This window comes from Pseudomonas sp. RP-B7, from assembly GCF_059803535.1.
On record NZ_JAPFHC010000007.1, the window covers coordinates 1 to 208,043 of the forward strand.

A 208,043-nucleotide genomic window follows, 5' to 3' on the forward strand; every position below is an offset into this window, starting at 1 on the left:
GCGTCCCCTAGGGGACTCGAACCCCTGTTACCGCCGTGAAAGGGCGGTGTCCTAGGCCACTAGACGAAGGGGACACACGTACAACATTCACTACTCGCCGCGTTTCGCTGTGTGCTTTACGCTTTAAGTGGCGCGCATTCTATGGATGGATTGGGAGGTCGTCAACCCCCAAGGATAAATTTATTAAAATCAATGACTTCGCCCCTCTTTACGAGACCGGGCACGCATTCTGTACAGCAGGGCTTTGACGCCTATATTCTGGCACCCCACAAGACGCTATAGTTCGCTGCAGCCGATGATGGCAATGTGCATCCATACATGGAACGTTCACCTATATAGAAGAATCTACCTGGGCAACTGGTCGATCAGTCCTATCCGCCGGCCAGCCCAGTCACTACACTCCACTGCAAACCCTATAAAGAGGTCACACCGGTGACACCACTCATGATCACCCTGCTGGTAATAGCCGGGATCGCAATACTGATCGCCATTGGCTACATGAACCACGTGGTGGAAAACAACAAGTTGGAAAAACAGCGCACCGTGATCGAGCTCAATGATCGCCTGCGTCGTTGCGGTGAAATCACCGAGACATTCCCTGGCCAGTTGATGAACCCGGCGCTCAAGCTGTTGATGACCCGCCTGGAACTGAACGTCAACCAGCGCCTGCTCAACCTCGACAAGACCAGCGCACCGCTCAAGGCCCGCATCGCCGAACTGAATGCACTGGTCTCCCAGGGCGAATCGATCCCGGTGAACAATCCGCCGGCGCCGATCCAGACCGAAGCCAAGGCCAAGGACGTGCGCTTCCTCCTCGAAGCCCTGCACGGCCAAGTCACCCGCGCCGCCCAGGATGGCTTCCTGCCGTCCAACGAAGCCAAGCACTGGATCAAGGAAATTCGCCACATCCTGGTACTGCTGCATATCGAGTTCTTCAACAACCTCGGCCAACATGCCCTGCAACAAGGCCAGCCTGGCCAGGCACGACTGGCGTTCGAACGTGGCGTGCAGTACCTGCGCAAACAGCCGGAACCCGTGCTCTACAGCGCGCAGTTGCAACACCTGGAAGGCCAACTGGCCCGCGCCAACTCCACGGTGCTGACCAACAGCAAGCCTGCCGAGGATGAAGTCAACGAACTGACCCAAGGCCTCAAGGCGGACGACGCCGACGCCGAGTGGAAAAAGAAAGTCATCTACGACTGACCGCTTGCCCCGCGCCGGGTGGCGAAGCCGCCCCAAACCCAGGCACCGCGGTGTTTCAGTAAGACCCTGGTGCCTGGGTCTAGGGCGGCTTCGCCACCCGGCGCGGGGCAAGCCCGCTCACTACAACTATCCATGGCGCGCCGAGTAGCGTAAAAAAGTGCCCCTCACTCCGTGAAGTCAGAGGCCTGCTATGCCTGTCACCGTGATAGATGGACAACCGCTGCACTACCTCGACCAAGGCAACGGCCCCGCCGTCCTGCTTGGTTCGAGCTACCTGTGGGACCGTGCCATGTGGACCCCGCAGATCGAAGCCCTGTCGCAACAATACCGCGTGATCGTCCCCGAGTTGTGGGGCCACGGCGAATCGGGCCCGCTGCCCGCACACACCCAATCCCTTGATGACCTGGCGCGCCAGGCCCTGGCGCTGCTCGACCATCTGGACGTCGCCCAGGTCAACCTGGTGGGCCTGTCGGTCGGCGGCATGTGGGGCGCCCGCCTGGCATTGCTGGCACCCGAGCGCGTCAACAGCCTGGTGCTGATGGACACCCACCTTGGCGCCGAGCCCGAGGCCACGCGCCAGTATTACTTCTCGCTGTTCAAGCTGATCGAAGACGCCGGCGCCATTCCCGAGCCGTTGCTGGATGTGATCGCACCGATCTTCTTTCGTCCGACCATCGACCGTGAGTCAGCGCTGTATCAGGGTTTTCGCCAAGCGCTGCAAGGCTTTTCCCGCGAGCGCCTGCTGGACAGTATCGTGCCCCTGGGTCGGCTGATCTTCAGTCGCGAGGATGTACTGGAACAACTGCCACGGCTGGACGCCGACACCACGCTGGTGCTGTGCGGCGAGCAGGACAAACCCCGGCCACCCGCCGAGTCCCGGGAGATGGCCGAGCTGATCGGCTGCGGTCTGATCCTGATCCCGGACGCGGGACACATCAGCGCCCTGGAGAACCCGGATTTCGTCAATGAAGCGCTGCTGACCTTCCTCGCCAACCACGCCTGAGCGCCCTGCCCCTTGATCGCTGCACCTGTGCAGCGATCAGAGGCGGAAGTGCCCGACCATGCCTTTGAGTTCCGCCCCCAGTTGCGCCAACTGAATGCTCGACGCGGCATTGCCCTGCATGCTCAACGCCGATTGGTCGGCACTCGCGCGGATGCTGGTGACGCTACGGTTGATCTCTTCGGCCACCGAGCTCTGCTCCTCGGCCGCCGCCGCGATCTGCTGGTTCATCTGCTGGATCAATGACACCGCCGTGGCGATGCTGCCCAGGGCGCTTTCGGTTTCCAGCGCATCGCTGACGGCCAGCTTCACCAACTCGCCGCTTTGCTGGATCTGCTGCACCGAAGACTGCGCGGCGTTGCGCAAGGTGCTGACCAGGCGCTCGATCTCTTCGGTGGACTGTTGCGTGCGCTTGGCCAGCGCCCGCACCTCATCGGCCACCACCGCAAAGCCCCGGCCCTGTTCACCGGCGCGGGCCGCTTCGATAGCGGCGTTCAACGCCAACAGGTTGGTCTGCTCGGCCACGCTCTTGATCACACTCAGCACGGTGCCGATGTTCTGGATCTCGGCACTGAGGCTGTCGATACTCGCACTGGCGCTGGCACTCGAACTGGCAAGCTGCTCGATGCGCTGCAGACTCTGGCGCACCACCTGCTGGCCACTGTCGACCTTGTCATCGGCGGTCTGCGCGGCCTGTGCGGCTTGTTCAGCGTTGCGCGCCACGTCGTGCACCGTGGCGGTCATCTGGTTCATCGCCGTGGCCACCTGCTCGGTTTCTTCCTTCTGGCTGCTGACCTCGACATTGGTCTGCTCGGTGACGCTGGACAGCGAATGCGCCGAGCTGGCCAATTGTTCGATACCAGCCTGCAACCCGCTGACCATCTCGCTCAGGCCATTGCCCATCTGTTGCATCGCCTGCATCAGCTGGCCGATTTCATCACGCCGGCTGACCTCCATCCGCCCGCTCAAATCACCCGCTGCAATCTGCTGCGCCACCGCGATCACCCGGCGCAGTGGCGCGACGATCAAGCGTGTGATCACCAGCGCTGCAATCAACCCCACCAGTAGCGCGAGGGCCGACGAAGCGATGATCAGCAGAGTGCTTTTCTTCAATTGTTCCTGCATCGACTGGTCTTCGGCGGCATACGCCTGGTTGACCCGGCTGACCACCTCCCCGGCCCGATCATGCAGCTGTTTGTAGACGATCTTTTCCTGCGCCAACAGGCCGGTGTACTCACCGAGTTTTTCGCTGAAAGCGGCAATATGCCCGGAGACTTCGTTCAGCACCGTCTGGTAGCCAGGGTCCTTGACTGAAGTCTTCAACTGTTCGACCTGCGCCAAGGCCTGGTCAGCCTGTTCGATCTTGCCTTGCTCGGCGCCGTCATCATCGCCCTTGCGGCTCTGGTCCAGGCGCACATGGGCTTCGTTCATGGCTTGCAACATCAAGCGCGACACCTGGCTGACCTGCCCCGCCTGCTCGATAAACTCTGCGCCCTCCTTGCCCTGGCTCTCCTTGAGGCCATAGGCGCCATCGTCCGCCAGGCCGGCCTGCAGCACATCGAGGTTATTCGCCACGCTGGACACCGACCAACTGGCCATTTCCAGCGCCAGATCCTTGGTCTGGGTCAGCTCGACAAACTCGTCAAACGCCTTGCGGTAGGCGGCCAGGGCCTGCTCGACGTCCGTCATCGCCGGCACATTGGCCGCCGATTGGGTCTTGAGAGCGGCCGCCAGGGCCGCCAGGGCGTCGACGCTCTCATGCAAGGCGTCGACGGACTTGGGGTCGGCATGCAGTGCGTAGTCCTGCTCGATCAAACGCACCTTGAGCAAGCCACTGTTGAGCGAAGACATGCTGTTGAGGCCTTCAAAACGCTGCCCCACGGTTTGCAGCGACCATACGCCAATCGCCGCGACCACTGCCGTCAGCAACAGCACCAAGAGGAAGCCCAAGCCCAGTTTCTTCGCCATACCGAGGTTGGCGAAACGTCGTTGCACGCCCGTCATCATTGCACTTGAGTCCTCTAGCAATGGCAGATGCCATCAAGCCCGATTTACCAGTAGCGAGATTCGCAACCACGGGCCGCCGACACAAGCCGTTGGCGCCGGAATAATGGCAAAAAGCTACACGCTCGTCGTTTTCAGAATGGTCGAGGTCGATCTGGCCGGCCCCATGGCGCGCAGCAACGCCACGGCACGCTGATCAGTAGCATAGGCTACATTGATGCGCAGCCAGTCACTGTGCTCTGCCGTCGGGCTGAACAGCGCCCCCGGTGACAGCAACACACCGAGGCGCCGTGCGCTGGCCTGCAACTGCGAACAATCCTCCACCCCGGGGCGCGCCCACAGGAACATGCCTCCGGCGGGGGCGGCAAACACCTGCCACTCCTCATCCTCTAGCACTTGCAGGGTCGCCGCCATTTGCGTGCCCAGGCGTTTGCGCAGGCGTTGCACCCACTTGCGATAGGTGCCGTTGGCCAACAGCGTCGCCACCACCGCCTCGGCGAAACGCGACGTACCGATGCCGGTCAGGGTCTTGAGGTTGACCAATTGCGGGATAAGCGCACTGCTGGCACAGAGATAGCCGACCCGCAAGGCGCTGCTCAAGGTCTTGGAAAAGCTCGAGACATAGATCACCCGATCATCATGGGGCAGCGCCGCCAGGCGTGTGCAACTGGCATGATGCAGGTCGCCGTAGACGTCTTCTTCAATGATCAGGAAATCCTTGGCCCGGGCCAGTTGCAGCAAACGCTCGGCCACCGCGAGGCACAGGCTGGTGCCGGTGGGGTTGTGGTACAGGCTGCTGACGAACAGGCATTTGGGGCGATGCACCGCAAGCAACGCTTCCAACGCCGACAGGTCCGGCCCGCCTCGGGTGCGCGGTACTTCCAGCAGTGTGACGCCATGAAACACCAACTGGCGATACAGGTTGCCGTAGCCTGGGGTCTCGACCACCACCGTGTCGCCGGCCCTGAGCAGCGTACGTATCAACAGGTCCTGGGCCTGGCTGGCGCCCTGGGTGGTGAGGATGCGGTCCAGGCTGGTCGCCACGCGCATGCGGGCCAGGTGCTTGAGCAATTGCTCACGCAGCGCTAGCAGCCCCAACGGCGTGCTGTAGTTGAACACGGCGGCGGTGTCGGTGCGGCTGACTTCACGGATGGCGTAGCTGATGTCATCGCTTTCGCGCCAGGCATCCGGCAACCAACCGCAGCCCAGCTTCAATTCGCCCAGGGGGCTGTCGGTGAACGCCCCCCAGCCCTGCTCCGCCCCTTCATACCAGTGCTGTTCATGATGGGCCGGGGGCTCGGCCACCACATACCCCGAACCCGGCCTGGAGGCCAGCAGCCCTTGGGCGACCATGCGCTCGAAGGCCTCGATGACACTGGACTGGCTGAGGAGGTTGTCGAGGGCCAATTGGCGGATGGACGGCAGGCGCGTGCCAGGGCTTGCCCCGCTCTTGCGAATCCAGTCCGCCACCGCGCTGATGATTTGCTGCACCACTGGTACAAGGGCTTGTCGATCTATCCCTAAATCCATGAACCACTCACTTCACTGTCTGTTATTCAACCCACAAGAGTTAAGCACAGAAGTTCGGCGCAGCCGGCTTACAAGTTTTATTAAAGTATTGATTTTATTGAATTATTTACCTGCTGATACATATTAGCGCACGGCGTTTTGCCAGCTATGGAAACGCCCCACAGCACCCCGATCCTTTTCGATTGGGGTGCGTTTACAGGTCCTAAATGGCGGTCGCGCCGCCGTCCACCGCCAGCGCATGGCCGGTGGTGAACGCCGCACCATCGCTGCACAGGTAAAGCACCGCGGCGGCGATTTCCTCGACTTTGCCGATACGCCCGACCGGGTGCATGGCTGCCGCGAAATCCGCCTTGCGCGGGTCGGCTTCATAGGCACGACGGAACATATCGGTGTCGATCACCGCCGGGCACACTGCGTTCACGCGGATCTGCTTTTTCGCATACTCGATGGCCGCCGATTTGGTCAGGCCGATCACTGCATGCTTGGACGCCGCATAAATGCTCATCTTCGGCGCCGCCCCCAAACCGGCCACCGACGCGGTGTTGACGATTGCCCCGCCGCCCTGGGCCAGCAGCAGCGGCAACTGATACTTCATGCACAACCACACGCCTTTGACGTTGACGCCCATGATGGCGTCGAACTCATCCAGACTGCCGTCGGCCAGCTTGCCTTTTTCGATCTCGATCCCGGCATTGTTGAACGCGTAATCCAGCCGGCCATAAGCGGCAACCGTCTGCGCCATCAGTTGCTGCACATCCGCCTCGAGGGTGACGTTGCAGCGCACAAACAGCGCCTCACCGCCGGCCTGCCGGATCAGCGCCACAGTGCCCTCGCCGCCCGCCTCGTCCAGGTCGGCGACCACTACCTTCAAGCCTTCAGCGGCGAACGCCAGCGCGGTGGCGCGGCCGATACCGGCAGCGGCGCCAGTCACCAGGGCGACCTGGCCGGAAAACGTCATGCTCATGGGGGATGTCCTTTGTTAGAAATTGCCGTGCGGCGAGTCTAGCCAACGCGGCGCCGGGCGCGTCAGCACTATCAGAAGGCCGGTTGGCGCTGCATGGATCACAGTGATAAAGCCACCGGCGTGACTATCAACATGACCTATCGAGGGGCATTCGCACCGACGGTGAACCTTGCTCCGGAGCCGTTGCGGGTCTATCAATCTAGGCTCACTTCTAAAAGAGTCCTTGCCATGCCTGCCCAGACCAACCGCCAATTCCTGCTCGCCAAACGCCCGGTCGGTGCCGCCACGCGGGACACCTTTACGTATCAGGAGGTCCCGGTGGGCACGCCGCAGGACGGGCAAGTGCTGGTGCGCAATGAATACCTGTCCCTCGACCCGGCCATGCGTGGCTGGATGAATGAGGGCAAGTCCTACATCCCCCCGGTCGGCATCGGTGAAGTGATGCGTGCGCTCGGCGTAGGCAAAGTGATTGCCTCGAACAACCCGAAGTTTGCGGTCGGCGACTACGTGAACGGCGCCCTGGGCGTGCAGGATTACTTCCTTGGCGAGCCGCGCGGCTTCTACAAAGTCGATCCGAAACTGGCGCCACTCCCGCGTTACCTGTCGGCCCTGGGCATGACCGGCATGACCGCCTACTTCGCGCTGCTCGATACCGGCGCACCCAAGGCGGGCGAAACGGTGGTGATCTCCGGCGCAGCCGGTGCGGTAGGCAGCATTGCCGGGCAGATCGCCAAGATCAAAGGCTGCCGCGTGGTGGGCATTGCCGGGGGGGCCGACAAGTGCAAGTTCCTGGTGGATGAACTGGGCTTCGACGCCGCCATCGACTACAAACACGAAGACGTACCCGCCGCGCTCAAGCGCGAGTGCCCCAAGGGCGTGGATGTGTATTTCGATAACGTCGGCGGCGACATTCTAGACGCGGTGCTCAGCCGCCTGGCGCTCAAGGCCCGGGTGGTGATTTGCGGTGCGATCAGCCAATACAACAACAAGGAAGCGGTGAAAGGCCCGGCCAACTATCTGTCACTGCTGGTCAATCGCGCGCGCATGGAGGGTTTTGTGGTGATGGACCACGCGGCCAACTTTGCCGCCGCCGGGCAAGAGATGGGCGGCTGGATGGCCCAGGGCAAGCTCAAGAGCAAGGAGGATATTGTGGAAGGGCTGGAGACGTTCCCGGAGACGCTGATGAAGCTGTTCAACGGCGAGAATTTTGGGAAGTTGGTGCTGAAGGTTAACTGAGGCGCCACGCGGTAAACGTGAGCATAGACCGTGTGGGAGTCGGGCTTGCCGCGATGCAAGCGCCTCGGTGTATCAGTCAACCCGAGGTGATGCTATCGCAGGCAAGCCAGCTCCCACACAAGCCCGCTCCTACCGTTTAGATCGGTGATGGTCAGGCGATCTCAGCGACGACTGCCGCCAACGCCTTGGCCGGATCGGCCGCCTGGCTGATCGGACGGCCGATCACCAGATAGTCGGAACCGGCATCCAACGCCTGGCGCGGAGTCAGGATGCGACGCTGGTCGTCCTGGGCGCTGCCCGCCGGACGAATCCCCGGGGTCACCAGTTGCAACGACGGGTGTGCGGTCTTCAGTGCCTGGGCTTCCAGCGCCGAGCACACCAAACCATCAAGGCCGGCTTTCTGTGCCAGGGCTGCGAGGCGCAGGACCTGCTCCTGGGGCTCGATGTCCAGGCCGATGCCGGCCAGGTCTTCGCGTTCCATGCTGGTCAGCACGGTCACACCGATCAACAACGGTTTGGGGCCGCTGCGCTGCTCCAGCACTTCGCGGCACGCGGTCATCATGCGCAGGCCGCCGGAACAGTGCACATTGACCATCCACACGCCCATCTCGGCCGCGGCTTTCACGGCCATGGCGGTGGTGTTGGGGATGTCGTGGAATTTCAGGTCGAGGAACACTTCGAAGCCTTTGTCACGCAGGGTGCCGACAATTTCTGCGGCGCAGCTGGTGAACAGTTCCTTGCCGACCTTGACCCGGCAAAGCTTCGGGTCCAACTGGTCAGCCAGCTTCAGTGCGGCGTCACGAGTGGGGTAATCCAGGGCGACGATGATAGGAGTCTGGCAGACGGACATTGGAATGGGCTCTCAGGCAAGTCGAAATCGGCGCGGATTGTAGCGCAAGCGGCGCCGTTGCGGGATCCGATGATCGGTAAATACTGACAGAGCGCATGGCAACGGGCATTTCAGCCAATTATTTCAAAGCTGATACATTCACGACATGCCTGCAACACGCCCCACGACTAGCCTCGCCCGCACGACCCACCGACCAGCACTTCCAGCCATGGGGCTGGGCGCCTATGCTGACCGCAACGACCAGGCAGATGATCGCACTATGCATACCTCTCCCGTCTCTACGAATGACGAGCACAAAGGCGCGGTGACCGCCGATGACAAGCGCTGGAACACCCGTGCGCTGATTGTCGACGACGATGTGCCGATCCGCGAACTGCTGATCGACTACCTGGCACGCTTCAATATCCTCGCCACCGGCGTGACCGACGGCGCGGCCATGCGCGTGGCGATGCAGGCCGAAACCTTTGATGTGGTGGTGCTCGACCTGATGCTGCCGGGCGAAGACGGCCTGTCGTTGTGCCGTTGGCTGCGTGCGGAATCGGACATCCCGATCCTGATGCTCACCGCCCGCTGCGAACCCACCGACCGCATCATCGGCCTGGAGCTGGGCGCCGACGACTACATGTCCAAGCCGTTCGAACCGCGCGAACTGGTCGCGCGCATCCAGACCATCCTGCGTCGGGTGCGCGATGACCGCACCGAACAACGCGCCAACATCCGCTTCGACAACTGGCGCCTGAACAGCGTGCTGCGCCAACTGGTGGCCGACGATGGCCTGGTGGTGCCGCTGTCCAACGCCGAATTCCGCCTGTTGTGGGTATTTATCGAACGCCCGCGCCGGGTGTTGAGCCGCGAGCAACTGCTGGACGCTGCCCGTGGCCGCTCCATCGAAGCCTTCGACCGCAGCATCGACTTGCTGGTCTCGCGCCTGCGCCAGAAACTGGGCGATGACCCAAAAGCACCGCAGTTGATCAAGACCGTGCGCGGCGAGGGTTACCTGTTCGACGCGCGGGACATCGGTTGATGCGCGCCCCCTTCAATACGCTGTTTGGGCGACTGTTCGGCGTATTGCTGGTGGCGATCATCCTGGCCCACGTGTTGGCGATCGCCTGGTTCCGCCACTACGGCCCGCCACCGCCGCCGCCCCAGGAGACCTTTGTCGAACAGCCGGACGGCCGCATGGTGCCGCTGAACAAGGAACATCGCCGCCCCTGGTTTGGCGGCCCGGTGGTGCCGCTGACGTTCCAGTTCATCTCACTGATCATTGCCGCCTGGTACGGCGCCAAGCTGCTGAGCCGGCCGATCCAGCGCCTGAGCGAAGCGGCCGAGCGCCTGAGTCTGGACCTCGACAGCCCGCCCCTCGACGAGTCCGGGCCACGTGAAGCGAAACAAGCGGCATCGACCTTCAACCTGATGCAACGGCGTATCCGCGAACAGGTCAGCCAACGTGCGCGCATGCTCGGCGCCGTGTCCCATGACCTGCGCACGCCGCTGTCGCGCCTCAAGCTGCGCCTGGAGCAGATTGAAGACCCCAAGTTGCAGGGCCAGATGCGCCAGGACCTCAACGACATGATCGGCATGCTCGACGCGACCCTGAGCTACCTGCACGAGCAACGCACCAGCGAGACCCGGCATTGGCTCGACGTGCAGGCACTGGTCGAGTCCATGAGCGAGAACGCCCAGGACCAGGGCTGCGACGTGCAATTCGCCGGCACCTGCGTGCCGTTGCAGGTGCAGCCGATGGCCTTGCGCTCGTGCCTCAACAACCTGATCGACAACGCGTTGCGCTACGCCGGCACGGCGCGGGTGGAACTGGAGGACAGCCGCGAGGCCCTGATCATCCGCGTGATCGACCACGGCCCGGGGATTGCCGCCGATCAGCGTGAGACAGTGTTCGAGGCGTTCTATCGCCTGGAAGGCTCGCGCAACCGCAACTCCGGCGGGGTCGGCCTGGGCATGACGATTTCCAGGGATGCGGCGGAGCGCCTGGGCGGGCGCCTGAGCCTGGAGGAAACTCCAGGGGGCGGGTTAACCGCAGTGATGTGGCTACCACGGACCTAGCAGGCTGGCGCAGGCCAATAATGTGGGAGCGGGCTTGCTCGCGAAAGCAGCGTGCCAGTCAACACATCTGGTGACTGAACCACCGCCTTCGCGAGCAAGCCCGCTCCCACACAAGCCCGCTCCCACACTGATCTGCACTCGCTAGGTTACAGAGGCTTGTCTTCCCGGCGGCTTTGGGCCTGGGTCGCACTCCAATCCATCAGCAAGCTATACGCCACCGCCAAAAACGTCGGGCCGATAAACAATCCGATAAACCCAAACGCAATCAGGCCGCCGAACACCCCAAGCAGCACGATCACCAACGGCAGGTTGCCACCTCGGCTGATCAGGTACGGCTTGAGCACGTTGTCCACGCCGCTGATGATGAACGTACCCCACACCCCCAGAAACACCGCATAGGTGTAGTCGCCCTTCCACGCCAGCCAGGCCGTGGCCGGGATCCACACCAGCGGCGGCCCCATGGGGATCAGGCTGAGCAGGAAGGTGACGATGCCCAATACCAGCGCGCCCGGGACCCCGGCGATCAGGAAGCCAATCAGCGCCAGCAGGGCCTGGGCGGCGGCGGTACCGATCACGCCGTTGACCACCCGCTGCACGGTGCCTGCCACCAGTTCGATGTAATAGCCCGCACGCTCGCCGATCAGGCGCTCCAGCAAACGGTGCACGAACATCGCCAGGCGCGGCCCGTCACGGTAGAAAAAGAACACGAACACCAGGCTCAGGGTCAGCTCCAGGATGCCACCGCCAATCTGTGCACTTCGCGCCAGCAACCAGTTGCCGACCTGGCCCAGGTAGGGTTTGAGCGTGACCATCAACGCGGCGCCCTGCTGGTCGATGCTGTTCCACATCGCTACCAGCCGCTCACCGACAAAGGGAATCGAGCCCAGCCAGGTCGGCGCCTCGGGCAGGCCATCGACCTGAATATCCTTGATCAGCGCCACGGCATCGCGCACATGATCCGCCAGGTTGAACCCCAGCCACACCAGCGGCACCGCCACCAGCAGCATCCAGCCCAGGGTCAGGATGCCGGCGGCCAGGGATTCGCGGCCACCCAGCACGCGGGTCAGCAAGCGCATCAGCGGCCAGCTGGCAAACGCCAGCACCGCGCCCCAGAACAGCGCCGACCAGAACGGCGCCATGACCCAGAAGCTGGCACCAAACAGCACCAGCAGCAGGATTTGCACCAGCAGGCGATCGTTATTGAGCATGGGGTATCTCTAGAAAAAGGCGTTAGGAAGACAGCTTAGGCGAACGGCGCGGGGCCGTTCGCCGGGGAACGCCTAGCGTATCAGATGCAGGTGCAGGCCCTTGGCAGCGCCGGTGCCGGATTCCAGGCGCGCGGCGCGTACGCCGCTGTCGATCAGGCCCTGGCGCCAGGCTTCGGCCGTGGGCCCGGTCAAACTCACACGCAACGTGGTGTCGAGGTTGAGTCCGCGGGAAATCAGGGTCAGCCAGGTGGGGTCGGGCTCGGCGCCCAAGGCCGGGAAGTCCAGCTCGCCGGTGCTTTTCAGTTCACGCAGCAAGGTGGCCGACGTGGGCAGCAGGACGCCCAGTGGCGCGCTGGCGTCCAGTTGCTCCACATGCAGGTAGGCACGCCGGTTGCCACGGGTAATGCCGTACAAGGCGATCAGGGCATTGTCTTGCGGGGCGGCCAGACGCAGGAGCAGGTATTCCTGCTGGCCATCAGCACCCACCAGCTTGGCGTTGCCGAACACTTCATTGGCCCACAGGCTGCTTTCGCCGCAATCGCGGGCCTGGCACCAGAACAACAGCTGCGCGCCCTTCGCCTGCAACGCTTCGCGGGTCGCGGTAAACGCGGCGCTGGAGCTGTGCTCGGCAGGCAATTCATAGGTAATCGCGGTGGCTTGGCCGCGTGCGGTGGCCTGGCCTTCGTAGCGCAACTGGCCGCTGATCTTGCGGATCGCGCCCATGGGGTAGATACGCTCCTTTTCTTCGGCGGGGCGGTAATCGACGATCTGTGCATCGATTTGACGGGCTACGGTGGGCAGGTCCTGGCTTCCCGGCACGTCGGCGGCGAATACCAATGGGCTGAGCAGGCTCAGCCCGAGGATACGGATACAGCCGTTGCGCACGCTCATAGGATCAACGAGCCGTGGCCAACGGAGGTCATAGCAGTGTTGAGATGGTTCATGGTTGACTCCCTTTCAATCCGCCCAGCCTCGGCAGTTGACCCCGCCAAGTCAAGGCGTGGAGAAGAACCGATTGAAACAGTCTGCAACAAGAGCGGCGCCGGGCGCGTCATTCAGGTGCAAATGATGGCCGCCCGGCAGTGTGGTTACGGTGAAGGGTAGCTGGGAAAGCAATTCCGGATGTTTCGCCAGCATGCCGTCGGCAGCCACCACCAACTGCGTAGGGCACGCCACCCGCCGCACGAAAGACATGGCTTGTTCATCCGTCAGGCGCATCGGCGAGGCCAGGGTCAGGCGGCTATCGGTGCGCCAGGTGTAACCGCCCGGCACCGGCATCAAACCGCGCTGGGCCAGCAGTTCGGCGGCTTCACGGCTGACGGCGACCACGCCTTTCATGCGCGCTTCCACAGCGCGATCCAGGCTGCCGTAGACCGGCTTGCGCTTGTCCTGCAGGTTCATTTGCGCCAGCAGCGCCATGCCCAGGCGCTCGGCGGCGTGCTCGCCACTGGCGGTCGGCGGGATCACGCCGTCGATCAATCCCAGATGCGTCACGCGCTCAGGCAGCGCGCCGGCCAGCACCAGGGAGACGATGGCGCCGAGGGAGTGGCCAAGTAATGCAAAACGTTTCCAGCCCAATTGTTCGGCGACTTGCAGCACATCGTGGACGTAATCCCACAAGGCATAACCGGCCCCGGCAGGACGATGCGCCGAATGCCCATGCCCGGCCATGTCCAACGCCACGATGCGCAAGCCCTGCAACTGCGGCGCCAACCGTGCAAAGCTGTTGGCGTTGTCCAGCCAGCCATGCAGGGCGATCACCGGCAAGCCGTCTTCGGGACCAAACAAGTGAGCCGCCAACTCGATATGGGACAGGCTCAGGCGCACTTCCTCGACCGGCGTACTCATGCGCAACTGCGCTCGCGAGCCTGCCAGCGGGCGAACAGGTTCTTGATCAAGGTCGCAGTGTCCTGGGGACGTTCCAGCGGGAACATATGGCCGCCGGGCATGGTGAGCATTTCGCCCATGGGCATGCGGTCGACGCCGCTGGCGTGGTGACGCATCACCACGCGGCTCTGGCGCCCACGCACCACTGCCAGCGGCACTTTCAACTGGCGGACCTGGCCGGGGCTGGTGTGGGGCACACCGCGGTAGATGCTGATTTCGGTGGCCGGGTCGAAGCGCAAACGCAGGCGATCGCCCACTTGCTGCAAGCCGTGTTGCAGGTACGCGTCGAAACATTCCGGATCAAAACCGCGAAACAGGGTCTTGCCCGCGAAGTAGCTGCGTGCGCTGTCCAGGTCGTGGAACTCTTCTCGCCGGCCCAAGGTGCGCCCGGCCGGGGTCAGGCGGTCGATGAAGCCAAAACGCTTGGCCGCGCGGATCACCCAGCGGTCGGCGCGGGTCAGCACTGGCGAGTCGAGCATCACCACACCGCGATACAGCTGCGGGCAACGCATGGCCGCGTGCAGGTGCAATACACCGCCGAGGGAATGACCCACGCCCCATACCGGCTCCGGCTGTTGCTCCAGATGATGGATCAATTCGTCCACCAGGTTCTGCCAGTTATCGTCCACCGGAAACCTGGGGTCGTGACCGTGCTGCGGCAAATGCGCCACCGCATACTCCGGGGCCAGAGCGGCAAACAACTTGCCGTACGTAGCCGAAGGGAAACCATTGGCGTGGGCAAAAAACACGTGCTGCGACATACCGGATCCATCTGACTGAACAGAAATCGATTGTCACCACGCCCGGCCACAACAGCAATGACTGTAACTGCCAGGAATGATGACACTCACGCCACGCCTATCGCGCCGGCGGCTGCTCGCCCAGGGGCACCACGGCCATGGTCAGGCGCGAGACGCAGCTGGTTTTGCCTTCATCATTGGTCAAGCGGATGTCCCATACCTGGGTGGTACGCCCGATGTGGATCGCTCGCGCCACCGCCGTGACCCGCCCGTTGCGCACACCGCGCAGGTGGTTGGCGTTGACCTCCAGGCCCACGCAATAGAACTTGCTGGCATCGATGCACAGGTAGGCCGCCATGGAGCCGACGCTTTCCGCCAGTACCACCGAGGCGCCACCGTGCAGCAGGCCATAGGGCTGATGGGTGCGCGGGTCGACCACCATGCTGGCCGTCAGGGATTCGTCGTCGAAGCTTTCGAAGCGAATATCCAGCAGTTCACCGATGGTGTTTTTCTGGATCGCGTTGAGTTGTTCGATGTTCGGTTGGGTGCGCCACAAGCCCATGGGAGTAGTCCTTGTCTGTTTTATGATGAGCCTAATCCTGCCACAGAACCGATTCGGAACGCTCGCTCCAGGTTTGCAAATGTGCACCGTAAGTCGATTCGATCACGTTGCGCTTGATCTTCAGGGTCGGCGTCAGGAACCCGTTCTCCACTGCCCAGCTGTCCTTGACCACCACCAACTGGCCCAGGCGCTCATGTTTATCCAGCGCCTGGTTGACCTGTTCCAACCAGCGCTCCAGGCTGGCGCGCAGGGTTTGCCGGTCGAGGTCCAGCGTCGACAGCACGCACAAGCCTATCGGAGCGCCCAGGCCATCGCCGACCACGCACACCTGCTCGATGTGCGCGTGTTCGGCCAGGCGGTTTTCAATCGGCGCCGGTGCCACATATTTGCCTTTGCTGGTCTTGAAGATTTCCTTGAGCCGCCCGGTCAGGCGCAGGCGGCCGTCGGCATCCTGCTCGCCCTTGTCGCCGGTACGCAGAAAGCCGTCGGCAGTGAGGGTCTCGGCGGTTTTCTCGGGGTCCTTGAAATAGCCGAGCATGGTCGCGCCACTGCGCACCTGCACTTCGCCCGAGGCGTCGATGCGCACTTCAACCCCAGGGCACGGCAGGCCGATCCAGCCGATTGTCTGCTGGCCGGGACGACACACATGGGAGTAGCCGCAGCTCTCGGTCATGCCGTACACCTCCAGCACATCCAGGCCCAGGCGCTGATACCAGCGCAGCAGCGCTTCGGGCACGGGCGCCGCACCGGACAGGGCAATGCGCAACTGATCCAGGCCGAGGCCTGCCAGCACTTTATGGCCGATGCGCTTACCGATAAATGGCAGGCGCAACAGCAAGTCGAGGCGTTTTTGCGGGATCTTGGCGTAGACGCCCAGCTGGAATTTGGTCCAGATACGTGGCACGCCAAACAACGCCGTCGGCCGCGCCCGGCGCAGGTCAGTCAGAAACGTATCAAGGCTTTGCGCGAAAAATACTGTTTGCCCGGTATAGATGGCCGCCATTTCCACAAACATCCGTTCGGCCACATGGCACAGCGGCAAGTACGATAACAAGCGGTCGCCCTCCCCCAGCCCAAATAATTCAGTGCCGCGCGTGGCCGCGAACCCCAGGGCGCCGAAGCTGTGCATCACACCCTTGGGCAAGCCGGTGGTGCCGGAGGTATAGATGATGGTCGCGAGGTCCGACGCCGCAGGCGTGGGGTTATCCTGGATCGGCGAGCAGGCCTGCAAGTCGGCCCAGCGGAAATCGAAAGCGCCCAGCGGGCATAGCGGCAGGCTGATGGTCGGCACCCCCTTCGGCACGCCCGGTGCCATCGCGGGCCAGTCGTCCAGCTTGCCGATAAACGCCAGCGCTGCCTCGGAGTGCGTCAGCACATGGGCGACGGAATCGGCGGTGAGGTTGGGGTAAAGGGGGACGCAGACGTGCCCGGCCATCCAGATCGCCAGGTCGGCAATGATCCAGTGCGCGCAGTTTTTCGAGATCAGGGCAATGTGCGAACCGTGGGGCAACTCTCGGGCGCGCAGCCAGTGCGCGGCGCAACGGGCCTGATGGCCCACCTCGGCCCAGGACAGGCGTTGCACTTCGCCGCCGCCGACCGGCTGCACCAGGAAAGTCTGGCGCGGATGGCGCGCTTCGCGTTCAAAGAAGACCTGCAACGGCAAACGAAAAGCGACGGGCATGGGACGCGCTCCTGTGTGGTCCGATCATAGCCAACCAAGCACTTGCTTGGTTGACTATATATCACACACAAAGCAGCGATCCATCCTACGGATTCTTGACGCTGACCAGGCTCATCAGCCCCGCCAGCGGAAAATCCCCTTCCAGTTCCGCGAGGCTTGCGGTGTGCATCGGTTGCGGCTGGCGCTGATGGCCGTGTTGCAAAAAGCTGATCAGGCTGCCCACCAACGGCTGGTGGCTGACCAGCAGCACATTGTCATCCGTGTCGAGGTGTTCCAGCACCTGCAACGGATTACCCTCTGGGGTCAGCCACGGCACCGTACGGATCTGTGGCTCAAAGCCGAGCGCCTGGCGCACCAGCTGCGCGGTCTGCTGCGCCCGCACATAGGGGCTGGCGATGATTGCGCTGATGGGTTGGCCGATCAGGTGCGCGGCGCTGCGCAACACTTCGCCGCGACCGTGCTCGGTGAGATTGCGCTCGGCATCCGTGCGGGCGTGCCCTTCGGCTTCACCGTGGCGCAGAATCCACAGCTTCACAGTTTCGGCTCTTCATCACGCACCGGGTGCGGTGCCGGCGGCACGCTGTGGGCGGCTTCGCCCTCGGGTGCGCGCGGGGTTGGCCAATCGGCGAACGGCCAGGGCTTTTGCTCGGTATGGAAGCTGCCGAAACGGCCGATCTGCGCAAGGAACTGGCTGAGGCTATCGCCAAAGTTCATCAGGCCCAGGTTGGGCGCGCCGTAGATCAAGCGGTAGATCAACTGCACCACCACCAACGCGCCGATCAGGAACTGCGCGACTTGCCACACCAGGGCAAACACCAGCATCCACAGGATGCGCAGGACAATGGATTCGTACTTGGGCGCTGCTTTCGGATCGTTCATGACGCGTTCCTCAGTTGAAACCACTGGTGGAAATAAAGTCGACATCGGTTTTCGGTTCGGCGCGCATCAACAACTCGATCACCTGGTTCAAGGTGCGCCCTTCAAACAGGATCGCATGCAACCCGGCAACCAACGGCATGTACACCCCGACTTCCTGGGCCTTGGCCTTGAGGACCTTGAGGGTGTTGACGCCTTCGGCCACTTCACCCAGGCGCGTCACCGCGTCTTCCAGGCTCAAGCCCTGGCCCAGGGCGAAACCGACTTGGTAGTTGCGGCTTTTCGGCGACGAGCAGGTGACGATCAAGTCGCCCACGCCCGCCAGCCCGAGAAAGGTCATCGGGTTGGCGCCCTGGTTGACCGCAAAGCGGGTCATCTCGGCCAGGGCGCGGGTGATCAGCATGCTCTTGGTGTTTTCGCCCATGCCCAGCGCCACCGCCATGCCGGCGATGATCGCGTAGACGTTTTTCAACGCACCGCCCAACTCGACGCCAAACCGGTCGCCACTGGCGTAGACGCGGAAGGTACGCCCGTGCAACACCGCCTGCACGCGCTCGCACAGCTCTTCGTCTTCACTGGCGATGACCGTGGCGGTCAGCGCGTGTTCGGCGACTTCCCGCGCCAGGTTCGGCCCGGACAGCACGCCAATACGCGCCTGGGGAGCGATCTCGGCGAGGATTTCGCTCATCAGCATGAAGGTCTGCGCCTCGATGCCCTTGGTCAGGCTGACCAGCAGCTTGCCCGCCAGGCGCTCGGCGTGGGGCGCCAGTACCGTGCGCAACGCGCTGGACGGCAGCGCGACGAAGCACAGGTCGCAGTCCGTCAGTGTCGCCAGCAAGTCCGTCACCGGCTCGACCGCCGGGTGGATCTTGATGCCTTTAAGGTAACGGGGATTTTCGCGGTGCACCCGGATGGCTTCGGCCTGCTCGGGATCACGCATCCACTGGCGTACCACGTGGCCGTTCTCCGCCAGCAGGTTAGCCACGGCGGTGCCAAAACTTCCGCCTCCAAGGACCGCAATAGGGCGCTGTTCAGTCATATGCAATCCGTTAATCCATACCAATGGCGATGGCCGCATTATACGGGGCGACCCGCTTGCGGCCAGCCCCCGTGTCAATTCGTTCACATGTCGGAAAATGCCACACCCGTGTGAAGTAATTGCAAGTCCTACGACTGGCAAAAGGCCCGACCTCAGTTAACATGGGCGGCTATCCGTCATTATCAAGGCCGTTCCGTGTATTTGGGCCCTCCTCCCCGTTCATCAGTGTTGTGGCTGCTGCTGTGCAGCGGCGCGGCCATGGCCGACGATCTGTTCCTCGACAACCAGCCGTTGCCGCAGGTCCTGACCGCGACGCGCCTGAAGCAATCGGCGGCGGCCGTGCCGGGCAGCATGACCGTGATCGACAGCGAGTTGATCAAGGCCAGCGGCGCGCGGGACATCAGCGAGCTGCTGCGCCTGGTGCCGGGGATGATGGTCGGCTACACCACCGGCAACCAGGCGGCGGTGAACTACCACGGCACCAGCGCCAGCGATGCGCGACGCATGCAGGTGTTGATCGACGGACGCTCGGTGTACCGCGCAGGCCTGGCGACCGTGGACTGGAGCGACATTCCAGTGGCCATGGAAGACATCGAGCGCATCGAAGTATTCCGCGGCCCCAATACCGTGAGTTACGGCGCCAACGCGCTGATGGCGGTAGTCAATATCCTCACTCGCTCGCCGGCCAACAGCCAGGGCACGCGGGTCAAGGTCATCCGTGGCGAACGCGGGATCAACGACTTCTACGCCAGCCAGGGCGTGCGCTGGGACACTGGCGACTTGCGCCTGTCGCTGTCGGGGCAACAGGACGACGGCTTTGACAGCGATGCCGCCGGCGCCGACCGCCGTGACAGTCGCCGTCTCAACCGCTTCAGCCTGGCCGTGAGCCAGACGTTGAACGCGCAACAAAGCATCGACTGGCAGCTGAATGCCAAGGAAGGGACCAACCAGCGGCCCTACACCTACATGCCGGTCTTCGCGGGGATTACCGAAGGTGGCGACAATTCGGACGTCACCGCCAAGGACTACGCCGGCTCCCTGCGCTGGAACTTCGATTTCAATCCCGAGCACAGCCTGTATATCCAGGGCTCCGCCCAGCAGTGGGATCGCCGGCAGATCTGGAAGGCCTGCGACGCCAAGGTCTCGTTCAGCCCGGAACTGACGCGCCTGTGGCAACTCAATCCCAATTATGCCGAGCAACTGGCACGGCACATGGACAGCTACAGCCAGGGTGTCGCGCCGCCCGGCAGCGCCGACGAGCAAGCACTGGGTAACCAGGTCCTGGACCAGTGGCGCAACGGTGCCAGCCAGAGCGTGTGCGGCGACATCAACCAGAGTACCCGTGAAAACCGCTACGACCTGGAGATCCAGGACACCCTGAGCCTGTCCGACAGCCTGCGCCTGGTCAGCGGTGTGAATTATCGCTATGACCGCGCCGACTCCGACACCTACTTCAACGGCACCCTGGACGACACCACCTGGCGCCTGTTCGGCCAGTTGGAGTGGCGCGCCAGCGAACACTGGTTGTTGCAGGGCGGCGCGATGTTCGAAGACACCCACCTCAGTGGCAGCTCGCTGACGCCACGGGTGGCGGTCAACTACCTGATCAACCCGCGCCACGGCCTGCGTGCGGTGTACTCCGAGGCGATCCGTTCGCCGGACATGTTCGAAAACAACGTCAACTGGAGCTACCGCGTCACCAACCTCAGTTCGCCGACCTACGGGCAGAATTCCGGCCAGTACTTCGTGGTGACACGCGGCCCGGGCAACCTCGACAAAGAGCTGATGCGCTCGCGGGAACTGGGCTACAACGGCTTCTTCGCCGACCTCGGGCTGAACCTCGACGTGAAGCTGTTCTACGACGAGATCACCGAGATGATCAGCTCGCCGCTGCGCAACAACCAGTACATCGCCAGCAACGCCAACAGTTCGCGGTTTACCGGTGCCGAATCGCAGTTCGACTGGCGCATGAGCAGCGCCGACCGCCTGCGGCTGACCTATGCTTACGTCGACGCCACCACCAGCAACCCCCGGGACAAAGCCCAGACCGCGCGTAACAGCGGTTCGGCCGGCTGGCTGCGGGAATGGGGCCAGGGTTGGTCCAGCGCGCTGTTCTACTATGGCGACGACGCACTCAATCAATATCGCTTCGAACGGGTCGACCTGCGGGTGGCCAAGCGCATTGCCCTGGGCAAAGCCAACGTGGAGCTGGCCGGCATGTTGCAACAACGCCTCGATAACCAGCCCACCACCTGGGCCGACAACAATTACGACCACCGCCACGTGCTCTACTTCAGCGCCGAGTTAGAGTTCTGACATGGGCGCACAGTCAAGGATGACCCTCCTCTCAATACTCAGGCTTTGGCGGCGCGCCCTGCTGCTGGTGTGCCTGTTGCCGAGCACGCCAGCGTGGAGTGCCGACATCCTGCTCACCGCCGCCGAAGACGGTGCCGGCGTGCAGGCCTTCGTCAACGCCCTGGCCAAAGAGCGCCCGGAAGACCGCGTGACCTTCACCCCGCTCAAGGACCTGCCCGCGCCGAGCCGCCTGCCTGCCGCCACGCACCTGATCCTGCTGGACCTGGCCGGCCTCGACTGGCGCCTGCAAGACAGCCTGGGCCCTCCGACCCTGGTGCTGCGCATTAGCCGCCTGCAAGCCCGGCAACGCCTGGGCAACCACCTTCCGGCCCGGATCAGCCTGCTCTGGAGCGACCCGCCGCTAGCGCGCCAATTGCGCCTGATCACCCACATCCTGCCCCAGGCCCGGCGCATCGGCGTGCTCTACGCCGCCGACAGCGAATTCCTGCTGCAAGAGGTGCGCGAGTACGCCAAGTCCATGGGCCTGGAGGTGGTGCCACAGCTGTGGGACAACACCAACGACAGTCGCCCGCTGCAAAACCTGTTCAAGAGCAGCGACGTGCTGCTCGGCCTTGATGACCCGCAGCTGTACAACCCGAAAACCGTGAAGAACCTGCTGTTGAGCAGCTACGCCCGGCAATTGCCGCTGGTGGGGCCCAACGCCGGGTTTGTCCGCGCTGGCAGCCTGGCCAGTACCTACAGCGATCAGGCCGATTGGCTGGCGGTGCTCGACCGCCTGCTCGACCAGCCACCGGCCACCTGGCCGCGCACGCTGTACCCGGAACATTTCAAAGTCGCGGGCAACCCGCAAGTCGCACGTTCGCTGGGGCTCGAAGAGGTCGATGAACGCGACGTCGCCGCCCGGCTGGCCGCAGGAGAAAAACGCCCATGACCTTACGCCGTCGTTGGGACATCAACACCCGCACCCAACTCATCACCCTGGGCCCGGCGCTGTTGCTGACGTTGCTGTTGATCAGTTTCTTTACCTTCGTGCGGATCCAGGACCTGCGCCAGGAACTCGACCACACCGGCCAATTGATCGCCAACCAGTTGGCACCTGCCACTGAGTACGGGGTGATTTCCGGCAACAACGATGTGCTGGAAAGCCTGTTGCGCGCGACACTGGCCACGCCCCACGTGCGTTTCCTGGAGATCCAGGACAGTGCCGAAAACATCCTGGTGTACGTCGAGCAGCCGTCGGAAAGACATGACCGCTCGCTGTCGGTCAAAGTCTTCCAGGCACCGATCCGCTTGCAGCATATCCAACTGGGCAATGACTTTTTCCAGGACAACCTCAACGAACCCAAGGCGCCGCGTGCGGATTACCTGGGCCGGGTGATCGTTGGCATGTCCAACGATGCGTTCAGCCAGCGCCAGCAGGAAATCCTGCTCAAGGCCGGCATCCTGGCGATGTTTGCCCTGCTATTCACCTTTCTGCTGGCACGCCGTCTGGCGGCGAGCCTGTCGCAGCCGATCAGCGCCATGGGCAATGCGGTCAAGGCAATCCAGCAAGGCGACTACAAAACGCCGCTGCCGATTGTCGATGACTCGGAATTGGGCGACCTGTCGCGGCATATCAACAACCTGGCCGAAGGCCTCAACCAGGCCAGCCGCGAACAGCACCAGGCCATGGCGCAGTTGATCCAGACCCGTGAGGAAGCGGAGCGGGCGAACAACGCCAAGTCGGATTTCCTGGCAATGATGAGCCATGAGCTGCGCACGCCGATGAACGGCGTGCTGGGCATGTTGCAGCTGCTGGAAACAACCGAGATGACCGAGGAGCAGACCGAGTACGCGGCACTGGCGTCCGAATCCACCGAACATCTGCTCAAGGTGATCAACGATATTCTCGACTTCTCGCGTATCGAACGTGCCGCCCTGGAGCTGGAGCATATTCCGTTCAACCTGGCAGACCTGATCAACAGCTGCGCCCAGTCCTTCCAGCACAGCGCCCAGCAACGCGGGCTGACCTTGGAGCTGCCGATTCCGGCGGGGATCGACGCGCTGCAGGTACAGGGCGATCCGACGCGAATCCGGCAGATCCTGGTGAACCTGATCGGCAACGCACTGAAATTCACCGAACACGGCACGGTGACGATCGAGCCCCAGTGGCAGGTCCTCGATCACGAGCTGTTGTGGTTTACCTGCACTGTGCGCGACAGCGGCATCGGAATTTCGGCCGAGCGCCTGGAGCTGATGTTCGATGCGTTCCAGCAGGCCGACAGTTCCATTTCAAGACGTTACGGCGGCACCGGCCTGGGCCTGCCGATCGCCCGCACCCTGGCCGAACGCATGGGCGGCACCTTGCGTGCGCAGAGCGAAGAAGGCCGTGGTTCGGTGTTTACCCTGGAAATCCCGTTGGCCATCGACCAGCAATACCTGCCGAAGATTGCCCATGACAGCGAAGGTAAAAACAGTGCCGGTGATGGCCGCCATGTGCTGCTGGTGGAAGACAACCCGGTCAACCGCACCGTGGTCGAAGCCATGCTGCGCAGCCTGGGCTTTGAAGTGAGCCTGGCCATCGATGGCGCCGAGGCGATCCGCAGTGCCGAGAGCCTGATTTTCACCGCGATCCTGATGGACTGCCGACTGCCGTTGGTCGACGGCTACGAGGCGACCCGGCAAATCCGTCAACTGCCGGGCTGCGCCGACCTGCCGATCATCGCCCTGACCGCCAACGCCTTGCAGGGCGACCGCGAAGCGTGCCTTGCCGCCGGAATGAACGATTACCTGGCCAAGCCATTCAAACGCACGGATTTGCAGCAAATTCTGCAGCGCTGGGTGCAATAGCGCCGCGCCATCAGCCAACTCCGACTGGCGTGAAAGACGAAAGTGCGGCAGTCTTAGGCACCCAAACGGACCGATAAACAGGCCCGGTTTAAAATTTCAGTGAACAAGTGTACATTCAGTGCCTTGCCGCTGTGACTTTCACTACAACGCAATAGTCTATGTGTAGGCTGCCGGTATGAAGCGTAACGCTTCAGTCGGTTCGGGAAGATCTACCCTACCCTGCCGCATGGGATTATTGAGGAGCTCGCATGACCAAACAAAACGCCTTTACCCGGGAAGACCTGCTGCGCTGCAGTCGCGGTGAGCTGTTCGGCCCAGGTAACGCGCAACTGCCCGCCCCGAACATGCTGATGGTGGATCGCATCACCCATATCAGCGAAGAGGGTGGCAAGTACGGCAAAGGTGAATTGGTCGCCGAGCTGGATATCACCCCGGACCTGTGGTTCTTCGCCTGCCATTTCGAAGGCGATCCTGTAATGCCAGGCTGCCTGGGCCTCGACGCCATGTGGCAGCTGGTCGGCTTCTTCCTTGGCTGGCAGGGTCTGCCGGGCCGCGGTCGCGCCCTGGGTTCGGGCGAAGTGAAGTTCTTTGGCCAGGTCCTGCCGACCGCCAAGAAAGTCACCTACAACATTCAAATCAAGCGCGTCCTCAAGGGCAAGCTGAACCTGGCCATCGCCGATGGTTCGGTGAGCGTCGACGGTCGCGAGATCTATACTGCCGAAGGCCTTCGGGTCGGCGTATTCACTTCCACTGACAACTTTTAAGGGTTATCCGCATGCGCCGCGTCGTTATCACTGGTCTGGGCATCGTTTCTTGCCTGGGCAATGACAAAGAGACCGTCACCGCTAACCTGCGTGCAAGTCGCCCTGGCATCCGCTTCAACCCGGAATATGCCGAAATGGGTCTGCGTAGCCAGGTTTCCGGCTCCATTGACCTGCCCCTCGAAGAACTGATCGATCGCAAGATCTATCGCTTCGTCGGCCACGCTGCCGCCTACGCCTACCTGGCCATGAAAGACGCCATCGCCGACTCCGGCCTGAGCGAAGACCAGGTTTCCAACGTACGCACCGGCCTGATCGCAGGTTCCGGCGGCGCATCGACCCTGAACCAGATGGAAGCGCTGGACATCCTGCGCGAAAAAGGCGTGAAGCGCGTTGGCCCGTACCGTGTCACACGGACCATGGGCAGCACCGTTTCGGCCTGCCTGGCCACGCCATTTGCCATCAAGGGCGTGAACTACTCGATCTCCTCCGCTTGCGCAACCAGTGCTCACTGCATCGGTACTGCGGTCGAGCAGATCCAGTTGGGCAAGCAGGACATCGTGTTCGCCGGCGGTGGTGAAGAAGAGCATTGGAGCCAGTCGTTCCTGTTCGATGCCATGGGCGCACTGTCCACCCAATACAACGAAACCCCGGAAAAGGCCTCCCGCGCCTACGACGCCAAGCGTGACGGTTTCGTCATCGCAGGCGGCGGCGGCATGGTGGTGGTCGAGGAGCTGGAACACGCTCTGGCCCGTGGCGCGAAGATCTACGCGGAAATCGTCGGCTACGGCGCCACTTCCGACGGCTACGACATGGTTGCGCCAAGCGGTGAAGGCGCCATCCGCTGCATGCAGATGGCAATGTCCACCGTGGATACCCCAATCGACTACCTGAACACCCACGGCACCTCGACTCCGGTCGGCGACGCCAAGGAAATGGAAGGCGTGCGTGCGGTATTCGGCGACAAGGCCCCGGCCATCAGCTCTACCAAGAGCCTGTCGGGTCACTCCCTGGGCGCCGCCGGCGTTCACGAAGCGATCTACTGCCTGCTGATGATGGAAGGCAACTTCATCGCCGGCTCGGCCAACATCGATGAACTGGACCCAGCAGTCGCTGATATGCCGATCCAGCTCAAGACCGTTGAAAACGCCAAGATCGACACCGTGATGAGCAACAGCTTCGGCTTCGGTGGCACTAACGCCACCCTGGTGCTGAAACGCTGGCAGGGCAAGTAAAGCCTGTAGCTTGATTGCATGAAAAAGCCCCGACTGGTTCGGGGCTTTTTCATGGGGGTATGGAATCCATGTGGCAAGAGCGCCTGCTGCAATTGCGCGAATCTGGCCAAGACGAAAACGCGATATAAACCCCTAACACAATCGCGGCGAAAGTGATTGTAGAAAACATGGAACACCCGAACGCCGCCATGCTCTATAACTGCATGACCTTCATCCTGCCCCCTTGTGAGGTTCGCCATGCCTGTTACCGTCAATACGCTCAACCACGACAACTTTCGCCACAGCCTGAACATCGACAACCACGAGCTGTTCACCGACCTGCCCAAGAGCCTGGGCGGCGATGACTCGGCGCCCTCCCCCCACGACTACTTCGACGCCGCCCTGGCCTCGTGCAAGGCATTGACGGTCAAGCTCTATGCGCAAAAGAAAGACATCCCGCTCACCGGCGTGACCGTGGAAGTCACCCACGACGCAACTGAAGAGCAGAAAGGCAAATACAAGCTCAACGTCAAGCTGACCCTCAAGGGCGTGCTCACCGACGCCCAGCGCGATGAACTGCACCGCGTGGCCGACCGCTGCCCAGTGCACAAGCTGATGACGACGGCCGAGATCAGCATCGACACGAAATTGTCCGAAGGCGCGTTCAGCCAGTAACAGCAACATCCTCCCGAGCGGGTTATGCTCAACGGCATCCAACCCGCTCAGACTGGGATGCACCATGACCACCCTCACCGTGATCCGCCCTCGCCCCGAAGATGTCGAAGGCCAGCCGATCCTGCGCCCGCTACCATCGCGTGAATGCCGCAGTGTCGGGCCCTTCGTGTTTTTCGACCATATGCTGCGCACCCAATACGCACCGGGCAGCGGCATGAATATCCGCCAGCACCCGCACATCGGCCTGTCGACCCTCACCTACCTGTTCGAAGGCGCCTTGCAGCACAAGGACAGCCTCGGTTCGGACCAGCTGGTGCAGGCCGGCGATGTCAGCTGGATGACCGCCGGCAGCGCGATTGCCCACGTCGAACGCACCCCCGCAGCGCTCCAGGCCAGCAGTTTCAGCCTGCACGGGCTGCAAGTGTGGCTGGCCTCGCCGAGGGACCACGAAACCGGACCGGGGCATTACAGCCACCACCCGGCGGCGAGCCTGCCGGTGAGTGACAACCTGGGGGTGCAGATCCGGCTGATCGCTGGCAATGGCTTCTGCCTGAAATCACCGGTGCCGGTGCTGTCGCCGACGCTGTATGCCGAAGTGCGGATGCAGACGGCCACTACCCTGCTGATTCCGGATGAGCATGAGGAACGCGCGGTGTACCTGCTGGCAGGCGAAGCGCAATTGGACGGTGAGACGCTGGAGGTGCACAGCCTGGCGGTGTTGCCGGCAGGCCAGGAGATGGCGTTGTTTGCCGAGACGGATTGCCACCTGGTGATATGTGGCGGCGCGCCGCTGGATGGGCCGCGGCGGATCAATTGGAATTTTGTCGCGAGCGATCCGGCGGTTATCGAGCAGGCGCGGCAGCGCTGGGCGGCGGGGGATTGGCCGACGGTGCCCGGTGAAACAGACAGGATAGAGTTGCCGGTGAGATAGCCATCGCGGGGCCCCACTCCCACATTTTGATGTGTGAATACAGTCAAATGTGGGAGCAGGCTTGCCTGCAATGAGGCCAGTACAGACGCTGAACAATCAGCCCTGGAACACTTCATCCAACAAATCATGCATCGACTTGAACGCCCGCTTGGCGGTCTTCGCGTCATACATCATCTTGCCCGGCACGTTCGCATGCGGATCGGTGAAGGAATGCACCGCACCGCCGTAGCTCAACAATTGCCAATCTACACCGGCTGCGTTCATTTCCTCTTCGAACGCGGGCAGTTGCTCTCTCGGCACCAATGGATCGGACGCGCCGTGCAGCACCAGCACTGAACCCTGGATGTGCTTGGCGCCTGCCGGGTTCTGGGTGTCGAGAGTGCCGTGGAACGACACGGCAGCCTTCAACGGCGCTCCGGTACGCGCCAGTTCCAGCGCACAGGAACCGCCAAAGCAGAAACCAAAGGTCGCCAGCTTCGAGGTATCCACCTCGGCCTGGTCCTGCAGTTGCGCAAAGGCCGCCTGCAAGCGTTTGATCAGCGCCGGGTTGTCTTGCTTGAGCGGCATCATCGCCGCACCGGCTTCATCGCCATTCGAGGGGCGCACGGTTTGCCCATACAGGTCGGCGATCAGCACCACGTAGCCTTTGCTGGCCACGCTCTTGGCGATCTCCTCGGCACCCGCACTCACCCCCATCCAGTTCGGCGCCATCAACAGGCCCGGCAGCGAACCCTTGTGGCTGGCATCGAACGCCAGGCGGCTTTCGTAGGACTGGCCATCAATCTGATAGACCACGGAACGCACAGTGACTTGGCTCATCATTTACTCCAGTTGAGGTGCACTAGAACGAAAAAGCCCGCCGAAGCGGGCTTTTCTACAACGGTGTCAGACCGACAGTTCAACCAACAGCTTGTTCAGGCGGCGCACGTAGGCGGCCGGGTCTTTCAAGCTGTCGCCAGCGGCCAGGGCCGCCTGGTCGAAGAGGATGTGCGACAGGTCGCCAAACCGCTCTTCGTTCTGCTCGCCGTCGAGTTTCTCGATCAGCGGGTGAGCCGGGTTGAATTCGAAGATCGGCTTGGAGTCCGGAACCTTCTGACCGCTGGCTTCAAGGATCTGACGCATCTGCAGGCCCAGATCCTGCTCGCCGATGGCCAGGATCGCCGGGGAGTCGGTCAGCCGGTGGGAAACCCGCACTTCACTGACCGCATCGCCCAGGGACGCCTTGATCCGCTCAACCAAGCCTTCTTTGGCCTTGGCGACTTCTTCGGCTTCTTTCTTCTCTTCTTCGGAGTCCAGGTTCCCCAGGTTCAGGTCACCACGAGCCACGTCGACGAAAGACTTGCCGTCGAACTCGCTGAGGTAGCTCATCAGCCACTCATCGATACGATCGGTCAGCAGCAGCACTTCGATGCCTTTCTTGCGGAAGACTTCCAGGTGCGGGCTGTCCTTGACTGCTTCGTACTTCTCGCCGGTCAGGTAGTAGATCTTGTCCTGACCTTCCTTGGCGCGTGCCAGGTACTCGGCCAGGGACACCACCTGCTCGCCGTCGTCGCCCTGAGTGGAAGCAAAACGCAACAGGCCGGCGATTTTTTCTTTGTTGGCGAAATCTTCAGCCGGGCCTTCTTTCATGACCTGGCCGAAGTTTTTCCAGAAGCTTTTGTATTGCTCAGGCTCGTTCTTCGCCAGTTTTTCCAGCATGTCGAGCACGCGCTTGGTCAGCGCCGACTTCATGGAGTCGATGATCGGGTCTTTCTGCAGGATCTCCCGCGATACGTTCAGCGACAGGTCGTTGGAGTCGACCACGCCCTTGATGAAGCGCAGGTACAGCGGCAGGAACGAGTCCGCCTGATCCAACACGAACACGCGCTGCACGTAGAGCTTGAGGCCCTTGGGCGCTTCACGCTGGTACAGGTCGAACGGAGCACGGGTCGGCACGTAGAGCAGCGAGCTGTATTCCAGCTTGCCTTCGACTTTGTTGTGGCTCCAGCTCAGCGGGTTTTCGTAGTCGTGAGCGATGTGTTTGTAGAACTCCTGATATTCCTCGTCCTTGATCTCGGTACGCGGACGGGTCCACAGGGCGCTGGCGCGGTTAACGGTTTCCCATTCCTGCTCAGGCTGTTCCTCGCCTTCGACGGCAGCCTTTTCTTTCGGCAGCTCGATCGGCAGAGGGATGTGGTCGGAGTACTTCTTGATGATGTTGCGCAGACGGTAACCGTCGGCGAACTCATCTTCACCAGACTTCAAGTGCAGCACGATGCGGGTACCGCGGTCGGCCTTTTCGATAGTGGCGATCTCAAATTCGCCCTCACCCTTGGACGACCAGTGCACGCCTTCGCTGGCAGCGAGGCCGGCACGACGGCTGAATACTTCAACTTTGTCGGCAACGATAAAGGCCGAGTAGAAGCCCACGCCGAACTGGCCGATCAGGTGCGAATCCTTCTTCTGGTCGCCCGACAGGTTCTTCATGAAATCAGCAGTGCCGGATTTGGCGATGGTACCCAGATGGGTAATCGCGTCTTCACGGCTCATGCCGATACCGTTGTCTTCGAGGGTGACGGTGTTGGCGTCCTTGTCGAAGCTCACGCGGATTTTCAGTTCGGCGCCACCTTCCAGCAACTCAGGCTTGGACAGGGCTTCGAAACGTAATTTGTCGACGGCGTCAGAGGCGTTCGAGATCAATTCGCGAAGGAAAATTTCCTTGTTGGAATACAGCGAATGGATCATGAGGTGCAGCAGCTGCTTCACCTCGGTCTGGAAGCCCAGGGTTTCCTTTTGAGTTTCCACACTCATGGTCATCAAACTCCAATTGGATGGCAGTGGCCGCGCCCTTGAGGGTTGGCGGCGGGTTGTCATCAAAGTTGGGGGCTAAGACCAGGATTTCAAGGGCGGCTCGCTTCCTCGATTTTGAAATGCGCACGGGCAGTGGCAATCGGTTCCGCCGCGGTGCTCTGCCACGCGGTGATCGCGACATTCGCCACCCGTCGGCCCTGGCGCCACACCTGGCATTTGGCGTAAGTGTCGCAAAACTGGCCCGCGCGCAGGTAATCCAGGGAGAAATCGATGATTTTCGGCAACCCCGGCGCGCCGGTGAACACCAGCAGGTGCAGCGCCGCCGACAATTCCATGAAGCCTGCGATCACGCCGCCGTGGAGCGCCGGCAATATGGGGTTACCAATATTGTCCTTACTGGCCGGCAAGCGAAACAGCAACTCATCGCCCAAACGGGTGCATTCGATGCCGATCAGTCTGGCGTAAGGGATCTGCTCCAGCAGCGCTGCATAGTTGCCGCGTGCGTGGGCCTGTTCCAGGCGGGTCTTGAATCGATGGGTCATGCCTGTGCTCCCTGGATGGTGCTGCCCAATCCTTGTGTGCCTTTAAGCCGCTTGCCCATACGCATGAACGTACCCACCACATGGGCGATGGGTTGCTGCGGGTCATCCTGATAGGCGAAGCCGCGGGTAAAGATCACGTCGGTGGTGACCCGGTAGCATTGGGCGAAGCCGTACACCGGCTTGTGGGGTTCGGCGGGATGCATGTAGTCGATGCGCAGGTCGAGGGTTGGACACACCTCGAACTCCGGCAGGACGCACAGGGTCGCCATGCCGCAAGCGGTGTCCATCAAGGAGGTCAAGGCGCCGCCGTGGATCACGCCGGTGTGCGGGTCGCCGACCAGGTGCGGGGCATACGGCATGAGCAGCGTAATACCCTCCCCGCTGGCCCCATGGGCGGTAATGCCCAGCACCTGGCAATGGCGCAAGGCCGATACAAAGCGCGCCGCGCGCTCTAACAAAGGGTTTTCGGTCATTCGTTCGAGACTCTTATTAGTGTTGATCGAGGCTATCGGTGGCGCCGGAAAAAGTTCCTTTAAGTCAGTGGTTTATATATCTGTGAAACAAAAGGAACTAATGCTGGAGCCCCATGCTCGAAAGGCCAGTAGATATCTTCAATAAGGAGAAACAACCCATGCGCAAGACTTTAGCTATTTCCATGATGCTGGCCGCTGCCCTCGGTCTGGCTGCCTGCGACAAAAAATCCGAAGACAAAGCCCAAGACGCTGCTGCACATTCCGAGCAAGCTCAGAAAGACATGTCGAAGGCTCAGGATAAAGTGAACGACGCTGCGAAAGAAAACGCCGAAGCTGCCAAAGCTCAGGCTGAATCGAACGCCGCTGCAGCAAAAGAAGCAGCACCTGCTACTCCAGCCACCGGTTCTTGAGACCGCGGTTTGAAATAGCCTGACTGCAAAAAGAAAGCCCGCTTAGATAGCGGGCTTTTTTGCGGCTGCTGTTTGAGTTGAAACGTTAATCAAGCCAGCTCTTTAACCGCCTCCGGCTGTGCCGTATCGGTCGGGGTAAACACCATCACTTGCAGTACGTCGGAATGAAACTCCCGGCGATACAGCACCAGCACCACCCCGCTGCTCATCAGCATGAACAACCAGGGGCTGACAAACCACGCCAGCATGGTCATGCCGAAGTAGTAAGAGCGCAGGCCAAAGTTGAATTGGTTGGCGGCCATGGAAATCACGCGCGCCGCTCGCAGGGCGAACGCCTGACGTTCCTGCTCGGACACGTGCCGCTCACCGATCATCGGCGCAGAACCCACCAGCACTGCCGCAAAGTTGTACTGGCGCATGCACCAGCTAAAGGTGAAGAAGGCGTAGACGAACACCAGTGCCAGGCACAGCAACTTGATCTCGGACATACCCTGGGATGCCTGCTGCACCATCGGAATGTCCGCCAACAGCGACACCGCCCGCTCCGAGGCGCCCAGCACCGTGAGAATACCGGCGAGGATGATCAAGGTACTGGAAGCGAAGAACGAGGCGTTACGCTCCAGGTTGCCGATCACGCTGGCGTCGGCGATGCGGTTGTCGCGCATCAGCATGCGGCGCATCCAGTCTTCGCGATACAGATGCAGCACACTGGCCAGGCAGGCCGTGTCCCGGGCCTTCCAGGTGGCATAGCGGGTGTAGCCACCCCAGCACAGGGCGAACCAGAAGGCGGCAAGCAGGTGGATCTGATTGGTTTCGATGAACGACATGCGGGCCCCTATGACGAGCGCGATCAGGGTGGGAGCTGGCTTGCCTGCGATGGCGTCTGCTCAGTCACTATTGTGCCAACTGACAGTCCGCTATCGCAGGCAAGCCAGCTCCCACACTGACCGCGTTTCAACTTGAATTTTTCTTAACCTGTTCGACGCTAGCCCAGGCAAAAAGACACTGCCAGCCGCCCATAAAAAAAGCCCCGTATCGATTGATACAGGGCTTTTCGATAGCGCGTTCAGCGGATCAAGCGATCGCTTCGCTGCGCTTGCCCAACAGACGGTCAATTACCACGGCCACTCCCAGCACCATCACCGACGGCACCAGCCAGGCCAGGCCTTGCTCGCTCAGCGGCAGGTTGGTCAACTGTGCAGGCAACCAGTCGGCGAAACCTGCACCCTTGAGCGCATCGATGCAGCCAAAGATGAACGACACCAGCATCACCGGCCCCACGATACGGCCCTGCTCCTGCCAGAAGTCTTTGCAGAAGCTCAACGCCACCAGCACGATGCACGGCGGGTAGATTGCGGTGAGTACCGGGATCGAGAACGCAATCAGCTTGGTCAGGCCCAGGTTGGACACGAACAGCGAGAACAGCGCCAGAATCACCACCAGCGTCTTGTAGGACAGCGGCAGGATGCGGCTGAAGTACTCGGCGCAGGCACAGGTCAGGCCTACAGCTGTCACCAGGCAAGCCAGTGAGATCAGCACCGCCAGGAAGCCGCTGCCCAGGGAACCAAAGGTGTGTTGCACGTAAGCGTGGAGCACCGCTGCGCCGTTACTGGCACCGGCGGCAACGGCATGGCTGCCCGAGCCCAGGCGGAACAGGCTGAAGTACACCAGGGCCAGGCCCACGCCGGCAATCAAGCCCGCAATGATGGCATAACGGGTGATGAGCTTCGGCGACTCGACGCCACGGGAGCGGATGGCATTGACGATCACGATGCCAAACACCAGGGCGCCCAGGGTATCCATGGTCAGGTAGCCCTGGATAAAGCCTTGGGAAAACGGTGCAGCGACATATTCAGGGGTAGCGACGCCCACGTCACCGGCCGGCAAGGCGAACGCGGCAATGCCGAGCACGGCCAGTGCGATGATCTTCAGCGGTGCCAGGAAACGCCCAACGGTGTCCAGCAAACGCCCCGGATACAGGGAAACGAAGAACACCACCAGGAAGTACACCGAGCTGTAGAGCAACAGTGCCAGCGGGCTTTCACCAGTCAGCGGCGCCAGGCCCACTTCAAAGGACACGGTCGCGGTACGCGGGGTGGCGAACAGCGGCCCTACCGCCAGATACGCCGCCGCCGCGAGCAGGCCACCGGCTATCTTGCCGATCGGGCTGCTCAACGCGTCCATACCGCCGCCGACCTTGGCCAGGGCGATCACGGTAACCACCGGCAAACCCACTGCGGTGATCAGGAAGCCCAGCGCTGCCATCCAGACATGAGGCCCGGACTGCAAACCTACGATAGGCGGGAAGATGATGTTGCCGGCGCCCACGAACAGGGCAAAGGTCATAAAGCCCAGCGCCAGGACATCCTGGCTTTTCAACACTTTCATTTCGGGAAATACCACACTACTGAATCGGAATTTAGAGAGGGATTCCCTGTGGATGAGGGAACTACTGTCGGCCCTGATGGGGGTCGACCGGTCTAGCGCGGGGCTTCCTTTTGGGAGGCACACGCATAAAGAGGCGGCTAGGGTACAGAATTTGGCTGACAAGCGCACTGTTGCGGGGCGTACTGTCCGATAAGCGACATCCAAATGTCGCGTTTTCATACTTAACCTGGCAGACCAATCCAATGTGGGAGCGGGCTTGCTCGCGAATGCGGTGTATCAGTCAACTTATCTGAATCTGACACTCCGCATTCGCGAGCAAGCCCGCTCCCACATTTTTGATCTTCACCAGATCCAGAATGCACAAAGGCCACCCGAAGGTGGCCTTTGTGTTGGTGAAGCGTCAGTTAAGCGCGAGGCTTACTTGACAGCCCAACCGGTCAGCTCGGCCAGGGCCTTGCCGATGTCTGCCAGCGAACGCACGGTTTTAACGCCTGCGTCTTGCAGCGCAGCGAATTTCTCGTCTGCAGTGCCTTTGCCGCCAGAGATGATTGCGCCAGCATGGCCCATGCGCTTGCCAGCAGGGGCAGTCACACCAGCGATGTAGGAAACAACCGGCTTGGTCACGTGTGCCTTGATGTAGGCAGCCGCTTCTTCTTCAGCCGAACCGCCGATCTCACCGATCATCACGATCGCTTCGGTCTTCGGGTCTTCCTGGAACAGTTTCAGGATGTCGATGAAGTTCGAGCCTGGGATCGGGTCACCGCCGATGCCGACGCAAGTCGACTGACCGAAACCGGCGTCAGTGGTCTGCTTGACCGCTTCGTAGGTCAGGGTGCCGGAACGGGAAACGATGCCGACTTTACCTGGCAAGTGAATGTGACCTGGCATGATGCCGATCTTGCATTCGCCCGGAGTGATCACGCCTGGGCAGTTAGGGCCGATCAGGGTAACACCCAGCTCGTCGCACTTAACTTTAGCGTCCAGCATGTCCAGGGTAGGAATGCCTTCGGTGATGCACACGATCAGCTTGATGCCGCCGAATGCTGCTTCCAGGATCGAGTCCTTGCAGAAAGGAGCTGGAACGTAGATCACGCTGGCAGTGGCGCCAGTGGCAGCTACAGCATCTTTCACGGTGTTGAACACTGGCAGGCCCAGGTGTTCGGTGCCGCCTTTACCAGGAGTTACACCACCAACCATCTTGGTGCCGTATTCGATGGCTTGCTGGCTGTGGAAACTACCTTGGGAACCGGTAATACCCTGGCAGATAACTTTGGTGTCTTTATTGATCAGGACGCTCATTATTTGCCCTCCGCAGCTTTGACAACTTGTTGAGCAGCGTCGGTCAGGCTGGTAGCCGCGATGATGTTCAAACCGCTTTCTGCCAGTACTTTAGCGCCCAGTTCAGCGTTGTTGCCTTCAAGGCGAACAACAACCGGGATTTTAACGCCGACTTCTTTCACTGCACCGATGATGCCTTCGGCAATCATGTCGCAACGAACGATGCCGCCGAAGATGTTGACCAGTACTGCAGCGACGTTGGAGTCGGACAGGATGATCTTGAAAGCTTCGGTTACGCGTTCTTTGGTAGCACCACCGCCCACGTCGAGGAAGTTGGCTGGTTTGCCGCCATGCAGGTTGACGATGTCCATGGTACCCATGGCCAGGCCAGCACCGTTGACCATGCAACCGATGTTACCTTCCAGGGCTACGTAGTTCAGTTCGAACTTGGCAGCGTGCGCTTCGCGCGGATCGTCTTGCGACGGATCGTGGAAAGTCTTCAGCTTAGGCTGACGGTACATGGCGTTGGCGTCGATGTTGATCTTGGCATCGAGGCAATGCAGATCGCCGTCGGCCTTGATCACCAGCGGGTTCACTTCCAGCAGGGCCAGATCGTGATCCTGGAACAGTTTGGCCAGACCCACGAAGATCTTGGCAAACTGGGCAACTTGCTTGCCTTCCAGGCCCAGCTGGAAAGCCAGCTCGCGACCCTGGAATGGCTGAGCGCCAACCAGTGGATCGATAGTGGCTTTCAGAATTTTTTCTGGGGTTTCGTGAGCGATCTTCTCGATGTCCACGCCACCTTCGGTGGAAGCCATGAACACGATGCGACGGCTCGAACGGTCAACGACAGCGCCCAGGTACAGCTCTTTAGCGATATCAGTGCACGATTCAACCAGGATCTTGGTGACTGGCTGGCCATTGGCATCAGTCTGGTAAGTCACCAGACGCTTGCCCAGCCACTGCTGTGCGAAGGCCTTGGCGTCCTCTTTGCTGCGAACCAGCTTAACGCCGCCCGCTTTACCGCGACCACCAGCGTGGACCTGGGCTTTGACAACCCACTCGGTACCACCGATTTTGTCGCAAGCTTCTGCTGCTGCTTCCGGGGTGTCTACTGCGTAGCCCTTGGATACTGGCAGGCCGTATTCAGCGAACAGCTGCTTACCCTGATACTCGTGAAGATTCATGCTTTTTACCGTCTTCGTTAGGTACTGCGCATTCGGCGCTGCGCTCATTATGAGTGCCGCGCCACCTGTGACTGCTGCTTGCGCAACTTGCGGGGCTCAAGGCCCGTAAAGCTGCGCAAGGCTGCGTCCAGCGGATATTCCGCGGTGAGTCTTGCGCACAAGGCTCACGACGGGCAACTCCGCCGTGGTTTCTTATTATCTCGCTTAGCGCTTCTTGCGGTTGGCGATGTGGATGGCGCCGCCATTCACTGCCAACGCTGCTTCGTGCAATGCTTCGGACAGGGTCGGATGGGAGAAGACCATCATGCCCAGGTCCTCGGCACTGGTGCCGAACTCCATACCGATCGCGCCTTGCTGAACCAGTTCTGCAGCGCTCGGGCCAATCACGTGGACGCCCAATACGCGGTCAGTCTTGGCATCAGCGATGACTTTGACAAAACCACCGGTGTCGTTCGCTGCCATGGCACGGCCAGAAGCGGCAAACGGGAAGGTGCCGACGTTAACTTCAACGCCTTCAGCTTTCAACTGCTGTTCGTTCTTGCCGACCCATGCAATTTCCGGGTGGGTGTAGATAACCGAAGGGATCAGGTCGTAGTTCATCTGGGTCTTGTGGCCCTTGATGCGCTCGACAACCATGATGCCTTCTTCGGAAGCCTTGTGCGCCAGCATCATGCCGCGAACCACGTCACCGATGGCGTACACGCCAGGCACGGAGGTTGCGCAGTGATCGTCAACGTGCACGTAACCGCGCTCGTCGAGGGTCACGCCGCTGTCGGCTGCCAGCAGGTCGGTGGTCACTGGACGGCGACCCACGGCTACGATCAGCTTGTCGAAAGTGATGGTTTTTTCGCCATCCTTGTCGGTGTAGTTGACGACAACTTCTTCACCGTTGACTTTCGAACCGGTCACGCGAGCGCCCAGCTTGATGTCCAGACCTTGTTTGGTCAGGGTTTTCAGTGCTTCTTTGGAAACGGCGGTGTCGGCAGCCATCAGGAACGTGTCCAGGGCTTCCAGCACAGTCACTTCGGCACCCAGGCGGGACCATACCGAACCCAGTTCCAGGCCGATCACGCCAGCGCCGATCACGCCCAGACGCTTGGGAACAGCCTGGAATTCCAGGGCGCCGGTCGAATCAACGATCACGTTGTTGTCGACTGGAGCCGGTGGAATGTCGATTGGACGCGAACCTGGAGCCAGGATTACGTTCTCGGCTTCAATGATTTCGGTCGAACCGTCTGGCTTGGTGATTTCAACTTTCTTGCCGGCCAGCAGCTTGCCGTGGCCTTGCAGGGAAGTGACGCCGTTGGCCTTGAACAAGGTCGCAACGCCGGAAGTCAGGCCTTTAACGATGTTGGCTTTACGGCCGACCATTGCTGGCACGTCCATGGTCACGCCAGCATGGTTGATGCCGTGGATCGCGAAGCCGTCTTGGGCTTCGTGGAGTTTCCAGGAGCTGTCCAGCAGCGCCTTGGAAGGAATGCAACCGACGTTCAGGCAAGTACCGCCCAGTGCCAGTTTGCCTTCCTTGTCGGTGTATTTTTCGATGCAAGCAGTCGAGAGGCCCAGTTGTGCGGCCTTGATGGCGGCAACATAGCCGCCAGGACCTGCACCAATCACTACAACGTCAAATTTCTGCGACATGAAAATAGATCCTCTATTTAGCGACAAGCTTTAAGCGTCAAGCTGCAAGCCAAGCTGCTTTTTCCTGCAGCTTGCAGCTCGCAACTTGACGCTGCTTATATCAGATATCCAGCAGCAGACGAGCCGGGTCTTCCAGCAGGTTCTTGATGGTCACCAGGAAAGTCACGGCTTCTTTACCATCGATCAGGCGGTGATCGTAAGACAGTGCCAGGTACATCATCGGGCGGATCACGACTTGGCCGTTGATGGCCATCGGACGCTGGATGATGTTGTGCATGCCCAGGATCGCAGCTTGTGGCGGGTTGACGATCGGGGTCGACATCATCGAACCGAAGGTACCACCGTTGGTGATGGTGAACGTACCGCCGGTCATCTCGTCGATGGTCAGCTTGCCGTCACGGGCTTTCTTGCCGAAGGTGGCGATGCCGCCTTCGATTTCAGCCAGGCTCATCAGTTCGGCGTTACGCAGGACCGGCACCACCAGGCCACGGTCGCTGGACACCGCTACGCCGACGTCTGCGTAGCCATGGTAAACGATGTCGTTGCCGTCGATGGAAGCGTTGACAGCCGGGAAGCGTTTCAGCGCTTCGGTGGCCGCTTTCACGAAGAACGACATGAAGCCCAGGCGCACGCCGTTGTGGGACTTCTCGAACAGATCCTTGTACTTCGAACGCAGGGCCATGACTTCGGTCATGTCGACTTCGTTGAAAGTGGTCAGCATCGCCATGTTCGACTGTGCTTCAACCAGGCGCTTGGCCACGGTGGCACGTACACGGGTCATCGGTACGCGCTTCTCGGTGCGGTCGCCGGCAGCGAACACAGGGGCAGCGGCAGCCGGGGCAGCAGCCTTGGCAGGCGCGGCAGCTGGAGCGTTTTTCTTGGCTTCAACAGCAGCAACCACGTCTTCCTTGGTCACACGGCCGTCTTTGCCGGTGCCTTTGATGGAGGCCAGGTTGATGCCATTTTCTTCAGCCAGTTGACGCGCAGCTGGAGCAGCGATCGGGTCTTCAGCGCCAGCAGCCGGGGCGGCAGCTGGTGCCGAAGCAGCTGGTGCAGCGGCGGCAGGAGCAGCGGCAGCAGCGCTGCCCTCTTCAATCGAGCCCAGAACCTGGTTCGACAGGACGGTAGCGCCCTCTTCAGCCACGATTGCGCCCAGCACGCCGTCAGCCTCGGCCAACACTTCCAGAACAACTTTGTCGGTCTCGATGTCGACGATCAGGTCGTCACGCTTTACAGCGTCGCCTGGTTTCTTGTGCCAGGTGGCAACGGTGCCATCGGCAACCGATTCCGGGAATGACGGGGCTTTGATTTCGATAGCCATTATCTGTGTGTCCTTAAAATTCGGTTTCAGTCAGCGCGAAGGCGTTAAACAGTGAAAGCATCTTGCAGCAGTTTTTCCTGCTGCTCGGCGTGCATCGACGCATAACCACACGCAGGTGCAGCAGAAGCATCACGACCGGCGTATTCAAGGCCCAGGGCCTTGTTATGGTTGCCGATGCTACGACGCAGGTGATGCTGGCTGCTGTACCACGCGCCCTGGTTCATCGGTTCTTCCTGGCACCACACCACATTGGTGAGGTTGGTGTAAGGCGCGATGGCCTCCATCAGGTCGTCTTCCGGGAACGGGTAAAGCTGCTCGATACGCACGATGGCGATGTCTTCGCGGCCTTCGGCACGACGTTTTTCCAGCAGGTCGTAGTAGACCTTGCCGCTGCACAGGACCAAGCGAGTCACCTTGGCCGCGTCCAATGCATCGATTTCTGGAATCACGGTCTGGAACGAGCCTTCGGCCAGATCTTCCAGGGTCGAGATGGCCAATTTGTGACGCAACAGCGATTTCGGAGTCAGCACTACCAGCGGCTTGCGCAGCGGGCGGATCACCTGGCGACGCAGCAAGTGGTAGATCTGGGCCGGCGTAGTCGGCACGCACACCTGGATGTTGTGCTCGGCGCACAACTGCAGGTAACGCTCCAGACGGGCCGAGGAGTGCTCCGGCCCCTGACCTTCATAACCGTGTGGCAGCAGCATGGTCAGACCGCACAGGCGGCCCCACTTGTGCTCGCCGCTGGTGATGAACTGGTCGATAACCACCTGGGCACCGTTGGCGAAGTCGCCGAACTGGGCTTCCCAGATCACCAGCGCGTTAGGCGTGGTGGTGGAGTAGCCGTATTCGAACGCCAGCACGGCCTCTTCGGACAGGAACGAATCGTACAGGTCGAAACGTGGCTGGCCTTCGTACAGGTGCTTGAGCGGCACATAGGTGCCCGCGTCTTTCTGGTTGTGCAATACCGCGTGACGGTGCGAGAACGTACCGCGGCCGATGTCCTGGCCGGTCATGCGGATCGGGTGACCTTCGAACGCCAGGGTCGCGTATGCCATGGTTTCGGCATAACCCCAGTTGATCGGCAGGCCGCCGGCTTGCATCTTCTGACGGTCTTCGTAGATCTTCGCAACCTGGCGCTGTACGACGAAGCCTTCCGGAATTTCCAGCAGCTTGGCAGACAGTTCCTGCAGGGTTTTCAGATCGAACGAGGTGTCGTGACGCGCGGTCCAGGTGTGACCCAGGTATGGACGCCAGTCGACGAACAGCTCTTTGTTCGGCTCTTTGACCAGGCTTTTCACTACGTGCAGACCGTTGTCCAGCGCGTTGCGGTATTCATCGATCTTCGCCTGAACACGTGCATCGTCAACCACACCGGCCTTCGTCAGGCTTTCGGCGTACAGCTCACGGGTGGTGCGCTGCTTGGTGATCTGCTGGTACATCAACGGCTGGGTGCCGCTTGGTTCGTCGGCTTCGTTGTGACCGCGACGGCGGTAGCAAACCAGGTCGATCACCACGTCACGCTTGAACTGCATGCGGTAGTCGACAGCCAGTTGGGTCACGAACAGCACGGCTTCCGGATCATCGCCATTCACATGGAGGATCGGTGCCTGGATCATCTTGGCAACGTCGGTGGCGTACTCGGTAGAGCGTGCGTCCAGCGGGTTGCTGATGGTGAAGCCGACTTGGTTGTTGATGACGATGTGAACCGTGCCGCCGGTCTTGAAGCCGCGAGTCTGCGACATCTGGAACGTTTCCAGGACCACGCCTTGACCGGCGAATGCCGCGTCACCGTGGATGGAAATCGGCAGGACTTTTTCACCGGTCGCGTCGTTGCGACGATCCTGGCGCGCACGGACCGAACCCTCGACCACTGGAGAAACGATTTCCAGGTGGGATGGGTTGAAGGCCATGGCCAGGTGAACTTCACCGCCGGTGGTCATCACGTTGGACGAGAAGCCCTGGTGGTATTTAACGTCACCGGAACCCAGCTCGACCTTCTTCTTGCCTTCGAACTCGTCGAACAGTTCACGCGGGTTCTTGCCGAAGGTGTTGACCAACACGTTCAGACGACCACGGTGAGCCATGCCGATCACGATTTCCTTGGTGCCATAGGAACCGGAACGCTGGATCAGCTCGTCGAGCATCGGGATCAGGCTTTCGCCGCCTTCCAGACCAAAACGCTTGGTACCTGGGTATTTGGTGCCCAGGTATTTTTCCAGGCCTTCGGCAGCGGTCACGCGCTCAAGCAGGTGGCTACGTACGTCAGCGGACAATACCGGACGACCACGCACGCCTTCCAGACGATGCTGGAACCAGTGGCGTTGCTCGGAATCGGTGATGTGCGTGAACTCAGCGCCAATGGTGCGGCAATATGTCTGCTGCAACGCTTCGTGAATTTCGCGTAGGCTCGCTTCCTCTTTGCCGATGAACAGGTCTCCGGCACGGAAGGTCGTATCAAGATCGGCATTGGTCAAGCCGTAATGATTGATCGACAGGTCAGCAGGTGCAGGACGCTGCCAGAGCCCCAGCGGGTCAAGCTGGGCCGCCTGGTGGCCACGCATCCGGTAAGCCTGGATCAGTCGCAGTACTTCAACTTGCTTCTTCTCATGCTCACTGCTCACGCTGCCGGCGGAAACCGGTTGGGCGCGGCGCTGGTTCTTTGCCAGCAGCACAAATTGATCGCGAATTGTTGCATGCGATACATCGGTGGCAGCGTTGCCGTCTGAAGACAACGTCTGAAATTTGGTGCGCCATTCTTCTGGCACAGCGTTAGGGTCGTGCAGGTAGAGCTCATAAAGCTCTTCCACATAGGCAGCGTTACCACCTGAAAGATAGCCGCTGTTCCACATGCGCTGCATCACGCTTTCTTGCATGCTTGGTCACCCTCGATTTGGGGACACCACCGGCGAAAACACCGAGTTTGCTTGCAAAAGGCCAAGTGCAGCGACCAAAACAAGCCACTTAGGATCACGCTGATAGTTCGGGTACCAACCCGAATGCCCCTGCTTGTCTCATTTCTTCAAAATAAGAGCTGCGGCTTTGTAAGTCGCTGCTCAAGTTAAAACTACGGCGCCGGTTGAAGCCTGCGCCGCAGCATTTACGGGCACAACGGTCCTGCTTTGCTACAACGTCAGTTACACGCCGCTTTGCAGCAGCATGTTACGGATGTGACCAATGGCCTTAGTCGGGTTCAGGCCTTTGGGACATACGTTGACGCAGTTCATGATCCCGCGGCAGCGGAATACGCTGAACGGGTCATCCAGTGAAGCCAGACGCTCGGAGGTCTTGGTGTCACGGCTGTCTGCCAGGAAGCGGTACGCTTGCAGCAGGGCAGCTGGACCCAGGAATTTATCCGGGTTCCACCAGAAGGATGGGCAAGAAGTCGAGCAGCAAGCGCACAGGATGCACTCGTACAGACCGTCAAGTTTCTCACGCTCTTCCGGGGACTGCAGACGTTCGATGGCCGGAGCCGGCGTGTCGTTTTGCAGGAACGGCTTAACTTTCTCGTATTGCTTGTAGAAGATGCTCATATCGACAACCAAGTCACGGATAACCGGCAAACCTGGCAGCGGACGAACGATCAGCTTGTTACCTTTAACCACGGCGGACAGCGGCGTGATGCACGCCAGGCCGTTTTTGCCGTTGATGTTCATGCCGTCGGAACCGCACACACCTTCACGGCAAGAGCGACGATAAGAGAAACCTTCGTCCTGCTCTTTGATCAGTGCCAACACATCCAGCACCATCAGGTCTTTACCACCGGTATCGACCTGGAATTCCTGCATGAACGGCGCAGCGTCCTGATCAGGGTTGTAGCGATAAACACTGACTTTCAACATGGCAGCCACCCTTAGTAAGTCCGAATCTTCGGTTCAAACGTCGGAACCGTCTTCGGCGAGAAGTTCACGGCACGCTTGGTTACGCGCTTGTCACCCGGGAAGTACAGGGTGTGGCACAACCAGTTTTCGTCGTCGCGATCTTCAAAGTCTTCACGGGCGTGGGCACCACGGGATTCTTTACGAACCTCGGCAGCGATTGCGGTCGCTTCGGCCACTTCCAGCAGGTTTTGCAGCTCAAGGGCTTCGATACGAGCGGTGTTGAACGCCTGGCTCTTATCGTTGATCTTGACGTTGGCGATGCGCTTGCGCAGGTCGGCCAACTGGGCGATGCCCTTCTGCATGTACTCGCCGGTACGGAACACACCGAAGTAGTTCTGCATGCAGCTTTGCAGCTCGCGACGCAGGGTTGCTACGTCTTCGCCATCAGTACGCTCGTTCAGAGCGTTCAGACGCGCCAGGGCAGCTTCGATGTTGGCGTCGGTGGCGTCATCGTATTCGATGCCGTCGGTCAGCGCTTTTTCCAGGTGCAGGCCGGCAGCACGGCCGAATACCACCAGGTCGAGCAGCGAGTTGCCGCCCAGACGGTTGGCACCGTGAACCGATACGCAAGCCACTTCGCCTACCGCGAACAGGCCGTGGATGATCTCGTCTTCGCCCTCGGCGTTCTGGGTGATCGCCTGGCCATGAATGTTGGTCGGCACGCCGCCCATCATGTAGTGGCAAGTCGGAACAACCGGAACCGGAGCAACCACCGGGTCAACGTGAGCAAAGGTCTTGGACAGCTCGCAGATACCTGGCAGGCGGCTATGCAGGACTTCTTCGCCCAGGTGATCGAGCTTCAGCAGTACGTGGTCGCCATTCGGGCCACAGCCGTTGCCGGCGATGATCTCTTTAACCATCGAACGGGCCACAACGTCACGACCAGCAAGGTCTTTCGCGTTCGGAGCATAACGCTCCATGAAACGCTCGCCGTGCTTGTTGATCAGGTATCCACCTTCACCACGGCAACCTTCGGTAACCAGTACACCAGCGCCGGCGATGCCGGTCGGGTGGAACTGCCACATTTCGATGTCTTGCACCGGCACGCCGGCACGCAGTGCCATGCCAACGCCGTCGCCGGTGTTGATCAGGGCATTGGTGGTCGAAGCGTAGATACGGCCTGCACCGCCAGTCGCCAGCACGGTAGCCTTGGCGCGGATGTAGGTGGTTTCACCGGTTTCGATGCAGATCGCGATCACGCCGACGAACTCGCCTTGCGAGTTCTTCACCAGATCAACCGCGTAGTACTCGTTCAGGAACGTGGTACCGGCTTTCAGGTTGCCCTGATAAAGGGTGTGCAGCAGCGCGTGACCGGTACGGTCGGAAGCGGCGCAGGTACGGGCAGCCTGCCCGCCTTTACCGTAATCCTTCGACTGGCCGCCGAATGGACGCTGGTAGATACGACCCTGTTCGGTACGGGAGAACGGCAGACCCATATGGTCCAGCTCGAACACCGCAGCCGGGCCTTCCTGACACATGTATTCGATAGCGTCCTGGTCACCGATATAGTCGGAACCCTTGACGGTATCGTACATGTGCCAGCGCCAGTCATCGTTCGGGTCGGCGGAGGCGATGGCGCAGGTGATGCCACCCTGGGCCGATACGGTGTGGGAACGGGTCGGGAACACCTTGGTGATCACGGCAGTCTTGTGACCGCCCTGTGCCAGCTGCAGCGCAGCGCGCATGCCGGCACCGCCACCACCAATAATGATGGCGTCGAATGAAATAGTTGGAATGTTAGCCATGGATCAGATACCCCAAAGAATCTGCACACCCCAGACGAAGTAAGCGAACATCGCGACGCCGCAGACTGCCTGGAAGAGGAAACGTACTGCGGTCGCGGACTTGCCCAGCGCCATTGGCGTCAGGTAGTCGGTCGCGATGGTCCACATGCCGACCCAGGCGTGAGCGCCCAGGGCTACAAGGGCCAGCAGACTGAAGATTCGCATCGCATTATGGGAAAACAGGCCGTGCCATTGCTCATAGCTGATGCCTGGATTTGCGACGAGGTATCCGATCAGGAAGATGAAATAAGCCGCGAGAACGACCGCAGACACACGCTGTGCCATCCAGTCATAGAGGCCCGAACGCGAAAGGTTCGTAACGCTGGTTACCATATCCAAACTCCTGCCAGAACGATCAGCACCACGGAAATGGCGATGATGATTTTCGAGCCCAGGCGGCCGCCTTCCAGCGTCTCACCGATACCCGCATCCATGATCAAGTGGCGCACACCGGCTACCAGGTGATACAGCAGAGCGGACAGGAGGCCCCATGCTACGAACTTGGCCAGCGGGCTGGTCAAGCATGCCTTCACCTCGGCGTAACCTTCCTCGGAACCCAGGGATTTGCTCAATGCGTAAAGCATGATGCCCAAGCCCAGGAACAGGATGATGCCGGAAACACGGTGCAGGAACGACGTAACGCCGGTGATGGGGAGTTTGATGGTCCTTAGGTCTAGGTTTACAGGTCGTTGGCTATTCTTCACGGCTTTTTTTTCACACTGAAGAGCCCCTAACAATCAGGGCAAAGTTGTAGGGGAGTGCACTGGTCAGGTAGCACCACCCAGGGAGTGCGACCCCCAATGAAAGCAAGCCCAAAAGCCCTTGGCGGTCGGTGGCCGAGTATAGACAGTTAGGTTACTAATGACAACGCGCCTGCCTCACCCTAATAGCTGATTGCGCTGGCGGTATAAAAGGCGTAAACGGCAGGCAATTTCGAGGAAAAAGTACGGTTAAAGCCTTCTGGTGCAAGACTTTAGGCAAATTGACATCTGGATTTATATCAATATAGTGGTGCGGGCCCTGCGTGGGGGGTCTGTCTGATGATTTGAAGCATAAATAGGAGGCCACATGGCTGACAAAAAAGCGCAGTTGATCATCGAGGGCGCAGCCCCCGTCGAGCTGCCCATTTTAACCGGCACCGTTGGTCCCGATGTTATCGACGTACGGGGCCTGACGGCCACGGGCCGTTTTACATTCGACCCAGGCTTCATGTCGACCGCCTCTTGCGAGTCGAAGATCACCTACATCGACGGTGATAATGGCATTTTGCTGCATCGCGGCTACCCGATCGAGCAACTGGCCGAGAAATCGGACTACCTGGAAACCTGCTACCTGCTGCTAAATGGCGAACTGCCAACAGCCGAGCAGAAAGCCCAGTTCGTCAGCACCGTGAAGAACCACACCATGGTTCACGAGCAGTTGAAGACCTTCTTCAACGGCTTCCGTCGCGACGCCCACCCAATGGCCGTCATGTGCGGTGTGGTCGGCGCCCTGTCGGCCTTCTATCACGACTCCCTCGACATCAATAACCCGCAGCATCGCGAAATTTCCGCGATCCGCCTGGTTGCCAAGATGCCGACCCTGGCCGCAATGGTTTACAAGTACTCCATGGGTCAACCCATGATGTACCCGCGCAACGACCTGACGTACGCGGAAAACTTCCTGCACATGATGTTCAACACCCCGTGCGAGATCAAACCGATCAGCCCGACGCTCGCCAAGGCCATGGACCGGATCTTCATCCTCCACGCCGACCACGAGCAGAACGCATCGACCTCCACCGTGCGCCTGGCAGGCTCCTCGGGTGCCAACCCGTTCGCCTGTATCGCCGCCGGCATCGCCGCACTGTGGGGCCCTGCCCACGGCGGTGCGAACGAAGCCGTATTGACCATGCTCGATGAAATCGGCGATGTCTCGAACATCGACAAGTTCATCGCCAAGGCCAAGGACAAGAACGATCCGTTCAAGTTGATGGGCTTCGGTCACCGGGTCTACAAGAACCGCGACCCACGCGCCACCGTCATGAAGCAGACCTGCGACGAAGTGTTGAAGGAACTGGGCATCAACAACGATCCGCAACTCGAACTGGCCATGCGCCTGGAAGAGATCGCCCTGACCGACCCGTACTTCATCGAACGCTCGCTGTACCCGAACGTCGACTTCTACTCGGGGATCATCCTGAAGGCGATCGGCATTCCAACCAGCATGTTCACCGTGATCTTCGCCCTGGCGCGGACCGTAGGCTGGATCTCCCACTGGAAAGAAATGCTCTCCAGCCCGTACAAGATTGGCCGCCCGCGCCAGCTGTACACCGGCTACGAGTCGCGTGACATCACCAAGCTGGAAGATCGCAAGTAAGCGCTACGCTTAGCTGCACTGAAAACGGCCTCCCTTAGTGGAGGCCGTTTTTGTTTGCGCAGGAATTGAGAAACTGTTTTGTCTGATCTGACGCCTTCGCGAGCAAGCCCGCTCCCACACTTGACCGCATTCTCATGTTGGAACTCGGTCAAGTGTGGGAGCGGGCTTGCTCGCGAAAGCAATATCACCAGCAACACATAACTCAAGCTCAAAAAAATACCCCGGCCTTGCGACCGGGGCACTTCTTATCCAGCTACAACCTTAGTGATTGACCGCCCCACTCGCCCCAAGGCCAGTCTGCGAACGCACAAACTGCGGGAAGTACAGTGCACGCTCCTTCTCTGCCGCCGCCGACTTGTCGGTGATGGAGAAGAACCAGATGCCGATGAACGCAATGACCATCGAGAACAGCGCCGGGTACTCATAAGGGAAGATGGCTTTTTCATGGTGCAGGATCGAGACCCAGATGGTCGGACCGAGGATCATCAGGCCAACGGCACTGACCAGGCCCAACCAGCCGCCAATCATCGCGCCACGGGTGGTGAGGTTTTTCCAGTACATGGAAAGCAGCAACACCGGGAAGTTACAGCTGGCGGCAATGGAGAACGCCAGGCCAACCATGAACGCGATGTTCTGGCTTTCGAACAGGATACCCAGACCGATCGCCAATACACCCAAGGCCACGGTGGTGATCTTCGACACGCGAATCTCGTCTTTCTCGTTGGCCTTGCCTTTCTTGATCACGCTGGCGTACAGGTCATGGGACACCGCCGACGCACCGGCCAGGGTCAGGCCGGCAACCACCGCGAGGATGGTCGCGAACGCCACCGCCGAGATGAAGCCCAGGAAGATACTGCCACCCACCGCGTTGGCCAGGTGCACCGCCGCCATGTTGTTGCCACCGAGCAAGGCGCCTGCTGCATCCTTGAACGCCGGGTTGGTGCTGACCAGCAGGATCGCGCCGAAGCCGATGATGAAGGTCAGGATATAGAAGTAGCCAATGAAACCAGTGGCGTACAGCACGCTCTTACGCGCTTCCTTGGCGTCGCTTACGGTGAAGAAGCGCATCAGGATGTGCGGCAGGCCGGCGGTACCGAACATCAGTGCCAAGCCAAGGGAGAATGCCGAGATCGGGTCTTTCACCAAGCCGCCAGGACTCATGATCGCTTCACCTTTCGGGTGAACCTTGATCGCCTCGGAGAACAGCACGTTGAAATCGAAGTTGACGTGCTTCATCACCATCAGCGCCATGAACGAGGCACCGGACAGCAGCAGCACTGCCTTGATGATCTGCACCCAGGTGGTCGCCAGCATGCCGCCGAACAGCACGTACATGCACATCAGGATGCCCACCAGGATCACCGCAACGTGGTAGTCCAGGCCGAACAGCAGTTGGATCAGCTTGCCCGCACCCACCATCTGCGCGATCAGGTAGAACGCCACTACCACCAGCGAGCCACAGGCCGACAGGCTGCGGATCTGGGTTTGCCCGAGGCGGTAGGACGCCACGTCGGCAAAGGTGTACTTGCCCAGGTTACGCAGGCGCTCGGCGATCAGGAACAGAATGATCGGCCAGCCCACCAGGAAACCGATCGAGTAGATCAGGCCATCGTAGCCGGAGGTGAACACCAGCGCGGAAATCCCCAGGAAGGACGCCGCCGACATGTAGTCACCGGCAATCGCCAGGCCATTCTGGAAACCGGTGATCTTGCCGCCGGCCGCATAGTAGTCGGCCGCCGATTTGTTGCGCTTGGACGCCCAGTAGGTGATGCACAGGGTGGCGCCGACAAACGCGACAAACATCACGATGGCCGACACGTTCAGGGGTTGCTTGTGCACTTCACCGGTCAATGCGTCCGCAGCCCAGAGGGCCGGAGCAAACAGCGAAGCGACGAATACTGCCAGTAGACGCCCGATCATTGCGCAGCCTCCTTGAGAATCGCATTGTTCAGGTCGTCGAATTCGCCATTGGCGCGGCGCACGTAGATGCCGGTCAGGACGAAGGCAGACACAATCAGCCCGACGCCCAGGGGAATACCCCAGGTAATCGAGGAACCGGGGCTGATCTTGGCCCCCAGCACTTGTGGCCCGTAGGCGATCAACAGGATGAAAGCGGAGTAAAGCCCGAGCATGATCGCCGAGAGAATCCAGGCGAATCGTTCCCTTTTTCTCACCAGCTCCTTGAAACGCGGGCTGTTTTGAATCGAGAGGTAAATGCTGTCGTTCATTGTTTTTATCCTCGCAGCACAGCTTTTTTATTATTTTGGAACGTATCCACTGTATGCGGCTGCCGTAGAGGTTCCAGACGACCTTAGTCTTAGATCGAGTGTAGCGAGGGATTGCGTGAACGCTGGAGGATTTGCAAAGGGTCAAATAAGTGTGGGAGCGGGCTTGCCCGCGAAGGCGGCGTGTCAGTACCGAATCGATCGGCTGACACACTGCAATCGCGGGCAAGCCCGCTCCCACATTAGGTTGGCGGCGTGCTTGTTGCTACAGGCGAAGGGTTATTTAGCGGTCCACTCGGCAACACGCTCAGGGTGCTTGGCTACCCAATCCTTGGCTGCTGCATCGGGCTTGGCGCCCTCTTGGATTGCCAGCATGACTTCACCGATCTCATCCTTGGAGGCCCACTGGAATTTCTTCAGGAAGGCCGCGACTTCCGGCGCTTTCGCCTCCAGGCCCTTGCTGCCGATGCTGTTGACGGTCTCGGCAGCGCCATAAACGCCTTTTGGATCTTCCAGGAAGCGCAGTTTCCACTTGGCAAACATCCAATGTGGCACCCAACCAGTGACCGCAATGGATTCCTGCTTGTCTTCGGCGCGGGTCAGTTCGGCGATCATCGCTGCGCCCGAGCTGGCTTGCAGTTTGTAATCGAGGCCGTACTGCTTGATGGCTTCGTCGGTTTTGAGCATCACGCCTGAACCGGCGTCGATGCCGACGATCTTGTTCTTGAAGGTGGTGTCGGTCTTGAGGTCTTCGATGGACTTGGCTTTCACATACTCCGGCACGATCAGGCCGATTTTTGCATCCTTGAAGTTGGGGCCGTAGTCGACCACCTTGTCCTTGTTCTTGGCCCAGTACTCACCGTGGGTCACTGGCAGCCAGGCGGAGAGCATGGCGTCGAGTTTGCCGGTAGCCACACCCTGCCACATGATCCCGGTGGCGACCGCTTGCAGTTTCACGTCATAACCGAGCTTGGCCTTGATCACCTCTGCCGCCACGTGGGTGGTGGCAACGCTGTCGGACCAGCCGTCCACGTAACCGATGCTCAGGGTTTTGCTGTCGGCGCTGGCCAGTGTGGAGCTCATCGCAACTACCAGAGTGGCAGCTGCGCCCAAGAGTCGTCGCATCTTCATCGTACTTCCCCGAAAGTGCTGCGCCCGGCGGATGCCGAGCGACGTCAACCTGTTGTTATGTGGTGCGCCGCGCTCCCATCACGCGCATCGATCCGGCTGCTGCGGCGTCAGTGGAGTGCTGACACCTCGATCATCAACCCGTCGGGACTTGGAACCTGCTCTGTCAGCGACCTTACCCAAGCAAGAAACGACATCACAACGCCAGCAGGAGGCTTTGTAGGAAATGACGTCAAAATTCCGCCCGAACTTTGCATGTCAAAATCATGTGGCCCCACTGGTACCGGCCAAATCCGGGTAAGATGCGCGCCTTTGCTCTCCCAGATAAGCCGACCATGCCTGCGACTGCCCGCTTCCCTGCCCTACCCTATTTCTTCGCCTTGATCCTCGGCCTGCTGGCCCTGATCGGTTACTGGTATGGCCTCGGCCGTCCCGTGGTGCTGCCGGATGTGGCCAGCGCCAGCCACAAGATGCAATGCGCGTCCTATACGCCGTTCGACAAGGACCAATCACCGTTCGACCAGCCGTTCAAGCTGCGCCCCGAACGCATGGACGCGGACCTCGGCTTGCTGGCCACCCGTTTTGAATGCATCCGCACCTACTCCATGACCGGCCTGGAAGCCCTGCCAGAGATGGCGCGCAAGCATGGCTTGAAGGTCATGGCGGGCGCCTGGGTCAGCAGTGATCCCGTCGCGACCGAAAAGGAAATCAACGAACTGATCGCCTCGGCCAACGCCAACCCTGATGTCGTCACCGCGGTGATCGTTGGCAACGAGGCGCTGTTGCGCAAGGAAGTCACCGCCAAGCAGCTGGTGACGCTGATCCACACCGTCAAAAGCCAGATCAAGCAGCCGGTGACCTACGCCGATGTGTGGGAATTCTGGCTGCAACACCCGCAAATCGCCCCGGCAGTGGACTTCCTCACCATTCACCTGTTGCCCTATTGGGAGGATGATCCGTCCGGCATCGACCAGGCGCTCAAGCACGTCGGCGATGTGCGCCAGACCTTTGGCAACAAATTCGCGCCCAAGGATGTGCTGATCGGCGAAACCGGCTGGCCCAGCGAAGGCCGCCAGCGTGAAACCGCGGTGCCGAGCCGGGTCAACGAGGCCAAATTCATGCGCGGTTTTGTAGCCATGGCCGAGGCCAATGGCTGGCACTACAACCTGATCGAAGCGTTTGACCAGCCGTGGAAACGCGCCAGTGAAGGTGCCGTGGGTGGCTATTGGGGCCTGTTCGATGCAGACCGCCAGGACAAGGGCATCCTCGCCGGGCCGGTGACCAACGTGCCGTACTGGCCGCTGTGGCTGGGCGTGGGCGGGCTGATCCTGCTGGGCACATTGGCACTGGGTGGCCGCGTGCGCAGCGCGCGTGCCGCGCTTGCCCTGCCGCTGCTGGGTGCGGTGGCGGCCTGCTCCATCGGGACGTGGGCCGAACTCACCCGCGTCACTGCACGCTTTGGTGATGAATGGGTGTGGGCCGGCTTGCTGGTGCTGCTGAACCTGCTGGTACTGGCCCACGCCGCCCTGGCCTTGAGTGCCCGGGACGGTTGGCGTGAACGGGCGTTCAACTGGCTGGAGCAACGTGCGGGCTGGCTAGTGGCGATTGCCGGGTTTGCGGGGGCCGTGATGATGCTGGCGTTGGTGTTTGACCCGCGTTATCGCAGCTTCCCAAGTGCGGCGCTGGTGTTGCCGGCGTTGGTCTACCTGGTGCGTCCGGTCACTGGTCCGCGCCGGGAAATCGCCTTGCTGGCCTTCATCATCGGCGCCGGCGTTGCACCGCAGTTGTACCGTGAGGGGCTGATGAACCAGCAGGCTTGGGGCTGGGCACTGGTCAGCGTGTTGATGGTAGGGGCATTGTGGCGCTGCTTGCGGGTACGCAAGGCTTAAGACCGCTATCGCAGCGATGCGGCGACCCGACAAGCCAGCTCCCACAGTTGACCGAGTACATCTTTTGGAATGTGCTCAAGCGTGGGAGCTGGCTTGCCTGCGATGGGACCCTATCAGGCAACCCGAGGCTTCCTGACCAACCGCAACCCCGCAACCACCAGCGCAAACACCGCAAACGTGGTGTTGTACAACGCCAGCGCCGGCAATCCGAACACCATCCCCAGCAACGCCAGCCACCAGCCTACGCGACCCGGCACAAAAAATGCGACGAGCGACGCCACCAACGCCACCCAGCCCAGCACCTTGAAGTGGATCATCAAGCCCAGGTTCGAACGCAACTGGCACTCCCAGCGCCCGGCTTCGTCGGCGCAGATCCCCACCCAGCTGCCATCCTCCATAAAACCGTAGCGCGCGCCATAACTGGCGGCCAGCCATAGCGGCAGGGCAATAAGCAGCAGGATCAGCGGCAAACGACGGGACATGGGGGCACTCCGATAGGCAAAAACGGCGCTCAGCTTAATGCCCCGGCAGCCGTTAGCAAGGCGCATACACACAATTTGTGTCCATCAACGCGTGGCAAAGTGTATCGTCTGGCAACTATTACCCCGATTCCGACGTTATTTACCGACATTTCGTGCCGAGTGATGGCACTTCGGCGACAACGCGGTGGTCATAGCCTGCGAACTTCATTAAGCACGTTTCCTCTTAGGGATTTAGTCATGCTCCGTTCCTTGCGCTGTGCCGCCCTCTTGGGCAGCCTTTTTCTGAGTGCGTCAGCACTGGCGGTCGATATTGACCAAGCCAGCTATGGCTACCCTTTGACCAACCCGTTTGAAGCGACCATCGCCACCACCCCGCCCGACCTTCGGCCAAAACTGCCGAGCGACGACGAGATCAACCAGTCCGACTACACCCTGACGATGCGTCCCGAGCGCGAATTCAGCCTGCCCGACAACTTCTGGCCGGTAAAGAAGCTCACCTACCGCATCGCCAAGCAGGACCGCGCCGCACCGCTGATCTTCCTGATCGCCGGCACGGGTGCGCGGTTTGACAGCAGCATCAACGAATACCTGAAAAAACTGTATTACCAAGCCGGCTACCATGTGGTGCAGCTGTCGTCGCCGACCAGCTTCGACTTCATCAGCGCCGCCTCGCGCTTCGCCACGCCGGGGATCACCCAGGAAGACGCCGAAGACATGTACCGCGTGATGCAAGCCGTGCGTGCGCAAAACGCCTCCTTGCCGGTGACCGACTTCTACCTCACCGGCTACAGCCTCGGCGGCCTGGACGCGGCGTTCGTGGCCAAACTGGACGAGACCCGTCGCAGCTTCAACTTCAAGAAAGTCCTGTTGCTGAACCCGCCGGTCAACCTCTACACCTCGATCACCAACCTGGACAAGCTGGTACAGACCGAGGTGAAGGGCATCAACAACACCACCACCTTTTATGAATTGGTGCTGAGCAAGCTGACCCGCTACTTCCAGCAAAAGGGCTATATCGACCTCAACGACGCCCTGCTCTACGACTTCCAGCAATCCAAGCAGCACCTGACCAACGAACAGATGGCCATGCTGATCGGCACCTCGTTCCGCTTCTCGGCGGCCGATATTGCCTTTACCTCGGACCTGATCAACCGCCGCGGCCTGATCATCCCGCCGAAGTACCCGATCACCGAAGGCACCAGCCTCACGCCGTTCCTCAAGCGTGCGCTGCAATGCGACTTCGACTGCTACCTCACCGAACAAGTGATCCCGATGTGGCGCGCGCGCTCTGACGGCGGCAGCCTGCTGCAACTGGTTGACCAGGTCAGCCTGTACGCCCTCAAGGACTACCTGCACAACAGCAAGAAAATCGCGGTCATGCACAACGCCGACGACGTGATCCTCGGCCCTGGCGACCTGGGTTTCCTGCGTAAAACCTTCGGCGATCGCTTGACCGTCTACCCGCTGGGCGGCCACTGCGGCAACCTCAATTACCGCGTCAACGCCGACGCCATGCTGGAGTTCTTCCGTGGCTAAATATCTTCTGCTGCTCGCCGCCTTGATGTGTGCGGGCGTGGCCAATGCCGACAACAGCAAGGCCCATGAACCAACCAAGGTCGACGCCGATGGCTTCAAGGAGCCACTGTCCAAGCTCAAGTTCAACCCCGGCATGGACCAGCGTGAGTTCGAACGCTCGTCGCTGACCGCACTCAACGTCTACGACCCGCTGGAGGCCTGGAACCGTCGCGTGTACCACTTCAACTACCGCTTCGACCAATGGGTGTTCCTGCCCGTGGTCAACGGCTACACCTACGTGACCCCAAGCTTCCTGCGCACCGGCGTGAGCAACTTCTTCAACAACCTGGGTGACGTGCCCAACCTGTTGAACAGCCTGCTGCAACTCAAGGGCCATCGCTCCCTGGAAACCAGCGGGCGCCTGCTGCTCAACACCACCATCGGCATCGCCGGCCTGTGGGACCCGGCTACCGCCATGGGCCTGCCGCGCCAGAGCGAAGACTTCGGCCAGACCCTGGGCTTCTACGGCGTACCCGGCGGCGCGTACTTGGTTCTGCCGGTCTTCGGCCCGTCGAACCTGCGTGACACCACCGGCCTGATCGTCGACTACAGCGCCGAAAGCCAGATCAATTTCCTCAACGTGTCCGAAGTCAGCTCCAACCACCCGGAAATCTGGGCCCTGCGCGCGGTAGACAAGCGCTACCAGACCAGCTTCCGCTATGGGCAGATGAACTCACCGTTCGAATATGAAAAGGTGCGCTACATCTACACGGAATCACGCAAGTTGCAGATCGCCGAGTAACCCGCCACAAAAAAGGCCATTCGAAAGAATGGCCTTTTTTTATGCCGCGACGATCAAGCCCTCACGGTGTTCCAAAGCTTGCCCAGCACACTGACCACCGCCAGCACCACCGCCCCCGCGACAATCCCCGCCAGGCCATTGAGCAATACCGGCACCAACCACGCCACCCCACCCGCGCCCAGGCTGACGGTCTCGATCCAGTGATGCACCACCGGCACGCCATGGGTAAGGATGCCGCCGCCGACCAGGAACATCGCCGCCGTACCGATCACCGACAAGCTCTTCATCATGTATGGCGCCGCCCGCAGGATCGCGCCGCCGATGCTGCGCGCCGCTTGGCCTGGCTTTTGAGTGAGCCACAGGCCCAGGTCATCGAGCTTGACGATGCCGGCCACCAGGCCGTAAACCCCAATGGTCATGACGATGGCAATGCCCGACAGCACGATCACCTGCTGCATCAGCGGCGCGTCCGCCACGGTACCAAGGGTGATGGCGATGATTTCGGCGGAGAGGATAAAGTCGGTGCGGATCGCGCCTTTGATCTTGTCCTTTTCGAACGCAACCAGATCGGTCGCCGGGTCCGCCACGGCTTCGACCAATTGCGCGTGCTCGGCCTGGTCTTGCGCCTTGCTGTGCAGGAATTTATGCGCGAGCTTCTCGAAGCCTTCAAAGCACAGGTAGGCGCCTCCGAGCATCAGCAGCGGCGTGACCGCCCACGGCGCGAACGCACTGATCAACAGCGCCGCGGGCACCAGGATCAGCTTGTTGACGAACGACCCTTTCGCCACCGCCCACACCACGGGAATTTCCCGCTCGGCGCGCACACCGCTGACCTGCTGGGCGTTGAGCGCCAAGTCATCGCCGAGCACGCCGGCGGTTTTCTTGGCGGCCATTTTGGTCATCAACGCAACGTCATCGAGCACAGCGGCAATGTCGTCGATCAGTACCAGTAAGCTGCTGCCTGCCATGTTCCATTCCTCGGAAAAGTTTTGCCGAGGATAGGTGGCCGACAGGGTTATGGATAGTGGTACGGCGTCAACGCGGTACGGTCGATGTTTTGATTCAACCGTTGCAAGGCAGCGTCCAATGGGCACAACACCCCCACCGATGCCGTGATGCAGCCCTGAGTGCCGGTCATATCGGCATGCAGCGGCGGCTGGGCCCTTGTCAGCGGCGTCAACTGGCGAATCTGCTCCAAGGACTGGGCCTCGAACGCGACCCGCAGGAAGTAGCGTCCGCTGGAGAGCTGCTTGTAGCGTTCGAATTGCAGGCTGCCCACCGGCGGGATATTGCCCTCCAGGTAGTCGCCCAGGCTCCAGCGAAACCCGAGCAGCGTGCGCAGGTAGGAAATGTTGGTGTCATGGGCCACCAGCAGGGTGAAGCGCGTGTCGGGCGGCATCCCCAGAGGGTCGTCCTTGGCCTGGGGCGTGCCTTGTCCGAGCGCCAGGGCAATCTGGTTCATCAGCTGCGAGCCGCCACGGCTGGCGATATAAGGGCTGTCATTGATGAAGTCGTATTTGGCCTTGGTCAATGCCGTCAACTGGGACACTTGCCGCGCGCTGCGCCCGTGGCCAAACGCGACCTGGTCCAGCGGCAGGCCTTCGCTGTACTCCAGGCGGAATGTCTCGCCCAGGTTGGCCTGCGTGCCCAGGCCCTTGATCGCCAGCCGCCCATCTTCGTCCTGGGTCAATTGCCAGGGTTCCTCGGCGTAGCTGCATGGGGCGGAGCCCGCGCAGATCACGTTGCGCAGTTGTTGTTCCGCGTCCCGGTAGCGGGCCTGTGCGCCGGCGACGCTGCCGCCCATGCGGGCGAGCACGCTGTCTTCGGCGCGTTGCGCGTCCAGGCGGGCAAAGGGCATTTTGTCGGCCTGGAACAATGCATCCTTGTCGCCCTGCACCACGCTAGGCTGCAGGCCACAGCCCGGAAACAACCCGTCGAGCAGCGCCAAGGCCGTAGCCTGGGTGCGCTGCAACGGGCTGGCGCGCACAAACACTTGCCCGGACGCCGGACAACCATCGGGCAACAGGCCGGCGGAGCGCAAAACCTGGCCGCGATAGCGGCCCATTTCCACCGCCGCCGCGTAACCGTGACCGGTCAAATGCCCATCCGGCACCGACCAACGGGGTTGCGCGCGGCCGGTGACCTTGGCCAGTTTCGCGCTGTCGGTGGGTGGACGCACGCCGTGACGGCTGACCTGCACCACCTTGTCCAGCACAAAGTCATCGGCGGGTGCCGCGTGGACCTGGAGTGAAATCAGGCTGGCCAGGACCAGCGGGGTGAATCTTACGAAGCAAGTGAACATAACGGTGTCCTGTGTCGGGTCTACGGATGGCCATCCCCGCCCGGAGCGAGCGGGAATGGCCGCGCCGGGTCAGGGATAGCGGTAGGCCGTCAGCGCCGAGCGGTCGATGGCACGCCCCGTGCGCTCGACGAACTGCGCCATCGGACACAGGGTGCCGACCGAGGTGTGCCGGCAGCCCGGCTGATCGAAATCGGCCTGCAACGGTGGATGCTCCGGACTCAGGCGCTGCAAGGCACGTATCTGATCCATGCCCTGGGTGATGAACCGCGTGCGTACAAAGCGCTCGCCGGTCTGGGTGTCGCGGTAGCGCTCGAAGGCCAGGGTGCCGGTGGGCGGGATATTGCCTGGCTGGTACTCGCCCAACTGCCAGGTAAACCCGAGCATCGTACGCAAGTGCGAGATATTCGTGTCGTGAGCCACCAGCATCAGCAGGCGCGCCGCCGGTGGGTTGCCCAGCGGATCGTTTTTCTCCATCGGCGTGCCCTGCTCCAGGGCCAGCACAATCTGGTTCATCAATTGCGAGCCGCCACGGCTGGCAATGTACGGCGTGTCATTGATGAAGTCATATTTGGCCCGGTGCAGGCGCCCCAGGGCCGAGACTTGCGCGGCATCGCGGGCATGGCCGAAGGCGACATCGGCCAGGGGCATGCCTTCGCTGTATTGCAGCCGAATGGTCTCGGCCATCGACGACGCCTTGTCCAGCCCCTTGATCTTGAACCGGCCGCCATCGCCCTCCTTCAACGCCCACGGCGTGTCGAAAAACGGACACGCCTTGCCCACTTCGCACACCGCGTTCTTCAGGCGCTCCAGGTCCGGGCGCAAGCGCTCCTGGGCGGCTTGCAGGTTACCGCCCAGGGCTTGCAGGATCTGCGCCTTGGCCATGGCCGGATCGAGTTTGGCGAACGGCAGTTCGTCGGTCTGGAACAACGGGTCCGGCTGGGTGCGCGCCAGGGCTTTTTCGCCACAGCCAGGAAACATGCCATCAAGCAGCGCCGCCGCGGTAGAGCGCGTGCGTTGCTTGGGGCTGGCCACCGCGACCAGGCTGCCAGGTTGCGGACAGCCACTGGCCAACAGCCCGGCCTCCCGGTAATACGCCGCCTGCCAGGCGCCCATGTAACTGGCAGCCAGGTAGCCATGGCCGGTCAGCTCACCGTCCTGCACCAGCCAGGGGGTCCAGGCACGGCCGGTGGCCTTGACCAATTTGTCGGTATCGGTAGGCGAGCGCACGCCATGGCGGCTGACCTGCACGGCTTTTTCCAGCACATAGTGGTCGGTTTCGGACGCTTGGAGGCCGGTACACAGGGTCAGCGCAGCCAACGCCAGGCCCGTACGATTGAGTAGGGTCATGTTCAGGTTCCTTGGATCAGAATTCGTAGGAGAAGCCCACGCGGTAGCGGGCCTGGCGCTGGTCAGTGTTCTTGTCGACATACACGTCGGCCACTTCCAGGTACGGAGTCAGGCGTTTGGTCAGTTTGTATTCGAATAACACCTTGTTGCTGTAGTTCTTGCGCGTGCCGTCGAACACAATCTGGTTGCTGTAAATCTGCTTACGCCCGACACCGACCGACAACAGGCCGAATTTATACTTGGCGCCCAGCTCGACCGCGTTGTCGTGCTTATCGGCCTTGCCCTCTTCGTCGTAGCGCGTGAGCTTGTGGTAATAGCCCGGCGTAATGGAGAACCGGTCGGTGATGGCATAAGACACTTTCAGCGCCGGCTTGTAGGATTTCTTATCCTTGCCATCGGCATAGGTGAACTTGGGCTTGACCTTCCAGTGGGCCCCCAACTTGTGGCTGTACTTGACCTTGGCCTTGAGCTCGTCCTTGGTCAGGCGGGAAAACGCCTTGCCCGGCTGGCCGTCGCCGTCGGGAGCCGTGGCCATCACCGCTTCGAAGGAAAACGCCAAGCCATTGTCCAGGGCCTGGGTCAGCATCACCTTGTCCTTATGCTCTCGCTCGACCTCCGAATACTGGTGCTGGTAATCCAGTTCCAGTGCCTGGGTGGTGGTCGAGGCAATGACCAGGCCAATAAACGTATACCGCCTCAACGCTTTCTTATGCTGCCCAGCACTCAATTTCTTCATGTCTTCACCTGTTATTTTTATTGTGGATGGCACCACTGCGTCACTTTTCGAGCGCGCAGCGGTACCGCTTCCGACGACTCGGAACGGTTGAAAAAGGGATGATCAGTCTGTGAGCGGTTTATCGACCAACAGCCGCTGTGTTCGCTTGCGGCGATGGATTTGCCCGGAGAACAACGCGGTCATCAAGACCGAAATCAGCGAGGCACCCAGCCAGAACAACGACAGGGCGTGGAAGTCGTACAGCTTGCCACCGTCCTGGGCCAGGGTGGTGCCATGCTCGATCAAGACCCCAGTAAGGATCTCCCCGGCGGCCGCACCGGCATAGCTGGCAATGCCGATCATGCCCAGCGCCGCACCGGCTGCGCTTTTGGCGGCGATATCCACGGCCATCAGGCCGCCGAGGAAACACAGCAGCGCGCCCATGGACAGGCCGAACAGCATCATGGCCATTGCATCCAGCCAGTAATGGCCGCCGGGCAGGAACAGGAACAGGCCCAACGAAGCGCTGTTCATCAAGCCGAACAACACCGCCAGGCCATGGCGCCGGCCGCCGAAAAAGCGATCGGAAACCAGCCCGCTCAGGCCCGTGCCGACAATCCCGAACACCCCGGTGATAGAGATCAGCGCCGAGGCTGACAACGTGTTGTAGCCCTTGGCGTTTTCCAGGAAAAACACCCCCCAGGAAATCACCGCATAGCGGCCGATATACATCAGGCAGGAGGCCAGGGCGAGCAACCACAGCGCAGGATTTTTCAGCAGTGCCAGTTGTGCGCCCCATTTGCCGATGGTCTTGGACACGGCGTCTTCGCGGCCGCCGTGCACTTCGGCAAAACCTGCGCTTTGCGGTGAGTCAGCCATGAACAGGTAGATCAGCAATATGCCGAGTACGCCCATGGCAGTGGCGAGGAAATAACCATACTGCCAGCCCCAGGTGACGATCACGGCGGCGACGGCGATGTACGTCAGTGCCTCGCCCAGGCTGTGGGCAATCGACCAGAAACCATAGAACGTGCCGCGGTCCTTGTCGGTATACCAGCGCGACAACGACACCACGCACGGCCCCACGCCCATGGACTGGGCCCAGCCGTTAAGGCCCCAGGCCAGGGTGAGGAGGATCGCATTGGTGGTCAGGCCCATGCAGGCGTTGACCACCGCACTGATCAGCAACCCAAGCATCATGAAGCGCCGCACATTCGCATGGTCGGCCAGGAAACCGTTGACCAGCTTGCCCACCGCATAGGTGAAGAACAGCGCAGAACCGATCATGCCCAATTGGGTGGGAGTGAGCAGGTTCTGCCCCACCAGCGCCGGCTTGGCCACATTGAAGGACAGCCGACACACGTAGAACAGCGCATAGCTCAGCGACATGGACAAAAAGGTCAGCCAGCGCACCCGGCGGAAAAGTCGCCCGTCAGGGTCGACCACCAATGGCTGCGCAGGCGCGGCGTGAAACAAGGACAGCAGGGATTTCATGGCGGACAGTCTCCTATTGTTATTATTCGCTGTACGTTGAAACGCAGAGGGTGAAACGCGCTCAAGCCTCCAGTGACGGGCCGATCAACCCGGCCAGTTGCGGGTACACCTGTGGACTGGCCACCAGCAGCGGGTTGCCGCCGAGCAAGCCATCGCCACGCAGAAAATCGCTGCAACGGCCACCGGCTTCACTCACCAGCACCAGCCCTGCGGCACAATCCCAGCTGTTGATATGGGTTTCGTAGTAGCCCACCAGGCGCCCAGCCGCGACGTAAGCGATCATCAGCGCGCCGGAGCCATTGCGGATAAACATGCCGCCGCCGTTCAGCAGACCGGAGAGAAACGGGATGAAATGCTCGCTGCCGCGCCGATGGGAGGTGCCCACGCCGGTTACGCCGTAGCGGATATCCGCCGCCGCGCTGACCCGGATCGGCGTGTCATTCACATAGGCGCCCAGGCCGCGGCAGGCGTGGAACAGCTCGTTGTGATTGGCATCGGCCACGGCGCCGAGCCAGGGTTGGCCATCCACCAGCAAGCCGATGGACACACACCAGGTATGCAGGCCGTTGACAAAGCAACTGGTGCCGTCGATAGGGTCAACCACCCAGACACAACGTGCCTGCAAATCGGCGGCGCCACCCTCCTCGCCCACAAAGCCATCGTCGGGAAACTGCTCGGCCAGGCGCACCTTGATAAACACCTCCAACTCGCGGTCGGCGATGCTCACCACATCCTGGGGGACTGAATCCTTGTGTTCGACATCCAACTGCTCGCGCTTGCGGTAATACGCCATGCCACGCTGCGCGGCATCCATCGCCACCTGACGCACCAGCGCGTAGCGCGCCGCCAGGTGATCACGGTCCAGTAACGTCTCTGCTTGCGTCATAAACAAGGCCTTCAGCATGGATTGCACACGTGTGCAAATGATCCGGAAAAAAAAGTGAAGGCACGGCCCTTTGGATAGGCCAGCCACTCACCGCTTACTGCCCATACAACACGAAATAAATTTTCCCTTCAAGCAATTATTGAAATTTTATTTCTGAATTATCGTAGTGCCGCGCTGGATCAGGGTCACCGGCACCGGCTCGAACCGGGCGACCCGCGTGAAGTTTTCACCCCGTGCGACGATCGCGTCGACGGCGCGTTGCGCCAGTTCCACGTTGTCCTGGCGCACCGTGGTCAGGTCATAGGCCAGTTGCGCGGCCTGGGCGATGTCGTCAAAGCCGATGACCTGCACCTGTTGCGGCACCTGCAGGCGCAACGAAAAACGCAGGGCATCCATCACCCCCAGCGCCAGCATATCGGTTGCGCAGAAGATCCCGTCCGGCCCTTCCCCCTGGCTGAACAGCGCCGGCACCGCCTGCATTCCGCCCTGGTAACCCGGGGTCTCATTGACCACCGTCTGTGCCTGCCCCCCCGCTTCGGCCAGACGCTCGCAAAACCCCAGCCAACGCTCGCGGCTGCTGAAGTTATGCGCGCCCTGGCCCACAAACGCCAGGCGCCGCGCACCGCCCTTGAGCAACGCATCGGCAGCCATACGCCCACCGGCACGGTTATCACTGCCCACCACTTCGGCCCCGGCCAGTTCATGGCCACGGTTGATCATCGCCACCGGAATCTGCCGATCCAGGTAATGCCGGACCACCGACAACGGCGGCGAGGCCGAGGTAAGGATCACCCCGGCAATCTGATAGCTGAGCAGCGCCTGCAATGACTGCTCAAGCTGGGCAGGGTCATCGGCGTTCATCAACAATGGCATCAGGCCGCGACGGCTCAGGCTGTGGGCGATGGGACTCAAGAGGCTGGCCCGAAACGCGCTGTCGAACCCCGCCGTGACCACGCCGACGAAGTTGCTGCTGCCCTTGTTCATGGTGCGGGCAATCATATTGACCTGATACCCCAGGGCCTTGGCCGAGGCCAGCACCTTTTCCCGCGTGGCCGGAGCCACGCTGGCGCCCGGGGTGAACGTACGCGACACTGCCGAGCGGGAAACACCAGCATGCCGGGCCACATCCAAGGACGTAATCACGTTTTTTTCAGAGGAGTCCATCGGCCACTGCCCACTGCGAAAGAGCCGCTACGGTAATGGCAAACGCGGTACAGGGAAAGAGTGGCCAGTGCCCATTCTTGAGGGCCTCACGAAGCCGGTGCTACTATGCCCGACCGCCTGTACTGGCAAGGAACCCCCAGGTTTATGAGCACCATTCGCGAGCGCAACAAAGAAAAGATCCTGCGGGCGGCGAGCGAGGAGTTCGCCGACAAGGGCTTCGCCGCGACCAAGACCAGCGACATTGCCGCCAAAGCCGGGCTGCCCAAGCCCAACGTCTATTACTACTTCAAGTCCAAGGACAACCTCTATCGCGAGGTGCTCGAAAGCATTATCGAGCCGATCCTGGCCGCCTCCACGCCGTTCAACCCGGACGGCGACCCCAAGGAAGTACTGAGCAACTACATCCGCTCAAAAATCTGCATCTCCCGTGATTTACCGTTTGCCTCGAAGGTCTTCGCCAGCGAAATCATGCACGGCGCCCCGCACCTCAGCGCTGACCAGATCGAGCAGTTGAACGCCCAGGCCAAGCACAACATCGAGTGCATCCAGAACTGGGTGGATCGCGGCCTGATCGCGGCGATCGACCCCAATCACCTGATGTTCAGCATTTGGGCGGCGACGCAGACCTATGCGGATTTTGACTGGCAGATCTCGGCAGTGACCGGCAAGGCCAAGCTGGATGAGGCGGATTATGAGGCGGCGGCGCAGACGATTATCCGGTTGGTGCTCAAGGGGTGTGAGCCAGACTGATACACCGCGGTGCCTGGGGGATTCGCGAGCAAGCCCGCTCCCACAGGGTTTTTGTGCCAGACACACAATGTATGAACACCGCAAATCCCCTGTGGGAGCGGGCTTGCTCGCGAAAGCGCCCTCCCAGACACATCTTGCCAAAAGCCTGCCGATCAGTATCAACCACCCGGATCTAGCCTCTCAGAACCCCCACTGAAGAGAGGCCATGGAATGCCTGATCTAGCCACATCACACCGTCTGTGCATCGGGCGGTTCAGCGAACCCAACCGTACCTACCTGATCACCACCAACACTCATGAACGTGTGCCGATATTCAGTGATTTTCATCTGGGTCGCTTGGTGGTCTGGCAATTCAGGCTCGCTCAATATCAAGGCTTGGCGAACTCCCTGGCGTGGGTAGTAATGCCAGACCATTTCCACTGGCTGCTCGAACTGCAAAAGGGCTCGCTGGGCGATCTGATGTGTCAGGTGAAGTCGAAAAGCACTCGAACCGTGAATGGCGCCACAGGCCGCAAAGGCAGACTATGGCAATCCAGTTTTCATGACCGGGCACTGCGCAAGGAAGATGACTTGGTAAAGATGGCTCGGTATGTAGTGGCCAATCCATTGCGAGCTGGATTGGTGGAGCGCATTGGCGACTATCCCTTGTGGGATGCGGTTTGGGTCTAGGGCAGAGACCGAGTTGCCCCTTTCGCGAGCAAGCCCGCTCCCACAGTTTGACTGCATTCCAAAGTTGGAGCCCGGTCAAAATGTGGGAGCGGGCTTGCTCGCGAAGAGGCCCTACCAGTCACCCAAAGATCAAGCCGACACCCCCGCATCCGCCAACAACCCCACCCCCTCAATCGCCGTAATCGCGCACTGCTCGTCAATATCCGACGTATCCCCGCTGATCCCGATCGCCCCCAGCACTAAGCCCTGCTGATCCCGAATCAACACCCCCCCCGGTGCCGGCACAACGCTGCCCTGCCCCAAGCTGTTCAACGCGGCGATAAACGCCGGCCGCTGTTGCGCGTCCAGCGCCAGCAAGCGCGAGCCCTTGCCCAGCGCAATCGCGCCCCAGGCCTTGCCGATGGCGATCTGCGGGCGCAGCAGGCTGGCGCCGTCTTCCCGTTGCAGGGTGATCAGGTGCCCACCGCTGTCGAGCACCGCGATGGTCAGCGGCGCCGCTGAAATCGTGCGGCCTGCGGTAAGGGCGTGGCTGGCCAGTTGGGTGGCTATTTTCAAGGTTAAAGCGCTCATGGTGCCGTCCTTATCTTGTTATGGAAAAAGCGGTGGAGGTCTAAATCGTGAGATGCTCGATCAAACAAATAGAACACAATGACATTTGTTTTTGTATACAATATTTTCGCACAAACCCTCCATACGTCGAAAAAATGCCTTCCGACGAACGCCCAAGCCAATAAACAAAATGAATTGACCTGCGCCGCTCGCCGTGAATACACTTTGACGAGAAACCACTTGTATACAATTACAAAACGCAAGAGGCACCAAAACCATGAGCAAAATGAGAGCAATCGAAGCCGCCGTTCTGGTAATGCGCCGTGAAGGCGTGGACACCGCCTTCGGTATCCCAGGCGCCGCGATCAACCCGCTGTACTCGGCCTTGCAGAAGGTGGGTGGCATCGATCACGTCCTTGCTCGCCACGTTGAAGGCGCCTCCCACATGGCCGAGGGTTACACCCGCACCAAGGCCGGCAATATCGGCGTGTGCATCGGCACCTCCGGCCCGGCGGGCACCGATATGGTCACCGGCTTGTACAGCGCCTCGGCCGACTCGATCCCGATCCTGTGCATCACCGGCCAAGCCCCTCGTGCCCGGATGCACAAGGAAGACTTCCAGGCGGTGGACATCACCAGCATCGTCAAGCCAGTGACCAAGTGGGCAACCACCGTCCTCGAACCCGGCCAGGTGCCTTACGCGTTCCAGAAAGCCTTTTATGAAATGCGCTCCGGCCGCCCAGGCCCGGTGCTGATCGACCTGCCGTTCGACGTACAGATGGCCGAGATCGAATTCGACATCGACGCCTACCAGCCGCTGCCGCTGGCCAAGCCACTGGCCACACGCATCCAGGTGGAAAAAGCCCTGGCCTTGCTCGATCAAGCCGAACGCCCACTGTTGGTCAGTGGTGGCGGCGTGATCAACGCCGACGCCAGCGACCTGCTGGTGGAGTTCGCCGAGCTGACCGGCATCCCGGTGATCCCGACCCTGATGGGCTGGGGCACGATCCCCGACGATCATCCGCAGATGGTGGGCATGGTCGGCCTGCAAACCTCCCACCGTTACGGCAACGCGACGATGCTCAAGTCGGACGTGGTGCTGGGCATCGGCAACCGCTGGGCCAACCGCCACACGGGGTCGGTCGAGGTGTATACCGAGGGTCGCAAGTTCATTCACGTCGACATCGAGCCGACGCAGATTGGCCGCGTGTTCACCCCGGACCTGGGCATCGTGTCCGACGCCGGCTCGGCCCTGACAATGTTCATTGAAGTGGCCCGCGAGTGGAAAGCCGCCGGCAAGCTCAAGGACCGCAGCACCTGGCTCAACGACTGCCAGCAGCGCAAGGCCACCCTGCATCGCAAGACCCACTTCGACAACGTACCGGTCAAGCCGCAACGGGTGTACGAAGAGATGAACCAGGTGTTCGGCAAAGACACCTGCTACGTCAGCACCATAGGCCTGTCGCAGATTGCCGGTGCGCAATTCCTGCACGTCTATAAGCCACGTCACTGGATCAACTGCGGCCAGGCCGGTCCCTTGGGCTGGACCATTCCGGCGGCCCTTGGTGTGGTCAAGGCCGATCCGAGCCGCAAGGTCGTCGCGCTGTCGGGGGACTATGACTTCCAGTTCATGATCGAAGAATTGGCGGTGGGCGCGCAGTTCAAGCTGCCGTACATCCACGTGGTGGTGAACAACTCCTACCTCGGCCTGATCCGCCAGGCCCAGCGCGGGTTTGAAATGGACTACTGCGTGCAGTTGTCCTTCGACAACCTCAACGCCCCGGAACTCAATGGCTATGGCGTCGACCACGTCGCCGTCGCCGAAGGCCTGGGCTGCAAGGCCCTGCGAGTGTTCGAGCCTAGCCAGATCGCACCGGCCCTGCGCCGCGCCGAGGCAATGATCGAAGAGTTCAAGGTGCCGGTGATCGTCGAGATCATCCTGGAGCGCGTGACCAATATTTCCATGGGCACCGAGATCAACGCCGTCAACGAATTCGAAGATCTGGCCCTGGTCGGCAATGACGCACCGACCGCCATTTCCCTGCTCGATTAAGGAGAACCCTATGCCGCGTTTTGCCGCCAACCTGTCCATGCTGTTTACCGAGCAAGACTTTCTTGCTCGCTTCAAAGCGGCCGCCGATGCGGGCTTCGAAGGTGTCGAGTACCTGTTCCCGTACGAATTCAGCTCGGCTGAAATCAAGGCACACCTGGACGCCAACGGCCTGACCCAAGTGTTGTTCAACCTGCCGGCCGGCGACTGGGCCAAGGGCGAGCGCGGCCTGGCGTGCCACCCGGACCGGGTCGAGGAATTCCGCGCCGGGGTCAAGCTGGCCATCGCCTACGCCCAGGTCCTGGGCAACACCCAGATCAACTGCCTGGCGGGCATCCGGCCACAGGGCGTGGACGATGCCACCCTGGAAAAAACCTTCGTCGCCAACCTCAAGTACGCCGCCGACAAGCTGCAAGCCGCGGGCATCAAGCTGGTGATGGAGATGATCAACACCCGCGACATCCCCGGCTTCTACCTGAACAACACCGCGCAAGCCCTGTCGATCCGCGAGCAGGTCGGCAGTGCCAATCTGTTCCTGCAATACGACATCTATCACATGCAAATCATGGAGGGCGACCTAGCCCGCACCATGGCCGCGCATCTGGGCGAGATCAACCACATCCAGCTGGCGGATAACCCTGGACGCAACGAGCCGGGGACCGGGGAGATCAACTATCGGTTCCTGTTCGAGCATTTGGACCGCATTGGTTACAAGGGCTGGGTGGGTTGCGAATACAAACCGCTGACTACCACCGAGGCAGGTTTGGGCTGGCTCAAGAGCCACAACGCCATCTAACCGACACACCACATTGGATCGTCTGTGTTTGGCAGGCTGAGACAGGCCTACCCATCTAATAAAAAGAGGTTTTTTCGTCATGGCTAAAATCGGATTCATCGGCACCGGCATCATGGGCCAACCCATGGCCGCCAACCTGCAAAAGGCAGGTCACCAACTGTTCCTCTCCGAACATCACGGCAAAGCCCCGCAAGCCCTGCTCGACGCCGGCGCCATCGCCCTGGCCAACCCGCAGCAAGTCGCCCAGGAAGCCGAGTTCATCATTGTGATGGTGCCCGACACCCCGCAGGTCGATGACGTGCTGTTCCGCGCCGACGGCGTGGCCGCCGGCCTGTCGCCAAACAAAGTGGTGATCGACATGAGTTCGATCTCCCCCACCGCCACCAAGGCCTTCGCCGCCAGGATCAACGAGGCCGGCGCGCACTACCTGGATGCGCCCGTGTCCGGCGGTGAAGTCGGCGCCAAGGCCGGCACCCTGAGCATCATGATCGGTGGCGAGCCGCAGACCTTCGAACGCGCCCTGCCGCTGTTCCAGGCCATGGGCAAGAACATCACCCTGGTCGGCGGCAATGGTGATGGGCAGACCGCCAAGGTCGCCAACCAGATCATCGTCGCGCTGAACATCCAGGCAGTGGCCGAAGCGCTGCTGTTCGCCGCCAAGAACGGTGCCGACCCGGCCAAGGTGCGTGAAGCGCTGATGGGCGGTTTTGCCTCGTCGAAGATCCTTGAAGTGCATGGCGAGCGCATGATCAAGGGCACCTTTGACCCGGGCTTTCGCATCAACCTGCACCAGAAGGATTTGAACCTGGCGCTGGCCGGGGCCAAGGAACTGGGGATCAACCTGCCGAACACCGCCGGTACGCAGCAGGTGTTCAGTACCTGCACCGCAATCGGTGGCGGCAACTGGGACCACTCGGCGCTGATCAAGGGCCTGGAGCACATGGCGAATTTCTCGATTCGCGACAAGTAAGTCCTGACTTGAAATGCAAGCCAGTGTGGGGCTGGCTTGTGTGGGAGCTGGCTTGCCTGCGATAGCATCACCTCAGTTTGCCTGATACACCGAGGTGTTTGCATCGCAGGCAAGCCAGCTCCCACACAAGCCAGCTCCCACATTTTGGTCCCTGTTCCAGGTCTCACCTCTAATAACAAGAAGCCCCCGGGAGCCCGCTTATGTCGGTCGATCCGCAACACCTGCTTCGCGAGCTGTTCTCCACAGCCATCGACGCCGCCCACCCCCGGCAAGTCCTTGAACCCTACCTGCCCGCCGACCGCAGTGGCCGGGTGATCGTGATCGGTGCCGGCAAAGCCGCCGCCGCCATGGCCCTGGTTGTCGAAAACAGCTGGCAAGGCGAAGTCACGGGCCTGGTCGTCACCCGCTACGGCCATGGCGCGCCGTGCAAGAAAATCGAAGTGGTCGAAGCCGCTCACCCGGTCCCCGACGCCGCCGGCCTGGCGGTGGCCAAGCGCGTGCTGGAACTGATCAGCAACCTCGGCGAAGACGACCGTGTGATCTTCCTGCTGTCCGGTGGCGGCTCGGCCCTGCTGGCCTTGCCCGCCGAAGGCATCACCCTGGCCGACAAGCAAGCCATCAACAAAGCCCTGCTAAAGTCCGGCGCCACCATTGGCGAGATGAATTGCGTGCGCAAGCACCTCTCGGCGATCAAGGGTGGCCGGCTGGCCAAGGCGGCATGGCCGGCCACGGTCTACACCTATGCGATTTCCGACGTGCCGGGCGACCAGGCCACGGTGATTGCATCCGGCCCCACCGTCGGCGACCCAAGCACCTCGGCACAGGCGTTGGCGATCCTCAAGCGCTACAACATCGATGCCCCCGCATCGGTGCGCAGCTGGTTGCAGAACCCCGCCTCGGAAACCGTCAAGCCGGGCGACCCAATCCTCGCCCGCAGCCATTTCCAATTGATCGCCCGCCCGCAGCAATCCCTCGAAGCCGTGGCGGTCAAAGTGCGCCAGGCCGGGTTCAGCCCGCTGATCCTCGGCGACCTCGAAGGCGAAGCGCGGGACGTGGCCAAGGTGCATGCCGGCATTGCCCGGCAAATCGCGCAACACGGCCAACCACTGGCGGCGCCGTGCGTGATCCTGTCCGGCGGTGAAACCACTGTGACCGTGCGCGGCAATGGCCGTGGCGGGCGCAACGCGGAGTTCCTGCTCAGCCTTACCGACAGCCTCAAGGGCCTGCCCGGCGTATACGCCCTGGCCGGTGACACCGACGGCATCGACGGTTCCGAAGACAACGCCGGCGCGATCATGACCCCGTGCAGCTATTCACGCGCCGAAGCGCTGGGCCTGTCGGCCAGCGACGAGTTGGACAACAACAATGGCTACGGCTACTTCGCGGCCCTCGACGGGTTGATCGTCACCGAGCCGACGCGCACCAACGTCAACGACTTGCGCGCCATCCTGATTCTTGAGACTGCCAAACATGACGCCTGACAAGAAGGTCAAAATCCTCGCCACCCTGGGCCCGGCCACCGACGGTATCGATGACATCCGCGAGCTGGTCGAAGCCGGGGTGAATATCTTCCGCCTCAACTTCAGCCACGGTGAGCACGCCGACCACGCCCAGCGCTACCAGTGGATCCGCCAGGTGGAACGCCAGCTGAATTACCCGCTAGGCATTCTTATGGACCTGCAAGGGCCCAAGCTGCGGGTCGGACGTTTTGCCGACGGCAAGGTGCAACTGGTGCGCGGCCAGGCGCTGCGCCTGGACCTGGACGAAGCCCCGGGCGACGAACGCCGGGTGAACCTGCCCCACCCGGAAATCATCGCCGCACTGGAGCCGGGCATGGACCTGTTGCTGGACGACGGCAAGTTGCGCCTGCGGGTGATCACCAAGCATGCCGATGCCATCGACACCACCGTGCTGAACGGCGGCGAATTGTCGGACCGTAAAGGTGTGAACGTCCCACAAGCGCTGTTGGAACTGAGCCCGTTGACCGCCAAGGACCGCCGCGACTTGAGCTTCGGCCTGGAACTCGGTGTGGACTGGGTCGCGCTGTCGTTCGTGCAGCGCCCGGAAGACATCCGCGAGGCCCGCGAGCTGATCGGCGACCGCGCCTTCCTGATGGCCAAGATCGAGAAACCTTCGGCAGTGCAGCGCCTGCGGGAGATCGCCGAATTGAGCGACGCAATCATGGTGGCCAGAGGCGACCTCGGCGTGGAAGTGCCGGCCGAAAGCGTGCCGCAAATCCAGAAAGACATCATCAGCACCTGCCGCCAGTTGGGTAAGCCGGTGGTGGTTGCGACGCAGATGCTCGAATCCATGCGCTTCTCCCCGGCGCCGACCCGCGCCGAAGTCACCGACGTGGCCAATGCGGTTGCCGAAGGTGCCGATGCGGTGATGCTCTCGGCGGAAACCGCCTCCGGCGAGTACCCGCTGGAAGCCGTGCAGATGATGAGCAAGATCATCCGCCAGGTGGAAAGTGGTCCGGATTACCAGGCCCAGCTGGATGTAAGCCGACCCAAGGCGGACGCCACGGTGTCGGATGCGATCAGCTGCGCGATCCGGCGTATCAGCCACATCCTGCCGGTGGCGGTGCTGGTGAACTACAGCGAGTCGGGCGCCTCCAGCCTGCGCGCGGCGCGGGAGCGGCCGGTGGCGCCGATCCTCAACCTCACGCCAAACCTGTCCACGGCACGGCGCTTGAGCGTGGCCTGGGGCGTGCATTCGGTGGTCAATGACCGGCTGCGCCAGGTGGATGAGGTGTGTTCCACCGCGCTGGAAATTGCCCAGGCCCAAGGGATGGCGGAGCGGGGGGATACGTTGGTGATCACGGCGGGGGTGCCGTTCGGGCAGCCGGGGTCGACCAATTCGCTGCGTATCGAGACGTTGATTTAGCGTCTGTAAGGGCCCCTTCGCGAGCAAGCCCGCTCCCACATTTGACGGCGTTCACAAATCAAAATGTGGGAGCGGGCTTGCTCGCGAAGGGGGCAACTCGGTCTAGCTGACTTACCTCTATGCACAACCCTACCTGCCCCGACTGGGCCGAAGCCCTGCTCAACGGTTTCAGCCAAATCTTCCTCCAGCGCCAACCGCTGTGCGGCCTGCTGTGCCTGCTGGCCATCCTGATCGGCGCCCCGGCTTTGTTCGGCGGGGCGTTGCTGGGTGGCATCGCGGGTTTGCTCACGGCCCAGCGTCGGGGTTATCCCAAGGCCGAGCGCCAGGCCGGCCTGTATAGCTACAACGGCGTACTGCTGGGGTTGTTGGTCAGCCAGCATTTCGCCTGGTCTGCGCTGTTACCGCCGCTGATCCTGGCCTGCGGCGGTGTGGCGGCGATGCTCACGCGCCAATGGCTGAAACATGCAACCCACCCGCAGGCCTTGCCCGCCTATACCGCGCCGTTTGTCGGCCTGGGCTGGTTACTGCTGGGCAGCGCGCCAGAGAGCACCTTTACCCTGACCACCCCGCAAACCGTCTCCGTCCTCAGCGCGCCCTTTACCGGGCTCGCGCAAATCATGCTGCTGGACGCCCCGCTGGCCGGCGTCTTGATTGCGCTCGGCCTGTGGTTGGCGAACCGAGGCGCCGCCATCTGGGCCTTGATCGGCGCCAGCACCGGCATGCTGGTTGCGCTGCTGCTGGACGAACCCACCAGCGCCCTCCTCGGCCTGCACAGCTACAACCCGGCGCTGGCGGCACTGGCCTTGAGCCAGACACATCGCCAGCCGTGGCTTGCGTTGCTCGGCATCGGCCTGGCGATTGTGCTTACGTCAGCTTTCGCCACGCTGCATCTGCCAGCACTGACAGCGCCCTTCATTCTTGCCTGCTGGCTGGTACACGCAGGCGCCCGCCTGCTTCAGAAACCGCGCATGGACAGCCCCTTCGAATCCCCCTAGGCTTGCTCGATATTCGTTTCAGGCGGGCTTTATGGACAGCAACAACGACTGGCGCCAACGGCTCTACGTCATGATTTTCCAGAGCGACACCCTTGCCGGGCGGCGTTTTGACGGCATCTTGCTGCTGATCATCCTCGCCAGCCTGGTGATCGTGATGCTCGACAGCATCGACGACATCCACCAGAACTACGCCGACGTGCTGGCCTACATCGAGTGGGGCTTCACCATCATCTTCGCCATCGAGTACGGCTTGCGGCTGTATTGCTCGCCCAAGCCGCTGCGTTATGCCTTCAGTTTTTACGGGCTGGTGGATTTGCTCGCGATCGTGCCCGGCATCCTCGCCCTGTATTACAGCGATGCGCAGTACCTGTTGATCATCCGCATCATCCGTATGTTGCGCATCTTCCGGGTGCTCAAGCTCAGCCCCTACCTCAAGCAAGCCAACTACCTGATGGCGGCGCTGCGCGGCAGCAAGCAGAAGATCGTGGTGTTCCTGGTCAGCGTGTGCACGCTGGTGACAGTGTTCGGCACCCTGATGTACGTAATCGAAGGCCCGGAGCACGGGTTTACCAGCATTCCCAAGGGCATTTACTGGGCCATCGTGACCCTGACCACCGTGGGTTTTGGCGACATCGTGCCGAAGACCCCGTTGGGCCAGGTGATTTCGTCGCTGGTGATGATCACGGGTTACTCGATCATTGCCGTGCCCACCGGGATTTTCACCGCCGAACTGGCCAGCGCCATGCGCGGTGAACAACTGCAACACGACTGCCCGGTGTGCAAGAAGAGCACCCACGAACCCAACGCCGCATTCTGTTCGCGCTGCGGCAGTAATCTTTTTCGTAAAGTGGAATAAGCAAAGTGCGTTTTAATCTTTAAACGTCTATGCGCGCCCGGCTATAGTCGCTGGCAAATTGCCGTCACTTACCCCGTCATTTTCTCGAACAACAAGGAATGAGCAGTGAAAAAACTCGTTAGCGCCTCTCTCCTGGCCGCCGGCCTCGCCCTGGCGGGCGCCGTCCAGGCTGCCCCCGTGACACTGCTCAACGTCTCCTACGACGTGATGCGCGATTTCTACAAGGACTACAACGCGGCGTTCCAAAAGCACTGGGACGCCGAGCACCCGAACGACAAGCTGACCTTGCAGATGTCCTTCGGCGGCTCCAGCAAACAAGCGCGCTCGGTGATCGATGGGCTGCCCGCTGACGTGATCACCATGAACATGGCCACCGACATCAACGCCCTGGTGGACAACGGCAAACTGGTGCCGGACAACTGGGTCACGCGCCTGCCGAACAACAGCGCACCGTTCACCTCTGCCACCGTGTTCATCGTACGCAAAGGCAACCCGAAAGCCCTGAAAGACTGGCCGGACCTGTTGAAAGATGGCGTGCAAGTGATCGTGCCCAACCCGAAAACCTCGGGTAACGGCCGCTACACCTACCTGTCGGCCTGGGGTTATGTGTTGAAGAACGGCGGCGATGAAAACAAGGCCAAGGCCTTTGTCGGCAAACTGTTCAAACAAGCCCCGGTGCTGGACACCGGCGGCCGTGCCGCCACCACCACGTTCATGACCAACCAGATCGGCGACGTGCTGGTGACTTTTGAAAACGAAGCGGAAATGATCGCCCGTGAATTCGGCCGCGACCAGTTCGAAGTGATCTACCCAAGCGTCTCCGCCGAAGCAGAGCCGCCGGTGTCGGTGGTCGACAAAGTGGTCGAGAAGAAAGGCACCCGCGTCGCGGCCGAAGACTACTTGAAGTACCTGTGGTCGGCCGAAGGCCAGGAAATCGCGGCGAACAACTACCTGCGCCCACGTGATCCTAAAGTGTTGGCCAAGTACACCGACCGCTTCCCGAAAGTCGACTTCCTGTCGGTGGAGAAAACCTTTGGCGACTGGCGCACCGTGCAGAAAACCCACTTCAATGATGGTGGGGTGTTTGACCAGATCTACAGCGGGCAGTAACTGAATAAACGCGGTTAAGACTGTGGGAGCAGGCTTGCTCGCGAATGCGGTGGATCAGCCAATGAATCTATTGACTGACACACCGCATTCGCGAGCAAGCCCGCTCCCACATTGGGTTCTGCGCCAGACCTTACATCGGTGGGGTCACGCCATCCTTGCCGGCAGAGATGGCCTGCGCCGTAATCGTCCCATCTGCCCCCTTCGCCGCAAACAACACCACCTTCACCCCCGGTTTCAACAAGCTGCGATCCCCCGGTTCGAGGTTGACGATCGGCACGTCCTGGGGCACCACGATCTTCTGCTCACCGCCCTTGTACTTCACCGTCAGCGTGCGCCCGTTGCTCACCACCAGGTCGCCCACGGTGCCGTTGGTCATGCTGCTGCCTTCCTTTAAGTCAAAGGCGCGATGCCCGTCACCGGTGCCGGCCATGGCCGGTGGGAATACGTGCACTTCCAGGGCGGTCAAGCTGCCGTCGGCATTGGGCATGGCGGCGGAGCCAATGTAGCTGCCCGGCTTGATCTCATCGATCCTGGCCAGGGTGACGGCGCGCACCTGGGTGTCCCGGGTCAAGTGCACGGTGACGTCTTCGCCGCTGTTGACCTTGACCTGTATTGCGTCGCCCTCGACAGCGGTGATGGCACCGCGCACGCCCACACGCGGCGCATCGGCGGCGTGGGCCAGGCCAACGGCCATGGCGGCGGCAAGGGTTGACGCCAGGAGCATCTTGTTCAGCGTGATCTTCATGGGATTTCCTGTTTCGGCAGTTGTGTCTGAATGTATCATCAGCCTTCGCGCAGAAAGTTAACGATTCACTCATCAATACCGGGCATGAGTGTTATCACTGCCAGCGGCCTACCCGGGCTACGGTGTTGTCTTTACGCTCGCCCCACTTTCCTTCGCTTTTATGAGAACACCATGAACGCTACTTCCCACGCTACAAGCACCATGACCCGGAGCATGGTGATGCTGTTTGCGTTTTGCTGCGGCGCCATCGTTGCCAACATCTACTACGCACAACCGATCATCGAACTGATTGCCCCGGACATCGGCCTCACCCCCGCCATGGCCAGCCTGATCGTGTCACTGACACAAATCGGCTACGCCCTCGGCCTGTTTTTCCTGGTGCCCCTGGGCGACCTGCTGGAAAACCGCAAGCTGATGATCAGCACCACTGTGCTCGCCATCGCCAGCCTGCTGGGCGCGGCGATTACCGAGCAGCCGAACCTGTTCCTGCTGGTGTCACTGCTGATCGGCTTCAGCTCGGTGTCGGTGCAGATCCTGATCCCGCTGGCTGCGCACCTGGCGCCGGCCGAGTCCCGTGGGCGTGTGGTCGGCAGCATCATGGGCGGCCTGTTGCTCGGCATCCTGCTGGCGCGGCCGGTGTCCAGCGTGGTAGCGGATCACTTCGGCTGGCGCGCGATGTTCATGGCCGCCGCGGCATTGATGGCGTTTATCAGCGTGATCCTGCTGATCACCATCCCCAAGCGCCAGCCCGACCACAGTGCCACCTACGGCCAACTGCTGCGCTCCCTCGGCACCCTGCTGCGCAAGCAACCGGTATTGCGCCAACGGGCGTTCTACCAGGGCGGCATGTTCGCCACCTTCAGCCTGTTCTGGACCGCCGTGCCGCTGGAACTGGCGCGTAACCACGGCCTGAGTCAAAGCGAGATCGCCCTGTTTGCCCTGGTGGGTGCCCTCGGCGCCATCGCCGCGCCAATCGCCGGGCGCCTGGCCGATGCCGGCCACACTTACCGCGCGTCGCTGCTGGCCATGCTGTTTGCCGCGCTGAGTTTCCTGCCGGCCTTCGTCCACCCGCTGTACAGCGTGATCGGCCTGGCCGTGACCGGCGTGGTCCTGGACTTCTGCGTACAGATGAACATGGTGCTCGGCCAACGCGCCATCTACGCCCTCGACGCCAACAGCCGCAGCCGCCTGAACGCGCTGTACATGACCAGCATCTTCATCGGCGGCGCCTTCGGCTCGGCAATTGCCAGCAGCGTGTACGAACACGGCGGCTGGCTGGGTGTGGTGTTGGTGGGCAGTGCGTTCCCGCTGGTGGCGTTGTTGCGCTTCCTCAGCGTTTCCCGTGAAGCGGCCCCGGTAGCCGCGTAACACATGACCTGTGGGAACTGGCTTGTCGGGTCCCACAGGGCCAACCTCAGGAACGCACCAACTTCTCCAAAGCCGCATCCGCCAGGAATGACGAGCGGCTTTTCACCTTGTGCTCACGCACGTAGCGGTCGATACGCTGGATGACATAACCGGGCAAGGTCACATTGACCTTCTCGGTCTTGCCCAGATAGGGCGTAACGTCCAGCTCCAACATGCCCCAGCCCATACCCGCATAGTCTTCGTGGGCGTGATGATTGGCCACCGAGGTAGGCATGGGGATCGGCCCGCCCTCGGCGGCGATCTCCTGCAGCAGGATGTGTGCGACTTCCACGGCCGCGTTGTACGCCTCTTCGAAACTGTCCCCGGCAGTGACGGCGCCTGGAATATCGGGGATCTGAATGCCGGTGGCGGCGAAGTCATCGCCCCATTCGATACAGATTGGGTATTGCATGAATGCTCTCCTTAAAACTCAAACAGACCAGCACGTTTCCTGATACTTCTCACAGTACCCGCAGGCAGGTCCTTCTTTGGATGAGGCACCGGAATCGTGTACGGGTTATAGCGATGGGTAAAAATATGATGACTGCCCGTGACCCGATCCAGCACCCAGCCCGCCTCTTGCAGTTCCTTGATCAATAACCTGCTTTGCACCCCAGCCTCCTTGGCTTGGCCTGAATAAAAGTAACCCTAGAGTTATCTTTACTCAAGCACAAAATCCCCCGGACTGACTGACGGCTGTTTTGCTGGATGTTGAAAGCCCCCGGCCCTGCACGGGAAACGCATGACACCTGCGGCTCATCACCTTAGGCTTGAGCGCCGCCAAGCCAAACAGGAACACCCGATGGACCGCCTCGCCGCCATGGAAACCTTCGTCCACGTTGTCGAAACCGGCTCGTTCTCCGCCGCCGCCAAACGCCTGGGTATCGGCCAGCCCGCAGTGTCCAAGAGCATTGCGCAGCTGGAAGCACGCCTGGCGGTGCGGTTGGTGCTGCGTTCCACCCGTGGCCTGAGCCCGACCGAGGCGGGCCTGGCGTTTTTCGAGAAAGCCAAGCGCGCCATCGATGAAGCCAACGCGGCCGACGACGCCGCCCGGGGCGCCGGTGCGGGGCTCAGCGGCAACCTGCGGGTCAGCGCGTCGGTGACCTTTGCCCGGATGCACATCATTCCCCAGTTGGGCGCGTTTCTGGCGCAGTACCCCGAGATCACTGTGGATGTGATCCTCGACGACCGCAGCCTCAACCTGGTGGAAGAAGGCATCGACGTCGCCCTGCGCATGGGCAATCTGGACGATTCAAACCTCACCGCGCGCAAGATCGGCGAATCGCCCTGCGTCATCCTCGCTACCCCGGCCTACTTCGAACGCTGCGGCGAACCCGCCACGCCGGAGGACCTGATGCAACACGAGGCCATCATCTACACCCGTGGCGAGGGCGCGCACTGGAGCTTCACCCAGGGCGACACGGCGTACCCCGTCGTGGCCCACGGCCGCGTGCGCGTCACCGCAGCCGAAGGCGTGCGGGCTGCGGTGTTGAGTGATTTGGGGCTGACATTATCGTCCACCTGGATGTTCGCGCCGGAACTGGCCAGTGGCGAAGTGAAAACCGTGCTCACCGACTGGAAACTGCCCGCACGGGATCTATGGGCGGTGTTCCCCACCGGCCGGATGGCGAGCGCCAAGGCGCGGGCGTTTGTGGCATATGTCGAGCAGTTGCTGGCGTAGCCCTCCCGCTTAAAACCGGGGAATACGAGCATTGAGCGACGGCCCGTTGTTGATGTGGCGCTCAACTCAAATGCTGCTGATCCAGGCAGCACAGCAAGCGCTCGACCGTATGCGCCAGCGGTCCGGAATTATCCAGCACATACAACCCCGAGCCATTGTCGGCAATCAGTTGTGCCGTGAACTGCGCATTGCGCGCCAGACGCGCTTCTATATCTGACAGCGATTCACGTCCCCGTGAGATCAAGCGTTGGCGCAACACCGCCTGATCCACCGTCAGCAACAACACCAGCAAGGTCGGATAACGCGCGCGAGTCTGCGCCAGGTGCGCGCGGGAGCCGTTGACCAGCACGTCGTGCCCGGCCGCCAGCCAGTCGTCGATTTCCCTGGGAATGCCGTAGGACAAGCCATTCGCCTGCCAACTCAGGGCAAACGCGCCCTCGGCCTCCATCGCGGCGAACTGCTCGGGGCTAACGCCTTGCGCCGCCTCGCCCACCGCTTCCGCCGAACGGGTGATGACGCGACGCACGATGCGGCAACCGCGCTCGGCCAAGCGTGGGCGTGCGGCGTCCAACAGGCTGTCCTTGCCCGAACCGGATGGTCCGATGAGATAGATCAACCTGCCTGCCATCCACATACCCTCTTAACCTATTGCCGGTCAGCCCGCCGGCGGCGGCCACTTTACAGTAGCGCACCGGCTGGCAGGTAGTTTGCGAATGCGGGAAGCGATGGGCGCTGAAACCAGACTTTCCCTACGGCTGAATCTTCGCCAGTTATTCATGATGCCGGCCGAGTTGTACGCAGGAGGTCATACCCCAACCGGGTTTCCATTCCCCGGTCGGCATTCTGTGTGCAGCTCACCTCCCACATTTGCCCCCTGCGTTTGGCCGAACACACTTCATAGGTATGAAAAAGGCGACCCGAAGGTCGCCTTTTCTATTGCGCGTATTTCTTGCTCAACCCCGGCGGCACGCCCTGCACGTCTGTTTCTTCCCAGGGTCCATTCGGGCCGATGGAACGGCTCCAGCCGTTGTTCCAGCGATAGTAGGTGCGCTGGCGGTAGAAGGTGTCGGGTTGATCTTCCAGCACGTAGACCTTCATGGTGCCGTCCCAGTGGCTGGCGGCACCCGGTGGTGGGGCAAAGGTTGGCGACGAGGTCGGCACCGGCCTTTTCGGCGGTGGGGTTACCGGGGTGGAGGGTCTGGTGCTCGGCTGGGTCGCCGGGCCCGACGGTGGGATGGTCGGGCCGGTCGGTGCGGGAGGTGGGCGGTGGACCGCACAAGCACTCAGGCCTAATACCAGGCTGAGCAGGGTGATACGTGCGAATGCGGTCATGGGCGTTTCCTCGAAATTACTTGTCCGGACTGTCGATGGTCAGCTGCTGCAGTGCAGTGGTGGTACTGGCCAAGGATTGGCTGCGGCCGATCCACTCGCCAGCGGTCGGAAGACCTGCCCGGGATATGCGCGCAACCAGTTGGACTTCAGGGAAGTTGGACAGTTTCAACTGCGGCATCATCGCGTCGGCATCGCCCAGTTCGACGGTCACCGGCAGTTCTGCGACGGTGACGCGCTTGGCCGCCAACGGTGCCGGCGGACCGGACACGGCGCGGGCGAAGATGAACACGCTGTCGCTTGGCAGGGCTTTGGCCTTGACGTCCGGCGCCAGGTCCACGCGGACTTTGAGCAGCGCCTTTTGCGCCACCGTGCCGCCGCTCTCTTTGAGTTTGTCAGCTGCGCGGTCGATGCCGCCTTGCAGCGCGGCTCGGGAGCCATCGGCTGCCGGCAGTTGCGCCAACAGGCGGCTCCAGTAGTCGATGGCTTCCTGGTAACGCTGGCCCTCAAACGCGGCGATACCGAGCAGGCCGAGGCTGGTGACTTCCTTGGGGTCAAGCTTCAACGCTTCGTCCGTCAGGGCCTGGACCTTGGGCGACCACTGTTTGTTGTCGGCAAAGTACTGCGCCTGGGCCCACTGGCCGAGCAGTTCCGGCTGGCGCCCGGCCAGGGCTGCGGCGCGTTCGAAGACCTTGGCCGCATCGGCCGCACGGTCCTGGGCCATGTAGGCACGCCCCAAGTAGTACAGGCCCTCCGGCGAGTCCGGCTGGGCGATGGCGGCGCGTTCCAGGCGCTGGGTCATGTCTTCCATGGACACCGGCGGCTGGGAGAATTCGCGGGTCAGTTCGACCTTGTCGCTGGCACCGAAATGCAGGTAGAGGCTCACGCCCAATACCGGGACCAGGAACGCGGCGAGCAACGGCAACGGTTTGCCCAGGCGCGATTCGCGGGGCTTTTCCACGCCTTCGGTGTCGGCCAGCAATTCGCGCGCGGCTTCGGCGCGGCCGGTGTCGAGTTGCGCGGCATTGAGCACGCCTTCGGCGCTCTGCGCTTGCAACTCGGCGACGCGTTCTTGGTACAGCGCCACGTTCAGCGCGGTGCGATCCTCTTCACGCTGGGCGCGGCGGCCACGCAGCACCGGGATCAACAGGAAACTCAGGGCAATCAGAAGCAGCAAGCCGGCTGCGAGCCAGAAATCAATCATCAGTCTTGGTGTCCAGCAATTGGTCGAGACGTTTGCGCTCTTCAGGGGACAGCGCATCGGAGCCATCGTCAGGCGCGGGCCGGCGACGACGAATGATCACCACCATCACCACCACGCCCGCCAGCAACAGCCCCGCGGGGCCGAACCAGAGCAGCGCGGTCTTGCCAGTGAGCGCGGGTTTGTAGCGCACGAAGTCACCGTAGCGATCAACCATGAAGTCGATGATCTGCTGGTTATCCTTGCCCTCCCCCAACATGCGGAAGATCTCTTTGCGCAGGTCGGCGGCGATGGGCGCGTTGGAGTCGGCGATGTCCTGGTTCTGGCACTTGGGGCAGCGCAATTCCTTGGTCAGTTCGCGAAAACGCTCACGCTCGGCGTCGCTGGCGAACTGGTAGGTGTCGATGGCCGCGTGGGCCACACCGGCCAGGCCCAGCGCCAGCACGGCGGCGGCTAACAGACGCTTCATGGCTTGGCCTCATCCACCAGCGCCTGGTACTTGGCGGCCAGTTGCTCGCGCCACACCACTTCGTCGATCACGCCGACGTACTTGTCGCGGATCACGCCCTTGGCATCAATGAAGAAGGTTTCCGGGGCGCCGTACACGCCGAGATTCAGACCGAGATTGCCGTCTTCGTCGCGGATGTCCAACTGGTACGGGTTGTGGAATTCGGCCAGCCACTTCAGGGCGGCAGCGTTGTCGTCCTTGTAGTTGATGCCGTAGATCACCACGCCTTTCTCGGCCAGCTTGTTGAGCACCGGGTGTTCGACGCGGCAGGAGATGCACCAGGTGCCCCACACGTTGACCAGCGCCGGCTTGCCCAGCAGGTCGGCCTGGGTCAGGGTCTTGTCGCCTTGCACGGTCGGCAGGCTGAACGCCGGGAACGGCTTGCCGATCATTGCCGAAGGCAGCTCGGACGGGTCCAGGTAGAGACCACGATACAAAACCACCGCACCGAGCAAAAACACGATCAGGGGGATCGCCATCAACCAACGCTTCATACCGCCGCTCCCTGCATGCCGAGGGCTTCACGCACCCGGCTCTTGACCTTGACCCGATAACGTCGATCCAGCGCTGCCAGCAAACCACCGAAACCGGTAAGCAGACCGCCGAACCAGATCCAACGCACGAACGGTTTCACATGCACCCGCACCGCCCAGGCGCCGTCGCCCAAGGGTTCACCCAGCGCAACATAGAGGTCACGGGTGAAACCGGCGTCGATCCCGGCTTCGGTCATCATCGAGCTCTGCACGGTGTACAGGCGTTTTTCCGGGTGCAGCACCGCCACTTCCTTACCGTTGCGCACAACGCGTACGGTGCCTTTGTCGGACGTGAAGTTCGGCCCTTCGAAGTGCTTGGCGCCTTCGAAGATGAAGTGATAACCGGCCAGGTCCATGGACTCGCCCGGCGCCAGGCGCAAGTCGCGCTCGGCACTGTTCTGGCTGGACAGCACCACGCCGAGGGCACACACGGCGATGCCGATGTGCGCGATCTGCATGCCCCAGTAGCTGCGGGTCAGGCCCGGCAGGCCTTTGATCAACCCTTTGTGGCGGGTCTTGTCGAAGATGTCGCGCACGCCGGCCAGCAGCACCCAGGCGGCGAGCAGGAAAGTGGCGAGCACTGCCCAGTTGAAGTCGCCGTAAGCAAAACCGGCGAGCACCGCCAGGGCCACGCTGCCGAGCAACACCGGCATCAGCATGCCCACCAGCCATTTCAGCGGGGTGTCTTTCCAGCGCACCAGCACGCCGACGGCCATCACCACCATCAACAAGCCCATCAATGGGATAAACAACGCGTTGAAGTACGGCGGACCCACGGACAGCTTGGCCCCGCTCAGCGCATCCAGCACCAACGGGTACAGGGTGCCGAGCAGGATCATCGACGCCGCCACCACCAGCACCAGGTTATTGCCCAGCAGCAGGGTTTCCCGCGACCACAGGTTGAAGCCGACCTGGCTCTTGACCACCGGCGCGCGCAGGGCGAACAGGGTCAGGGAGCCACCAACCACAAACAGCAGGAAGATAAGGATGAAGATGCCGCGTGCCGGATCAGACGCAAACGCATGCACCGAGGTCAGCACCCCCGAGCGCACGAGGAAAGTGCCGAGCAGGCTGAGGGAAAACGCCGCGATGGCCAGCAACACGGTCCAGCTCTTGAACACGCCGCGCTTTTCGGTGACGGCCAGCGAGTGAATCAACGCCGTGCCCACCAGCCAAGGCATGAAGGACGCGTTTTCCACCGGGTCCCAGAACCACCAGCCGCCCCAGCCGAGTTCGTAGTACGCCCACCACGAACCGAGGGTGATGCCAATGCCGAGGAACGCCCAGGCGACGATGGTCCACGGCCGCGACCAGCGCGCCCAGGCCGCATCGAGACGCCCGCCGAGCAAGGCGGCGATGGCAAAGGCGAACGCTACGGAGAAGCCGACGTACCCCATGTAGAGCATCGGCGGATGCACGATCAGGCCGATGTCTTGCAGCAGCGGGTTGAGGTCGTGACCGTCCACCGGGATCTGCGGCAGGATGCGGCTGAACGGGTTGGAGGTCATGATCAGGAACAGCAGGAAGCCGATGCTGATCATGCCCATCACCGCCAGCACCCGCGCCAGCATGACTTGTGGCAGTTGGCGCGAGAACACCGACACGGCGAAGGTCCAGCCGCCGAGGATCAATGCCCACAGCAGCAACGAACCTTCGTGGGCACCCCATACCGCGCTGAACTTGTAGTACCACGGCAAGGCGCTGTTGGAGTTATTGGCGACGTAGCCGACGGAAAAATCGTCGGTCATAAACGCGTAGGTCAGGCAGCCAAACGCGAACAGCAGGAAGGCAAACTGGCCCCAGGCAGCCGGCTGCGCCAGGCTCATCCACAGGCGGTCGCCGCGCCAGGCACCGAGCAACGGCACCACGGCCTGCACCACGGCAAAGCACAGGGCGATGATCATCGCCAGGTGGCCCAACTCAGGAATAAACAGTGCGGACGTCATCACTCAACCCTCCTTGGCGGGCGTTGGTGCGGACTGGCCGCTGTCTTTCAGGGCCTTGGTCACTTCCGGCGGCATGTATTTTTCATCGTGCTTGGCCAGCACTTCATCGGCCACCACCACGCCGTCGGCGTTGAGCTTGCCCAAGGCGACGATGCCCTGGCCTTCGCGGAACAGGTCCGGGAGGATGCCGCGGTAGCTGATGGTCACGGACTTGCTGAAGTCGGTGACCACGAAGGTCACGTCGAGGGAGTCGCCGGAGCGTTTCAGCGAGCCCTGCTCGACCATGCCGCCGGCGCGGATGCGGGTATCCAGCGGCGCTTCGCCATTGGCGATCTGGGTCGGGGTGTAGAACAGGTTGATGTTTTGTTGCAAGGCGCTCAAGGCCAGGGCCACGGCAATGCCCACGCCAGCCAGGATGGCCAGGATGATCAACAGACGTTTTCTACGCAGCGGATTCACTTTTCGGTCTCCCGGCGCAGACGACGCGCCTCTTGTTGCAGGTAACGCTTGCGGGCCAGGATCGGCGCGGCGACGTTGAGGGCCAGCACCGCCAGGCAGATGCCATAGGCCGTCCAGACGTACAGGCCGTGGTGGCCCATGGCGAGAAAATCACTGAAAGAAGCAAAACTCATCCACGTGCTCCCAGGCAGCTTTGCACTTCGGCCTTGACCCAACTGGCCCTGGCTTCACGCTTGAGCACCTCAAGGCGCATGCGCATCAGCAGCACCGCGCCGAAAAAGCAGTAGAACCCCAGCACCATCAACAGCAGCGGCGCCCACATTTCCACGGGCATTGCCGGTTTTTCGGTGAGGGTGAAGGTGGCGCCCTGGTGCAGGGTGTTCCACCACTCCACCGAGTACTTGATGATCGGGATGTTGATCACGCCGACAATCGCCAGCACCGCGCAGGCCTTGGCGGCACTGTCACGATTACTGATCGCATTGCCCAGGGCAATCAGACCGAAGTACAGGAACAGCAGGATCAACATGGACGTTAGTCGCGCATCCCACACCCACCACGAACCCCAGGTCGGCTTGCCCCAGATCGCCCCGGTGACCAGCGCCACGGCCGTCATCCACGCCCCGATGGGCGCGGCGCATTGCAGGGCGACATCGGCGAGTTTCATCTTCCAGACCAGGCCGACGATGCCGCACACCGCCAGCATCACGTAGCAGGACTGGGCCAGCATCGCGGCCGGCACGTGGATGTAGATGATGCGAAAGCTGTTGCCTTGCTGATAGTCCGGCGGCGCGAAGGCCAGGCCCCAGACCAGACCGATGCCGATCAGCAGCACGGCGAAGAGGCTCAACCACGGCAGCAGCTTGCCGCTGATGCCGTAGAACCATTTGGGTGAGCCAAGCTTGTGAAACCAGGTCCAGTTCATTGCTGTTTCCATCACGGTTGCCGCTTGTCGACGCAAGCAGCTTAGGGTCTTTACTGGCTAATGATCAGCCAGACCTCATTATTCGCCGACGCTGATCTTCAGGCCGGCCGCTATCGCAAAAGGTGTCAGGGTTACCGCCAGGGCGGTCAGGCTGCCAAGCCACAAGAGGTAACCGGTCGCCGGCATGCCCATGAGCGCGGCTTGCAAGGCGCCGCTGCCCAGGATCAACACCGGGATGTACAACGGCAGAATCAACAGGGCCAGCAACAGCCCGCCGCGCTTCAAACCCACGGTCAACGCCGCGCCCACCGCCCCCAGCAAACTGAGGACCGGCGTACCGAGCAACAGGCTCAGCAGCAGGATCGGCAGGCATTCGACGGGCAAACCGAGCATCAGCGCCAGCAGCGGCGAGAGCAAGACTAGCGCCAAGCCGGAAAAAACCCAGTGTGCCAGCACCTTGGCCAATACCAGTAGAGGCAGGGGGTGCGACGAAAGGACCCACTGCTCCAGGGAACCGTCTTCGAAATCACTGCGAAACAGCCCGTCCAGCGAGAGCAGCACCGATAAAAGCGCCGCCACCCACACCAGTCCCGGAGACAAGGTTTGCAACAGTTTAGTCTCGGGACCGACCGCCAACGGGAACAGTGCGATGACAATCGCGAAGAACACCAGTGGGTTGGCCAACTCGGCCGGGCGCCGGCATAACAACCGGGCTTCGCGGGCGACCAACAGGGCAAACACACTCATAGCGACCACCGGCCCAGGTCCAGGTCACGGTAACCGGCGGGCATGCGCGCGAGGGTGTGATGGGTGGTGAGCACCACCAGCCCGCCCTGCTCGCAGTGTTGGGCCAAGTGCTCTTCCAACTGGGCGACGCCTTGTTTGTCGAGGGCGGTGAAGGGTTCGTCGAGAATCCACAGCGGCGGGCCCGGCAGGTACAAACGCGCGAGGGCCACGCGGCGCTGCTGGCCAGCGGACAGGGTGTGACAGGGTACGTCTTCGAAGCCCTTGAGGCCGACGGCGGCGAGGGCCTGCCAGATGGCGTCACGGGAGGCGGGATGATGCAGGGCGCTGAGCCAACTGAGGTTTTCTTCGGCGGTGAGCACGTCCTTGATCCCGGCGGCGTGGCCGATCCAGACAAGGTTGCGGGCCAGTTCAGTACGTTGCGCGTTCAGGGGCTTGCCGTTGAGGCGTATTTCACCCGCCGTCGGTTGCATCAACCCGGCCAGCAGCCGCAGCAGACTGGTTTTGCCGCTGCCGTTGGGGCCGCTGATCTGCACCATGTCGCCGCCCGTCAGCCGCAGGTCGAGGTGCTCGAACAACAGGCGCAGGTCGCGTTCACAGGAAAGCGCTACGGCTTCAAGAAGAGGGCTGGTCAAAAGATCGCGGGCCTTTACGGTTCAAGTCGGCGGTGCAACGGCCGTTAAAGAGAAATGCACAATAACGGCTTTGGCGACCGATTTTAGAGAGCTGGATCAAATAGTTGTGAGGTTTTTAGCGCTCTCTTTGCAGACCGGCGGCATTATACATGCGATGCCCTACTCTCAAGAGGGCAATTTCCTTCAAGACGGCGTAGACGATGACCGGCGAAATCAACCTTCCTGTGCTTCCACCCGCCTCGACAGGCGGGCCCGCCCCGCTGCCCGCGACCGGTGAACTGCTCAAGTTGCTGGAACCGCAGACCGGGCTGATTTCCCCGGGAAAAACCGCCAACGCCGAAGTCATCGCCCTGAAACAAGGCGGTGAAGCCTTTCAGTTGCTGCTCAAGCTGACCCTCGACGGCGGCCGCCAGACCCTGGTGCAAGCCAGCAGCGCGCAACCCTTGCCGTTGGGCAGCAATGTGGCGGTCAGCCAGACCCCGGCGGGCAACCTGACCATCAGCTTGCAGCAGGCCCTGAGCGCCAACGTCGCCGCCCTCACCCGCATCGACACCACGCAGTTGCCGGTCGGCACGCTGCTGCAAGCCAAGGTGCTGACCACCCAGATGCTGCCCCAGGGCGCAGCGCAACCGGCGATCTACCGTTCGCTGGTGACGGTGCTCAACAACACCCTTGCCGGCGCTACATTGACGTTGGAAAGCCCCCAGCCGCTGCGCGTCGGCAGCTTGCTCAGCGCCGTGGTGCAGAACGCGCAAACCCTGAATTTCGTGCCGCTGAGTGGCTTGAAGGACCAACTGGCCGTCACCCAGCAGTTGGCGACTCAACATAGCCGCCAAGGCTCACTGGATGCCGTGTTCACTGCGTTGCAGAACCTGCCGCGCAGTGACAGCACCTCCACTGAACTGCGCGCGGCGGCCGAGCGTTTGTTGGCTGCTTTGCCCGATTTGGCGCAAGTCAGCAATCCGAAAGTGCTGGCCCAGGTGATCCAGAACAGCGGCGCCTTTCTTGAAGCCAAACTGCTCGCTGGGCAGAACCCAGGGGTTCCACCGCTGGACATGAAAGGCGCCCTGCTGCGCCTGGTGGCCGAGCTGCTACCGGCCCTGCCCGCCAGCACCAACCTCAATGCCATCCTCGCCGCCAATACCCTGGCCCAGGTACTGCCCAACTTTGTACGCAGCCCGCTGAACACCCTCGGCCAGCTCAGTGCCCGCCAGGCTCCCGCCGGTTTCCCGCTGCCCGAACGGCTGATGGCGAAACTGGAAGGCGAAGGCGACCTGGAAAACCTGCTGCGCCTGGCCGCCGGCGCCATCTCACGCCTGCAAAGCCACCAGCTGTCGAGCCTGGAGCAAACCGGCACCACCGCCGATGGTCGCCTGCAAACCACCTGGCAGTTGGAAATCCCCATGCGCACCTTGCAGGACATCGTGCCCTTGCAGGTCAAGTTCCAGCGTGAAGAACCGGCGCCGGACAAAGACCAGCCCGAACGCAAAGAACGCAAAGACCCCAGGCAGATGCTCTGGCGCGTGGACCTGGCGTTCGACATGGAGCCACTGGGACCGTTGCAGGTCCAGGCGCAACTGAGCCAGGGCAAACTGTCCAGCCAGCTCTGGGCGACCCGGCCGTTCACCGCCAGCTTGATCGAAAGCCACCTGGGCCACTTGCGCGAACGCCTGGTCACCTCGGGCCTTAACGTCGGCGACCTCGACTGCCACCTCGGCACCCCGCCACGCGGGCCGAAAACCGGACTGGAGCAACGCTGGGTGGATGAAACCGCATGAACAACGCCAACCCGCCGCGCCAGGCGATTGCCCTCAAGTACGACGGCCAGCAAGCACCGACCCTGACGGCCAAGGGCGACGATGCGCTGGCCGAGGCGATCCTCAAGCTGGCGCGGGAGAATGAAGTACCGATCTATGAAAATGCCGAGCTGGTGAAGCTGCTGGCACGCATGGAGCTGGGGGATAGCATTCCGGAGGAGTTGTACCGCACGGTGGCGGAGATCATTGCGTTTGCCTGGACGTTGAAGGGCAAGTTCCCGGTGGGATATGACCCGGATGCGGGGCCGGTGGAGCGGGACATCACAGAGCGTGGCGACGACTACTGAGCACTTCCAGACATACATCAATCCAAATGTGGGAGCGGGCTTGCTCGCGAATGCGGTGTATCAGCTAACAGATGTATCAACTGACCCACCGCATTCGCGAGCAAACCCGCTCCCACAGGGGATTTGTGTTCAGTTCAAGACTTCGCTCAGGGGAATGAAGTTGACCACATCCCCCTCCGCCAACATCGTCCCTTCCAACACCTCCACCAACCCCTCGGCCCACGCCGCGCTGCGCAGCACGCCGGAGCTCTGGTTGCGGTAGATGATCGCCTTGCCCTGCTCGATGCGCCCGCGCAGGTACTCGCGGCGGTTGCCCGGTTTGGGCCACGTGAACCCCACTGGCACTTCGAAACGCAATGGCTCCACGTCCGCCACCCCTTGGCGGCGCAGCAGGTAGGGCCGCGCCAGCAACGCAAACGTCACCAGGGTCGAGGCCGGGTTGCCCGGCAGGCCAATCACCGGCACGCCACGGAAGTGCCCGAAGGTCAGCGGCTTGCCTGGTTTGATCGCGAGCTTCCACAGCGCCAGCTCGCCCTCTTCCCGCAGGGCAATGCCGAGGAAATCCGCCTCGCCGACCGACACACCGCCCGTCGACAGGATCAGATCAACGCTGCCCAGGCCCGCCAGGCGCGAGCGGGTCTGCTCCAGATCGTCGGGCAGAATGCCGGCGTCGATCACCTCGCAGCCCATGCGCTCAAGCCAGGTACACAACACACGACGGTTGCTGTTGTAGATCTGCCCGGGGCCCAGCGGCAGGCCGGGCTCGATCAGTTCGTCACCGGTGGACAGCACGGCGACGCGCGGGCGGCGGACGACTTCAAGGCGGTCACGCCCGAGTGAAGCGGCGAGCCCCAGTTCGACGGGCCCCAGGCGCGTGCCTGCAGTCAGGACCAACTCACCGACCGTGGTTTCCTGGCCTTGGGGGCGGATGTTCTGCTGGAGGTGCAGGGGCTCGCTGAAACTCACGCGCTCGTCGGCGTGGACCACGGCGTTCTCCTGCATCTCCACGCAATCCGCGCCTTCCGGCACCGGTGCCCCGGTGAAGATCCGCGCGCAGGTGCCGGCGGCCAATGGCTGCGGCGCCTGCCCGGCGAAGATGCGCTGGCTGACCACCAACGGCTCGCCGTTCCAGTCGGCCAGGCGCAGGGCGTAACCGTCCATGGCGCTGTTCGGCCAAGGCGGCAGGTCGAGGGTGGAGATCAGGTCTAGCGCCAAGACACGGCCATCGCAATCGGCCAGGGGCAACGTTTGCAAATCGAGGATCGGCGCGGCCTCGGCCATCGCCAGCAGTTGCGCCAAGGCGTCTTCCACCGGCATCAGCGCACCGCTCTTGCCGGGCTTACCCACGGGATTCACAGGGCTCGGCCTGCTTCAAGTGCGGTACGAAATTGCATGGGCGGTGACGGTTGTCCAGTTGCTCGGCGAGGATGCCATCCCAGCCGGTGCGCACCGCATTGGTCGAACCCGGCAGGCAGCACACCAGGGTGCCGTTGGCCAGGCCGGCCAGGGCGCGCGATTGCACGGTGGAGGTGCCGATGTCGGCCACGGAGATCTGGCGGAACAGTTCGCCAAAGCCGTCGACCTGTTTGTCCAGCAGGCAGCTCACGGCTTCCGGGGTGCTGTCGCGGCCGGTGAAGCCGGTGCCGCCGGTGATCAGCACGACCTGCACCACGTCTTCGGCGATCCAGTGGGCGACCTGGGCGCGGATCTTGTAGAGATCATCCTTGAGCAGCACACGCTCGGCCAGGTTGTGGCCCGCGGCGGTGAGGCGGTCGACGAAGACCTGGCCCGAGGTGTCGGTGTCCAGGGTGCGGGTGTCGCTGACGGTCAATACAGCGATGTTCAGGGGTACGAAGGGCGCATCTGCCTTGGCGGTCATGGCACGGTCCGGTTGTCGAAGAAACAGGCGGGTGTTATATCACAGGCCCCCCTTTTGCTGCCGCTGCGGAACCGCCATGCCTATCGATTCATCGCCCCTGCCCTGTTCGGTGTTGCTGTTGTCCGGTGGCCGTGGCCAGCGCATGGGCGGCCAGGACAAGGGCCTGCTGGAATGGCGCGGTCAGCCGTTGATTGCGCACCTGCACGGTTTGGTCCGGCCGCTGACGGACGACCTGATCATCTCGTGCAACCGCAACCCCGAGCGATACGCGGCGTTTGCCGACCAACTGGTCAATGACGACAGCCCGGACTACCCCGGGCCGCTCGCAGGCATCCGCGCCGGTCTTGTCGCTGCGCGTCATGGGCATTTGCTGATCCTGCCGTGCGATGTACCGCAGATCGATGCACAACTGTTGGCCGAGCTGCGTACGACCGCGCAACGCAATCCGCGGGTGCCTGTGATGGTGCGCCATGGTCAATTCTGGGAACCGCTGATCTGCATCCTGCCCACCGCCCTGCGCGACGCGGTCGAGGCCGCCTGGCACGCCGGTGAACGCAGCCCGCGACAGATCTTCATGAAACTCGGCGCGGTGGGCCTGGAATGCCCGGCGGATGATCCGCGCCTGGCCAACCTGAATACCCCCGAGCTGTTACTCCCCAGCCCCGGCGTGTCAGAATGAGCCTCGCATCAGGAACTTTGTCGACGCCGCGCGCGTCACAAGGTCAGTATTTCAAAAGAATTCTCTCGGAGACAACACCATGACTCAACGGACCATCGCCGCTCTCATGCTTGCACTGGGCCTCGCCACCCTCGCCGGTTGCGCTTCGCCAACAGTGATCACCCTGAATGACGGTCGCGAAATCCAGGCCGTCGACACCCCTAAATTCGATAAGGATTCGGGCTTCTACGAGTTCGAACAACTGGACGGCAAGCAGACCCGCATCAACAAGGATCAGGTCCGCACCGTTAAAGACCTGTAAGTCTTAGCGTTTGCCACCAAGGCCCGCCGCGTGCGGGCCTTGTCGTTCTTGCGGGTTACCAGTCGAGGGTGATGCGGCTACGGAAGCTGCGTTCTTCGCCGGTCACCGGGTCGATGAACCGGACACCCTGGGCCAGCAGCTTGAGGGGGTTGGCGTAGTCGTCCACGGCATCCTTGATCACGTCAGGGTAGAACGGGTCGTTACAGATACTCGCGCCGAGCGCAGTCATGTGCACGCGCAACTGGTGCTTCTTGCCGGTCACCGGGAACAGGCCGTAGCGCCACAGATCGCCGTGTTTCTCGCGCACTTCAACCGCCGTTTCGGTGTTGCTCACACCTGCGCCTTCCTGCATGCGGAAGAACGGCTCGCCATCCACCAGGCGGCTTTTATGCACCAGGGGGAAGGTCAGGTCGGGCAAGGCAGGGGCGATGGCTTCGTAGAACTTGTCGATCTGGCGCGTGGGAAACAGCTGTTGATACGCCGCACGACTGGCCGGGTTGGCCGAAAACAGCACCAGCCCCGCGGTGTGCCGGTCAATGCGATGCAGGGGCACCAGCGACGGATTGTCCAAGCGGCGGATCAGGCGGCGCAGCAGGGTTTGCTCGACATACTCACCGGCCGGCGTCACAGGCAGGAAGTGCGGTTTGTCGGCGACCACCAAGTGTTCATCGGCGTAGAGGATGCTCTCCTCGACCGGGATCACCTTTTCGTTCGGCACTTCGCGAAAGTAGTAGATGCACAGGCCTTCCTTGTAGGCCAGGCCCTGGCTGATCGGGCTACCGTGGACATCCAGCACCCGACCGCGCGCGATGCGGTCCAGCCAATGTTCCCGGCCGATCGCCGGGAAGTGCTCGCACAGGCACTCGAGCACCGTCGCCCAAGGGCCCGGCGGCAAGTACAGGGTGCTGGCTTGGTGCTCGGACGCGATAAAACCGGAAGTGGACATGCAGATGCTCGAAGCTTGAGAAAACCGGCGGGCATTATCCCGCATGGCTCAGGCCTTGGCCAATTGCGCCCGCAGAACCGGCGAGGCACTGGCGGCCTCGGTGAATTCCTTGAGCCAGCGCAGCACGTCCACCGCTTCCCAGCGGCCTGGATCGTACAGCGCGTACAACAAACCCTGGTAACCCACCACATCCAACTGCTTGTGATAGCCGGCGCGCTGGAACAACGCCTCGATCTCGGCAAAGCAGGTATTGAAATGCACTTTGTTAAACGGCGTCTTGCCTTCCGTGACCAGGCCGTCGAGGCGCAGCTCGTTCACCGCGTCACGCACGACATCGGCGGACATGCGATTGACGCTGCTTTTCAGTTGTTCAACATTCACCACGGGCGTTCCCTCTATTCAATCGCTGTACAAACATACAGTAACTCAATATTCGGAAACCCGCCATCGCGCAAACCTCAGCGCAGGAAGGCGACCACCTGCCCGCTGTCGAACGGCCAGTCCAGCTCAGCGCCGGTGTCGACCCGCCGGAGTACCGGAATCCTTAGGCCGTAGCTCTCAAACAGCGCTTCGGAATCGGCGATATCGACCAATTCAACCATCAGCCCGTGTTCGACGAGCGGCATGATTTCGGATTCGGCATTCTCACAAAGATGGCAACCCAGGGTGCCGAACAGCTGGCATTCAGGAAGCATGACAAACGGACCTGCTCAGAAAGTAGGCGACCATTCTATGCCCGCTGGTTACCTGTGGCGAGGGCGCTTGCTGCCGCTGGGCCGCGAAGCGGCCCCAGGCATGGGACTGCTGCGCAGTCCGACGCGAGCAAGCGCCCTTGCCACAGAAAACCCTGACGCAGGTCAGCATGGCCTATAACTGATTCAGTGATTCTCGCGGCTTTTTGCCTGCCCTTTTGCAATGGAGATGTGTGTGTTTGCCAACCTGCTGATCATTCTGGCCTCATCCTTGGTGGTGATTGCGCTGTTTCGCCGGCTGCAACTGCCGCCCGTGCTCGGCTACCTGTGCGTGGGCCTGGCCGTGGGACCGACTGCCCTGGACTGGGTGAATGACAGCGAAGAGCTGCCGGACCTGGCCGAACTGGGCGTGGTGTTCCTGCTGTTCTCCCTGGGCCTGGAGTTTTCCTTGACCAAAATGCTTGCCCTGCGCCATGTGGTGTTCGGCCTGGGCAGTTTGCAGGTGCTGGGTTGCGGGGTGCTGCTGGGTATCCTGTTGATGGCGCTGGGCGTGGCACCGGGCATCGCGTTGTTGCTCGGCGCCGGGCTGGCGTTGTCGTCCACGGCCATCGTCAGCAAGGAGCTGACCAGCCTCGGCGAAATCTTCAGCAGCCATGGCCAGAATGCGATTGGCGTATTGCTGTTCCAGGATGTGGTGGCGGTGTTGCTGCTGACCCTGGTGCCGGTGTTCGCCGGCACCGGCGAGCAGGCCTGGTACGTGGCATTGCCGCTGACCCTGGGCAAGACCGTGGTGCTGTTTGTCGGCTTGCTGCTGGCCAGCCGCTGGCTGTTGCCGCGCCTGTTTCATGAGGTCGCGGCGTCTCACTCGGCGGAGCTGTTTGTGCTGCTGGCGTTGGTGATCGTGCTGCTTACGGCGTGGCTGACGCACTTGCTGGGGCTGTCCCCGGCCCTCGGCGCGTTCCTGGCCGGCATGCTGCTTGGGGAAAGCCATTACCGGCACCAGATCGAAGCCGACATCCGCCCGTTTCGCGACATCCTGCTGGGGCTGTTTTTCGTCAGTATCGGCATGCTGATCGACCTGCAACTGTTCGTCAGCCACAGCCTGTTGATCCTGGGCCTGACGCTCACGCTGATGCTGGTCAAAGGCTGCGTGGTAGCTGCGCTGGTCAAGTGGCGCGGCAGCGACAGCGAGACCGCCTGGCGCAGCGGCCTGGCCCTGGCCCAGGGCGGCGAGTTCTGTTTTGCCTTGATGGCGCAGATGCAACAGAGCCGGCTGATTCCGGACGAGTTCAACGGCCTGTTGCTCGCTGCGACGTTCTGTTCGATGTTGCTCACGCCCCTGCTGTTGCGCGCCGCTCCAGCCATTGCCCTGCGTCTGCACCGCAAGCCCAACCAGCAGGTGCAACTGGAACACATCACCGCACTCAACGCCGAACTGCGCGGGCATGCGGTGATTTGTGGGTATGGCCGCGTCGGGCAATCCATCGGACGTTTTCTACGCAATGAACAACAGGCGTTTATCGCCCTGGATGACGACCCGGAACGGGTGCAGGAAGCCGCCACCGAAGAGAGCAGCGTGCATTACGGCGATTGCCGACGGGGCGCATTACTCAGCGCGGTCGGCCTGGAGCGCGCGCGGTTGGTGGTGATTGCCGTGGACAACACCGATGTCGCCCTGGTGGTGTTGAAAGAAGCGCGGCGAATCAACCGCGAAGTGCCGATCCTGGTGCGCACCCGCGATGACAGCCAGTTGGCCGAATTGAAAGCTGCAGGCGCCAGTGAAGTGGTGCCTGAGCTATTGGAGTCGAGCCTGATGCTCGCCTCCCACGCCTTGATCCTGCTGGGCCTGCCGGACCAACAGGTGCAGGCGCGGGTCGACGAAGTGCGGCATAACCGCTATCGCCTGCTGCACGGTTTTTATCAAGCGGCCGACGAGCCGCTCAATCCTGACTGACCGCGCCGATCTTGTGAATCGACAGGTCCGCACCGTAATACTCCTCTTCCTGGCTCAGGCGCAGGCCGTAGGCGCGCTTGATCACGCCGTACACCAACAGGCCGCCGCCCAACGCCACGACCACACCCAGGGCGGTGCCGATCAACTGGCTGATCAGGCTGACGCCGCCCAAGCCACCCAGCGCGGTCTGGCCAAAGATGCCGCAGGCGATGCCGCCCCATACGCCGCACAGGCCATGCAGTGGCCACACGCCGAGCACGTCGTCGATCTTCCAACGGTCCTGAGCGGCGATAAAGCACCACACAAACAGGCCACCGGCAACCACGCCGGTGACCAGCGCGCCCACCGGGTGCATCAGGTCGGAACCGGCACAGATCGCCACCAGCCCGGCCAAGGGGCCGTTGTGCAGGAAGCCTGGGTCATTGCGCCCGATGATCAGCGCGGCCACGGTGCCACCGACCATGGCCATCAGCGAATTGACCGCCACCAGGCCGCTGACGCCGTTCAGGGTCTGCGCGCTCATTACGTTGAAGCCGAACCAGCCGACAATCAGAATCCACGACCCCAACGCCAGGAAGGGAATGCTCGACGGTGCAAACGCCACCAGTCGTCCCTCGCGATAGCGCCCGTTGCGCGGGCCGAGCAGCAATACCGCCGCCAGCGCCAGCCAGCCACCCATGGCGTGCACCACCACGGAACCGGCGAAGTCATGGAAACTGGCACCAAAGGTCGCCAGCAGCCAGGCTTGCAGGCCGAAGTTGCCGTTCCACACCATGCCTTCGAAAAACGGGTAGATAAACGCCACGATCAGCGCCGTGGCGCACAGCTGCGGAACAAAACGTGCACGCTCGGCGATACCTCCGGAAATAATCGCCGGGATCGCCGCTGCGAACGTCAGCAGGAAGAAGAACTTCACCAGGCCATAGCCATGATCGGCGCTGATCACCGCAGCCGGTTGCAGGAAACTCACGCCGTAGGAGATCCAATAGCCTATAAAGAAATAGGCCAGCGTGGAGATAGCGAAGTCGCTGAGGATTTTCGACAGCGCGTTGACCTGGTTCTTCTGGCGCACCGTGCCGACTTCGAGGAACGCGAAGCCGGCGTGCATGGCCAATACCATGACGGCGCCGATCAGGATAAACAGGGTGTTGGAACTGTGGACGAGGGTGTCCACCGCACTTTGCAAATTTTCCATGGAGGTTGGCAGGCCTGCATTAAAGGCAAAAAGCACCAAAGCGGTTCAAGCCAGGGTCTCGCGCACTAAATTGGCACCACCGGCTCCACCCCTCTTCAGAGGGCGTGAACCGCTTTAGCGCAGCGATCACCACAACAGGCCGTTGCCGACAGGGTTTTTCCGCGAGTTTCAGTTATTTAGGGTAAGGTTTTTGAAGGCTTCCTGCCCGACCGCCCGGATTCAGCGCAAGCCACGTGGCCTGCGCACCAAGGCAAAGCAAAAGCTGTACCAGACAATTGCACTGAACCTTCACCGATGCCGGTGACTCGAAACCACAACGCACAGATTCAGCCCATCACGGAGATAACCATGGCCAGAAAAACGGCAAAGACTGCTCAAGAAATACTGCTGGCGGATTTTCAAACCCTGGTCAGCGACACCGAAAAGCTGCTGGACGACACCAAGATCCTGGCTGGTGACCAAGCCGACGAGCTGCGCAGCAAGATCCACGAGAGCCTGCTCAAGGCCCGTGAAACCTTGCACCAGACCGAAGAGTCCCTGCGCGAACGCGGCCAGGCGGCCGTCACCGCCACTGAAGATTATGTGCAGGCCAATCCTTGGCAGTCGGTCGGCATTGCCGCCGGCGTGGGTTTCCTGATCGGCCTGCTGGCTACAAGGCGCTAATCATGTCTAACGGCGAAACCGGCTCGTCCACGAGCTCTACTTCAAAGCGCCTGGGCGCGGCCGTGTTGGGTTTGCTGCACAGCCACGTCGAACTGTTCGGCATCGAATTACAGGAGCAGAAGGCGCGCACCGTCAGCCTGTTGCTGTTTGCCGGGCTGGCGTTGGTGTTTGCCCTGCTGCTGTTGGTGGGGTTGTCGACCCTGGTGATGATCCTGGTCTGGGACACCGGCTATCGTCTCACCGGGATCATCTGCCTCTGCGTGTTCTACAGCCTGGCCGCCGCCTTCTGCGGCTTACGCCTGAAAGCGGCGGTGTTCGATGAGTCCACACCGTTCCACGCCACCCTCGAAGAGCTGGCCAACGACCGGGAGCGCCTGCTGCCATGAGCCTGACTGAAATCCCGCACACCACTTCGCGCCGGGAAATGCGCAAGGCGCTGATCCGCCTGCGCATGGAAATGCACCGCCAGGAAATCCGCCATGAGTCGCAGCAACTGGTGGCACCACTGGCCAAGGTGCGCAACATGGGCCAGAACTGGCAGGACAGCCTGGGCATCAAGCATGCGCCGCTGTGGGGCGTGGCGGCGGTGACGCTGCTGGGCTTCTTCACCGGCAAGGGCGCCAAGGGTGGCAGTCTCGCCAGCCTGACGCGCCTGGTACGGTTGGGCGCCGGTTTGATCCCGCTGATCAAACTGGCCATGCAGGGTGCGTCGCGCAAAGGCTGAGCCACGCTGGCTGCATTCTTGCAGACAAAAGCGGCCCGGCTCTCGTTTTCGAGAGTCGGGCCTTTTTTCGCCATTTCTTTAAGGAGTCCCTGTGATCGACGGGCAACCGCTCGCCTGCTTCCAGCCGTTTATCGACACTGCCACCGGGCGCATTGCCGGCGTCGAAGCCCTGGGTCGCTTGCGTCAACCTGACGGCCGCTTGCAGTCCGTGGGGCCGCTGTTCGCTGACCCGCGCACGCCTGGCGTGAGCCTGCGGCGACTGGACCGGCAGATCCGCGACAACGCACTGAGCCGCCTGCACGAAGTGCCCGAAGACTGGTTCCTCAGCCTGAACATCTCGCCCCGCTGGATCAACCGCCTGCGCCCCGGCCAGGTGCTGCCCAGCCTCAAGCAAGTGCGCGCCCACGGCGTCGATCCCCGGCGGATCGTATTCGAGATCACCGAGTTGGGCGGCAACATCCAGCGCTTGGCTGACGTAGTGGCGCGTTATCGCGAGGCCGGCGCGCGCATTGCCATCGACGATTTCGGTGCGGGCTACTCCCAGCTGGATCGGGTGCTGGCGCTGCAACCGGATATTCTCAAGCTCGACATGCGCCTGTTCCAGGACGCCGCACGCGGCGGGCCGAGCAGCGAAGTGGTGCGCGCACTCGCGCAAATGGCCGAGAAGACCGGCTGCTGGATCATTGCCGAAGGCGTGGAGACCGAAGCGCAGTTGAGCTTTGCCCTGGAGTGCGGGGCGCGGTATGTGCAGGGGTATCTGTTCGCCCAGGCGCAGCTTGACTGGTTCGCCGCCGATGCCTTCGTGCCACGCTTTGCACAACTGCGCACGCAGTACGTCCAGCAAAAACTCACGGAGCGCGGGCGCCTCATGCAGCTGCGCCTGCAATTGGTCGAGCTGATGCACATCCTGCAAACCTGGGCCCAGGGCCAGGCACCCTTGAGCCAACTGCCACAACTGCCGGACTTCCCCTGGCTGCTGCGCTTCTATCAGTGCGACCGGCATGGCACCCAACTGACCCCGAACTTCGAATGGCAGCACGATGCCTGGCAAGCCGACAGCCGTTACCTGGGTCACAACTGGTCGTGGCGCCCGTATTTCTATCACTTGCTGGCCGAGGGTTGGGAGGAGCGGCGGCTGAATCTGTCTTCAACCTATCGCGACGCCACCAGCAATCAATACTGCCTGACCGCCGGACAATTCTTCGATAACGGTCAGCGCTTGCTGTTAATCGATGTCGACGCCGCCGGGCTGTAGATTTTCGCTTGCCCCGCCGAAGCGGAACCGGGAAGCTGGGGGGGTCATTCACCGCACGGAGAGTACCCGCCTTGGATTGGCCCACCCTGCTGACCCGCGAACGTCTTGGCAAACCCCTGCACAGCCCGGAAGAACTGGGGCGCAGCCCGTTTCACAAAGACCACGACCGCATCATTTTCTCCGGCGCGTTCCGCCGCCTGGGCCGCAAGACCCAGGTGCACCCGGTGTCGAGCAACGACCACATCCACACGCGCCTGACCCACTCGCTGGAAGTCAGTTGCGTCGGCCGCTCCCTGGGCATGCGCGTCGGCGAGACCCTGCGCGGTGCCCTGCCCGACTGGTGCGACCCCAGTGACCTGGGCATGGTGGTGCAATCGGCCTGCCTGGCCCATGACATCGGCAACCCGCCGTTCGGGCACTCCGGTGAAGACGCCATCCGCCACTGGTTCCAGCAGGCCGCCGGGCGCGGTTGGCTGGATGACATGAGCAGCGCCGAGCGCAATGACTTCCTCAATTTCGAGGGCAATGCCCAGGGGTTCCGGGTGCTCACCCAGCTGGAATATCACCAGTTCGACGGCGGCACGCGGCTGACCTACGCCACCCTCGGCACATACCTGAAATACCCCTGGACCGCCCGCCACGCCGACTCCCTGGGCTACAAGAAACACAAGTTCGGCTGCTACCAGAGCGAGCTGCCGATTCTTGAGCAGATCGCCCACAAGCTCGGCCTGCCGCAACTGGAAGAACAACGTTGGGCGCGTCATCCGCTGGTCTATCTGATGGAGGCGGCCGACGACATCTGCTATGCGTTGATCGACCTCGAAGACGGCCTGGAAATGGACCTGTTGCAATACGCCGAAGTCGAGTCGCTGTTGCTTGACCTAGTGGGCGACGACCTGCCGCAAACCTATCGCCAATTGGGCCCCGACGACTCGCGCCGACGCAAACTGGCGATCCTGCGCGGCAAGGCCATCGAACACCTGACCAACGCAGCGGCGCAGGCCTTTGTCGAACAACAAGATGCCTTGCTTGCGGGCACCCTGCCAGGGGACCTGGTGGAGCATATGCACGGTCCGGCCAAACGCTGCGTGCTCGACGCCAAGGACATGGCACGCAAGAAAATCTTTCAGGACAAGCGCAAGACCCTGCATGAGATCGGCGCCTACACCACCCTGGAGATCCTCCTGAACGCCTTCTGCGGCGCCGCGCTGGAGCAGCATGGCGGACGCACGCCTTCGTTCAAGAACCGGCGTATTCTCGACCTGCTGGGCAACAGCGCGCCCAATCCGGCGTGGCCATTGCACGCCTCGTTTCTACGCATGATCGACTTTATCGCCGGCATGACCGACAGCTACGCCACCGAAATGGCACGGGAGATGACGGGGCGTTCCAGCCCTCAGTAATCCTGTCTATCCAGCCGCCTGTTCCCTGAAAGGAATCGCCCTACGATGGGAACAGAGCGGCCTGATCGAATTCGCACACTCACTCGAAGAATAATCACGCACGTTTCTGGCCGATCTGGCGAGTAATTCCTACGCCCCAACCCACGACGCTTGACTCAGTGTGTGCCCTTTTATGCCCGAACATCACCTGCGTATCCTGTTGGTGGAGGACCATCCCTTTCAGCTCATCGCGACTCAGTGCCTGCTCAAAAGCTTCGGTTTCACGCAGCAGACCCTGGCGGAAAACGCCGAACAGGCGGTCCGTCAGATGAGCCGCTCCGAAACGCCTTTCGACCTGTTGCTCTGCGACCAATGCCTGCCGGACCTGCCGGGGCTGGAACTGGTCGAAATAGCCAGCCGCCGTGGGTTCATCAGCGCAGCGGTGTTGCTCAGCAGCCTGTCCCTACTCGAATTATCAAAACTCTATATTCAAGCGCAACAACGTCACTTGCCGTTACTGGGTTACTTGTCAAAACCGTTGAACGGCAACGAACTTTCAGCACTACTTAATCCAATATCTGACTTGTAGCCGTAGGAATTTAAACATCAACACATAAGAAAATAACCAGTACAAAGCCAACCTCGCCATCCTGACCGCAACATTCCCACCCTGCAGCCATCGACACACTGACACAGCCAGCCATAAATCCTGATGACCTGTAGGTCTCAGCCTTTTTTGATGTAGGAACATTCTTGTTTTGTATCTGCTGCCACCAGGCTTCATGCTCACACCACATCTTCTGAGCTAATGTGCCCGCTTTATTTGCACTTGCATGGAATGTGATTATGAACTCAGTTTTCATTATCGATGACCACCCCGTTATAAGGTTGGCAATTCGAATGTTGTTGGAGCACGAAGGCTACAAAGTCGTCGGTGAAACGGATAATGGTTGTGATGCGATACAAATGGTCCGTGAATGCCTTCCGGACTTGATCATTCTTGACATCAGTATTCCGAAACTCGATGGGCTTGAAGTGTTGTGCCGATTCAACGCGATGAACACCCAGATGAAGACCCTCGTCCTGACCGCGCAGTCCCCTACGCTCTTTGCCACACGCTGCATGCGCTCGGGTGCCGACGGCTATGTGTGCAAGGAAGGCGACCTGAGCGAACTGCTCAGCGCCATCCGCGCCGTATTATCCGGTTATAACTATTTCCCCAGCCAGGCATTGAACGCCGCAGGCTCAGAAAGTCACTCCCATGAACTTGAACTATTCAAATCGGTTAATGACCGGGAACTGATGGTTTTGCAACTTTTTGCACAAGGCCGCACCAACAAGGAAATTGCCAAAGGCATGTTTCTAAGCAACAAGACCGTCAGCACTTATAAAAAGAGGCTCATGCAAAAATTAAAGGCCAAATCCTTGGTAGAACTTATCGAGTTGGCAAAACGAAACGCGCTAGTGTGAGAAAGCGGATGCCCAGGCGTATAAAGGATTATTTGATTGTATTGAGCGCAGGCGTGTGCTTGAGCACCACTGTGCTCGCTGTTCAACCGGAGCCGGAACACTTCACCTTATTGAGCCGCGCAGGGTCCGTCCAACTGGACACCCCTCTGGACAAGACCCAGCGCCAGTGGTTGCAGAACAAACGCGAGCTGGTGCTGGGCACGGCACTCCCTGACTACCCGCCCTTCGACCTCACATCCAGTGGGCGTGACTACGAAGGACTGACCGCCGATTATGCCGGGATTCTGGCCAAGGCCTTGTCGATGCCGGTCAAGGTCTTGCGCTACCCATCACGGGAAGCGTCCATCCAGGCACTCGAATCGGGGGAGATCGACCTGCTCGGCACCTCCAATGGCTTTGAGGCCGCCAACCCCCTGCTCAGCCTTTCCGCGCCGTATGCGGTGGATCAACCGGTGCTGGTCACCCGCGAGGGTGAAACCCGCAGCCTCACAGATGGCCTCGCAGGGCTGCGGTTAAGCCTGGTCTATCACTACCTGCCACTGGACGAAGTGCAGAAGCTGTACCCCAAGGCCCTGATCCGCGCCTACCCGTCGTACCAGAATGCGTTGAATGCGGTGGCATTCGATCAGGCGGATGTGTTTCTCGGCGATACCATTTCCACTCACTACATGATCAACAAGGGCTACCTGAAAAATATCCGCATGGCCAATTTCGGGAAGCACGAGGCCCATGGTTTCAGCTTTGCCATGCGCCAGGACCAGCACATGCTGCAGGGCATTGTCGATTCAGTGCTGGCAAAGGTGCCCACCAACGAACGCGAGAGCATTGCCAAGCGCTGGAGTGCCGGCAGCGACATCCTGCTGACCGACCAGAAGCTGCAACTGAGCAAACGCGAGGAGCGCTGGCTGAACGATCACCCGGTGGTCAAGGTGGTTGTCAACGAAACCTTCGCACCGTTGTCCTTCTTCGATGCCGACGGCAATTTTCGCGGCATCACCGCCGACCTGCTGGAGCTGATCCGCCTGCGCACCGGGTTGCGCTTCGAACTCCAGCGCGAGCGCGATGTGAACGCAACGATCGACCAGATCAACACCGGCAAGGCCGACATGATCGGTGCCATCGTGCCAAGCACCGAGCGGGAGGCCCAACTGAACTTCAGCCGGCCCTATCTCGAAAACTCCTACGTGATGTTGACGCGCAAGGAAGACCGGACGCCGAACGGCCTGGACGCGATGGAAGGCAAGCGCCTGGCGGTCACCCAGGGCAGCCCGCTGGTAAAGTTCCTGCGCGAACGCTATCCGCGGATTCAACTGGTAGAGACCGGTGACACCTTCAAATCCACCGAGCTGTTGGTACAAGGGCACGTGGACGGCGCCGTAAACACCTTGGTGATCGCCAACTACTTGCTGTCCTCACCGATGTTCCAGGACAAGATTCAGATCAGCTCCAGCATCGGCACCGCGCCGGCCACGTTCGCGCTGGCGACGTCCCGCAGGGCCACCGAACTCACGTCGATTATCGACAAGGCCCTGCTCAGCATCGCCCCGGATGAGCTGGGCGTCATCAACAGCCGGTGGCGCGGCTACACCGCCGCGTCCGACAGTTACTGGCGCAACTACCACGACCTGATCGCCAAGATCATTCTCGGCACTGGCCTGCTGCTATTGATTTCCCTGGCCTGGAACGCCTACATGCGCCGGCAGATCAAGCATCGCAAGATGGCCGAGCGCGCACTCAACGACCAGTTCGAGTTCATGCGCGCACTGGTCAACGAAACGCCCCATCCGATTTACGTGCGTGACCGCAAGGGCCTGCTGCAAACCTGTAACGACAGCTACCTGCAAGCGTTCGACGTCAAGCGCGAGGACGTGATCGGCAAAAGTGCGCTCCAGATCAGCACGGCACTCGAAACAGAGGCCGCTCAATATCACGCCGACTACCAGCGCGTTGTGGCGCAAGGCGACCCGTTGATCCTGGATCGGTCGCTGCACATCCGCGGCAAGAAACTGACGATCTACCACTGGATCCTGCCTTACCGCGATTCGACGGGCGAGGTCCAAGGCGTCATCGGCGGCTGGATCGACATCAGCGAGCGGCGCCAGCTGTTCGATGAACTGCGCACGGCCAAGGAGCGCGCCGACGAGGCTAATCGGGCGAAAAGCACTTTTCTCGCAACCATGAGCCACGAGATCCGTACGCCGATGAATGCGGTGATCGGTATGCTGGAGCTGACGCTAAAACGTGCCGACCAAGGGCACCTGGACCGTCCGGCAATCGAGGTGGCCTACAACTCGGCCAAGGATTTGCTGGAACTGATCGGCGACATCCTCGACATCGCCCGCATCGAATCCGGCCGCCTGAGCCTGGCCCCCGAGCGCGTCAACCTCAAGGAAGTGATCGAATCGGTGGTGCGGGTATTCGACGGCCTGGCGCGCCAGAAAACCCTGAGCCTGCTGCTGGAGTTCAAGCCTGAGTGTGATGACCACGATGTGCTGATCGACCCGTTGCGCTTCAAGCAGGTGCTGTCCAACCTGGTCAGCAATGCCATCAAGTTCACTGAACGCGGTCAGGTAAAGATCCGCGTGGAATTACTGGACACCGAGGTCGCGCAGCAAGTCGAAATGAAGCTGGTGGTGGAGGACACCGGTATCGGCATCAACCGCGACGACCAACTGCGGTTGTTCGAACCCTTCGCCCAGGCGGACAACTCGGGGCATTTGGCCCGCAGCGGCGCAGGACTGGGACTGGTGATCTGCCGCAGCTTGTGCGCAATGATGGGCGGCACCCTGAGCCTGAGCAGCGTACCGATGGTCGGTACCCAGGTGCATGTCAGCCTGAAAATGTCGCGCCTGCAGCCAGTCGAGGCGGTGAATGAACTCAAGCCGGTGGCGCCGGCGCCTGCCCCGGTGCTCAACGTATTGGTGGTGGACGATCACCCGGCGAACCGCTTGCTGATGTGCCAGCAACTGGGTTACCTGGGGCACCAGTTCACCGCGGCCCCGCACGGTGCTGCCGGCTTTCAGGCCTGGCGCCAGGAACGCTTCGACCTGGTGATCGCCGACTGCAACATGCCCATCATGAACGGCTACGAGTTGACCCGCTCGATTCGTGAGTACGAACAGCGCGAACAACTGCGCCCTTGCGTAGTGCTGGGTTTTACCGCCAACGCCCAGCCCGAGGAGAGACAGCGCTGCATTGAAGCGGGCATGGACGATTGCCTGTTCAAACCGATCAGCCTGACGGCACTGGAGCGGCAACTGGCGCAGATATGCCCGCAGCCATCGGGCCTCAAGTTGGACCTCGGCAGCCTGGACGCGCTCACCGGAGGCGACCCGCAACTGAGCCGGCGCCTGCTGGAGGAGTTGCTGAGCAGCAGCGGCCGTGATCGCCAGGAGCTGGTCGCCTTGCTTGCACGCGAGGCCGCAACCCAGGACATCATCGAGCAGGCCCACAAGATCAAGGGTGCTGCGCGCATCGTGCAGGCCAGCGTGTTGGCCGGGCAATGTGAAGCCCTGGAACAGGCCTGCGCAGCGGGTGAGGACCGGGCCACGATCGAAACAGGTATCAAGGCTCTGGAAAAATGCATGCTTGAACTGGAGCGGGTACTGCAAACCCAGCTCAATGAGCTGAATCGCCGGGATAACCTCTAGTTGTGGCGAGGCAGCTTGCTCCCGTTGGGCTGCGTAGCGGCGCCAAAACCGGGGAGCGCTGCGCATTCCAGCGGGAGCAGGCTCCCTCGCCACGAAAAGCGCGATGGTGTTATGGGCAGTCGGTCAAACGCAGGAAAATCGCCGCCAATTGCTCGATGCCAACGCTGTCCTGCTCGGTAAAACGCGCCAGTGACGGGCTGTCGAGGTCGAGAACGCCGATCAACTGGCCATCCTTGACCAGTGGCACCACCAACTCACTGTTGGAGGCACTGTCGCACGCGATATGCCCCGGGAACGCATGCACATCTTCCACCCGCTGGGTTTGCCGCGAGGCGGCTGCGGCGCCGCACACACCCCGGCCAAACGGAATACGCACACAGGCGATCTGACCCTGGAACGGCCCCAGCACCAACTCTTCATTGCGGTTGAGGTAGAAACCGGCCCAGTTGAGGTCGTCCAACTGGTTGAACAGGAACGCAGAAAACTGCGCACTGTTGGCGATGAAGTCACGTTCATCGGCGAGCAGCGACTCCAGTTGCGCACACAGCATGGCATAGCCGTCGAGGCCGGTGCCGGCGTGTTGTAGATCGATCATGGTTGACGCTCCAGCAATTTGAGGCCCACCCAGTAACGGGCGAATTGATATGCGCAACGGCCGTTGCGGTTGCCGCGTCCGGTGGCCCAGCGCACGGCGAGGATGTCGAGCGCTTCGTCACGTTGCCACGGCAGGCCGGCCTTGCCCGCCAGTTCGCCGATCCAGTGCTCAACCACATCCAGGAAGTGTTCCTGGGTAAACGGGTAGAACGACAGCCACAGGCCAAAACGGTCGGACAGCGCGATCTTGTCTTCCACCGCCTCGCTGGGGTGCAACTCACCGTCCACACGTTTCCAGTTGTCGTTGTCACTCTGGTTTTCCGGTACCAGGTGACGACGGTTCGACGTGGCGTACAGCAGCACGTTTTCCGGCGCCTGCTCGAGGGATCCATCGAGCACGCTCTTGAGCACGCGATAGTCGCCCTCGCCCGCTTCGAACGACAGGTCATCACAGAACAGGATGAAGCGTTGCGGCAGCTTGAGCAGTTGCTCGACCACACGCGGCAGGTCGGCCAGGTGGTCGCGTTCGATCTCGATCAAGCGCAGGCCGGCCGCTGCATGCTGGGCCAGCAAGGCGCGAACCATGGACGACTTGCCGGTGCCGCGCGACCCCCACAACAACGCATGGTTGGCAGGCAGGCCGTCGAGAAACTGCTGGGTATTGCGCGCCAGGGTTTCCCGTTGCTTGTCCACGCCGATCAGGTCGGACAGGCGCATATCCAGGCTGACTTCCAGCGGCAGCAAGTAACCAGTGCGGCCTTCACGCTGCCAGCGGGCAGCCAGGCAGTGGCTCCAGTCGACGGTTTGGCGCGGCGCGGGTAACAAGGGTTCCAGGCGGGCGAGCACTGCATCGGCCCGCTCAAGAAAGGCATTCAATCGAGAATCCACGATTATTCCTCTGGCAAGTTCTTGCAAAAGATGGCGTATTGGCAGCCCCGCGGCAAAACACACGAGGCTGCGTAAAAAACGATTAATGCCGGGCAAGCCAGAGCCGGTGGATGTTCAGCTATGCTTGCCGGGCGAAGGGAAACGTGAAGTGGTTCAACACTCAATGGATATCAAGTTCGCCCACCGCTTGTCTTATAAACAAGCCAGATTGACTGTGCTGGTCGGTTTCGTCTTGGGAACCTTGCTCAGTCTGATCCAAATCGGCATTGATTATGCCAGCGAAGACGCATCCATCAACCGTGAAATACGCTCGTTGCTCGAAATCAGCCACAACCCCGCGTCACGTATCGCCTACAACATCGACGCCGAACTGGCGCAAGAGCTGACCCTGGGCCTGCTGCAATCCCCTGCGATCATCCGCGCCCGTCTGGTCGATAACAACGGCGTGGTACTGGCTGACGTCAATCGGCCACGCAAGGAAAGTACCTACCGCCCCATCAGCGATTTCCTGTTTGGTGCCAATCGCCAGTTTGAAGACCGACTGTTCCTCAGCCACATGCCCAACGAATCCCTCGGCGAATTGCACCTCGACGTCGATACCTACGCGTTCGGCAGCCGATTCCTGCGCCGCGCCGAAATCACCTTGCTCAATGGCTTTGCCCGCAGCCTGCTGCTGACCGGGATCCTGCTCGCCCTGTTCTACGTGATGCTGACCCAACCGCTGGTGCGCATCATCCACGCCCTGAGTACCAGCAAGCAGACGCGCCTGGATTGCCCGCCCGGCCACGAGCACGACGAAATCGGCGTGCTGGTGAACGTCGCCAACCAGCAATTTGAAAACATGGAAACCGAGATCCAGCAGCGCCGCCACGCCGAAGACCGCCTCACCGAATACCTGGGGCAACTGGAAAATATCGTCTCGGCCCGCACCCTGGAACTCAAGACCAGCAATCAACGCCTGAGCCAATCCAATGACGAGCTGGAGGCGGCGAAGGTCAACGCCCTGGGCATGGCCCAAGCCAGGGCCGCGTTCCTGGCGAACATGAGCCATGAAATCCGCACACCGCTCAATGGCTTGCTGGGGATGATCGCCCTTAGCCTGGACAGCCCGCTGACCGCCGAACAGCGCCAGCAACTGTCGATAGCCCATGACTCGGGCAAAGTGCTGGTGGAGTTGCTCAACGACATTCTCGACCTGTCCAAGTTTGACGCCGGCCAGTTGGAGCTGGAGTCGATCCCGTTCGACCTGGGCTCGTTGGTGGAAGATACCGCGAACCTGCTGTCGCAGAACGCCGCCTCAAGCGTGGAACTGACCTGCCTGATCGACCCACAGTTTCCGGCCCAGGTGATCGGTGACCCGACACGCGTGCGGCAGATCGTCAGCAATTTGTTGTCCAACGCGCTGAAATTCACACGCTTTGGCCGTGTGGACGTGCGCCTGAGCACCCACAATGACCAAGTCAGAATCGAGGTGTGTGACACCGGTATCGGCATTGCCCAGGAAGCGCAGGTGAAGATCTTCCAGCCTTTTACCCAGGCCGGCGCAGGCATCACCCGCCAGTTTGGCGGCACCGGGCTGGGCCTGGCCCTGACCTACAACCTGTGCGAAGCGATGCGCGGGCGCTTGAGCATCAGTTCAGAAGTCGGCTTCGGCAGCCAGTTCTGCGCCGAATTACCGCTGCCCACACATTTACCGGCGGTTCAGCAGGCGCCTCTGCAAGGCGAGGTGATCGCCATTACCAGTGCCGGCAGCGGCCTGGCGGAATTGCTCACCACCCTGCTACCACATTGGGGGCTCACGCCACGCTGCTATCCCCGCGATGCCGACTTGGGCGGGCAAAGCCCCGATCTGTTGATCACTGACTGCCCCGAATGCCTGTTCCGCCTGCGCCCGACGATCAGCGCCCCGATCCTGTTGGTCACCGCCTATGGCAACTTCATGCCCAGTGAAGAAGTCGCGGCCCTGGCGCCGTTGCAGCAACAGGCGCGCCCGTTGAGCCGCACTGCGCTGTACCAGATCCTGCATCGCAACCTGCGCAGCGACACGCAACCGTTCCTTGACCCGATCCAGATCGAGACCCCACCCCTCGCGCAGCGGGCACGCATCCTGCTGGTAGAGGACAATCCGGTCAATCAACTGGTGGCCAAGGGCATGCTGAGCAAGCTGGGCTGTGAAGTGGTGATCGCCGCCCATGGTGGCGAAGCGCTCAAGTTCCTTGAGGAACAGCGCTTTGACATGGTGCTCATGGACTGCAACATGCCGGTCATGGATGGCTACGAGGCCAGCCGGCAGATCCGCCGCAGCGGGCGCTGGCCGGACCTGCCCATCGTGGCCTTGACCGCCAATGCCCTGGCCGAAGAACGCGAACGTTGCCGAGCAGCGGGGATGAATGACTACCTGGCCAAGCCATTCCGTCGTGAAGAGCTCAATGGCCTGCTGGATCTGTGGGTGCCGAGGACGACAAGTCTTTGATCTGCGCCAGCAGTTGGTCCAGGCCATCGCGCAGGGCATCGGCCTGGTTCAGGTCGACGCCGCTGTCGCACAGCAAGCGGGTTTTCAAGGCGTGGGCCTGCCCCTTCAACTGCGCGCCCGCCTCGCTCAGGCTCAAATGCACCTCACGCTCGTCCCGTGCACTGCGCTGACGCAGCACCAGCCCGAGTTGCTCCAGGCGCTTGAGCAGGGGCGTGAGCGTGCCCGAATCGAGCATCAACCGCTGCCCCAGCGCCCGCACCGTGGGCAGGGCCGGGGCCGCCGCGTGCCATTCCCACAGCACCAGCATGGCCAGATACTGCGGATAGGTCAGGCCGAGCTGATCGAGCATGGGCTTATAGGCACGGGTCACGGCGCGGGAAGCGGCATAGAGCTTGAAGCACAGCTGATGGTCGAGGGCGAGGGAGACGGTCATTTGAGCAGGGCTTCGATCTCTTGAGTCAGGTCCTGGGGCTTGGTGGTCGGGGCGAAACGCTTGACCACCTGGCCGTCGCGACCGATGAGGAACTTGGTGAAGTTCCACTTGATGCCTTTGGAGCCGAGCAGGCCTGGCGCTTGCTGTTTCAACTGGACGAACAACGGGTGGGCATCGTTGCCATTGACGTCGATTTTCTTGAACAAGGGGAAACTGACGCCGAAATTCAGCTCGCAGAACTCGGAAATCGCCCCTTCGTTACCCGGCTCCTGCTTGCCGAACTGGTTGCAGGGAAACCCCAATACCACCAGCCCCTGGTCCTTGTAGGCCTGCCAGAGTTGCTCCAGCCCCTTGTACTGCGGGGTGAAGCCACATTTGCTGGCGGTGTTGACCACCAGGATGGCCTTGCCGGCGAAATCGGCCAAGGTTTTTTGCTCACCCTTGATGGTGGTGCAAGGAATGCTCAGCAGGGGATTGCTCATGGCAGTGCCTCGATGACAAAGGAGGAAAGAGGCTGAAAGATAGCTTCCAATTCAATTGCACGCAATTTAATCATGCATTCCTGTCGTGCTAGCGCGGCACGAAATCGAGGCACACCGAGTTGATGCAGTAACGCAAGCCCGTCGGCGGCGGGCCGTCCGGGAACACGTGGCCCAAGTGGGCATCGCATTTGGCACAGGTAACTTCAGTGCGGATCATGCCGTGGCTGACGTCACGGATCTCGATCATCGCACTCTCGGCAATCGGTTCGTAGAAGCTCGGCCAGCCGCAGCCTGCATCGAATTTGGTGCTGGAATCGAACAGCGGCTCATTGCAGCAGATGCAGTGATAAACGCCATCGGTGGTGGTGGCATTGTATTTGCCGGAAAACGGGCGCTCAGTGCCTTTGAGGCGACACACCTGATACTGCGCCGGGTCGAGCATTTCCCGCCATTCCTCAAGGGTTTTCTGCAACTTTTCCATCGATACACCTCGGCAACTGAAAAACCCTGATCTGTATCTTTTCCGTAGATCAGGTGGCACGTATGATTGCGCCTCTTCAAAACGCCAGTCTGGCACCCGCGCCATCGGCATTCAAACGTATTTATGGGGGCGGGCCCCGCAGGATTCGCAGTACGGTTGTGTCCACACCGTCTGGATCGTTCATTTTCAGGATCACATCGCCATGCAGGTCAGCAAATCGAACAAGCTCGCCAACGTCTGCTACGACATTCGCGGCCCGGTGCTCAAGCACGCCAAGCGTCTGGAAGAGGAAGGCCATCGCATCCTCAAGCTGAACATCGGCAACCCGGCGCCCTTTGGTTTCGAAGCGCCGGACGAAATCCTCCAGGACGTGATCCGCAACCTGCCGACGGCGCAGGGCTACAGCGACTCCAAGGGCCTGTTCAGCGCGCGCAAGGCGGTGATGCAGTACTACCAGCAGAAACAGGTCGAAGGTGTCGGCATCGAGGACATCTACCTGGGCAATGGCGTGTCCGAGTTGATCGTGATGTCCATGCAGGCCCTGCTCAACAATGGCGACGAAGTGCTGGTGCCGGCTCCGGACTACCCGCTGTGGACCGCCGCCGTGACCCTGGCCGGCGGCCACCCGGTGCACTACCTGTGTGACGAAGGCGCCGACTGGTTCCCGGACCTGGCCGACATCAAGGCCAAGATCACCCCGAACACCAAGGCTTTGGTGATCATCAACCCGAACAACCCGACCGGCGCGGTGTATTCCAAGGAAGTGCTGCTGGGCATGCTGGAACTGGCGCGCCAGCACAACCTGGTGGTGTTCTCGGACGAAATCTACGACAAGATTCTCTACGACGACGCCGTACACGTATGCACCGCCTCCCTGGCGCCGGACCTGCTGTGCCTGACCTTCAACGGCCTGTCCAAGTCCTACCGCGTGGCGGGCTTCCGTTCCGGCTGGATCGCGATCTCCGGTCCCAAGCACAACGCCCAGAGCTACATTGAAGGCATCGACATGCTGGCCAACATGCGCCTGTGCGCCAACGTGCCGAGCCAGCACGCCATCCAGACCGCCCTGGGCGGGTACCAGAGCATCAACGATCTGCTCCTGCCCCAGGGGCGCCTGCTGGAGCAGCGCAACCGCACATGGGAACTGCTCAATGCCATCCCCGGCGTGAGCTGTGTGAAACCGATGGGCGCGCTGTACGCCTTCCCACGCATCGACCCGAAAGTCTGCCCGATCTTCAACGACGAGAAATTCGTGCTCGACCTGTTGCTGTCGGAAAAGCTGCTGGTGGTCCAGGGCACGGCGTTCAACTGGCCGTGGCCGGATCACTTCCGTGTAGTGACCTTGCCGCGTGTGGATGACCTGGACATGGCCATTGGTCGCATCGGCAACTTCCTCAAATCCTATCGCCAGTAACGACAATGACGCTGTACGACTGGGAATAGGTCGTACAGCGATTATCTGGCAACACTTCTCTACCCTTTTATCCCTCTTCCCTGTCTCGGTCCCCCCATAAAACGCTCAGCCCCCTATAATTACGGGGCGCGACGGCACAGGCATAACGATCAAGGCGGGCTTTAGGGATCGGAAATTCCCTTCAAGACCCTACATTCAGGCTGTAGGACACAGTTTGAAATAGTCGCTCGGTTGAATAGCCCCAAGCCGCACCTTATATACCCCGCAGTACGCGACATATTTAGCATGAGGAGAACTCTACAACCATGATGCGCATCCTGCTGTTCTTGGCCACTAACCTGGCGGTCGTGCTGATTGCCAGCATCACCCTGAGCCTTTTCGGCTTCAACGGGTTCATGGCGGCCAACGGGGTTGACCTGAACCTCAATCAGCTGCTGGTTTTCTGTGCGGTCTTTGGTTTTGCCGGCTCGCTGTTCTCGCTGTTCATCTCCAAGTGGATGGCGAAGATGAGCACCAGCACCCAAGTCATCACCCAGCCACGCACCCGGCATGAGCAATGGTTGCTGCAGACCGTCGAGCAATTGTCCCGCGAGGCCGGTATCAAGATGCCGGAAGTCGGGATCTTCCCGGCCTATGAAGCCAACGCCTTTGCCACCGGCTGGAACAAGAACGACGCGCTCGTTGCAGTGAGCCAGGGCATGCTGGAACGCTTCTCGTACGACGAAGTGAAGGCGGTGCTGGCCCACGAGATCGGCCACGTGGCCAACGGCGACATGGTCACCCTGGCGCTGGTCCAGGGCGTGGTGAACACCTTCGTGATGTTCTTCGCACGGATCATCGGCAACTTCGTCGACAAGGTGATCTTCAAGAACGAAGAAGGCCGCGGCATTGCCTACTACGTGGCGACCATCTTCGCCGAACTGGTGCTGGGCTTCCTGGCCAGTGCGATCACCATGTGGTTCTCGCGCAAACGCGAATTCCGCGCAGACGAAGCCGGTGCGCGCCTGGCGGGTACCGGGGCGATGATTGCAGCCCTGCAACACCTGCGCTCCGAACAGGGCCTGCCGGTGCACATGCCGGACAGCTTGACGGCCTTTGGCATCAACGGCGGTATCAAACAGGGCATGGCTCGCCTGTTCATGAGCCACCCGCCGCTGGAAGAGCGGATCGACGCACTGCGTCGTCGAGGCTGACAGGCCACGAGTGTCACCAAAAGGGGCGATTTGATCGCCCCTTTTTTGTGGCTGCTTATATCGCCATCGCAGGCAGCTCCCACAGGGGAATGCGATCAAAATGTGCGGGCGGCGGTGCGACGATTCGACTTGCCCGCAATGGCGCCAGCAAATTCAGCGCTTGACCAACTGATACACGCGCTCTTCAAGGCGCGTAACGCCGTCCTGCACAAACTTCCAACTCTCACCCAGGATGTCCTGCTCTTGCAGCACCTGCAGCGTCCAGTGCTCGCCTAGCAGCAGCTGCACCTCTTCATCCGTCACCGCGAACGGAGGACCCGCCTTCTGCACTTGCTCGTAGTCCAGGGTAATCAACAAACCCTGGCAGCCTGCTGGCAGCAACGTATTCAGATGATCGGTGTAGCGCGCCCGCATCAGCGGCGGCAAGGCAATCAACGCCGCGCGATCATAGAGCGCCGCGCAATCCGCCAGCACCTCGGCATCCAATGCGAAGAAATCGCCACACCAAATCTCGATCGAATCCGCCTGATACACCTTGAACACACCCCGCCCGGTGATGCGTGGCGTGAGATTCTGCTCACTGAAGAACGCCTCAACCGCCTGCTCCGACAGCTCCACCCCCAATACCCGCAGGCCTTGGCTGGCCAGCCACATCAAGTCCAGGCTCTTGCCACACAAGGGCACCAGCACCTTGGCGCCTTCGGCCAATGGCGGCCAGTGCCGTTGCAGGTACGGGTTGACCTCAGGCAAGTGAAAGCCGATCTGATTACGCGCCCAGCGCTCCTGCCAAAACTTGGGTTCCATGGACACCCCCGAAAATTCGATCAAATTGCGCTAAAACTTATATTAGATTTAGATCAATGATCTGATTGAAGATGGCTCCATGTTAACGCTCAGGACCCTACTTATGTTCCCCAGCCTGTTTATCTCCCACGGCTCGCCCATGCTCGCCCTGCAACCCGGCGCCAGCGGCCCTGCCCTTCAGCGCCTGGCTGGCGAAATGCCGCGTCCGAAGGCGATTGTCGTGGTCTCGGCACACTGGGAAAGCCAGGAACTGCTGGTCAGCGGCAGCGCCGCACCAGAAACCTGGCATGACTTCGGTGGCTTCCCCCGCGAACTGTTCGCGGTGCAGTACCCGGCACCGGGTGACCCGCAGCTGGCCGGCGAAATTGTCGAATTGCTGCACGCCGACGGCCTGAATGCGCGTATCGATGAGCGCCGCCCTTTCGACCACGGCACCTGGGTGCCGCTGTCGCTGATGTACCCCGCAGCAGACATTCCGGTAGTGCAGGTATCGTTGCCCAGCCGCATGGGCCCTGCCCTGCAGACGCGGGTCGGACATGCCCTCGCCGGCTTGCGCGGGCAAGGCGTGCTGTTGATCGGCTCGGGCAGCATCACTCACAACCTGGGTGAGCTGGACTGGCACGCCGGGCCGGAAAGCATCGAGCCGTGGGCACGGGAGTTTCGCGATTGGATGGTGGAAAAGCTGGCCGCCAACGATGAGGCCGCGCTGCATGATTATCGGCGCCAGGCACCGCATGCAGTACGTAGCCATCCGAGTGATGAGCACCTGTTGCCGCTGTACTTCGCGCGCGGCGCCGGCGGGGATTTCAGCATCGCGCACCAGGGCTTCACCATGGGTGCCTTGGGCATGGACATCTACCGGTTTGGCTGACACAGATCACAATGTGGGAGCGGCGGTTGACCCTAAATCGAGCAGGCAAAAAAAATCCCCGAACCAGTCGGGGATTTTTTATGTGCGATCAATCAGCCCAGGGGCGGATCAATCTTCGCGGTAGCGACGCAGCTTCAGCTGCTTACCGGCAACGCGAGTGTCTTTCAGCTTGGCCAGCAGTTTTTCCAGACCATCTTCCGGCAGCTCCACCAGGGAGAAGCTGTCACGGACCTGGATGCGACCGATGGCTTCACGCGCCAGGCCACCCTCGTTGAGGATAGCGCCCAGCAGGTTCTTGGCCGCGATACCATCACGCGCGCCCAGCGCGGTACGGCAACGAGCACGACCTTCAGCCAATGGAACCGGAGCGCGACGCTCACGATCACCACGGTCTGGACGGTCGCCGGAACGTTCTGGACGATCACCGCGTGGCGCGCTGTTCGGAACCAGTGGACGTTCTTTCTCGATGGCAGCCAGGGTCAGGGCTTGACCGTTGGTCGCTTTGCGCAGCAGAGCTGCAGCCAGGGCACGAGGGGTGCAACCGATATCGGCGGTCAGGCGGTCCAGCAGGTCGCCGTGGGTCGATTCAGCGTCAGCCACCAGTGGTGCCAGGCTGTTGGTCAGTTTCTTGATGCGCGCATCCAGGACAGCCTGGGCGTCCGGCAGGCGGACTTCGGCAACTTTCTGACCGGTCACACGCTCGATCACTTGCAGCATGCGGCGCTCACGTGGAGTCACCAGCAGCAGTGCACGACCTTCGCGACCCGCACGGCCGGTACGGCCGATACGGTGAACGTAGGACTCTGGATCGTAAGGCATGTCAACGTTGAACACGTGGGTGATACGTGGAACGTCGAGACCACGAGCGGCAACGTCGGTCGCTACAACGATGTCCAGACGGCCATCCTTGAGGGAGTCGATCACGCGCTCACGTTGGTTCTGGGCGATGTCACCGTTCAGCGCAGCGGCTTTGTAGCCTTTGGCTTCCAGGGCACTGGCCAGGTCCAGGGTCGCTTGCTTGGTACGCACGAACATGATCAGGGCGTCGAAGTCTTCGACTTCCAGCAGGCTCAATACAGCCGAGGTCTTCTGGTCAGCGTGAACCAACAGGTGAGCCTGTTCGATCGCGGTAACGGTCTGAGTCTTGGTCTGGATCTTCACGTGCTCTGGGTCACGCAGGTGACGCTCGGCAATGGCGCGGATCGACTGTGGCAGGGTAGCCGAGAACAGTACGGTCTGACGGGTCGGTGGCAGCGCCTTGAAGATGACTTCCAGGTCATCCATGAAGCCCAGCTTCAACATTTCGTCAGCTTCGTCGAGAACCAGGTGGTTCACGGTCGACAGGACTTTTTCGTCACGACGCAGGTGGTCGCACAGACGACCCGGCGTGGCGACAACGATCTGTGCGCCATTACGGATTGCTTTCAGTTGTGGGCCCATAGGCGCGCCGCCGTAAACGGCCACAACGGTTACGCCTGGCATTTGCTTGGCATAGGTTTCGAAAGCGGTTGCTACTTGCAGCGCCAACTCACGGGTTGGCGCCAGGATCAGGGCTTGCGGTTCGCGCTTGGCAGGATCGATGCAGTGCAGGATAGGCAGGGCGAACGCGGCGGTTTTACCAGTACCGGTTTGCGCCTGGCCAATCATGTCCTTGCCGGCCATGATGATCGGGATCGATTGCTGCTGAATCGCCGAAGGCTCTTCGTAGCCAGTCGCTGCGACGGCTGCAAGGATATTCGGGTTCAGATTAAAAGCGGCGAAGCCGCCGGTTTCCTGGGTCATGGGTCTGCCTCTAAGTGCATCCGCAAAGACCCATGCTCCAAAGCTGCGCATGCCGTGTTGAGACTCAAGAGTCGCCCTGGCTGCTTTGTCGGCGGGGATTTGCGAAAACGAATGAAAGAAAAAAGATTCGTCAAGGAAGAGTCCGCTGTGCGGACGTGCAGCCGAAGCTGACTTCGGGGAATTGCGCTACCTAAACGCGGCCCGGTTAAAGGCCGGCGCGCACTATACCGGAAATACCTGAAAAAGGGAGCTTTTTTTATCGCAAAGCACCGATAAACCGCAGCGTGTCACAGTCTTTGCAGATAACTCCCACAGGGTCTATTTTTCAAAGGCCCGGCCCTGTTGGTCATAACGCTTAAACGGTTCACCCAACCACCAAGAGCCTTTGGTCCGAAACCTAGCTTGCGCCCGAGGGCACACCCGATGAATCAAGCCAGCAGCAGTCGCGTCAGCCGTGCACTCCAGGGCCATGTCTTGCTCTTGGGCCTGGATCGGGTGGCGAAACGCAACGCCTTTGACCTGGATTTGCTCAACGAACTGAGCCTGGCTTATGGCGAATTTGATCGAAATGACGATGCGCGGGTCGCCGTGGTGTTTGCCCACGGCGACCACTTCACCGCCGGCCTCGACCTGGCGAATGTCAGCGCGGTGATGGCTGGCGGCTGGCAACCGCCGCTGGGGGGATGTGATCCCTGGGGCGTGTTCGCCGGCCCACGGGTGGGCAAACCCGTGATCGTTGCCGCCCAGGGTTACTGCCTGACTATCGGGATCGAGCTGATGTTGGCGGCCGACATCAACCTGTGCGCAAGCAATACGCGCTTTGCGCAGATGGAAGTACAGCGTGGGATCTTTCCGTTTGGTGGCGCGACATTGCGCTTCCCGCAGATCGCCGGTTGGGGCAACGCGATGCGCTGGTTGCTCACCGGGGATGAGTTCGACGCCCATGAAGCGTTGCGCCTGGGCCTGGTGCAGGAAGTGATGGCCAGCGAAGACTTGCTGCCACGCGCCATCGAGTTGGCCAATCGCATTGCGCGCCAGGCGCCACTGGGTGTACAGGCGACATTGATGTCGGCACGCCTGGCGCGGATGGAAGGCGAAGCCGTGGCGGCGCAGGCGTTGCCGCCGATGGTGGATAAACTGCTCAACAGCGAAGATGCCAAGGAAGGTGTGAAAGCGATGATCGAGAAGCGGCCCGGGGTGTTTAAAGGTATTTAGTTGCCGACAGTGATGGCCTCTTCGCGGGCAAGCCAGCTCCCACACTTAACCGCGTACATCCTTTGGAATGCGGTTGAATGTGGGAGCGGGCTTGCCCGCGAAGGCGTCGGCACACACACCTAAGTCGCCGGCCGGATAGCCTTGATCAACGCCTGCAACGAGTACCCCAACCTCGGCGCCAGGGCCTCGGCACGGGCCGACAGCGCCTGCATGTCCAATAGCTGGTCCAACTCCGAAGGCACCAGCAAAATCACATTGCCCTCCTTCACCGGCAGTTCCCAATAATGCCGGTGGTACAAGCCACGCAACAATGCCGCGCCCAGCGGCTTGCCATCATCGGTGGCCCACTGGTTGATCACCAGCCAGCCGCCAGGGTTGAGCTTCTTCTGGCAATTTTCCAGGAAGGTCCAGGCCAGGTGTCCGACGCCGGGGCCAACATCGGTATACAGGTCGACGAAAATCAGATCGGCCGACTCAGCGGTCTCCAGCAGTTGCAAAGCGTCGCCGATGCGGATGTACAGGCGCGGATCGTCGTCCAGCCCCAGGTACTCGATGGCCAGACGCGGCACATCGGGGCGCAGCTCAATGGCTTCCACATCTTCCAGCGGTAAGAACTTGAGACATGCCTGGGTCAGCGTACCCGCGCCCAAACCAAGGAACAGCGCACTCTCCGGCTGTTCATGGCACAACGCGCCAATCAGCATCGCACGGGTGTAGTCGTATTCCAGCCAGCTCGGGTCGGCCGTGAACACGCAGCTTTGCTCAATGGCGTCGCCAAATTCGAGAAACCGGTAATCGGCCACTTCGAGCACACGGATCATGCCGAAGTCATCATGGACTTCGGCCAGCAGGCGCTCGACACGCTCCTCGCTCATCACTACTCCTAAAGGCTTGGCTACACGGCAAAGGCGCGATTGTCGGCCAACCGGCGGCAACAGGTCACGCACTAATTGCTGATAACATTGGCGCCCACCGTCAATCAGCCAATCGAGTTCAAGATGAGCCAACCCTGGAGCCCCGACAGCTGGCGCGCCCTGCCGATCCAGCAACAACCCCAGTACCCGGACGCTGCACACTTGCTGCAAGTGGAGCAGAACCTGGCCAGCTACCCGCCGCTGGTGTTTGCCGGGGAAGCCCGCGAGTTGCGCCGTCAGTTTGCCGAAGTGACCCAGGGCCGCGCCTTCCTGCTGCAGGGCGGCGACTGCGCCGAAAGCTTCGCCGAGTTCTCTGCCGCGAAAATCCGCGACACCTTCAAGGTGCTGCTGCAAATGGCCATCGTGATGACCTTCGCCGCCGGCTGCCCGGTGGTGAAAGTCGGGCGCATGGCCGGCCAGTTCGCCAAGCCGCGCTCGGCCAACGATGAAACCATCGACGGCATCACCCTGCCCGCCTACCGGGGCGACATCGTCAACGGTATCGGCTTCGACGAAAAAAGCCGTGTGCCGGACCCGGACCGCCTGCTGCAGTCCTACCACCAGTCCACCGCCACCCTCAATTTGTTGCGCGCGTTTGCCCAAGGCGGTTTCGCCGACCTGCACCAGGTGCACAAGTGGAACCTGGACTTCATCGCCAACTCCGCCCTGGCGGAAAAATACAGCCAACTGGCCGACCGCATCGACGAAACCCTGGCGTTCATGCGTGCCTGTGGCATGGACAGTTCGCCGCAACTGCGCGAAACCAGCTTCTTCACCGCCCACGAAGCGCTGCTGCTCAACTACGAGCAAGCCTTCGTACGCCGCGACAGCCTGACCAACGACTACTACGACTGCTCGGCCCACATGCTCTGGATCGGCGACCGCACCCGCCAGCTGGACGGCGCCCATGTCGAGTTCCTGCGCGGCGTGAACAACCCGATTGGGGTCAAGGTCGGCCCGAGCATGAACCCCGACGACCTGATCCGCCTGATCGACATCCTCAACCCGGACAACGACCCCGGCCGCCTCAACCTGATCGCGCGTATGGGCGCCGGCAAGGTCGGCGACCACCTGCCAAACCTCATCCGCGCCGTACAGCGCGAGGGCAAGCAGGTGCTGTGGAGTTCCGACCCGATGCACGGCAACACCATCAAGGCCAGCAGCGGCTACAAGACCCGCGACTTTGCGCAGATCCTTGGCGAAGTGAAGGAGTTCTTCCAGGTGCATCAGGCCGAGGGCAGTTATGCCGGCGGGATTCATATCGAGATGACCGGGCAGAACGTCACCGAATGCATCGGCGGTGCACGGCCGATTACCGAAGATGGGTTGTCGGACCGTTATCACACCCACTGTGATCCGCGGATGAATGCGGACCAGTCGTTGGAGTTGGCATTTTTGATTGCCGAGACCTTGAAGCAGGTCAAGCGCTGAGATTTTGGTTGCCTGGGCTGACGCCTTCGCGGGCAAGCCCGCTCCCACATTTTGATTTGTGAACACGCTCAACTGTGGGAGCGGGCTTGCCCGCGAAGAGGCCCTAGAGGCCCGCACTTATACTGATCATTGCCGCCCTCAACCGCACCGCACTCGCCCGCTGGCAATTCAACTGCACCCGCTCCAGCCCCAGCCAATCCGCCATCTGCCGCAAGTTCAGCGCCAGCGCCAACATCCCCTGCTCATCCAGCCCCGGCTCTTCTTCATGCACCGCATGCACTGCCAACCGACCATTGGCGCGTTCGGCACGCAGGTCAACACGCGCAGCAATCCGCTCGTTGTGCAAAAACGGCAGCACGTAGTAGCCGTACACCCGCTTCTGCTGGGGCGTGTAAATCTCCAATCGATAACGGAAATCAAACAGCCGCTCGGTGCGGCTGCGCTCCCAGATCAGCGAGTCGAACGGCGACAGCAAAGCACTGGCCGAGAGCTTGCCGGGGACTTTCGACTCGGGCAGGCAGTACGCCGGTTGTTTCCAGCCCTGCACCTGGCAGACGAGCAATTGGCCGTCTTCCACCAGTTCGGCCAGACGATGGCGGCTGTCGGTGGGGTCCAGGCGGAAGTAATCGCGCAGGTCTTTTTCGCTGCCCACACCGAGTGCGGTGGCGCTGTGCAGCAGCAAGCCGTGCTGGGCTTCGGCTTCGCCGACAGTCGCTTGCAGGATCTCGCCGGGAATGACGCGCTCCGGCAAATCATAGAGACGCTCAAACCCGCGCCGACCGGCAACCGTGACCAGCCCGGCAGCGAACAGCCATTCCAGCGCGTGCTTTTCGTCACTCCAGTCCCACCACGGGCCAGCGCGCTCTTCGCGGGTGGACAAACTGCCCGCGCCGACGGCGCCCTGCTGTTCGACCGTCTTGAGCACGCGCTGGATGATCGCCTGTTGCTCCCGCCCGAAGCGCGCCATCTGCGCGTAAATCCCCTGCCCTTGCTGCGCCCGCTGCATGCGCCAGCGCAACAATGGATACAGCGCCATCGGCAGCAGTGAGGCCTCATGCCCCCAGTATTCAAAGAGTGAACGGCGGCGCCCCTGGCTCCAGGCCGCTTGCTCAAGCAGCGACGGGGAGTAACTGCCCAAGCGGGAGAACAGCGGCAGGTAATGGGAGCGCACCACGGCGTTGACCGAATCGATCTGTAACACACCGAGGCGCTCGATCAAGCGGTTGAGGTGCGCGGGCTTGATCTGTGCAGGCGCCTGGCGCCCGGAAAATCCCTGGGCGGCCAGTGCCATGCGTCGAGCTTGCTTGAGTGAAAACGATAGGTCGGCGGGCATGGGACTCTCCGGGTGGGCGCCCCCTTACCCTACTGCATCCACGGTCATTTTCGCAGCGGGTCTTGCCAGTCGTGCAGACGGCGCTCGCGCTCAACGTCGGCGCGACTGAGACCAATATCCTTGAGCGCGTCATCGCTCAAACTCGCCAATACCTGGCGTTCCTGCCAACGGTGCAGTGCGTTCAGCACACCGCAAAAGGGTCGCTTCGCCATCAGCACAAAACCTTTTTGACCTTTCATCTTCTCGCCCTCCCTTGGGGATGGCGCAAGTGTGTCCTCGGCCTTATGATCAATCCAACGAATGTTTCTTATGCAATACATCTCAGAGATTGATCAATTGTCCGCCTACCCAAGCATCGACACTGAAGTGCTGCGCACCTTCGTCGCCATCGCCGAGCAGGGCGGATTCACCCGTGCCGGCGAGCACGTAAACCGCACCCAGTCGGCGGTGAGCATGCAAATGAAGCGCCTCGAAGAAGACGTGTTGCAGCGCAAGTTGTTCGAGCGCGATGGCCGGCAGGTGCGGCTGACGCCGGAGGGCCAAGTGCTGCTGGGCTATGCGCGGCGCATCCTCAAACTGCACAGCGAGGTGTTCAACACCCTGCGCGAGCCGCATATGGTCGGACTGGTGCGCATCGGCACACCGGACGACTACGTGATGCGCTTCCTGCCGGGGATTCTCAAGCCGTTTTCCAAGGCCTATCCGCTGATCCAGATCGAAATGCACTGCGAATCGTCGACGGTGCTGATGCAGCGCCGGGACCTGGCATTGACCGTGATCAGCCGCGAGCCGGGTAATGAAATGGGGGAACTGCTGCGCACCGAACGTATGGTCTGGGCCGCCGCCCCCTGCTTTTGCATGGATGAGCACGACACCTTGCCCCTGGCGGTTTCCGGCGGCGATTGCCTGTACACCCAATGGGCCCGCTCCGCCCTGGAAGTCGCCGGGCGCGATTATCGCCTGGCCTACCACAGCACCAATGGCGCGGCGATCCAGGCAGTGGTAAGCGCCGGCCTGGCGGTGATGATCAGCATGGAAAGCCTAGTGACCGAGGACCTTCGCGTACTCGGCAACGAAGAAGGATTCCCACCCTTGCCGTCGATGAATCTGCACTTGCTGCGTAACCCGCTGATGGCCTCGCCCATCACCGAATGCCTGGCCGAGTACATCATCGAAGGTTTCAAACTTTAAACATCAACATCACCGCACACACCACCAGGAAACCGCAGAACAGCCCGCGCAGCAGCCGTTCCGGCATGGCGTGGGCGACTTTCACCCCCCAACTGATGCTGAGCAGCCCCCCCACCGCCAGAGGCACGCCGATCAACCAATCCACCTCCTGGTGCCAGGCGTACGTCACCAGGGTCACGCCGGTGCTGGGCAATGCCAGGGCCAGGGACAACCCTTGGGCGACGACCTGGGAGGTGCCGAACAGGCTAGTCAACACAGGCGTCGCAATCACCGCGCCGCCCACACCAAACAGACCGCCCATGGACCCGGACGCCGCGCCCAGGACACCGAGCCATGGCCAGCTGTAGCGCATCTCGGCACTCGGCGGCGCGTTGCGTGTGAACATGCGCAACAGGTTGTAGGCCGACAGTGCCAACAGGAAGGCGATAAAACCGAGGCGCATCGCCCCGGCATCCAGGCCCACCGCCCAGATCGAACCCAGCCACGCAAAGCTGAAGCCCATGATCCCCAGCGGCAGCGCATGGCGCAGTTGAATGCGGTTGCGTTGATGGTACCGCCACAGCGCCAGCATCACGTTGGGTACCACCATCACCAAGGCCGTGCCTTGGGCGATCTGCTGGTCCAGGCCGAAAAATACCCCCAGCACCGGGATGGCAATCAGCCCGCCACCAATGCCGAACAGACCACCCACGGTGCCCAAGGCCACGCCCAATACCAGGTACATCGCTAAATCCAACACCGCTCGCCACTCCACAATCCCAAGACCTCCATGCTACGCAGTCGGCTATGGCACGGAAACGCACAGCAACGCACAATGGCTGTGCCGATCTCGCATAAGCGCTCACCATGAATCCAAATATCCTGACTGACCAACTGAGCCTGTTTCTCGATGTGCTGGAGACCGGCAGCTTCTCCGCCGCCGCACGCCGCCATCCATTGACGCCCTCGGCGGTGGCGCGGCGTATCGACAGCCTGGAAAGCTCGGTGGGCAGCCGCCTGTTCCAGCGCAGCACCCACGCCGTGGTACCCACCCCGGCGGGCCTGGCGTTTGCCGAGCGGGCGCGGCGGATTGTCAGCGAGTTGCAACTGGCCCGGGCCGAAGCGGTGTCCCTGAGCCATGCACCGGAAGGCCTGATTCGGGTGGATGCGCCGGCGGCGTTTGGGCGTCGGCATCTGGCGCCGGTGATTGCGGACTTCCTGAATGTGTACCCCGGGCTGGATGTGCACCTGCACCTGATCGACAGCTTTGTGGACATGCAGGGTGCGCACTTGGGCAAGGTCGACCTGGTGCTGCGTGCCGGGCATATCGTCGACACCCGGCTGATCGCCACGCCCCTCGCCAGTATCGTGCGTATCGCCTGTGCCAGCCCGGCCTACCTGAAAAACCGCGGTACGCCGACCCACCCCCGCGAATTGAGTGACCATGACGGGCTCGACTGGGATGGCCTGGCCCCCATATTCGCCTGGCGTTTCGAGCTGGATGGGCGCCGCGCGACCTATCGCCCGCAGCGCATCCGCATGAGTGCGAACAATGCCGAAGCCCTGCTCTCCGGTGCCCTGGCCGGATTGGGCATCGCACACCTGCCCACCTGGCTGGCCAGCGAATATCTGGTGCGTGGCGAACTCGTACCGCTGTTTTGTGAAGGCGGCTTGCCGAGCCCGGAGACCACCGGGATCTATGCGCTGCGCCTGGAACAACAGCCCAACGCGCGCAGCCGATTATTGCTGGAATACCTGAAAACCCGTTTCAGCCCGGTACCGCCCTGGGACCTGGCGCTGCAAAGCGGCTTGATCTGACTGCCTGGGTAGAATTATCTGGCGCATTAAACATTCGCCCGCTAGATTCCAGCCCAGACATGTTTTTTTAAGGCACCGCCATGAGCAAAAATCACGCCCCGTGCGAATCCCTGCTGCTGGATAACCAGCTGTGCTTCGCCCTGCACTCCACCTCGCTGCTGATGACCAAGGTTTACAAGCCAATGCTGCAAGCCCTTGGCCTGACCTATCCGCAATACCTGGCCATGATGGTGCTGTGGGAAGAGGATGGATTGACCGTCGGCGAAATCAGCAGCCGCCTGCTGACTGATCCCGGCTCCCTCACGCCCCTGCTCAAGCGCCTGGAAGCCGAGGGATTGCTGAGCCGCACACGCAGCCGTGAGGATGAACGGGTGGTGGTGGTGGAACTGACCGACGCCGGGCGCGCCTTGCAGGACAAGGCCATGGGCATTCCGCAGTGCATCCTCGGTGCCAGCGGCCTGGAGTTGGCGCAGTTGCGCAAATTGCAGGCCGATCTGATTGCGCTGCGCAGCAACCTGCAAGCTAACGTCTGACACTGTAGACCAGCCACCCAGCAGCCAAATGTGGGAGCTGCCTTGTGTGGGAGCGGTCTTGCTCGCGAATGCGGTGGGTCAGTCACTTGATTAGTAGCTGGCAGGCCGCATTCGCGAGCAAGCCCGCTTTTACACACACATTGGGTTCACGTGGTTTCTGGAAATAATTTGCAAATTTATCTTGCGCGCAAAACATTAGCGCTATACATTCACCTCACCAACTACTTAGCGCGCAAACATTTTGCGCAATTAAACCAAGAGGACGACACCATGCAAACTCTCTACACCGCAGTAGCCACCGCCACCGGCGGCCGTGATGGTCGTGCGGTTTCCAGCGACAATATCCTCGACGTCAAACTCTCCACCCCCAAGGAACTGGGCGGTGCCGGTGGCCAGGCGACCAACCCTGAGCAACTGTTCGCGGCCGGCTACTCGGCGTGCTTTATCGGTGCACTGAAATTCGTCGCCAGCCAGACCAAACGCAAAATCCCGGATGACGCTTCGATCACGGCCCATGTGGGCATCGGTCAAATCCCCGGTGGTTTTGGCTTGGACATCGACCTGCACATCAGCCTGCCAGGCCTGGCTCAGGACGACGCGCAAAGCCTGGTCGACGCGGCACACCAGGTGTGCCCGTACTCCAACGCCACCCGCGGCAATGTGGATGTGCGCCTGCACGTCACCGTCTGACCTAAACGGCGCCCATAAAAAAACCCGACTCAGAGTCGGGTTTTTTTCGTATCGGCGGGGCCAGAATTACTTCTTGGCGCGACCTTTGTACGAACCGCCTTCGCGGGTGTCGATCTCGATCAGGTCGTCGATTTCGATGAAATCGGCTACTTGCAGCTCGGTACCGTTAGCCAGCTTGGCCGGCTTCATGACCTTGCCCGAAGTGTCGCCGCGAGCGGAACCTTCGGTGTAGGCAACTTTACGCACGATGGTGGTCGGCAGCTCTACGGAAACCAGACGGTCTTCGAAGAAAATTGCTTCGCAAACGTCGGTCATGCCTTCTTCCACGAACGGCAGAACGGCTTCGATGTCTTCAGCGTTCAGCTCGTACATGGTGTAGTCAGTGGTGTCCATGAACGTGTAGGTGTCGCCGCTGATGAAGGACAGGGTCGCTTCTTTGCGGTCGAGGATCACGTCGTCCAGTTTGTCGTCGGCGCTGTAAACGATCTCGGTCTTGTAACCGGTCAGCAGGTTCTTCAGCTTGGTCTTCATGATTGCGCTGTTACGACCAGACTTGGTGAACTCAGCTTTCTGAACCAGCCAAGGGTCGTTTTCGAGACGGATCACTGTACCGGGTTTCAGTTCTTTACCAGTTTTCATTGCATATATCCGAAATTTGGATGGGATTTACAAAATTCAAGGTGGCGTATCATATCCAACTTTCATAAAACTGTACCAGCGCCGTCGCAAGATCGGCCTGCAAGGCCTGTTCCAGACACCAGGATTCGGCGTGCTGGTTGAGCTCGGGCCAATGCTCCGCAAGCATTTTCCAGCACAGCGCCATATCGCCATCCGTGTTCCAGGCCTGCCACAACGCGATCAACGCGGCCCGGGCGGCCGGTGATAATGCGGCGGTGTACAGTTCCAGGAAGGCATCGAGCTTGTCCAGATGGATGTCTTCGTCCTGCCGATAGATATGCCACAACAACGGCCGGCCGGCCCATTGGGCACGCACGAACGAGTCTTCGCCGCGCACCGCGTTGAAATCGCAGCACCACAGCAGGCGGTCGTATTGCGCCTGGCGGACGAACGGCAGCACCTGCACCGTCAGGGCATCGCGCTGATGGACGTCGCCCACCGCCAGGCCCTCGGCCCCCAGCCAGCGCTGCACATCGCCGAGGATGCGCCCTTCCGGCACCAATAGATGAGTGGCATGCCCGCCCGTCGATAACACGTCCAGCCAAGCTGCGAGCCCGGCGTTTTCGTAGGCAAACAGCGAGATCAGGCGTGCGCCCGCGACTGGAACAATCCCCATATCATGTAGGAATTGATGCTGCGCAGCGGTGTCCTGCTGAAACGCCCGACGCTGTTCCAGCAATCCAGCTTCACGCAACAAGCCTCCCGTACCAGGGCGGAAGCCGGGAAAGAAGAAGTACTTCTGCACGCCCTTGAACTTCACCGAAGGCAAGCGATGGCAACCCACCACCCAGTCTTCGGCACTCAGGTAATCCAGGTTCATCCATAACGGCGGGCGCTCACGCTCAGCCATGGCTTCCATATAGTCGGGCGGCAATTGGCACGCGAACGCGGCAATCACCACATCCGCCGCCGTCGCGCCCGTCCACTCGGCCGGCCAATGGCGCACTTCGACGCCTGCCTGGGATTGCTGATCGCGTTGCACATCAATCTCGGGGCACATGCGCTCGAAGGCACGCAAGTCATCGACCCACAGGCGCACATCACAGCCGTGCTCCGCCACCAGTTGCCGGGCCAGGCGCCAGGTCACGCCGATGTCGCCGTAGTTGTCGACGACGCTGCAAAAAATATCCCAGCGGGCTTTCATTCCGGGCTCCAACGCTCAAAGGCTCGATTGTCCGCATAAATGCGCCGATGCAGAAGGCTTGATCGCGATTATTCTGCACAGTGGCTGTGCGACAATCGCCGCCACGCCGCAAATGCCTGCCAGGAGGCCGCCATGTCTGATCGTCCGTTGTCGCTGTTCAAGCTCAGTGCCGCCATCGCGTTTGGCGTCTGGCTGGGGTTTATCGCCATTGCGTTGACCGCCTGGCTAGCGTCGCGCTATCTGTTCCCGCAGAGCCTGGCGCCAGTAGCCCAGGCGGTCGAGCAATTGGGCAAGCCTGCAGGGGTGGCGCCTGAACCGCCGAATCGCATGTTCGAACAGTATCAACAGAACCTGCACAAGCAGGAACAGCAGCAAACCCTGGATCAGGCCCGCAACAATGCGCGCAACCTGTCCAACCCCAAATGCCAGTTCTGGCTGCAACAGGACCAGAACGCCCCCAACGAAAAGTCTCGGGCCAATGTCCTGCAATTCTGCGATTGATGACCATGAATAAACACGCCGTCCACCACTTGATCCTGGAAAAGCTCAACGTCGACCTCGACATCGCCAGACGTGCTGCGCAAACCGCCTACGAAACCGCGACCCACGAAGAAAACATCGCCGAGAACAAATACGACACCCTGGGGCTGGAAGCGTCCTACCTGGCGGCCGGACAAGCCAAGCGTGTCGAAGAGATCAAGCAGGCTCTGACCCTGTGCCAAAACCTGCAACTGCGCGGGTACGATGATCAGCGGGGTATTGAAGTCGGCACGCTACTGGGCCTGGAAGACGAGAACGGTCGCCAGCAATGGCTGTTCCTCGCGCCGGACGCGGCGGGTTTGAAAGTGGACGTGGTGGGGCAGCCGGTGACCGTCATCACCCCGCGCTCGCCGCTGGGCAAAAGCCTGCTGGGCAAGTTCGAAGGCGATGAGGTGGAGATTCTGGTAGCGGGCGCTCGGCAACTGTTTGTGGTTACCGAGGTTAAATAAGCCACATCAGGCGACAAGTTTGATGTGGCGAGGGAGCTTGCTCCCGCTGTGCTGCGAAGCGGCCCCCTGCCCTTTGCGGTTTCAGTGGACGGGCAGTTCAACACCTTCGAACAGCTCTTCCAGTTCCTGCTTGTTGTGGCACTGGATCGCCTTGGCCATGACTTCGCGGGTCAGGTGCGGCGCGAACTTCTCGATGAAGTCGCACATGAACCCCCGCAGGAAGGTGCCACGACGGAAGCCGATCTTGGTCACGCTGGACTCGAACAGCTCGCTGGCATCGAGCACAACCAGGTCTTTATCCAGGTTGGTGTCGACCGCCATCTTGGCGACGATACCCACGCCCAGGCCCAGGCGCACGTAAGTCTTGATCACGTCGGCGTCGGCCGCAGTGAACACCACTTTGGGCGTGAGGCCACGGTGGCTGAAAGCCTCGTCGAGCTTGGAACGGCCGGTGAAACCGAACACGTAAGTCACGATCGGGTATTCAGCCAGGGCTTCCAGGGTCAGCTTAGGCAGCTTGGCCAGCGGGTGACCCTGCGGCACCACCACGCAGCGGTTCCAGCGGTAGCACGGCATCATCACCAGGTCACCGAACAGCTCCAGGGCTTCGGTGGCGATGGCAAAATCGACGGTGCCGTCAGCGGCCATCTCGGCGATCTGCATCGGCGAACCCTGGTGCATGTGCAGCGCCACGTCCGGGTATTGCTTGATGAAATCACGGATCACCGGCGGCAGCGCATAACGTGCCTGGGTGTGCGTGGTTGCGATGGACAGCGTGCCCTTCTTCTCGTTGGAGAATTCCTGGGCGATCTGCTTGATGCTTTCGACTTTGCGCAGGATCTCGCCGGCAGTTGTGATGATGCGCTCACCGGCCGGGGTTACACGGGTCAGGTGCTTGCCGCTGCGGGCGAATACTTCAACGCCCAACTCGTCTTCGAGCAGGCGGATCTGCTTGCTGATACCAGGTTGCGAGGTGTAAAGGCTTTGAGCAGTAGCGGAAACGTTGAGGTCGTGGTGCGCCACTTCCCAGATGTAGCGCAGTTGTTGAAGCTTCATATGTATCCCTCAAAGCAGATAGACGCCACGGGTATCAGCGACGGTATATAACTATATTAAAGGTTTGATGGATAAATCTAGAACTTTTTATCGACATCTAACCATCACACGTCATCACTGCGTCGACGTTGTAACGAGGGCACCAGGTAAACCGGCACCGTAGACAGTTGCAGCACCCGCGCGGCAGTCCGCCCAAGCGGGGTGGCCGTCGCGGTTGCATGGCTGTGACTACCTACGATCAGCAGATCCACGGAAAGTTTGCGCAACTGGTCGAGTATCACCTCGCATGGGTCCCCCTGGATCACCCGGACCAAGCGGATCAACTTCAAGTCTTGCTCGCCGTCTCCCAGTTCCTCGCGAAAACTGTCCAGCACCCGCTGTTCGATCGTCGCCATCACTGTGGTCAGGCCCTGGCTTTGCCACTCGCTCAGGGCCTGCTCATCAAGGTAGCTCTGCAACACCGATTCGGCGAACAGCCCGATGGGCTCGACCACGTGAATCACATACAGATCCGCCTTGAACGTTCGCGCCAGCGCCAGTGCATGTTGCATCACATAGGGCGCATACAGACCGAGGTCCGTGGCGTACAGCATCGAACGAATCATAGAACCTCCTGGACTGCCAGGATGGCGGGGATTGAATGAGCTTAGCAGCGCATCAACGACTTCGACTGGCTTAGCTCCCGGACTGAACCCTCACCTCATTACTGATGCCATGGGGCACATGCCCGGTGGCCACCACCTCCCTGGCTTTCTCGCAATGACCGGCCTGGTCATCGAAAAACACATCGGCGGCAAACGCCTCCAGGAACGCGGACTTCTCCAGCCCACCAAGAAACAACGACTCGTCCAGACGAATATCCCACTCACGCAAGGTACGAATCACCCGCTCATGGGACGGTGCCGAACGGGCGGTGACCAGCGCCGTGCGGATCGGGCAGGACTCGTCCGGGAACTCACGCTGCAACAAATTGAGCGCCGCCAAAAAGCCTTTGAAAGGCCCCCCGTGCAAAGGCTGACGCGCCGACTCACGCTCGTTGGCCTGGAACGCTTCCAGGCCGCCAGCCTGGTATACACGCTCCGACTCATCGGAAAACAGCACTGCATCACCGTCGAAGGCAATGCGCAGTTCATCACTCGACGCCCGTCGTGCGCCGCCCGACAAAATCGTCGCCGCAGCAAAACCGGCATCGAGTGCACTGCGCACGTCTTCAGCATGGGTCGAAAGAAACAGATGACAACCAAAGGCGGCCAAATAAGGATATGGACTACGCCCGCCGACGAAAGCGGCGCGGGAAATATCCAGGCCATAGTGTTGGATCGAATTGAACACCCGAAGGCCAGTGTCGGCACTATTGCGGGAAACCAACACCACTTCGACCCGCGCACGACCGAGGCTGGCGTTGAGGCTCAGCAGCTTCTTGACCAATGCAAAGGCGTCGCCGGGCTCGAGGGGTTCGTCCTCGTGTTCGATCTGATATTTGCGGTAGGCCTCGACCCCTTGGGCCAGATAGACCTTATGGCTGTCGCTCAGGTCGAACAGTGCCCGCGAAGAGATCGCCAGCACCAGTTTGTCGCCCAATCCCTTCGCCATGCTGTTCTCCCCTGCTCAGCGGTTGCGCCGATCGATAAAACTCAAGGCCTGGTAGAGCGCCTGCATTCGCGGCAACTCACAACCGGCCGCCTTGGCGGCAGCCAGTGGCCGGGCATAGATCGCCGCCAGTTCCAGCGGGCGCTTGTGCACATGATCGTGGTACATGCTGGGCAAATAGTCGTCCATGGTTTCGGTCATGGCGAACATCTGCTCGGCATAGCTGGCGGCAATCTCATGGCCGCAGGCATGGGCGCCCTGCACCACTTCCGCCATCAGCGCGCGGATCAGCTCGCGGCTGGATTCATCCGCCATCATGGCCGTGGTGCCCGTGCCCAACAGCACCGAGAGGCCATTGAACGGCACGTTCCACACCAGTTTATGCCAGCGGGCCTGATGCACATTGGCCATGGCCTGGGACTCGATGCCCGCCCTATGAAACAACGCGGCGCCGGCTTCGACAATGGCTTTCTGGCGTGTCTCATCATTGGCGGCGGTACCGCTGTGATAACCCAGGTTGACCCGGCCCAGGGCCTGGTGCTCGACAACCCCGGGCCCGGAGCGGTGCACGCCGATATAACACAAGCCGCCGAGCAGGTGCAGCGACGCCGGCAGGTGCTCGCGCAGACTGTCTTCGACGTCCAGGCCGTTTTGCAGCAGCACCACCTTGGCATCCGGCGCCGCGACCTGGGCAATAGTCGGCGCCAGGTCAACGTTGCCGGTGGATTTGGTGCCCACCAGCAGCCAATCGCAGAGCGGCATGTCGGCGGCATTGGCATAGGCCTGGACCGGGTGCAGGTGCAATGCACCATGCACTGTGCTGTTCAGACGCAGGCCATGCTGGCTGACGGCAGCGTATTCGCTGCGCAACAGGAAGTGCACATCGAAGCCGGCACGCGCCAGCATCACGCCGTAGAAGCCACCGATGGCGCCGGTGCCGATGATGCCAATGCGTGGGGATTGTACGGTCATGGCAAATCCTCTGGAGTGCGGGTAAGTGCGTGGTCAATGGCGCTGGCAAGGTCAGACGGTGTCAGGCGCGTCTGCAGTTGCCCAAGGAATTGACCCTCGCACACCAGGAACAACGCGGGCAAATGAAAGATCTGGTAGCGTTCGACCGCACCACCGTTGTGCCCGGCATCGACCCAGCACACCCGGTCCACCGGCAATCGCCAGTCCGGCAACTGCAGGCGCGCCCAGCGGCAACTGGAACAACCGGCACTGGTGAATATGACGAGCGAAAGGCCTGGCAATCCCAGCAATTGCTGGTCAATATCCAGGTCGGTCAATTCCAGTTCCTTCACTATACTGCTGCCACCGCCGTCAACTGGACGGTGTTCGGAGTCCGTGTACATGGGTCGTTTTTTACCTCACCCTGATGATGTCGCCGTCGAGTTAATCCAACGTCCCTCTCCCGCCATCCCTCGTCAACGCCTGCTCACTCACGGCCTGGGCGGCATCGCCTGCCATTGGCCGCGTGCCTGGCGCCAAGGTACGGCGGTTGACCTGCATATCCCATCCCTGGGGCCCAGCGCCCGTTATCCAGGCTATGTGGCATGGTGCCGCAAGGTGGAAGACGGTTACCGCATCGGCATCGCGTTTACCGACGAACATGCACTGTTCGGTGCACGAATGGGTGAACAAGCATGCCGGATAGAGCGCTACTGCCGCCAGCACGAAGATGCCGAACCAACACCCCAGCAATTCGAGGCGCTGGCCCGCGAGTGGGTGTCGCGTCATGCCGTCGAGTTCTCCCACGAGGCCTTTGTGGCGCCAGCACTGGATTAAAGCGGGCTTTGCCCATTGTCGCGGGCCCGTATTACGCGCTAAGGTTCCTCCCCCCTGCATTCAAATCATGCTGTGCTCCGCCGCACGGGGATGGCTGGCGGCCGGCACCCGTGACCCTGACGAGTAACACGATGGCTGATTTACCGATCAATGACCTAAACGTTGAATCCAACGAGACCCTGATCACGCCCGATCAGCTCAAGCGCGAAATCCCCCTGAGCGACGCTGCCTTGCAGACCGTCACCAAGGGCCGCGAAGTCATCCGTGACATTCTCGACGGCACCGACCACCGCCTCTTCGTCGTCATCGGGCCTTGCTCGATCCACGACCTCAAGGCTGCCCACGAGTACGCCGAACGCCTCAAGGTGCTGGCGGCGGAAGTGTCCGACACCCTGTATCTGGTGATGCGCGTCTATTTCGAGAAACCGCGTACCACCGTTGGCTGGAAAGGCTTGATCAACGACCCGTATCTGGACGACTCGTTCAAGATCCAGGACGGCTTGCACATCGGTCGCCAGTTGCTGCTCGACCTGGCTGAAATGGGCCTGCCCACCGCCACCGAAGCACTGGACCCGATCTCCCCGCAGTACCTGCAGGACTTGATCAGTTGGTCGGCCATCGGCGCACGTACCACTGAATCCCAGACCCACCGCGAAATGGCGTCCGGCCTGTCGTCGGCCGTGGGTTTCAAGAACGGCACCGACGGCGGCCTGACCGTGGCGATCAACGCGCTGCAATCGGTTTCCAGCCCGCACCGTTTCCTGGGGATCAACCAGGAAGGTGGCGTGTCCATCGTCACCACCAAGGGCAACGCCTATGGTCACGTGGTGTTGCGCGGCGGCAACGGCAAGCCCAACTATGATTCGGTCAGCGTTGCGCTGTGCGAGCAGGCACTGAACAAGGCCAAGATCAAACCGAACATCATGGTCGACTGCAGCCACGCCAACTCCAACAAGGACCCGGCCCTGCAGCCGCTGGTGATGGAAAACGTCGCCAACCAGATCCTCGAAGGCAACCAGTCGATCATCGGCCTGATGGTCGAGAGCCACCTGAACTGGGGTTGCCAGGCGATTCCAAAAGACCTTGCCGACTTGCAGTACGGTGTGTCGATCACCGATGCCTGCATCGACTGGGCGGCCACCGAAAACACCCTGCGCAGCATGCATGCCAAGCTCAAGGACGTCTTGCCGACCCGCAAACGCAACTGAACCTGGATTGCGCACACAAAAACGCCGGGCTAAGCCCGGCGTTTTTCATGCTGGTGTTTTATGCCTTACAGCTTCGCGGCATGGCGCTGATGGCGCTCCATGTAGCGTTCGACATAGGAGCAGGACGGTATCACTGTATAGCCGGACTCTTCGGCAAACTTCAGGGCTTCCTCGGTCAGCGCCGCGGCAATCCCACGGCCGCGCAGTGCGTTGGGCACGAAGGTCCGATAAATGTCCAGGGTCTGCTTACCGAGGTCCATGTAGGTCAGGTAGGCACGATGACCGTCCACATTGGTCTCGAACTGATGACCTGCCTGGTCATGGTGGATGGACAACGCCTCGCTCATCACTACTCCTCGCGGGTCTTGGATTCTGACCCCTACCTTACCGATGTTTTTCCGGCGAAGGAACATCTACGCCACCCCGTGCCGGTTTCGACAACGAGAAACCTCTGGCGCTCACAACCAGCACGCAGTGAGATAGTAGGCACCAATCCTGTCATTGCTCAAGGCGCTCTCGTCATCCCCAACGGCTGGCGGTTATAGAAAGGGCATCGATCAACCGGTGATCGAACGCCTGAACATTGCCGGCAGTTGAAGCTTGAGACGAACAGGCGCTCTTAAAGTCACCTCTACATGCGCAAAAGATGCCAGGCCGGGTTACGGCCAGCTGAACAAAAGAATCAACATCGATATATAAGTCTATACCGGCTTAGCCGAACCAACGCATGCGGGCCGGACCTCTCAGCCGGGCTCACATGGTCATTCGCTTGAAAAAAATTGAACAGTTTTTATACAAACCTCCAAAAGACTAGCCAAAATAGATTCGGCGCGAGAATTTTTTTTGCTTCTTGCGCTACGTCAGTTTACTTACTACAAGTAATGGGTAGTATGTACGCCGGCTATTAGCTCACTCGGAGAAAGTAGCCATTTAATAGAAAGTCCTTGAAGGGGAACACGATGAACAACGTTCTGAAATTCTCTGCTCTGGCTCTGGCCGCAGTTCTGGCTACCGGTTGCAGCAGCGTCTCCAAAGAAACCGAAGCTCGTCTGACTGCAACTGAAGACGCAGCAGCTCGCTCCCAGGCTCGTGCAGACGAAGCCTACCGTAAAGCTGATGAAGCTCTGGCTGCTGCTCAAAAAGCACAACAGACTGCTGACGAAGCTAACGAGCGCGCACTGCGCATGCTTGAAAAAGCTAGCCGCAAGTAATAATCCTTCGGGGTTGTTATCAAGCCGATCCATTTATGGGTCGGCTTTTTTATTGCCCGGATTTCAGCCCTGAATCCCAGGCAATAAAAAGCCCGCCGCAGCGCAAGGCCGTGGCGGGCTGTGGATCCAGCCAGTTTACTGTTGCAGATCGATCGGTGCGCTTGCAGCGACGGATGCGCCACCGGGCACGCCGATCTCAGTCGGCAAACCATCTTCCGCGGCGACCACATCACGGACCTGATCCCAGTTGACCCGCAGGTTATTGGCCATGTCTTCGCGCTTGAGCAAGGCGTTGATCACCGCCGTGTGCTTGTCGACCACCGACGGCGTACCGTCGTCATTCAATGGTGTATGCGCCTCAAGATAGACCTTGCCGCCAGCGCTGCCGAACTTGTAGGCGTCGTTGATGATGCGCACCGACGTGCCCACTGGCACCATGCCGGCCATTTCCAGCACGTTGTTATTGAACATGCGGAAACAGCCGTGACTGGTACGCGTACCGATACCAAATTTCATGTTGGAGCCGTGGATCAGGTAACCCGGCGTGCCCAGGGTGAACTTGAAGGGCCCCAGCGGGTTGTTCGGCCCGGCCGGGACCACATTGGGCAGCGGATCACCATTGGCGGCGTGCTCGGCCTTGATCGACGCGGGTGGTGTCCAGGTCGGGTTCGGCGTCTTGGCAATGATGCTGGTATGGGCAATCGGCGAGCCCCAACCCTCACGGCCAATCCCCAGCGGGAAGGTATAGACGACGTTCTGCCCCTTCGGATAGTAGTAGAGGCGGTACTCGGCCAGGTTGATCACGATGCCTTCCCGTGGCCCCGGCGGCAGGATGAAACGCGTCGGCAGCACGATCTCGGTGCCCGCGCCCGGCAGCCAGGCATCCACGCCCGGGTTGGCCGCGACCATCTCCGAATACCCCAGGTCGTAGGTGGTGCCCAGGTCGGCAAAGGTGTCTTCGTACTTGGCCTTGATCACCTGGACCTGGCCCACGATGTCTTCACCCGGTGGCGGCAACGGCAATTGCAGGGCTAATGCAGGACCGGCCGCGCAAAGGGCAGCAAGAGACAGGCAGCAAGTGACGACGGAAAGGCGCGACAACATCCGGAAAATCCTTCGCAGAACGACGGGTAGGGAAAAAACTGATTGTATACGTGAAGCACGCAGGGAGCATCAATCCGCCCCGCTTCTACTCGAAGCGCAGCTCCGGCCAGATCAGCGGTGTACCGCGCTTCTGGGATTCGAGGATCGCCCGACACAACGGGCACAGCCGTTGGTCCTGGAAAATCGCACGGTCCACCGATGACCAACGGGGCTGAGCCGGCAGCAAGGTGCCGCACAGCGTGCGGTCGATCGTGCCGCCCAGCTCCAATTGCCGTGCCACCAGATGTACCCGGACTTCCTGGCAGGCGAACAGATCCAGCTGCTCGTCAGGCTCGATCAGTTGGTAGTTGAACAGGGACCAGGCAGGGCGTGACATCGGGGGCTCCAGATCGGGGGGGCGCCACCTTAGCCGAAAGCCTGCCGGTAGAAAAGCGTCATAACAGCGGTTTTAGCGTCGGCCAGACATTTTCCAGCAACTTGGCCTGGGCGCCGACCGCCGGGTGCAGGCCGTCGGCCTGCATCAACTCCGGGTGACCGCCGATGCCTTCAAGGAAAAACGGCACCAGCGGCACGGCTTTTTCCTTGGCGAGGCTGCCGTAGACTTCGGCAAACGCGTTGGTGTAGCGCGGGCCGTAATTGGGCGGCAGTTGCATGCCCAGCAACAGCACCTTGGCGCCAATCGCCTTGGAGTGGTCAATCATCGAAGCAAGATTTTGTTGCAATTGCGCCGGCGGCTGACCGCGCAGGCCGTCATTGCCGCCCAACTCGATCACCACCACGTCCGGCTTATGCTCTGCAAGCGCCGCCGGCAGCCGCGCGAGGCCTCCGGCACTGGTGTCGCCGCTGATGGAAGCGTTGACCACTTTATCGTCGAAACCTTCGCTCTTGAGCCGTTGCTCCAGCAAAGCGACCCACCCTTTGCTGGTATCCAGGCCGAAACCGGCACTGATACTATCGCCAACGATCAGGACTGTACCCGCCGCTGCGTTCTGGGCCATGCACATCAAGGCCAGGCCAGCACTCAAAAACCACATTCGCATCGGATTCTCCATGGGCGCAAGCATTCTCACCGCGCAGAACCTCAGCAAAGTGGTTCCCAGCGCGGAAGGTGAACTGACTATCCTGCACGAACTGAGCCTGGAACTGAACAAGGGCGATAGCCTGGCTATCGTCGGCAGCTCCGGTTCCGGCAAATCCACCCTCCTCGGCCTGCTGGCCGGCCTCGACCTGCCCAGCAGCGGCGAAGTCACCCTCGCCGGCCAAGCCTTGAGCACCCTCGATGAAGACCAGCGCGCGCGCATCCGCGCCGAACACGTGGGGTTTGTCTTCCAGTCATTCCAACTGCTCGACAGCCTCAATGCCCTGGAAAACGTGATGCTGCCGCTGGAACTGGATGGCCGCAAAGACGCCCGCGAACGTGCCCGCCACCTGCTCGAGCGTGTCGGCCTGGGCCAGCGCCTGACCCACTCGCCACGCCAGCTCTCCGGCGGCGAACAACAACGCGTGGCGATTGCCCGCGCGTTCGCCGCCGAACCGGACGTACTGTTTGCCGATGAACCCACCGGCAACCTCGACAGCCACACCGGCGAGCGCATCAGCGACCTGCTGTTCGAACTCAATAAAGAAAGCGGCACCACCCTGGTGCTGGTCACCCACGACGAGCGCCTGGCCCACCGCTGCCGGCGCCTGATCCGCCTTGAAGCCGGCCTGATGGTCGCGCCCCTGGAGCCTTGATGGCACGTTTGCCGCTGTTGCGCCTGTTCAGCCTGGCCATGCGCCAATTACTGCGCGATGCCCGCGCTGGCGAATTGCGCGTGTTGTTCTTCGCCCTGGTGGTGGCCGTGGCCGCCAGCACCGCCATCGGTTACTTCGGCGCACGCCTCAACGGCGCCATGCTGTTGCGCGCCACTGAGTTCCTCGGCGCCGACCTGGTGCTCGAAGGCAGCTCACCGGCGCGCCCCGAGCAAATCCGCACCGGAACCGAACTGGGCCTGGACCATGCACGTATCGTCGAGTTTTCCAGCGTTATTGCGACCGACAACGGCATCCAGCTGTCCAGCATCAAGGCGGTCAACGAGCAGTACCCGCTGCGCGGCGAACTGAAAAGCGCGGCCGAACCGTTCGCCGCTGAAACCCCCGGTGGCGGCCCGAAACCCGGCGAGGCCTGGGTGGAAGCGCGGCTGCTGACGGCGCTGAACCTCAAGGTCGGCGACAGCATCGATGTTGGCATGAAGACCCTGCGTCTGGCCCGCATCCTGACCTATGAGCCGGACCGCGCTGGCAACTTCTACAGCCTGACGCCGCGGGTGATGATCAACCTGGCTGACCTGGAGGCCACCGGCGTGGTCCAGCCCGGCAGCCGGGTCAGCTACCGCGAGCTGTGGCGGGCACCGCCCGACAGCACCGCCCTGCAAACCTATCGGGACTTGATCAAGCCGGGACTCGCCGCCAACCAGCGCTTGCAGGATTCACGGGACGGCAACCAGCAGATCGGCGGCGCCCTGGGCAAGGCCGAACGCTACTTGAACATGGCCAGCCTGGTGGCAGTATTGCTGGCGGGCGTGGCCGTGGCGCTGTCGGCCAACCGCTTTGCCAGCCGGCGCTTCGATGCCAGCGCGCTGCTGCGCTGTCTTGGTTTGTCGCGGCGTGAAGCGATGCTGCTGTTCAGCCTGCAACTGAGCGTGCTCGGCGTGCTGGCCAGCCTGGCGGGTGCCGTGCTCGGCTGGCTCGCGCAATTTGGCCTGTTCTACTTCCTGCATGACCTGCTGCCGGCGGACGTGCCACCCGGCGGGCTGCTGCCGGCCGTTGCCGGAATCGGCACCGGGCTGGTCGCCCTCGCCGGTTTCGCCTTGCCGCCACTGGCGGCCCTGGGCCGTGTGCCGCCGTTGCGAGTGCTGCGCCGCGACCTGCTGCCGATTCCATCCAGCACCTGGATGGTCTACGGCGCGGCCCTGTTCGCCCTGGGCCTGATCATGTGGCGCCTGAGCCTTGACTTGGTGCTCACCTTCGCCTTGCTTGGTGGCGGTGTGCTTGCCGCGTTGATCCTTGGCAGCTTGCTCCTGCTGTTGTTGCAAAGTCTGCGTAAGCTGCTGGCCCGCGCATCGCTGCCCTGGCGCCTGGGCCTGGGCCAATTGCTGCGTCACCCGCTGGCAGCCGCCGGCCAGTCCCTTGCGTTTGGCTTGATCCTGCTGTCCATGGGGTTGATCGCACTGCTGCGTGGCGAGTTGCTCGACACCTGGCAAAACCAGCTGCCAGAGGACGCGCCCAACTACTTCGCATTGAATATCCTGCCAGCCGACACCGAAGCCTTCAGTGCCCGCCTGCTCGCCCTGCAAGCCCAATCGGCGCCGCTGTATCCGGTGGTACCGGGGCGCTTGATCAGCATCAACGGCGAGGCGGTGCAGGCGATTGTCAGCAAGGACTCCAGCGGCGACCGAGCTGTGCAGCGGGACCTGAGCCTGACCTGGGCCGCCGACCTGCCGCCGGGTAACGTCCTGACGGCCGGTGCCTGGTGGTCGCAACAGCCGACCGATGAGATTCCAGGCGTGTCGGTGGAAGCCAAAGTGGCCGAGAGCCTCAAGCTCAAGCTCAATGACCACCTGGTGTTCACCGTCGGCGGCGAAAACCGCGAGGCGCGGGTCACCAGCCTGCGGACCATCAACTGGGACAACTTCCAACCCAACTTCTTCATGATCTTCCAGCCGGGTACCTTGAAGAACCTGCCGGCGACTTACCTGACCAGCTTCTACCTGGCACCTGGGCACGACCAGCAGATTGTCGACCTGTCCCGTGCATTTCCGGCGGTGACGATCCTGCAAGTCGAAGCCCTGCTGGAACAGCTGCGCAGCATCCTCGCCCAAGTGACGCTGGCGGTGGAGTACGTGCTGTTGTTTGTGCTGGCGGCGGGGATGGCGGTGTTGTTCTCCGGTTTGCAGGCCACCCTGGATGAGCGCATTCGCCAGGGCGCGCTGCTGCGCGCACTGGGTGCCGAACGCAAGTTGCTGGTCAAGGCGCGGCGCATCGAGTTCGGGTTGCTGGGCGCGGTCAGCGGGCTGCTGGCGGCGCTGGGCACGGAACTGGTGACGCTGGTGTTGTACCGCTACGCCTTTGACCTGGCCTGGCACCCTCATCCGTGGCTGTTGCTGCTGCCGGTGATCGGTGCCGTACTGATCGGCGCTGCCGGCGTATTCGGCACGCGTCGCGCGCTGAACGCCAGCCCACTGACCGTGCTGCGCGAGGGCTGAAACGCCAACGGCCCGCACCCTGCCCAGGGTGCGGGCCGTTCTGGCCTACTTCACATATTCGATACCGGTGATCCACCAGCACACTTCACCGCTTGGGGTCTGCACCAAGGCCTCATCGTCGACTTCCTTGCGCAGCAACGCCCTGGCCATGGGTGAGTCGATGGAGATGTAGTCCATGCGATCATAGATCTCATCATAACCGACGATACGAAAGCGCTTGGTTTCACCCTGCTCGTTTTCGATGTCGACCCAGGCACCGAAAAACACCTTGCCTTCCTGCTCCGGCATGTACTCCACGACGCGCATGTCTTCCAGGCGCTTGCGCAGGTAGCGCACGCGGCGGTCGATCTCACGCAGCAGTTTCTTGTTGTACTGGTAATCGGCGTTTTCGCTGCGATCCCCCAGCGACGCGGCCCAGGTCACTTTGCGCGTGGTGTCCGGACGTTTTTCCCGCCACAGATAATCCAGCTCTTTTTTCAGCGCCTCATGACCTTCTTTGGTAATCAGCTTGGTACTCAAACGCTTGCATCCCCAGGCAATATCCGTAGGTGCCGATGCGCCAGGGAATCAAGCCCCGGCGTCGACTGGCTGGCGTCGATGATAAATGAACCCTGGAAAGTAGCCAGACCAGACTATCGATCCAGCACCTGGTCCAGCTCGAGCAGCATACCCCGCAGACTCTGCCGCATGCCCGATGCCTGGGCAATCAACACATTCATCGCTTCAGCCTGCTGGCTGACAGCCACCGACTGCTCGTGCAATTGCGCACTGCGCTGTTCGACCTCCCGGGTCTTTTCCTCCAGTTGATGTTGCTCCTGCTGCAAGCGGCTCTGCCATTGCTCAAGCGCGGCCTCACGCTCGATTACCGCGCGCTTTTGCTGGGTCAACTCCTGCGCGACACGGGCGAGGTTATTCAACGTGCTATCCATCTCGAACAACACATTATTGTCCGCCGCCACCGGCAGTTGGGGCGGCACCGGCACCTCAGGCTCACTCGGCGCAACAGGCTCAGTCGACACATTGGCCTGCGATGTTTGCACAGGCATCGGTTGCGGCTCTTCGCTGTGGCATTCAGGTGCGTCCCCCTGGGCCGGCTCGGCTGGACTCACGACCCTGGGGCCAGAACTCATTTTTGATGAGAAACGAATGGAGGGCACGATCAACGTCGCGCTTTCGATCGCCGGTTGCGCGGGGCTGGACATTCCAAGGGTGATGACTTTCATCACCAGGGCTTTCTTGATGATCAGGGAGTGATGATCCTCCGGTCTTGCAGGAGGTAACTTGCAGCCTTTCAAATCCACAAAGTGATAAGGAATCTGTGTATCCGTCAAGTCACCGGGATTCGTCCCGGAGGCCGCCCACGTCAATATTTGCTTGAAGACCTGCATTGCCAACTGCAACTCTTCCGGCGCATCAACAGCGCCCAAGTAATACCGCTCAAGTTTCTTACGCAAAACAGCAATATATACCCTGGAACTACCAGGCTCCGCTTCTTCATCCAAGCTATAAACCAGAAAATTACAACCTATCTGGGGTACAGCAAAACTACAAAGCAGTGCACCGTTGACCGGCGCATCCTCACCGGATCGTGCAAGAACAAGAGTACGTAGAAGCATCATGGTCATCGGACCTCATCACGGCGAATAAACATAAATTACACACCAAAAAAACAACTGCCATCTGAAACGTCACACACGCAACAATTGTTTCAGCACATCTCAAATACAAACGTAGGATTTGGCTTATAAATTCAAGACCGGATTTCAAAGCCCCCTCATTGAACGTAATATTTTTTAACCCGAGCCTGCACATACGTCAGCCAAAGTGCTTGTTGCTACCCCTCCATCGACAAACCGATCCAGCAGGACAGCCTAATGATTGCGATAAGTAATCTGACAAAAAAACTCGGCCCGAAAAGTGTGATCCAGCCACTCTCATTCTCTGCCCAACGCCAGGAATGTATTGGGCTATTCGGGCTCGAAGGTGCGGGCAAAACCACACTCCTGAAGCTGGTGGCCGGTTTGGTCAAACCCTGTGCCGGGCAGGTGAACATTCTCGATTTCAATACGCACACCCATCCGCTTCAAATAGGCCAGGCAGTGGGCTACCAACCTCAATCAAATCCCTGCCACCCAACTATGTCTGTCAGCCGCTTCCTGAATCTCCTGGCGACCCTGCGCAAATTGCGCGGGTCCGAAAAACGTTGGCACATCGAGCAGGCTGCGGCCCGCCTGGAGCTGTCGGCGGTACTCGACTACCCGCTCAACACGCTGCCCAACGACCTGCAACGCAAAGTTGCAATGGCCCAGGCCATCCTGCATGACCCCAGCGTGCTGTTGCTGGATGAACCCATCGAGGGCCTCGCCCCCCATCAGCAGGACAAGGTTCGGGCGCTGATCCAATCATTGGCCGAGGACATGACCGTGATCGTCGCCGCACGCGATGGCGAAGCGCTGTCCAACATCTGCACGCGCGCACTGGTCCTCGGAAAAGGGCGCCTGCTGGCGGACATGCCAATGCCCGAGCTTCAGCGCAGTTCCCGCCACTTCAGGGCCATCACCCTGGCGTCGGACGCGCCCCTGGACCTGCTGGCGCTGGCGGTTCTGCCCGGTGTTGCCGGTATCGAGGAACACCGCCATGCCCCTCGCACCGTCACGGTGCTCGCCATGCCCGGCCACTCCATCTACCCCGCCGTCAGCACACTGATCGCCACACGGCAATGGCCCATAACCTCGCTGACGCTGGAGACCGGCCGCCTGAACGATGTGGTCCACCAACTGAGCCAAGAGGCCTCGCTTTGAACCTGCTGCTGCCTGTTTTCAAACTCCAGCTGACCCGCTACCTGCGCGCACCGGCCACCTACCTGAGCATCGCAATGTTCCTGGCACTGTCCACGACACTCGGATTGGACACCCTCGGGCTACTGGAACAAAACAGCAGCGATTTGCAAAACTTCTTTGAGTGGCACCCCTGGTTGTATCTGCTACTCATCCCGGCGCTGTCGATCCAGTTATGGACGGACGAACAACAGACCGGTCTCAGCGAACTACTTAAACTATTGCCTGTCAGCTCGGCAGAGCTGGTTATCGGGAAGTTTCTCGCAGCCTGGACTGTCGTCGCCCTGACATTGGCGCTGACGTTTCCCCTCGTTGTGATGGTCAACATGCTGGGCACAGTGGATAACAGCGTAATCGCCGCGCAATATCTGGTCAGCGGTTTATTGGCGGCAAGTTATCTGTCCATCGGCTGCTTCATGTGTGCCCTCAGTCACCAACGACTACTGACATCTGTGCTGACACTGAGCCTGTTATTAACGATCAGCGGACTGTCATCAGTGCTTGATGCGCTGGAACATCAAGCGCCCATTTGGATAGTCGAAAGCCTCACCGCCCTGAGTCCACTCATACGTTTTGGGATGATTGATCATGGCGCATTGGCGCTGCACGACATGCTTTATTTCATCAGCCTGACAATTGCCTTGCTTGCTGCAACAACCATTGTTCTCAACTACAAAAAAAGCTGAGGGGGGCTATCGATGGGATCTGCACTGCGTGCCAGCATGACACTTATCGTCATAGCCTTACTGTTCCTGGCCTTCAACCTGGTATGGGCAGTCAAGCTGCCTGACCTGCGCTGGGACCCCTCAGCCTTGAAAACCAACACTCTTTCGCCTGCCGTGCTGCATCTGCTGGCCGCCCAGGAAAGCCCGGTGGACCTTTACTACTTCAACGCACGCCATCACCCGAAAAAGAGCGCTGCCAGCAAGCGCTACGCCGTTTATGTTGAAAAGATGCTCAAAGCGTTCGAAACCGCCGCAAACGGCATGATCAACCTGCACATCATCGACCCTGGCGACCTTTCGGACGATGCCTACAGAGCCGGGTTATACGGCCTCGACGATAGCGAAGGATTCTTCGGCCTCATCGGCACTCGCAATGGCCAGGCCGCGCGACGGATCGAATCCTTCAATCCCGACCGGGCGGCGCTGCTGGAATATGAAATCAGTCACTTGATCAGCCAATTGTCGCAACCGCAGCCCGCCACTATCGGCCTGCTGTCAGGACAGCCGATCAAGACCCCGGCCGCGGCGCTGCTGCGCGAACTGCATCGACATGTGAACCTCGTCGACCTGCCTGCCGAGCTCGACCGTATCCCCAGCCACTTCAAGACCCTGATGCTCGTGCACCCGCGCAGGCTGCCCGAGCAAACCTTGTACGCCATTGACCAATTCGTGCTGGGCGGCGGCAAGCTGATGATGTTCATTGATCCGCTTAGCGCCCTGGATACCGACGCCCCGCCCGCCAGCACCAAGCTGGACGGGCTGCTGGCGAGCTGGGGCGTGCGCATGCCCGCCGACCTGGTGCTGATCGACAGCCGCTATGCCGCACATGAGCCTCCAGGCAGTGATCCGACCCGGTTGACCCTGCCAAGACAGGCCATGACCAGGAACGACGTCAGCAGTTGGCGCCTGGATTCAGTGACCCTTGCAAGCAGCGGCGCGCTCTTCGCGCTGCACAAAAGCCGAACCCGTTTCACTCCGTTGCTGCAAAGCTCCGAACAGTCGGCACTGCTGGACGCCAACAACCTTGCGGTAAACCGGCGTCCCGGCGAACCGCTGCCGCACCGTGAGCGCCATGTCATCGCAGCGCGCCTCGAGGGGCCTGCGTATTCGGCGTTTCCTGACGGCGTCGGCGAGCAGCCACCCGGGTTGCAGAAGGCCGCGCAGATCCATGTGGTGGTGGTCGCCGACACGGACATGCTCACGCTGAGCCCGACCCGCACACCGCAATTGAGCAATCACCTGTTTGTGCTGAACACTTTGGACAATCTTGCTGCGCCTGAGGCGCTCGCCAACATTCGCCCTCGCGCCATGGCGAACTACGGCTTGCACGTCGTCGAAAACCTGCAGAACACCGCTGCGCGTGCCTATCAGGACCAGGCCGACGAGTTAGAGCGACGCCTGGCCCAGGCGGAACAGGAATGGCAACGCTTGAACCCGCCCATCACAACCCTCGGAACCGAAGCGGTCGATACCAGCACCCAACTACAAGCGCTCAACAAGGAGCGCCTGCGCTTGGCGATGGAACTGCAAACGTTGAAGGTGGACGCATACAAGCCACTGCAGCGTTGGATACTGGGCGTGAAGCTGTTGGTGATTGTGCCGTTGCCGCTGCTGCTATGCCTGAGCGCCTGGGCGCTGTTTCGCTGGCAGCATCGCCGGCGGCCACTGCCCTTGCAGGTTTAACGACGAGCGATCAGCCCCTGCCGGGCAATGCGCGTGAGCTGGCGGATGACTTCTTGCGCGTCAGCGGCGCTGGGGGCCTGGATGACGGCCAGGTCAAAGCTGTTGTTGGCAAACCGCGCGAGGGAATCGCCGTCTTCGACAAACTGGATCAGGAACGCCGAAGGTCGGCCGGTGCGGCGTGGCCAGCCATCGAGATAACGCAGCAACGTCGGCTGGTGCTTGCCGCCCAGCAGGATTTTCGGATTGCGCTGGGTCAGGTCCGCAGTGATCGGGGCCAGGCGTATGAGGGGGTGCAGTGCATTCATCGTGTCGTGTCTCTGCCTCAAAAGTCTGCGGGCAGGTGAGAGGCAACACCGAACCAGCGCTTTAGCGGTATTTCGAAGCCTGCTCCTGAGTCGGAAACAGCACTTCTATCGGGACTGTGTACGCTGGACCGAGCATAAACAACCACCCATGGCGCCCCGCAATTAGCTGTTTAAATCGGCGCATGAGCGGGCATCCTAGAGAAGCCGACAGGGCCATGTCAAGAATTGCGCGCAACGAAAAGGCCCGCACGCGGCGGGCCTGTTCAGGGGGTTGCAGGTCTGTCAGTTGGCGATGGCGCGGTCGGCGGACAGCTTGCCGGCACCTTCAAACAGCACGGCCAGGGAGCCACCCAGCAAGGCCAGTGCAAACTCATAACCGTTGTTGGCCATAAACAAACCGTTGTGGATGTGCACCGAGAAGATCGCAACCACCGACAGAATGGTCAGCCCCAGCGCCGCTGGACGCACCAGCAAACCGATGATCAGCGCCAGGCCGGCAAAGAATTCAGTCCCGCCAGACAACAGTGCCATCAGGGTACCCGGTGCCAGGCCGATGCTTTCCATCCACTGCGCCGTACCCGCCAAGCCATAGCCGCCGAACCAGCCGAAGAGTTTTTGCGAACCGTGAGCGGCGAAGATAATGCCGACAACGATGCGCAGGATGGTCAGGCCGTAGCCGGCGCGGGTGCTCAGGAGGTTTTTGATCAGTGGGCTCATGGTAAGAATCCTTTTTGAAGTAGGGGTTGGTTGGCCGCCATATTAATCAGTTTATGGAATGATAAAAGCCGAAAAAATGCCTTATTAATATCGATTAAATCGATCACTTCCGTGAGGCGACTTTCGGCGCAGGCGGCTCCAGGGATTCGCGCTCCCGATCGAACGCCAAGTAATACTTGTTGACGCTATTAACATAGCTGACACCCCCCATCCCCACCTGCTCCATGGCAATCCTCTCAACTTGGAAGAACCACTGGTTGGGGTTCAGCCCCCGCCGCTTGGCCTCGGTGCGCATCCCCTGCACCCGCTCCGGGCCCATGTTGTAAGCCGCCAATACAAACGCCATGCGCTCACGCTCGTTCAGCTTGGGGCTGGCGAAGAACTTGCGGCGGATCATCGCCAGGTAGCGGGCGCCCGCCTGCACGTTGCTATCGAGGCTCTCGATATTGTTGACGCCCACCCGCTGGGCCGCCGACGGGGTGATCTGCATCAGCCCAGTGGGCCCACCGCTATTGCGCGCGCCGGGGTCGAGGGCGGACTCCTTGAAGGCCAGCGCGGCAAGGTTCAGCCAGTCCATGCCCTGCTCGCGGGCGTGCTTCTGCAAGACCGGGCGCAGTTTTTCCAGGCGCTGGCGCTCGACCCGCGCCAGCGGGTTGCGCACTTGATAGAGGCGTCGATAGATGCGCTGGAACGCCACGTCCTGGTCGGATGGGGTGTGATAGGTCTTGAGAAATCGATCAATGCTGGCCCGCAGCATCGACGCGTCCTGGCGCACGAACCAGTATTCGTCGCCCGGCTCGCTGATGGCCACCTGCTTGTCGAAGCGCAACTTGGGCAGGATCTTCGCCCAGCGTTCGGCAATCGGCTTTTCCACAATGGTCAGGTGGAAAATACCCGCCTGTACCATCTCCAGCACGTCTTCCACAGCCAGGGTCGGGTCCACCCATTCCACCTTGATCGGCGGCTGTTTGTGCAGGGCCAGTTTCTGGTTGACCTGGCTGATCGCATCCGCCGCCGCGCTGCCGGTGGTCAAGGCCAGGGTGCGCCCGGACAACTGCTCCAACTTGGTGAACCGCCGCTCGCCCTTCACACCCACCAGCCACAACGGCACACCGCTGGCAATCGGGTCACTGGTGCTGATCTTGTGCGCGGCATTGACGTCGAGCAGCTCGCCGGGGGCGACCAGATCACCTTCGCCACGGGCCAACGCGCCGAGCAGTTGGTCCTTGGCCTTGGGGATGATCTTGAGGTTGATTTCCTGGCCATCACGGGCGTGGCCATTCAGGTATTGCTCGAAGGCGCGCAGGCGATGGTATTCGACACCGATGGCCTGGCCCTGGATTTCACCGGAACTGTTGCGGCTCTGGTTGACCAACACCCGCAAGGTGCGGCTGGAGCGAATCTCGGCCAGGTCACGGACCTTGCCGGGCTTGGTCACTTCCAGCGGCCCGTCCAGGCGCGCGACCGCCGCCATGGGCAGCAGTAACGTCAGGCACAACACTAGCAACGCCGAGGGTCGGATCATCCGCTCTCCGGTAAGAGTACTGGCCAACGTCCTCGCGAAAAACGAGGCGGTGGGAGTCAGAAACAGAGCACTTGAAGCGCTGAAAAAGCGCGCAACGGTGACACAGGGCGAAGCGTGAGGCCAACCGCGATGTCACTTGCGACGTTCAAAGACAGCGATAACTCGTTGTAGTTCTTCGATTTTCTTATAAATCTACAGCTCTGATATGCTTTCCGGCCGCAGGCGGAGATAGCACCATGCAACTCATTGATATCGGCGTCAACCTGACTAACCCCAGTTTCGACGAGAAGCACCAGGGCGTACTCGAGCGTGCGTACGCCGCTGGCGTGCAACAATTGGTCCTCACCGGCACCAGTGTCGAGGGCAGCGAACAGGCCCTGGAACTCTGCGCAAAGCTTGATGACAGCGGTCAACGCCTGTTCTGTACCGCCGGCATCCACCCCCACAGCGCCAGCGACTGGAACGGCGACAGCGCCCAACGTTTGCGCAGTTTGCTCGGCGAGAGCCGGGTGCGCGCGGTGGGCGAATGCGGGCTGGATTTCAACCGCGATTTCTCACCGCGCCCGCAGCAGGAAAGAGTCCTCGAAGAACACCTGGCCCTGGCCGTCGAGCTGAAGCTGCCGGTGTTCCTCCATGAGCGTGACGCCAATCAGCGCCTGCTGGAGATCCTCAAGGACTACCGCGACCACCTCACTGCCGCCGTGGTGCATTGCTTCACCGGCGAACAGCAGGCGTTGTTCAGCTACCTGGACCTCGACCTGCACATCGGCATCACCGGGTGGATTTGCGACGAGCGCCGTGGGACGCATCTGCACCCGCTGGTCAGGGAAATTCCCCGAGGCCGCCTGATGCTGGAAAGCGATGCGCCGTACCTGCTGCCGCGCACCCTGCGCCCCAAGCCGAAAAACGGCCGCAACGAACCGGCCTACCTGCCCGAAGTACTGCGCGAAGTCGCCCTGCACCGCCACGAGACGCCGGACGACCTGGCCCAGCACAGCACCGCCTGTGCCCGCGCGTTTTTTCGGTTGCCTGCGGTGGAGTGATGCGGCCCATTGACCCATGTCAAAAGGGTATTGTTGAATAGCGGCACAATAATGGCACCTTGCCAATGCTGTTTCCGCTATCAGAGAAAACCTTCCATGGGTGCCTGGCTTAGCAACATCTCGCTGAAGTACAAATTCTGGGCCGTCAACGCGGTCGCCTTCATCACCACCTTGTTGCTGGTGCTGTACGCCGTACAGCTCGAACAACAGGCACGCAGCGACGCGTCCCAGGCCTCCGCGCAGGCGCAGGCGCGCTTGCTCAGCGCGTGGCCGGCTGACAAACCGCTGCCCAAGGGCGAGCACCTGCTGACATTTGCCCGAGGCCAAGTCCCACAACTGGCGGAGCAGGATCTATCAGCCCTGGCCAGCGCCACCGGCTGGATCGAACTCAATCACATGCCCTGGCTGGGCGTTAACCCGCTGTTGGGCGCCGATGTGGTCGCGCGCGCCGACGGTCAATACGTCGCCGTGCTGGCCTACGCGCCCAGCCTGAGCCAGGTCTTCGAAGACCGTTTCACCAACTACGCCGTGGCCGTCGCGATCCTGATGCTGGCGATGCTCGGCGCTTCGCAGCTGCTGATCCGTTTCTTGCTCAGCCAGCTCAACACCCTCAAGGACGTGATGCTGCACGTGGAGAAAACCGGCGACCTGTCGGCCCGCGTGCCGTTGGCGTGCAAGGATGAAGTCGGCCAGATGGCCAGCGCCTTCAACGCCATGCAGGCCGGTTACCAACGGGTGGTCAACACCGTGGCGCGTACTGCCCAGCAACTGGACGACGGCGCCGCGCGCCTGGCCAGCAGCATGAACGACGTGCAGCACGGCATGCTCGGCCAGCAAAGCGAAACCGACCAGGCCGCCACCGCCATCAACGAGATGACCGCCACCGTCTACCACATCGCCCAGCACGCCGGCGCCACGCGGGATTTGTCCCAGACCGCCGACACCCTCGCCGGCAGCGGCCATGAAGTGGTGAGCCGCGTGCAACGCTCGATTGCCGGGCTGTCCACCGGCGTGCAACAGACCGCCGAAATGATCCAGAAACTCGCCGAAGACAGCCAGAAAATCAACGGCGTCGTCAGCGTGATCCACAGCATCGCCGAACAGACCAACCTGCTCGCCCTCAACGCCGCGATCGAAGCCGCCCGCGCCGGGGAAATGGGCCGTGGTTTTGCGGTGGTCGCCGACGAAGTGCGCAACCTGGCCAAACGTGTACAAAGCTCCACCGACGAAATCACCCGCATGGTCTCCGCGCTGCAAGCCGGCACCCGCGATGCGGTGGACTTCATGCAGGAAAGCTCCTTCAAGGCCGACGACTGCGTGCAACAAGCCCTTGAAGCGGGCGCGGCACTGGCCGAAATCACCAGCGCCGTGGCGCAGATGCGTGAAAGCAACACTCAGATCGCCGTCGCCGCAGAGCAGCAAAGCCATGTCGCCGAGGAAATGAACCGCGCGGTGGTGAGCATTCGTGACGTCACCGAAAACACCGTGAAACAAACCGTGGATTCGGCAACCACCAGCAACCAACTGGCGACTCTGGCCGGTGAATTGAGCAAAGCCATCGGGCAATTGAAGCTGTAAGCCATCCAAGGTTGGCTATAGCCCCTATAGCCAGCCTTGATTCGCCGCTGCGCCCGTCCCTGCCTAAACTCTGTTCAAGTTGTTTCAACGGACAGAGGATTTTTCAGCATGGGCAAACGTCATCCCAATCTCCCCGCCTGGCAATGGCGCAATTACCCACAGAACCATCAGCACCCGACCAACCTGGCGTTGCACCTGATTGCCGTGCCGCTATTCATCATCGGGTTTCTGCTGATTGTGTCCGGCGTGTTCAGCCTGAGCCTGGCGAGTTTTGCCATTGGCGTGGTCGGTATCCTCGCCGGCCTGGCCTTGCAGCGTCACGGGCATAGCCTGGAAGCCCAGGCCAGTGAACCCTTCAGTGATCGCAAAGACGCCGTGCAGCGGTTGGTGGTCGAGCAATTCGTGACCTTCCCGCGTTTTGTCTTCAGCGGTGGCTGGTGGCGCGCCTGGCGGCAGCGCCATCGGCACTGAGGATCAGGCGAACACCACCACGGTCTGGCGGCTGATGGCGATCAGCGCACCGCTCGGGCTCCACAGCGCGGCGGCGGCATGGCCATAGCCGTCACGGGCGTGTTCGATGCTGACGTAGTACTGGCACCAGTCGAGGGTGGTCAAATCCTGCAACGGCTGGATGAACTCGATGGTCCAGGTCAGTGTGCTGCCCGGCGCCGGCTTTTTCAGGTGCGGCAACAACGCCGGGGGCCAGGCGTCGACCAGGGCGAGGATGTGCGCTTCGGTCAGCGGTTCCTCTTTTACATCCCCACGCAGTCGGACCCAGCCGCCCATGTCGCGGGATTTGTTACCGGTAAACGGCAGACCGCCGACGCTCCAACGCATCGCCAAATGGCGCATGAACTCCGGCGTGACGCCCTTGATGTAAGGCAGTTCCTGGCACTCATCCCAGTGCTTGAACACCGGCGGCGCTTCGCTCTCCACCGTGATTTCCGACGCGCGGGAGCCACCGAAACTGGCCTGTACCAGGGTCGCCACTTCACCGTTCTGCACCACGCGGCCGAGCAACTGGCTGACGGCCTTGCCTTCGCGCAACACTTCGACTTGATAGCTGGCCGGCACATCCGGCGCTACCGGCCCGACGAAGGTGACCGCCAGCGAGCGCAACGGCCGATCCGCCGGCACCTGGGCACGCAACGCTTCGTACTGCAAGGCGGCGACCAGGCCACCAAACGTGGCACGGCCTTGCGCCCATTCGGCGGGGATGGTGACGTCCTGCGGGTGGCTACGGGCGGCGTCGAGCAAATCACTGAAACGCATGGCGACCTCACATCAAAAGAAACAGATGGGCGATCTTAACCAGCGGGCCCGCCAGGCACAGCGCCTATTCCGGCCAAAAGCCGGACGGTTCAGAAACAATCCGCGCTGAGCTTATCCAGCACGCGATCCGCCTGCCCTTGCGCCTTGGCCATGGTGCGTTGCCACACCGCCACGCAAGGCTGCAAATCCGCCTGCTGCTGGGCCTGGGCCAGCCACTGCCAGCAGTCGTGCCAATCGCCCAGGGCGGCTTGGGCTCCCTTGAGGCGAGGCAGGGCTTTGGCGGGGAGTTTGTCCAATTCCGGATACGCTTCGGCGGCGTAACGCACACGCTTGATCAACAAGCGCAGGCGATGGCGATCGTGCTCGGGGTCTTTCAACGCGGCGCCAAGTGCCTGCCATTGCTTGGCCAGGCGCTTCTCGATACGCGTTCGCAGGCCCTTGAGCAGTTTTTGATGTTCAGAGGCGCGGATGAAGCGCGGAAAGGCATCGAGGATCAGCAGCAAGTGCGCCAGCTCCGGGCCTTGTGCCACCTGCCGATACGCCTCGGGTTGCAAGCGCAGGCGTCGATCGGCGGCCAGGTGATGACCGTGCTGGTGCAAATACGCCGCCAGCACCTCGCGGTCACGCAACGGCGTGGTCAACTGGCCGACCGCGCTGGCGGCCGCCTCCAGCTGTTCCACCCCCGGCAGCCCGCGCAAGGGGCGCAACAGGCTGCGCAGGCGGCGCACGGTGGTGCGCAGATCATGCAGGGCTTCATCGTCGGTGACGGCGGCAAGACGAGCCTGGCAGCTCAGCAACCCAACTTCCAGGCCAATGACCTGAGCGACTAACTGATCGACCAACGCTGACATCCTGCCCTCACTCCCCGATGAAAAATCCTATTAGCGCCCGGATCAACGCCCGGCGCGCGACTCACGAATATAGAAACGCGCTTTTTCGGCCTTGTTGGCGCAGCCTTCAAACGCTTCGAACTGTTGCTGAGTCTTGGCGCCGGTCAACAGCGACAGAGCCTTGGAGTAACTGACCGTACCGGCGAAACCTTCGGCCTTGGCCAGGTCCAGCTCATGCCAGGCGGCATCCAATTGCGTGCCGCAGCTGTCGCGGTACGCGGTTTTCCCGGCACAACCGGCCAGGGCCAACACGATCACAGGCACACACATCCAGGCTTTCATCGATGACACCTCAAAATAAAGAAAAACAGTCGTACGTTGTAGACGTTGCCTACTTGGAAAAGTGCCTTGTCCCTAGCCTGAAATCGATCCTACCTATCGCCAGAGCATACCCGAGCCTTATCACTCCCGCAGCGAAGATTGAAGCCGCCCCCTCAATAGGTGCATTGTGGGCACCTGCCTTCTGTAGGACATGGACCATGAAGAAACGTGTTGCCTTGGTGCTGGGCTCCGGCGGGGCCCGGGGCTACGCCCATATCGGAGTGATCGAGGAGATCGAACGGCGCGGCTACGACATTGCCTGTGTCGCTGGTTGCTCCATGGGCGCCGTAGTGGGCGGCATCTACGCCGCCGGCAAACTGGATGACTACCGCAGTTGGATCGAAAGCCTCGATTACCTCGACGTGTTGCGCCTGGTGGACGTGAGTTTTCGCCTGGGGGCGATCCGAGGCGAGAAGGTCTTCGGCCAGATCCGCAAGATCGTCGGCGAGTTGAACATCGAAGAGTTGCGCATCCCCTACACCGCCGTCGCCACCGACCTCACCAACCAACAGGAAATCTGGTTCCAGGAAGGTTGTCTGCACCAGGCCATGCGCGCCTCGGCGGCGATCCCCAGCCTGTTTACACCCGTGATGCAGGGCAACCGCATGCTGGTGGACGGCGGCCTGCTCAACCCGCTGCCGATCGTGCCGGTGGTGTCGAGCCATTGCGACTTGATCATTGCGGTCAACCTCAACGCCACCAACCAGAAGCACTACCAATTGCCGGTGATCCAGCGCCCACCCGCGTTCAAGAGCCGTTTCAACAGCCTGGCGAAATCCCTCGGTTCGCACCTGCCCTTCCGCCGCAAACAGGCCGAACAGTTGATGAAGCTGGAGCAAGAGGCATTGCAGGCCGAAGCCGCAGACATCAACCCCTGGCTGGACTCGGCGGAACCCGAAGCCCAACAACCCGCCGCCGCCCCGGAAACCGCCGGGGCACCGAAGTCGGCGACCGGTTCGTTCATCATCGACAACGTCGGCCCGGCGTCGTTGCTGGACTTGATCAACCAGAGTTTCGAGGTGATGCAGACCTCGTTGGCGCAATACAAGATCGCCGGGTATCCGCCGGATGTGTTGATCAACGTGCCGAAGCGGGTGTGCCGGTTTTTCGAGTTTTACAAGGCGCCGGAGTTGATCGCGTTGGGGCGGGAGATTGCGCGGGATACGTTGGATCGGTATGAGAGCGAGCAGGGCTGAGGTTTCTGGTGTTGCTGATGGCGCCATCGCAGGCAAGCCAGCTCCCACACTCCAATGGTGAACGCTTTCAAAATGTGGGAGCGGGCTTGCCCGCGATGAGGCCGGCCCAGCCACCAAACATCTAGGCGCCCAACAACCGATACCCCACCCCCGCCTCCGTCACGATAAACCGCGGCTGCGTCGGGTCATCCGCCAACTTCTGGCGCAGATGCCCGACCACAATCCGCAGGTAGTGACTGTCTTCGGTATGGGTCGGCCCCCAGATGTCCTTGAGCAATTGCTGCTGGGTAATCACCCGCCCCGGATGACGCGCCAGTTGTGCCAGTACCGCGTATTCCTTGCGGGTCAAGGCCACCTCGGCACCGTCCAGCAGTACACGGCGATAGGCCAGGTCGACGGTCAACGGGCCGAAACTCAACGCCGCTTCCTGAGCCTCGCCCGTCGGCACCTGGCGCAACAGCGCACGCACGCGGGCAAGAAACTCCTGGATGCCAAACGGTTTGGTCACGTAGTCATTCGCGCCACCGTCGAGGGCCTCGACTTTCTGCCCTTCGCTGGCCCGCACCGAGAGCACCAGCACCGGCACCATCGACCATTCGCGAAACTCACGCAGCACCTGCTGGCCGTCCATGTCCGGCAGGCCGAGGTCGAGCACCAGCAAGTCCGGCTTGTTCAGCGCGGCCTGGGCCAGGCCTTCATTGCCGGTGCCGGCCTCAATCACTTTGTAGCCCTGGGAGGCCAGGCTGATGCGCAGGAATTTGCGGATCTGCGGTTCGTCATCAATGACCAAAATCGTCGCGGTCTGGCTCATGGTGTCCAATCAGAATCGGCGGAGAAAACAGGGTAGCTCATGCCTCGCGCTCAAGGCCAGGCTGGGTCGGCAACGGTAGGAACAAGGTGATGCAGGTGCCGCGCCCGTCGATACCTTCGGCCACGCTGATATGCCCACCGTGCGCGCCGACCATGCCCTGACAGATCGCCAGGCCGAGGCCGGTGCCCTGCCCGCCGCGATCACCCCGGGCGGCGGTGTAGAACATGTCGAAAATTTTCGCGCGCTCGTCCTCGGGAATCCCCGGGCCTTCGTCGGCAACTGCAAAAAACAGCTGGTTATCCGACACCCCCGCACTCAAGTCCAAACGCCCGTGGGCGGGCGAAAACCGTGCGGCGTTTTCCAACACATTGACCAACGCCTGCTCGATCAGCGCCGCGTGCACGTAGAGCAAGGGCAACCCCGATGGCACTTCAGTGCGCACCTGCAATGGCGCCAGCACGGCGCGCAGCCGGCCAAGCGCGCTGCCGACGATGTCACCCGGCGCCACCCAGTCACGCGCCAGCTTCAGCGCACCGTGGCCCAGGCGTGTCATGTCGAGCAGGTTCTGGATATAACGGTCGAGACGTTCGGCCTCATCGCGGGTACCTTCCAGCAACTCGCGGCGATCCTCCAGCGGAATAGCTTCACCGAGGGCCAGCAGGCTGTCGATGCTGCCGCGCATGGCGGTCAGCGGCGTGCGCAAATCGTGGGACACCGACGCGAGCAAGGCGCTGCGCAGTTGCTCGGTTTCACCGTGCAGGCGTGCCGATTCCAACTCCTGCGCCAGTTGCGCACGGGCCAGGGCTTGCGCCAGCGGCTGGCTCAAGGCCGTTAGCAAACGGCGACGCTGGCCGCTCAACTCCAGGCCCGGCTTGGGACTCACGCCGAGCAAGCCCAACGGGCCCTCTTCACCCGACAGCGGCCACCACCACCAACGCCCGAACGGCAAGGTACCGGTGCCCATGCCGGCCGGCTGGTCGTGTTGCCAGGCCCAGTCGGCGGCGGCGCGTTCGGCTTCGGTGAGGGTCAGCGGGCCGCCGGTCTCGATGGTCCAACCGCCCTGGCCGTCGCGGTTGACCAGGCATAAGTCGAGGTCGCTCCAACCTTCCAGGTGATGGGCCGCCGCACTGATCACCGCCTGGCGATCGGTGGCGGCGGTGAGTTTGCGCGACAGGTCGAGCAACTCGCTGGTTTCTTCCTGGGTGTCGCGCAGCGCCTGCAACTGCCGGCGTTGACGCGCGGCGAGGTTGCCGGTGAGCGCCGCCATCAGCAGGAAAAACAGCAGCGTCAGCACATCTTCTTCACGCTGGATCGCGAAGGAAAAATTCGGCGGGATAAACAGGAAGTCATACGTCAGAAACGACAGCGCCGCACACACCAGCGATGGCCCCAGACTGCTGCGCACCGCCACCAGCAGCACGGCAGCGAGGAACACCAGGGAGATATTCGGCAACGGCAACACGCTGGCCACCGCCCAGGCCAACGCCGCCGCCACCACGGTGGCGGCAACCGCCAGGCCGTAGTCGAACCACACCAACCCACGTACATCCGGCAGGCGTGGCGGCGCGGGGACGTCGTCGCTGTCGAGGACGTTGATTTCCAAGCCCCGCGCATTGCGCAACAGACGCGCCGCCAGACCACCGCCGAACACGCGACGGTGCCAGCGCATCCGCGACTGTCCCACCAGCAGCAAACTGGCGCGGCGTTCGGCGGCGTGCTGGATCAGGGTCTTGGCCACTTCCCCCGCACGCAGCAACACCACTTCGCCGCCGAGGCGCTCGGCCAGTTGCTGGGCGTTTTGCAGGCGCAGACGCGATTGCTCATCCCGCGCCCGGCCGTTGTCGATATGCACCAGGCTCCACGGCAGATGCCGACGCTGGGCCACGCGGCTGGCATGGCGCACCAGGCGTTCGGCCTGGGCATCGCCGTCCACGCCGACCAGCAAGCGCCCGCGCACAGCCGGTGCGGCCTGGCCGAGCTGGCGATAGCCTTGGGCCAAGTCATCGTCGACGTGGGCGGCGGCGGTCTGCATCGCCAGCTCGCGCAGGGCCATCAGGTTGGTCTGGGTGAAAAACGCGTCGATGGCGGCGCGGGCTTGTTCCGGCACGTACACCTTGCCGTCGCGCAGGCGCTCGAGCAACTCACGGGAAGGCAGGTCGATCAACAGCAGTTCGTCGGCCTCTTGCAGCACCCAGTCCGGCAGGGTTTCGCGCACTTGCACGCCGGTGATGCCGCGCACTTGGTCGTTGAGGCTTTCCAGGTGTTGGACGTTTACCGTGGTGAACACGTTGATGCCAGCGGCGAGCAGCTCCTGGATGTCTTGCCAGCGCTTTTCATGCCGGCTGCCAGGGGCGTTGCTATGGGCCAGTTCGTCCACCAGTACCAGCTTGGGTTTGGCGGCGAGCAGGCCGTCGAGGTCCATCTCTTCGAGCATCACGCCGCGGTATTCGCTGCGCAACAGCGGTTGCTGCGGCAGGCCGCTGAGCAGCGCTTCGGTCTCGGCGCGGCCATGGGTTTCGACCACCCCGGCGATGAGTTTGACGCCCTGGCGCAGCTGCGTATGGGCGGCCTGGAGCATGGCGTAGGTCTTGCCCACCCCCGGCGCGGCGCCGAGAAAGACTTTGAGCCGGCCACGGCCGTTGCGGGGCAGATCGGCTAACAAGGCATCGGCGCGGCCGGAGTCGCTCATGTAGGGGGTTCCTTCAGGTGTTTATTTACAGTCTTTAAGGCCGTCATCGCGGGCAAGCCCGCTCCCACAAGGGCTTGCATTGCAAATGTGGGAGCGGGCTTGCCCGCGATGGCGGTTTCACTGCTTACAGTTTTTCCAGGGCCATGTTCAATGCCAGCACATTCACCACCGGCGGGCCCACCAACGGGCTTTCAATGTGCTCATCCAACAAGCGCTGCAAGGTCGACACCGGCACATTCCGCGCCGCCGCCACGCGCGCCAGTTGATAGGCAATCGCCTGTGGTGGCAAGTGTGGATCAAGACCGCTGCCAGAGGTAGTCAGCGAGGCCAAAGGCACCGGCCCCTGGCTTGGCACCAGTTGTTTACTCGCGTCCTCGAAGATACGCGTGGCCAATGCCGGGTTGCTTGGGCCGAGGTTGCTGGCGCTGCTGGAGACCGTGGCAAAGGCACCCGCGGATGGGCGCGGGTGGAACCAGTTGTCACCGCTGAAATCCTGGGCGATCAGGCTGGAGCCGCGCACCTTTCCGCTGGCGTCGTACACCAGGCTGCCGTTGGCCTGCTCGGGAAAGGCGACTTGGGCGACGCCAGTGACCACCAGTGGATAGGCGACGCCGGTAATCAGGGTCATGAGCACCAGCAGGCTCAGGGCCGGGCGGATGATGTTAGCCATGTTCAACTCCTTAACAAATCGAGAACCACCGTGGCGAGGGCGCTTGCCCCCGTTCGGCTGCGCAGCAGCCGCAAAACGTGGAACCGTTACGCGGTCCAACGGGCGCAAGCGCCCTCGCCACAGACAGTCATAGGGCTCAAACCAGGTGCAGTGCGGTCAGCAGCATGTCGATCGCCTTGATGCCCACGAACGGCACCAAAATCCCGCCCAGGCCGTAGATCAACAGGTTGCGCCGCAGCAACGCCGCCGCGCTCGCCGCTTGCACGCGCACACCGCGCAGCGCCAGGGGAATCAGCACCACGATGATCAGCGCGTTGAACACGATGGCCGAGAGGATCGCGCTCTGCGGGCTTTGCAGATGCATCACGTTGAGCACGCCCAGTTGCGGATAGATCGAGGCGAACAGCGCCGGCAGGATCGCGAAGTACTTGGCCACGTCGTTGGCGATGGAAAAGGTGGTCAGCGCGCCACGGGTCACCAGCAGTTCCTTGCCGATCTGCACCACGTCCAGCAGCTTGGTCGGGTCGCTGTCGAGGTCGACCATGTTGGCGGCTTCGCGGGCGGCCTGGGTGCCGTCGTTCATCGCCATGCCGACGTCCGCCTGGGCCAGGGCCGGGGCGTCGTTGGCACCGTCGCCGCACATGGCGACCAGGCGGCCGTCGTTCTGCTCGTGGCGAATGCGCGCGAGTTTTTTCTCCGGGGTGGCTTCGGCCAGCACGTCGTCCACCCCGGCTTCAGCGGCAATCGCGGCGGCGGTCAGCGGGTTGTCGCCGGTGACCATCACGGTGCGAATCCCCAGCTTGCGCAGTTCGGCGAAACGTTCGCGGATGCCGGGTTTGACCACGTCCTTGAGGTGGATCGCGCCGAGCAACTTGCCGTCGGCGCACACTAGCAATGGCGTGCCGCCGCTCTGGGCGATCTTGTCGATTTCCCGTGACAGCGCCGGGGCCAGTTCACCGCGTTGCTGGCCGAGGAAGGCGAGCAACGAATCCACCGCGCCTTTGCGGAACACACGACCTTGATAGTCGACCCCGGACAAACGGGTTTCGGCACTGAACGGTACGCCGGTCAGTTGCTCGGGCGCCGGTTCGGCCTGGGGGTGCAAGGCGCGCAGGTATTCGACGATGGATTTGCCTTCGGCCGTGTCATCCGCCAGGGAGGCAAACAGCGCGCCTTCGGCGACTTCCTTGCCGCTGACGCCAGGGGCCGCGACCACCGCCGCGCAACGACGGTTGCCGAAGGTGATGGTGCCGGTCTTGTCCAGCAGCAACACGTGCACGTCCCCCGCCGCTTCCACCGCACGGCCGGATTTGGCGATCACGTTCAGGCGCACCAGACGGTCCATGCCGGCGATGCCGATGGCCGACAACAGGCCGCCAATGGTGGTAGGAATCAGCGTCACCAGCAGTGCGACCAAGAACACCAGCGGCAAGCTGCCACTGGCGAAGTGGGCGAACGGCTGCAACGTCACCACCACCAGCAGGAAGATCAGCGTCAGGCCGATCAGCAGAATATCCAGCGCCACTTCGTTGGGGGTCTTCTGGCGCTTGGCGCCTTCGACCAGGGCGATCATGCGGTCCAGGGTCGACTCGCCAGGGTTGGCGGTGATGCGGATCAGCAGCCAGTCCGAGACCAGCCGCGTGTTGCCGGTGACGGCCGAGCGGTCGCCACCGGATTCGCGGATCACCGGTGCAGATTCGCCGGTGATCGCCGCTTCGTTGACCGCGGCGATACCTTCGATGACCTCGCCGTCACCGGGGATCATTTCCCCGGCAGCGACGCGCACTACATCGCCTTTACGCAGGCTGGTGGCCGGCACCACCTTGAAGCTGCCGTCGGTTTCCTTGCGCCGGGCGCTGAGGCCTTCGCTGCCAGCCTTGAGGCTGTCGGCGCGGGCCTTGCCACGCCCTTCAGCCAAGGCTTCGGCGAAGTTGGCGAACAGCACGGTGAACCACAGCCACACGGCGATTTGCACAGCGACGAAGGTCGGCACGGTGGTGTCCGGCACAAAGCACAACACGGTGGTGAGGATGGCGGTCAGCTCGACCACCAGCATCACCGGCGAGCGTTGCAACTGGCGCGGGTCCAGCTTGACGAACGCCTGGACCAGCGCCGGGCGCCACAGGGCAGAGATAGCGGTTTTGGCGGGCTCCTGGGCTTTCACCGGAGCTGCGTTTTTTGCAGGCATATTCATTTTCATATCCCCTTAGAAGCCCATGCTCAGGTGTTCAGCAATCGGGCCTAGTGCCAGCGTTGGCAGGAACGTCAGGCCGCCCACCAGCAAAATGGTTACGGTCAACAGGGTCACGAACAGTGGGCCATGGGTCGGAAAGCTGTTTTGGCCAATCGGTGCAGCCTTCTTCATCGCCAGGCTGCCGGCCAGGGCCAGCACCGGGAGGATGTAGCCAAAGCGCCCGATCAACATGCCCAGGCCAAGCATCAGGTTGTGGAACGCGGTGTTGGCACTGAAGCCAGCGAACGCCGAACCATTGTTGGCGCTGGCCGAGGTGTAGGCGTAGAGCAACTGGCTGAAACCGTGGGGGCCGGGGTTGCTGATGGCACTCGCCGGGCCAGGCAGGCTGGCCGCAATGGCGCCAAGCACAAGTACGCCCACCGGCATCACCAGCAAGGTGACGACGAGCAATTGCACTTCCTTGGCCTGGAGTTTCTTGCCCAGGTATTCGGGGGTGCGGCCGATCATCAGGCCAGCGAGGAACACGGCGATCAACACGTTGAGCAGCATGCCGTACATGCCGGCGCCGACGCCGCCGAAGATCACTTCGCCGACCATCATGTTAACCATCGCCACCATGCCGCTCAGCGGGTTGAGGCTGTCCTGCATGCCGTTGACCGAACCATTGGACGCCGCCGTGGTGGTCACCGACCAGAGCACGGTGCCGGTAGTACCGAAGCGCGCCTCTTTGCCTTCCAGCGGTGCGGTCTGCTCGACGGCCGGGGCGTTCAGGGTCGGGTTGGGCTGGTACTCGGACCACAACGACGTCGCGCCGCCGATCAGGAACAGCGCAAGCATGCAGCCGAGAATTGCACGGCTCTGACGCAGGTCCTTGACGTAGTGACCGAAGGTGAACACCAGCGCCACAGGGATCAGGATGATCGACGCCACCTCGAACAGGTTGGCCCACGCGGTCGGGTCTTCAAACGGATGCGCCGAGTTGACGCCAAAGAAGCCACCACCGTTGGTGCCCAGTTGCTTGATAGCGATCTGGCTGGCGGCCGGGCCCAGGGGGATCACTTGATCCACGCCTTGCAGCGTCACCGCGTCAATGTAATGGGCGAAGGTTTGCGGGACGCCCTGCCAGACCAGCAACAGCGCCAGCACCAGGCACAGTGGCAGCAGGCCGTAGAGGGTGGCGCGGGTCATATCGACCCAGAAGTTGCCCAAGGTCTTGGCGGATTTACGGCCGATCCCACGGCACAAGGCGACCAAGACGGCCAGGCCGGTGGCGGCGCTGACGAAGTTCTGCACGGTCAGGCCAGCCATCTGGCTGAGGTAGCTCAGGGACGCCTCCCCGCTATAGGACTGCCAGTTGGTGTTGGTCATGAAACTGACGGCGGTGTTGAAGGCAAGGGTCCATTCCTGACCCGGCAATTTCTGCGGGTTCAGTGGGAGATAGTCCTGGAACAGCAAGATCGCGAACAACAGCAAGAAACCGGCGAGGTTGAACGCCAGCAGGGCCAGCGCATATTTCTGCCAGCTCTGTTCTGCCTGCGCGTCGACACCGGCCACGCGATAGCAGGCGTTTTCCACCGGCCCCAGCACCGGGCTCAGCCAGGTGCGCTGGCCTTCCATCACCTTGTAGTAGAACCGCCCCAGGAACGGCGCGGGCAGTAGCACCAAGGCAAAGAAGGCGATGATCAGCCAATAGTCATAACTGTGCATGGCCAGCTCCTAGTTCCGATCCGCGCGTAACAGCGCAACCAGCAGATAAATGAACAGCGCCACGGCCAATAGCAGTGACACCCCGTCCAGAACGCTCATGGAAGTCTCTCCGTTTAGCGGCGTGTTGCCGCGTGTGGGGTAATTGTCCGCAGGAGTGGCGTAAAGGAACGAGAGCGAGGGTATGGGCGGGGCGTAAAGACGGCGTAAAGAGTGGGTTTATGCGGGGGTTACAGGGGGGCTTTCGGTGTCTGGGCGGGCCTCTTAGCGAGCAAGCCCGCTCCCACATTTTGATGGGTGCTTGCCTGGCGAACGCGGTCGAGTGTGGGCGCGGGCTTGCTCGCGAAAGCGTCGGTTCAAGCACCGCCGCACTTATCTGGTGCAACCCTGGCGGGATTCAAACGCCAAACCATTCCCCCCACGACAGTTGCGCGGCTTTACGACAATGATTCTCAGGCTGGCATGGCCGCTGCAACACCTTGAATCATTCCAAACCGTTCAGGGAGCGCAGCACGATGAACACACAACTCAAACCCACCTTGGGCACCCTGCATTTGTGGGGCATTGCCGTCGGGCTGGTGATTTCCGGGGAATACTTCGGCTGGAGCTATGGCTGGGGCGTGGCCGGGACCTTGGGCTTCTTGGTGACGTCGTTGATGGTCGCCGCGATGTACACCTGCTTTATCTTCAGTTTCACCGAGCTGACCACCGCAATTCCCCACGCTGGCGGGCCGTTTGCCTACAGCCGCCGGGCGTTCGGAGAGAAAGGCGGCTTGATTGCCGGGCTGGCGACTTTGATCGAATTTGTCTTCGCCCCGCCCGCCATCGCCTTGGCCATCGGCGCCTATCTCAACGTGCAGTTCCCGGCTCTCGACCCAAAACACGCGGCCGTCGGCGCTTACATCGTATTCATGGGCCTGAACATCCTCGGGGTGAAACTCGCCGCCACCTTTGAGCTGGTGGTGTGCGTGCTCGCCGTGGCCGAGTTGCTGGTGTTCATGGGCGTAGTCGCCCCGGCGTTCAGCTTCAGCAACTTCGCCCTGAATGGCTGGGCCGGTTCCGACACCTTTGGCGCACCGGCCATTGCCGGGATGTTTGCGGCGATTCCGTTTGCGATCTGGTTCTTCCTCGCCATCGAAGGCGCGGCCATGGCCGCTGAAGAAGCAAAAGATCCGAAGCGCACTATTCCAAAAGCCTACATCAGCGGCATCCTGACCTTGGTGATCCTGGCCATGGGCGTGATGTTCTTCGCCGGTGGCGTGGGCGACTGGCGCACCCTGTCGAACATCAACGACCCGCTGCCCCAAGCGATGAAAACCGTGGTGGGCGACAGCTCCGGCTGGCTGCACATGCTGGTATGGATCGGTTTGTTCGGCCTGGTGGCCAGCTTCCACGGCATCATCCTCGGCTACTCGCGTCAGTTCTTCGCCTTGGCTCGCGCCGGTTACCTGCCATCTTTCCTGGCCAAGCTCTCGCGTTTTCAGACGCCGCACCGCGCCATCATCGCCGGTGGCGTGGTCGGTATCGCCGCGATCTACAGCGACGGCCTGATCAACCTGGGCGGCATGACACTGACCGCCGCGATGATCACCATGGCAGTGTTCGGCGCCATCGTGATGTACATCATGAGCATGCTCAGCCTGTTCAAGTTGCGTAAGACCGAGCCGCTGCTGGAACGCACCTTCCGCGCGCCGGGTTATCCGATTGTGCCGGGCATCGCGCTGGTACTGGCGGTGGTGTGCCTGGTCGCGATGGCCTGGTTCAACGCACTGATCGGGCTGATCTTTCTGGCCTTCATGGCAGTCGGGTTTGCCTACTTCCAGTTGACTGCACAAAACCGCGCCGATGCCCCGGCGGATGCGATGTTGACCGGGCTCTGATCTACTTGAGGCAGAACGGGCCTACACTGAACTACTCAGAAAGCCCGTCACTCAAAGCAGTTATTACCGTGGGAAAATTCTCCCACGGCAATCTGCCTCAAGGAGAGCCTTATGCCGTGGTATGCGTGGTTGATTTTAGTGGTAGCGATCGGATCGATCGTCGGTGGCTTGCTGATGCTGCGGGACAGCGCCAACAAAGTGGAACTCACCGACGAACAACGCAAGCGCGTGGCCGAACGCAACGCCCAGGCGGATGCCAAGGACGCGCAGGATCGCTGAGCCTTGGGTTACTCCCAGGCAGCCTTGGCAATCTGCAAACCGTGCTGCCCCTTATAGGCAGCACGTTCCGGCTGGCTCCAGCCATCCAGCAGCGCCTCGTCCAACCGATAGATCTCGACACCCAGCGGACGGCACACCGTCAGGGGGTCTTGGGCGTTGGGCCCCCACATCGGCAGTGACAAGTCCCCGCCCGGGCATGTCGACAGCGCGCACAGCAGATCAATCTCGGCAAAGAACTCCAGGTAATCGCCCTTGCGCGCCGGGCACGCCTTCATGAAATACATGTCGTCATGATTGAGGCCGGTGCACTGGAAAATATTCAGCACGTCATGCACGTCGAATTCCGTCAGGCCGTGGGGCAATACCGCACGCGTCAGGTTCGAATGGCAGTGGTGGTGGAAATCCTCGCCGGTGAGCATGCGGTTCACATAGGGATCGCAGCGCGTGCCAAGCAAATCGTGCAGGCGCCCGCCGTGTTCATCGATGCCATAGCCCGCCAGGCTGTCATCGGTGATCGTAACCAGCGGCCGCAGGAACGGCAGGTTCGACCACAACCGGTCATGGGTACTGACATGCGCACCCTGCAACTGCCGCGTGCGTGCCGCCCAGAGGCGCTCGCGCGGATCGTTGGCGTTCCATACATTGAAATCCCCCACCTGCGGACCGACCGGCGTAGTCACCCGGAACACATGCCCTGCCGGCACCTTCCACGCCCTCCCCGTGCGAATCGGCACCTCGAATTGTTCGATCAACGTGCGCTGGTCGGCACGCTCACGAATCCGCTCATAAAACGCGGTGTCGACCTGCAATGCCGAACCTTTGCTGACCTGATAGGCGGCCGGATAGTCTTTGTACATGATGGGGTTCCTCGATCAGGGTTGGGTGAACAGGGCCAGTGACAGACGTTCCGAATCATCCAGGTACACGCTCATCGCTTCGCCTGCCGCCGGTTTGTGCTCCTGGACCAGTAACGTGTAAATCTCACGATCACGCTCCAGCCAAGGCGACTGGAAGCGTTGCTCGTCGGGCGCCGCACAAAACACCAGGCGAAGCTGCGCGATCACCTGGGCGAAAAATTCATCAAACAAGGGGCTGCGCATCAAGCCGACAATCTGCTGGTGGAACACCAGGCTGTGGGTGGCCACGGCTCGCCAATCCTCACGCTCCCGCGCCAGGCTGGTGGCATCGATGGCGTTCTGCATGCGCTCAGACTGATCGGATGTCAGCGCGCGGCTTTGGGCGATGGCCTGCAGCTCCAGGGTACGTCGGACGACAAACAAATCGCGCACCTCGTCGCGCTCCAGGCGCCGGACCATGACCCCCTTGTTGCGCACATAACGGGTCAGGCCCTCCTGCCCCAAACGGTGCAACGCTTCGCGGATCGTATTGCGCGACGCGTTGTACCTCTTGACCAATTCCACCTCGACCAACGCCATTCCAGGTAACAACCGCCCGCCGATGATATCGGCGCGCAGCTCCAGAGCGATCTGGTCGGCCAGCGACAAACTGAGCGTCATCTTTACCTCGTGATTGTTGAACAATCTGCGCTGTAGACGTAATCACTTTTCATGCCAACCTGCAGGCCTGTGTGCAGATGCGTAATAACGTTCAACTTGGTTAAACTTCCCCCTCGTTCCCGAGGCCGCCTTATGCGTTATTCCCGAGACCACAAAGCCAAGACTCACCAACGCATCATCAAGGAAGCGTCCGTGCGCTTTCGCCGCGATGGCATTGGCGCCACCGGCTTGCAACCCTTGATGAAGGCGCTGAACCTGACCCATGGCGGGTTCTACGCACACTTCAAGTCCAAGGACGAACTGGTGGAAAAGGCCCTCCTCGCCTCGGCGGCAGAACTCGATGCGCATTGCGAGACACTCTTCAGCCAGGAGCGGCCGCTGGACGCGTTCATCGACAGCTACTTGTCGGACTGGCACCAGGTCTCCCCGGACCAGGGTTGCCCGCTGCCAACCATGTGCTCCGAGTTGGGGATGAGAGGCCAGCCTAGTCCAACAACGGACGCTGTACTCGACGCACGGCTCAAGCAGATTGAAACAGCGCTGGGTGAAGGCCGCGGTGATGCGCAGAGCCTGGTGGTGATGTCGACACTGGTGGGCGCATTGGTGCTGGCCAGGAGTGTCGAGAATCCGCAGTTGGCGGCGCGGATCATGGCGGTGGTGCGCGATACCTTGAAGGCGCAGATACAGAATGACGAAAAGGCCGGTCAATGACCGGCCTCCCTGACGCCTCAGTTGATCGACAGCCTTTCGCGATTCTTCTCCAGCAGCGCCTTGCCGATCCCCTTCACTTCCAGCAACTCATCTACCGCCGTGAACGGCCCATTGCTATCGCGGTAGGCGATGATCGCCTTGGCTTTGGCGGCACCGATGCCAAACAGATCCCGACGCAGGGTCTCCGCGTCGGCGGCGTTCAGGTTCACCTTGGCGGATTGCTCGGCCTTGTTGATCTGCGCGGAAATGGGCGCTGGGGCTTCGGGTTTGATCGAAGGGGCGGCGGTGGTGGTGACGGAAAGTGTGGTGAGGACAGCGAAGATCAGGGAAGAGATGTAGGTGTTTTGCATGGGTGACGCTCCTTGGGATCAATAAGAGAAAAGCAGCTTTTCCGAAGCTGCTTTTCAAACTTAGGTGATGTGGGGGATTCGTCAAAGAGGGTTGAGTTACAGGGTGTAAATTTAAGTATTCGAAAGGTGCTTCAGGAAATAAATAGTCATAGAAAATTATGCAAACCTGAATAAAGGCTATTATTTCGACTCTACCAAATAAAATCAGAAGCAACTTAAAAGCTCAAAAACACTCCATGAATCCTTATAACTAAATTGACCGTCGAGCCGATAGCGCTCTGATACTAAAGCGCAAAGTCGATGACCGACTCGACAACTCGACTCGGACAGTATTTAAGTAAAGCCTCACGCTTCATAAAACCGGTCAATACAGCACAGGTACTCATACCGAGCGCAGCACCCACCTGTATATCTTTCCCTGTATCGCCAATCACCCAATCAGCCGAACTCAAATCCTTGACGTTTTGCGAAATCAAAAAATCTTTTGTATTGCGCTGTTCGGTAACCATCACACTTTCAAAATACTCGAGCAACTTCAGACTTTCCAGTTGCACATAGACAGGGTCAACCAACTGACGCGCCGTGCAAACATACAATTTCGCCTCACTTTTCAACCGCGATAACGCAGCATGCACACCGGGAAAATTCGTATCTATCGAAAGAAATTCCGGACTTTCAATTAAATCCATCCATCGCTCACGAAACTCTATAACCTGCGTTTCTCCAAGGCCGAATTGACGCGACAAAATCGCCTCATTTGAAAGCCCCGCAAATTTAAAATCCCAGTACTGAATATAATCAAGCCGTGACTCCGGAACCAACTTTTGGAAAAGCTGATATAGGCGAAGACGCGAGTCGATCAGCGTGCCATCGAGATCAAATATAATATTCACTTGAGGCTCTCGAAGTAAGCAAACTCGGCGTTCAGCCCCAACAAGAAAGGTGTCTCTTGAGGTAGCAAATATTTCTTTAACAACGTTGTATCAAAAACAAAGTCGCGCTTAACACCCGAAAATTCGCGCCGAACTATTTCAACGGGCCGACCACTGATTGCAACCAACTCATCCAATACTGTTTTGATTGATACGGCGGTACCACCGACGATGTTAATGACAGAAACCTGTTCCGCCAAGTCAACCGCAGCGAGCAGCGCCGTAACGACATCATCAATATAAATGAAACTTCTTAACTCAGCCCCATCCCCGTACAACTCAACAGGTCCGCCTGCCAGGATACTTGTGATAGTTTTGGGTAGGAATTTCGCGTATTTCTCCTCACCTGGTCCGTAGACGTGGCCGACACGCAGAATTGTATGATTAATTTTTTTCTCACGGGCAAACAGTGAAACCATTTGTTCGCAGTAAAGCTTAGACCACCCATACAAGGTCGCAGGCACAGTGGGTGTAAGCTCCGATATCGGAGTGGCGGATGCATACACATCGAGCGTGCTGACAAACAATATCCTGCTCAGTTTACTAAAGGGTAATTTCAGCAACTCTTCAGTGAAATAAACATTACCGTTACACGCACTAAAAATATTGGCTTCGCCGCCACTTTTCGGAGTATAGGCTCCCGCATGGATCAAAACATCGACATTTTCGATCCTGGCAAGGTCCGCGGCCTGCAAACCGAAACCGGGCAATGATTTATTATAAACAATGCTATAACAGCCCTCGATTTTCCGAGAACTGAACGCAGTGACACTATCCTTCCCCCACAGCGTGATTGCCGCATCTAATAGCCGCTCGCCAATAAAACCAGACGCGCCGGTAATTAAAATATTCATATGAAGATAATCTCATCTCGAATACCTTGCTCGGTAGTCAACCTTGGAGGCGTATCCATACCGCGCAGCCACATAAGGTCATTTGGCAAAGGATTGATGATGGACTCTAGCTGTGGAAACTCCCCGTGCAGTGCAATATCCTTGAAAATCTCAGGCATATTCAAACCTGCCTCGGTAAAAAACTGCACGGTTGTGAAAAATCTGGAAATATTGATTTCAGTAGGATTTGGCACACCATCAAAACCATACGCCATGTCCACACCAAATATTCCATGCGGCTTTTCTGAAACAGCCTTTATACAGTTAATTGCTACTTCAGTGGCTTTATCGTTAGCGCAGGTAACCCCAACTTTCGTGACACCTGTAACACCAGAAATACTTCTATTGCCATGAGTCCAACTTCTACGCTCACGTGATTGCGCTACAACCAAATCACCTTCGTGCCAGATAGAAAGCCATGTAATAGTGTTGGGTGTGAGCAACTCAGCAGCTACAAAATCCCCCCAACCGTTATAATGATCAATCCACGACTTAGCCAAGGCAAAGTCATTGGTAGGTATCGCCCCCTTGCCACCGCCCCCAATAGAGGACGCACGCAACCAAATTTTACCGTCAACATTCCCGAGGGATTTGAATGCCTCTCGCAGATCCTGCTCGTCGTTGATCATAATATTGCGGGGCACTGTAATGCCTGCGCGCTTGAAAGCTTCATAAGACTTATGCTTATGCACGCACGTATCGATAACTTCATGACTGGGCATAAACAACTTTGTACCCGTTGCAAGAATTTCATCACGTATCAAAGAGGCATGAAAAATCTCAAGATCGTTCTGGAAGTGAACTAAATCTGGCTTCTCGGCATTTAATAGTTGAATCAGCTTGCCCTGGTACTCTGGCGTGTTGGCGTACGGGATATAAAACTTCTTACTTGCCTTTGACAACGCGAGGTCCGAAGGCTCCGACCCCATTCCAATAACCGTATCGCCTTTGGCCCCCATCAAAAGTGAATTGATCACGCCCTCGGACGGTGCCCCACCAGCCCCTGCGATAAGTATTTTAGACATTTCAGACTCCAATCTATGAGGCACAAAACCAAAACTGTGCAAAATAAGTAAACTGTAAAATTAAAAGAGCTAGATATTCAGAGAGCATCCTTACCCTCCAACCTGAACACACTAGCTACTTAAGAAGATCATGTCGATCCTCGACAGTGAGCAGACAATCATTCGCATCAATGCCACTGTGCTACGCCTCGGCAGACTATAGCCATTATGGTTCCTGTCGACGTTGTTGATAAACCCAATCGACTATCTCGCCGTCTGGTGAATATCCGCTCACCGTATCACGAAGTAGTTGTCGTACCCGACCATAGTCATCGTGATGAATCGCGTCGAGTAGTTCACTCAACTTTGTCTTCAGGACATCCCAGGCGATGTGATCCTCACTGGCACTCATAATCATTGGATGCTGAGTACCGACTACGTTATCGCCGATCAGCAATTCCTCATAAAGTTTCTCTCCGGGCCGCAGACCGCTGAACTCTATTGCAATGTCTCCATGAGGATTTTTCTCAGACCGCAGACTCAAGCCTGAGAGGTGAATCATTTTTTCCGCCAATTCAACGATCCTAACCGGCTCCCCCATGTCGAGTACAAACACATCGCCGCCCTGCCCCATCGAACCAGCTTGAATAACCAACTGGGCAGCCTCAGGAATGGTCATGAAATACCGGGTAATTTTAGGATGGGTAACCGTTAGCGGCCCCCCAGACTTGATCTGTTTATGGAATAAGGGAATGACTGATCCGGATGACCCTAGCACATTGCCAAAACGAACCATGGTGAAGCGTGTTTTATTGACACGAGAGACGTTTGCCTTTTCACCAAACATCACAGGCGCCACTTCCTGACTGAGGGCCTGCAGCGTCATTTCGGCCAACCGCTTGGTACTGCCCATAACGTTAGTTGGCCGCACCGCTTTATCAGTAGAAATCAATACGAAATTGGCAACTCCGGCCTGCAGAGCTGCCTGTGCAGTATTCAAGGTACCGATTACATTATTCAGTACCCCTTCAGCAATATTATGCTCAACCATCGGCACGTGCTTGTAAGCCGCAGCATGATAAACAGTATCTACATGCCAGGTTTTCATCACGTCCAGCAGTTTCGCTGGATCACGAACAGATCCTAGGATCGGTAGGACTCTAACAATCAGCGACTCGCGCGCAATGCGTTGCTCCAACTCAGATAAAATGCAATAAAGATTGAATTCACTGTGTTCAAACATCAACAGAGTAGTCGGACGAAGCTCCAGAATCTGCCTACATAGCTCAGAACCAATCGAACCACCAGCACCGGTAACCAAAACCGTTTGCCCTTTAATGCAATGCTCCAGTAGTTCCGCTTGGGCCGGGACCGCATCACGTCCTAAAAGATCGGCAATATCGACTTCCTGAATGTCGTCAACCTTTACACGACCGCTCGCAAGGTCCATGAATCCGGGAACGCTACGCACATGCAGAGGATACTTCTCAAGAAGCCCCAAGATCTCACGACGGCGACCACGATTGGAAGAAGGGATCGCCAATAGAATCTCTTGAGCACCTGTAGCATCGATCATTCGCTGAATATGACGCGGTTTGTATACCTGCAAGCCCGAAATGACACGATCGGAAATACTGTCGTCATCGTCAATGAACGCTACAGGCCGCATTACACGACCCATTCGTAAAGCAGCAACTAGTTGGTTACCCGCGGCACCGGCACCATAAATCGCAACTCGCGGAAGACCGTTTTCTCGACTGGTAAATGGAACATGCTGAGCAGCCGCGAACCAATCACCCAAGAAATACTGTCGCATCGCCAAGCGCAAACCGCCCACCATTATTAGACTTAACCACCAGTAATTAAAAATAATGGACCTTGGAATAACACTCTGATGATTACTGAACCAATAAACAATCACACCCAGAATAAGAGATGAGAGACAAACAGCTTTGATGATAGCGATGAGCGCATCATTACCGAAGTACCGCATCACAGCGCGGTACATTCCAAACCGAATGAACAAGGGGATGGCGACGACCGGCGCACAGACGAACAACCACAGATGCAGCCTGACCGGATTGGTCATTTCGTCTATTCCCAGGCGCACTACGAACGCAAGCCAAAGCGCACTCCAGACCAAAATCACATCCGTGATCACCTGCAAGACCCGCTTTTGTCTTCGAGGAAGACTCAGCAAGTACGCCCGTATGCGATCCATATACCCCTTGAACACTATTTTGCTCCCAGCGAAATCTTCATTCTGACCATCATTGCGCCATCTCACACAATTATTGGATTGATGCCTCACCCACTATGTCTGTCAATACTCTGCAAGTCATCTGAATTTCACTTGCCGTCAACGTTGGATGGACGAGAAGCATCAAACTCGTCTCACCTAGCTCTTTGGCGTTGGGGAGCCTTTTTGCCGGTCGCCAGCCGGTGTTGTCGAATGCTTTTTCGAGATAGACCTCAGAGCACGATCCTGAAAAGGCAGGAACGCCGCGTGCCGCGAATTCGCTCAAGATACGATCACGGGACCAGCCTTCTCTTAAACGTTCTGGGCGTACAAAGAAATAACACTTATAGGCAGCGTGCACATCACCTTCAGGAAAGTCGGGGACTCTCAACGCAGGCAACCGACGTGCAGCCGCCCAAATGCTCTGCGCATTCTGTGCACGCTGAGCGTGCCATGCCTCCATCCGGCGCAACTGAATACGACCAATTACAGCCTGCACCTCAAGCATACGCCAATTGGTACCAAAACTTTCGTGTACCCAGCGAAAACCAGGGGCATGGGAGCGCTCGTACACAGCCTCCCAACTCTTGCCATGATCCTTGTACGACCACATCTTCGCCCAAAGATCGCGGTCGTTAGACGTGACCATGCCACCTTCGCCGCCGGTGCTCATGATTTTATCCTGACAGAAGGACCAGGCTCCGATATGGCCTATGGAGCCAACTGGCCGGCCCTTATAATAAGCCCCGTGCGCCTGCGCACAGTCCTCAATGACTTTCAAGTCATGTTCGGCAGCAAGGCTCATGATTGGATCCATATCACATGGCCAGCCTGCAAGGTGTACACAGATCACTGCTCGTGTACGTGGAGTAATCACTGCTTCAACAGACTTCGCTGTGATGTTTTGCGAGTCAAGATCCACATCAGCGAACACAGGGATGGCACCTGCATTCACAATGGAAGAAACAGACGCAAGGAATGTTCTGGAGGTTACGATGACCTCATCACCGGAACCAATGCCTAGAGCTACCAGCGCTACGTCCAACGCAACAGTCCCGTTTGCGAGCGCAACAGCATGATTGACGCCCGACCAGGTAGCGAATTCCGCCTCGAACTGACGCGTTTCCTGCCCCGTCCAATAGTTGACCTTATTTGATAGAACCACATCGCGGACAGCGTCTGCTTCCTCTACCGTGAAAGAAGGCCAGGGAGAAAATGTTGTTCCTAACATGGAGACTCCTTATGTATTTATAAAAGCAAAAGCATGCGACACTGATCGGCTAATTTACAGCGCCCAGGTGCATCAGTCCTTTTTCACTTAGTGCCTGTAAACTTATTCATTGTTGCTACGCCGTCAGCACTAATACCCTCTCTGACGAAAACCTTCTTAACAGTCATCATAATTATCTTAAGATCCATCCAGAGCGATCTTCTTTCAACATACCAAATATCGAGTTTAAATTTTTCTTCCCAGCTAAGGGAGTTACGTCCATTTACCTGAGCCCAGCCAGTGATGCCAGGTCTTACATCGTGGCGCCGATACTGCTCAGCACTATACAAAGGCAAATATTCCATCAATAACGGCCTAGGGCCGACGATACTCATGTCCCCCTTGAGTACGTTCAGAAGGCTAGGCAATTCATCAAGGCTGGTGGAGCGCAAGAAGCGACCGAACCTAGTCAGGCGATCAGAATCGGCCAGCGGAACTCCATCTTGATCGCAATCATCACGCATAGTACGAAATTTGACCAACGTAAAGGGTTTGCCATTCAGCCCCGGTCTGACCTGCTTAAACAGCACCGGCGACCCAAGCTTCTTCCTGACGAACCAAGCCACGACAATCATGACTGGAGCAAATAAAAAAAGACCGCATACAGATGCAAAAATATCAAATGAACGCTTAAGCATAATCTACCCAGTAGAGAAATAAGGCTGGCTTCAACCCTGAGCTAACAAAAACACGAAAACCATAGGTTCCAAGCCACATCCTATGATTTACAAGCACTAAATACCCATTCCATCCAACATAACTTCGTTGACCTTTTTCACATCATACTTAATCTCGCACAAATGCCGGGACTGCTTGCCCATCGTCTGGATGAGCTCGGGGCACTCGACGAAACGCAACATCGCCGCAGTGAGTTCACTGACGTCCTTTACTGGTATCAAGAACCCATTTTCGCCGTCAATAACAGTCTCTCTGCAGCCTGGTGCATCGGTGGTAATAATAGGCCTGCCCATGGCCATCGCTTCAAGTACTGTACGAGGAGTTCCCTCACGATAAGAGGGCAGAACATACACGCTTGAATCAGAAATTGCGGGGCGGACATCTTTCAGACGCCCAAGAAACTGAACTGTACCGTCAGCAATCCAGGCGTCTAATTCGTCAGGTGAAATCTTGTCGGGATTTTCGTCGATCCATCCTACAATCTTGAATACAACGCCCTCATGCTTGGCCTTAACGGCCCGGGCGGCCGCAACGAACTCGCGTACCCCTTTATCGCCAAGAAGTCGGGCGATTAAAAGAAAACTGACCGATCCGGGGAGTGGTACGACACCAAAATTGCTAAGATCGACACCTGAGCCGTTTACCACCGTAGACGGTGTCTCGGAAGCGATTAATCGCATCTCCTTGAAAAGCGCCTCATCATCAGGGTTCTGAAAGAAAACCCTCGTAGCAGGTCGCAGCGCCAATGCATACAAATGCTGCACCAGCGACTGGAGCAATCCGCGTCCACCACTCCCAGGATTAGTCGCGTGTTGAAACGCGTAACCTAAGCCGGTAATAAGCGCAAAACGACGGCGAACTCTCATCAGGCGCGCGGCAAGCAAGCCATAGATTACTGGTTTCACTGTGTAAGCCAGGACGGCTTCTGGATTGACGCGCACCATTAGCTTACAAAGCGAGATAAACGCCATGAGATCTGCGAACGGGTTCGTTCCCACACGCTGCAAAGGTATTTCGTATACTGTTATACCTTTACTTTCCAGATCTGCTCTAACGGCACTTCCAGCGGGTAACCCTGGAGCAGCAACACTCACCGAGAGACCTCTCGCAAGCAAAGCGTCCAACAAAGGTCCCCGAAAATTAATCAATGAGTCCGCGTAGCTAGCAATCACAAGAATTTTCATATCATTGTTCCGCCAACCACGCCTGAAACATCAAAATGTCCCACAAATGATGTTGCCAATTTTTCCGCCCACTCAAGTGCTCCGCCCACTTACGGCGAATCGGCTCTGGGTGAAGATAACCTTCTCGACGGAGCCGCGATTCATCCAAGAGCTCCTCAGCCCACTCTCGTAAAGGACCTCTCAACCAACTGTCCAGCGGGATGCCGAAACCTTGCTTCGGGCGCTCGATAAGATCTTTAGGAACGTGACGGTACAGCACCTCTCGTAACAACCATTTACCTTGACCGCCACGTATCTTGTATTCCAACGGCATCCGCCAGGCCAGCTCAACCACCCGATGATCAAGCATCGGCACCCGAGATTCAAGGCTCACAGCCATAGACGCGCGGTCCACCTTGACGAGGATGTCATCAGGCATATAAATCTGTGCATCCATCGCCATCATCCAATGCTCAAAGCTATCGGCGGCAGGCCATTCATTTTTATTTGTAAAAAGCGTTTGAGGTTCACACGCACCAATAACCACACTGGCAGGATCGTCCCAGTGACTATTCAGTTGATGATAAAACGCTTCACCACTGGTAAGCCCAAGTACCGATGCGAGCTTGTGAGCCTTATCTCCTGGGGTTGCCAAATGCATCCGCTCTGGTAACAGAGGTTTAGTTAATGCAAATAGGCGATCCCAGCTAGCAGGAGAAAGAGAACGCAAGATTTGGGAAGCGCCACTACGCGCAAACCCAGGCAAACGGTGCATGCGCTGCCAAACTTTACGCGCGGTCAAATAGCGATTATAACCACCAAATAACTCATCGCCACCATCGCCACTAAGAACTACAGTCACGTCTTGTCGGGCCATTTGACTAACAAGAAAAGTTGGAATTTGGGAGCTATCACTGAAAGGCTCAGAATAAATCGACGCCAATCCAGGAATAACTCGAAGTGCATCTTGAGGACGAACATAAAGTTCGGAATGCTCTGTGCCCAGATGCTTCGCTACTGCTTTAGCATATATGGCTTCATCATATGCAGCCTCATCGAAACCGATAGTAAACGTGCGAACCGCACGTGTACTTTGGGCCTGCATCAATGCAACAACCACACTACTGTCGACACCACCACTCAGGAACGCACCGAGAGGTACATCAGCAAGCATCTGTTGACCGATACTATGTAGAAGTGTGCTTTCCAATGCATCCGTAGCCTCAACTTCGGAACCTTGAAAGGGGTTCGCGAGCCCTGCTTCTACGACACTATTTACAGACCAATATGCATGAGGACGAGCATCTTTAGCTGCACTCGGGTTCCCCAAATTCAGCGTGATGTAATGACCAGGACTAAGCTTATTGATATTTTTGAAAATGCTGTAGGGGGCAGGAATACAGCTGTAGCGCAACATAAGCGCCAAGGAATTACGGTCAACTTCTGCCTTGAATCCTGGATATGCTTTTATGGCACTCAACTCGGATCCAAATAAAAGAACATCTCCTTGCCAGCCCCAATAAAGTGGCTTTTCACCCATACGGTCCCGTGCGAGCGTCAGTATTTGCTCATGCCTGTCCCAAAGTGCAAACGCAAACATCCCCACCGACGCCTTTAGGGCTTTTTCAACCCCCCATCGAACTAGGCACTCAAGCAAAACCTCAGTATCTGAATGCCCGCTCCACGCCACAGAGGCACCTTCATCAGCTAGCTGACTACGGAGCTGGTTATGATTATAAATTTCGCCATTGAACGTCAGGACGTATCGTTGATCTGCTGAGTGCATGGGCTGGTGACCAGCACTCGTGAGATCGACTATCGCCAAACGTCGATGCCCAAGTGCAAGACCGCAGTCATCAATCCACACGCCCGCGTCATCAGGTCCACGATAAGCTATGGCGTCGTTCATTTTTGAAATGCAATCGTAAAGCTGAGCGGGCTTAGAAAGGTCAAAAAGACCACTTATTCCACACATTGTTAACGAATCCTGAATTTGAGCACTTGGACGAAAAAACGCACACAGATCTTAAAAAATCAAATGAACATGAGCACAAACAACACCAGAGCCGGCCAACGCTGTTATGCATGGTCGAGGCTTTCTCCCGCACGTCCAAGTATATCTCTAATCCGAGGAGCTTGAATCTGTAAGGAAAAAGTTTGCTCGACAGCATGGCGCCCGTTCCGCCCATAACTGGACCGCAGTTTTTCGTCACTCAACAGCTTGCCCAAACAATCTCGCCAATCAGAAAGATCCACCGCCAACATACCGCACTGATTCCCCTCGACGATGTCGACGTTTACACCAACCGGCGAAGCAATGACTGGCACACCGCAAGCCATGTATTGAATGAGTTTATATCCACATTTCCCTTTTTCCCAGTCTCCATCAACGAGAGGCATTATTCCAATATCCAATAGCTGAATAAAGCCCGTTTCAGCATCCTCGCTCCAAGGATGAAGCTCTATATCGACACCTTCGAATTCGCTAAGAACTCCTGCCCCCGCCCCCATGAGTACCAGGCGAGCGTCGTACGTCTCACACGCTTCCCTGAGCGCATCACGAATCTGGACAACGTATTTTTCGGTTGAGGGCGACCCGATCCATCCAATCGTAAGTTTCCTATTTCGTTGCGACGCTTCCCCAGAATATCTTAAATAGTCAACAACGGTAGGAACAACTTCAATGCTTGACGCACCAGCATTAGCCGCCCTTTGGGCCAGATAATTATTTCCAGCGACTACACAATGCGCGTATCGCATTACAACATCAATTTTCGAGCCTAACAGCGCTCTAACAAAAACGTTTTTTGACAAATCATAGTTATGAAAAATAGCATCATCGTAGTCAACAACGTACGGAATACCCAAAACTTTTAGCAACCGCTCCACTGTGGCGGGCAAGAAAGGAAATATTTCCTTCTCGATCCAAATTACATCATATTTTCCCACTTGGAAAAGAACCAAAAAACGCGCTATATACCGCTTGAGCGTCAGCCAATGGGAGCGGCCTCGCCCCTGATAAAGGGACTCTAAATATTGGTCATCAAAAAGAGTTTGAACTTTTACCTGGACGCCATCACTTTCCAAGTAAGGCAAATACTGTAGCGCTCTAAGTCGGGTACTGGCGCCCATACGAGAGTATTTTGACAACAACAAAACCTTCATATCAACCAAAACTCCAAACCATCACAAGCAAACTTTGAAAGGCACAACCAACCATTGCCTACCACAATCAATAGCACTAATTCCGCCCAATGAAACGACCAGCAAACAGCGGAATAAATATTAACGCCAAATACAAATACGTGGTTAACGAGAACTGCCAGGCGTAAAACATCATAATCAACGCATACATGTAACAACTCAGCAAAGCCAGGTAATAACCTTTCCGCTTCATCGCCAACACTCGTAGCAGAGCAAAAACGCCACCGAGAAATGCCATACTGACTATGACTGCTGGAGTTCCTCCAGCTAGATACGGAGACGCCGCGTAGGTAAGAACGTTGAAATCACGGTCAGTAAGCCCAAGATCGAGCGGTGCGCACGAATACAAGCCGAGCGAGATAATGTCAATTAACTTACCAAACACAAGATCAGCGCAACCTAAATACTCCCTCCCCTCAGTCCATACCGAAAACGCCGTCACCGCATAGGAAAAGTACTTTAATAAAAAATCATAGCTATTGTCCCCGCCGGTTTTCCCAGTACCAATAGCAACGATAATAAACAATGCGACCAGCAGGGCAAATGAAACGAGTAGCCCCTTGAGCTTGACCCACCCCTCGTTAATCGCCGTATAACCGATCGCAACAAACAAAAAAAGCATACTTGTTCTTTCGGCCATGCTAAATGCAGAGACCAAGTAAATCGAAGCGGCAATAATGCAAGGAAACGCCCTTTTCCTCTGCGCATAGTAAAGTGCCAACGCCAAAGAAAACAACGCGAAGTGCTGCGCACCGTAGGAAGGCTGATGCTCCCATGTATTTGCAATTCGCAGTGCCAACAAAACACTATCGTACTGCCCACTCATCCCGACGACAATAATCTTATAAAGGCAAAGAACAAGGCCAACAAAAGACAAAACCCAGTAGAGCTGTATAACAAACAAATAAGGTACAGAGACCTCCTTCTTGGGCGTTATAAAATTCGTCAACAACAAGAACGCATAAACTAAAAAATAAAGCACAACAAACGAAAGCACGCCCAACAAATATACACTATGCCCCCACTCCCACTCTTGCTCTAATGCAAAAATATTTGCAGCAAACATCAACGTCGTTATGAACAATAAAATGAAGACAGGGGACACTAATGCGTTCTTAAAATATTTTCCCACTTAAGCCACCGTCTAGAGAAACGCAAAAACTTTGACGAAACCAACATACCACTATTGAACGTTTACGCAATAAATCTAGCGCAAATCTTGCGACATAGCAGCTCAATCATAGCAGGTAGTGCACTCAGAACATATTTCGGTTTTGAAGCAGCAAGCATCGCACGTATTGCGCTAAAATCTCGAACTTTAATTGCGGACAATATATAGGAAGCAAGTACACGAGAAATCGCCTTGACCTTTATCGACTCCGGTGCTAAAGATGCAATAACAGCCGAAACCATAGAATATTGTCTTCTTATATTTTTATAACTATTAGAACTATGCTGCCGATATCCAACCACGCAAAACTCAGGAGCGAAAAAGAAGTCAGTGTTCAGTAGAGGATATTTCAATAACATTTTTACAAACGTCGGATAGTCATCCAGCACCAAGTTCGAATCCCATCCACCAATCGCTCTTAAAGCCTCGGTCCTAAAAACTGTCGATTGCAAAAGCAATGGAGAAGGGTAATTCAAAAATAAACTGCGCGCGATAGACTCAGGTGGCAACCTGAAAAATACATCCTGAGCGCGCCCATAGACGGGAATTTTTTTTTCCGGCGCATCATCATAAAATGCATATCCACCACCCACGATAAATTTTGCATCTGGATTATTGATTAATTCTCTGACGCTTTTACTAATACCCTCGGCATTAGGTAAATCGTCAGATGCAACCAAGTAGAAAAACTCTGTAACCGCTGCATCAAGCCCTAGGTTCAACGACGATACAAGTCCAGAATTTTTCTTACAGACAAGCTCAATTGAGTGATCATTCAAACGCTCCATATACTCTTTAACTACACCCACAGTTCCGTCTGTGGACCCATCATCAACAACCAATATCTTCCGCCCTGGAATATCTACAGATCTAGCCGCGTCCAAACAGTCAACTATATAATTTTCATGATTGTAAGAAGGAATCAAAAGAGTAATCATTACAAACTCAATCTAATTTATTTAATGACTTAAGTTTATGGGACATACAAACTCCCATCACAACCCAATAAGCAGCATAGTTAAGCGCATAAGCGATCGTCACGCCCTGCAGGTCAAACTGTTGAGTAAAAACCCAAGACAGCAGCACAAAAGAGCACGAAAAAACAACTTCCGTAATCATAAAGAGCTTAAACATTGCTTTACCCAGCATTAAATAGGCCAGGACCCAACTGCCGATTTTCAATACATCGCCCAACATTTGCCAAGCAAACAAATCGATCATGGGCAAGAACTCAGGGGTGAATAATAGACTTACAATTAGCTCGCGAAGTAAGTATATGATTAACGCTCCTGCTGCAGCCACAGGTAAAATTATCTTATAGCCCTTGATTATCTCGGCACGAATCTGATCGGAATTCTTAAGCTCTGAGAACCGCGGCAAATAATATACGCTCAGGGTCGTGGTAATCAGCATCAAATAAGCCGCACTTAATCTGGTCAGCGCCTCCCAATAACCTGCAGCCTCCCAACCGAAACTTTGCCCAATGTGATTGCGAACCAGAATTTGGCTAAGAGGAACACATGCTACCGAGGTCAATGACATCGCCGTATACTTAGCCAAATCACGCGCAACCCCCGAGTCAATTCGACCTAGAAAGTATTTAAACTTAAACCAAGGCGCGCGATAGGAAAGCCACAACGTAACAAAAAAACTCAACGACTGATAAACAGCCAACGCTACCAGAGCGCCATATAATCCCCAGGCAATTGCCATGCAACTGGTCACTGCTAACGCGAACAAGCTTCCGGCTATATTCGATATGACGTAGCGACCTATCTCCTTCTTACCATTTAAAACGGCAAGCAACAAAGCATTCAAAACGAATAGTACCAATGTTATCGCGAACCAAACAAAGACACTACCGAGAGCACGATCATTTAAAAAAAACAGCGCCAATTCTTTATTAAATACGACAACAGCAACACCAGTAATGACCGAACTCAGCAAAGAAATACTTCCCGCAGTCCTCCACACTGTATGCTGTTTAACCTCATCCTCGAAATGCTCAGCAGTGTACTTAGTCACACCAGCATTAATCGCACCACTTGCAAACGCGGTAATCATTTGCACCGCGTTTTGGAATTGTCCGAGGGCCGCATACCCAACCGGCCCGACGTAAATCGCAAGAATCTTATTGATACCCAACAATGTGAGCATACGAACCGCAACTGCTATTCCGTTGAGCAAGCTAGTTTTGAGAAACGTCATTCTATCGTAGCGCCAATATAGCTATTACACGCAAGGATAACTAACTTAATATCGTCCATACCCATGTTTGGCGAGATTGGCAAACTAATAACCTCAGCATGAATATCCTCAGTAACCTCAAAGTTTAGGTCGGACCATTCTGCATAGGCTTGTTGCTTATGAGGAGGGATAGGATAGTGTATCAATGTCTCTACATTGTTGGAGCGCAAATGCTCTTGAAAGGCCTTCCGATCCTTGCAACGAATAACGAACAAATGCCAAACGTGCCCCGAGTAATTTTCAACATCAACCGCGTCCGAAAAAGGCAACTGCAGTAATTCATTCTTTATCCCTGCCATATAAGCAGCCGCTACGCTTCGACGATTATTGGTATCACGATCCAAATACCTAAGCTTCACGCGCAGCATTGCTGCTTGCAATTCATCCAGGCGGCTATTAACGCCTTTGAATAGGTTGTTGTATTTTACTTTTGACCCATAATTCCCTAAGGCACGGATCGTCTCTGCTAGGTCTTCATCATCGGTAGTTACCGCGCCCGCATCACCTAACGCGCCAAGATTTTTTCCGGGATAAAAGCTGAAGGCTGAAGCATCTCCCCAACTTCCAGCTTTTTTACCATCGACACTCGCGCCATGAGATTGCGCGGAGTCTTCCAGTACTAAAAGATTATGTTTTTTTGCTATCGCCATTACAGCGCCCATGTCACAAATACGGCCATACAAATGAACCGGAAGTATCAACTTTGTGCGACTAGTTAGAGCCTGCTCCACATTTTTGGGGCATATATTAAATGTTTCAGGATCGGGCTCAACCAAAACAGGAACTAAATTATTCTCAGTGATCGATAAAATACTAGCAATGTAAGTGTTCGCAGGCACGATAACTTCGTCACCATCCTTCAAGCGCCCCATCACTTTCCATGCTCTTATAGTCAGCGTCAACGCGTCCAAGCCGTTCGCAACGCCGACACAATGCTCTACACCACAATAATTAGAAAACTCGGACTCAAATGCACTGACTTCCGCTCCAGAAATATACCATCCAGAGTCGATCACTCGAGTGCACGCACTTATCAACTCGTCGCGATATGCAGAATTAATACCTTTTAAATCGAGAAAGCCTACCATTTGAATAATCCAATTAATTTCCTGAAGAAACTTGCACGACTGTCAACCACCGAACAAGCCTTTAATATAAAATACGTATAAAAAATTATATGTTATTTTTTACAAGCACCTTCCAAAAACTCATCATAATCTCGAATATAGTCTGCTTCGTCGTAGGCTGCACTCGCCAGAACCAAAAGTACGCACTGCTCACTAAAATCGTGCATTTCGCGCCACACCCCACCTTCGATGAGTATTCCCTTTGTCGCGCAATCGAGCCAGACATCTTCACGTGTGATGCCATTATCTAAAACCATGCGGCATTTGCCCACCAAGCATATTGCAACTTGTTTTAGGCTTCGGTGAGCATGAAAACCGCGACTGACGCCCTCAGCGGTCCGATAAATATAATAAACCCGCTTTATTTCGAAAGGAACGATCTTACCTTGCTCAATAGAAACAAGACTGCCTCGTTCATCACCTAACGTTTGAAAATCTATCCATTTTACAAGACTCATCACGCCCCTCCCATCACAGCCATATATATCAGTGAATCATGAAGTCATTAGTTTAAAAACTTAACATACCAAGGCATCGCCTTCTCCACTCCTCCGTCTATAGAGTAAGTAGGGGCATACCCCAGCTTAGTTTTTATTTTACTGATGTCTGCTTGCGAGTGCCTGACATCACCATCACGAAACTCCCGATATACCGGATCTTTTGTATAAACCACTCCATTCAAATTCAATTCATTTTTCATCGCAACAAACAAACTATTGAGCGTTGTACGACCACCGACAGCAACGTTATAAATCTGATTTCTCGCGTCATGATCTTCGGTAGTTGCCGCGAGTATATTTGCCTGAATAGTATTCTCGATAAAACAAAAATCCCTGCTTGTCTCTCCATCTCCATTGATGAATATAGTTTCATCCTTGATCATGGATGCGGCCCACTTTGGAATAACTGCCGCATAGGCACCATCAGGATCTTGCCGTTTGCCAAACACATTAAAGTAACGAAGACCTATACTATTAAAGTTATAGCAGCGTGCAAACACATCGGCGTACAACTCGTTCACGTATTTTGTAACAGCATAAGGGGATAGCGGATTTCCGATAACGTCCTCTACTTTTGGTAACCCGGGATGATCACCATAAGTCGAACTGCTTGCAGCATAGGTGAAGCTACTGACACCTGCATCACGCGCAGCAAGCAGCATGTTAAGGAAACCGTCAATATTGGTCTGATTAGTGCTGATGGGGTCGTTCAGAGATCTTGGAACCGAACCTAATGCCGCTTGATGAAGCACATAATCGACAGCGTGACATGCTTCACGGCAACAATTTAAATCTCTAATATCGCCTTCAATAAACTTCAAACGCATCCATTGCTCATCACTTACAGACCGTTGGACTTCTTTTAGATTTCGATGATGACCCGTAGAGAAGTTATCCAGCCCAATAACGTGCTGATTGAGCTTAAGCAACGTTTCAAGAAGATTTGAACCTATAAAGCCCGCGACACCAGTAATGAGCCAGGTCTTCGGCGCACGGATAAGTGATTCCAGTACATTTTCATAACGAGTCATTGGTTGCGCTCCTAAAATTTTATACCGACCCTAGTAAGTCAAGCCTTCCTTGCTTGATTACAATCGTATATCGGATTGGGCTCGATCTAAAAGATATTTCAAGTCGTATAGAATATGTTTCGCCTTTCCTAAAGAGCGAATACGTTCTGCGCCCATTGCTCGAAACTCGTTGTGCGCTACTGCTAGTACTATTGCATCATAACTATCAGTCACCGGAACCGCTATTGGACTAATGGAATATTCATGCTGAGCCTCTGACGGATTTACCCATGGGTCATACACATCCACTTCAATGTTGTACTCACCTAATTCACGCACAATATCCACTATTCGAGTATTGCGAAGATCGGGGCAATTCTCCTTGAAAGTCAAGCCCATGATGAGCACTTTTGCTCCATCAACGTGAATACGCTTTTTAAGCATAGCCTTTACTAATTGCGAAACTACATATGCACCCATACCGTCATTCAGACGGCGCCCAGCCAGAATAATTTCTGGGTGATAGCCTATCGACTGAGCTTTATGAGTCAAATAGTAAGGATCAACGCCAATACAATGTCCGCCTACCAGACCTGGACGGAAGGGTAAAAAATTCCACTTCGTTCCAGCAGCCTCTAGGACAGCTTCAGTATCTATCCCCATCTTGTTGAAAATAATAGCCAACTCGTTAATAAGTGCAATATTAAGGTCACGCTGCGTATTTTCAATCACTTTGGCAGCTTCGGCAACTTTTATGCTGCTTGCCTTATGAGTTCCTGCGGTAATAATTTGTCGATATAAAGCATCTACTATATCCGCCACTTCCGGAGTAGAACCTGATGTGACTTTTTTAATAGTCGTTACGCGATGTTCCTTATCGCCAGGATTGATGCGCTCTGGACTGTAACCGGCGAAGAAGTCGACGTTAAACTTCAACCCTGAGTATTTCTCTAGCACCGGAACGCAGTCTTCTTCGGTCGCGCCTGGATAAACAGTTGATTCATAAATAACCAAATCCCCCTGTTTAAGCACTCGTCCAATTGTTTCTGATGCCTTAATCAATGGCGTTAGATCTGGCTGATTATACTGATCAATCGGAGTTGGCACGGTGACAATAAAAACATTACATCCTTTCAGTACATCTGACTTAGCACTGAAGCTTAAATGCTTTGCTGCTTTTAACTCGTCGTCATTTACTTCTAATGTGCCATCACGCCCTTCATTCAGAGCATCAATTCGAGCTTGATTTATATCAAAGCCAATAACCGAACGATGCTTTCCAAACTCAACAGCCAATGGCAAACCGACGTACCCCAAGCCAACAACAGCGAGCTTTATATCTTCAAGTGACAGCATGTATTTATTCCGTGATAAATGTTTAAAATAATCGCTCTATGTTTTTTTCGTTGAAAAATCTCTTCAATATGAGCAACTCAATTAGAAAATCTCTCTGATCATCGATTAAAGGATTTTTCTGACATTGAATGCTCACATGATTGGGACCACTTTAGAGCATTCAAACACCACAACAGATCCCAAAACATTGATGCCGTGCCGTACACAAACCCAAATTTCAACACGCTACCGCCCCGGGATTTAAGCCCTCGATGCGGCGCTGAGTAACGAGGGCTCCCCTACCTCCGCGGTATGGGCATGCGAGCTCGTTGCCGACAGAAAAACACTCTGACCAATTCAACACATTGATTAGCAAAACCACCCGGCGCCATCCATCTGACGTCATGAAAATGGAATCACGATAAGCTGTTGTGCTATCCAATATGAGCATTTCCTTAACCATAGCGTATGTAGAAGAATCTCTAAAGCGACCTCGGTCGTTGAAATTTCGAATCACGCACAAGCCCGCCGCCCAAGGAGAAGGAGTAAAAGCAACTGCCAGCTCAACCCCTTGCATACATTTTAGTGAACCCTATGCAGGTCAACGAGGAGGCAAATCAAGAGCCCCCCCCCCCCCCAACAAAAGCCATTTACTGGCGATCCATCCAGTAAGCATTTCGCTCCAAACGCAGGCACAACCCAGATATTTCACTTGCCCCGAAGGTTTTCATCGGCAAGTTCGCTCCCCTCAGGCCTGCGCTTAACCCAATTCCAATGATTCGTACTGACAGCATGATGGCTATTGGACACGACCCTTAACCGTTCATTCCAATAAATCATTAACTAACATCAATTTCCTATGAGGTTATTGCATCAGCTATCGATATGAGGATTTTTCTGACAGGGATGCAGACCCGAACCGGTGCATCACCAAAACATATCCAAAAAATGGCCGGCCACTCACCCGCCAACCTAGACCTGTGATATTAAGCGAATGATCCAGTGCTGCAAACTCAATTCAACCAACGGCACCGCTTCGGAAATAGTGGTGAACGGTGACCAGGTCAGCCACAATGATGAATGATGGCATATAGCCAATAGCCACACCTTCTACGCTACCGACTTCAAAAGACCTGACAAGGCTGCTATCGCATCCCCCTCAGGTATTCAGAGCATCAACATGACTTAGCTTGATTGTCGCTTTCTGAGAAAAAGAAATTCGCGCAGTGCTGCAAAGACAACACCAAATATTAAGCCCAACATAAGCCCTAGGACAATTATTAGTGCTTTTTTGGGTTTTATGGGGCTTAGGGGTTCTATTGCTTGCTTATCGATAGTGACCAGTTTGATTCTGGACATATCGATATTTAAATTCTGCAAGCGAACAGCTTCTGCGCGCATAGGGGCTACTCCGCTCAAGAATAGCTCCTCATTTTTCCGCTGATTCAAAACATCTATCTGCCGATTTGACTGCAGCAGTTGAAGCTCCTTAGCGATAAGCGAGACTCTTTTTTCCGAGAAATCATCTGACTTACGCTGCAATAACGCAGTGCGCTCTGCCTCCAAAGCCTCAACCCCCATAAAATAAAGAGGTATTTGTTGATTATTGATTTCTGTACGCATGATATTGGTGGAACTATCATGAATGGCATCACCAAAAGAAGATGGCGTTGCAGGCTTTCGGATGCCAAGTGATTTTGCGATCACAATAGCTTCGTTCAACTGCGCCACTCTTTCCATACGGTTGGTTTTTAACTGGACTCTAAGCGCACTGAGCTCGTCCTGCAATTGAGCACGCTTTACGAGGTCAGACTCTACAAGCAAAGCAATTTTGGCTTGTTTCTCTGTCTCATAATTGGCGCGAGCTGCATCCAACTTTCCGTTTAGCTCTGCCATCCTATTTTTGACGATAACTTCAAGATCAGAACCGATTTGTTCACGCTCATTTGAGATTGCATAATCAATGAGGCCATTCAATATCGCTACACCGTCTATATCCTTCGGATAAGTCATTTCAAGTTTAATATAGGCACTCAACGAATCTGCTTTCTTAGTATCTGGCAATATTAGCTTGATCGAGTTACGATTAAACTCTTCGAAACTTTGCTCTAACGTTCGACCGGGCTGCACAAAATTCTTGAATAAATTCGGGTTAGCACGAAAAAAACCTAAACGAATATCGTAAGATTCAAGGGCCGCACCAACTTTATTCAAAGCCTCAGAAGGTGGGAGTTTATAGATTTCTGAACGATTCAAAGCGTCCAGTTCATTAATTGCTGAAGGTCGGAGAACACTCGTAACCTGAAACTCGGGAGTGGCTACAAAAGCGTATAGAACCGCTATCGCGGTCGAGAGCGCTGAAACCAGCAAAATCAGCTTCTTTTGCCGCCATATGGATCGGAAAAATGCTGCAAATTGAATGTCTTCAGCCGGGGAAATCTGCGGGGTGCGAAAGCTACTACTCACAACAAAAACCTGCCTTCAAGAATGAAACTGCGGGCTCGTTATGCAGGCATTTTGTAGCTCTTTAGCGTGTCATCTCGGCTATAACTCCCACCTAGCTGTTAAAGCCCACAAAAAGCCTGTTCTCGAGAACAATTAGCATTTTGACATCTAACGACAACAATACAAGTCTTGACAAGGCTGTAGGAGAATTCCTTCAAGCGAATTGCTCAATAGTCCTGTAGCAGAATCAACCACCTCGCCCAGCGAATGGGGTCGCTCTGTGCTCAGCCCCAGCGACAACTTCAATCTCGGCGACGACTCGCCTTCAGAACCACAGCAATCACTGGCCCGACGATCATTCCCACGATTAGAAAGAGGATCATGAAGGCAGAAACCGCCAAGCCAGGCGTACGCCACCCCAGAAATGACAATGTAACGCTTTGCTGGTTCTCCAAGACAAACGTCGCCACTGCCAGCACGAGCGACAATACAATCAGAACCTTGAAAACGCGTGCAAATGCACCCGACGACCTCCTCGGCAGCAGACTCACTCAGAGACCCTCGTCTTCATCTTCATTCACGCGATCCCGCAGCTCTTTGCCCGGCTTGAAGTGAGGCACAAACTTCCCGTCCAGGCTAACAGATTGCCCGGTTTTTGGGTTACGACCCACACGAGGTGCCCGATAATGAAGTGAAAAGCTACCAAAACCTCGAATTTCAATACGGTCACCAGTAGCCAAGCATTGCGACATTTGTTCAAGCATAGTCTTGATAGCCAGCTCTACATCCTTGGATGAAAGTAGCCCTTGATGGGTGACAATTCGTTCGATCAACTCCGACTTCGTCATATTTTTCCCTTCTTTTTCAAGCAGCTAGATCAGCGCTCCAAAGGTTTTAGCACGACTTGATGCTTTTGAAAAGCCCGTCCTCCGACTTCAGTTGGCATACCGACAAAAAATCGCGCAGCACCGCTACTGGAAAATTTCTACCCTCACTCCAAGGCACCCAAGCTCACCCCTGCCTGATTACCCCACGAAATATATGGAGGCAATCAGTTACGTCGAACTCAGGCACAACTCGCCTCACAAGTACTTTTCGCCTCGCCCTCTGGACCTGATAGTTTTTGCCGGCGAACCGTATGCAACGGTGTAAGGAGGTACATCCTCCAACACCATCGATTGGCCACCAACGACTGCGCATTCGCCTATGCTAATACCATGACGTAAGCTTGCGCCGATCCCCACAGCTGCGAGCCTACCCACCCGGCAGCCGCCCCCCGTGCTGACACCGGGTGCCAGACTGGAAAAATCCTGCATTGTAGAATCGTGATCCAAAGATGCTTTTGTATTAACAATACAAAAATTACCTATTTCGCAGCTCGGATTTACAATCCCTCCCGCCATTATTACCGTACCCACGCCTATAGAAACATCACGCCCAATAATTGCGCTGGGATGTATGGCATTGACAAACATTAAGCTAGGGCACAATCCTGCAACTCTAGTTGCCACATCCTCCCTTACGGCATTATCTCCTATAGCAATAACTATTCCCTTGATACTGTGCTGTGCGACGAGCGTCGGGAGGTCCGATTCACACCCAAGAACCTGGTAGCCAAGCGTTTCAGCACCGGGCGCCCTAAAATCGTCTACGAAGCCAAGAATTGCATAGCGCGCCTGTTTTTCGACAATATCGATAATGACTTTGGCGTGACCGGACGACCCCAAAATTACAATCTTTTCCATACTCAACTCCTAAACTGACCGACTACCGAGGGAGTGCTACGACAGCCTCGCGATTCGATTCAATACCACCAGACAATATCACCACTACTTATTGAAAGTACTTATCACAATAACTATCAGCTAATTATTTTGCGCGCCTCTATACACTCAACCTCGACCAGCTTCCAAAAGCTTAACGTTTCCGCAACTTTCAAGTACGCTCATTACTAAATGAGCATCATAGCTAGAATACATTTATTCTGATTTGGCGATCCAACGAATTTCAGGCACAAAAAAGGGCGACCGAAGTCGCCCTTTTTCTAAAGCCTTACAGAACTTAGTTCTGCTTAGCCATTGCTTGACGCAACAGAGCAGCCATAGTGGTGTCAGCTGCTGCTTCGCCTTCCGGAGCCGATTTCAGGCTCTGGATTGCTTCTTTCTCTTCAGCATCGTCTTTCGACTTGATGGAGAGCTGGATTACACGGCTCTTGCGATCAACGCTGATGATCTTGGCTTCTACTTCCTGGCCTTCTTTCAGAACGTTGCGCGCGTCTTCAACGCGGTCACGGCTGATTTCGGAGGCTTTCAGAGTTGCTTCGATATCGTCGGCCAGAGTGATGATGGCGCCTTTAGCGTCAACTTCCTTCACGATGCCTTTAACGATTGCGCCTTTGTCGTTGTCCTGAACGTATTCAGAGAACGGGTCGCTTTCCAGCTGCTTGATACCCAGGGAGATACGCTCGCGCTCTGGGTCAACCGACAGGATAACGGTGTCCAGCTCGTCGCCCTTCTTGAAACGACGAACAGCTTCTTCGCCAACTTCGTTCCAGGAGATGTCGGACAGGTGAACCAGGCCGTCGATGCCGCCGTCCAGACCAATGAAGATACCGAAATCGGTGATCGACTTGATGGTGCCGGAGATTTTATCGCCCTTGTTGAACTGGCCAGAGAAATCTTCCCATGGGTTAGATTTGCACTGCTTGATGCCCAGGGAGATACGACGACGCTCTTCGTCGATGTCCAGAACCATAACTTCCACTTCGTCGCCGACTTGTACGACTTTCGAAGGGTGGATGTTCTTGTTGGTCCAGTCCATTTCGGAAACGTGTACCAGGCCTTCAACGCCTTCTTCCAGCTCAGCGAAGCAGCCGTAGTCGGTCAGGTTGGTAACACGCGCGGTTACGCGAGTGCTTTCTGGGTAACGGGCTTTGATAGCAACCCATGGATCTTCACCCAGTTGCTTCAGGCCCAGGGAAACACGGTTGCGTTCGCGATCGTATTTCAGAACCTTCACATCGATCTCGTCGCCAACGTTGACGATTTCAGATGGATGCTTGATGCGCTTCCAAGCCATGTCGGTAATGTGCAGCAGGCCATCGACGCCACCCAGATCGACGAATGCGCCGTAATCGGTGAGGTTCTTGACGATACCTTTGACTTGTTGGCCTTCCTGCAGGGATTCCAGCAGAGCTTCACGCTCGGCGGAGTTCTCTGCTTCCAGGACGCTGCGACGGGAAACGACAACGTTGTTGCGCTTCTGATCGAGCTTGATGACCTTGAATTCGAGTTCCTTGCCTTCCAGGTGCGTGGTGTCGCGCACTGGACGAACGTCGACCAAAGAACCTGGCAGGAACGCACGGATGCCGTTAACGTCGACAGTGAAGCCGCCTTTAACCTTACCGTTGATAACGCCCTTGACCACTTCTTCAGCTGCGAAGGCTGCTTCGAGAACAATCCAGCATTCAGCGCGCTTGGCTTTTTCACGGGACAGCTTGGTTTCACCGAAACCGTCTTCAACCGAGTCCAGAGCAACGTGAACTTCGTCACCGACATTGATAGTCAGGTCACCAGCATCGTTGTAGAACTGTTCCAGCGGGATCAGAGCTTCAGACTTCAGACCAGCGTGAACGGTTACCCAGCGAGCTTGGTAATCGATATCAACGATAACACCGGTGATGATGGAGCCAGCCTGAAGGTTCAGGGTTTTTAGGCTTTCTTCAAAGAGTTCCGCAAAGCTTTCGCTCATTTTAATTCCTGTTGATAAGGGCGAAGAATACGCCCATCTCCACACCCCAGACGGTGTGGGTCAATTTCAGTTAAAAGAAGCCACCGCAGGACTATGACTGGTCCCCCGCGGCCTTCTTGATCACCCGGCAATATCGCGAATGGCGATTTCACTCAAGATGCGTTCCAGCACCTGCTCGATGGACAACTCCGTGGAATCCAGCTGTATGGCGTCAGCCGCCGGCTTGAGCGGGGCTACCGCACGCTGGGTGTCACGCTCATCGCGTGCACGGATCTCATCTAGCAGACTCGACAGACTAACACCATCGACTTTGCCCTTCAACTGCAAGTAGCGCCGGCGAGCCCGCTCCTCGGCGCTGGCGGTCAGGAAAATCTTCAGGGGCGCCTCGGGAAACACCACCGTCCCCATGTCACGACCATCGGCAACCAGGCCCGGCGGCTCTTGAAATGCCCGCTGGCGCTGCAGCAACGCATCACGCACGGCCGGCAGCGCGGCGATCTGGGAGGCCCACGAGCCGACTTGCTCGTTGCGCAAATCATCGGTCACATCATCCCCTTCCAGAATGATGCGCTGCGGATGACCTTCCGTCGCCCCGACGAACTGCACATCAAGATGCGCCGCCAGCAGTTTCAAGGATTCTTCGTTGGTCAGATCGACGCCATGGTTGCGCGCAGCAAATGCCAGCAGGCGGTAAAGCGCGCCGGAATCCAGCAGGCACCAGCCCAGGCGCTTGGCCAGGATGCCGGCGATTGTGCCTTTGCCCGAGCCGCTTGGCCCGTCGATGGTAATCACCGGTGCTTTGATATTCACAATTGAGCCTCTTGGGCAACACGGATGCCGACTTGGGCACACAGTGTAAGAAAGTTCGGAAAAGACGTAGCAACATTGGCACAGTCACGAATACGAATCGGCGCTGCCGCCCGTAGGGAGGCCACGCTGAACGCCATTGCAATCCGGTGATCGCCATGGGCATGGACTTCACCACCACCCAGCAACCCACCGTCAATAATAATCCCATCTGAGGTCGGTTCACACTTGACCCCCAGCACCCGCAGACCATCGGCCATCACCTGGATACGATCGGACTCTTTCACGCGCAGCTCTTCAGCCCCACACAACACCGTTCGCCCCTCAGCGCAGGCCGCCGCGACAAACAGTACTGGAAACTCATCGATCGCCAACGGCACCAGCGCCTGGGGAATGTCGATACCCTTCAGCACCGCTGCGCGCACACGCAGATCAGCGACAGGCTCGCCGCCCACTTCACGGGGATTTTCCAGGGTGATGTCCGCCCCCATCAGCCGCAGGATGTCGATTACCCCAGTGCGCGTCGGATTGATACCGACATGTTCCAGCACCAGCTCGGAACCCTCGGCAATCGTGGCGGCCACCAGGAAAAACGCCGAAGAGGAAATATCCCCTGGCACTTCAATACGGGTAGCAACCAGCGCACGCCCGGATTCAACCGACGCCGTAGCCCCCTCCACCACCACCGGGTAGCCAAAACCTCGCAACATGCGCTCAGTATGGTCGCGGGTCGGCGCAGGCTCGGTCACTGCGGTCTTGCCTTCGGCATACAGCCCAGCCAGCAACAGGCAGGACTTGACCTGGGCACTGGCCATCGGCAGCGCGTAACTCAAGCCCTTCAACACCTGCCCGCCACGAATGGTCAACGGCGGACGCCCCTCAGGCCCAGTCTCGATCACCGCGCCCATTTTTCGCAGCGGCTCTGCCACGCGGCTCATCGGGCGCCTGGACAGTGACGCATCCCCCGTCAACACGCTGTCGAAACGCTGCGCGACCAACAAGCCGGACAGCAAGCGCATGGACGTACCGGAGTTCCCCAGATAGATCGGCCCCGGCGCAGGCTTCAAGCCATGCAAGCCCACGCCGTGAATTGTCACGCGCCCATGGTGCGGCCCCTCGATCACCACGCCCATATCGCGAAACGCCTGCAAGGTCGCCAGGGCGTCTTCACCTTCGAGGAAACCTTCAACCTCGGTCACGCCATCTGCCAACGAGCCCAGCATGATCGAGCGATGAGAGATCGACTTGTCACCCGGCATGCGAATACGCCCGCTCAAGCGCCCACCCGGGTTGGCGACGAAGGTCAGCTCATCGGTGCTCACAGCGGTTTCGACGTAAGCCCGGCGCTCCAGAATCTTGCCGAAGTGCTCACGTGCCACCCGCGCACGGGTGAATACGCCCAGCAACTGATGACCATCCCCTGCATCGACCGCGTCCCGCAGGGCGTCGAGATCACTGCGGAAGGTATCCAGCGTGCGCAACACCGCTTCGCGGTTGGCGAGGAAGATGTCGTGCCACATCACCGGGTCGCTGCCGGCAATCCGCGTAAAGTCGCGAAAGCCACCGGCGGCGTAACGGAAAATCTCGAGGTTTTCGTTGCGCTTGGCCAGGGAATCCACCAAGCCAAATGCCAACAGATGCGGCAAGTGGCTGGTCGCAGCGAGCACTTCGTCATGACGCTCGACCTGCATATGCTCGACATCCGCCCCCAACGCGCGCCACAGACCATCCACTACGGCCAGCGCAGCCGGATCGGTTTGCGCCAATGGCGTCAGGATCACTTTATGGCGGCGGAACAGCTGCGCATTGGACGCCTCCACCCCACTCTGCTCGGAACCGGCAATCGGATGCCCAGGCACGAACCGCGCAGGCATGCCGCCAAAGGCCAGTTGCGCCGCGCGCACCACATTGCCCTTGGCGCTGCCGACATCCGTCAGAATCGCCTGCCCCAGATCCATCCCCGCCAGCAGAGCCAGCAACTTCTCCATCGCCAGGATCGGCACGGCAAGCTGGATCACATCAGCGCCCTGGCACGCGAGCGCCAGGTCCGCCTCACAGCGATCCACCACCCCCAACTCAACCGCCAACTTGCGCGACTGCGGGTCCAGGTCCACACCGACCACTTCGCCACACAGCCCACTTTCACGCAGGCCCTTGGCAAAGGAGCCGCCGATCAAACCCAGGCCGACCACCACCAGGCGACCGATCATAGGCACGACAGGTTGCAATGCAGTGACATCAACCACGAGCCAGAACCTTGGCCAGCGCCTCCAGGAAGCGGGCATTTTCAGCCGGCAAACCAATGGTGATACGCAAGTGGTTCGGCATGCCGTAATTGGCCACCGGGCGCACGATCACACCCTCGCGCAGCAGCCCCTGGAACACCGGGGCCGCCACCTGGCCGAGGTCGACACAGATGAAGTTGCCCTTGGACGGAATCCAGCCCAGGCCCAACTCACGGAAGCCTTCCTGCAATTGCAGCATGCCGCTTTGGTTGATACGACGACCTTCTTCCAGGTACTCGGTATCCTTCACCGCCGCACAAGCTGCCGCCAGGGCGAAGCTGTTGACGTTGAACGGCTGGCGAACACGGTTCAGCACATCGGCGACGACTGCGGTGGACAGGCCGTAACCGACCCGCAACGACGCCAGGCCATAGGCCTTGGAGAACGTGCGCGATACCAGCAGGTTCGGGTAGGCCGCAAGGAAGTCCAGGCCGTCCGGCAGGTCACTGCCCTCGGCGTACTCGATGTAGGCTTCGTCCAGCACGACGAGCACATGCTCCGGTACGTCCTGCAGGAAATCGTCCAACGCCTGCGCATCGAACCAGGTCCCGGTCGGGTTGTTCGGGTTAGCGATAAACACCACGCGGGTCTGTGCATCGATGGCCGCCAGCATCGCTGGCAGATCGTGGCCCCAGTCCTTCGCAGGAATCACCCGCGCATCCGCACCAACCGCCTGGGTAACGATAGGGTAGACGGCGAACGCATGCTCGCTGAACACCGCATTGAGGCCCGGCGCCAGGTAAGCACGGCCGACCAGCTCAAGGATGTCGTTGGAACCGTTGCCCAGAGTCACCTGGTTCAGCTCGACCCGGCACTTCTCTGCCAACAGCGACTTGAGGGCAAAACCGTTGCCATCGGGATAACGGGTCAGCTCGGCCAACTCTTCACGAATCGCCGCCAACACCTTGGGGCTCGGGCCCAGCGGGTTCTCGTTGCTGGCCAGCTTGACGATCTTTGCCGGGTCCAGGTTCAACTCACGCGCCAACTCGTCCACAGGCTTGCCCGGAACGTAAGGCGACAGTTGCTGCACGCCCGGCTGCGCCAGGGCGAGAAAGTTGCCACTCATGTTAACGCCTCACAAAACCGCTTTCGGGTAAGAGCCCAGCACCTTGAGCGCCACGGCTTCCTGGCTGATCTTCTCCAGCACGCCCTTGACCAGCGGGTCGCGGTGATGGCCGATGAAGTCGATAAAGAACACGTAGGTCCATTTACCACTGCGCGAAGGACGGGTCTCGATGCGCGTCAGGTCAATCCCGTTGTCGTGGAACGGCACCAGCAGTTCATGCAGCGCGCCGGGCTTGTTGCTCATGGAAACGATGATCGAGGTCTTGTCGTCGCCAGTCGGCGGCACTTCCTGGCTGCCAATCATCAGGAAACGCGTGGAGTTATCCGGGCGATCCTCGATTTTCTCGGCCAGGCGCGTCAGGCCGTACAGGCCCGCAGCCATATCACCGGCAATCGCCGCCGAGTTCCACTCCCCCTTGACCCGCTTGGCCGCTTCGGCGTTGCTGGACACCGCCACGCGCTCGACATTCGGGTAGTGCGCATCCAGCCACTTGCGGCACTGGGCCAGGGACTGGGCGTGGGAATAGATACGGCTGATGCTGTCGGTCTTGGTGTTCTCACCCACCAGCAAGTGGTGGTGGATACGCAGTTCGACTTCACCGCAGATCACCATGTCGTGCTCAAGGAAGCTGTCCAGGGTGTGGTTGACCGCGCCCTCGGTGGAGTTTTCCACCGGGACCACGCCAAAGTTCACCGCCCCCGCCGCCACTTCGCGGAACACTTCATCGATCGCCGCCATCGGCTTGCTGATCACGGCGTGGCCAAAGTGCTTCATGGCTGCCGCCTGGGTGAAGGTGCCTTCAGGGCCGAGGTAAGCCACTTTCAGCGGCTGCTCCAGAGCCAGGCACGAAGACATGATTTCGCGGAACAACCGCGCCATCTCTTCGTTGCCCAGCGGGCCTTTATTGCGTTCCATCACGCGCTTGAGCACCTGGGCCTCACGCTCGGGACGATAGAACACCGGCACCTCGCCTTCAGCCAGGGACGCCATCTTCACCCGTGCCACTTCCTGGGCGCAGCGCGCACGCTCACTGATCAGCTCCAGGACTTTCTCGTCCAGGCTGTCAATGCGCACGCGCAGAGCCTTGAGTTCTTGCTCAGACATTAGCCGTGTTCCTTTTCGAACTCTGCCATGTAGGCAACCAGCGCGTTGATCGCATGGATGTCGACGGCGTTGTAGATGGAGGCGCGCATGCCGCCGACCGAACGGTGACCCTTGAGGTTCAGCAGGCCACGCGCGTCGGCACCGGCCAGGAACGGCTTGTCCAGGCGATCATCAGCCAGACGGAACGGCACGTTCATCCACGAGCGGTCAGTGCGGTTGATCGGGTTGCTGTACAGGCCGCTGGCGTCGATGAAGTCGTACAGGGTGCGCTGCTTCTCTTCGTTCAGCTTGCCCATGGCAGCCACACCGCCCTGCTCTTTGAGCCACTCGAACACCAGGCCGGACAGATACCAGGCGAAAGCCGGCGGAGTGTTGTACATCGAGCCGTTATCGGCCGCGACCTTGTAGTTGAGCATGGTCGGGCACAGCGAACGGGCGCGACCCAGCAGGTCTTCGCGGACGATATTGACCAGGATGCCGCTCGGGCCGATGTTCTTTTGCGCACCGGCGTAGATCATGCCGTATTTGGACACATCGATCGGGCGCGAAAGAATGTCAGAAGACATGTCACACACCAGCGGAACGTCGCCCACTTCCGGTACCCAGTCGAACTCCAGGCCTCCGATGGTTTCGTTCGCGACGTAGTGCACGTAGGCCGCATCCTTCGACAGCTTCCATTCGTTCTGACCTGGAATCGCGAAGTAATCGTAGGGCTTGGCAGTGCCCGCCACATTCACGTGACCGTAACGGGAGGCCTCTTCAATGGCCTTCTGCCCCCAGATACCGGTGTCGATATAGTCGGCAGTGCCGTCTTCCGGCAGCAGGTTCAGCGGGATCTGGGCGAACTGCTGGCTGGCGCCACCTTGCAGGAACAGCACTTTGTAATTGGATGGGATGTCCAGCAAGTCGCGCAGGTCCTGCTCGGCCTTGTTGGCAATGGATACGAACTCATCGCTGCGATGGCTCATTTCCATCACAGAGAGGCCTTTTCCATGCCAGTCGAGGAGTTCACCCTGCGCACGCTGCAGGACTGCTTCAGGAAGCGCCGCGGGACCGGCACAGAAGTTATAGGCTCTCTTGCTCACATCCAATCTCACTCTGATCTGGTGGGGCTGCAATCATGTTCGGCAACAACCTTTCTCTGGAGCGAATCCCCGTGGGAGCCGGCTTGCCTGCGATAAGGGCACCTCGGTATCGCAGTGATACCGCGGCGCTGCCATCGCAGGCAAGCCAGCTCCCACATTGACCGCATCCAGCCAAAGGATGTGTTATTTCACAAGGGACAAACAACAAGGGGGCGAATCTTCATCCGCCCCCTGTGTGTCCGCTTATTCCTGCGGTTCTTCTTCGCCTGCGGCAGCGTCGAGGGTTGGCTCGTCAACGTTGTCATCGCCTGCTGCGATCACCTCGCCGTCAAACTCTTCACCTTCCAGCTCCTCGCCTTCGACTTCCGATGGCTCCTGGACACGCTCCAGGCCCACCAGGGTTTCGTCGCTGGCCAGCTTGATCAGCGTCACGCCCTGAGTGTTACGGCCCAGGCTCGACACTTCGGCCACACGAGTACGCACCAGGGTGCCCTGGTCGGAAATCAGCATGATTTCCTCGCCATCGAGCACCTGGACCGCACCGACCAGACGGCCGTTGCGGTCGTTGCTGACCATGGCGATCACGCCCTGGCCGCCACGCTTGTACTCCGGGAACTCGCTGATGGCGGTCCGCTTGCCATAACCACGCGCCGAAGCGGTGAGGATCTGGCTGCCTTCTTCAGGGATCAGCATCGAAATCAGCTTCTGCCCTTCCGGCAGGCGCATGCCGCGCACACCGCGGGCGGTACGGCCCATGGCACGCACGTCGGATTCCTTGAAGCGCGTTACCTTGCCGCCGTCGGAGAACAGCATGACCTCACGCTCGCCATCGGTGATGGCCGCAGAGATCAGTACGTCGCCTTCATCCAGCTCCAGGGCGATCAGGCCCACGCTGCGTTGACGGCTGAAGGACTCCAGCGGGGTCTTCTTCACGGTGCCTTTGGCGGTCGCCATGAAGATGAAGTGACCTTCGGTATATTCCTCCACCGGCAGCATGGTGGTGATGTATTCATCACTGTCCAGCGGCAGCAGGTTGACCAGCGGACGGCCACGGGCGGCACGGGAGGCTTCCGGGATTTCGTAGGTTTTCAGCCAGTACACCTTGCCCTTGCTGGAGAACAGCAGCAGCGTGGTGTGACTGTTGGCGACCAGCAGGTGAGCGATGTAGTCCTCATCCTTCACGCCGGTAGCCGATTTACCTTTACCACCACGACGCTGGGCCTGGTACGCAGCCAAAGGCTGGGTCTTGGCGTAGCCACCGTGGGAAATGGTCACGACGCGCTCTTCTTCCGGGATCATGTCACCCAGGGTCAGGTCGAGGCGTGCATCGAGGATCTCGGTGCGGCGCACGTCGCCGTATTCGGCGCGGATCACTTCCAGTTCTTCGCGGATCACTTCCATCAGGCGCACAGCGCTGCTGAGGATGCGGATCAACTCGCCGATCTGGTTGAGGATCTCCTGGTACTCGGCCAGCAGCTTCTCGTGCTCCAGGCCGGTCAGGCGGTGCAGGCGCAGTTCCAGGATGGCCTGGGCCTGTTCCGGCGACAGGAAGTACTTGCCTTCGCGCAGGCCGTATTGCGGGTCCAGGGTTTCCGGACGGCACGAGTCGGCACCGGCACGCTCAACCATCGCCACCACGGCGCTGGATTCCCAAGGCGTGCTGATCAGCGCTTCCTTGGCTTCCGACGGGGTTGGCGAGGCCTTGATCAGAGCGATCACCGGGTCGATGTTCGACAGCGCAACCGCCTGGCCTTCCAGGATGTGGCCGCGTTCGCGGGCCTTGCGCAGTTCGAATACGGTACGGCGGGTCACCACTTCACGACGGTGACGGACGAAGGCTTCCAGCAGATCCTTGAGGTTCAGGATGCGCGGGCGGCCATCGATCAGTGCAACCACGTTGATGCCGAACACGCTTTGCAGCTGGGTCTGGGCGTAGAGGTTGTTGAGGATCACCTCAGGCACTTCGCCACGACGCAGCTCGATCACCACGCGCATACCGTCTTTGTCGGACTCGTCGCGCAGCTCGGTGATGCCTTCGAGCTTCTTCTCTTTGACCAGCTCGGCGATCTTCTCGATCAGACGCGCCTTGTTCAGCTGGTACGGCAGTTCGGTGATGACGATCTGCTGGCGACCACCGACCTTGTCGATGTCTTCGATCATCGAGCGGGCGCGCATGTAAATGCGGCCGCGGCCGGTGCGGTAGGCTTCGATGATGCCAGCGCGACCATTGATGATCGCGGCAGTCGGGAAGTCCGGACCGGGGATGTATTGCATCAGCTCGTCGACAGTCAGCTCGGGGTTGTCGATGAGGGCCAGGCAACCGTCGATGACTTCACCGAGGTTGTGCGGCGGGATGTTGGTCGCCATGCCCACGGCGATACCACTGGAACCGTTGACCAGCAGGTTGGGAATCTTGGTTGGCATGACAGCCGGGATCATTTCGGTGCCGTCGTAGTTCGGCACCCAGTCCACGGTTTCTTTATGCAGGTCGGCCAGCAGCTCGTGCGCCAGCTTGGTCATGCGCACTTCGGTGTATCGCATGGCCGCGGCGTTGTCGCCGTCGACCGAACCGAAGTTGCCCTGACCGTCTACCAGCAGGTAACGCAGGGAAAACGGCTGGGCCATCCGAACGATGGTGTCGTACACCGCAGTGTCGCCGTGAGGGTGATACTTACCGATCACGTCACCGACAACACGGGCAGATTTCTTGTACGGCTTGTTCCAGTCGTTACCCAGCTCGCTCATCGCGAACAGCACACGCCGGTGCACGGGCTTCAAGCCATCGCGCGCATCAGGCAGTGCCCGACCGACAATTACGCTCATCGCGTAGTCGAGGTAGGACTGTTTCAGCTCGTCTTCGATATTGACCGGGAGGATTTCTTTGGCCAGTTCGCCCATGAGAAGCCTGATTCCTTTTTCGGGTGAAACCTCGTCACATCCATATGGGACGAACGAAGCTCGCCGCTGCCGGCACGGTGCCTGACAACGACTTACGACAAATCAACGAGTTATGACACGGATCTGCACGTTATAGGCCACCCCTCGGGGCGGCCTTGGAAACCGCCGGATGTTATCACAATCGCCGCCACGCACCTATCCCCCTGATGCGCATGGAGCATAGTAAGTTGACGGATGACAGGCTTGAGGGCGACGAGAGGGGCTCAGAGCTGGATCCAAGCCCGTTTCCGGGGGCAAATTGGCTTAATGCAGGCGCTTACGACACATCAACTTGGCCAGCTTGGCAGCGTCCGGCCGTTCGACCACGCCTTTTTCGGTCACGATCACGTCGATCAGGTCGGCCGGGGTCACGTCGAACACCGGATTGAAGGCTGCCACATCCGCCGCGAAGCGCTGGCCGGCGACTTCGAGCAACTCACCGGCATCGCGCTCTTCCAGGGCAACATCATCGCCAGTGGCCATCATCAGGTCCAGGGTAGAACTCGGCGCCACGACCATGAAACGCACGCCATGGTGCATCGCGCATACAGCCAGCTGGTAAGTGCCGATCTTGCTGATCACATCACCGTTGGCGGCAATGCAGTCGGCGCCGACGATGACCCAGGTCACGCCTTTGGTCTTGAGGATATGCGCACCGGCCGAGTCGGCGTTCACCGTCACCGGGATACCCTCGCCCGCCAGCTCCCAGGCGGTCAGCCGCGAACCTTGCAGCCAGGGCCGGGTTTCATTGGCATAAACCTGCTCGACCATGCCCTCCAAAAAGGCCGCACGAATAACCCCAAGCGCCGTGCCGACGCCGCCGGTGGCCAGTGCGCCAGCATTGCCATGGGTGAGGATCGCCTGGGCATTGCCCTGGTGCTTGCGAATCAACTCGACGCCGAGCTGGGCCATGGTCAGGTTGGCCTCGCGATCACTTTCATGGATCGCAATCGCTTCGGCCTCCAGCATCGCCAGCGGATCGGCGTGCTTTTTGACGCGATCGAGACGGTCACGCATGCGCTTCAACGCCCAGAACAGGTTCGACGCAGTGGGGCGGGCGTCGGCTAAAAGTGCGTAGTCTTCTTCCCAGGCGGCCTGCCAGTCACCCCCCTCGGCAATCCGCTTACGGGCGGCGAGCACCAGGCCATAGGCGGCACTGATACCAATGGCTGGCGCGCCCCGCACCACCATCGTACGGATCGCGGCGGCCACGGCTTCAACCGTGGAGCACGCGACCCAGCTTTCCCGGGACGGCAAGGCACGCTGATCGAGCAGGTACAGCGCGCCATCACGCCAATCGATGGCCTTCACTTTCTCCGCAGCCAACAGTCGATCGCGCATCCCTTACTCCGCACTCATGAACAAAAGCCGCCCATTATAGCGATCCGCCAGCCAGGACGCTCGGGTATACTTCGGCCTTCTTTTATAGCTGCCTGGGAAGAAGCCCGCGATGACCTCCACTGCCGCCCCGCTCGACTTGGTGTTGCTGCCGACCTGGCTGGTGCCTGTCGAACCTGCCGGCGTGGTGCTCAAGGACCACGCCCTAGGCATCCGCGACGGGCGCATCGCGTTTATCGGCCCACGGGCGACGGCGCTGAAACTGGCGGCCACCGAGGTCCGTGAGTTGCCGGGCATGCTGCTCAGCCCTGGCCTGATCAACGCCCACGGGCACGCGGCAATGAGCCTGTTTCGCGGCCTGGCCGACGACCTGCCGCTGATGACCTGGCTGGAAAAACACATCTGGCCCGCCGAAGCCAAGTGGGTCGACGAAGCGTTCGTGCGCGACGGCACCGACCTGGCCATCGCCGAGCAGCTCAAGAGCGGCATTACCTGCTTCAGCGACATGTACTTCTACCCCAAGGTGGCCAGCGACTGCGTGCACAACAGCGGCATGCGCGCGCAGATTGCAATTCCGATCCTCGACTTCCCGATTCCCGGCGCCAGCAGCGCCGACGAGGCGATTCGCCAGGGCGTCGAGCTGTTCGGCGACCTCAAGCATCACCCCCGCGTCAACATCGTCTTCGGCCCCCACGCACCGTACACCGTGAGCGATGAAAACCTGGAAAAGATCCGGGTCATGGCCGAAGAGCTGGATGCTTCAATCCATATGCACGTTCACGAAACCGCCTTCGAAGTGCAGCAAGCTGTCGAGCAGACCGGCGAGCGCCCACTGGCACGCCTGGCCCGCCTCGGGCTGTTGGGCCCGCGCTTCCAGGCCGTTCATATGACCCAAATCAGCGAGGCCGACCTGGCTTTGCTGGTAGAAAGCAACACCAGCGTCATCCATTGCCCGGAATCCAACCTGAAACTGGCCAGCGGCTTCTGCCCGGTGGAGCGTCTGTGGCAGGCTGGGGTGAATGTGGCGATCGGCACCGATGGCGCCGCCAGCAACAATGACCTCGACCTGCTGGGCGAAACCCGCACCGCCGCGATGCTGGCCAAGGCCGTCGCCGGTTCGGCCACCGCCCTGGATGCCCATCGCGCCTTGCGCATGGCCACACTCAATGGTGCGCGCGCCATGGGCCTGGAAAGCGAAATTGGCTCGCTGGAAGTCGGCAAGGCGGCGGATATGGTCGCCTTCGATCTGTCGGGGCTGGCGCAACAACCGATCTACGATCCGGTCTCACAACTTATATATGCCACCGGACGCGATTGCGTGAAACATCTCTGGGTCGCCGGCAAGCAGTTGCTCGACGACCGGAAATTGACCCGCATGGATGAACAACAGTTGACCGCCACGGCCATCGCCTGGGGCCAACGCATCGGCGGGCATAGCGAATAACGCCGGCCTTGAAGCGGTACGTTCAAGACCGACAAACCGATTTATCAGATTTAGAGGATGCACCATGAGCAACGTCGACCACGCCGAAATCGCCAAGTTTGAAGCCCTGGCCCACCGCTGGTGGGACCGCGAAAGCGAGTTCAAACCCCTGCACGACATCAACCCGCTGCGGGTCAACTGGATTGACGAACGTGTCAACCTGGCCGGCAAGAAGGTGCTGGACGTTGGTTGCGGCGGTGGCATCCTCAGCGAAGCCATGGCCCAGCGCGGCGCCACGGTGATGGGCATCGACATGGGCGAAGCGCCTCTGGCCGTGGCTCAGTTGCACCAGCTGGAATCCGGCGTGAACGTCGAATACCGCCAGATCACCGCCGAAGATCTCGCCGAGCAAATGCCCGAGCAGTTCGATGTGGTCACGTGCCTTGAGATGCTCGAACACGTGCCTGACCCGTCCTCGGTGATCCGCGCCTGCTTCCGCATGGTCAAGCCTGGCGGCCAGGTGTTCTTCTCCACCATCAACCGCAACCCCAAGGCCTACCTGTTCGCGATCATCGGCGCCGAATACATCATGAAGCTGCTGCCGCGCGGCACCCATGACTTCAAGAAATTCATCCGCCCGTCCGAGCTGGGCGCGTGGAGCCGTCAGGCCGGGCTGACCGTCAAGGACATCATCGGCCTGACCTACAACCCGCTGACCAAGCACTACAAGCTGGCCAGCGACGTTGACGTCAACTACATGATCCAGACCCTGCGCGAGGAATAAGCCTGTGAAGTTGCGAGCAGTTCTCTTCGACATGGACGGTACACTGCTGGACACCGCGCCGGACTTTATCGCCATCTGCCAGGCGATGCGCGCCGACCGCGGGCTGGCGCCGATCAACGACCAGCACATCCGCGATGAAATCTCCGGCGGTGCGCGGGCGATGGTGGCCGTGACCTTCTCGATGGACCCCGAATCCCCAGGTTTTGAAGAGTTGCGCCTGGAATTCCTGGAGCGTTACCTCAAGGGCTGTGCGATCCACAGCAAACTGTTCGACGGCATGGACGAACTGCTGGCAGACATCGAAAAGTCCAAGCTGGTCTGGGGCGTGGTCACCAACAAGCCGCTGCGCTTTGCCGAACCGATCATGCAGCAGTTGGGCCTGGCCGAGCGCTCGGCGCTGTTGATCTGCCCGGACCACGTGAAGAACAGCAAGCCCGACCCCGAGCCCCTGATCCTGGCGTGCAAAATGCTCGACCTGGACCCAGCCAGCGTGCTGTTCGTCGGCGATGACCTGCGCGACATCGAGTCCGGTCGCGACGCCGGCACCCGTACGGCGGCGGTCACATTCGGTTATATCCATCCGGACGACAACCCGCGTAACTGGGGCGCCGATGTCGTGGTGGATCACCCGCTGGAATTGCGCAAAGTGCTCGATAGCGCGCTGTGCAGTTGCTGATTGCTCAAGAATCTCAAAAACACCGATTCCATGTGGGAGCTGGCTTGCACATTGAGCGCTGTATCACTGTGAATTTTGTCGAGGCTATTTATGTTTGATTACTCTGCGCGTCCAGAACTGCTCAAAGGCCGGGTGATCCTGGTGACCGGCGCCGGTCGCGGGATTGGCGCGGCGGCGGCGAAAACCTACGCCGCCCATGGCGCCACCGTGCTGTTGCTGGGTAAGACCGAAGCCAACCTGGCCCAGGTGTATGACGAAATCGAAGCGGCCGGCCACCCCCAGCCGGTGGTGATCCCGTTCAACCTGGAGACCGCCCTGCCCCATCAATACGATGAGCTGGCTGCGATGATCGAAAAGGAATTCGGTCACCTCGACGGCCTGCTGCACAACGCCTCGATCATCGGCCCACGTACGCCGATCGAACAGTTGTCCGGCGAGAATTTCATGCGCGTGATGCACGTGAACGTCAACGCGATGTTCATGCTCACCAGCACCCTGCTGCCGCTGCTCAAGCTGTCCCAGGATGCGTCGGTGGTGTTCACCTCCAGCAGCGTCGGGCGTAAGGGTCGGGCGTACTGGGGGGCTTATGGTGTGTCGAAATTTGCCACTGAGGGCTTGATGCAGACCCTGGCGGACGAGCTTGAGGATGTGGCAGCGGTACGCTCTAACAGCATCAACCCAGGTGGCACACGCACCAGCATGCGCGCCCAGGCCTATCCAGGGGAAAATCCGATGGAACGGCCTGCGCCAGAAGAGATCATGCCGGTGTACCTGTACTTGATGGGGCCGGACAGCGCTGGCATCAACGGCCAGGCGTTCGACGCGCAGTAACAACTGACACACCATAAAACTAAATGTGGGAGGGGTCTGTGTGGGGGGGGGGGGGGGGGGGGGGGGGGGGGGGGGGGGGGGGGGGGGGGGGGGGGGGGGGGGGG

Annotated in this window: 201 protein-coding genes, 1 tRNA gene and 1 pseudogene; 73 read left to right on the forward strand and 130 right to left on the reverse strand. The window is 59.7% G+C overall.

Going from position 1 to position 208,043, the window contains the following annotated elements; genetic code table 11:
- Nucleotide 1 precedes the first annotated feature (1 nt).
- Nucleotides 2-74: transfer RNA gene (locus OPU96_RS08740), tRNA-Glu, on the reverse strand.
- A gap of 358 nt (nt 75-432) precedes the next feature.
- On the opposite strand from OPU96_RS08740, the gene OPU96_RS08745 reads away from it, so the two are divergent.
- Both OPU96_RS08745 and OPU96_RS08750 read left to right on the forward strand, forming a co-directional pair.
- Complete coding sequence (locus OPU96_RS08745; protein ID WP_192298854.1) at nt 433-1,203, forward strand: hypothetical protein; 771 nt, start codon at nt 433-435, stop codon at nt 1,201-1,203.
- A gap of 190 nt (nt 1,204-1,393) precedes the next feature.
- Nucleotides 1,394-2,206 carry an alpha/beta fold hydrolase gene (locus OPU96_RS08750; RefSeq protein WP_226455470.1) on the forward strand — a complete coding sequence of 271 codons (813 nt, stop codon included), beginning with the start codon at nt 1,394-1,396 and terminating at the stop codon, nt 2,204-2,206.
- A gap of 36 nt (nt 2,207-2,242) precedes the next feature.
- Here OPU96_RS08750 and OPU96_RS08755 read toward each other — a convergent pair whose 3' ends face one another.
- From OPU96_RS08755 to OPU96_RS08770, 4 genes and pseudogenes are all read right to left on the reverse strand, one after another.
- Nucleotides 2,243-3,124: a methyl-accepting chemotaxis protein gene (locus OPU96_RS08755; protein WP_498559016.1), complete on the reverse strand. Its 882-nt coding sequence runs from the start codon at nt 3,122-3,124 to the stop codon at nt 2,243-2,245.
- Nucleotides 3,101-4,210: pseudogene (locus tag OPU96_RS08760) on the reverse strand (HAMP domain-containing protein); the annotation flags it as partial. The pseudogene OPU96_RS08760 and the gene OPU96_RS08755, both read right to left, overlap by 24 nt.
- A 114-nt stretch (nt 4,211-4,324) precedes the next feature.
- The gene (locus OPU96_RS08765; RefSeq protein WP_498558969.1) at nt 4,325-5,737 is read right to left on the reverse strand and encodes an aminotransferase-like domain-containing protein; all 1,413 of its coding nucleotides are present in this window, start codon (nt 5,735-5,737) and stop codon (nt 4,325-4,327) included.
- Between the two features lie 202 nt (nt 5,738-5,939).
- Entirely contained in the window at nt 5,940-6,701 is a 762-nt protein-coding gene (locus OPU96_RS08770) for an SDR family oxidoreductase (protein ID WP_192298850.1), read from the reverse strand.
- Between the two features lie 228 nt (nt 6,702-6,929).
- Between OPU96_RS08770 and OPU96_RS08775 the strand changes: the two genes are divergently transcribed.
- Nucleotides 6,930-7,937 carry an NADP-dependent oxidoreductase gene (locus tag OPU96_RS08775; RefSeq protein WP_226455467.1) on the forward strand — a complete coding sequence of 336 codons (1,008 nt, stop codon included), beginning with the start codon at nt 6,930-6,932 and terminating at the stop codon, nt 7,935-7,937.
- 151 nt (nt 7,938-8,088) lie between these two features.
- Here the strand turns inward: OPU96_RS08775 and pyrF are convergent, their stop codons facing one another.
- Entirely contained in the window at nt 8,089-8,787 is a 699-nt protein-coding gene (gene pyrF, locus OPU96_RS08780) for an orotidine-5'-phosphate decarboxylase (RefSeq protein WP_017734306.1), read from the reverse strand.
- A 259-nt stretch (nt 8,788-9,046) separates the two neighbouring features.
- On the opposite strand from pyrF, the gene OPU96_RS08785 reads away from it, so the two are divergent.
- Both OPU96_RS08785 and OPU96_RS08790 read left to right on the forward strand, forming a co-directional pair.
- Complete coding sequence (locus OPU96_RS08785) at nt 9,047-9,811, forward strand: response regulator (RefSeq protein WP_192298848.1); 765 nt, start codon at nt 9,047-9,049, stop codon at nt 9,809-9,811.
- A complete protein-coding gene (locus OPU96_RS08790; protein ID WP_226455466.1) occupies nt 9,811-10,848 on the forward strand; it encodes a sensor histidine kinase in 1,038 nt (345 codons plus the stop codon). The genes OPU96_RS08785 and OPU96_RS08790 overlap by 1 nt, the downstream gene beginning before the upstream one ends.
- 146 nt (nt 10,849-10,994) lie before the next feature.
- On the opposite strand, the gene OPU96_RS08795 is transcribed toward OPU96_RS08790, so the two are convergent.
- The 9 genes from OPU96_RS08795 to OPU96_RS08835 form a co-directional block, all read right to left on the reverse strand.
- Nucleotides 10,995-12,056 (reverse strand): AI-2E family transporter, encoded by a 1,062-nt coding sequence (locus OPU96_RS08795; RefSeq protein WP_498558970.1) that lies wholly within the window; start codon nt 12,054-12,056, stop codon nt 10,995-10,997.
- 72 nt (nt 12,057-12,128) lie between these two features.
- Nucleotides 12,129-12,947, reverse strand: coding sequence for a DUF4892 domain-containing protein (locus OPU96_RS08800; protein WP_226455464.1), 819 nt, complete (start codon nt 12,945-12,947; stop codon nt 12,129-12,131).
- Between the two features lie 102 nt (nt 12,948-13,049).
- A complete protein-coding gene (locus OPU96_RS08805) occupies nt 13,050-13,904 on the reverse strand; it encodes an alpha/beta hydrolase (RefSeq protein ID WP_498558971.1) in 855 nt (284 codons plus the stop codon).
- Nucleotides 13,901-14,704 carry an alpha/beta fold hydrolase gene (locus OPU96_RS08810; protein WP_192298843.1) on the reverse strand — a complete coding sequence of 268 codons (804 nt, stop codon included), beginning with the start codon at nt 14,702-14,704 and terminating at the stop codon, nt 13,901-13,903. Before OPU96_RS08810 ends, OPU96_RS08805 begins: the two co-directional genes overlap by 4 nt.
- Nucleotides 14,705-14,801: 97 nt before the next feature.
- Nucleotides 14,802-15,245: a hotdog fold thioesterase gene (locus OPU96_RS08815; RefSeq protein ID WP_192298842.1), complete on the reverse strand. Its 444-nt coding sequence runs from the start codon at nt 15,243-15,245 to the stop codon at nt 14,802-14,804.
- Nucleotides 15,246-15,276: 31 nt separating this feature from the next.
- Nucleotides 15,277-16,926: an AMP-binding protein gene (locus OPU96_RS08820; protein WP_498558972.1), complete on the reverse strand. Its 1,650-nt coding sequence runs from the start codon at nt 16,924-16,926 to the stop codon at nt 15,277-15,279.
- Between the two features lie 85 nt (nt 16,927-17,011).
- On the reverse strand, nt 17,012-17,461 hold the full coding sequence (gene sixA, locus OPU96_RS08825; protein ID WP_463984307.1) for a phosphohistidine phosphatase SixA: 450 nt from the start codon (nt 17,459-17,461) through the stop codon (nt 17,012-17,014).
- The gene (locus tag OPU96_RS08830; protein WP_498558973.1) at nt 17,458-17,805 is read right to left on the reverse strand and encodes a DUF4389 domain-containing protein; all 348 of its coding nucleotides are present in this window, start codon (nt 17,803-17,805) and stop codon (nt 17,458-17,460) included. Before OPU96_RS08830 ends, sixA begins: the two co-directional genes overlap by 4 nt.
- 10 nt (nt 17,806-17,815) lie before the next feature.
- Nucleotides 17,816-18,841 carry an NAD(P)H-dependent glycerol-3-phosphate dehydrogenase gene (locus OPU96_RS08835; protein ID WP_192298838.1) on the reverse strand — a complete coding sequence of 342 codons (1,026 nt, stop codon included), beginning with the start codon at nt 18,839-18,841 and terminating at the stop codon, nt 17,816-17,818.
- A gap of 195 nt (nt 18,842-19,036) precedes the next feature.
- Between OPU96_RS08835 and OPU96_RS08840 the strand changes: the two genes are divergently transcribed.
- The 7 genes from OPU96_RS08840 (at nt 19,037) to OPU96_RS08870 (ending at nt 27,567) form a co-directional block, all read left to right on the forward strand.
- A complete protein-coding gene (locus tag OPU96_RS08840; protein ID WP_498558974.1) occupies nt 19,037-21,157 on the forward strand; it encodes a TonB-dependent receptor plug domain-containing protein in 2,121 nt (706 codons plus the stop codon).
- Nucleotide 21,158: 1 nt separating this feature from the next.
- On the forward strand, nt 21,159-22,088 hold the full coding sequence (locus tag OPU96_RS08845; RefSeq protein ID WP_226455459.1) for an ABC transporter substrate-binding protein: 930 nt from the start codon (nt 21,159-21,161) through the stop codon (nt 22,086-22,088).
- Nucleotides 22,085-23,986, forward strand: coding sequence for an ATP-binding protein (locus tag OPU96_RS08850; RefSeq protein ID WP_305392338.1), 1,902 nt, complete (start codon nt 22,085-22,087; stop codon nt 23,984-23,986). Before OPU96_RS08845 ends, OPU96_RS08850 begins: the two co-directional genes overlap by 4 nt.
- Before the next feature lie 248 nt (nt 23,987-24,234).
- The gene (fabA, locus tag OPU96_RS08855) at nt 24,235-24,750 is read left to right on the forward strand and encodes a 3-hydroxyacyl-[acyl-carrier-protein] dehydratase FabA (protein WP_010211704.1); all 516 of its coding nucleotides are present in this window, start codon (nt 24,235-24,237) and stop codon (nt 24,748-24,750) included.
- 11 nt (nt 24,751-24,761) lie between these two features.
- Nucleotides 24,762-25,982, forward strand: a complete 1,221-nt coding sequence (gene fabB, locus OPU96_RS08860) for a beta-ketoacyl-ACP synthase I (protein WP_017734322.1) — start codon at nt 24,762-24,764, stop codon at nt 25,980-25,982.
- Between the two features lie 237 nt (nt 25,983-26,219).
- Nucleotides 26,220-26,636: an OsmC family protein gene (locus OPU96_RS08865; RefSeq protein ID WP_226455456.1), complete on the forward strand. Its 417-nt coding sequence runs from the start codon at nt 26,220-26,222 to the stop codon at nt 26,634-26,636.
- Nucleotides 26,637-26,700: 64 nt separating this feature from the next.
- Nucleotides 26,701-27,567, forward strand: a complete 867-nt coding sequence (locus OPU96_RS08870) for a pirin family protein (RefSeq protein WP_498558975.1) — start codon at nt 26,701-26,703, stop codon at nt 27,565-27,567.
- Between the two features lie 96 nt (nt 27,568-27,663).
- Here OPU96_RS08870 and OPU96_RS08875 read toward each other — a convergent pair whose 3' ends face one another.
- From OPU96_RS08875 to OPU96_RS08890, 4 genes are all read right to left on the reverse strand, one after another.
- On the reverse strand, nt 27,664-28,386 hold the full coding sequence (locus tag OPU96_RS08875) for a dienelactone hydrolase family protein (protein WP_498558976.1): 723 nt from the start codon (nt 28,384-28,386) through the stop codon (nt 27,664-27,666).
- A gap of 66 nt (nt 28,387-28,452) precedes the next feature.
- Nucleotides 28,453-30,357 (reverse strand): molecular chaperone HtpG, encoded by a 1,905-nt coding sequence (gene htpG, locus OPU96_RS08880; protein WP_226455453.1) that lies wholly within the window; start codon nt 30,355-30,357, stop codon nt 28,453-28,455.
- An 89-nt stretch (nt 30,358-30,446) separates the two neighbouring features.
- On the reverse strand, nt 30,447-30,899 hold the full coding sequence (locus OPU96_RS08885) for a PaaI family thioesterase (RefSeq protein WP_498558977.1): 453 nt from the start codon (nt 30,897-30,899) through the stop codon (nt 30,447-30,449).
- Nucleotides 30,896-31,372: a PaaI family thioesterase gene (locus OPU96_RS08890; RefSeq protein ID WP_498558978.1), complete on the reverse strand. Its 477-nt coding sequence runs from the start codon at nt 31,370-31,372 to the stop codon at nt 30,896-30,898. The genes OPU96_RS08885 and OPU96_RS08890 overlap by 4 nt, the downstream gene beginning before the upstream one ends.
- A gap of 158 nt (nt 31,373-31,530) precedes the next feature.
- On the opposite strand from OPU96_RS08890, the gene OPU96_RS08895 reads away from it, so the two are divergent.
- Nucleotides 31,531-31,782 (forward strand): hypothetical protein, encoded by a 252-nt coding sequence (locus tag OPU96_RS08895; protein ID WP_192298828.1) that lies wholly within the window; start codon nt 31,531-31,533, stop codon nt 31,780-31,782.
- 89 nt (nt 31,783-31,871) lie between these two features.
- Here the strand turns inward: OPU96_RS08895 and OPU96_RS08900 are convergent, their stop codons facing one another.
- The 11 genes from OPU96_RS08900 to sdhC form a co-directional block, all read right to left on the reverse strand.
- Complete coding sequence (locus OPU96_RS08900; protein WP_192298827.1) at nt 31,872-32,609, reverse strand: DUF599 domain-containing protein; 738 nt, start codon at nt 32,607-32,609, stop codon at nt 31,872-31,874.
- 247 nt (nt 32,610-32,856) lie between these two features.
- Nucleotides 32,857-34,170, reverse strand: coding sequence for a branched-chain amino acid transport system II carrier protein (gene brnQ, locus OPU96_RS08905; RefSeq protein WP_226455451.1), 1,314 nt, complete (start codon nt 34,168-34,170; stop codon nt 32,857-32,859).
- Nucleotides 34,171-34,587: 417 nt separating this feature from the next.
- Nucleotides 34,588-35,469, reverse strand: a complete 882-nt coding sequence (gene sucD / locus OPU96_RS08910) for a succinate--CoA ligase subunit alpha (RefSeq protein WP_498558979.1) — start codon at nt 35,467-35,469, stop codon at nt 34,588-34,590.
- The gene (sucC, locus tag OPU96_RS08915) at nt 35,469-36,635 is read right to left on the reverse strand and encodes an ADP-forming succinate--CoA ligase subunit beta (RefSeq protein ID WP_003233235.1); all 1,167 of its coding nucleotides are present in this window, start codon (nt 36,633-36,635) and stop codon (nt 35,469-35,471) included. Before sucC ends, sucD begins: the two co-directional genes overlap by 1 nt.
- Nucleotides 36,636-36,839: 204 nt before the next feature.
- The gene (gene lpdA, locus OPU96_RS08920; protein ID WP_498558980.1) at nt 36,840-38,276 is read right to left on the reverse strand and encodes a dihydrolipoyl dehydrogenase; all 1,437 of its coding nucleotides are present in this window, start codon (nt 38,274-38,276) and stop codon (nt 36,840-36,842) included.
- Between the two features lie 100 nt (nt 38,277-38,376).
- Nucleotides 38,377-39,597, reverse strand: coding sequence for a 2-oxoglutarate dehydrogenase complex dihydrolipoyllysine-residue succinyltransferase (gene odhB / locus OPU96_RS08925; protein ID WP_192298824.1), 1,221 nt, complete (start codon nt 39,595-39,597; stop codon nt 38,377-38,379).
- Nucleotides 39,598-39,641: 44 nt separating this feature from the next.
- On the reverse strand, nt 39,642-42,473 hold the full coding sequence (locus tag OPU96_RS08930) for a 2-oxoglutarate dehydrogenase E1 component (RefSeq protein WP_226455448.1): 2,832 nt from the start codon (nt 42,471-42,473) through the stop codon (nt 39,642-39,644).
- 261 nt (nt 42,474-42,734) lie between these two features.
- The gene (locus OPU96_RS08935) at nt 42,735-43,439 is read right to left on the reverse strand and encodes a succinate dehydrogenase iron-sulfur subunit (protein WP_003172807.1); all 705 of its coding nucleotides are present in this window, start codon (nt 43,437-43,439) and stop codon (nt 42,735-42,737) included.
- Between the two features lie 11 nt (nt 43,440-43,450).
- Complete coding sequence (gene sdhA, locus OPU96_RS08940) at nt 43,451-45,223, reverse strand: succinate dehydrogenase flavoprotein subunit (RefSeq protein ID WP_192298822.1); 1,773 nt, start codon at nt 45,221-45,223, stop codon at nt 43,451-43,453.
- A 3-nt stretch (nt 45,224-45,226) separates the two neighbouring features.
- The gene (gene sdhD / locus OPU96_RS08945; protein WP_016974690.1) at nt 45,227-45,595 is read right to left on the reverse strand and encodes a succinate dehydrogenase, hydrophobic membrane anchor protein; all 369 of its coding nucleotides are present in this window, start codon (nt 45,593-45,595) and stop codon (nt 45,227-45,229) included.
- Complete coding sequence (gene sdhC, locus OPU96_RS08950) at nt 45,589-45,999, reverse strand: succinate dehydrogenase, cytochrome b556 subunit (protein WP_177429371.1); 411 nt, start codon at nt 45,997-45,999, stop codon at nt 45,589-45,591. Before sdhC ends, sdhD begins: the two co-directional genes overlap by 7 nt.
- A gap of 331 nt (nt 46,000-46,330) precedes the next feature.
- On the opposite strand from sdhC, the gene gltA reads away from it, so the two are divergent.
- Nucleotides 46,331-47,620 (forward strand): citrate synthase, encoded by a 1,290-nt coding sequence (gene gltA, locus OPU96_RS08955; protein ID WP_226455447.1) that lies wholly within the window; start codon nt 46,331-46,333, stop codon nt 47,618-47,620.
- Nucleotides 47,621-47,881: 261 nt separating this feature from the next.
- Here the strand turns inward: gltA and OPU96_RS08960 are convergent, their stop codons facing one another.
- The 3 genes from OPU96_RS08960 to OPU96_RS08970 form a co-directional block, all read right to left on the reverse strand.
- Nucleotides 47,882-49,540: a cation acetate symporter gene (locus OPU96_RS08960; protein WP_192298820.1), complete on the reverse strand. Its 1,659-nt coding sequence runs from the start codon at nt 49,538-49,540 to the stop codon at nt 47,882-47,884.
- Nucleotides 49,537-49,848 (reverse strand): DUF485 domain-containing protein, encoded by a 312-nt coding sequence (locus OPU96_RS08965; protein WP_192298819.1) that lies wholly within the window; start codon nt 49,846-49,848, stop codon nt 49,537-49,539. Before OPU96_RS08965 ends, OPU96_RS08960 begins: the two co-directional genes overlap by 4 nt.
- 276 nt (nt 49,849-50,124) lie before the next feature.
- Nucleotides 50,125-50,976, reverse strand: coding sequence for a glycine betaine ABC transporter substrate-binding protein (locus tag OPU96_RS08970; protein WP_192298818.1), 852 nt, complete (start codon nt 50,974-50,976; stop codon nt 50,125-50,127).
- Nucleotides 50,977-51,308: 332 nt separating this feature from the next.
- Between OPU96_RS08970 and OPU96_RS08975 the strand changes: the two genes are divergently transcribed.
- Nucleotides 51,309-52,862, forward strand: coding sequence for a glycoside hydrolase family 17 protein (locus tag OPU96_RS08975; RefSeq protein WP_498558981.1), 1,554 nt, complete (start codon nt 51,309-51,311; stop codon nt 52,860-52,862).
- 113 nt (nt 52,863-52,975) lie between these two features.
- Here the strand turns inward: OPU96_RS08975 and OPU96_RS08980 are convergent, their stop codons facing one another.
- Entirely contained in the window at nt 52,976-53,344 is a 369-nt protein-coding gene (locus tag OPU96_RS08980) for a hypothetical protein (protein ID WP_192298816.1), read from the reverse strand.
- Between the two features lie 237 nt (nt 53,345-53,581).
- On the opposite strand from OPU96_RS08980, the gene OPU96_RS08985 reads away from it, so the two are divergent.
- Entirely contained in the window at nt 53,582-54,880 is a 1,299-nt protein-coding gene (locus OPU96_RS08985; RefSeq protein WP_192298815.1) for a serine/threonine protein kinase, read from the forward strand.
- Nucleotides 54,873-55,661 carry an MlaA family lipoprotein gene (locus OPU96_RS08990; RefSeq protein ID WP_192298814.1) on the forward strand — a complete coding sequence of 263 codons (789 nt, stop codon included), beginning with the start codon at nt 54,873-54,875 and terminating at the stop codon, nt 55,659-55,661. The genes OPU96_RS08985 and OPU96_RS08990 overlap by 8 nt, the downstream gene beginning before the upstream one ends.
- A gap of 53 nt (nt 55,662-55,714) precedes the next feature.
- Here the strand turns inward: OPU96_RS08990 and OPU96_RS08995 are convergent, their stop codons facing one another.
- The 7 genes from OPU96_RS08995 to OPU96_RS09025 form a co-directional block, all read right to left on the reverse strand.
- Nucleotides 55,715-56,629 (reverse strand): DUF808 domain-containing protein, encoded by a 915-nt coding sequence (locus OPU96_RS08995; protein ID WP_226455438.1) that lies wholly within the window; start codon nt 56,627-56,629, stop codon nt 55,715-55,717.
- A gap of 47 nt (nt 56,630-56,676) precedes the next feature.
- Nucleotides 56,677-57,963 (reverse strand): histidine-type phosphatase, encoded by a 1,287-nt coding sequence (locus OPU96_RS09000; protein WP_498558982.1) that lies wholly within the window; start codon nt 57,961-57,963, stop codon nt 56,677-56,679.
- Between the two features lie 69 nt (nt 57,964-58,032).
- Nucleotides 58,033-59,310, reverse strand: a complete 1,278-nt coding sequence (locus tag OPU96_RS09005; protein WP_498558983.1) for a histidine-type phosphatase — start codon at nt 59,308-59,310, stop codon at nt 58,033-58,035.
- Nucleotides 59,311-59,326: 16 nt separating this feature from the next.
- Complete coding sequence (locus OPU96_RS09010) at nt 59,327-60,082, reverse strand: porin (protein WP_463984316.1); 756 nt, start codon at nt 60,080-60,082, stop codon at nt 59,327-59,329.
- 66 nt (nt 60,083-60,148) lie between these two features.
- Complete coding sequence (locus OPU96_RS09015) at nt 60,149-61,519, reverse strand: MFS transporter (protein WP_226455435.1); 1,371 nt, start codon at nt 61,517-61,519, stop codon at nt 60,149-60,151.
- Between the two features lie 61 nt (nt 61,520-61,580).
- On the reverse strand, nt 61,581-62,405 hold the full coding sequence (locus tag OPU96_RS09020) for an inositol monophosphatase family protein (protein WP_498558984.1): 825 nt from the start codon (nt 62,403-62,405) through the stop codon (nt 61,581-61,583).
- A 147-nt stretch (nt 62,406-62,552) separates the two neighbouring features.
- Nucleotides 62,553-63,548, reverse strand: a complete 996-nt coding sequence (locus OPU96_RS09025) for a LacI family DNA-binding transcriptional regulator (protein ID WP_498558985.1) — start codon at nt 63,546-63,548, stop codon at nt 62,553-62,555.
- Between the two features lie 165 nt (nt 63,549-63,713).
- Between OPU96_RS09025 and OPU96_RS09030 the strand changes: the two genes are divergently transcribed.
- Nucleotides 63,714-64,319, forward strand: coding sequence for a TetR/AcrR family transcriptional regulator (locus OPU96_RS09030; RefSeq protein ID WP_498558986.1), 606 nt, complete (start codon nt 63,714-63,716; stop codon nt 64,317-64,319).
- A 210-nt stretch (nt 64,320-64,529) separates the two neighbouring features.
- Nucleotides 64,530-64,988: an REP-associated tyrosine transposase gene (locus OPU96_RS09035; RefSeq protein ID WP_498558987.1), complete on the forward strand. Its 459-nt coding sequence runs from the start codon at nt 64,530-64,532 to the stop codon at nt 64,986-64,988.
- Between the two features lie 129 nt (nt 64,989-65,117).
- Here OPU96_RS09035 and OPU96_RS09040 read toward each other — a convergent pair whose 3' ends face one another.
- Nucleotides 65,118-65,558 (reverse strand): GlcG/HbpS family heme-binding protein, encoded by a 441-nt coding sequence (locus OPU96_RS09040; RefSeq protein ID WP_226455430.1) that lies wholly within the window; start codon nt 65,556-65,558, stop codon nt 65,118-65,120.
- A gap of 256 nt (nt 65,559-65,814) precedes the next feature.
- On the opposite strand from OPU96_RS09040, the gene gcl reads away from it, so the two are divergent.
- The 8 genes from gcl to OPU96_RS09080 all read left to right on the forward strand — a co-directional run bounded on the left by gcl (nt 65,815) and on the right by OPU96_RS09080 (nt 75,200).
- The gene (gene gcl, locus OPU96_RS09045) at nt 65,815-67,590 is read left to right on the forward strand and encodes a glyoxylate carboligase (protein ID WP_305392325.1); all 1,776 of its coding nucleotides are present in this window, start codon (nt 65,815-65,817) and stop codon (nt 67,588-67,590) included.
- Nucleotides 67,591-67,600: 10 nt separating this feature from the next.
- Nucleotides 67,601-68,383, forward strand: a complete 783-nt coding sequence (hyi, locus tag OPU96_RS09050; protein WP_226455428.1) for a hydroxypyruvate isomerase — start codon at nt 67,601-67,603, stop codon at nt 68,381-68,383.
- A gap of 79 nt (nt 68,384-68,462) precedes the next feature.
- Nucleotides 68,463-69,353, forward strand: a complete 891-nt coding sequence (locus OPU96_RS09055) for a 2-hydroxy-3-oxopropionate reductase (protein WP_192298801.1) — start codon at nt 68,463-68,465, stop codon at nt 69,351-69,353.
- A gap of 200 nt (nt 69,354-69,553) precedes the next feature.
- On the forward strand, nt 69,554-70,834 hold the full coding sequence (locus OPU96_RS09060; protein WP_305392323.1) for a glycerate kinase type-2 family protein: 1,281 nt from the start codon (nt 69,554-69,556) through the stop codon (nt 70,832-70,834).
- A complete protein-coding gene (gene pyk, locus OPU96_RS09065; RefSeq protein ID WP_226455426.1) occupies nt 70,824-72,239 on the forward strand; it encodes a pyruvate kinase in 1,416 nt (471 codons plus the stop codon). The genes OPU96_RS09060 and pyk overlap by 11 nt, the downstream gene beginning before the upstream one ends.
- 119 nt (nt 72,240-72,358) lie before the next feature.
- On the forward strand, nt 72,359-73,234 hold the full coding sequence (locus OPU96_RS09070; RefSeq protein WP_498558988.1) for an urea transporter: 876 nt from the start codon (nt 72,359-72,361) through the stop codon (nt 73,232-73,234).
- 31 nt (nt 73,235-73,265) lie between these two features.
- Complete coding sequence (locus tag OPU96_RS09075) at nt 73,266-74,090, forward strand: ion transporter (protein ID WP_192298797.1); 825 nt, start codon at nt 73,266-73,268, stop codon at nt 74,088-74,090.
- A 105-nt stretch (nt 74,091-74,195) separates the two neighbouring features.
- Nucleotides 74,196-75,200, forward strand: a complete 1,005-nt coding sequence (locus OPU96_RS09080) for a sulfate ABC transporter substrate-binding protein (RefSeq protein WP_192298796.1) — start codon at nt 74,196-74,198, stop codon at nt 75,198-75,200.
- Nucleotides 75,201-75,330: 130 nt separating this feature from the next.
- Here OPU96_RS09080 and OPU96_RS09085 read toward each other — a convergent pair whose 3' ends face one another.
- On the reverse strand, nt 75,331-75,945 hold the full coding sequence (locus tag OPU96_RS09085; RefSeq protein WP_498558989.1) for a DUF5666 domain-containing protein: 615 nt from the start codon (nt 75,943-75,945) through the stop codon (nt 75,331-75,333).
- 171 nt (nt 75,946-76,116) lie between these two features.
- On the opposite strand from OPU96_RS09085, the gene OPU96_RS09090 reads away from it, so the two are divergent.
- Entirely contained in the window at nt 76,117-77,313 is a 1,197-nt protein-coding gene (locus OPU96_RS09090) for an MFS transporter (protein ID WP_226455423.1), read from the forward strand.
- Nucleotides 77,314-77,359: 46 nt separating this feature from the next.
- On the opposite strand, the gene OPU96_RS09095 is transcribed toward OPU96_RS09090, so the two are convergent.
- Both OPU96_RS09095 and OPU96_RS09100 read right to left on the reverse strand, forming a co-directional pair.
- Nucleotides 77,360-77,764: a type II toxin-antitoxin system HicB family antitoxin gene (locus OPU96_RS09095; protein ID WP_192298793.1), complete on the reverse strand. Its 405-nt coding sequence runs from the start codon at nt 77,762-77,764 to the stop codon at nt 77,360-77,362.
- A gap of 11 nt (nt 77,765-77,775) precedes the next feature.
- Nucleotides 77,776-77,964 carry a type II toxin-antitoxin system HicA family toxin gene (locus OPU96_RS09100; RefSeq protein ID WP_192298792.1) on the reverse strand — a complete coding sequence of 63 codons (189 nt, stop codon included), beginning with the start codon at nt 77,962-77,964 and terminating at the stop codon, nt 77,776-77,778.
- A 190-nt stretch (nt 77,965-78,154) separates the two neighbouring features.
- Between OPU96_RS09100 and OPU96_RS09105 the strand changes: the two genes are divergently transcribed.
- On the forward strand, nt 78,155-79,033 hold the full coding sequence (locus tag OPU96_RS09105) for a LysR family transcriptional regulator (RefSeq protein WP_226455422.1): 879 nt from the start codon (nt 78,155-78,157) through the stop codon (nt 79,031-79,033).
- 61 nt (nt 79,034-79,094) lie between these two features.
- Here the strand turns inward: OPU96_RS09105 and phnN are convergent, their stop codons facing one another.
- From phnN to ccmA, 11 genes are all read right to left on the reverse strand, one after another.
- Nucleotides 79,095-79,661 (reverse strand): phosphonate metabolism protein/1,5-bisphosphokinase (PRPP-forming) PhnN, encoded by a 567-nt coding sequence (gene phnN / locus OPU96_RS09110; RefSeq protein ID WP_498558990.1) that lies wholly within the window; start codon nt 79,659-79,661, stop codon nt 79,095-79,097.
- Nucleotides 79,662-79,966: 305 nt separating this feature from the next.
- The gene (locus OPU96_RS09115; protein WP_192298789.1) at nt 79,967-80,365 is read right to left on the reverse strand and encodes a hypothetical protein; all 399 of its coding nucleotides are present in this window, start codon (nt 80,363-80,365) and stop codon (nt 79,967-79,969) included.
- Nucleotides 80,366-80,381: 16 nt separating this feature from the next.
- Nucleotides 80,382-81,566, reverse strand: a complete 1,185-nt coding sequence (gene ccmI / locus OPU96_RS09120) for a c-type cytochrome biogenesis protein CcmI (RefSeq protein ID WP_226455420.1) — start codon at nt 81,564-81,566, stop codon at nt 80,382-80,384.
- Nucleotides 81,559-82,032, reverse strand: coding sequence for a cytochrome c-type biogenesis protein (locus OPU96_RS09125; RefSeq protein ID WP_226455419.1), 474 nt, complete (start codon nt 82,030-82,032; stop codon nt 81,559-81,561). Before OPU96_RS09125 ends, ccmI begins: the two co-directional genes overlap by 8 nt.
- Nucleotides 82,029-82,565 (reverse strand): DsbE family thiol:disulfide interchange protein, encoded by a 537-nt coding sequence (locus tag OPU96_RS09130; RefSeq protein ID WP_017734371.1) that lies wholly within the window; start codon nt 82,563-82,565, stop codon nt 82,029-82,031. Before OPU96_RS09130 ends, OPU96_RS09125 begins: the two co-directional genes overlap by 4 nt.
- Nucleotides 82,562-84,550: a heme lyase CcmF/NrfE family subunit gene (locus OPU96_RS09135; protein ID WP_192298887.1), complete on the reverse strand. Its 1,989-nt coding sequence runs from the start codon at nt 84,548-84,550 to the stop codon at nt 82,562-82,564. The genes OPU96_RS09130 and OPU96_RS09135 overlap by 4 nt, the downstream gene beginning before the upstream one ends.
- Before the next feature lie 3 nt (nt 84,551-84,553).
- Nucleotides 84,554-85,009 carry a cytochrome c maturation protein CcmE gene (ccmE, locus tag OPU96_RS09140; RefSeq protein WP_226455418.1) on the reverse strand — a complete coding sequence of 152 codons (456 nt, stop codon included), beginning with the start codon at nt 85,007-85,009 and terminating at the stop codon, nt 84,554-84,556.
- Nucleotides 85,006-85,182, reverse strand: coding sequence for a heme exporter protein CcmD (ccmD, locus tag OPU96_RS09145; RefSeq protein WP_003172771.1), 177 nt, complete (start codon nt 85,180-85,182; stop codon nt 85,006-85,008). Before ccmD ends, ccmE begins: the two co-directional genes overlap by 4 nt.
- A complete protein-coding gene (locus OPU96_RS09150; protein ID WP_192298785.1) occupies nt 85,179-85,934 on the reverse strand; it encodes a heme ABC transporter permease in 756 nt (251 codons plus the stop codon). The genes ccmD and OPU96_RS09150 overlap by 4 nt, the downstream gene beginning before the upstream one ends.
- A 78-nt stretch (nt 85,935-86,012) precedes the next feature.
- Complete coding sequence (gene ccmB / locus OPU96_RS09155) at nt 86,013-86,681, reverse strand: heme exporter protein CcmB (RefSeq protein WP_192298784.1); 669 nt, start codon at nt 86,679-86,681, stop codon at nt 86,013-86,015.
- On the reverse strand, nt 86,678-87,313 hold the full coding sequence (ccmA, locus tag OPU96_RS09160; protein ID WP_498558991.1) for a cytochrome c biogenesis heme-transporting ATPase CcmA: 636 nt from the start codon (nt 87,311-87,313) through the stop codon (nt 86,678-86,680). Before ccmA ends, ccmB begins: the two co-directional genes overlap by 4 nt.
- Before the next feature lie 200 nt (nt 87,314-87,513).
- Here ccmA and fliK point away from each other — a divergent pair, with 200 nt between their 5' ends.
- Both fliK and OPU96_RS09170 read left to right on the forward strand, forming a co-directional pair.
- The gene (gene fliK / locus OPU96_RS09165) at nt 87,514-89,091 is read left to right on the forward strand and encodes a flagellar hook-length control protein FliK (RefSeq protein ID WP_226455417.1); all 1,578 of its coding nucleotides are present in this window, start codon (nt 87,514-87,516) and stop codon (nt 89,089-89,091) included.
- Nucleotides 89,088-89,417, forward strand: coding sequence for an EscU/YscU/HrcU family type III secretion system export apparatus switch protein (locus tag OPU96_RS09170; protein ID WP_226455416.1), 330 nt, complete (start codon nt 89,088-89,090; stop codon nt 89,415-89,417). The genes fliK and OPU96_RS09170 overlap by 4 nt, the downstream gene beginning before the upstream one ends.
- A 129-nt stretch (nt 89,418-89,546) precedes the next feature.
- Here the strand turns inward: OPU96_RS09170 and OPU96_RS09175 are convergent, their stop codons facing one another.
- On the reverse strand, nt 89,547-90,773 hold the full coding sequence (locus OPU96_RS09175; RefSeq protein WP_498558992.1) for a molybdopterin molybdotransferase MoeA: 1,227 nt from the start codon (nt 90,771-90,773) through the stop codon (nt 89,547-89,549).
- The gene (gene moaB, locus OPU96_RS09180) at nt 90,757-91,296 is read right to left on the reverse strand and encodes a molybdenum cofactor biosynthesis protein B (RefSeq protein WP_192298778.1); all 540 of its coding nucleotides are present in this window, start codon (nt 91,294-91,296) and stop codon (nt 90,757-90,759) included. Before moaB ends, OPU96_RS09175 begins: the two co-directional genes overlap by 17 nt.
- Nucleotides 91,297-91,372: 76 nt before the next feature.
- Between moaB and mobA the strand changes: the two genes are divergently transcribed.
- Together mobA and OPU96_RS09190 are read left to right on the forward strand one after the other, a co-directional pair.
- Nucleotides 91,373-91,975 (forward strand): molybdenum cofactor guanylyltransferase MobA, encoded by a 603-nt coding sequence (gene mobA, locus OPU96_RS09185; RefSeq protein WP_498558993.1) that lies wholly within the window; start codon nt 91,373-91,375, stop codon nt 91,973-91,975.
- A 79-nt stretch (nt 91,976-92,054) separates the two neighbouring features.
- Nucleotides 92,055-92,276 (forward strand): YgdI/YgdR family lipoprotein, encoded by a 222-nt coding sequence (locus OPU96_RS09190; RefSeq protein ID WP_016978480.1) that lies wholly within the window; start codon nt 92,055-92,057, stop codon nt 92,274-92,276.
- A 55-nt stretch (nt 92,277-92,331) separates the two neighbouring features.
- On the opposite strand, the gene OPU96_RS09195 is transcribed toward OPU96_RS09190, so the two are convergent.
- From OPU96_RS09195 to OPU96_RS09205, 3 genes are all read right to left on the reverse strand, one after another.
- The gene (locus OPU96_RS09195; RefSeq protein WP_226455413.1) at nt 92,332-93,222 is read right to left on the reverse strand and encodes a pseudouridine synthase; all 891 of its coding nucleotides are present in this window, start codon (nt 93,220-93,222) and stop codon (nt 92,332-92,334) included.
- 48 nt (nt 93,223-93,270) lie between these two features.
- Nucleotides 93,271-93,606 carry a hypothetical protein gene (locus tag OPU96_RS09200; RefSeq protein WP_003189932.1) on the reverse strand — a complete coding sequence of 112 codons (336 nt, stop codon included), beginning with the start codon at nt 93,604-93,606 and terminating at the stop codon, nt 93,271-93,273.
- 74 nt (nt 93,607-93,680) lie between these two features.
- Nucleotides 93,681-93,917: a glutaredoxin family protein gene (locus tag OPU96_RS09205; protein WP_192298775.1), complete on the reverse strand. Its 237-nt coding sequence runs from the start codon at nt 93,915-93,917 to the stop codon at nt 93,681-93,683.
- 226 nt (nt 93,918-94,143) lie between these two features.
- Between OPU96_RS09205 and OPU96_RS09210 the strand changes: the two genes are divergently transcribed.
- Nucleotides 94,144-95,868 (forward strand): cation:proton antiporter, encoded by a 1,725-nt coding sequence (locus OPU96_RS09210; RefSeq protein WP_498558994.1) that lies wholly within the window; start codon nt 94,144-94,146, stop codon nt 95,866-95,868.
- Here the strand turns inward: OPU96_RS09210 and OPU96_RS09215 are convergent.
- Nucleotides 95,855-97,063, reverse strand: a complete 1,209-nt coding sequence (locus tag OPU96_RS09215; protein WP_305392315.1) for an ammonium transporter — start codon at nt 97,061-97,063, stop codon at nt 95,855-95,857. The genes OPU96_RS09210 and OPU96_RS09215 overlap by 14 nt on opposite strands.
- Nucleotides 97,064-97,411: 348 nt before the next feature.
- On the opposite strand from OPU96_RS09215, the gene OPU96_RS09220 reads away from it, so the two are divergent.
- The 6 genes from OPU96_RS09220 (at nt 97,412) to OPU96_RS09245 (ending at nt 101,676) form a co-directional block, all read left to right on the forward strand.
- Nucleotides 97,412-97,726 carry an ElaB/YgaM/YqjD family protein gene (locus OPU96_RS09220; RefSeq protein WP_192298772.1) on the forward strand — a complete coding sequence of 105 codons (315 nt, stop codon included), beginning with the start codon at nt 97,412-97,414 and terminating at the stop codon, nt 97,724-97,726.
- Between the two features lie 2 nt (nt 97,727-97,728).
- A complete protein-coding gene (locus OPU96_RS09225; protein ID WP_192298771.1) occupies nt 97,729-98,112 on the forward strand; it encodes a phage holin family protein in 384 nt (127 codons plus the stop codon).
- A complete protein-coding gene (locus OPU96_RS09230) occupies nt 98,109-98,450 on the forward strand; it encodes a hypothetical protein (protein ID WP_192298770.1) in 342 nt (113 codons plus the stop codon). The genes OPU96_RS09225 and OPU96_RS09230 overlap by 4 nt, the downstream gene beginning before the upstream one ends.
- Nucleotides 98,451-98,541: 91 nt before the next feature.
- Nucleotides 98,542-99,705, forward strand: a complete 1,164-nt coding sequence (locus OPU96_RS09235) for an EAL domain-containing protein (protein WP_305392314.1) — start codon at nt 98,542-98,544, stop codon at nt 99,703-99,705.
- A gap of 71 nt (nt 99,706-99,776) precedes the next feature.
- Nucleotides 99,777-101,108, forward strand: a complete 1,332-nt coding sequence (locus OPU96_RS09240) for a deoxyguanosinetriphosphate triphosphohydrolase (RefSeq protein WP_192298768.1) — start codon at nt 99,777-99,779, stop codon at nt 101,106-101,108.
- A 172-nt stretch (nt 101,109-101,280) separates the two neighbouring features.
- Nucleotides 101,281-101,676, forward strand: a complete 396-nt coding sequence (locus tag OPU96_RS09245) for a response regulator (RefSeq protein WP_226455409.1) — start codon at nt 101,281-101,283, stop codon at nt 101,674-101,676.
- A gap of 10 nt (nt 101,677-101,686) precedes the next feature.
- Here the strand turns inward: OPU96_RS09245 and OPU96_RS09250 are convergent, their stop codons facing one another.
- Complete coding sequence (locus tag OPU96_RS09250) at nt 101,687-101,950, reverse strand: hypothetical protein (RefSeq protein WP_226455408.1); 264 nt, start codon at nt 101,948-101,950, stop codon at nt 101,687-101,689.
- Between OPU96_RS09250 and OPU96_RS09255 the strand changes: the two genes are divergently transcribed.
- On the forward strand, nt 101,934-102,557 hold the full coding sequence (locus OPU96_RS09255; protein ID WP_226455407.1) for a response regulator transcription factor: 624 nt from the start codon (nt 101,934-101,936) through the stop codon (nt 102,555-102,557). The genes OPU96_RS09250 and OPU96_RS09255 overlap by 17 nt on opposite strands.
- Nucleotides 102,558-102,565: 8 nt before the next feature.
- Nucleotides 102,566-106,207 carry a transporter substrate-binding domain-containing protein gene (locus OPU96_RS09260; protein WP_498558995.1) on the forward strand — a complete coding sequence of 1,214 codons (3,642 nt, stop codon included), beginning with the start codon at nt 102,566-102,568 and terminating at the stop codon, nt 106,205-106,207.
- Nucleotides 106,208-106,316: 109 nt separating this feature from the next.
- On the opposite strand, the gene OPU96_RS09265 is transcribed toward OPU96_RS09260, so the two are convergent.
- Both OPU96_RS09265 and OPU96_RS09270 read right to left on the reverse strand, forming a co-directional pair.
- On the reverse strand, nt 106,317-106,802 hold the full coding sequence (locus tag OPU96_RS09265) for a free L-methionine (R)-S-oxide reductase MsrC (RefSeq protein ID WP_192298763.1): 486 nt from the start codon (nt 106,800-106,802) through the stop codon (nt 106,317-106,319).
- Complete coding sequence (locus OPU96_RS09270; RefSeq protein ID WP_498558996.1) at nt 106,799-107,689, reverse strand: ATP-binding protein; 891 nt, start codon at nt 107,687-107,689, stop codon at nt 106,799-106,801. The genes OPU96_RS09265 and OPU96_RS09270 overlap by 4 nt, the downstream gene beginning before the upstream one ends.
- A 163-nt stretch (nt 107,690-107,852) precedes the next feature.
- Between OPU96_RS09270 and OPU96_RS09275 the strand changes: the two genes are divergently transcribed.
- Nucleotides 107,853-110,162, forward strand: a complete 2,310-nt coding sequence (locus OPU96_RS09275; protein WP_226455404.1) for a hybrid sensor histidine kinase/response regulator — start codon at nt 107,853-107,855, stop codon at nt 110,160-110,162.
- Here the strand turns inward: OPU96_RS09275 and OPU96_RS09280 are convergent.
- The 3 genes from OPU96_RS09280 to msrB all read right to left on the reverse strand — a co-directional run bounded on the left by OPU96_RS09280 (nt 110,116) and on the right by msrB (nt 111,558).
- Nucleotides 110,116-110,595 (reverse strand): MarR family winged helix-turn-helix transcriptional regulator, encoded by a 480-nt coding sequence (locus tag OPU96_RS09280; RefSeq protein WP_226455403.1) that lies wholly within the window; start codon nt 110,593-110,595, stop codon nt 110,116-110,118. The two genes, OPU96_RS09275 and OPU96_RS09280, sit on opposite strands and share 47 nt — an antisense overlap.
- Nucleotides 110,592-111,077, reverse strand: coding sequence for a glutathione peroxidase (locus OPU96_RS09285; protein WP_226455402.1), 486 nt, complete (start codon nt 111,075-111,077; stop codon nt 110,592-110,594). The genes OPU96_RS09280 and OPU96_RS09285 overlap by 4 nt, the downstream gene beginning before the upstream one ends.
- Nucleotides 111,078-111,165: 88 nt before the next feature.
- Nucleotides 111,166-111,558, reverse strand: coding sequence for a peptide-methionine (R)-S-oxide reductase MsrB (msrB, locus tag OPU96_RS09290; RefSeq protein WP_226455401.1), 393 nt, complete (start codon nt 111,556-111,558; stop codon nt 111,166-111,168).
- A 202-nt stretch (nt 111,559-111,760) separates the two neighbouring features.
- Here msrB and OPU96_RS09295 point away from each other — a divergent pair, with 202 nt between their 5' ends.
- Both OPU96_RS09295 and htpX read left to right on the forward strand, forming a co-directional pair.
- Nucleotides 111,761-112,972, forward strand: a complete 1,212-nt coding sequence (locus tag OPU96_RS09295; RefSeq protein WP_192298757.1) for a pyridoxal phosphate-dependent aminotransferase — start codon at nt 111,761-111,763, stop codon at nt 112,970-112,972.
- Nucleotides 112,973-113,277: 305 nt separating this feature from the next.
- Nucleotides 113,278-114,165 (forward strand): protease HtpX, encoded by an 888-nt coding sequence (gene htpX / locus OPU96_RS09300; protein WP_176998241.1) that lies wholly within the window; start codon nt 113,278-113,280, stop codon nt 114,163-114,165.
- A 153-nt stretch (nt 114,166-114,318) separates the two neighbouring features.
- Here htpX and OPU96_RS09305 read toward each other — a convergent pair whose 3' ends face one another.
- Nucleotides 114,319-114,969, reverse strand: coding sequence for a thiopurine S-methyltransferase (locus OPU96_RS09305; protein ID WP_305392311.1), 651 nt, complete (start codon nt 114,967-114,969; stop codon nt 114,319-114,321).
- Nucleotides 114,970-115,072: 103 nt separating this feature from the next.
- Between OPU96_RS09305 and OPU96_RS09310 the strand changes: the two genes are divergently transcribed.
- Nucleotides 115,073-115,840 (forward strand): DODA-type extradiol aromatic ring-opening family dioxygenase, encoded by a 768-nt coding sequence (locus OPU96_RS09310; protein ID WP_498558997.1) that lies wholly within the window; start codon nt 115,073-115,075, stop codon nt 115,838-115,840.
- A gap of 108 nt (nt 115,841-115,948) precedes the next feature.
- Here OPU96_RS09310 and OPU96_RS09315 read toward each other — a convergent pair whose 3' ends face one another.
- The gene (locus OPU96_RS09315; RefSeq protein ID WP_192298754.1) at nt 115,949-117,622 is read right to left on the reverse strand and encodes a DEAD/DEAH box helicase; all 1,674 of its coding nucleotides are present in this window, start codon (nt 117,620-117,622) and stop codon (nt 115,949-115,951) included.
- A gap of 423 nt (nt 117,623-118,045) precedes the next feature.
- Here OPU96_RS09315 and OPU96_RS09320 point away from each other — a divergent pair, with 423 nt between their 5' ends.
- The gene (locus OPU96_RS09320) at nt 118,046-118,837 is read left to right on the forward strand and encodes a crotonase/enoyl-CoA hydratase family protein (protein WP_192298753.1); all 792 of its coding nucleotides are present in this window, start codon (nt 118,046-118,048) and stop codon (nt 118,835-118,837) included.
- A 119-nt stretch (nt 118,838-118,956) separates the two neighbouring features.
- Here the strand turns inward: OPU96_RS09320 and OPU96_RS09325 are convergent, their stop codons facing one another.
- Nucleotides 118,957-119,712, reverse strand: coding sequence for a spermidine synthase (locus OPU96_RS09325; protein WP_192298752.1), 756 nt, complete (start codon nt 119,710-119,712; stop codon nt 118,957-118,959).
- Between the two features lie 123 nt (nt 119,713-119,835).
- Here OPU96_RS09325 and OPU96_RS09330 point away from each other — a divergent pair, with 123 nt between their 5' ends.
- The gene (locus OPU96_RS09330; RefSeq protein ID WP_122759419.1) at nt 119,836-121,182 is read left to right on the forward strand and encodes a class II 3-deoxy-7-phosphoheptulonate synthase; all 1,347 of its coding nucleotides are present in this window, start codon (nt 119,836-119,838) and stop codon (nt 121,180-121,182) included.
- Nucleotides 121,183-121,285: 103 nt separating this feature from the next.
- On the opposite strand, the gene OPU96_RS09335 is transcribed toward OPU96_RS09330, so the two are convergent.
- Nucleotides 121,286-122,515 (reverse strand): winged helix-turn-helix domain-containing protein, encoded by a 1,230-nt coding sequence (locus OPU96_RS09335; RefSeq protein WP_498558998.1) that lies wholly within the window; start codon nt 122,513-122,515, stop codon nt 121,286-121,288.
- A gap of 44 nt (nt 122,516-122,559) precedes the next feature.
- Nucleotides 122,560-122,754, reverse strand: a complete 195-nt coding sequence (locus tag OPU96_RS09340) for a DUF1127 domain-containing protein (RefSeq protein ID WP_226455397.1) — start codon at nt 122,752-122,754, stop codon at nt 122,560-122,562.
- Between the two features lie 70 nt (nt 122,755-122,824).
- Here OPU96_RS09340 and OPU96_RS09345 point away from each other — a divergent pair, with 70 nt between their 5' ends.
- On the forward strand, nt 122,825-123,706 hold the full coding sequence (locus OPU96_RS09345) for a LysR family transcriptional regulator (RefSeq protein ID WP_305392308.1): 882 nt from the start codon (nt 122,825-122,827) through the stop codon (nt 123,704-123,706).
- Here OPU96_RS09345 and OPU96_RS09350 read toward each other — a convergent pair.
- Nucleotides 123,696-124,445, reverse strand: a complete 750-nt coding sequence (locus tag OPU96_RS09350; RefSeq protein WP_226455396.1) for a sulfite exporter TauE/SafE family protein — start codon at nt 124,443-124,445, stop codon at nt 123,696-123,698. The genes OPU96_RS09345 and OPU96_RS09350 overlap by 11 nt on opposite strands.
- A gap of 107 nt (nt 124,446-124,552) precedes the next feature.
- On the opposite strand from OPU96_RS09350, the gene OPU96_RS09355 reads away from it, so the two are divergent.
- The 3 genes from OPU96_RS09355 to OPU96_RS09365 all read left to right on the forward strand — a co-directional run bounded on the left by OPU96_RS09355 (nt 124,553) and on the right by OPU96_RS09365 (nt 126,726).
- The gene (locus OPU96_RS09355; RefSeq protein ID WP_192298746.1) at nt 124,553-125,503 is read left to right on the forward strand and encodes a LysR family transcriptional regulator; all 951 of its coding nucleotides are present in this window, start codon (nt 124,553-124,555) and stop codon (nt 125,501-125,503) included.
- 80 nt (nt 125,504-125,583) lie between these two features.
- The gene (locus OPU96_RS09360; protein WP_498558999.1) at nt 125,584-126,036 is read left to right on the forward strand and encodes a MarR family winged helix-turn-helix transcriptional regulator; all 453 of its coding nucleotides are present in this window, start codon (nt 125,584-125,586) and stop codon (nt 126,034-126,036) included.
- 270 nt (nt 126,037-126,306) lie between these two features.
- Nucleotides 126,307-126,726: an organic hydroperoxide resistance protein gene (locus OPU96_RS09365; protein WP_010176159.1), complete on the forward strand. Its 420-nt coding sequence runs from the start codon at nt 126,307-126,309 to the stop codon at nt 126,724-126,726.
- Between the two features lie 66 nt (nt 126,727-126,792).
- On the opposite strand, the gene OPU96_RS09370 is transcribed toward OPU96_RS09365, so the two are convergent.
- Nucleotides 126,793-127,365, reverse strand: a complete 573-nt coding sequence (locus OPU96_RS09370; protein ID WP_192298744.1) for an elongation factor P — start codon at nt 127,363-127,365, stop codon at nt 126,793-126,795.
- Between the two features lie 49 nt (nt 127,366-127,414).
- The gene (gene earP, locus OPU96_RS09375; RefSeq protein WP_192298743.1) at nt 127,415-128,548 is read right to left on the reverse strand and encodes an elongation factor P maturation arginine rhamnosyltransferase EarP; all 1,134 of its coding nucleotides are present in this window, start codon (nt 128,546-128,548) and stop codon (nt 127,415-127,417) included.
- Between the two features lie 132 nt (nt 128,549-128,680).
- Here earP and OPU96_RS09380 point away from each other — a divergent pair, with 132 nt between their 5' ends.
- A complete protein-coding gene (locus tag OPU96_RS09380) occupies nt 128,681-129,049 on the forward strand; it encodes a hypothetical protein (RefSeq protein ID WP_226455394.1) in 369 nt (122 codons plus the stop codon).
- 5 nt (nt 129,050-129,054) lie between these two features.
- Nucleotides 129,055-129,537: a GreA/GreB family elongation factor gene (locus OPU96_RS09385; protein ID WP_192298741.1), complete on the forward strand. Its 483-nt coding sequence runs from the start codon at nt 129,055-129,057 to the stop codon at nt 129,535-129,537.
- An 81-nt stretch (nt 129,538-129,618) separates the two neighbouring features.
- Here the strand turns inward: OPU96_RS09385 and cysB are convergent, their stop codons facing one another.
- From cysB to OPU96_RS09410, 5 genes are all read right to left on the reverse strand, one after another.
- Entirely contained in the window at nt 129,619-130,593 is a 975-nt protein-coding gene (gene cysB, locus OPU96_RS09390; protein ID WP_017734418.1) for an HTH-type transcriptional regulator CysB, read from the reverse strand.
- Between the two features lie 104 nt (nt 130,594-130,697).
- The gene (locus tag OPU96_RS09395) at nt 130,698-131,198 is read right to left on the reverse strand and encodes a universal stress protein (protein WP_192298740.1); all 501 of its coding nucleotides are present in this window, start codon (nt 131,196-131,198) and stop codon (nt 130,698-130,700) included.
- Between the two features lie 70 nt (nt 131,199-131,268).
- Nucleotides 131,269-132,186 carry a 5'-nucleotidase gene (locus OPU96_RS09400; protein WP_192298739.1) on the reverse strand — a complete coding sequence of 306 codons (918 nt, stop codon included), beginning with the start codon at nt 132,184-132,186 and terminating at the stop codon, nt 131,269-131,271.
- 15 nt (nt 132,187-132,201) lie between these two features.
- On the reverse strand, nt 132,202-133,155 hold the full coding sequence (locus OPU96_RS09405; RefSeq protein ID WP_498559000.1) for a putative 2-dehydropantoate 2-reductase: 954 nt from the start codon (nt 133,153-133,155) through the stop codon (nt 132,202-132,204).
- Nucleotides 133,152-133,538, reverse strand: coding sequence for a YbbN family protein (locus OPU96_RS09410; RefSeq protein WP_498559001.1), 387 nt, complete (start codon nt 133,536-133,538; stop codon nt 133,152-133,154). The genes OPU96_RS09405 and OPU96_RS09410 overlap by 4 nt, the downstream gene beginning before the upstream one ends.
- Between OPU96_RS09410 and OPU96_RS09415 the strand changes: the two genes are divergently transcribed.
- Both OPU96_RS09415 and OPU96_RS09420 read left to right on the forward strand, forming a co-directional pair.
- On the forward strand, nt 133,537-133,971 hold the full coding sequence (locus OPU96_RS09415; RefSeq protein ID WP_192298736.1) for a PilZ domain-containing protein: 435 nt from the start codon (nt 133,537-133,539) through the stop codon (nt 133,969-133,971). The two genes, OPU96_RS09410 and OPU96_RS09415, sit on opposite strands and share 2 nt — an antisense overlap.
- A 131-nt stretch (nt 133,972-134,102) precedes the next feature.
- Complete coding sequence (locus tag OPU96_RS09420) at nt 134,103-135,179, forward strand: 3-deoxy-7-phosphoheptulonate synthase (RefSeq protein ID WP_192298735.1); 1,077 nt, start codon at nt 134,103-134,105, stop codon at nt 135,177-135,179.
- A gap of 65 nt (nt 135,180-135,244) precedes the next feature.
- On the opposite strand, the gene OPU96_RS09425 is transcribed toward OPU96_RS09420, so the two are convergent.
- The gene (locus tag OPU96_RS09425; RefSeq protein ID WP_003233387.1) at nt 135,245-135,526 is read right to left on the reverse strand and encodes a GNAT family N-acetyltransferase; all 282 of its coding nucleotides are present in this window, start codon (nt 135,524-135,526) and stop codon (nt 135,245-135,247) included.
- A gap of 612 nt (nt 135,527-136,138) precedes the next feature.
- Here OPU96_RS09425 and oprI point away from each other — a divergent pair.
- Nucleotides 136,139-136,390 carry an outer membrane lipoprotei OprI gene (gene oprI, locus OPU96_RS09430; RefSeq protein ID WP_003172710.1) on the forward strand — a complete coding sequence of 84 codons (252 nt, stop codon included), beginning with the start codon at nt 136,139-136,141 and terminating at the stop codon, nt 136,388-136,390.
- 135 nt (nt 136,391-136,525) lie between these two features.
- Here oprI and OPU96_RS09435 read toward each other — a convergent pair whose 3' ends face one another.
- From OPU96_RS09435 to OPU96_RS09445, 3 genes are all read right to left on the reverse strand, one after another.
- The gene (locus OPU96_RS09435) at nt 136,526-137,494 is read right to left on the reverse strand and encodes a L,D-transpeptidase family protein (RefSeq protein ID WP_192298734.1); all 969 of its coding nucleotides are present in this window, start codon (nt 137,492-137,494) and stop codon (nt 136,526-136,528) included.
- A gap of 85 nt (nt 137,495-137,579) precedes the next feature.
- Nucleotides 137,580-137,870, reverse strand: a complete 291-nt coding sequence (locus tag OPU96_RS09440) for a hypothetical protein (RefSeq protein WP_192298733.1) — start codon at nt 137,868-137,870, stop codon at nt 137,580-137,582.
- 58 nt (nt 137,871-137,928) lie between these two features.
- The gene (locus OPU96_RS09445; protein WP_192298732.1) at nt 137,929-138,534 is read right to left on the reverse strand and encodes an arylesterase; all 606 of its coding nucleotides are present in this window, start codon (nt 138,532-138,534) and stop codon (nt 137,929-137,931) included.
- A gap of 10 nt (nt 138,535-138,544) precedes the next feature.
- Between OPU96_RS09445 and OPU96_RS09450 the strand changes: the two genes are divergently transcribed.
- Nucleotides 138,545-139,228, forward strand: coding sequence for an ABC transporter ATP-binding protein (locus OPU96_RS09450; protein ID WP_192298731.1), 684 nt, complete (start codon nt 138,545-138,547; stop codon nt 139,226-139,228).
- Nucleotides 139,228-141,738: an ABC transporter permease gene (locus tag OPU96_RS09455; protein WP_226455392.1), complete on the forward strand. Its 2,511-nt coding sequence runs from the start codon at nt 139,228-139,230 to the stop codon at nt 141,736-141,738. Before OPU96_RS09450 ends, OPU96_RS09455 begins: the two co-directional genes overlap by 1 nt.
- Before the next feature lie 45 nt (nt 141,739-141,783).
- On the opposite strand, the gene greB is transcribed toward OPU96_RS09455, so the two are convergent.
- Nucleotides 141,784-142,257 (reverse strand): transcription elongation factor GreB, encoded by a 474-nt coding sequence (greB, locus tag OPU96_RS09460; protein ID WP_192298729.1) that lies wholly within the window; start codon nt 142,255-142,257, stop codon nt 141,784-141,786.
- A gap of 113 nt (nt 142,258-142,370) precedes the next feature.
- The gene (locus tag OPU96_RS09465; protein ID WP_226455444.1) at nt 142,371-143,357 is read right to left on the reverse strand and encodes a hypothetical protein; all 987 of its coding nucleotides are present in this window, start codon (nt 143,355-143,357) and stop codon (nt 142,371-142,373) included.
- 255 nt (nt 143,358-143,612) lie between these two features.
- On the opposite strand from OPU96_RS09465, the gene OPU96_RS09470 reads away from it, so the two are divergent.
- Genes OPU96_RS09470 through OPU96_RS09480 form a run of 3 tightly spaced genes read left to right on the forward strand, consistent with a single transcriptional unit; the run spans nt 143,613 to nt 146,983 of the window.
- Nucleotides 143,613-144,539, forward strand: coding sequence for an ABC transporter ATP-binding protein (locus tag OPU96_RS09470; RefSeq protein WP_192298728.1), 927 nt, complete (start codon nt 143,613-143,615; stop codon nt 144,537-144,539).
- Nucleotides 144,536-145,261, forward strand: a complete 726-nt coding sequence (locus tag OPU96_RS09475) for an ABC-2 transporter permease (RefSeq protein ID WP_226455391.1) — start codon at nt 144,536-144,538, stop codon at nt 145,259-145,261. Before OPU96_RS09470 ends, OPU96_RS09475 begins: the two co-directional genes overlap by 4 nt.
- Nucleotides 145,262-145,273: 12 nt before the next feature.
- Nucleotides 145,274-146,983 carry a Gldg family protein gene (locus OPU96_RS09480; RefSeq protein WP_498559002.1) on the forward strand — a complete coding sequence of 570 codons (1,710 nt, stop codon included), beginning with the start codon at nt 145,274-145,276 and terminating at the stop codon, nt 146,981-146,983.
- Here the strand turns inward: OPU96_RS09480 and OPU96_RS09485 are convergent.
- From OPU96_RS09485 to OPU96_RS09495, 3 genes are all read right to left on the reverse strand, one after another.
- On the reverse strand, nt 146,980-147,288 hold the full coding sequence (locus tag OPU96_RS09485; protein ID WP_226455389.1) for a class I SAM-dependent methyltransferase: 309 nt from the start codon (nt 147,286-147,288) through the stop codon (nt 146,980-146,982). The genes OPU96_RS09480 and OPU96_RS09485 overlap by 4 nt on opposite strands.
- Before the next feature lie 282 nt (nt 147,289-147,570).
- Nucleotides 147,571-148,005, reverse strand: coding sequence for a DoxX family protein (locus tag OPU96_RS09490; RefSeq protein WP_192298724.1), 435 nt, complete (start codon nt 148,003-148,005; stop codon nt 147,571-147,573).
- A 103-nt stretch (nt 148,006-148,108) separates the two neighbouring features.
- On the reverse strand, nt 148,109-149,530 hold the full coding sequence (locus tag OPU96_RS09495; protein ID WP_305392304.1) for an MltF family protein: 1,422 nt from the start codon (nt 149,528-149,530) through the stop codon (nt 148,109-148,111).
- Between the two features lie 236 nt (nt 149,531-149,766).
- Here OPU96_RS09495 and OPU96_RS09500 point away from each other — a divergent pair, with 236 nt between their 5' ends.
- The 3 genes from OPU96_RS09500 to OPU96_RS09510 all read left to right on the forward strand — a co-directional run bounded on the left by OPU96_RS09500 (nt 149,767) and on the right by OPU96_RS09510 (nt 152,622).
- Nucleotides 149,767-150,573, forward strand: a complete 807-nt coding sequence (locus OPU96_RS09500; RefSeq protein WP_498559003.1) for a TatD family hydrolase — start codon at nt 149,767-149,769, stop codon at nt 150,571-150,573.
- Between the two features lie 96 nt (nt 150,574-150,669).
- Nucleotides 150,670-152,151 carry a methyl-accepting chemotaxis protein gene (locus OPU96_RS09505; protein WP_226455386.1) on the forward strand — a complete coding sequence of 494 codons (1,482 nt, stop codon included), beginning with the start codon at nt 150,670-150,672 and terminating at the stop codon, nt 152,149-152,151.
- A 108-nt stretch (nt 152,152-152,259) separates the two neighbouring features.
- A complete protein-coding gene (locus OPU96_RS09510; protein WP_192298720.1) occupies nt 152,260-152,622 on the forward strand; it encodes an Mpo1-like protein in 363 nt (120 codons plus the stop codon).
- 3 nt (nt 152,623-152,625) lie between these two features.
- On the opposite strand, the gene OPU96_RS09515 is transcribed toward OPU96_RS09510, so the two are convergent.
- From OPU96_RS09515 to OPU96_RS09525, 3 genes are all read right to left on the reverse strand, one after another.
- Entirely contained in the window at nt 152,626-153,423 is a 798-nt protein-coding gene (locus OPU96_RS09515) for an acyl-CoA thioesterase (protein ID WP_192298719.1), read from the reverse strand.
- Nucleotides 153,424-153,512: 89 nt separating this feature from the next.
- Nucleotides 153,513-154,274: a CHAD domain-containing protein gene (locus tag OPU96_RS09520; RefSeq protein WP_463984351.1), complete on the reverse strand. Its 762-nt coding sequence runs from the start codon at nt 154,272-154,274 to the stop codon at nt 153,513-153,515.
- Between the two features lie 42 nt (nt 154,275-154,316).
- Nucleotides 154,317-154,595 (reverse strand): hypothetical protein, encoded by a 279-nt coding sequence (locus OPU96_RS09525; RefSeq protein WP_017734442.1) that lies wholly within the window; start codon nt 154,593-154,595, stop codon nt 154,317-154,319.
- A gap of 197 nt (nt 154,596-154,792) precedes the next feature.
- Here OPU96_RS09525 and OPU96_RS09530 point away from each other — a divergent pair, with 197 nt between their 5' ends.
- Complete coding sequence (locus tag OPU96_RS09530) at nt 154,793-155,830, forward strand: patatin-like phospholipase family protein (RefSeq protein ID WP_305392299.1); 1,038 nt, start codon at nt 154,793-154,795, stop codon at nt 155,828-155,830.
- Nucleotides 155,831-155,951: 121 nt separating this feature from the next.
- Here the strand turns inward: OPU96_RS09530 and OPU96_RS09535 are convergent, their stop codons facing one another.
- From OPU96_RS09535 to kdpF, 6 genes are all read right to left on the reverse strand, one after another.
- The gene (locus OPU96_RS09535; protein ID WP_192298716.1) at nt 155,952-156,641 is read right to left on the reverse strand and encodes a response regulator; all 690 of its coding nucleotides are present in this window, start codon (nt 156,639-156,641) and stop codon (nt 155,952-155,954) included.
- 37 nt (nt 156,642-156,678) lie between these two features.
- The gene (locus tag OPU96_RS09540) at nt 156,679-159,330 is read right to left on the reverse strand and encodes a DUF4118 domain-containing protein (RefSeq protein ID WP_226455381.1); all 2,652 of its coding nucleotides are present in this window, start codon (nt 159,328-159,330) and stop codon (nt 156,679-156,681) included.
- Nucleotides 159,331-159,454: 124 nt separating this feature from the next.
- Complete coding sequence (gene kdpC / locus OPU96_RS09545; RefSeq protein ID WP_226455380.1) at nt 159,455-160,000, reverse strand: potassium-transporting ATPase subunit KdpC; 546 nt, start codon at nt 159,998-160,000, stop codon at nt 159,455-159,457.
- A 136-nt stretch (nt 160,001-160,136) separates the two neighbouring features.
- Nucleotides 160,137-162,194, reverse strand: a complete 2,058-nt coding sequence (gene kdpB, locus OPU96_RS09550) for a potassium-transporting ATPase subunit KdpB (protein WP_498559004.1) — start codon at nt 162,192-162,194, stop codon at nt 160,137-160,139.
- A gap of 12 nt (nt 162,195-162,206) precedes the next feature.
- The gene (kdpA, locus tag OPU96_RS09555) at nt 162,207-163,901 is read right to left on the reverse strand and encodes a potassium-transporting ATPase subunit KdpA (RefSeq protein WP_498559005.1); all 1,695 of its coding nucleotides are present in this window, start codon (nt 163,899-163,901) and stop codon (nt 162,207-162,209) included.
- A 9-nt stretch (nt 163,902-163,910) separates the two neighbouring features.
- Nucleotides 163,911-164,000, reverse strand: coding sequence for a K(+)-transporting ATPase subunit F (gene kdpF / locus OPU96_RS09560; protein ID WP_003218754.1), 90 nt, complete (start codon nt 163,998-164,000; stop codon nt 163,911-163,913).
- A gap of 413 nt (nt 164,001-164,413) precedes the next feature.
- On the opposite strand from kdpF, the gene eat reads away from it, so the two are divergent.
- Nucleotides 164,414-165,778, forward strand: a complete 1,365-nt coding sequence (eat, locus tag OPU96_RS09565) for an ethanolamine permease (RefSeq protein ID WP_192298711.1) — start codon at nt 164,414-164,416, stop codon at nt 165,776-165,778.
- 111 nt (nt 165,779-165,889) lie between these two features.
- A complete protein-coding gene (locus OPU96_RS09570; RefSeq protein WP_008437727.1) occupies nt 165,890-166,057 on the forward strand; it encodes a DUF2897 family protein in 168 nt (55 codons plus the stop codon).
- 8 nt (nt 166,058-166,065) lie between these two features.
- Here the strand turns inward: OPU96_RS09570 and OPU96_RS09575 are convergent, their stop codons facing one another.
- Nucleotides 166,066-166,914, reverse strand: coding sequence for an urea carboxylase-associated family protein (locus OPU96_RS09575; RefSeq protein ID WP_226455377.1), 849 nt, complete (start codon nt 166,912-166,914; stop codon nt 166,066-166,068).
- 15 nt (nt 166,915-166,929) lie between these two features.
- Nucleotides 166,930-167,574, reverse strand: a complete 645-nt coding sequence (locus OPU96_RS09580) for a GntR family transcriptional regulator (RefSeq protein ID WP_498559006.1) — start codon at nt 167,572-167,574, stop codon at nt 166,930-166,932.
- Between the two features lie 132 nt (nt 167,575-167,706).
- Between OPU96_RS09580 and OPU96_RS09585 the strand changes: the two genes are divergently transcribed.
- A complete protein-coding gene (locus OPU96_RS09585; RefSeq protein ID WP_498559007.1) occupies nt 167,707-168,285 on the forward strand; it encodes a TetR/AcrR family transcriptional regulator in 579 nt (192 codons plus the stop codon).
- Between the two features lie 17 nt (nt 168,286-168,302).
- Here the strand turns inward: OPU96_RS09585 and OPU96_RS09590 are convergent, their stop codons facing one another.
- The 29 genes from OPU96_RS09590 to mtnA all read right to left on the reverse strand — a co-directional run bounded on the left by OPU96_RS09590 (nt 168,303) and on the right by mtnA (nt 204,228).
- On the reverse strand, nt 168,303-168,635 hold the full coding sequence (locus OPU96_RS09590; RefSeq protein ID WP_498559008.1) for a ComEA family DNA-binding protein: 333 nt from the start codon (nt 168,633-168,635) through the stop codon (nt 168,303-168,305).
- A 284-nt stretch (nt 168,636-168,919) separates the two neighbouring features.
- A complete protein-coding gene (locus tag OPU96_RS09595) occupies nt 168,920-169,528 on the reverse strand; it encodes an HAD family hydrolase (protein ID WP_226455374.1) in 609 nt (202 codons plus the stop codon).
- Nucleotides 169,525-170,421 (reverse strand): NAD-dependent epimerase/dehydratase family protein, encoded by an 897-nt coding sequence (locus OPU96_RS09600; RefSeq protein ID WP_305392293.1) that lies wholly within the window; start codon nt 170,419-170,421, stop codon nt 169,525-169,527. The genes OPU96_RS09595 and OPU96_RS09600 overlap by 4 nt, the downstream gene beginning before the upstream one ends.
- Entirely contained in the window at nt 170,418-171,485 is a 1,068-nt protein-coding gene (locus tag OPU96_RS09605; protein WP_192298704.1) for an ATP-grasp domain-containing protein, read from the reverse strand. The genes OPU96_RS09600 and OPU96_RS09605 overlap by 4 nt, the downstream gene beginning before the upstream one ends.
- 205 nt (nt 171,486-171,690) lie before the next feature.
- Complete coding sequence (locus OPU96_RS09610; protein ID WP_192298885.1) at nt 171,691-173,685, reverse strand: polysaccharide biosynthesis protein; 1,995 nt, start codon at nt 173,683-173,685, stop codon at nt 171,691-171,693.
- Nucleotides 173,686-173,755: 70 nt separating this feature from the next.
- Nucleotides 173,756-174,934: a DegT/DnrJ/EryC1/StrS family aminotransferase gene (locus OPU96_RS09615; RefSeq protein ID WP_498559009.1), complete on the reverse strand. Its 1,179-nt coding sequence runs from the start codon at nt 174,932-174,934 to the stop codon at nt 173,756-173,758.
- Between the two features lie 83 nt (nt 174,935-175,017).
- Nucleotides 175,018-175,611 (reverse strand): sugar transferase, encoded by a 594-nt coding sequence (locus OPU96_RS09620; protein ID WP_226455370.1) that lies wholly within the window; start codon nt 175,609-175,611, stop codon nt 175,018-175,020.
- Between the two features lie 96 nt (nt 175,612-175,707).
- Complete coding sequence (locus tag OPU96_RS09625; protein ID WP_226455369.1) at nt 175,708-176,835, reverse strand: glycosyltransferase family 4 protein; 1,128 nt, start codon at nt 176,833-176,835, stop codon at nt 175,708-175,710.
- 1 nt (nt 176,836) lies between these two features.
- Nucleotides 176,837-178,789: an asparagine synthase (glutamine-hydrolyzing) gene (asnB, locus tag OPU96_RS09630; protein WP_498559010.1), complete on the reverse strand. Its 1,953-nt coding sequence runs from the start codon at nt 178,787-178,789 to the stop codon at nt 176,837-176,839.
- Nucleotides 178,790-178,893: 104 nt separating this feature from the next.
- Nucleotides 178,894-179,979 (reverse strand): glycosyltransferase family 4 protein, encoded by a 1,086-nt coding sequence (locus OPU96_RS09635; RefSeq protein ID WP_305392291.1) that lies wholly within the window; start codon nt 179,977-179,979, stop codon nt 178,894-178,896.
- Between the two features lie 76 nt (nt 179,980-180,055).
- Entirely contained in the window at nt 180,056-181,150 is a 1,095-nt protein-coding gene (locus OPU96_RS09640) for an O-antigen polymerase (RefSeq protein ID WP_498559011.1), read from the reverse strand.
- Between the two features lie 62 nt (nt 181,151-181,212).
- Nucleotides 181,213-182,127 carry a glycosyltransferase family A protein gene (locus tag OPU96_RS09645; RefSeq protein ID WP_305392289.1) on the reverse strand — a complete coding sequence of 305 codons (915 nt, stop codon included), beginning with the start codon at nt 182,125-182,127 and terminating at the stop codon, nt 181,213-181,215.
- A 7-nt stretch (nt 182,128-182,134) separates the two neighbouring features.
- Nucleotides 182,135-183,397 (reverse strand): O-antigen translocase, encoded by a 1,263-nt coding sequence (locus tag OPU96_RS09650; RefSeq protein ID WP_498559012.1) that lies wholly within the window; start codon nt 183,395-183,397, stop codon nt 182,135-182,137.
- Nucleotides 183,394-184,524 (reverse strand): DegT/DnrJ/EryC1/StrS family aminotransferase, encoded by a 1,131-nt coding sequence (locus tag OPU96_RS09655; protein WP_226455364.1) that lies wholly within the window; start codon nt 184,522-184,524, stop codon nt 183,394-183,396. The genes OPU96_RS09650 and OPU96_RS09655 overlap by 4 nt, the downstream gene beginning before the upstream one ends.
- Before the next feature lie 92 nt (nt 184,525-184,616).
- Nucleotides 184,617-185,021: a sugar 3,4-ketoisomerase gene (locus OPU96_RS09660; protein WP_226455363.1), complete on the reverse strand. Its 405-nt coding sequence runs from the start codon at nt 185,019-185,021 to the stop codon at nt 184,617-184,619.
- 47 nt (nt 185,022-185,068) lie between these two features.
- Entirely contained in the window at nt 185,069-186,094 is a 1,026-nt protein-coding gene (locus OPU96_RS09665) for an NAD-dependent epimerase/dehydratase family protein (RefSeq protein WP_498559013.1), read from the reverse strand.
- A 57-nt stretch (nt 186,095-186,151) separates the two neighbouring features.
- Nucleotides 186,152-187,429 (reverse strand): Vi polysaccharide biosynthesis UDP-N-acetylglucosamine C-6 dehydrogenase TviB, encoded by a 1,278-nt coding sequence (gene tviB, locus OPU96_RS09670; protein ID WP_305392285.1) that lies wholly within the window; start codon nt 187,427-187,429, stop codon nt 186,152-186,154.
- Nucleotides 187,430-188,593: 1,164 nt separating this feature from the next.
- The gene (locus OPU96_RS09675; protein ID WP_192298692.1) at nt 188,594-189,874 is read right to left on the reverse strand and encodes a GNVR domain-containing protein; all 1,281 of its coding nucleotides are present in this window, start codon (nt 189,872-189,874) and stop codon (nt 188,594-188,596) included.
- A gap of 281 nt (nt 189,875-190,155) precedes the next feature.
- Nucleotides 190,156-190,395: a hypothetical protein gene (locus OPU96_RS09680; protein ID WP_498559017.1), complete on the reverse strand. Its 240-nt coding sequence runs from the start codon at nt 190,393-190,395 to the stop codon at nt 190,156-190,158.
- Between the two features lie 9 nt (nt 190,396-190,404).
- Nucleotides 190,405-190,701 (reverse strand): integration host factor subunit beta, encoded by a 297-nt coding sequence (gene ihfB / locus OPU96_RS09685; RefSeq protein WP_192298691.1) that lies wholly within the window; start codon nt 190,699-190,701, stop codon nt 190,405-190,407.
- Nucleotides 190,702-190,935: 234 nt separating this feature from the next.
- Nucleotides 190,936-191,598, reverse strand: coding sequence for an acetyltransferase (locus tag OPU96_RS09690; protein ID WP_226455359.1), 663 nt, complete (start codon nt 191,596-191,598; stop codon nt 190,936-190,938).
- Between the two features lie 316 nt (nt 191,599-191,914).
- Nucleotides 191,915-193,603 (reverse strand): 30S ribosomal protein S1, encoded by a 1,689-nt coding sequence (gene rpsA, locus OPU96_RS09695; protein ID WP_192298689.1) that lies wholly within the window; start codon nt 193,601-193,603, stop codon nt 191,915-191,917.
- 120 nt (nt 193,604-193,723) lie between these two features.
- Nucleotides 193,724-194,413, reverse strand: a complete 690-nt coding sequence (gene cmk / locus OPU96_RS09700; RefSeq protein WP_192298688.1) for a (d)CMP kinase — start codon at nt 194,411-194,413, stop codon at nt 193,724-193,726.
- A complete protein-coding gene (locus OPU96_RS09705) occupies nt 194,410-196,620 on the reverse strand; it encodes a bifunctional prephenate dehydrogenase/3-phosphoshikimate 1-carboxyvinyltransferase (RefSeq protein ID WP_226455441.1) in 2,211 nt (736 codons plus the stop codon). The genes cmk and OPU96_RS09705 overlap by 4 nt, the downstream gene beginning before the upstream one ends.
- A 28-nt stretch (nt 196,621-196,648) precedes the next feature.
- Nucleotides 196,649-197,761, reverse strand: coding sequence for a histidinol-phosphate transaminase (gene hisC / locus OPU96_RS09710; protein ID WP_192298687.1), 1,113 nt, complete (start codon nt 197,759-197,761; stop codon nt 196,649-196,651).
- A 9-nt stretch (nt 197,762-197,770) separates the two neighbouring features.
- Complete coding sequence (pheA, locus tag OPU96_RS09715) at nt 197,771-198,865, reverse strand: prephenate dehydratase (RefSeq protein ID WP_003172650.1); 1,095 nt, start codon at nt 198,863-198,865, stop codon at nt 197,771-197,773.
- Nucleotides 198,865-199,950 carry a 3-phosphoserine/phosphohydroxythreonine transaminase gene (gene serC, locus OPU96_RS09720; RefSeq protein WP_226455358.1) on the reverse strand — a complete coding sequence of 362 codons (1,086 nt, stop codon included), beginning with the start codon at nt 199,948-199,950 and terminating at the stop codon, nt 198,865-198,867. The genes pheA and serC overlap by 1 nt, the downstream gene beginning before the upstream one ends.
- Nucleotides 199,951-200,193: 243 nt before the next feature.
- Complete coding sequence (gyrA, locus tag OPU96_RS09725; RefSeq protein ID WP_226455357.1) at nt 200,194-202,848, reverse strand: DNA gyrase subunit A; 2,655 nt, start codon at nt 202,846-202,848, stop codon at nt 200,194-200,196.
- 303 nt (nt 202,849-203,151) lie between these two features.
- Entirely contained in the window at nt 203,152-204,228 is a 1,077-nt protein-coding gene (mtnA, locus tag OPU96_RS09730) for an S-methyl-5-thioribose-1-phosphate isomerase (protein WP_498559014.1), read from the reverse strand.
- 109 nt (nt 204,229-204,337) lie between these two features.
- Here mtnA and OPU96_RS09735 point away from each other — a divergent pair, with 109 nt between their 5' ends.
- The 4 genes from OPU96_RS09735 to OPU96_RS09750 all read left to right on the forward strand — a co-directional run bounded on the left by OPU96_RS09735 (nt 204,338) and on the right by OPU96_RS09750 (nt 207,939).
- Nucleotides 204,338-205,669, forward strand: coding sequence for a TRZ/ATZ family hydrolase (locus OPU96_RS09735; protein ID WP_498559015.1), 1,332 nt, complete (start codon nt 204,338-204,340; stop codon nt 205,667-205,669).
- A 64-nt stretch (nt 205,670-205,733) separates the two neighbouring features.
- Nucleotides 205,734-206,432, forward strand: coding sequence for a bifunctional 2-polyprenyl-6-hydroxyphenol methylase/3-demethylubiquinol 3-O-methyltransferase UbiG (gene ubiG, locus OPU96_RS09740; protein WP_192298682.1), 699 nt, complete (start codon nt 205,734-205,736; stop codon nt 206,430-206,432).
- 4 nt (nt 206,433-206,436) lie between these two features.
- The gene (mupP, locus tag OPU96_RS09745) at nt 206,437-207,108 is read left to right on the forward strand and encodes an N-acetylmuramic acid 6-phosphate phosphatase MupP (protein WP_226455354.1); all 672 of its coding nucleotides are present in this window, start codon (nt 206,437-206,439) and stop codon (nt 207,106-207,108) included.
- A gap of 90 nt (nt 207,109-207,198) precedes the next feature.
- Complete coding sequence (locus tag OPU96_RS09750) at nt 207,199-207,939, forward strand: YciK family oxidoreductase (protein WP_192298680.1); 741 nt, start codon at nt 207,199-207,201, stop codon at nt 207,937-207,939.
- The last annotated feature ends 104 nt before the right edge of the window (nt 207,940-208,043 follow it).

Bases quoted from the DNA above. Each gene is read 5' to 3' on its own strand.
- OPU96_RS08835 (WP_192298838.1), bottom strand. From the start codon at position 18,841: ATGACTGAACAGCGCCCTATTGCGGTCCTTGGAGGCGGAAGTTTTGGC.
- OPU96_RS08885 (WP_498558977.1), bottom strand. From the start codon at position 30,899: ATGACCCATCGATTCAAGACCCGCCTGGAACAGGCCCACGCACGCGGC.
- OPU96_RS09455 (WP_226455392.1), top strand. From the start codon at position 139,228: ATGGCACGTTTGCCGCTGTTGCGCCTGTTCAGCCTGGCCATGCGCCAA.
- sucD (WP_498558979.1), bottom strand. From the start codon at position 35,469: ATGAGCGTCCTGATCAATAAAGACACCAAAGTTATCTGCCAGGGTATT.
- OPU96_RS09215 (WP_305392315.1), bottom strand. From the start codon at position 97,063: ATGGAAAATTTGCAAAGTGCGGTGGACACCCTCGTCCACAGTTCCAAC.
- OPU96_RS08800 (WP_226455464.1), bottom strand. From the start codon at position 12,947: ATGAGCGTGCGCAACGGCTGTATCCGTATCCTCGGGCTGAGCCTGCTC.
- pyk (WP_226455426.1), top strand. From the start codon at position 70,824: ATGACGCCTGACAAGAAGGTCAAAATCCTCGCCACCCTGGGCCCGGCC.
- OPU96_RS08785 (WP_192298848.1), top strand. From the start codon at position 9,047: ATGCATACCTCTCCCGTCTCTACGAATGACGAGCACAAAGGCGCGGTG.
- OPU96_RS09130 (WP_017734371.1), bottom strand. From the start codon at position 82,565: ATGAAGCGTTGGTTGATGGCGATCCCCCTGATCGTGTTTTTGCTCGGT.
- OPU96_RS09490 (WP_192298724.1), bottom strand. From the start codon at position 148,005: ATGAGCCCACTGATCAAAAACCTCCTGAGCACCCGCGCCGGCTACGGC.
- odhB (WP_192298824.1), bottom strand. From the start codon at position 39,597: ATGGCTATCGAAATCAAAGCCCCGTCATTCCCGGAATCGGTTGCCGAT.
- OPU96_RS08810 (WP_192298843.1), bottom strand. From the start codon at position 14,704: ATGTCGCAGCACGTGTTTTTTGCCCACGCCAATGGTTTCCCTTCGGCT.
- OPU96_RS09245 (WP_226455409.1), top strand. From the start codon at position 101,281: ATGCCCGAACATCACCTGCGTATCCTGTTGGTGGAGGACCATCCCTTT.
- OPU96_RS09355 (WP_192298746.1), top strand. From the start codon at position 124,553: ATGAATCCAAATATCCTGACTGACCAACTGAGCCTGTTTCTCGATGTG.
- fliK (WP_226455417.1), top strand. From the start codon at position 87,514: ATGACCGGCGAAATCAACCTTCCTGTGCTTCCACCCGCCTCGACAGGC.
- OPU96_RS09085 (WP_498558989.1), bottom strand. From the start codon at position 75,945: ATGAAGATCACGCTGAACAAGATGCTCCTGGCGTCAACCCTTGCCGCC.
- OPU96_RS09500 (WP_498559003.1), top strand. From the start codon at position 149,767: ATGCAACTCATTGATATCGGCGTCAACCTGACTAACCCCAGTTTCGAC.
- OPU96_RS09295 (WP_192298757.1), top strand. From the start codon at position 111,761: ATGCAGGTCAGCAAATCGAACAAGCTCGCCAACGTCTGCTACGACATT.
- phnN (WP_498558990.1), bottom strand. From the start codon at position 79,661: ATGGCAGGCAGGTTGATCTATCTCATCGGACCATCCGGTTCGGGCAAG.
- OPU96_RS09485 (WP_226455389.1), bottom strand. From the start codon at position 147,288: ATGAATGCACTGCACCCCCTCATACGCCTGGCCCCGATCACTGCGGAC.
- OPU96_RS09540 (WP_226455381.1), bottom strand. From the start codon at position 159,330: ATGAGCGACTCCGGCCGCGCCGATGCCTTGTTAGCCGATCTGCCCCGC.
- OPU96_RS09205 (WP_192298775.1), bottom strand. From the start codon at position 93,917: ATGCTTCCTGAATGCCAGCTGTTCGGCACCCTGGGTTGCCATCTTTGT.
- OPU96_RS09650 (WP_498559012.1), bottom strand. From the start codon at position 183,397: ATGACGTTTCTCAAAACTAGCTTGCTCAACGGAATAGCAGTTGCGGTT.
- OPU96_RS09125 (WP_226455419.1), bottom strand. From the start codon at position 82,032: ATGAAGCGTCTGTTAGCCGCCGCCGTGCTGGCGCTGGGCCTGGCCGGT.
- OPU96_RS09510 (WP_192298720.1), top strand. From the start codon at position 152,260: ATGGGCAAACGTCATCCCAATCTCCCCGCCTGGCAATGGCGCAATTAC.
- OPU96_RS09395 (WP_192298740.1), bottom strand. From the start codon at position 131,198: ATGATTCGTTCGATGCTGTACGCCACGGACCTCGGTCTGTATGCGCCC.
- OPU96_RS08975 (WP_498558981.1), top strand. From the start codon at position 51,309: ATGCCTGCGACTGCCCGCTTCCCTGCCCTACCCTATTTCTTCGCCTTG.
- OPU96_RS09415 (WP_192298736.1), top strand. From the start codon at position 133,537: ATGGGTCGTTTTTTACCTCACCCTGATGATGTCGCCGTCGAGTTAATC.
- OPU96_RS09170 (WP_226455416.1), top strand. From the start codon at position 89,088: ATGAACAACGCCAACCCGCCGCGCCAGGCGATTGCCCTCAAGTACGAC.
- OPU96_RS08765 (WP_498558969.1), bottom strand. From the start codon at position 5,737: ATGGATTTAGGGATAGATCGACAAGCCCTTGTACCAGTGGTGCAGCAA.
- OPU96_RS08820 (WP_498558972.1), bottom strand. From the start codon at position 16,926: ATGCCCGTCGCTTTTCGTTTGCCGTTGCAGGTCTTCTTTGAACGCGAA.
- OPU96_RS09600 (WP_305392293.1), bottom strand. From the start codon at position 170,421: ATGAATATTTTAATTACCGGCGCGTCTGGTTTTATTGGCGAGCGGCTA.
- pheA (WP_003172650.1), bottom strand. From the start codon at position 198,865: ATGTCTGAGCAAGAACTCAAGGCTCTGCGCGTGCGCATTGACAGCCTG.
- kdpF (WP_003218754.1), bottom strand. From the start codon at position 164,000: ATGAGCGTTCTGGACGGGGTGTCACTGCTATTGGCCGTGGCGCTGTTC.
- OPU96_RS09400 (WP_192298739.1), bottom strand. From the start codon at position 132,186: ATGGCGAAGGGATTGGGCGACAAACTGGTGCTGGCGATCTCTTCGCGG.
- OPU96_RS09445 (WP_192298732.1), bottom strand. From the start codon at position 138,534: ATGCGAATGTGGTTTTTGAGTGCTGGCCTGGCCTTGATGTGCATGGCC.
- gyrA (WP_226455357.1), bottom strand. From the start codon at position 202,848: ATGGGCGAACTGGCCAAAGAAATCCTCCCGGTCAATATCGAAGACGAG.
- pyrF (WP_017734306.1), bottom strand. From the start codon at position 8,787: ATGTCCGTCTGCCAGACTCCTATCATCGTCGCCCTGGATTACCCCACT.
- OPU96_RS09075 (WP_192298797.1), top strand. From the start codon at position 73,266: ATGGACAGCAACAACGACTGGCGCCAACGGCTCTACGTCATGATTTTC.
- hyi (WP_226455428.1), top strand. From the start codon at position 67,601: ATGCCGCGTTTTGCCGCCAACCTGTCCATGCTGTTTACCGAGCAAGAC.
- OPU96_RS08865 (WP_226455456.1), top strand. From the start codon at position 26,220: ATGCCTGTTACCGTCAATACGCTCAACCACGACAACTTTCGCCACAGC.
- OPU96_RS08960 (WP_192298820.1), bottom strand. From the start codon at position 49,540: ATGATCGGGCGTCTACTGGCAGTATTCGTCGCTTCGCTGTTTGCTCCG.
- OPU96_RS09345 (WP_305392308.1), top strand. From the start codon at position 122,825: ATGCAATACATCTCAGAGATTGATCAATTGTCCGCCTACCCAAGCATC.
- OPU96_RS08830 (WP_498558973.1), bottom strand. From the start codon at position 17,805: ATGAACGATCCGAAAGCAGCGCCCAAGTACGAATCCATTGTCCTGCGC.
- OPU96_RS09105 (WP_226455422.1), top strand. From the start codon at position 78,155: ATGGACCGCCTCGCCGCCATGGAAACCTTCGTCCACGTTGTCGAAACC.
- OPU96_RS09070 (WP_498558988.1), top strand. From the start codon at position 72,359: ATGCACAACCCTACCTGCCCCGACTGGGCCGAAGCCCTGCTCAACGGT.
- lpdA (WP_498558980.1), bottom strand. From the start codon at position 38,276: ATGTCGCAGAAATTTGACGTTGTAGTGATTGGTGCAGGTCCTGGCGGC.
- OPU96_RS09440 (WP_192298733.1), bottom strand. From the start codon at position 137,870: ATGTCACGCCCTGCCTGGTCCCTGTTCAACTACCAACTGATCGAGCCT.
- OPU96_RS08870 (WP_498558975.1), top strand. From the start codon at position 26,701: ATGACCACCCTCACCGTGATCCGCCCTCGCCCCGAAGATGTCGAAGGC.
- ccmI (WP_226455420.1), bottom strand. From the start codon at position 81,566: ATGATTGATTTCTGGCTCGCAGCCGGCTTGCTGCTTCTGATTGCCCTG.
- ccmD (WP_003172771.1), bottom strand. From the start codon at position 85,182: ATGAGTTTTGCTTCTTTCAGTGATTTTCTCGCCATGGGCCACCACGGC.
- OPU96_RS09255 (WP_226455407.1), top strand. From the start codon at position 101,934: ATGAACTCAGTTTTCATTATCGATGACCACCCCGTTATAAGGTTGGCA.
- sucC (WP_003233235.1), bottom strand. From the start codon at position 36,635: ATGAATCTTCACGAGTATCAGGGTAAGCAGCTGTTCGCTGAATACGGC.
- OPU96_RS09750 (WP_192298680.1), top strand. From the start codon at position 207,199: ATGTTTGATTACTCTGCGCGTCCAGAACTGCTCAAAGGCCGGGTGATC.
- OPU96_RS09495 (WP_305392304.1), bottom strand. From the start codon at position 149,530: ATGATCCGACCCTCGGCGTTGCTAGTGTTGTGCCTGACGTTACTGCTG.
- ubiG (WP_192298682.1), top strand. From the start codon at position 205,734: ATGAGCAACGTCGACCACGCCGAAATCGCCAAGTTTGAAGCCCTGGCC.
- OPU96_RS08995 (WP_226455438.1), bottom strand. From the start codon at position 56,629: ATGGCAGGCAGCAGCTTACTGGTACTGATCGACGACATTGCCGCTGTG.
- OPU96_RS09210 (WP_498558994.1), top strand. From the start codon at position 94,144: ATGTGTGTGTTTGCCAACCTGCTGATCATTCTGGCCTCATCCTTGGTG.
- OPU96_RS09610 (WP_192298885.1), bottom strand. From the start codon at position 173,685: ATGGATCGCATACGGGCGTACTTGCTGAGTCTTCCTCGAAGACAAAAG.
- OPU96_RS09000 (WP_498558982.1), bottom strand. From the start codon at position 57,963: ATGTTCACTTGCTTCGTAAGATTCACCCCGCTGGTCCTGGCCAGCCTG.
- OPU96_RS09310 (WP_498558997.1), top strand. From the start codon at position 115,073: ATGTTCCCCAGCCTGTTTATCTCCCACGGCTCGCCCATGCTCGCCCTG.
- OPU96_RS09035 (WP_498558987.1), top strand. From the start codon at position 64,530: ATGCCTGATCTAGCCACATCACACCGTCTGTGCATCGGGCGGTTCAGC.
- kdpA (WP_498559005.1), bottom strand. From the start codon at position 163,901: ATGCACAGTTATGACTATTGGCTGATCATCGCCTTCTTTGCCTTGGTG.
- OPU96_RS09665 (WP_498559013.1), bottom strand. From the start codon at position 186,094: ATGACTCGTTATGAAAATGTACTGGAATCACTTATCCGTGCGCCGAAG.
- OPU96_RS09520 (WP_463984351.1), bottom strand. From the start codon at position 154,274: ATGTCAGCGTTGGTCGATCAGTTAGTCGCTCAGGTCATTGGCCTGGAA.
- oprI (WP_003172710.1), top strand. From the start codon at position 136,139: ATGAACAACGTTCTGAAATTCTCTGCTCTGGCTCTGGCCGCAGTTCTG.
- OPU96_RS09335 (WP_498558998.1), bottom strand. From the start codon at position 122,515: ATGCCCGCCGACCTATCGTTTTCACTCAAGCAAGCTCGACGCATGGCA.
- OPU96_RS08775 (WP_226455467.1), top strand. From the start codon at position 6,930: ATGCCTGCCCAGACCAACCGCCAATTCCTGCTCGCCAAACGCCCGGTC.
- mobA (WP_498558993.1), top strand. From the start codon at position 91,373: ATGCCTATCGATTCATCGCCCCTGCCCTGTTCGGTGTTGCTGTTGTCC.
- OPU96_RS09410 (WP_498559001.1), bottom strand. From the start codon at position 133,538: ATGTACACGGACTCCGAACACCGTCCAGTTGACGGCGGTGGCAGCAGT.
- kdpB (WP_498559004.1), bottom strand. From the start codon at position 162,194: ATGAATATGCCTGCAAAAAACGCAGCTCCGGTGAAAGCCCAGGAGCCC.
- hisC (WP_192298687.1), bottom strand. From the start codon at position 197,761: ATGAGTGGCAACTTTCTCGCCCTGGCGCAGCCGGGCGTGCAGCAACTG.
- htpX (WP_176998241.1), top strand. From the start codon at position 113,278: ATGATGCGCATCCTGCTGTTCTTGGCCACTAACCTGGCGGTCGTGCTG.
- OPU96_RS09380 (WP_226455394.1), top strand. From the start codon at position 128,681: ATGTCTGATCGTCCGTTGTCGCTGTTCAAGCTCAGTGCCGCCATCGCG.
- OPU96_RS09530 (WP_305392299.1), top strand. From the start codon at position 154,793: ATGAAGAAACGTGTTGCCTTGGTGCTGGGCTCCGGCGGGGCCCGGGGC.
- OPU96_RS09505 (WP_226455386.1), top strand. From the start codon at position 150,670: ATGGGTGCCTGGCTTAGCAACATCTCGCTGAAGTACAAATTCTGGGCC.
- OPU96_RS09150 (WP_192298785.1), bottom strand. From the start codon at position 85,934: ATGAACTGGACCTGGTTTCACAAGCTTGGCTCACCCAAATGGTTCTAC.
- OPU96_RS09030 (WP_498558986.1), top strand. From the start codon at position 63,714: ATGAGCACCATTCGCGAGCGCAACAAAGAAAAGATCCTGCGGGCGGCG.
- tviB (WP_305392285.1), bottom strand. From the start codon at position 187,429: ATGCTGTCACTTGAAGATATAAAGCTCGCTGTTGTTGGCTTGGGGTAC.
- OPU96_RS08875 (WP_498558976.1), bottom strand. From the start codon at position 28,386: ATGAGCCAAGTCACTGTGCGTTCCGTGGTCTATCAGATTGATGGCCAG.
- OPU96_RS08845 (WP_226455459.1), top strand. From the start codon at position 21,159: ATGGGCGCACAGTCAAGGATGACCCTCCTCTCAATACTCAGGCTTTGG.
- OPU96_RS09190 (WP_016978480.1), top strand. From the start codon at position 92,055: ATGACTCAACGGACCATCGCCGCTCTCATGCTTGCACTGGGCCTCGCC.
- earP (WP_192298743.1), bottom strand. From the start codon at position 128,548: ATGAAAGCCCGCTGGGATATTTTTTGCAGCGTCGTCGACAACTACGGC.
- OPU96_RS09340 (WP_226455397.1), bottom strand. From the start codon at position 122,754: ATGAAAGGTCAAAAAGGTTTTGTGCTGATGGCGAAGCGACCCTTTTGC.
- OPU96_RS09620 (WP_226455370.1), bottom strand. From the start codon at position 175,611: ATGCTTAAGCGTTCATTTGATATTTTTGCATCTGTATGCGGTCTTTTT.
- OPU96_RS09090 (WP_226455423.1), top strand. From the start codon at position 76,117: ATGAACGCTACTTCCCACGCTACAAGCACCATGACCCGGAGCATGGTG.
- OPU96_RS09250 (WP_226455408.1), bottom strand. From the start codon at position 101,950: ATGAAAACTGAGTTCATAATCACATTCCATGCAAGTGCAAATAAAGCG.
- rpsA (WP_192298689.1), bottom strand. From the start codon at position 193,603: ATGAGCGAAAGCTTTGCGGAACTCTTTGAAGAAAGCCTAAAAACCCTG.
- gcl (WP_305392325.1), top strand. From the start codon at position 65,815: ATGAGCAAAATGAGAGCAATCGAAGCCGCCGTTCTGGTAATGCGCCGT.
- OPU96_RS09315 (WP_192298754.1), bottom strand. From the start codon at position 117,622: ATGACCCAGGAAACCGGCGGCTTCGCCGCTTTTAATCTGAACCCGAAT.
- OPU96_RS09515 (WP_192298719.1), bottom strand. From the start codon at position 153,423: ATGCGTTTCAGTGATTTGCTCGACGCCGCCCGTAGCCACCCGCAGGAC.
- OPU96_RS09625 (WP_226455369.1), bottom strand. From the start codon at position 176,835: ATGAAAATTCTTGTGATTGCTAGCTACGCGGACTCATTGATTAATTTT.
- OPU96_RS09115 (WP_192298789.1), bottom strand. From the start codon at position 80,365: ATGACCGCATTCGCACGTATCACCCTGCTCAGCCTGGTATTAGGCCTG.
- OPU96_RS08900 (WP_192298827.1), bottom strand. From the start codon at position 32,609: ATGTCGTTCATCGAAACCAATCAGATCCACCTGCTTGCCGCCTTCTGG.
- OPU96_RS09735 (WP_498559015.1), top strand. From the start codon at position 204,338: ATGACCTCCACTGCCGCCCCGCTCGACTTGGTGTTGCTGCCGACCTGG.
- OPU96_RS08850 (WP_305392338.1), top strand. From the start codon at position 22,085: ATGACCTTACGCCGTCGTTGGGACATCAACACCCGCACCCAACTCATC.
- ccmB (WP_192298784.1), bottom strand. From the start codon at position 86,681: ATGAGTGTGTTTGCCCTGTTGGTCGCCCGCGAAGCCCGGTTGTTATGC.
- OPU96_RS09305 (WP_305392311.1), bottom strand. From the start codon at position 114,969: ATGGAACCCAAGTTTTGGCAGGAGCGCTGGGCGCGTAATCAGATCGGC.
- OPU96_RS09265 (WP_192298763.1), bottom strand. From the start codon at position 106,802: ATGATCGATCTACAACACGCCGGCACCGGCCTCGACGGCTATGCCATG.
- OPU96_RS09040 (WP_226455430.1), bottom strand. From the start codon at position 65,558: ATGAGCGCTTTAACCTTGAAAATAGCCACCCAACTGGCCAGCCACGCC.
- OPU96_RS09060 (WP_305392323.1), top strand. From the start codon at position 69,554: ATGTCGGTCGATCCGCAACACCTGCTTCGCGAGCTGTTCTCCACAGCC.
- gltA (WP_226455447.1), top strand. From the start codon at position 46,331: ATGGCTGACAAAAAAGCGCAGTTGATCATCGAGGGCGCAGCCCCCGTC.
- OPU96_RS09260 (WP_498558995.1), top strand. From the start codon at position 102,566: ATGCCCAGGCGTATAAAGGATTATTTGATTGTATTGAGCGCAGGCGTG.
- OPU96_RS08805 (WP_498558971.1), bottom strand. From the start codon at position 13,904: ATGAGTACGCCGGTCGAGGAAGTGCGCCTGAGCCTGTCCCATATCGAG.
- OPU96_RS08985 (WP_192298815.1), top strand. From the start codon at position 53,582: ATGCTCCGTTCCTTGCGCTGTGCCGCCCTCTTGGGCAGCCTTTTTCTG.
- OPU96_RS09220 (WP_192298772.1), top strand. From the start codon at position 97,412: ATGGCCAGAAAAACGGCAAAGACTGCTCAAGAAATACTGCTGGCGGAT.
- OPU96_RS08755 (WP_498559016.1), bottom strand. From the start codon at position 3,124: ATGCAGGCGATGCAACAGATGGGCAATGGCCTGAGCGAGATGGTCAGC.
- OPU96_RS08965 (WP_192298819.1), bottom strand. From the start codon at position 49,848: ATGAACGACAGCATTTACCTCTCGATTCAAAACAGCCCGCGTTTCAAG.
- OPU96_RS09535 (WP_192298716.1), bottom strand. From the start codon at position 156,641: ATGAGCCAGACCGCGACGATTTTGGTCATTGATGACGAACCGCAGATC.
- msrB (WP_226455401.1), bottom strand. From the start codon at position 111,558: ATGGAAAAGTTGCAGAAAACCCTTGAGGAATGGCGGGAAATGCTCGAC.
- OPU96_RS09585 (WP_498559007.1), top strand. From the start codon at position 167,707: ATGCGTTATTCCCGAGACCACAAAGCCAAGACTCACCAACGCATCATC.
- eat (WP_192298711.1), top strand. From the start codon at position 164,414: ATGAACACACAACTCAAACCCACCTTGGGCACCCTGCATTTGTGGGGC.
- OPU96_RS09230 (WP_192298770.1), top strand. From the start codon at position 98,109: ATGAGCCTGACTGAAATCCCGCACACCACTTCGCGCCGGGAAATGCGC.
- OPU96_RS09590 (WP_498559008.1), bottom strand. From the start codon at position 168,635: ATGCAAAACACCTACATCTCTTCCCTGATCTTCGCTGTCCTCACCACA.
- OPU96_RS09135 (WP_192298887.1), bottom strand. From the start codon at position 84,550: ATGACGTCCGCACTGTTTATTCCTGAGTTGGGCCACCTGGCGATGATC.
- OPU96_RS08750 (WP_226455470.1), top strand. From the start codon at position 1,394: ATGCCTGTCACCGTGATAGATGGACAACCGCTGCACTACCTCGACCAA.
- moaB (WP_192298778.1), bottom strand. From the start codon at position 91,296: ATGACCGCCAAGGCAGATGCGCCCTTCGTACCCCTGAACATCGCTGTA.
- OPU96_RS09280 (WP_226455403.1), bottom strand. From the start codon at position 110,595: ATGACCGTCTCCCTCGCCCTCGACCATCAGCTGTGCTTCAAGCTCTAT.
- OPU96_RS09365 (WP_010176159.1), top strand. From the start codon at position 126,307: ATGCAAACTCTCTACACCGCAGTAGCCACCGCCACCGGCGGCCGTGAT.
- OPU96_RS09705 (WP_226455441.1), bottom strand. From the start codon at position 196,620: ATGATCGGTCGCCTGGTGGTGGTCGGCCTGGGTTTGATCGGCGGCTCC.
- OPU96_RS09575 (WP_226455377.1), bottom strand. From the start codon at position 166,914: ATGTACAAAGACTATCCGGCCGCCTATCAGGTCAGCAAAGGTTCGGCA.
- OPU96_RS09435 (WP_192298734.1), bottom strand. From the start codon at position 137,494: ATGTTGTCGCGCCTTTCCGTCGTCACTTGCTGCCTGTCTCTTGCTGCC.
- sdhD (WP_016974690.1), bottom strand. From the start codon at position 45,595: ATGGTAACCAGCGTTACGAACCTTTCGCGTTCGGGCCTCTATGACTGG.
- ihfB (WP_192298691.1), bottom strand. From the start codon at position 190,701: ATGACGAAGTCGGAGTTGATCGAACGAATTGTCACCCATCAAGGGCTA.
- OPU96_RS08890 (WP_498558978.1), bottom strand. From the start codon at position 31,372: ATGACCGAAAACCCTTTGTTAGAGCGCGCGGCGCGCTTTGTATCGGCC.
- OPU96_RS09370 (WP_192298744.1), bottom strand. From the start codon at position 127,365: ATGAAAACTGGTAAAGAACTGAAACCCGGTACAGTGATCCGTCTCGAA.
- OPU96_RS09465 (WP_226455444.1), bottom strand. From the start codon at position 143,357: ATGATGCTTCTACGTACTCTTGTTCTTGCACGATCCGGTGAGGATGCG.
- OPU96_RS08815 (WP_192298842.1), bottom strand. From the start codon at position 15,245: ATGGGCTTGTGGCGCACCCAACCGAACATCGAACAACTCAACGCGATC.
- OPU96_RS09285 (WP_226455402.1), bottom strand. From the start codon at position 111,077: ATGAGCAATCCCCTGCTGAGCATTCCTTGCACCACCATCAAGGGTGAG.
- OPU96_RS09580 (WP_498559006.1), bottom strand. From the start codon at position 167,574: ATGACGCTCAGTTTGTCGCTGGCCGACCAGATCGCTCTGGAGCTGCGC.
- OPU96_RS08895 (WP_192298828.1), top strand. From the start codon at position 31,531: ATGCGCAAGACTTTAGCTATTTCCATGATGCTGGCCGCTGCCCTCGGT.
- kdpC (WP_226455380.1), bottom strand. From the start codon at position 160,000: ATGGCTAACATCATCCGCCCGGCCCTGAGCCTGCTGGTGCTCATGACC.
- OPU96_RS08935 (WP_003172807.1), bottom strand. From the start codon at position 43,439: ATGTTGAAAGTCAGTGTTTATCGCTACAACCCTGATCAGGACGCTGCG.
- OPU96_RS08970 (WP_192298818.1), bottom strand. From the start codon at position 50,976: ATGAAGATGCGACGACTCTTGGGCGCAGCTGCCACTCTGGTAGTTGCG.
- OPU96_RS09405 (WP_498559000.1), bottom strand. From the start codon at position 133,155: ATGACCGTACAATCCCCACGCATTGGCATCATCGGCACCGGCGCCATC.
- sdhA (WP_192298822.1), bottom strand. From the start codon at position 45,223: ATGGCTAACATTCCAACTATTTCATTCGACGCCATCATTATTGGTGGT.
- OPU96_RS09330 (WP_122759419.1), top strand. From the start codon at position 119,836: ATGAGCCAACCCTGGAGCCCCGACAGCTGGCGCGCCCTGCCGATCCAG.
- OPU96_RS08980 (WP_192298816.1), bottom strand. From the start codon at position 53,344: ATGTCCCGTCGTTTGCCGCTGATCCTGCTGCTTATTGCCCTGCCGCTA.
- OPU96_RS09450 (WP_192298731.1), top strand. From the start codon at position 138,545: ATGGGCGCAAGCATTCTCACCGCGCAGAACCTCAGCAAAGTGGTTCCC.
- OPU96_RS09420 (WP_192298735.1), top strand. From the start codon at position 134,103: ATGGCTGATTTACCGATCAATGACCTAAACGTTGAATCCAACGAGACC.
- OPU96_RS09020 (WP_498558984.1), bottom strand. From the start codon at position 62,405: ATGACGCAAGCAGAGACGTTACTGGACCGTGATCACCTGGCGGCGCGC.
- OPU96_RS09645 (WP_305392289.1), bottom strand. From the start codon at position 182,127: ATGATTACTCTTTTGATTCCTTCTTACAATCATGAAAATTATATAGTT.
- OPU96_RS08930 (WP_226455448.1), bottom strand. From the start codon at position 42,473: ATGCAAGAAAGCGTGATGCAGCGCATGTGGAACAGCGGCTATCTTTCA.
- OPU96_RS09660 (WP_226455363.1), bottom strand. From the start codon at position 185,021: ATGAGTCTTGTAAAATGGATAGATTTTCAAACGTTAGGTGATGAACGA.
- fabB (WP_017734322.1), top strand. From the start codon at position 24,762: ATGCGCCGCGTCGTTATCACTGGTCTGGGCATCGTTTCTTGCCTGGGC.
- OPU96_RS09425 (WP_003233387.1), bottom strand. From the start codon at position 135,526: ATGAGCGAGGCGTTGTCCATCCACCATGACCAGGCAGGTCATCAGTTC.
- OPU96_RS08790 (WP_226455466.1), top strand. From the start codon at position 9,811: ATGCGCGCCCCCTTCAATACGCTGTTTGGGCGACTGTTCGGCGTATTG.
- mtnA (WP_498559014.1), bottom strand. From the start codon at position 204,228: ATGCGCGATCGACTGTTGGCTGCGGAGAAAGTGAAGGCCATCGATTGG.
- OPU96_RS09005 (WP_498558983.1), bottom strand. From the start codon at position 59,310: ATGACCCTACTCAATCGTACGGGCCTGGCGTTGGCTGCGCTGACCCTG.
- OPU96_RS09385 (WP_192298741.1), top strand. From the start codon at position 129,055: ATGAATAAACACGCCGTCCACCACTTGATCCTGGAAAAGCTCAACGTC.
- OPU96_RS09275 (WP_226455404.1), top strand. From the start codon at position 107,853: ATGGATATCAAGTTCGCCCACCGCTTGTCTTATAAACAAGCCAGATTG.
- OPU96_RS09095 (WP_192298793.1), bottom strand. From the start codon at position 77,764: ATGCAATACCCAATCTGTATCGAATGGGGCGATGACTTCGCCGCCACC.
- OPU96_RS09480 (WP_498559002.1), top strand. From the start codon at position 145,274: ATGGGATCTGCACTGCGTGCCAGCATGACACTTATCGTCATAGCCTTA.
- OPU96_RS09525 (WP_017734442.1), bottom strand. From the start codon at position 154,595: ATGAAAGCCTGGATGTGTGTGCCTGTGATCGTGTTGGCCCTGGCCGGT.
- OPU96_RS08795 (WP_498558970.1), bottom strand. From the start codon at position 12,056: ATGCTCAATAACGATCGCCTGCTGGTGCAAATCCTGCTGCTGGTGCTG.
- OPU96_RS09225 (WP_192298771.1), top strand. From the start codon at position 97,729: ATGTCTAACGGCGAAACCGGCTCGTCCACGAGCTCTACTTCAAAGCGC.
- OPU96_RS09615 (WP_498559009.1), bottom strand. From the start codon at position 174,934: ATGTTAGGAACAACATTTTCTCCCTGGCCTTCTTTCACGGTAGAGGAA.
- OPU96_RS09635 (WP_305392291.1), bottom strand. From the start codon at position 179,979: ATGAAGGTTTTGTTGTTGTCAAAATACTCTCGTATGGGCGCCAGTACC.
- OPU96_RS09570 (WP_008437727.1), top strand. From the start codon at position 165,890: ATGCCGTGGTATGCGTGGTTGATTTTAGTGGTAGCGATCGGATCGATC.
- brnQ (WP_226455451.1), bottom strand. From the start codon at position 34,170: ATGAAAGTGTTGAAAAGCCAGGATGTCCTGGCGCTGGGCTTTATGACC.
- OPU96_RS09655 (WP_226455364.1), bottom strand. From the start codon at position 184,524: ATGGTAGGCTTTCTCGATTTAAAAGGTATTAATTCTGCATATCGCGAC.
- OPU96_RS09360 (WP_498558999.1), top strand. From the start codon at position 125,584: ATGAGCAAAAATCACGCCCCGTGCGAATCCCTGCTGCTGGATAACCAG.
- htpG (WP_226455453.1), bottom strand. From the start codon at position 30,357: ATGAGTGTGGAAACTCAAAAGGAAACCCTGGGCTTCCAGACCGAGGTG.
- OPU96_RS09325 (WP_192298752.1), bottom strand. From the start codon at position 119,712: ATGAGCGAGGAGCGTGTCGAGCGCCTGCTGGCCGAAGTCCATGATGAC.
- OPU96_RS09055 (WP_192298801.1), top strand. From the start codon at position 68,463: ATGGCTAAAATCGGATTCATCGGCACCGGCATCATGGGCCAACCCATG.
- OPU96_RS09605 (WP_192298704.1), bottom strand. From the start codon at position 171,485: ATGTCTAAAATACTTATCGCAGGGGCTGGTGGGGCACCGTCCGAGGGC.
- fabA (WP_010211704.1), top strand. From the start codon at position 24,235: ATGACCAAACAAAACGCCTTTACCCGGGAAGACCTGCTGCGCTGCAGT.
- OPU96_RS09320 (WP_192298753.1), top strand. From the start codon at position 118,046: ATGAATCAAGCCAGCAGCAGTCGCGTCAGCCGTGCACTCCAGGGCCAT.
- cysB (WP_017734418.1), bottom strand. From the start codon at position 130,593: ATGAAGCTTCAACAACTGCGCTACATCTGGGAAGTGGCGCACCACGAC.
- OPU96_RS09195 (WP_226455413.1), bottom strand. From the start codon at position 93,222: ATGTCCACTTCCGGTTTTATCGCGTCCGAGCACCAAGCCAGCACCCTG.
- OPU96_RS09015 (WP_226455435.1), bottom strand. From the start codon at position 61,519: ATGAAATCCCTGCTGTCCTTGTTTCACGCCGCGCCTGCGCAGCCATTG.
- OPU96_RS09470 (WP_192298728.1), top strand. From the start codon at position 143,613: ATGATTGCGATAAGTAATCTGACAAAAAAACTCGGCCCGAAAAGTGTG.
- OPU96_RS09690 (WP_226455359.1), bottom strand. From the start codon at position 191,598: ATGGAAAAGATTGTAATTTTGGGGTCGTCCGGTCACGCCAAAGTCATT.
- asnB (WP_498559010.1), bottom strand. From the start codon at position 178,789: ATGTGTGGAATAAGTGGTCTTTTTGACCTTTCTAAGCCCGCTCAGCTT.
- OPU96_RS08770 (WP_192298850.1), bottom strand. From the start codon at position 6,701: ATGAGCATGACGTTTTCCGGCCAGGTCGCCCTGGTGACTGGCGCCGCT.